Genomic DNA, 230,686 nt, shown 5'->3' on the forward strand with positions numbered 1-230,686 from the left:
GATCCAGGCGGGCCTGTCACGGCTGGCACGCCAAGGCCTGAGGTCGTCGTCGCCATGCGGTTTCCTGGGCGGCCTGTGCACACCGGTGAAACTGAAAGCCCACCTGGAATCAGCGTGCAGGGCACGTAGGTGATGCAGGGCAGAGGCAGACAGGCAAAAACGCGCGGCCCCGGCGTCGCAACGCGCAGCGGGAGGTTGCGCCAGATACACCGCAGCCCGGCATTGCAGCCGCGCTCAGCGAGCCGGCGCGGTGGCGAATTCGCCGCGTTGCAGCTTGGTCACGTCGTTGCCCTGCCCGTCCTTGAGGCTGAGGTCCGCGCCCTTGGCGGCCAGATCCTTGAGCACATCGGTGCGCTGGAACAGCGCCGCGTACATCGCTGCGGTCTGGCCGGCGTTGTTGCGCTGGTCCGGGGCGCAATCGGCCTGCATCAGGCGCCTGGCGATGCCCAGCTCGCCCTTGAAGATCGCGCCCATCAGCGCGGTGTTGCCACGCTTGTCCTGCGCGCAGGGATCGGCCCCAGCGCTGAGCAGTTGCTCCACCGCCGGGCGCTGGCCGTGATACGCGGCCAGGATCAAGGCGGTGTAGCCCTTCTCATCGCGGGTGTCGAGGTCGTAATGGGAGCGGATGAACTCGGCCAGCATGTCCTGGCGTCCCTCGCGTGCCGCGTCGAAAAAATAGTCGCGCAACTGCAGCTTGATCTGCTCGGGCGTGGTCACCGCGTTGGTGGCACTGGCAGGCACGGGCGCGGGTGAGGCGGCGTTGGCACCTGCAGACAAGGTGCCAAGGATCAGAAACAGCAACGTGCGCATGGCGCTCTCCGAAGCGAGGACGGCACTGCGGCACGGGCCGCAGTGCCGTCGGGTGGATCAGTCCTGCAAGCTGGAGGCCAGCTGCTTGACGCGGGCCAGGTCGCCCTTGGCAACACGGGCTACACCGGTGCCGTACTCCGGGTCGGCCTTGTACAGGAACGACAGCACCAGGTGCTTGCTCTCGGTGTCCGTATTGGCCAGCGACTCGCCAAAACTCTGCACCAGGTCGGCGCGATCCTTCTTGCTATAGGACCGATACAGCTCGCCGGCCTGCTTGAAGTTCTGCTCGCGGGTGATCTTGGCCTGCTGGGTGGTGCCCGACAGCGGCAACGCGCTGTAACGCGCTGCGGTGTCCTGCGGACGCGGCTCCAGACGGCTCGGCTCGTAATTCACGCCGCTGGTGGTATGGCCGTTGTTGCCTTCGCCATCCTGGTTGCCGTTGTTGACCGCCACCCGCGGACGGTTCACCGGCAGGTTCAGGCCGTTGGCGCCGATGCGATACAGCTGGGTGTCTGCGTAGGAAAAGATGCGCCCCTGCAGCAGACGGTCTTCGGATGGTTCGATGCCGGGCACCAGGTTGGCCGGCGCCATCGCGACCTGTTCGGTCTCCTGGAAGAAGTTGTCGACGTTCTTGTTCAACACCATCTGGCCGACCTTCTGCTCCGGCACATCCGGCCAGATCTTGGTGGCGTCCAGCGGGTCGAAATCGAACTTGGCCAGCTCTTCGGGCTTGAGCACCTGCACGTACAGATCCCACTTGGGGTAATCGCCCTGCTTGATCGCGCCGACCAGATCGTTGGTCAGGTGGCTGTAGTCCTTGGACTGGACGGCGGCAACCTGCTTGGGATCGAGGTTCTTGATGCCCTGCAGCGTTTTCCAGTGGAATTTGACGTAATGCACTTCACCTTGCGCGTTGACCAGCTTGTAGGCATGCACGCCGTTGCCATCCATGAAGCGGTAGCCGGCCGGCGTGCCTTCGTTGGAATACAGCAGGGTCAGCGTGCGGGTGGATTCGGGCACGTGCGAGAAGAAATCGAAGCGACGCGCGTCGTCGTCCAGGTTGGTGCGCGGGTCCGGCTTGAACGCATGGACCATGTCGGGAAACTTGATCGCATCGCGGATGAAGAAGGTGGGGAAGTTGTTGCCGACCAGATCCCAGTTGCCTTCGCTGGTATAGAACTTGGTGGCGAAGCCGTGCGGGTCGCGCAGCGTTTCAGGCGAGTGATTGCCGTGTACCACCGAGGAAAAGCGCACGAACACCGGGGTCTTTTCGCCGGCGCTGAACACCTTGGCCTTGGTCAGGCTGGACAGATCGGCGGTGGCGGTGAATTCGCCTTTGACGCCGGTGCCGCGTGCATGCACCACGCGCTCGGGGATGCGCTCACGATCGAAACGCTGCAGCTTCTGGATCAGTTGCACGTCCTGCAGCAGCGTCGGGCCGGTGGCACCTGCAGTCTGCGAGTTCTGGTTGTCGCCGACCTTTGCGCCGTTGTCGCGGGTCAGAACGGATTGCGCGAAGACCGGCGGGGCGATCAGTGTCGGCGCTAGCAGGGCTAGCACCATGAGGGAACCTGGGCGCATGGCGTCAGCTCGTGTTGAGGGAGCTGAATCATGGCCAGCAAGCCGAAGCGAGAGAAGTCATTCGTTATGATCGCTGCGATAGGCGAATGTGATCGGTGCCGTTTTGCGTGATATGCATCGCTAAATGCTGAGGCAGTGGGTTGCAGATACGTCGCCTGTTCGCTTGACGATCACATTGATGCCCCGTGCATTCGTTGATGCCATTGCGGAGGCATTGCAGGCAATGCTGCGCTGCACGTTCGAAATGCCTGGCGTGATCGTGCAGCGCTTGCTTGTTGAGCGCCGTCTCTTCGCTGAGCGCATCCTGTCGGGTGGCGCACTGCGCATCCATCTATCAATCCAGCGCAGCGATGCCCGTCGTTGGCACTGCGTCGATCGATGGCGCGTGCCAACAGCGGATGCGCTGCCGATCATCTGTAGCAGCTGCGGCGCTTGCACAACGGGCAGTGGCTGCCTCCATGCAGGATCTGCACGGAGGCAGCACACTCGATCAACGTCCGATCACCCGCTTGAAAGGCGGCAGCGCGTCGATGATGCGCTTGCCGTAGCGGCGCGTGAGCAGGCGCGAGTCGAGGATGATCACGCGGCCGTGGTCGTTGGAACTGCGGATCAGCCGGCCGGCGAATTGCGTCAACGTGCGCAGCGCATGCGGGATGGCGATCAGGTTGAAGGCGTTGTGGCCGCGGCTTTCCAGCCACTCGCTCAAGGTGGAGGTCTGCGGGTCGGTCGGCACCGCGAACGGCACCTGGGTGATGACCACCGTGGTGCAGGCATCGCCGGGCAGATCCAACCCTTCGCCGAACGAGTTCAAGCCGAACAGCACCGAGCCCTCGCCTGCCGCAATGCGACGCATGTGTTCGGTAATCAGTTGCGACTTGTTGCCCTCGCCCTGCACCAGCACGCGGTTGCGCTGCGCCAGCGGCATCAGGTCGGCGACCTTTTCCATCTTCCAGCGCGAGGTGAACAACACGATGCTGCCCTTGGCGTTCCAATCGAGTTCGCGCACCAGATAGCGCGCGACTTCCTTTGGATGCCCTTCGCGGTCGTCGGGGGTGACCGGAAAATTGGGCACGATCAATTCGGCCTGATTGGGCAGGTCGAATGGCGACGCCAGCGAGGCCATCTCGGCATGATCGGGTAGGCCGTTGTCGATGGCGAACGATTGGAAATCACCGCCGCCGGTCAAGGTGGCCGAGGTCATCACCACCGAATCCACTTCGTTCCAGATCATCGTGCGCAGCACCTGCGCGGCCGACACCGGCGAGCAATGGCAGATCAGATCGCCGTCGCGCGAGAGGGTGATCCAACGCGCCATCGGCGGCTGGCCTTCCTTGTCTTCGCGTCGCCAGCCGCTCCACAGATTGTGCTGCTGCTCGGCCATCTCCAGCGCCAGGCCAAGACTGCGCTGCAGGCGCTCGCGCGCCGAATCGTCCTGCTTGCCCTTGGCGATCGCGCTGTGCGCGGCATGCACCCAGTTGAACAGCGCGCGGGTCTCTTCGCCGAGCTCTTCGATCGCCGGGCCCCACTGCGGCGGCAGCTTGCCGTTGACCGCGCGCCACAGCGGATCACGCTCGCCGGGCTCGGGCTTCCACACGCGTTCGACCTCGGCGTGGAAGGCCTTGAGCAGTTTGGACACGCGCGCGGCCACCTCAATGGCCTCGTTCGGCAGCAGGTTGCCGAGCTTGTCCTTGTCCACTGCGCGGTAGGCCGCGGCGATGAGGATCTGCATCCGGCCGGTGCGCTTGGCCATTTCGTCCAGCGGCAGATTCGCCGCGCCCTGGTCGATCGCCACGCCGGCGATGTGGTGGCCTTCGTCGAGCACCAGCAGCATGTCGGCAGGCGCAGCGATCAAGGGCTGGCCATTTTCTGCATCGCCCAGCGACAGCGACGACAGCAACAGGGCGTGATTGGTGACCACGATCTGCGCTTCGCGCACGTCGGTGCGCGCCTTGAGCACCGGACACTGTGCGGCGTAGCTGCAGCGGCGACCGGCACAGCCGGAGGCGGGCGTGGTGATGCGCAACCGCAGCGGGACCGAGATCTGTTCGGGCGCATCGTCAAGATCGCCGTTCCAGCTGCGCTCGGCGTAGGCCTTGGCCAGGCGCTTGGCCAGGTCGGCGTCGGCCGGACTGAGCGGGCGGTCGTAGAGCACCTGCTCGTCGTCAAACATGCCTTCCTGGCTGGTTTCGCCCTGCAGCTCGGCGGCGTTGCGGGTGCACAGGTAGCGGGTGCGGCCCTTGGCCAACGCCACGGTCGCTTCCAGGCCGGTGGCCTTGAGGAAGGCCGGGATGTCGCGCTCCACCAGCTGCGATTGCAGCGCCACGGTGCCGGTGCTGATCACCAGCTTCTTCTTGGTCGCCAGCGCGATCGGCACGCCGGCGGTGAGATAGCCCAAGCTCTTGCCGACACCGGTGGGCGCTTCGGCGATGCCGATACCGCCGGAAGTGGCCAGCGCGCGCGAGACCAGGCCGATCATCTGGCTCTGCGCCCGCCGTGTGGCGAAGCCGGGCGTATTGGCCTGCAGCTTGGCGTATGCCTCGCGGATGCCGGCCTTGATCGGGTCGGTCAGGCTGCGCTGGGTAGGAACGGGCGCGGACGGCGCGGCCGGTGGGGCAAGGTCACTCATCGCGCTATTTTCGCACGGACCGGCGCCGCGGCTGCGACCGGCGCGCCGCGCAGCTGAATCTGTTCGCCTGGGCGTCGCCACTGCCTGGATATGGGGCTAGCGCTCTGAAGGCAAGTTATAGTTTTGGCTCAAAGAACGGGCCCGACCCTGTTCTGGCACCGCCAAGCACATTTGCAGGGGCTGGAAGCATGAGGATGCCGAACATCAAGAAGGGCCATGAGGGCGCTTTTCCTCTTGCCAAGAAAGCTGATTTCGATGTACGTCCACATGTCCTGTGCGACGACCTTCGCGCAGAGATATATCCGGACACGTCCGATGAATTGGCTCGATTTTACTTCCTTGATAAAAGCTTTCGCGATTTCATCGAGCATGATCTTTTCAGCAAGCCGTTCTTCCGAAAATCCATGATTGAAAGCTATAGCGAGGAATCCACCGACCATTCAAGAAGGTTGACGCTTGACTACCCGTGGGGTGAAGTTTTCATTACCGTACATCCGTGGGCCGGCCCGAGTACCAGCGAAGAAAGTTCTGCATTTTCCACCTTGATTTCGACTGGCAACCCGCCGTCCGAAGCATCCCTGGCCTATTACGTGCAAATGTCGCTCGACCAGCACGCGATGCTAGGGTTTTGGGAGGACGAGCGATGCGACCGCGTCCCCGATGCATTTCTGGGCAAAACGCCGCTAACCGATCTTGTCGAGCTCGCCGCCGCCAATCCTTCGATCTTGTTCGGCTCGGAAGGGTTGGCCACTTATCTGAAGCCTAGCGACCATATCAAGGGGCTGGAAAACATAGCCGCTGAGGTCTTCCTGGCATCCGGGGAATATTTCAAAGACAAGAAAGACTTGATCCCCCAGTCCGCGCTATACCTGTGCAGATATTCGGAATGCGTCAAGCGCGTTTTAGAGATGCGTGACAACAAAGATGCAGATTTCGAATTCTGTCTTGCATATCTCCTGGATGTTATGGAGTTAATGGGAAACGGCATGTTCGGCTCACCCGTTCGCCTTGATGATTTCAGTCGGTACGGACTGGCTGGTTCCATACAGATGCCGGATTCACTGGCAACACCACGAAGCTGGAAATACGCTTGAACTGCAAGTCAACGCCTTGATCGAGGTGATAGCGGTTTTTCGGTTCGCCCCGGACGATTGCAGTGTCCTGGAATGGCAATCGGCGCTTGAAGATGGCTTCACGACTAGCCGGGTGGTCAAAGCCTGGTGGCGCACGCTATCGCGTGTCAGCGCCATCTGATACATACAGTGTGACCAAGCGTTCGACAGCGCCGCCGCGCGCACGCGAATTTGCCAGCAGGACGTAGCAAGCACCCGTTCGCTGGACGCGTTGACCGCTCAGCAAAGCGCGGTGCAACACGCGGCGATCAGACAAGCGCACACCAGCCACAGTCGCTTCGCGGTCAACACCGCAGTGCGGTCAGGGGCGACGCGGCCAGGCGTAGCGCGTCCACACCACGCCGATCGCCAGCATCAACGCGCCGGTGACCAGCATGCCGACGCCCACACCGGTCGGCCCGAAGCGCGCGTACAGGCCGCCGCCACGATTGACCTCCGCCAACGTATCCGGATGCAGCAGCGTCCAGACACCCTGACCGGTGCAGACAAGGCCAATCACCGTCAGCGCCAGCGGCTTGGTCGGGATCATCGGCGCTCGCTCGCTGCGGGCGACAACCGCTGCAGGCTGCGCGCCAGGGTCCATACCAGCATGCCGATGCCCACGCTCTGCACGACCGTCAGCACCAAGCGCGACGCGCCCAGCACCGAGGCGATCTGGCGCGCATTACCCTGCTGCAGCAACAGGACGGGAATGACCTGAAAGGCAACCTCGCACAGCACGCAGCCAAACAGCAGCCACACGGCTGCCAGGCTGGTGCGCCTCGGCGGCACGCGCGGGGCGCGCCACAGCAGCACCACGCCGAGCAGCAGGGCGATCAATAGCGGCACCCGCGACAGCAGGCTGGTCACCAGCATCAGCAGGATCTCGGTCGTGGTCACCGTGCCGGGCTCAGTCAGCGCTGATCAGGACGGACTCGCGCGCGCGCAGCGCGGCGTAGACCGGGTCGGTGTCCGGGCGCACGCCGTGCCACAGCGAGAAACTTTCGGCAGCCTGTTCCACCAGCATGCCAAGGCCATCGATGGCGTAGCGGCAGTGCGCCGCACGTGCCCAGGCCAGGAACGCGATGGCGGTTTGGCCGTAGTTGAGATCGACTGCAGCGGTGAGGCTGTTGACCAGCCCCAGCGGCATCGCAAAGGCACCGGCGTCACGGTCGCGTCCGGCGGCGGTGGCGTTGACGATCAACTCGAAGTCGCCCAGATCGCGCAGGTCTTCGATGTAGCGCGACACCACCCGCCCCGGCTCGCCAAGCGCATCGCACAGCGCGTCGGCACGCTCGGGCGAGCGGTTCACCACCACCATCTCGGTGATGCCGGCCTCCAGCAACGCCGGCGCCACACCCCGCGCGGCGCCGCCGGCACCCAGCAACAGCACGCGGCGGCCGCGCAGGTCCAGCCCGTGGCGGTCGGTGAGGTCGCGCACCAGGCCGGCGCCGTCGGTGTTGTCGCCTTGCCACTGGCCGTCGTTGCGCACCAATGTGTTGACCGCACCGGCAAGCCGCGCGCGCTCACTCAGGCTGGCCGACAATGCGCAGGCGGCCTCCTTCAGCGGCAGCGTCACGTTGGCGCCCTTGCCACCTTCCTGGGCGAAGCGCTCCAGCGCGGCGGCAAAGTCCTCCGGCGGCGCATCGATGGCGGTGTAGTCCAGCGCGATGCCGGCCTGCTTCCCGAAGTCGGCATGGATGGCCGGCGACAGCGAATGGGCGACAGGGTGACCGAACACGGCATAACGGGATGCGGGCATGAAACGCTCTCTGGTTGACTGGACTGTGCGCGACGTGAGGCAGGAACACCCCATGCAACGTCGCTGGACGCTGCTGGCGCTGGCGGCAAGTTTACGCTTGGTCCCGGCCGCGTCGGGACTTGCCGAGTTCGGCAGCCAGGGCATGGACCTGATCTCCACGCCCGGCAACGCCACGCCCGGGCGGCCAGCGCATCGCGTGGGCCAGCGACCGCCAGCGGGCGGGTGACTGGGTCTACGGCAAGCCCGGCTGAGCGGCAGGCGGCGGCAACAGGCGCAGCCCTTGCCGATCGACACCGCGCGGAGGAGCGCGCGCCACTGTCCGCTGGCAACGGCCGCTGGCTACGGCTTGCCTCGGATCACCCAGGCGGTACCGGCGGCGCGGAGTTGTCTCGCGCGACGATGGATATGCAGGGCCGGATCGATGCTGTGAAATCGTTGGGAGCGGCGATCTACAGCTACGGCAGCTAACGTTCCCTCTTACTTAACCTAGAACATCTCATGGTCAGATAATCGATACCCCGATGAATGCGACTTGCAACGCGAACCTCTCCACGGCACCCCATCAAAGCAGTAGCTCAATCGCCGATTTACCCTGCGCAAAATGGCGACACTCCAGTCAATGGAGAAACCCACTTCATTGACCAGGCATATCCGAGAAGCTGATCGGCGCATTACTCGACTGGATGCGAATTCGAGCGCCCGGGAGAAAGTAAATATCGTACTCAGCGCCATCGGGAATATCTATTTCCACCTCATCCTCAGTCTCGTCACCGAATAGACTTGATACTGAAGGAGCCAAGCCGGTAGGGGGAGTGATCTCGGCCAGAACATCGCTGGATAGATAAAATACACCTTTGACATATAGCTTGACCGGCTTCGACTGCAGGCTCTCTTTGGTGAGGACCCAGCGCCTACCCTCTGGAACGGTTACCTCCTCCCCATTTTGCGCAGAGACGACACGCGGACTTGAGTCGGCCGCGAGCAGTGGAGGCAGGGAACAAAGAGAGAAAATGACAAAAATGAATACCCTGGCCGCGTAGAGTTTCATCCCTCACTCCTGCTCGAGCAATAATGCTTCCAACGAATCGTAGGCAATTACTCTTGAGCCGCGGCGTATCACAACATCACCTCCCGCCAAATCATTGAACGTGATATCGAACCTGCCGGAAATTTTTATCTTTTTCTTGCTTCCAAAAACGATGGACCCATTGAGACCGATATCGGGCGTACTATATTCACCTCTCTCAGTAACCCCGCCAAAACGTCTCGCATTCAATTGCTTGATGCGGAGCCCTTTTTCCTGGGTGACATCGTACTCGTCTTGTGCCTTTACAGTGACAGCGGTGTCTTTCGCCACTGCGCCGCATGGGAAAATGAAGGAGGCTGCGAATAGAACTGTGAAAAACCGTAATGAAACGAGCTTCATATCACCCCCGAGTCCTTTATCTGCATCATTCAATAACGCGCGCTTTCTAAGCCGAACGCCTGGAGACCTTGCATCCTCTCCGTCGTATCACCAGACGCTGCGAACCTGCGGGCAGCATATGTAATTACCACGTTCAAGCCACTTGCGTAACAGACCATTTTGAATGCGTTTTTTAGCGAGGAAAAGGATTTCAGTCGTCAGCAGGAACGCTACCGTGCTGGATACGGCCACGCCAGGCGAACGCTTGATTATCGGCAGCATATCCCTGCGGCGTGCGGGGCCGCTGGATATCTAGCGGACAAAGACGTCGTGGTGGGTGCCGATACCAGCTGCCGCCAAGGCGCAGCCCATTGTCGCGCCGTAGCAGACGTGACGCACCCGCGCAGCCGTGTATTGCTGCAGAACTGCGTAGTGAGCGCGATGGGCGCACGCTGCCGAACCTGAAGATGCGCACATCCGACGCAAGCCGCCCTGCAGCCGCCGACGCGCGCGCTCAATACACATCGCGCCGATAACGGCCCGCTGCGGTCAGCGACTCCAGGCGCGCCTCGCCCAGCAATTCGCGCAGCGCGGCATCGACCTCACGCGCCATGCTGTCCAGACTGCCGCACACGTAGATCACCGCGCCGCGATCGATCCAGTGCCGCAGCGTCTCGCCGGCGTCGCGCAGTTGGTGCTGCACGTAGCGCTTGTGCGGCTGGTCGCGCGAGAACACCCAATCGAGCTGCTGCACGTGCCCGCCGGCGTGCCAGGCCTGGAGCTCGTCGGCGAACAGGCGATCGTGCGCGGCATGACGTTCGCCGAACAGCAACCAATGCCCATGCACGCCGGCCAGGTCGGCCTCGCGCAGCAAACCGCGCAAGCCGGCGATCCCGGTGCCGTTGCCGATCAACACCATGGGCGCCGATGCAACGCGATGGAAGCCGGGATTGGTGCGCAGCCGCGCGCGTATCGGCGCGCCGACCGCTGCGTGGCAGATCAACCATCCCGAGCCCAGGCCGGGACTGCCATCGGCACGCCTGGTGAGCCGCACCACCGCCATCGCCGTGCCATCGGCCGGCACACTGGCCAGCGAGTAGTCGCGCGTCGGTAGCCAGGCGCAGGCATCCAGCCAGCTCTGTGGATCGGGATGCGGCATTGGCGGATGCGTGGGCGGCTCCGGCAACACGCGCTCGGCGGCGGCCTGCTGCAGCGGCAGCAACTGCGCATCCACATGCACCAGCGCATCTGCTTGCAATCCCCAGGCCGCCAAGCAGGCACGCACCTGGGCGTGGGCATGGGCGGACTGCACTTCCAGGATATCGCCGGCCTGCCATTGCGCTGCCGGTGGTGGCTGTAGCTCGATCCGCCAGATCGGCGCGCCTTCGCTGCCCGGGTTGAGCTGCGTGCGCGAGGACAACGTCCAGTCGGCCAAGGTCGGCCGTGTCAGCGCCGCCGCCGTGACCGGCGCACCGGCGATCTGCCCCAGCTGCGCATTCCATTGCGCCAACGCCTGCGGGTCGACGTTGTCCATTTCCACAGCGGGAAACAGCGCACGTGCACCCTGCCCGTCCAACCAGCGTTCGATCCGCCGCGAGAACCCGCAGAACTGCGCGTACTGACGGTCGCCCAACGCCAGTACGGCATAGGCCAACTGCGGCAGCGGCATGCGCTGATGCAACAACTCGCGCTCGAAACCGCGTGCGGCATCCGGCGGCTCGCCATCGCCGTAGGTGCTGACCACGAACAGCGCATGCCGGGTGCGCTGCAGGTCCTGCGCTTGCAACTGCGCCAGCGAGCGCACCTGCACCGGCAGGCCGGCGGCCTGCAGATGCCCGGCCGCCTGCCAGGCGAGCCGTTCGGCAAACCCGCTCTGGCTGGCGAACCCGATCAACCACGGCTCGGCCTGCGAAGCCGGCGGCGTGCCTTGCAGCAGCTGGCGTGCGGCGCGCAGTGCGCGCTTCTTGCGACGACGATCCAGATACAGCATCCAGCCGGTGACGAAGAACACCGACATGCCGACACTGGCCAGCATCACCACGATGCGCCCCGGCAGGCCGAAGAAACTGCCCGAGTGCAGCGGAAACATGCTCACCAGCAGCTGCTGGCCGCGTGGCAGCACTGCGTAGTCCTGCCGACGCAGCAACGCACCGCTGACCGGATCGATTTCCAGATTGTCGTAGGCGCGGTCGTGGTCCGGTTTGTCGGCGAGAAACCGCACGCTCAGCGATTGCCCGGCACGCGGTGGGATGCGCAGATCCAGCGCCGCGTGATGCGTCGCCGGGGTAGCGTCGAGGGTGCGTTGCACCGCTGCGAAATCCACCGTCGCCGGGCGATGGTCGCGGCTGTCGCTACGCATCGCGGGCTCTTTGCCGAGCAAGGCCGCCATGCCATCGCGGTACCACGTGTACGACCAGGTCAGCCCGGTCAACGCCACCAGTAGATAGACCAGCAGACACCAGGTGCCGAACACCGCATGCAGGCTCCACAGAAAACTGCGGCCCTGGCGTCGCCATTCCACCACCCACCAGGTCCGCAGACTCCACCAGCGCCTTGGCCAACGCAGATACAGGCCCGATGCGCAAAAAAACAGCAGGATCAGCGTGCTCGCACCGGTCACCGCCTGGCCCCGTTTGCCGGCGGTCAGATGCCGGTGCAGGTCTTCGATAAAGGCAAACGCTTCGCTCAGACGCGGCGCGGCGACTTTTTCACCCGTGTACGGATCGAAGTACACGCGGCCGCCGCCCTTGGCGGCCAGGCGTGCGTTGGACGGACGCTTGCCGGTCGGGTCGATGAGCATGCGCGTGACCGCCTGCTGCTGGCCCAGATCGAGCCGGCGCAGCAGCACATCCACCGGCAATGGCCGCTCGCCTGCCGCATGCCGTTGCGCCAGCTGCGCGATGGCCGGATTGGCCACCCGCACGATCTCGTTTTCGAAGGACATCAACGCGCCGGTGAGCCCCATCACCGACAGCACCAGGCCGGCAGTGATGCCGAGCAGCCAGTGCAGTTGGAACAGCAGCGTTTTGATCAAGACCGGAGCACAACGAAAGGCGGCTTGGCATTGTAGATGAGAATGCGTCTCGCATGCGGCGCAGCGAGGACGCACGCGGCGTCAGGCCAACCGCAGTGCGGGCCCGGCAGCCAATCGCACCGACATCAACGCCGCGACAGGCCGGCATGCGCACCGTCATTTTTGCCACATGCGCCGGTCATCGCTTGGACATGACACGTTGCCACTTTCTTCATTCCCCCAACTGGCAAACGAGTCCTGCGATGTCACCGTCCTTCCTTCTACGCGGCTGTCTCTTCCTGGCGGCAGTGTTCGGCGCGCACACGGCAATGGCCGCCACCAGTTGCCCCACGCTGTATGCCAACGGCACGCCGCCGAGCGTGCGCAGCGCAACCACGCGCACCACCGAGGTGTGTCATACCGAATACGCCCTGCTGGCATCGGGCGTGACCAAGGGCCCGGTGTATTCGGCCGAACATCTGACCGACCAGCAAGTGGCCGGTGCCGAGGCGATCGGTCGGGTCGGGTCGTTCCACGAAGAGACCGGCATTCCCGCTGCCGACCGTTCCAGAAGTTCGGACTACACCAACACCGGCTACGACCGCGGCCATATGACCCCGGCCGGCGACGCATCGACCGAGAGCTCGGAAAAGGAAACCTTTTCCATGGCCAACGTCGTGCCGCAGGACCACAAGCTCAACACCGGCGAGTGGGCGCATATCGAAGAACAGGTGCGGCAACTGGCCAAGCAGCGGGGCGAGCTCTACGTGGTGACCGGCCCGACGTTCGACAGCGGCACCGCAGCGACCATCGGCACCGACAAGGTCGCCGTGCCCGATTACGTATGGAAGGCGATCTACGAACCCGGCGTGGGCGCAGCTGCCTATCTGTGCGTCAACGACAGCAGCATCAACTGCGATGTGGTGTCGATCGACGACCTGACCATGATGACGAACATAGACCCGTTTCCGTCGCTCAGCGCCAGCATGAAGTCCCACGCGATCGCGCTCGTACTGCCGTAACGGCCAGGCCTGCGCTGCCGGCTACACGCAATACAGTGCGGTGACGGCGCCTGCGCTGCGCAAACGGCGGGCGCAGCGGCCAGGCGCGATGCAGGGCGCGTGCATGCAGACGCTTTCAGGTTGCGCCGACGCCAGCATCCGGCGCGGCGCAGTGTGCGGCCAATCCAGCCGCCAAGGCCGCGAACACCGCACTGCAGGCGGCACTGGCGCGCAGGTCCTGGTGCATCGTGACCCAGGCCTCCAGGGCCATGCCGACCTGCTGCGGCAATACCGGCAACAGGCGTGGGGTCCGCCGCGCCAGCGCCGCCTGGCAGAAGCCGATGCCGCAGCCGGCGCGGATCAGCGCCAGCTGTGCCAGATCGCTGTCGGCACGTAGCGCGAAGGCCGCGTGGGTCCAGAACGGGAAGGCCTTGCGCGCGCCGCGCAGGAACGGGGTGTCCGCGTCAAAGCCGACCAGCGCGTGGTGCGCCAGATCGTCCGGGTGCTGCGGCATGCCGTGCCGGTCCACGTAGTCCGGGTGCGCGTACAGGCCGATCGCGACCTCGCCGACACGGCGGGCCACCAGCAGCTCCTGCTGCGGCCGGGTCATGCGCACTGCCACATCGGCTTGGCGGTGCAGCAGATCCTGCACGCGATTGCTCAACACCAGTTCCATGCGCAGCTGCGGATGCGCCTCGCGCAACGCAGCCAGGATCGGCGGCAGGATTTCCGCACCGACCACCTCGCTGGCCGAGATCCTGACCGTGCCCTGCACCGCGTCGCCGTGACGGTCGGCTGCGCGCTGCAGCGCAGCGGCAATGTCGGCCATCGCCCGCGCATGCCCGCGCAATGCCTGTGCGGCGTCGGTCGGCAACAGCCCGGTCTGCGACCGCACGAACAGCGGCACCGCCAGCAGCGCCTCCAATGCCGCGACATGCCGCCCGACGGTGGGCTGGGTCAGACCCAGCGCGCGCGACGCCGCCGACAGCGAGCCCTCTTCCAGCACCGCGAGGAAGGACCGGTAGAGTTCCCAGCTGATCGTGTCGGCCATACGTAAATGTATAGCTGCCCGCTTATCTTGGGCAATTTATTCGTAGCGACAGCCTGTCCACACTGGCCGCATCTCGATAGCGGAGCGGTTCCATGACACAGACAGCGATCGCCTTGGTACTGGGTGCCAGTGGTGGAATCGGCGGCGAGCTGGCGCGGCAACTGCGCGACGCCGGTTGGCAGGTACGCGCCCTGCAGCGCGGGTTGGCGGCCGCCGCCGAACACCGCGATGGCATCGACTGGCGGCGCGGCGACGCCATGCGGCAACAGGATGTCCTGCAGGCAGCGCGCGGTTGCGCAGTGATCGTGCATGCGGTCAATCCGCCCGGCTACCGGCGCTGGTCCGAGTTGGTGCTGCCGATGCTCGACAACAGCATCGCCGCGGCCCGTGCCGAAGCCGCCACCCTGGTGCTGCCCGGCACCGTCTACAACTATGGTGCCGACGTCTACCCGTCGCCGGACGAGGACGCGCCGCAGACGCCGAGCAGCCGCAAGGGCGCGATCCGGGTCGAGATGGAGCGCCGCCTGCAGGCGGCCACCGCGCATGACGCGCGGGCGCTGGTGGTGCGCGCCGGCGACTACTTCGGCCCGCGTGCGCGCAGCAGCTGGTTCGCGCAGGGACTGGTGAAGCCGGGACGCGCGGTCAGCACGGTGACCCTGCCGGGCGCGCCGGGCGTCGGCCATCAGTGGGCCTACCTGCCCGACGTCGCGCAGTGCATGCTGCGGCTGTTGCAGCGCCGCGACACCCTACCGGCGTTCGCGCGCCTGCACATGGCCGGGCACTGGGATGCCGACGGCACGCAGATGGCGGCGGCGATCGGCCGGGCAGTGGTACGCCATGGCGGCGCGCAGCCGAGACTGCGCCGCTTTCCGTGGTGGGCACTGCCGCTGGCCAGTCCGTTCGTGCCGCTGGCACGCGAACTGCGCGAGATCCAACCGCTGTGGCGCCATCCGCTGCGGATGCGCAACACGCGCCTGCTCGACATCCTGGGCGAGGAACCGCAGACACCGCTGGACGCGGCCGTGGAGGCCACGCTCGCCGGCCTGGGCTGCCTGCCGACGCCGGCGCTGGCGTCAGCGCGCTGAAGGCCGGTGCGCACCGCGCCACGTGCCCCCGCAGCAACGCCCGCTTAGGGCGCCTCGCGCAGCCAGCGCGCCACCTGCGGCGCGAAGTAGGTCAGCACGCCATCGGCGCCGGCGCGCTTGAACGCCATCAGCGCTTCCAGCACGCACTTGCGTTCGTCCAGCCAGCCGTTGGCACTGGCCGCCTTCAACATCGCGTACTCGCCACTGACCTGATAGGCGAAGGTCGGCACGCGGAACTCTTCCTTCACCCGGCGCACCACGTCCAGGTACGGCATGCCCGGCTTGACCATCACCATGTCCGCGCCTTCTTCCAGGTCCAGCGCAATCTCGCGCATGGCCTCGTCGCTGTTGGCCGGGTCCATCTGATAGGTGGTCTTGTCGGCCTTGCCCAGATTGCCGGCGCTGCCCACCGCATCGCGGAACGGGCCGTAGAACGCCGAGGCGTACTTGGCGGAGTACGCCATGATGCGCACATTGAGATGATCGTCGGCATCGAGCGCGCGGCGGATCGCGCCGATGCGTCCATCCATCATGTCCGACGGCGAAATGATGTCCACGCCGGCCTGCGCATGGGACAGCGATTGCCTGACCAGCGCCTCGACGGTGATCTCGTTGAGCACATAGCCCTCGTGGTCGATGATGCCGTCCTGGCCGTGGGTGGTGTACGGGTCCAGCGCCACATCGGTCATCACCCCGAGCTCGGGAAAGCGCGACTTGAGCGCGCGCACCGCACGCTGCGCCAGGCCGTCCGGATTCCAGGCTTCGGCCGCATCCAGGCTCTTGCCGGCCGGGTCGATCACCGGGAACAGATCGATCACCGGGATGCCCAATTCCAGCGCGTTTTCCGCCTCGCGCAGCAACTCGTCCAGCGACAGGCGCTCGACGCCGGGCATCGAGGCGATCGGCGCGCGGCCGGACAACTCATGCACGAACACCGGCCAGATCAGATCGTCGGCGGTGAGGGTGTTTTCACGCATCAACCGACGCGAAAACGCATCGTGGCGCATGCGGCGGGGGCGATAGTGGGGATGGGCCATGACGGGCTCCTGTCAACAGCGCACCAGTCTACGCCCGCCATCCGTCGCCGAACGCGCTGCGACGCTGTGTCGCAGCGCTGCAACGGCCAGTTCCCCGTCAGAACACACCACCGCCCAGACTCAGACGGATCACACCGACCACGATCACCAGGCCATTGAGCAACAAGCCGGTCTTGGCCCGGCCGCGGTTGCCGGCCGAGGTGAACAACAACGCGATCGCCGCAATGAGTGCGCCCACTGCTGCAAACGGAATCAGGAACCAGTTGCCCCAGCCCAGCAATGGGATGAAGGCCGGCACCATCCACAGCAACGCCACAATGCCCCACAGCAGGCTGATCAGTCCCACGTGCCACCTCGCCTTTCAAAGAAGGCACGAGCTTAGCGCCGTGCACGCCAACACGGCGCGGGCGGGTGGTCACCCTGACCAATGGCGGCTTGGCGGGAGCCTCACATCGGCATGGCTAGGGTGCGGGCAACGTCGGGCGCGATTCAGACCATGCGCCGGATCATCGCCGTCATTACCGCCATGCCCAGGGGGCTACACCATGAACAAGCACATCGTCACTGCAGCTGCGCTGGCGTTGCTGTTGGCCGGCTGCGCCAGCAGTTCCAAGGTCATGCTGGGCCAGGCACGGGCGCCGATCGACCCGGCGCAGGTGCAGGTGTACTCCAACGCACCGGCCGGCTCGGTGGAGATCGCCCAACTCGAATCCACCAGCGCTGCCGGTTTCGGCACCCAGGGCCAGACCGATGCGGCCGTCCTGCGGCTGAAGCGCGAAGCGGCCAAGCTCGGCGCCAATGGCGTGGTCATCGTCGGCGTGGGCTCCGAGCGCTCCGGCGGCGGCCTGTCGGTGGGCGGCGGCAGCTACGGCGGCCGGGTCGGCGGCGGCCTGGGCATCGGCATCCCGACCACGCAGAAGCGAGCGGCCGGCATGGCGATCTGGGTGCCGGCGGGTGCGCAGCAGCACGAGGCACCGCAGCCAGCGCCGCCCGTGCGTTGAGCTTGGAGCGGTTGTCGAAACGCCCCAGCCGCCAAGCAGGCGGCGGTGCGCGGAATCGGCAGCCCATGCGTTCACTGCGACCAGTGTGCGCGGTGCGTGCATCTGCTGAACACAGCTCGCAACGTTGGGTCGCCGCTGTTCGCCGCTGAGGGATACACGCGGACACGATGCCTGCAGCCTGCGACATCGCGCCCATCGGACATCACCATCTGCCGAATCAGCGCTTGCCCTGCTGTGTTGGAACAAACTGCGTCTCCACTGCCTTGGCCAGCTGGTCAGGCGGCAGCAGGCCCTGGTCGAGCAGGAAGTTGTTGAAGGCCAGGCGGTCGAACTTCTTGCCTAATGCCAGCTCGGTGCGCATGCGTAGCTCGAGAATGCGGGTGTAGCCGTAGAAGTAGCTACCGGCCTGGCCGGGCGCGCGGACGGTGTAGCGGTCCAGTTCCTGGCGGGTCATCGCCGGCGAGAGGCCGACGTCGTTTTCCAGCACCTGGCGCGCGCGTTCGCGATCGATCAGGCCCAGGTTGAGCATCGGGTCGAGCATGGCACGGGCCGCACGCAACAGGCGGAACTGCAGCGCGATCAACTGACCGTCGAGCGGTTCGTACGGCACCATTTCGGCTTCGGCATACAGCGCCCAGCCTTCGACGTTGACCGAGTTGAACGCGAACATGCTGCGCGCCAGCGACACGCCGCGCTCGACCATGGCGGTGAACTGCAGCTCGTGGCCGGGGCGGCCTTCGTGCGCGCTGAGCGTCCAGGCGGCCGAGCCGAAGTTGAAATCGTCGTACTGCTCTTTCTTGCTGCCGTCGGCAGTCGGGTTGCCCAGCGGCAGCACGAACTGGCCTTGCTGGCCGGTATTGCCGATCAGCGGCGCGGGCAGGAAATGCGGTGCCGGCTGTGCGGCGCTTTCGGCCGCGCTGCCCAGGCGCATCTGCATCGGGCGATTGGGCACATCGACGATGCGCTGCTGGCGGATGATCGGGTCGATCTGATCGATCACGCCACGGTAGTGGGTCTCCAACTGGTCATCGGCGATGGTGTCGCCCTTGAGCGCGCGGATCACCTGCACATAATCGCCGCCCTGCACGCCCTTGGCCTTGGCCACCAGCGGCGCCAGCTGGCGCATCGCCGCGCGGGTTTCCATGAACTCCAGTTGCGCGCGCTGAATCAGCTGCTGCGGGGCGATATCGATGCCGACCTGCTTGAGCTGATAGGCATACAGCGGCTCGGGCAAGCGGGTGTCCTTGCGCGCCTTCGGCAGCACGCTGGTGCGGGTCCAGCGGGCGTAATCCTTGAGCTGGGTGGACATTGCCTTGAGCGCTTCGTCGGCCCCGGCGATCTTGTACTTGGCGAACAACTCACCGATGCCGGCGACGTAGGTATCCACGTTCGCCAGCGCCTGCTCCACTTCGCGCTCGGTGGGCTGCAGCAAGGCGGTGTTGCCAAGCTGTTCTTCATAGCGCTGACGCGCCAGCACGGTGGTTGGCGTGCTCCCCGGCACCAGGCCGACATAGCGCTTGAGGCGATCCAACGCCTTGGCGCGGCGCTCGGGCGCGGTCTGGTCGGACAACAACCCGTTGAGGCCGCTGAAGACCAGCTGCGGGGCGTCGTTCCACGGTAGCAGGTAGCGTTCGTTGAGCTCGCTGCCTTCGATGTTCTGTTCGGCCGCGCCGATCATGATCTGCAGGTCCTGGCGCACGTTGGCATCGCGCTCGGTGGCCAGCTTGGCCTGCAACGCAGCGCGTGCCTTGCTCATTGCCTCGCGATAGCGCGCAGGATGCTTCGGCCCCAGGTCGATGACCTGGTCGTCATAGCCGGGCACGCCGAAGAAGCTGGCGTATTCGGGTTGGAAGGGCGCCTGCGCGTTGAGCAGGATCTGCGCGTAGCCATTGCTGGTCTTTACCCAGGCCGGCACCGCAGGCTGGGCCTGCGCGGTGTTGCCGGTCTGTGCCTGCAATGGCAATGAACAACCGAGCGCCAGCGCAACAGCAAGAACAAGTGGTTTCATGTCGCAAATCCGCAGATGTGAGTAGCGCGACCCTACCCATCTGCAGCGTCTGCGGCAATGCGTCTTAGGTCATGGCATGCAGGGTTGCGATGGCGCGTGCGTGGCCGGTAGCAGGCTGATCGGCTCGGCCTGCCCGCTCGCGAACGTCAGCGTCTGATAGCTCCATCGTCCGTGCCGCCGCGTGGCGTCCACCTGTACGTTTCCGTCGCCGCGTGGACCGTGCAGGTCCACGCTGAGATGAGCCTCTCCCGCCTGACCGGTGTAGCTGATGCTGCCACTGGGCAAGAAGGCGTCGTCGACCGGCGCCCCCAACGCCTGTACCACGCGCGCATCGGCGCGTGCGATGCAAAGCACGTCGCGATACACATCCCTGGACTTCAGCGTTGCGGCAATCACCGAGAGCAAGCCACCGATCACCAGGGCCAACAGCAGGAACAGCGCCACGCCAATGCCGGGCACCATCCACTTCCAGTGCCGGCTCCAGAAGTTGGGCGATTGCACCTTGGAAGGCGATGCAGCGGGAATCGGTGGCGGCGACGACATGGCAACGTCCTTCTAGGTCAGCTGTTGGCACACGACTGCAGATGACGCGAGCGGTGCGCTACGCTACAGCGCGGCCAGACACGTTGTGTGGCAAGTGCTCGGCATCGGCGGCCACCTTAGCACTGCCCGTTGTTGCGGACCTCCGCGCCCAAGTGGCGACTACTCGCTTCCCTTTCCGACCGTTTCTGGCGTCAAACAGCGCTGAATAAACGCCTCTGCCGTCTTGTAGCGATGCAAGGCGGCACTGCCGGACAGGCCATGTTTGGCACCGGGATACGTCATCAGTTCGAACGGCGTGCCGCGTTGCTGCAGCTCGCTCATCAGCGCGGTGGAGTTGGTGAACAGCACGTTGTCGTCGGCCATGCCATGGATCAGCAGCAACTTGGCGCGCAGGCCATCCAGATGGGTGGCGACGCGTGCGTTGCGATAACCATCGGCGTTGCCGGCCGGCAGGTCCATGTAACGCTCGGTGTAGTGGGTGTCGTACAGGCCCCAATCGGTGACCGGCGCACCGGCTACGCCACAGGCGTAGGCCTCGCTGTGCTTGGCCAGCAACATCAAGGTCATGTAACCGCCGTTGGACCAGCCCTGCACGCCGATGCGTGCCGGGTCCACCCAGCGCTGCGTCTTGAGCCAGGCCACGCCCTGCAACTGGTCGTCCACTTCGACCGTGCCTTGCTTGCCATAGAGCGCGCCGCCGAAATCGCGGCCGCGTCGCGGGGTGCCGCGATTGTCCAGCGAAAACACCACATAACCGCGCTGGGCAAGATACTGGTCGAACAACGCATCGCCACGGCCCGGCCAGGCATCGAGTACGGTTTGTGCGGCCGGGCCGCCGTACACGTACACCATCACCGGATAGCGTTTGGCCGGGTCGAAGTTATGCGGCTTGAGCAACCGATACTGCAGCGGCGTCTTGCCGTCGGCAGCGGTGAGCGTGCCGAATTCCACCGCGCGCTGCGCATCGCGATACCTGGCGTAAGGATGCTGCGGATCGGCCAGATCGTTCTTCAGCAGCGTGGCGATCTTTTCGCCATTGGCGTGGAACAGCTCGATCTGCGGCGGCGTGGTGGTGTTGGACCAGGTATCGACATACACGCTGGCATTACTGGCGAAACTGCCTGCGTGCGTGCCATTGGGCCTGGAGCGTTTTTCGATCGCGCCACCGGCCAGCGGCACGGCGTAGATGTGGGTCTGGGTCGGCGACTCTTTGCTTGCAGCGAAGTACACCGTGCCGGCCTGCTCATCGACGGCGAGCAGTGCATCGACCACCCAGGCGCCGGAGGTCAGCGGCGTGAGCGTGCGGCCGTCTTCGGACGCAATGTAGAGATGCTCGTAGCCGCTGCGCTCGGAATTCCAGATAAAACGGCCGTCCTTGAGAAACCGCAGATCGTTGTTGAGCGGCACCCAGGTCGGCGAGGTCTCGGTGATCAGCGTGCGTTGCTTGCCGTTGACCAGCGTGGTTTCGATCAGCTCGAGGGTTTTCTGGTCACGCGACTGGCGTTGAAAGGTGAGTCGCTGCGCATCGCGCCAATCCACGCGCGCGAGGTAGATATCGGGGTGTTTGCCCAGGTCGATCCAGCGCGGCGCCGCACCGGCACGCGGTGCGATCACGCCCAGTTGCACCGCCACATTCGGTTGGCCGGCCTGCGGATAGCGCTGGTCGATCACCTCGGTGTGGTCGGCATAGACTTCCGGGCGTTTCTGGATCGGTACGCCGGATTCGTCGATGCGCGCAAAGGCAATCGCCGAATCGTCCGGCGCCCACCAATAGCCGGTGTGGCGATCCATTTCTTCGTCGGCGACGAACTCGGCCACGCCGTTACCGATGGTCACGCTGCCATCGCCGGTGAGTTGCGCCTGTTTGCCGCTGGCAAGATCGATCACCCACAGGTTGCGCTCCCGCACGAAGCTGACGAAGCCGCCCTTGGGCGAGAGCTTGGCGTCGGTGGCGAAGCCTTCGCCGTGGGTGAGTTTGCGTACCGCCGCCGCGCCGGTCTTGCGCAGGTCGTACAGATAGAGCTCACCACCGAGCGGGAACAGCAATGCGTGCGCGTCCGGCGCCCACTGGTAATCGACGATGCCGGTCATCGCCGCGATGCGCTGGCGCTCGCGGCGGGCTTTTTCTGCATCGCTGAGCGTTTCGGTGCCGGGCAGCACGACTTTGGAATCGACCAGCAGGCGGGTCTGGCCGCTGGCGATGTCGTATTCCCACAGATCCAGTTGATTGCGGTCGTTGTCCTTGCCGCGCAGGAAGGTCACACGCGTGCCGTCGGGTGCGACCTTGGGCTTCATCAACGTCGGGCCGGCTAACGGCAATGGGCCGGTGATGGCTTCCAGCGTGAGTTTGTCGGCGTGGGCGGTGGTGATCGTGCTGAGCATGAGGGCAAGGGCTGCGAACAGGGAACGCATTGAAGATCCTGGCGGGAGTGCCGGGGCAGGATGCAGGGGTGCTGGGCGTTTGGGAAGCGCTGGGGCGCCCGCGAGGACTGCCCTCACCCCAACCCCTCTCCCGCAGACGGGAGAGGGGCCGGTGCGCATTCGATTTACGTCATTTCTCCCGGCTGCGGGAAGGGGCTCGTGCGCATTCGATTTCGACATGCCGTCTTCCGCGCGGGACGTTCCTTCTTCCGCGTGCGGAGGAAGGTGTCCGCAGGACGGATGGGAGAGGGAGCGCCGGCAGTCGATCGAGCCGGCCGTTCTCCCGGCAGGAGACGGCGTGAGGCTGCGCGTCAGCGCTTGCCGAACAGATGCTTGCGCTCTTCCTCGCTCAGCGGCTTACCGGCGTTGGGGTTGACCTGCTCCTTGAGCGCATAGGCGCGCCGGGTGGCTGGACGTGCGGCAATGGCGTCATGCCAGCGCTTCAAATGCGGAAAATCGGCGTAATCGGGACGGATGTCGGCGTAGACCTCGATCCACGGGTAGCTGGCCATATCGGCGATGCCATAGTCGCTGCCGGCCAGAAACGCGTGCTCGGCCAGACGCTTGTCGAGTACGCCATGCAGGCGGCGCACCTCGGCGTTGTAGCGCTCGATCGCATAAGGAATCTTGTCCGGGGCGTAGACAGTGAAGTGGCCCATCTGGCCGCTCATCGGCCCCAGCCCGCCCATCTGCCAGAACAGCCATTCCAGTGCGGCGATACGGCCGCGTGCATCGCGCGGCAAGAACCGTCCGGTCTTCTCGGCCAGGTACAGCAGGATCGCGCCGGACTCGAACACGCTCTGCGCTCCGCCGCCATCGACCGGTGCGTGGTCGACGATTGCCGGCATCTTGTTGTTGGGCGAAATCTGCAGGAAGTCCGGTTCGAATTGCTCACCCTTGCCGATGTTGACCGGCTTGAGCGTGTAGTCCAGCCCGGCCTCTTCCAGGAACAGGGTGACCTTGTGGCCGTTGGGAGTGGGCCAGTAATACAGATCGATCATCGTGCGCTCCAGTTCGAAAGGGGGAGGCGGCATGTCGCTGCACACCGTCAACGCGCGATGGTACGGCCTGAGGCATCGGCACGCGTGCATGCCACGCCGTGTGGATTGGAACGGTGTGTGACGCAATTGGCGCAGGCCGATGCTGCACTGCAAATTGACTTGCCCCACGCCGCGACAACAAATGCTCGCTTGCTTGATTGACTTTGCCTGTCCCGCCTTGGGGCCGGCGTTTTTCGCTTGGGGAAGAAATCATTGTGAGAGAGCCACGCACCCTGCCGCGCACGCGGCGTTTGACGTCTGCACTACTGTTTGCGTTGTCCACACCGCTTGCCGCGCAGACCGTGCCGGCGCCGCAGTCGGCATCTCCCATTCCCGGCGCCAGCCAGGCCGATCCAGCCACGCTCGATGCAGTGCAGGTCACCGGTATCCGTGGCAGCCTGACCTCGTCGATGAACGTCAAACGCGATGCGCAAGGCATCGTCGACGGCATCGTGGCCGAGGATATCGGCAAGTTCCCCGACACCAATCTGGCCGAATCGCTGCAACGTATCAGCGGCGTGTCGATCGACCGCTCACTGGGCGAAGGTTCGCGCGTCACCGTGCGCGGCGTCGGCCCGGACTTCAACCTGGTGCTGTTGAACGGCCGGCAGATGCCGGGCGCCAGCATCGAAGAATCCAATGCCTCCAACTCGCGTGCGTTCGACTTCGCCAACCTGGCGTCCGAGTCGATCTCCGGCATCGAGGTGTTCAAGACCAGTCGCGCCAGTACGCCCACCGGCGGCATCGGTGCCACCATCAACATCAAGACGGCCCGGCCGCTGGACAACCCGGGCCTGCATGCCAATGTCGGTCTCAAGGGCGTGCACGACAGCTCCAACGAGAACCTGCCCGGGCGTCTGCAAGGCGATGCGCTGACGCCGGAAATCTCCGGCATCTTCAGCAACACGTCCGCTGATGGACGCTTCGGCGTGTCGTTGAGCGGCAGTTATCAGGAACGCGACTTCGGCTACAGCCAGGTCGGCGTGCCTAACGGCTGGCGTTCGTTCCGCGGCGACTCCACCGCCTACGGCACCATCCCGCAGCCGGGTACGCCTGGCTCGGAAAACATCGTCAACCGCCCCGGCCCGAACGATATCTATTCGGTGCCGCAGAACCTCAACTACCGCGTGGTCGGCGTCGAACGCCAGCGCACCAACGGCCAGTTGGTGCTGCAGTACAAGCCGCTGGACAACGTCACCACGACGCTGGATTACACCTATTCGGAAAACAAGATCCAGCAGCAGCGCAACGAAATGTCGGTGTGGTTCAACTACGGGCCTTCGGCCAGTTCCTGGACCAATGGCCCGGTAGCCGGGCCGGTGAGCTATTCGGAAATCGTCAACCCGCCCATCAGCGACCTGGCCACCGCCGGCTCCAACGCGGCCACGCGCAACCAGAACAAGTCGCTGGGCTTCAATGTGGATTGGGCGGTCAACGACCAGTTCAAGCTCAACTTCGACATCCACCGCTCCACTGCCGAAGCCGGTGCGGACAGCCCGTACGGCTCCAGCAATTCGCTGGGCGTGTCGGGCTTTTACCGCGGCACTTCGGTGGTGGATTTCAGCAAGGATTTCCCGGTGTTGCAGCAGCAGCTGGGCTTCGGCCTGACCGGGCTGGATCCGTCACGCACGCTGGTCACCGGCTCGGCGTTCCGCAACAGCTACATGAAGTCGGAGATCGACCAGGCCCAGGTCAACGGCGACTTCACCTTCGAAAATTATTCGCAGTTGAAGTTCGGTATCGGCAGCACCGAGGTCAAGAACCGCTCGGCGTTCTCCAACGTGCAGCGCGATACCTGGGGCGGCAACGGCACCGCGGCCGATTATCCGGACGATCTGTGGATTCCCAGTTCGTTTGCGCAGTACTTCGATGCGGTCGACGGCAGCGGCAACCCGGCGCAGTTCAACCAGCTGTTCCTGTTCGACTTCGAACGCGCCCGCCAGGCGGCCGCGCAGGTGGCCGGCGACGATGCGCTGTACCGCACCTCGCCGGTGTTCACCACCGACCGCCGCGTGACCGAAAAATCCAAGAACGCCTACCTGCAGTGGAACAACAGCTGGGACGATCTGCGCGTGCCGATCAGCCTGGCCGCCGGCGTACGTTACGAAGAAACCAAGGTGGAGGCGCAGGCGCTGGTGCCGGTGGCAGTGGGCATCGACTGGGTCGCCAACAACGAGTTGCCGATCCGTGTAGCCAACTCGGCGTTCGCCAGCGGCAGCGGCAAGTACGAGTACTGGCTGCCCAGCCTGGACCTGAGCTTCAAGCTCACCGAGGATCTGGTGCTGCGCGGCAGCTACGGCGAAACCATCGGCCGCCCGGGCTGGGGCGATATCCAGGGCGGGCAGACGCTCAGCGAGATCGCGCGCCTGGAGGGCGGTACCGGCCAGGAAGGCAATCCCGGCCTGAAGCCGCTGCTCTCGCATAACATCGACTTTTCGCTGGAGTGGTACTACAGCGATGCCAGCTACGCCTCGGTGGGCTTCTTCCGCAAGAACATCGACAACTACATCGGCGTGACCACGCGCAACGACACCTCGCTGGGATTGAACACCCCGGTGGGCGGTGCGTATTGGAACGAAGCGCTGGCCAACGGCTGCGCCTCGGCCGACCTGACCTGCATCCGCAACTATATCTTCCGCAACCGCAACGGCGCGCCCGGCGTGGTGCGCGGGGCCGATGCCAACGGCAATGCCACCGGCGTGATCAGCGGGCAGCCGGGCGATCCGGTGGCCAACTTCGCCATCACCGCGCCGGCCAACCAGCGCTCGGCCTCGCTGGACGGTTGGGAATTCAACCTGCAGCACATGTTCGGCGCCAGCGGCTTCGGCGTGTCGGCCAACTACACCATGGTCGACTCCGGTCTGACCTACGACAACTACGTGATCGGCGAGCAGTTCGCGCTGGAAGGGCTGAGCGACTCGGCCAACGTGGTCGGCTTCTACGACAAGGACAAGTGGCAGGTGCGTGCGGCCTACAACTGGCGCGACGAGTTCCTGGCCGCGCGTTTCGACGGCAGTGGCCAACCGAACCCGGTCTACACGGAAGCCTACGGTCAGCTGGACCTGAGCATCGGTTACCAGTGGACCGAGAACCTGTCGCTGAGCCTGGAGGCGATCAACCTCACCAACGAGGTGCAGCGTCAGCACGGCCGTCATCCGAACCAGATCATCTATGCCACCCAGACCGGCCCGCGCTACATGCTGGGCGTGCGCTACAAGTTCTGGTGATGTAGGCGCTGCACCGAGTATCCCGGCAGCGCGTCTGCCGGGATGCTCGCACGGCCTTTCAGCATGCTGACCGGAGTCGTGCATCCGGCACTTGCCACGCGAAGGGCTTTTATCCAAGCATGGGCCACGCGCCCCGCGTGATGTGCCAGCCCCCATGACCAATGCCGTGTTGTTGAACAATCTCGATCACCGCGATTTGCGCGTGATCACCGCGCACGGCGCCGCCTATGGCGACGACGTGATGTCGGCTGCGACCTTTCCGCAGGAATTTCGCCAACTGCAGGCGCAATACCCGATCGTGTTCCATCGCAGCGGCGAGCGCAGTTTTCAACCGCTGGCGTTGCTGGGCCTGCGCCAGGGCGAGAACCTGTTTCTGGACGGCGCGCGCTGGGACGCGCCGTATGTGCCGCTGGCGATCCAGCGCCAACCGTTCCTGATCGGCGAACAACCCGACGGCCCGATGGTGCACGTGGATCTGGACAGCCCGCGCATCAGCAGCAGCGACGGCGAGGCGCTCTTCCGCGAGCATGGCGGCACCACTGCATTTCTCGACCACGTCAGCCAGGTACTGCGCACGCTGCACGATGGGCTGGCTGCCAGCGACGCGTTTGTCGCGCGCCTGCTCGCCTATGCGTTGCTGGAACCGTTCGTGTTCGAAGCCACCCTGCAAGACGGCCAGCACTGCAGTTTGACCGGGCTCTACGTGGTGCATGAAGAACGCCTGCGTGCGCTTGACGATGCTGCGCTGCTCGATCTGCACCGGCATGGCGATCTGGAGCCGCTATACATGGCGCTGGCCTCGATCGCGCAGTTCCGCCACCTGCTCGACCGCATGCAGCGCCGCCATGCTGGCTGAGCCGCGCGCCATCGAAGAGGTGTACGGGCTGGATCCGCAGCAGCTGGATCCGGCCGTGCTGCGCTCCACCACGCCCCTGGTGTTGCGCGGGCTGGTGCGCGACTGGCCACTGGCGCAGGCCGGTGCGGCCTCCGCACAGGCGGCGGTTGCGTACTTGCGCGGCTTCGACCGCGGCGAGGCGGTGGTGGCACAGGTGGGCCCACCGGAGATCGATGGGCGCTTCTTCTACAGCGCGGACATGAGCGGTTTCAATTTCCGCCCCGAGCGCGTGCCGCTGGGGGTGGTGCTGGAGACCTTGCTGCGCGATCTGCACAACCCGCAGCCGCCGGCGATCTATGTCGGCTCCACCACGCTGGATACCTACCTGCCCGGCCTGCGCGCGCACAACCCGATCGCGCTACCGCACGCCGAGCCACTGGCCAGCATCTGGATCGGCAACCGCACCCGCATCGCCGCGCACCAGGATCTGCCCGACAACCTGGCCTGCGTGGTCGCCGGGCGCCGCCGCTTCACGCTGTTTCCGCCCGCGCAATTGGCCAACCTGTATATCGGCCCGCTCGACCTCACGCCGGCCGGGCAACCGATCAGCCTGGTCGATATCGCCGCGCCGGATCTGCAGCGGTTTCCACGGTATGCGCAGGCGCTGGAACACGCATGGGTTGCCGCGTTGGCACCGGGCGATGCGCTGTTCATTCCCAGCATGTGGTGGCATCACGTGCAAGCGCTGGAACCGTTCAACGTGCTGGTCAATTTCTGGTGGCGGCAGAGCCCGGCCTACATGGATTCGCCAATGAACGCGCTGATGCTGGCGCTGCTCACCATCCGCGACCTGCCACCCGAACAACGCGCCACCTGGCAGGAGGTGTTTCGGCATTACGTGTTCGACGCCGATGCGCACACCGCAGCGCATGTGCCCGAGCCTGCACGCGGTGTACTGGCGCCGATGGACGACGCGCGCGCCCGCAGCCTGCGCGCGCGCTTGCTGCAACGCCTGAATCGCTGAGGAGCTGAGGCATGCCGCACACTGCATCTTGCGACCCGCAACAGCGCCCGGTGCGCCGCGTGGTCATCGCCGGCGGTGGCACTGCCGGCTGGATGGCCGCCGCTGCGTTATCGAAGGTATTGGGCCGGCAGTTGCAGATCACCCTGGTGGAATCGGACGAGATCGGCACGGTAGGCGTGGGCGAAGCGACCATCCCCAGCCTGGTCACCTTCCATCGCTTGCTGGAGATCGACGAGGCCGCGTTCATGGCCGCCACGCAAGCCACCATCAAGCTCGGGATCTGCTTCGAGCATTGGCGCGATGTGGACCAGCACTACATCCATTCGTTCGGCCACACCGGCACCGATCACTGGAGCGCCGGTTTTCAGCATTTCTGGCTGAAGGGCCGGCAGCGTGGCGTGGCGCGCGATTTCGGCGACTACTGCCTGGAATTGCGCGCCGCGCAGGAAGGCCGCTTTGCGCATCTGCCCAACGGCGGCATGAACTACGCCTACCACCTGGATGCGGGCCTGTATGCACGCTTCCTGCGCCGTTTCAGCGAAGGCTTCGGCGTGCGCCGTAGCGAAGGCCGCATCGGCGCCGTGGAAACCGATGCGCACAGCGGATATCTCACCGCGCTGGTGCTCGAGGACGGCACGCGGGTGGAAGGCGATCTGTTTCTGGATTGCACCGGCTTCGCCGGCCTGCTGATCGGCAAGACGCTGGGCGTGGGCACGGACGATTGGTCGCAGTGGTTGTTCGCCGACAGCGCGCTGGCGGTACAGACCGAATCGGTCGGCGCACCGGTGCCCTACACCCGCTCGCGCGCCGATCAGGCGGGCTGGATGTGGCGTATTCCGCTGCAGCACCGGGTCGGCAACGGCATCGTGTATTCCAGCCGCTACATGGACCAGGACAGCGCCGCGCAGGTCTTGCAGCGCCATCTCAGCGGCCGCGCACTGACCCAGCCGCGCGCATTGCGCTTCACGCCCAACCAGCGGCATCGGGTCTGGGAAAAGAATTGCGTGGCGCTGGGGCTGGCCAGCGGTTTTCTGGAGCCGTTGGAATCGACCAACATCCATCTGATCCAGCGCGGCATCATCCGGCTGATGCAGACCTTTCCGCAGGTCATCAACGACGTCGACATCGCCGAATACAACCGTCAGGCGGCCGCCGAAATCACCCATATCCGCGATTTCGTGATCCTGCATTACCACGCCACCGACCGCCGCGACACGCCGTTCTGGCGCGATTGCGCGGCGATGGACATCCCCGACACGCTGCGGCACCGGGTGGAGTTGTTCCGCCAGAGCGGGCGGGTGTTCCACCAGGCCAACGAGCTGTTTGCCGAGAACTCGTGGGTGCAGGTGATGCTGGGCCAGGGCATCGTGCCGAAGCAGCACCACCCGGTGGCCGACCTGATGGGCGATGCCGAACTCGGTCGCTTCCTGGAAACCATTCGCGCCCGCGTGGACGCCGCCCTGGTGCGGTTGCCGGCGCATGCGGACTTCCTGCGCCGCTACTGCCCGGCCCCAGCGCTGCCAGAGCCGTCGATCCGCCGGCCGGCCGACGCGCCGCCGGCCACGCCGGCGCACTGAATTTCGCCCGCCCCCTGCGCCCCCTTGGCTTACAGCGCCCCAGCAATGCTAGATTGCCGCTTTGCCGTCCATTGCGGGAACAGTGGCCGGCGCTCACCGCAGCATCATTATCTTTCGCACTCGGGGAAAGGGGGACGCATGTTGGATCTGACACAGGGCCGTATGGCACGCCGGATCGCGCCGGTCATTTTACTGGTGGGTCTGGCCGCCTGCTCCAAGCAGGAAGACAAGGCCGCCACCACGCCCGCGACCGGCGCCACGCCTGCGGCATCGGCTGCCGCGCCCACACCTGCCACGGCGGTCTCGCCGCAGGTGCAATCGATGGCGGCCGAGCAGTTGCGCGAATCGGCCACCAAGGCACTGCAGGACAACCGCATGTATGCCCCGGTCGGCGACAACGCAGTGGAGTACTACCTGGCCCTGCGTGAGAAGCAGCCGCAGGATGCCACCGTCAACAGCGCGCTGACCGACCTGCTGCCGTACACGCTGATCGCCGCCGAACAGGGCATCAGCCGCGAAGAATTCCCCGAAGCGCAGCGCCTGATCGCGCTGATCGAAAAGGTCGACCCCAAGGCGCCGGCGTTGCCGCGTCTGAAGGCCGGCCTGGAAACCGGCATGAAGACCGCCGCCAACCGCTCCGAGCAGGATGCCGAGCAGGCCAAGAAGCTGGTGGAGGACAAGGCCAAGCAGGCCGCCGAGCAGAAGCGTCTGGCCGAGCAGCAGACCCGCGAGGCGGCCGCTGCGCAGCAGATCGCCGCGCAACAGGAAGCCGCCCGCCAGCAGACCGCCGAAGCCGAACGCCAGGCCGCTGCGCGCCGCCAGCCGGAGACCCCGGCCGCGGCCGCGCCGCGTCCTGCGCCGGCTGCGGCCGCTACGGCGGCAGCGGCACCGGCCGCACAATCGTTGCGCCCGATCAGCACCCCGGCGCCGCGTTATCCACCCGAGGCACTGCGCGCGGGCACCTCCGGCGAAGTGTTGGTGGAACTGACCGTCGGCACCGACGGCTCGATCACCGCCTCGCGCGTGCTGCGCGCCACCCCACCGCGCGTGTTCGACCGCGAAGCACTCAACGCGGTCAAGCGCTGGCGCTTCGAGCCGGTGGCTGCACCGGTGACGACCCGGCGCACACTGTCGTTCAATCCTGGGGGTTGAGCAGGTCGTGAGGCGATTGCAGGGTGTGCAGGCGGCCGCGTGGGTGCGCGGGTTGATCGTGGTTGATGGTTGACGCAATGCACTCCCGGCAACTGCCGGTTGCCCAACAAAAAGCCCGCAGCGCTGCGGGCTTTTTGTTGACTGGCACTCGGTGCCCTCATCCGCCCCTGCGGGGCACCTTCTCCCGCCTGCGGGAGAAGGGATTAAACGGGAGAAGGAATTAAACAGGAGGAGGGATTAAACGGGAGGAGGGATGACAAAGCCCCTCTCCCGCACGCGGGAGAGGGGTTGGGGTGAGGGCAAAGCGGCACAAGCACTCCATCGATAACAGCGACATTCCATCCTTCGCTGCCCCGCTTGGCAGTTCAACCGCAGCGACGGTCCGCGCACGCGAAGGTCCGCGCGTATCCACCCTTCGGGCGCCCGCGCTCGGGATCAACTCCCAATCGCAGAAGCGCCATCAGCCCGAAATCGCCAGCCGTTCCTGGTGATAACGCCGCACCGCCGCGTACCACAACACCGCCGCCAGGCCGAAGCCGGCAAACAAGTACACCGCCCAGGTCTGCGCATTGATCTGCTCGTGGCGGATCACCTTGAGCAGCATCTGGTTCTGCGCCAAAAACGGCACCGCGAAATGCCACAGCTGCGTCTTCAGCGGATACGCCATCAGCGCATACCCGGGCAGCATCGGCAACAATAGCAACCAGGTCATATGCGCCTGCGCTTCCTTCATGCTCTTGGCCGCTGCGGCCAGATAGGTCAGCAGCGAGGTGCCGATGAACAGCATCGGCACCAGGATGAAGAGCATCTGCAGCATCGGCACGAAGCCGACATTGAGCTGGCGCCCCAGGTTCGACGTCGACAACTGCGCACTCAGCTTGAACGCCAGCAAGGTCAACAACAACGACACCATGCCGATCACGCAGGCGGCGGCGATCTTGCCGCTGACAATGGCGCTGCGCGGTGCCGGCGTGGCCAGCAAGGGCTCCAGCGATTGGCGTTCGCGCTCGCCGGCGGTGGCATCCAGAATCAACGACGCACCGCCCAGAAACGAGGTGATCACCAGCAACACCGGCAGCAGTACCGCCATCATCTGGCCGCGTTTGGCTTCGGCGGTCGCCAGGTCCTGCGCGGCGATTTCCAGCGGCCGGCCCACCTGCGCATCGATACCGCGCGCCAGCAAGCGCAGCGCACCGACCTGCTGGCTATACCCGCCGAGCGCGGCCTGCAGGCGCATGCTCGGCACGTCGGCCTCGCGGCGGGTGCTGTCCTTGATGATCTCCACCAGCGCCGGGCGGCCGGCGCGCCAGTCGTCGGCGTAACTGGCGCTGATACGCAGTGCCACGTCCACATCCTGATTGCGGATTGCGGCGGTCAGATCGGCTGGCGCATCGACGGCATTGAGGCCTTGCGCGGCCAGAAAACGCACCAGATTCGGCGCGTTCTCGCGACCGAGCGTGGGAATGTCCAACGGCTTGTCGATCTGCGTACGCACGCGGCTTTCGCTCAGCGCGCCCATGCCCAGAATCAGGATCGGATACAACAGCGGCGAGAGCAGCAACGCCAAGGCGAGCGTGCGGCGATCGCGGCCGATATCGCGCAGTTCCTTGCGCAGCACCGTCCACACGGTGGCCAACAACGATGTGGTGCTCATGCGTGCAGTCCCTCGTCCGAGCCGATCGCCTTGACGAAGGCGTCTTCCAGATTGTCTTCGCCGGTGGCGGCGCGCAGTTCGTCGGCGCTGCCGCAGGCCACCACCGTCCCCTTGGCGACGATGACGATGCGATCGCACAGCGCCGCCACCTCCTGCATGATGTGGCTGGAGAAGATCACGCAGCGCCCCTCTGCACGCAGGTGCTGCAGGAAGCCGCGCATCGCGCGCGTGGTCATCACGTCCAGGCCGTTGGTGGGTTCGTCGAGGATGACGTTGCGTGGGTCGTGCACCAGCGCGCGCGCAATCGCGGTCTTGGTGCGCTGGCCCTGGCTGAAACCGTCGGTCTGGCGATCGAGAATGTCGCCCATGTCCAATGCGTCGGAGAGCAGGCGGGTGCGCTCGGCGATCTGCGCGCGCGACATCCCGTGCAGCTCGCCGAAGTAGGCGATGTTTTCGCGTGCGGTCAGCCGCTTGTACACGCCGCGTGCATCCGGCAGCACGCCCAGCGCACGGCGTACCGTCACCGGGTCGCGCGCGGCATCCACGCCATCGACGGTGACGCTGCCCTGGTCGGGCGACATCAGCGTATAGAGCATGCGCAAGGTGGTGGTCTTGCCGGCACCGTTGGGCCCGAGCAGGCCGGTGATCTGGCCATCGGCCGCGTTGAAGCTGACCCCATCGACCGCCTTCACCAACCCGGTCTTGGTCTTGAACGATTTGTGCAGCGTATCGACGACGATCATGCGAGCGCCTCCGTGGCGTGGTCGGTGCGGCTCATGGTTCCCATCCATTGAACGAGGTGAATGCAGGCACATTGTTGAGGCTGGCCACGCACTGCGCATCCAGTGCCTTGGCATCGGCAGTCTGTAGAAACTGGCCCAGCAATTTGGGCATGCAGCCAAGCCGGAACACGCCGTGGCTCTGGCCCGGCGCCACCAGATGCCGGCCGTTCGGTAGGCCCTGCAAGACACGTTCGGCATAGCGTGGCGGTGTCACCGGGTCCAGTTCGCCCGACAACAGCAACACCGGCAGGTTGGAGCGCAACGGTGCCGCATCGGCCGCGGGTGCCGGCGTGGCAGGCCAGGCCTTGCACGGGGCGAAGAACATCTGTGCCACCTCCGCGCCCAGTAAGGTGTCGTCCTTGCCGGTGGGCGGCGTGTAGCGGCCCGCATCCTCGCTGCACAACACCGACCATTGCATCGGGCGATTCATCTGATCGGACATGTCCGAGGCACTTATCTGCGCCAGTGCCATCAGCGAGGCGTAGCGACCGGCCGCCGCTTCGTCCAGCACCAGCGGCAATAGCGAAGCAGTTTCTGGCGCATAGGAAAACCCGAATGCCAGGCCGACCACGGTGTCGGCGGTGACCTGTTCGTGGCGCAGCGCGCCGGTGCGTGGGTCGCGGTAGTCCACCGCGACCGGCGCTTGCCGCAGCCGTTCGACGACATCCCGCAACTGCGTGCGCGTATCCACCGCAAAGCGCTTGGCGCATGCCGGTTGCTTGCGGCATTGCGCTGCCTGCAATGCGATCGCATCTTCGAAGGTGCGCGCAAATTCGCCGCCGATCACCAGATCGTTGGGCGCCACGCCATCGATCACCAGCGTGCGCGTGTGCTGCGGATAGCGCGCCGCATAGCGCTGCGCCACGCGGGTGCCGTACGAACCGCCAATCAGGTTGACCTGCTGCACGCCCAGTGCCGCGCGCACCGCATCCAGGTCGCCAATGGCTTGGCGGGTGGTGAAGTAACGCGGGTCGGCATCGTTGCGCAGCCCTTGCGCGCATTGCCGTGCGTAGTTGGTCAATTGTTCGGCCGTGGCTGCGCTGTCGTTTTCCAGCGTCAGCGCCTTGCCGGCCGCATCGCGGCATTGCAGCGGATGCGATCCGCCGGTGCCGCGTTGATCGACCAGGAAGATGTCGCGCTGCTTGCGTACCTCGCGCAGCCCCATGTCCACGATCGCGGCGACCTGCGTGGCCGACTGGCCTGGTCCACCGGCAATGAAGAACACCGGGTCCGGCGTACTGCCCGCACCGGCATCGCTCTCCAGCCAGGCGATCTTCAAGTCGATGTTGCGCCCTGTCGGCACGGCCGGATTTTCCGGCACACGCAGGTGCGCGCACTGCGCCTCGATATTGCCGGCGGCGCTGCCGGAGCTCAGCGTGCACGGCGCAAACTGCAGCGCGCCATAACGATTGCCTTCCGTTGTGCCGGTCTGGGTTTTTGCCGCGCGCGACGGCGCAGTGCGCTGCACCGCTGCATCGTTTTCCTTTGCAGGCGCGTCTGCGCGCTGACATCCGCCAGCCAGCATTGCGATCAGCACTGCCACCACCACTGTGGGTTGCTTCACCATGTCCACCCTCTCCTGGTATTCCGTGTCCCCTGACGCTGCAGTCGGTCGGATGTGACCGGCGCAGCTACTGCCCGTCTTCATACAGAAACACGTGCTCGATCGATTCCCCGAACAACCGCGCGATGCGAAACGCCAACGGCAGGCTGGGGTCGTACTTGCCGGTCTCCAGTGCGTTGATGGTCTGCCGCGACACGCCAAGCCGCTCGGCCAACTCGCCTTGTGACCAACCACTGGCCTCGCGCAATGCGCGAACCCGGCTGTTCATTGGAAACGTCGCGCGTTGATACTCTTGGTGACGCCGTACAGCGCGCACAACATCGGGAACACCCACAGCATCGCCACCGTTGCCGGGATGTCGATCAGGTGAGCGGCCTGCAGGAAGCCACCGGTCATGTACGCGCCACTGACCAGCCCGGCCGCGATGGCGATCGATTCCAGTTCGATACGCCGTTGCATCTCGTCCGAATCGCGCACGTGCCGCGCCACCGCGCGGATCACCAACGCCACCAGCACCGCAGGCAACAACGCGATCAACACACGCGCCCAGTTGGGATCCACGCGGCCAAGCAGATATTTCCAGAACAGCATCACCACCACATACAACAGCATCGGCACGCCGAATTCGCGGTGATAGCGTCGCGCCAGCGCCGGTTGCGTGCTGTCTTGCAGATTGCTGCGCGATAGCCACAGCACCAGCGACAGCAGCAGGCAAAAGACACCCAGACCTGCACTGAGCCCGGCCAGATACTCGCTCAACGGCAATTGCCGACACTGGCACAGCGCCGCAACGCCAAGCAATCCTAGGCCCAGGCAGAACGCGATCAGCGCGTTGCGATTGCAGGTGGTCATGCGCCTGGCCTGCCCTGCTCCATGGCAGGCGTGGCCCAGCGCGGGGCGCAAGCGTGCTTCGATGGAGATGCCGGCCATGGCTGTGTGCGATCGGCCTGCTGACGCTGCTGAGACATCCCACCCGCCTGTCAAGTACGCTTGACAGGCAAGATGCGCCGAATAGTTCCGGCTGTCAAGCGTCCTTGACATACAGATCCTGCGCGATCCGATTGCCCGGACCCGTTGTCAGCGAGCGCCCGGCAAGGCGCCAAGCCGATAAGCCCGGCACCATCCGGACGCAGCTTGTCCGCACACAGCGAGACTGAGCAGGACTGGCGGCCATCGCCGTTGCGCCGCAGCGCGCCAGTGCTCGCTGCGGCACGCTCGCCATGGCCGGGCATGACCTTGCCTGGCCAGGATCACCTGCGCGGGGCCGGCCACAGCCGCCCCGCGCGAGGCCTAAGCCCTCAACTCTTTGCCGGCGGCGGGCTGACGTATTTCTCGCGGCGGATCTGTGCGTTCGGCAGGCCGGCTTCTTTCAGCGCGTCGATGCAGGTATCCACCATGTCCGGGTTGCCGCACAGGTAGGCGATGTCGCCTTGCCCATCGGGGGCGATGTCGGCCAGTTGCTGCTGCACGTAACCGTGGCGCACATCGGCGTGCGGCTGCTCGGGCAGTTCGCGCGAGAAGCAGGGCACGTAGCGGAACTGCGGATGCGCATCGGCGAACGCCCGGAAGTCATCGCCATACAACAGCTCGGCCGGGGTGCGCGCACCTTGCAGCAGCAGCACCTGCACGCCGCGGGTGGCGATCGCCTCGGCCAACAGCGGCAGCATCGCGCGGTACGGGGTGACGCCGGTGCCGGTGGCGATCAGCACATAGCGCCGGTTGTGGTCGCCCGTTGGCAGGCAGAAACGGCCGTAGGGCCCGCTGGCCTGCAACTGGTCGCCGATCTCCAACCCTTCGAACAGCGCGGTCGCCGCGCCACCTGGCACGAAGCTCACTGCGATATCCACCGCTTCGCCCGGTCCCAACGCATGGTCGTGGATGGTCGCCAGCGAATAGCTGCGTTTGGTTGGGGTGCCATCGGCGTTGCTGAAATGAATCTGGATGAACTGCCCGGGCTGGAAATCCAGCGGCTGCCCGTCGTCACGCACGAACTGACAGTGGGCTACGGTGGGCGCAATCATGCGCCGGTCGACAAGTTTGAGAGGAAATTGGACGGGCACGAACGTATTTAGGACAGTCTGTGATCGGGGCAACCCCCAACGGGCTTCTATAATAACGGCTGCAACTCGCTGCGCCGTCACCCTGGCGCGAAGGACCATCTTGACTGCCCCCTCCCTGACCGCAGCACCCGCGCTGCGCGTGTGCGATCTGCGCAAGACCTACGACAACGGCACCCAGGCGCTCAAAGGCGTCTCGCTGGACGTGGTGCCGGGCGATTTCTTCGCCCTGCTCGGCCCCAATGGCGCCGGCAAGTCCACCCTGATCGGCATCATCAGCTCGCTGGTGAACCTGTCTGCCGGCCAGGTGGAAGTGTTCGGCACCGACCTGGTCCGCCACCGCAGCGATGCGATGCGGCTGATCGGCCTGGTGCCGCAGGAGGTCAACTTCAACCTGTTCGAGAAACCCTTCGACATCCTGGTCAACTACGCCGGTTTCTACGGCATGCCGCGCGCCGAGGCCGAGCGCCTGGCCGAAGCGGAGCTGCGCCGCGCGCACCTGTGGGAAAAGGCCCAGGTGATGAGCCGCACGCTGTCCGGCGGCATGAAGCGCCGGCTGATGATCGCCCGCGCGATGATGACCCAGCCGCGCCTGCTGATCCTGGACGAACCCACCGCCGGCGTGGACATCGAGATCCGCCGCGACATGTGGCGCGTGCTCAAGGAGATCAACGCCGCCGGCACCACCATCATCCTCACCACGCATTACCTGGAAGAGGCCGAGCACCTGTGCCGCAACCTGGCCATCATCAACCACGGCCAGATCGTCACCCAGGGGCCGATGCGCGAGCTGCTGGCCAAGCTCGACGTGGAAGGTTTCCTGTTCGATATCGACGGCGACCTGCCGGCCGAATTGCCGGTGATCGAAGGCACCACGCTCACCGCCATCGACGGCCACACGCTGGATCTGGACATGCCGCGCGCGATGGATCTCAATCGCGTGTTCGCCACGCTGGGCGGCGCCGGCATCCGGGTCCGCTCGATGCGCACCAAGAGCAACCGGCTGGAAGAGCTGTTCGTGCGCCTGACCGGTGACGCGCCGGTACCTGCCGATGCAGCCGCCACCGCACCCACGCCTGTTGCCCCGAATGGCACACCGCCAGCGCAGCCGCGCAGCGGAGGCCAGCCATGAACGAGATCCGCACCGTGACCGAACCCACCAACGCGCGCCGCAACTGGATTGCGCTGGGCACCATCGTGCGCCGCGAAGTGCAGCGCATCCTGCGCATCTGGGGCCAGACCCTGGTGCCGCCGGCCATCACCATGACGCTGTACTTCTTGATCTTCGGCGGGCTGATCGGCTCGCGCGTGGGCGACATGGGCGGCTACACGTACATGCAGTTCATCGTGCCGGGCCTGGTGATGATGAGCGTGATCCAGAACAGCTACGGCAACATTTCCTCCAGCTTCTTCGGCGCCAAGTTCGGCCGCCATGTGGAAGAACTGCTGGTCAGCCCGATGCCCAACTGGGTGATCCTGTGGGGCTATGTGGCCGGCGCGGTGCTGCGCGGGGTGATGGTCGGCGCGTTGGTGCTGGTCATCGCGATGTTCTTCACCCCGGTGCGCATCCCGCATCCGCTGGTCACGCTGACCACCGTGCTGCTGGGCGCGATCATCTTTTCGCTGGCCGGCTTCGTCAACGCGGTGTACGCCAAGAAGTTCGACGACGTGGCGATCGTGCCGACCTTCATCCTGACCCCGCTGACCTATCTGGGCGGCGTGTTCTACTCGGTGAAGTTGCTGCCCGGCTGGGCCGAGGCGGCCACGCATGCCAACCCGATCTTCTACATGGTCAACGCGTTCCGCTATGGCCTGCTCGGCAGCTCGGACGTGCCGATCTGGGTGGCCTACGCGCTGATGCTGGGCTTTGTCGCGGTCCTCAGCGCATTGGCGCTGTGGCTGCTGCGGCGCGGTGTCGGGCTGCGTAGCTGATGCGAACGCCGGGCGCGGGCTCTATCGGGAAAGCGGGTTCGTAGCGGACGCTCCTTCCCCCATCCGCCCTTCGGGCACCTTCCCCCGCAGGCGGGGGAAGGGAATTGGACACGCTTGGCTGTCCGCTCCCTTGCAGTGCCCCCCCCCTTCAGGACAGACGATTTCATGCGCATGCTCATTCTTGGCGCCGGTGGCACCGGCGGCTATTTCGGCGGACGCCTGGCCCAGGCCGGTGTCGATGTCACCTTTCTGGTGCGCGCTGCGCGCGCTGCGCAGCTGCAGGCCGATGGCTTGCGCATCCGCAGCCCGCTGGGCGATGCACAGCTCGCGGTGGCGCATGTCACCGCGCAGGACCTGCCGGCGCTGGTGGCGCAGCGGCCGTTCGACCTGGTGATCCTCAGCTGCAAGGCCTACGACCTGGACAGCGCGATCGAGGCGATTGCGCCGGCGGTGGGCGAGCACACCACGGTGCTGCCGATCCTCAACGGCCTGCGCCATTACGCGGCGCTGGACGAACGTTTCGGCGCGGCGCGCGTGCTGGGTGGGCTGTGCTTCATCAGCGCCACCAAGGGCGAACACGGCGAGATCCTGCACCTGGGCAAGCCGGCGGCGATGACCTTCGGCGAGCGCGATGGCAGCGCCACATCGGCCCGTGTGCAGGCGCTTGCTGCGTCCTGCGTGCAGGCCGGCATCGACCATGTGGCCAGCGAACAGATCGTGCAGGAGCAGTGGATCAAGTACAGCTTCCTCACCGCGCTGGCGGCGGCCACCTGCCTGATGCGCGCGCCGGTCGGGGCGATCGTTGCCACCGACGACGGGCGTGCAGTGATCAACGGCTTGTACAACGAATGCCTGTGGGCCGCCGACGCGGCCGGGCAGTCGATTCCCGAAGCCGCGCGCGCCAAGGCGTTGCAGACGCTGTTGCAGCTGGACTCACCGTTGAAGGCCTCGATGCTGCGCGACCTCGAGGCCGGGCAGGATGTGGAAGCAGCGCAGATCGTCGGCGACATGCTCAAGCGCGTGCGCGAAACCGGGCGCAATGCGCCGTTGCTGATGGCGGCACACGTGCATCTGCAGGCGTATCAGGTGCTGCGTCAGGCCTAATGCGGGCAGAGGACGTGCAGTGGCTGAAGGCGTGACGCGACGGCGCCTCTCATCCGCCCTTCGGGCACCTTCCCCCGCATGCGGGGGAAGGGAACGGGTAGCTCCACTGCATCGACTGCATCGACTGCATCGACTGCATCGACTGTATCGACTGTATCGCTGGATGCATGGCTGCAGCACCTAGGGAAACAAGGCACATCGCGCACTACTCCCTTCTCCCGCGAGCGGGAGAAGGTGGCGCGCAGCGCCGGATGAGGGGGCTCTGGCTAGCCAGGTTACTCAGCGCAAAGCCCTATCCACTTTCCAAGGCGCGTGACAGAGCCTGCAGCAACCAGACATGGCCGCACGCAGGCCTGACGCGACCGCATTCCCCTTATCCGCACCGCGCACAGACCTGCAATGCGCCACGCTCATCATTCCCTTGCCTTCGCGCGGCAACGACGTGGCGCACACGATGCTCTGCGTCCCATCGCCCGTGTTGCCCCCTGATGAAACTGCTCAGCCACCTGTTCCGTGCCGGTCACCTGGTGATCCTGGCGTTTTTCGTGCTGTGCGCGGCGGGCCTGGTGGCGATGGCTGGGTTGGAGCTGTGGCACGGGTTTACGCCCGGCGGCGACATGGTGGTGCGCGACCGTTTCAACGTGGTGCTGGAAGCCATCGGCCTGCTCACCGTGGCATTGGTGACGCTGGAACTGGGCCAGACCATCTTCGAAGAAGAGATCCTGCGCGACGTCAAGGTCAGCGGACCCACCCGCGTGCGGCGCTATCTATCGCGCTTTTTCGTGGTGATCGTGATTGCGCTGGCGATCGAAACGCTGGTGTCGATCTTCGAGCTGATGCACGACGACCCGGCGAAGCTGCCGTACGCCGCAGCGGTTGGCCTGTGCGCGGCGCTGCTGCTGATCGCCTGGGGCGTGTTCGTCAAACTCAACCGCAGCGCCGAAGAGCTGGAACCCGAAGCGATGGCCGAGACCAAGCGCGAAGACCGCGAGGTCGAGGAATAAGCGCAGTCAGCCGGCGACGGCTGGCAGCGGCGGCACCGAGGTCGGCTTGCCGTCGGCATCCAGCGCGATCATCACGAAGGTACCGCGCGTGCACAACTCCCGCGCGCCACTGAGCAGATCCTCGGCGATCAGCTCCACCTCCACCTTGATCGAGCTGCGCCCGACCGACACCACCCGCGCGATGGTCTCGACCATCTGGCCCTGACGGATCGGCAGCTTGAAATCCACTTGGTCCGAGCGCGCGGTCACCACCGTGCGCCGCGCATAACGCGATGCCGCCAGAAACGCGGCCTTGTCCATCCACGCCAGCGCCTGGCCGCCGAACAGCGTGCCCATGTGGTTGGTATGGTTGGGAAACACGATCTCGGCCATGCGGGCCTCGGTCGGTGCAACGGTGGTGGTGCTGGTCATGGGGCGGGACCGTCGAGGAAGGGGGCAATCAGCGTTGCAGCGTCGGCAGGAAACTCAGGTCCATGTGGTAGCGCGTGGGACGCTGCGGATCGACGAACACACGCAGCCGTTGTCCTTCGACCAGGAACGGCTGCGGATCCACCCACAGATTGTCGCTGCGATACTCGGCTAGCGTGTTATGGGTGCGATCGTGGCGCTGGGCAAGAATGCGAAACGGATGCTGGCCGTTGACCTGCAGGGAGGGATTGAGCTCGACCTCGACGAAGGTCGCCTCCACCACCGTGCCATGCTGGCGTAGCCAGGCGGCACGGCGCGCATGCCACACCCGATAGCCCAGCAGGCCAGCGCCGGTACCGCCGAATACCAGGCCCAACAGCAACAGGATCCAGCGCGCCTGGTCGGGTAGCAGCGCGGCACCGACCAACATGCCCAGCCCCGCCAGCAGGAAGCTCCAGGCGACGATGGTGACGGTCGCGTTCATCGCCGGGCGCCTGCGCTACCGCAATGGACGGCCGGCATGCTCACAGCCCGCTACGAACCGCCGCTTCGACCTGCGCCGGCGACTGGAAACCGGGCAGGCGCGTCACTTCGGCGCCGTCCTTGAACAACGCCAAGGTCGGCGTCTGCCGCAGGCCGAGGTCGCGGAAGAACTCCTCGCCCACCACTTCCAGCTTGACCTTCAACAAGGCCACACCGTCGGCCGCATCGCTGTTGGCGAACTTGTCCAGCGACATGTCGAGCATGCGGCAACCGGGGCAGTTGTCCTTGTAGAAATCCACCAGCGCGCGCGGATGCGCGGCCAGGGTCTGGGTGTAGTGCTCAGGCGACGTGACGGTAATGGTGTGCATCATGGGGATCGTGTTTGCATTGGGCCAGAACCTCGTCGGTCCAGGCGGCGATGGCCTGCGCGTCGCGCTGGCCGTGGGGCATCTGTTCGATGGTCAAGCGCGGAAACGGGCTGGCGAAGAACTGTGCGATGCGATGCACCGCACCGCAAAAATAGTCCTCGCCCCACTGCGTTTCGCCGGTGCCGAACACCGCCACCTGCGGTGGCTTGCCCAGCGTTTCGACCAACTCGACGATGAAGCGTTTCATCTCCGACGGCGTACGCCCGCCGTTGTCGGTCCAGCTGCCAAACAGAAACAGGTCGTACTGCCCTGGCGCATGCGGCACCTGCTCCAGCCGCTGCACATCGGTCTCCAGCCAGGTCACCGTGTGCCCGGCCGCCTCACAGTGCAGCGCGACACTGCGCGCCACATCGCGGGTATTGCCGCTCAACGATGCCAGGGCCAGCAGGATGTTCATGGGGCGGGGAATTGGGAGTGGAGAATGGGGAATCGGAAGAGCGCGGTGTTGTCTGCTTTTGCCATTCCCGATTCCCTATTCCCGATTACTCACAGATCGTCGAAGCCGTTATCCGAATTGGTCTTCTTGTACGAGGCATTCCGCATCTCGAAGAAGTCGGTCTTGGTCTCAGTGAAGTTGTCGGCGTAGGCCTTGATCCACGGCATCACGTTGTCGTTGGCGCCTTCGTACAGCTTCTCGATGCCGAGCATGCCGGCCATCTTGTTGGCGCGGTACTTCACGTAGCGGATCATCTCGTCCACGTCGATGCCGTCGATGCCGTCCAGCACTTCGGCCGTCCACACCGTTTCCAGGTCGATCGCGTGCTCGAAGGCCTTGTGCACGTAGTCGGTGAGCTGGTCGCCCTGCAGCTGCTGGTTTTCGCCGATGATCGCGCGAATCAACTCGCTGATGAACTTGGAGTGGGCCAGCTCGTCGCGGTTGATGAAGCTGATGATCTTGCCGGTGCCGGTCATGCGGTTCTGGCGGACCAGATTGTAGAAATACGCAAAGCCGGAATAGAAGTTGATGCCTTCCAGGATCGAGGACTGGATAAGCGCGCGGATCAGCGTTTCGGCCGTCTTGTCGCGCATGAAGTCTTCGTAGGCGCCCATGATCGGCGCATTGCGCTTGATGATGGTCGGGTGCGTGCGCGCGATTTCGAACACGCGGTTCTGGTCGGCCAGGCCGGTGATCGAGGCCAGCACGTAGCTGTAGCTCTCGTTATGGATCACTTCCTGCTGGCCGATGATCGCGGCATTGGCATGCGCGGCCGGGTCGGTGATGTATTCGGCAACGTTGTAGATGAAGCGCGTCTGCGGCGAATCCAGCGTGGCCAGCAAGCCGATGATCGAATCGTAGGCGTTCTTTTCGCGCGCCGACAGCTCGTTGTACTGGCGCGCATCGCCCTTCATGTCCACTTCGTCAGGGATCCAGAAGTTGGTCGACAGCTCCTTGTAGGCCCGATAGAAGGACGGGTACGGGATGTCGTTCCAGTTGAGGATGCCGGAGGTTTCGCCATTGATGATGGCGGTGGAGCGGTTCGGGTGACGCGGCTCCAGGATCTTGATGCGCTCAAGCGGTGTTGCGGACATGGGTCTTTACTCGTGTTTCAGGCGTCGCGCGCGCGTGCAGCAGGGACGACGGCAGCAATCGTTCTGGAGGAAAGCCCCCTGAGTCAGGGGGCGCGCCGAAGGCGCGGGGTGTGGAAGCTGATGAAGCAGGGTCCACGGTTCGCAACGCGAACCGTGGAAGCGAAAGCGCGAATGCGCTTTAGCTACTGCACCACTCGCACTCACTGATATCGATATCGTTGGAACGCACGTAGTACGTGGTCTTCAAGCCTTCGCGCCAGGCGGTCATGTGCAGATCCAGCAACGTGCTCGCACGGATGGTGCTGGGCACGTAGAAGTTGAAGCTGATCGACTGGTCGACGTGGCGCTGGCGACGCGCGTTCTGGCGCACGCTGGCGAACTGGTCGACCTTGTAGGCGCCCTTTTCGTAGTACGGCCAGGTTTCCAGCGACAGGCCGGGCGCGGCGACCGGACGACGGAAGTCCTTCTTCTCTTCGTAGTAGAACGCGCTATAGATCGGGTCGATCGAGGCGGTAGAGCCGGCGATCTGTGCGGTGCTCATGTTCGGCGCAACCGCCAGCATCCAGGCATTGCGCACGCCATTGACGGCCACCTGCGCCGACAGCTCCAGCCACTGCGGGCTGTTGTAGTCGCGCGCACGGAAGTACTCGCCGGTGTGCCAGTCGCTGCCGCGGAACACGCTGTAGGTGCCCTTTTCCTTGGCCAGCTCCATGCTCGCCTGGACGGTCAGATAGTTGATGCGCTCGTACAGCTCGTCGCTGTAATCCTCGGCTTCCTTGGCATTCCAATGGATGCTCTTTTGCGCCAGCAAGTGATGCCAACCGAAGGTACCCAGGCCGATGGCGCGGTACTTCTGGTTGGTGATGGTGGCCTGCGGCACCGGCAGCTGATTCAGATCGATCACGTTGTCGAGCATGCGCACCTGGATCGGGATCAACCGTTCCAGCACGTCGGCGCCCAGCAGATCGGCCTGGTCGTCCTGCGCGATGATCGCGCGGCCCAGGTTGATCGAGGACAGGTTGCACACGACGAAGTCGCCCGCCTTCTTGGTGGTGACGATCTGATTGCCGCTGATGATCTCCTGCATCATCCGCGTCGGGCTCATGTTCTGCAGGATCTCGGTGCACAGGTTGGACGAATAGACCATGCCCTCGTGCTTGTTCGGATTCTTGCGATTGACTTCATCGCGATAGAACATGAACGGGTTGCCGGTTTCCAGCTGGCTGACCATGATGCGCTTGAAGATTTCGATCGCCTTGACGGTCTTGCGCGTGATGCGCTCGTCGGCGACGACTTCCTCGTACTTGCGACGGAAGCTGCTGTTGGCGTCGCCCTTCTTCTCGTCGTAGAAATCCTGCAGGTACCAGCCCTTGATCCGCTTCACTTCGTGCGGATCGAACAGGTACCAGTCGCCGCGACGCTCGACCGCTTCCATGAACAGGTCGGGGATGCACACCGAGGTGAACACGTCGTGCGCGCGCAGGCGCTGGTCGCCGTTGTTCAGGCGCAGATCCAGGAACGACTCGATGTCGCGGTGGAAGATGTCCAGATAGACCGCGATGGCGCCCTTGCGCTGGCCCAGCTGATCCACCGACACCGCGGTGTTGTTGAGCTGCTTGATCCACGGCACCACGCCGCCGGAGGAATTGGACACGCCACGGATCGCCGAACCCGACGAACGCACATAGCCCAGATACGCGCCCACGCCGCCGCCGTGCTTGGACACGCGCGCCACGTCGGTGTTGGAGTCGTAGATGCCTTGCAGGCTGTCGTCGACGGTGTCGATGAAGCAGCTCGACAGCTGGCCGCCGACCTTGCCGGCATTGGCCAGCGTCGGCGTTGCCACGGTCATGTACAGGTTGGACAGCGCCCAGTAGGCCTCGCCCACCAGCTGCATGCGGCGCTCGCGGCTGCCCTTGCCGTTGCCGATCTCGTCCTGCATCAGATACAGCGCAATCGTCAGCCAACGCTCCTGCGGCAGCTCGAACACGCCGCGCGAGTTGTCGGTGGCCAGGTAACGGGTAGCCAGCAAATACAGGCCGTTATAGGCGAACAGCTTGTCGCGCTCGGGCTCGATCATCTTGCCGGCTTCGATCAGCTCGTCCTTGGAGTAGCGGCGCAGGATGTCGTTGGAATAGACATTGCGGTCGGCCAGGCTCTCCTGCAGGCCGACGAACGAGCCGTACTTCTGGCTGGCGTCGTAGAAGCGGTTGCGGCTGGCGCGCTTGTACAGACGGCGCAGGTACAGACGCGCAGCGAAGTGCTCCCACTCCGGGGTGGTCAGATCGACGCGGGCCTCGGCCTCGCGGATCAGGTGGTCCACCAGGTCGTCGGCGTTGACGCTGTCCTTGCGATCGACGAAGCCGAACACCGAACGCTTGTAGTCGGCCACGTCCAGCTGCGGGAATTCGGCATGGATCTGGTCGATGGCGCGCTCCAGGCGCTGCGGCTCGAACGGGATCTTGCGGTTGCCGGCTTCCTTGGTGATCCAGGTGGCGACGGCTTGTTCTTCGATGGTCTGTGCGTGCATTGCAATGGCTTGGCGGGGAGGCGGCACGATGTCCGACGGGTCGGTCAATTCCGGCGCGCCGCAACCGGGCGCGCTGACGCTGGCTGGAACGCTGGCGGAAACGCTGTTGGGTGCTGCGGTGCCGGCGGCGATCGCGGCAAGGGTGTCGTTGGTGGTCATGCGTCCTCCATGCGTAGGCACACGAACCCGCTGGGGACGGGCTGCGACCGGATCCGGACTCCCTGGACAGCGATGACGGTGCGGGACGACCAGCACGCAAGACCCACGGTCTGCGGCGGCATCGCCATCACCAGCCATCTCCTCACCGGAGATTCCACGGCCGCCACCACGCGGTGTGCTGTCGCGCAGTGGTCGGTGGCGAAACAACCGCGGCGCAACGAGACCACGCCGCCCGCTCCAGGCGACGCCCGGATGGCTGTGATCGTTCGTCGCTGCCGCCGCGGAGAGGCGTTTGATTGGCAACCTGCTGCAAATCAATGCTCTCACTGGTCCGGACGCCTTGGGCGACCAACCACCGACTGCCCCAAGATAGTGGGGTCACCCGGAGGGGTCAACACCAAATGTGGGAAAATGCCGCAAACCCTTGTGGCACAAAGCACTGTCTGACGAACGGTCGGTGCCAGGCCGCAGGACCCGCCAATTTCACTGCGCAGTCAAGGCCCAAACCGGCATTTTTGCTGACCAGTTGGGTTCGGTTGGGCTAGCTGCCGCACATACGCTGGCCGCTGGCGGTCACAGTTCTGCACGCCTCTGGTGCTCAACAAAGGCCCGCCTGGCAGAGCCACCCAGCCTCACACCGCGCCCCAGTCCATGCCATGCACCTGCTGGCCCGACTGCGCCGGCTGCGACTCATCCGTTCAAAGCGCCACGATGGCCTGGCGCGCAATGATGGCCTGCGCCCAACGCGTGTGGACGGCCTTCTCGACCATGCCGCCGTTGGACTTGAAGACGGCCGTGGTGGCGCCGAGCACCTCGCGCGCAGCACGCAGGTCTTCGTCGCTGACCCGCAGCCCGTCCTCGATCACGGGAATCTGCATCGGATGGATCGCGGTCTTGCCGACCAGCCCCATCGCGGTATCGATGGCAAGTTCACGCCGCAAGGTCTGCGGATCGTCGAAGAAATCGTAGACCGGCGCGGTGAGCTGGAAGCCGTACGGCCGGAATGCCAGGACCAGTTGCTGAATGACCAGGCCGACCGGCGTGTCGTAGATCGTGGTGCCGCGCACCCGCTTCATTGCCAGCATGCTCAGCAGATCGTTGCCGCCGATACGCACCGCCAGCACCCGCGAACTCAGCGGGCTGCCCTGCAGGCAGGCACGGATCTCGCGCTGCCCCAGCGGATCCATCGCCTGCGGCGTCTCCAGGGTGGGCATGATGCAGAAATCGTGATCGGCCAGCTGCCGCTCGTAGGCGCCCAGCGTGTCGGTGTCGATCTTGGGCAGCACGAACCCGTGTACGCGGTCGATGTCGTGCATCGCCAGCAGTTGCCCAAGCACTTCAGCATTGCGCGGGCGAATGAACCGCAGCGGGCCGTGCGACCGTGGCGGCAAGGTCGGCAAGGTCCGTCGGATGTGACTCATCGCATGCGGCAGGTCGGTGGACGACACCGCATCCTCGGTGCAGGCGATCAGCGAACGCGCCTGCGGAAACTGGCGCCCCGACAGCACTTCGGAAAGATTGTCGTTGGTCGCCGGCACGTACAGCGAGGCACCCAACCGATAGGCTTCAGACATGTCGCAGATCCTTGATGACCGCCGCCGCCTTCAATGGCAGGCTGGAAAGAATGTTTACGTCAATACCGCGGGTCTGTGCCAGCCAGCGCAGATGAGCGGTATCGGCATCGTCCGGGCGCTGCAGGCAAAGCGCGCGCGGCGCGCGTCGCAGCATGGCCCTGGTGGTCTCGCCAATGCCCACTTTCAGGCAATGATCATCGTGCACCGAAAATGCCGTGCGCAACTGGCGCAGGCTATCGGTGCAACGCAATGCGGCCGCGCGACGTTGCGCCGGTTGCGCGGCGCCATCATGTACTGGCGCAGGCAGCGCAGCGGCTGCCTGGAGCAGCTGCGCAACGAACCATTGCGACATGTCACCCGCACGCAGGTCCTGGTACAGCACGCACCCGTGGAACTGGTCGGGGGCAATGCTGGCATTGAGCACGGTACGGCTGACCAGGCCCGACACGGTGGCATTGAGAATGGCCGACGGGATCAGATAATCCTCGATTGAGCCATGGCCGGCGCTACACCCGGCAAGATCCACCAGGACAAACAGATCCGCCGCCACCTGCGTGCCCTGCGCGGCATTGAAGGCCGCCACCGAGGCATGCAATTCGGCGGTGATCGCTCCCTTGCCGGTCCAGCCGTCAACGAACACCAGCGACGCAGGATCGTGCTGCGCACACAAGTGGGCCAGCGCCACGCGGTCGATCCCGCGGCCGCGCAGGATCGAGATCGAATAATGCGGCACGTCCATGTTCCACCGGCTGGCAAACACATGCCGCAAGGCCACCCCGATCGGCGTGCCGGCACGCGCCAGCGATACCAGCACCGGCCGCGCATGCCGTTGCCGCACCGCGCTCGCCAGTTGCAGCAGGTCGCGCGCCATCGTGGGCAGATGACGCGCCACGGCACTGCGGAACAAGGCCAGATATTCCGGAGCTGGCAACTGCTCCGGCGTCAGCATTTCCGAATAATGCGTGTGCCCGCCCTGGATCAGACGCTCTTTTTCCTGCAGATCCGCCATCGGCGCGACGGCGATCTGGGTCAGCAGGAAGGTCACATCACCTGGCGCATAGCTGCCAGAGAACCCGAGCGATGTCATGCGTGCGGCCCGCCAGCCAGACCGCGCACCTGCGCCCAGGCCTGCGACCCGGTGGGCACGATCGCCAGATCGCACAGCGACAGGAACGGCAGATCCGTCACGCTGTCGCCTGCCCCTACGACGAACAACTCGCCATGCTGCTGCCGTAGCCCTGCCAGCAGATGCCGCACCGCCAGTCGCTTGTCCACGCACGGTGGCAACACCGCCAGATTGCGTCCGTTGACGTGATAGGTATATCCCGGATGCTGCTCCACCCATGGCGCGATGACCTGGTCGGAAATCCTGCGCACCGCCTGTTCGTCGCGCGAAGGCTCGCGCGCCACCAGATACGCCGGCTGCTGCGGCGCGCCGGCGATGCTGACCTCCAGTGCATCGCCGAACCGGTCCGACAAGGCCTGTTGCAGCTGCTGCAGGACCGGCAGCTGTGCCTGCATCTGGGTCTGGATCGTTGCTGCCCACACTGGGTCGATCTGCCGCTGCGCATTCACGATGGTGGCGCCATGGGCCACGATCGCGGGGCCGTGGAAAGGCAGCAGCACGCGCGCGAAAGTCTCGAGCGTGCGCGCCGTCACCGGCACCACCAGATCGGCCTGCCGCAGCCACTGTGCAAACAGGCGCTGGCGCGGCGAGGTGTAGCTCACCGCAGTGCCATCGACCAACAACGCCGCCGGCTCCAGCCCCTCTGCCTGCGGCTGCTTGCGCAACGACGAAAACAGGGTGTCGTCCAGATCGACCAAGGCTACCTGGTACATCTAGGCCACCGCCTGCATCGGCGTGGTGACCCGCTGCTCGACCAGATCCACTTCGATGGCCTGCAGTTGCTGCACCAGTCGGTCAACGCAGGCGCGCTCGCGGCTTTCGTGCACCACGATCCGTACAGCGTTCGGGGAGCGCGTCAGGTTGTAGAGATAGTTGGGAATCCCCTCGCCATAGACGTCCTCCACCACGGCGATGTCGTCGATGGCGCCGGCCTGCATCAGCGGCGAGCGCGTGGTCGATTGCACCAGCACCGCATAACCAAGCGCTTCCAGCGCCTGCGCCAGCCGCTGCGCCGGATACATGCATTCGCCGGTACCGATCACCAGGACCGGACGCTGGTCCAGCGCCGCATGGCAAGCCTGCACCAGCACGTCCGGCAGCGCGATGGCGGCGGCCAGGCCCAGCCGGGCGGTGTAGCCGCTGACGTGCTGCCGACGGCAAGCCACCGCAGCGTAGGCCACAGGCGCCGATACCAGCACAGCCGCCGGATCACGCTCGAAACGGTACGTGCCGGACCACAGCGAGATGGGCGTAACCTCGGCGATGCCCGGCAGCGCGGACAGCAACGCCTGCACCCGGCCTTCGGAAAAATCGGTCAGCACCACCGGATGCACCGTACGCAGGCGCGGGCACACCGCTCGCAAGGCGATTGCCAGGTTCAGGAAGGTCCGGCCCGAGGTTGCCTCGTCATCCACCAGCACCACTATGCTCACCCGTTCGAGCGCCGCACGCAGCTCGGGCGACTCGGGCAGATAGAGGAACTGCTGGGTGGCATGGCTATGTTCTTCCTCGAACCGCAGCACCTGCGCACCGTCGAGCGGATAGCGGGTGGTCTGGAGCAGCATCGCCCGGCTGCCGACGCGTTGCAGGAACGCTTCGAACACCCCGTGCCCCAGCCCGGTCGCGGTTTCGGCCAGCGCCACAAACAGGACCATCTCATCGGCCGGCACAGGAATCTGCGCCGCAAGCTCGGCCTGCACCTGCGCCATCGTGGACGGCGAGGCGGGCCAATGCTTACCCAGCACCTTGGAGACGAAGACGAAGCCGCGCTTGGGATTGCGGCGCGCCCCAACGCCACAGATCTCGGTCAGCGCTCGGGTATTGCCGGGCTGGCCGGCGCAGCGCAGCGTGCCGGTAGGCAAGGTGACCTGCAACGTGCTCATGCGTCGACCGCAACCTGCGGCATCACCGTGCCAGGCAAGGGATGCGCATCAGGCAGCTCCACCGCCAGCGAGATTTCGGTCACTCGAATGCCCAGGCGCGGCACCGGAACATGCACCGGCAATTCGGGAAAGATGCAGGCGCGGTACGCAACATGCGGAAGATTGATGCCGGACATGCAGCTCATGCCGATCCCGCCGGCCGCACGCGGATTGATCTCCAGCAACATCGGCGCACCAGCGAGATCGTCCTTGAACTGCACGTTGATCAGCCCGTTGGCGCCAAAGCGCTTCACCATCGCAGTGGCGAAGCCCACCAGATCCGCGCGCATGGAAAGCTGCTGCACCTTGCTGTTGGGATCCTTCTGGCGCACCACGCACGCCAGCACCTCACCATCGCGTGCGGCGATGTCCACGCTGTACTCCACACCGGGCAGATAGCGCATCACCAGATGCGGCTCAAACGCGGGCAAGCGCTGCATGCGCTCGATCCATTCCTGCGGGCTACAGGCATAGGTGCTCGGCTCGATACCGTCCACCAGTCGATAGAAGCCCTTGCCGTACACCGACACGGTGGGTTTGACGCACACCACCCCATCCGCGCTCAGCTGCTCGATTGCCTCAATCGCCTCCGCCAGCGTGGTTGCATAGCGGTACTCCGGTAGCGGTACCAATCCGTCCACTGCCGCGTAGACCCACTGCTTGTGATGCAGGTTGGGAAGGATGTCGGCAGGCGCCGCATGCACAATCTGGCAGCCCAGCGCCGCAAACTCCGCGCGGTGGCTGGTGAGCAGGCTCTGCTCGTAACCGGGCACCAGGTGGGTGATCTGCAGCTGTTGCACCACCTGGTAGCACCACTGCAGATAGTCGGCCGGGCTCAGGCCCGCAGGTTCGAGCAAGGCATGGTCGGCACGGGCAAAGCCGCGGAAGTTCTCCTGCCGATGGGAGACGCATGTCCAGATCGGCAGTGGCTCGGCCTCGCCACGAAGATGATCGATGATGCGCGCAATGGTCGCGTAGTGCCGGTTGAACCAGACGCGTGCGTGGGGAAGTGACATACGGATACTCGAAAGATCAAACGCGGCCCCGCGCATGGTGCCGACCGATAAGGACGGCACCGCAGGCGCGGCAGCCGTCCTGGATGTTTACAGCTGGATGCCTACAGCTGGCCGTTGATGACCGGCAGCATGTCGTGGAACGTCCGGCCGGAGCAGGACTCGCCGATGGCATGCAGCTTCCAGTCGTTTTCATGGCGATACAACTTGGCCATCAGCTGGGCGGTGTGATTGCCCTGGCACGACAGGTTGTAGCGTGCGACTTCCTTGTTGCCATTGGCATCCACCAGGCGACAGAACGCGTTTTCGATTTCCGCAAAACTCTGGCCGGTGAAGCTATTGACGATGAACACCAGGCTCTTGACTCCGGTCGGAATCTTGTCCAGCTGCACGACGATCTGCTCGTCGTCACCATCGCCATCGCCGGTGCGGTTGTCGCCGGTATGTCGAACGCTGCCGTCACGCGAGTTCAATTGCTGGAACCAGATCTGGTCGACCAGCTGATTGGCATCGTTGAACATCAGGCACGAGGCATCCAGATCGATCGACTGGTCACGCTGGCCAAACCCGAAAAACCCCTTGGTCTTCTTTGCATCCCAACCCAGCCCCATGACCACCTTGGTCAACTGTGCGCCGGCTTCCTTGCTCAGCGAGATACGCTGTCCCTTGCTCAAACTAACGCTCATTGCAGTCTCCTTGAGTCATCACCGAGCCGCGCCCGGCGTGAAGGTGGCCGCGCGAATCTGCATTCGCGCGGCCACCGATGATCCATCTCCGTGGCCGCTGCGCCGACGCAGCTGGCCATGCCGGAATCAGCCGATATTGACGCCGTACTGTGCAGCCAGCGGACCCAGGCCACCCTTGAAGCCCTGACCAACCGCACGGAACTTCCAGTCAGTGCCATTGCGGTACAGCTCGCCGAAAATCATCGCCGTTTCGGTGGAGCCGTCTTCGGTCAGGTCGTAGCGTGCCAATTCCTTGTTGTCTGCCTTGTTGACGACGCGGATGTACGCATTGCCCACCATGCCGAACGACTGGCGACGGCTTTCGGCTTCGTGGATGGTGACGGCAAACGACACTTTGTCGACAGCGGCGGGGACGCCGTTGAGCGAGACGGCGATCTGCTCGTCATCGCCCTCGCCAGCGCCGGAGCGGTTGTCGCCCTGGTGCACGACCGAACCGTCCGCAGAGGTCTTGTTGTTGTAGAAGATGAAGCTGCTGTCGTCCGGCACCTTGCCGTCCGGCTTGAGCAGGAATGCACTGGCATCCAGATCGAATTCGCTGCCATCGGTGGCGCGCGGATCCCAGCCCAGGCCCACAACCACTTCGCTCAGGCCAGGTGCTTCCTTGCTGAGATTGACGTTACCGCCCTTGGAAAGACTGACGCTCATAGTGAACTCCTTAGATTTACGGGGTAAGAATCAGAACCTTGCGGTTCCTGGGAAACGCGGGTGATCGTCCACGGGCACATGGCAGCGCCCGCTGGACGAGACATACCGGCTACTTGCGAGCGGCTCTCCATTCAAAACCAAAGCCGAACCGTAGATCCATCGTGTCGTGCCCGGTGAAATATTCCACCTGTTTGGTTGCACGAAGGGTGCCGTTGCTGTTTTCGAGCATGGCAATGGCGCACATGCCGTCGCGATTGTTCGGGCTGTCCAGGCGCGCTTCCAGCTCCGGCTGGCCCGAGGCACGGATGGTCACCACGCCATTGGCGCTGGACCAGTTGGGAGTGCCCTCGTAGATAAAGGCGAAGATCAACACGCGCTTGATGCGCGACCACTCATCGCCATTGAGGTGCAGGAACTCGCCTTGGCCGGAACTGCCGCTGCGATCGTCGCCCATGAGTTTGACGTACGGCATCTGCGCCAGGCTACCGAAATTGCCGCCCAGCGCCTGGATGACCGTCTTGTCTCCGTCCTGCATCTCCACCATCGCGCCAAGATCCAGATCGATGGCGCGCGAAAACAGGCCGCCACCGCGACTCCAGCGCAGGTTGACCACAATCTCACCAAACTTGCCGGACGCCTTCTCCAGTGCCACCGGCTTGGATTTCTCAAGCACGATCTTGGACAGATTTACCGACGGTGGTGGTGGTGGTGGCGGTGGCGGGGCGACGGGCACAGGCGGCGGCACACTGGCAGGCGCGGCCGTGGTCGCATCCGGATCGTCAGCCACATCCACGCCGAAATGCTTTGCCAGCGGGCCCAGCCCCCCGGTAAATCCCTGCCCCACCGCACGCAGCTTCCACTGGCCGTTGCGCCGGTAGAACTCGGCCAGGATCAACGCCGTCTCTGCCATGCCGACCAACGGCGGGGCAAAGGTGCAAGCCTGACCACCACTGGCCACCTCCAGTGTCAGTTGCTGCAGCTGCGCAAAGCGCTGCGCACGCCGCATCCCCTGATCGATGGTGATCGCAACGGCCACGCGCTCGACCGCTGCCGGTAACGCAGACAGCTGCACGCTCACCCGCCGCGCTGCGGCATCGAGCATGACGGCGCCGGCCTGGAAGCTTGGCTGCCCATAGAAAACGAAGGCGCTGTCATCGATGACCTGGCCCTGGGCGTTCAGGACGAACGCACTGAGATCCAGATCCATGCCGGAAGGCACGCCAGCGACCGTGACCTGCGCGTCGAGCCGATCGCCCTCCAGGGCTATGTTCTGTCCGACCTGTAGATTCGTCACTGCCCCTGTCCCTGGCTTGGCCCGTCTGCGCTATACCGTTGCATCGGCACAGCCGGTATGCAATCCGCAGGTCGAAAGAGTGACCTGCCCCGCAAGTCTAGTCAACCGCAACGACACTGCTTGCCGCGTCGGCCTGGACCAGTTGCACATGCAGCAGGCGCCCGCCCTCCGCACGCGACAGCAGCAGCTGCCGCCCTTGCGTCAGCTCCACCTTTTCCCCGATGGGGACCAGCATGCCGCCGGTCGCATCGTAGAGCTCGGGCATCGCCTCATTGACCAGATACCAGCGCTCCTCGTGCAGCACGAAGTAGCCCACGCGTCGCCGTTGCTCGAGGGCGAGCTTTTCGTTGGGCGCGAGGTGTCGATTGACATGCCAGGGAAACAGGGATTGGCCGGCGTACACCACCAAACGATGATTTTCCGGCCGAAACTGACCGGGCGTGTGCGTGGAGAAATACAGATCCAGCACCGGCAGCGCATTGGGATAGGGCGTGGCACAGAACGGACAGCGCGGCCGCGACGTATTGTCGAAGACATACCACCCCTGCTCGCACCGGACATTGGTGCATGGCTGCAGCAGATCGACGGTGCGTACCAGCGCGTTCTCCCACTCCAGGGCCTGCGGCCGCTGCTGCGGATCATGCAGCCCCGCAGTGAAGGCGCGCAGGAACAGCGGCGCCAGGTAGGGGCCGGTCAACGTATACGGCCGCGCGGTGGTATCGGCCCAGGGCAGTTCGCTGCTGCGCACATCACTCAACCGCACGCGATTGGACCCATCGTGCGGATCCTCCACAAACAGCGCCCGTTCGCCCATCGCCAGCTCTTCGTCGCGCGTGGCATCCGGGTCGTGCACCTTGCCGCCACGCAACGGATGGCGATACAGCAGGTACATGTAGATCAGGGTGGCCAGCGCATGCAGGTCGGTCTGGATACACGGCAGGCAACGCTGCGGGTCGTGCTTGGGCAGGCTGGCGGTGGCGACGACCTCCGGCGCGATGAAGTCCGGCGTCCCGACCACGTCCGGCGGATATTTTCCCGGCACCACCAACCCATCGATGTCGATGATGCAGGCGTTGCCACCGACCGGATCGACCAGCACGTTCTTGTAGGAGAGATCCGAATGCGCAAGCCCCGCCATATGCAGGCGGCGGACTGCGCGGGCAATCAGCAGGCAGATGCGCAAGTGGCTGGCCCAGTTCCCCAGTTCGCGCGGATCCAGATACTTGCTGCGGTTATTGGCAGAGGCAAACCACTTGCCTTCCTTCTCACGGCCGACGATCTGCAGCACATCGCCATTGCGCGAGCCATGTTCGAAAAAGAAGTGCCGTGCGTACATCGGCGCAACCAGGCCGAAGCGGCCATTCCATTCCAGGGTGCGTTGCGGCCAACAGAACATGCCGCTCCAGTACTCGCCGCCCACCTGATTGAAAATACCGTCGCGGAAACGGCCAACGATATTGGCGATCCGCTCACGCACATTGGCATCGGGCGGCTGACGAAAGAACAGCACCACATAACTGCCGTCCACACTGAAATAGCAGTCCTTCAGTCCGCCACTGCCACGTAGTTGGTCGTAGAACTCGACGGCGCTGCCATCGTGGGCGGTGGTCCGGATGATGGCAGCGCTCATTGCACCCGCTCCGTCTGTATCATCAACAAGGTCCGATCGTCATGCTCGCCTGGGCACCAAAAGCCGAGATAGTCCACCAGCGCATCCAGGCAGCGCGCACTGCCCTGCTCAACGTGCAGCTGCGGCGCAATATCGGTCTGCCACCAGTGCTGCCACTGCGCCGGGTCCTGCAAGGCGCGCTCGGTGCCGAACTTGGGATCGGACACGCCGTCACTCATCAGGATCACCTTCGCGCCTGCAGGCAGCCATACGCAGCGCAGGCGCGCCTGCACGGCCGCCTGCGGATCGCCGGCCAACGCATCGGAAAGGAAGAACCGGGTTTGACCGGAGTATTCGCCGGCGTCGGCATGCCCGAGCAACTGCACCTGGCCGGTAGCAGCGTCGTAGGCCGCCGCGGCGCCATCGCCGATCCAGTAGTTGAGGACCAGCAGCTGCTCGCCGCAAGGCCGCACGGCGGTCAGCATCAATGTCGCGGCCAGTGCACTTTCATCGACGCCAAGCAGGGTGGCGTGCTGGACCAGGGCCTGGCTGGCCGAGACCAGGCTGGCGCAAACGGCCTGCGCCAGACGTGGTTGCACCCTGGGCAGGACCTCGGCGTGCTGCTGCCATTGCAGCGCCTGGCCGTGCGCCCAGCATTCGATGCCATCCATGTGCGCCGCCAGCGTGGTGACGGCATGCCGCGTCAGCAGCTCCGAGCCGCGTCGCGACAGCGGCGCCGACCCGGCGCCGTCTGCAACCGCGCAGACCAGCCAGCGTGCATCTCGGTCGGTGGCAATGGCGAAATCGTCTTCGCGGAAACTGGCCGCATTTGCGTGGGACCGCCCGCGCACACTGGCGGCGACCACCTGCGCGCCGGCAATCTGCGCGTGCGCCGTTGCGGTATGCGGTTTACGCAGGCCCAAGGCTGCATCCGGCTCACGCTGTTTCCACAGCGCGCGCGGGTCGGGATTGACCAGCAAGCTGGCCACGCCGGCATGGACTGGCGCGTCCCCTGCCGCATCGACCGGCACGAACCGCGCGGCAAAATGCATTTCTTCACCGGTCGCCGTGGCTGTGCTCGGCACACCGGACAGGACGCCGTCCGCTGCGTCGAAGCGCAAGCCGCTTCCCTGCAGGCCATCGACCGCCATCAGGCGATACTGAAGCTGGGGCCGCTGCGGATCACTGACTGGCGTGGCCTGGGCGCGATATGGCGTCCCCGCGGTCGCGTTGGCAAATCGCCAACGCAGCGCCGTTGTTGTGGGCGCGGTGGTAGCGGGAGCCACGAAAAGCGCATCGGCCGCCACCCCAGGAGCGGACGCCGGTCCTGCAGGCGCATTCTTACCCAGCGTGATCGATTCGACCTGGGTCTGCACGGCCTGACTCGGTACCGTTGCAATCTGCGCCTCGGCTGTCGCGGAGGGAGCGGGCGGCGGCGTGGATGCCAATGCAGCCGCAAGCGGCGGCGCAAGGCGCAAGACGGTGGCGTCGAGCCAATGCAGCAACTCCAGCACCGGCGCTTCCTGCAGCAGCTGCCGGAGCAGGGCCGGTTCCGGCGCAACTCCGTGCTGACGGAGGTAGCTGCCAAGTACCTCGGCTAGAGCGGCCTGCGCCTGCACGTGCGCCGGCGGCGCCGGTGGTGGCAATGGCGACATCAGCTAGCCCCGCGCACGCGAGATTTCGACCGACTCTCCATCGGCGAAACAGCCGAAGTAGGCGCGTTGCTGGCACCATGGACAGGTCTGCTCTCCCTCCCCGGCAACGCAGAACGTATTGCCGCAGGAACACATCGCAAATCCGATCCGGTTACCGCAATGCGGGCAACTTGGCGTGCCGAAGATCTGGTCCGACTCCACCGTGGCGAAGTTGGGCGCCTCTGAAGACATCTCGAAATAGCTGTTCTTGACCGGATAGCAGCCGACCAGCCGATACGTGGTGGCGCTGAGTTGCGCGCTGCCGACATCGAAGGATTGATGCATCGGCTCGTAGCGCGAGATATACGGCAATTCGCTACGCTGGCACTTGGACACGAAGTACGCGTTGGACTCGTCGACGCGCTCCATCGGCTTGTCCAGATTGAGCTTCTTCAGAATCGACACGTCGGCGTCCGGCAGCTGCTCCTCCTTGTTCACATCACCCACGCTACGGCTACGCGCCTGTACCGATTGCGTGACCCAGGCGATGAAGCGCTGAAACGCACCGTCGCTGCTGTCATCGAGCGTCAGCACCTTGTCGGCATCGGTGAACTGGCTGAGCACTCCCAGGTCGGCATTGCGCCCGATCGAGACCGCAACCAACGAGACGCGGCTGGCGTAGTGCTGCTGCCAGCGCGACAGGGCCGGCGCGATATCGTCGGTTGGTTTGCCATCGGTGATCAGGAAGGCGATCGGCTTCCAGTCGCCCTTGCGCTCAGGGGTATTGCGGCGCACCGAGGCATCCACCTCGTCCATCAGATAGTTCATTGCCCTGCCCAGCGAGGTCCCACCGCCCGCCGGCAGGCTGGGCACGACCACGCTCGTCAGTTCGGTCAGCGGAAGCAACCGGCGCACCTGGCCAGCGAAGGCGATGATCGAAATCCACGCGGTTTCCAGCGCGTGCGGATCGGTCCGTAACGTCGCCACGATGTGCGACAGGCCTTCTTCGAGCCGATACAGGTTTTCCCCGATCATTGACTCGGAGACATCGAGCAGGAAATAGATCGGAAGGCGACGCATCTCAGACTCCGCAACGAAGACAGCGACTCAAGAACCCGGCAACTGCGGTTACAGCACCAGCTGGATTTCGCTCGGCGGCGGCGGCAGCGCCGTGCCCTCCGGGCTGCCCTGGCTCCGGCTGCCACCGCTGACCGCTGCCGACACCCACTTGAAGAAGCTGGTGAACGACGCGCTGTCCAGCGTATCCAGCGCAAACACATTGGCGGTGAACATGGACAGGTAGGTCGACTTGGCCTTGGGACCTGCCGCGCAGGCGATGATGTTGGCAAAGTTGCGCTTGCGCAGTTCGGGAATCTGCTCTTCGAACACCTGCAGATCGGTGGGACTGCCATCGGTCATCACGAACAGCAACGGCGCCCAATCGCCCTTGGCGTCTTCGCTGGAACGACGCACTTCCAGATCCACACGCTCGCAGACATGCTCCAGCGCCTTGCCGAGCATGGTGGGACCCGAATCGGGGGTCGTGATTTCCGGCAATTGCAGCTGGTCCAGCGGCGTCAGCGGCAGGATGGTCTTCACGTCCGCATCGAAGGTCATCAAGCAGATGTGCACGCTCTCCAGGGCCGATGGATCCTGCCGCAGCGATGTCACCAGGGCACGCAGCCCGACATTGACCGCAGCGATCGGCTCGCCGCGCATGGATCCGGAGGTGTCGAGTAGCAAATAGACGGGCAAACGACGCATGACTTCACCTGATAAAGGAAAGGCGGAAAAGAGGCCGGGTCATCGTGTCAGGCAGGTTGGCCAGACATGCGGCAGGCGCAGCGCGCCGCCGGCGGTGCCGGCTAGTCCGGCACGGCGCGACGCTGTGGACATGGCCGCACCAGCGTCGCTCCCTGCCGAAAACAGCGAACGACAGTCGGCCAGGCTACGCGTTGTCGCCAGCCGGGTGCCGCTTACGGTAGCGGATCGAGGACCACACCGAGGCCGCGATGAAGGCCACGCCGATCAGGCCGGTCAGCACTTCCGGTACGTGGTGCACCGTGCCGATGAGCATGATGATCGCCAGCACGCCGATGGCGTAATGCGCGCCGTGCTCCAGGAACACGAATTCGTCCAGCGTGCCCTTGTGCACCAGATAGACCGTCATCGACCGCACGAACATCGCGCCGATCGCCAGGCCCAGCATGATGATCACCACGTCGCGGGTGATCGCGAACGCGCCGATGACCCCGTCGAACGAGAAAGAGGCATCCAGCACTTCCAGATACAGGAACGCGGCCACGCCCGAACGCTTGGCGACGCTGACACCGCCCTCATCCTCTTCGGACTCGAACAGCGCATCCACGCTATCGACCAGCAGGTACAGCAGGATGCCGCCCATACCGGCGAACAGCACGCTCTGGAAGATGTCCTGCGGCAGGAACAGCTTGGTCCCCAACAGCACGGCGACCGCGACGATCACGGACATGGCATCGGCCTTGCCCAGCTTGCCGACCAGGCGCTCCACCGGCCCCAGCCAGTGCAGCTCGCGATCACGATCGAACAGGAAGTTGAGGAACACAAGCAGCAGGAACATGCCGCCGAAAGCCGCAATCGAAGGGTAATGATCGGTCAGCACCTGGCTGTACTTTTCCGGCTCGTTGAGCGCCAGATCGATCACCGGCATCAGGCCCATGCCGGTCGCCACCGACACGATCACGATCGGGAACACCAGTCGCATGCCGAACACGGCGATCAGGATACCGACGGTCAAAAACAGCTTCCGCCAGAATTCGCTCATGTGCTTGAGCACGCCGGCGTTGACCACCGCATTGTCGAAGGACAGCGAGACCTCGAGCACGCTCAGGACCGCGCATAGCCACAACGCCTGCCACACCCCCATGCTGGAGTTATGACCCCACCACGCTGCGGCACCCAGACACAGTGCGGTGATGACGAACGACATTCTGAAATCACGAAACATTGAAACTCCCGACAGTGCTGAGACTAAAACGAGCGGTCACGACCCTGGTACGTAGGCGATGCCTACGCGTTTCGGGACGAAGCGAGCAAAAAGGGGAATACCACGTACCACCGCGTCGCGCCCGCCCACTGGCTTGATCCGCCCGTGGTGTGACAAATCGCACTGCGGTGACGCGTGCGCATCTGGCACTGCGGCAGGGGTGAGGAGCGTCGGCCGATCATCGCCTTCCAACATGACATCGTCCATGAAATCGGAATCGGCTGCGGGTGGAATCCCGTGCAGCGAGAGTCTACGGCCATTCCCAGCCCAGTACCAGCAAGGCCCTGCCTGCGCCTCAGCCGGCCACCGGCAGTGTCACCGCCATCAGGGTCGCATCGTCCGGATCCGGGCGGACCCCGAAGCCCAGGCTCTGGCACATCGCCAGCATGGTGCGGTTCTCGCGCAGCACCTGGCCTTCGATCTGCTTCAGGCCCAGCCAGCGCGCGTACTCGATCATGATGCGCATCAGCTGCCAGCCGATGCCGTGGCCCTTGAGGTCGGAGCGGATCAGGATGCCGTACTCGCCGCCCTCGTAATCGGCGTCGGCATGCAGGCGCACCGCGCCGAGCATGTCGCCGGTCTTGGGGTCGATGGCCACCAGCGCGATCGAGCGCGCGTAATCGAGCTGGGTCAGCCGGGCGATGAATTCGTGGCTGAAATGCTTGACCGACTGGAAGAAACGTAGCCGCAGATCTTCGTCGGTGACCCGCGCGAAGAACGCGCGGAACAGCGCGTCGTCTTCCGGGCGCACCGGGCGCACCAGCACATGCGTGCCATCGCCCAGGCCGATCTGGCGCTCCCATTCCTTCGGATACGGGAAGATCGCAAAGCGCGGATGGCCGCGTCCCTTGTGCAGCTTGCGCGCCGGCGCCACCGCCACGCGCGCGTCCAGCGCGATCACGCCATCGCGGTCGGCCAGCAGCGGGTTGATATCCAGCTCGGTGATTTCGGGGATGTCGGCGGCCAGCTGCGCCAGCTTGACCAGCACCAGCGCCACCGCGCGCTCGTCGGCCGCCGGCACATCGCGGTAGGCCTTGAGGATGCGCGAAACCCGCGTACGCCCGATCAGCTCGTGGGCCAGGCGCAGGTCCAGCGGCGGCAACGCCAGTTCGCGGTCGTTGATGACTTCCACCGCGGTGCCGCCGCGGCCGAACACGATCGCCGGGCCGAACACCGGGTCGTCGGCAATGCCGGCGATCAGTTCGCGCGCCTTGGGCCGCAGCACGGTGGGCTGCACGATCACGCCCTCGATGACGGCGTTGGGGTGTGCGGCGCGCGCACGCGCCAGGATGCCGTTCGCCGCCTCGCGCACCGCCGCCACGCTGGACAGGTTCAGGCGCACGCCATCCACATCGGACTTGTGCGCGATGTCGCCGGACAGCACCTTCAAGGTCACCGTGCGGCCGACGGCCAGCAGCGGGTCGGCCAGCAACGCCGCCTCGTTGGCGGTGGCCGCCACCTGCAGCGGCACGATCGGGATGCCGTAGGCGGCCAGCAGCCGGTTGGTGGCGACCGGGTCCAGCCAGCGCCGACCGGCGGCCAAGGCCTCATCGACCACCGCGCGGGCGATGCCGGCATCCACCACGAAATCTTCCGGCAGGCTGGGCGGGGTTTCCATCAACGCCGCCTGCGCCTCGCGGTAGCGCACCAGGTGGGTGAAGCCGCGCACCGCATCCGATTCGGTCGCATAGGTCGGCACGCGCGCGGCATTGAGCGCGGCGATCGCCTGATCGTCCTGGCCCAGCCATACCGCGAATACCGGCTTTTCGCGCTGATAGCGGTCGCGTTGGTCCAGCGCGCGGGTCAGCGCCTTGGCCGCATCGGCCGAGGAGGTGAACGCAGTGGGCACATTGACCACCAGCAGCGCGTCGTTCTCCGGGTCGTCCAGTAGCGCTTCGATCGCCGCCGCGTAACGTGGCCCGTCGGCGTCGACGATGATGTCCACCGGATTGCTGCGCGACCAGCCTTCGGGCAGCGATTGATCCAACCGCTCCAGGGTCTTGGCCGACAACTCGGCCAGGGTGCCGCCGCGCAGCACCAGCTGGTCCACCGCCAGCTGCCCCACCCCGCCGCCATTGCTCAGGATGGCCAGGCGCCTGCCCGGAAAACTGCCGAGCCGGCCCAGGGTTTCGGCCGCAGCGAACAACTCGTCCAGCGCACCCACCCGCAACAGGCCGGCACGCGCGAATGCGGCGCCATACACCGCATCCGAGCCGGCCAGCGCCTGCGCGTGGGTGTCGGCATTGGGATTGATGCGGAACTGGCGGCCGGACTTGACCACCACCACCGGTTTGGCGCGCGCGGCGGCACGCGCGGCCGACATGAACTTGCGCGCATCGCCGATGCGTTCGACATACAGCAGGATCGCGCGGGTGCGGTAGTCGGTGGCGAAGTAATCGAGCAGGTCGCCGAAGTCCACATCCAGCGTGTCGCCCAGCGACACCACCGCCGAGAACCCCACCGAGCGCGCCACGCCCCACTCCACCAGCGCCGCGGCAATGGCGCTGGATTCGGAGATCAGCGCCAGATCGCCGGCCTGCGGGCAATGTGCGGCGATGCTGGCATTGAGCCGCGCATGCGGGGCGATCACGCCCAGGCAATGCGGGCCGAGAATGCGCATGCCCTTGGCCCGCGCCGCCGCTTCCATGCGCGCGGCCGGCGAGCCGGGGCCGCTGCCGAGACCGGCGGTCAGGATGATCGCTGCGGCCACGCCGCGCCGTGCGGCAATCGAGACGATACGCGGCACGATGCGCGCCGGCGCGGTGATCACCACCAGATCCGGCACCCAGGCCAGATCGGTCAAGCGTGCCACCGTGCGCACGCCATCGATCTCGCTGTAACGCGGGCTCACCCAACCGATCTGCCCCGGAAACCCGGCCGCGCGCAGGTTGCGCACCACCGCGCGCCCGGCCGAGCGATCGCGCGGACTGCCGCCGACCACCGCCACGGTGCTGGGGCGGAAGACCTGTTGCAGGTGATAGGTACTCATCGTGCGGGGGAGAACAATGCCATCGCGCTACGGTACACGCACTGCCGTGCGAGGGCATACGGCAAGGTTGGCGAACGCGAGATGGCGGACAGCCGACGGGTGCGCGTGTCCCCTGCGGCCAGGGACTTGGCGCAGCCGTCTCGCGGCATGACCGCCGTCGACAATCGTCGATCGTTTCCTCCGAAGACCGTTCGGGCTGGTGATTCGTTTGGCTGGTCAGTGCACCACTGCCTGCACCGTCGTCATGCCTGCCGCAGCGCAGCGCGGTGCCCGACCTGTCGATGCCTGCCTACTTCGAAAGTGTCGAGGTCGATGTGCGGCAACGCTGGGCGCCGTAAGCCACCGAATAGGGTTCGTCGTAGCATTTGATCAGGCCATCGACGACATCCAGGTTTGGTGGCCAGCGCATCTTCATCTCAGCCCGGCCCTTCTCGGCGGGAAACACCAGATAGCCATCCTGCAACGGCGGCATGTCCTTGGCCTGCGGATAGGGCACCGACGCAAGCTGCGCACGTGCGGCATCCAGACTGGCGCGATCGCGTTTGAGGAACGCGAGCATCGCATCCACATACAGATTCCAGCCGGCGAGATCCTCGGCGGCTGGCTTGTAAGACTTTTCGAACAAGGCGATCGCCTGTGCCGTTTGACCGGCCTCTGCACGCATCTGGCCTTCGTGCCAGGTCACGATGCCGCCAGTGATCGCATGCGCCTGGCGATACTCGCGCAGCAGATCGGCGGCGGCCAGGGTGCAGCCGGGGCGGTCGGCGATGGTGCGCCAGCCGCCCTGCATGTCCTGGTCGAAGGCGTTCTCATCCAGCGCCAGCATGGCGGCGCGATCATAGGCGCAGGCCGGCGGATGGGCCTGTTCGGCCCATCCTGGCTGCGACATGGCGACCAGCAACGCACCCGCCCCAAGTAGATACCGCAGCGCCTTGTTGCCCATCGCGATCTCCTTATCGGTCGTGTTGGCAGACCTTACAACAACGTTCCGCTCAAGATGGCCGCCGCAATGCTGAAATAAATCACCAAGCCGGTGACATCCACCAACGTGGCCACGAACGGGGCCGAGGCGCTGGCCGGGTCGAAGCCGAGCCGTTGCAGCACGAACGGCAGCATCGAGCCGGATAGCGAGCCGAAGGTGACGATGCCGATCAGCGCCGCACCGATGGTCAGCGCCACCATCTGCCAGTGTGGGCCGTAGTCGTACATGCCGGCGGTCTGCCAGATGGTGATGCGCACGATCGCCAGCAGGCCCAGGATGGTGCCCAGGGTGAGCCCGGTCGGCAGCTCGCGCAGGGCCACCTTCCACCAGTCGCCCAGACGCAATTCGCGTAATGCCAGCGAGCGGATCAGCAGCGAGGTGGCCTGCGAACCGGAGTTGCCGCCCGAGCTCATGATCAGCGGAATGAACAGGGTCAGCACCACCGCCTTGGACAACTCGTTCTCGAAGTGCTGCATCGCGCTGGCAGTGAGCATTTCGCCCAGAAACAGCACGCTCAGCCAGCCGGCACGCTTCTTGATCATCTGCCCGAAGCCGATCTGCATGTAGGGCTTGCCCAACGCCTCCATGCCGCCGAACTTGTGCACGTCCTCGGTGGATTCGGCGATCAGCGCGTCCAACACATCGTCCACGGTGACGATGCCCAGCACATGGCCGTGCGCATCCACCACCGGGATGGCGAGCAAGTCGTGGCGACGGATCAGCCGGGCGACTTCTTCCTGGTCCAGCGCCGGGTCCACGGTGACCGGCGGGTTGACCTGCGCCACGTCCAGGATCGGTGCCTCCGGCGCGCCGGTGATCAGCCGACGCATGGTGACGACCTGGGTCAGCACGCGGCTGTGCGGGTCGAGCAGATAGATCGCATAGACCGTCTCGCGGCTGCGCTCCACCTCGCGGATGTGCTGCAGGGTGCGGCCCACCGTCCAGTCGGCCGGCACCGCCACGAATTCGGTGGTCATCAGCGCACCGGCGGTATTGGGCGGGTAGCGCATCAACGCCTGGATCGACAGCCGCGCCTCGGCGCTGAGCAGCCACAGCAACGGCGCACGCTGCTCGGCGTCCAGGCCATGGAAGATGTCGGTGGCGCGGTCGTCGGCCATCTGCCCGAGCAACGACGCGGCCTGCTCGGCCGGCAGTTGCGCGACCAGGGCGCTGGCGTCGTGCAGCTCGGGTTGTTCGAGCAATTTCACCGCGCGCGGTTGCGGCAGCGCGGCCAGCACATGTGCGGCATCGTCGCGGTCGAGGGTGTTGAGGTATTCCACCGCATCGGCCGTGTTGCGGTCGGCCAGGGGTGCGATCAAGGCATCGACGCCTTGGGCAAGGCGCAGGGTTTCGTCGTACATGGTGGTTCGCCTGATGACGACCGTCGTCGATGACAGCCGGCGAACCTGAAGCCTCAGGCGCGCATCAGCTGGGTCATCGACCCGGGTCTAGGGTGACTGTCGCTGGACATGAGGTAAGGGCTCCGAAAGTGCGCACCGACCGATGGTTCGGGCGGCGGCGCGGCGCAGTCTGCGCGCCTGAGCTGGCTTGGTCAATGCCCTGCAGGACGCCCGTTTAAGTGGGCCTCCCGAATGCCGATCCGGCAGACCGCGATGCCCGCGCGCGCCGCCCATGCCGACCTTCGCACTGCTGGCGCAGGCCGGATCGCCCTGCATCCCCCTCCGATATCGTCGGCAGTGGTGCGCCTGCGGCAGGCGCCATCGATGCGATCGCCGGGCGGCGAACCGGTGCGTACACGACGCCGGCATGCACTTGACGTGCAGGCACGTCCCATCGGCGCACAGCCAGGGACGCGGCGAGCGGCCGTCGTAGAACTGTGCTGGCGGCCGCAGTTCATTGCTACAGTCCGCTTCGCACATTGCCGGTATCGCGGCGTTCTCTGCTATGGCGTCGGCCATCGCATCCACATTGCCATCGCGTCCTTTCGGGAGTTACCCATGCCCTCTTCCAGGTCTTTTCTGTTACGTCGCATCATCCCGGTGTGCCTGTGCCTGTGCGTGGCCGCTGGCTGGGGCGCGATGGCCACGGCGCAGACCCAGCTGCCCGCCAGCATGCCGGTGGACGCGCACGAAACCGCACCGCACACCGGGCACGAGTGGGGCTACACCGGCCCGCAAGGCGCCGAACACTGGGCCGAGCTGGCGAAGGAAAATGCGCTGTGCGGCAACGGACAGCAGAACAGCCCGATCGATTTGAAGGCCGCCATCGACGCCAATCTGGGCAGCTTGCTGCTGGATTACACCGCCGTACCGCTGGCGGTGCGCAACACCGGCCATTCCATCCAGCTGGATCTGCATGACGGCGGCAAGATGGCCACCGGCGGAAAGCAGTACGAGGTCTTGCAACTGCATTTCCATCATCCAAGCGAGCACTTGTTGAACGGCCGGCGTTTTCCGATGGAAGCCCATATCGTGCACCAGGGCCCGGACGGAACGCTGGGCGTGCTGGCGATCTTCTTCGAAACCGGCAAGGCCAATCCGGCCTTCCAGCGCGTGCTCGATGCCATGCCCAAGGACAAGGACCGGACGCAACTGGTCGCCAACGCCTCGATACGTGCCAGCGATTTCCTGCCCGCCGATCATCGGCATTTCTTTCGCTACGAAGGATCGCTGACGACGCCACCGTGCAGCGAAACGGTGGACTGGGTGGTCCTCGATCATCCGGTGCAGGTGTCGGAAGCGCAGATCAATGCATTCGAACGCGTCTATCCGTTCAATGCCCGCCCGCTGCAGCCGCTGGATCGCCGCTTCCTGCTCAAAAGCCGGTAATCGCCCGATCCGAGCGTATTCAACGCACGACGGCAGCGCACGCGTTGCGTGGGTGTTCGCAGGTACAGACCCACACCGGGCGTGCAGCGGGCCGGGCTGCGTGCCCGGTGTGCTACCGCCGCATGCGGTATCTGGATGCGAACCGGCCGGCGACCTCGCGCGGCATAATGCGGGCCTCACGGGAGAGTGCTCATGCATAGCGGCGGTCTGGAACTGGCTCTGGTGCTGATGCTGGCGGCCATCGTCGCGGTGCCGGTATTCAAGCGCTTCGGCCTGGGTGCGGTGTTGGCCTATCTGGTTGCCGGCGTGGTGCTCGGCCCCGATGGCGTGGGCGTGGTGCAGGATGCCGAGCGCATCAGCGGCGCGGCCGAGATCGGTGTGGTGATGCTGCTGTTCGTGATCGGCCTGGAGCTGTCGCCGACCCGCTTGAAGGTGATGCGCCACTCGGTGTTCGGCGCCGGCGCCACCCAGGTGGTGGTCACCACGGCAATCCTGGGCGGCTTGCTGATGGTCGGCAATCTGGGCTGGAAGAGCGCGCTGATCATCGGCGTGGCGCTGGCGTTGTCGTCCACCGCCGTGGGCCTGCAGTTGCTGGCCGAACGCAAGGCGCTGGGCACCGACTACGGACGCCTGGCATTTGCCATCCTGTTGTTCCAGGACCTGATCGCAATCCCGTTGCTGGCGGCCATTCCGCTGCTGGGCGGCAGCAAGAACGCCACGCTGGAATGGCAGGACGTGGCCAAGGCGGTCACGGCATTGGCACTGGTGATCCTGTGCGGGCGCTTTGTGCTGCGCCATCTGTTCAACGTGGTCGCGCGCACGCGCATGCCGGAAGTGTTCACCGCCAGCGCCTTGCTGGTGGTGCTGGGCACCGCCTGGATCATGCAGGAGGCCGGATTGAGCGCCAGCCTGGGCGCGTTCTTGGCCGGCGTGCTGCTGGCCGATTCGGAATTCCGCCACGAGCTCGAATCGCAGATCGAACCGTTCGAAGGCCTGCTGCTGGGCCTGTTCTTCATCTCGGTGGGCATGGGTATCGATCTGAACCGGGTGGTGGCCGAACCCTGGGTGATCGCCGCCGGCGTGGCGATTCTGCTGGTGGTGAAGTTCTCGCTGCTGGTCGCCATTGGCAGCGTGGCCAAGCTGCCGTTGCGCAGCAGCCTGATGCTGGGCAGCGTGTTGTGGCTGGGCGGCGAATTTGCATTCGTGGTGTTCAACGAGGCCGATCGGGTCGGCTTGCTGGAGCGCGCCAATCACGACCGCTTGGTCGCCATTGTCGGCGTGTCGATGGCGCTGACGCCGCTGTTGCTGCTGGGCATGCAGCGCCTGCTCAACGGACCGCTGCGGGTGCAGGCGCCCAAGTCCGAGCGCCCCTTCGACACCATCGATGCGCAGTCACCTCAGGTGCTGATCGCGGGCGTGGGCCGTTTTGGCCAGGTGGTGGCACGCCTGCTCACCTCGCGCCACGTGCCGTTCGTGGCGCTGGAACACAATCCCGACACCGTGGCAGATATCCGCCGCTTCGGCGGAGAACTGTATTACGGCGACCCGACCCGGCCGGAGCTGCTGCGCGCCGCCGGTGCCGACCGCATCAAGGTGTTCGTGATCACGTTGGACGACCCGGAAACCAACATCAAGACGGTACGCATGATCCGCCGCCTCTACCCGCAAGCCACCGTGCTGGCGCGTGCGCGCAACCGCCAACATGCCTGGAAACTGATGGACCTGGGCGCCGAACCGTTCCGCGAAGTCTTCGCCACCAGCCTGGAACTGGGCGGGCGCGTGCTGACCTCGCTCGGCGTGGCCGATACGCTCGCACGCGAACACGTCGAGCGCTTCCGCAAGCACGACGAAGACCTGATGCGCGCCCAGCACCTGGTCTACGACGACGAGGCCAAGGTGATCCAGACCTCGCGCGACGCGCGCGAAGACCTGATGAATCTGTTTGAAGCCGACGTCAAGGCGGATGTGGATGGGGATGATGAAGCGGTGGCGGCGACGCGGAAGACGTAAAAAAATGCATGCGTTGCGCTCCGCGATTAGCGCATCCGCAGCCTGATTCCCTGCCGCAAACCGCTACGATAAAGCAACGAGCTAGCCTCGACACGCAGGCGTGCTTCACTTCGCACCTAACATTTCCGGGGCGCACGATATAGCCGCGCCTGACCGATGACCCTCAACTGCCCTTGCTGAATCGCCAAGTGAGCAACACGCACGACGCGACGACGAGAAGCGCAAAAGCACCACCGATTTGCCGGCGAGTGTAGCCAGACGCCCCGACCAAGAACCGTCTGCCGAAGTAGCCAAGTAGAGAGCCCAAGACCAGGTCGACTGGAACGATCAAGAAGGCCCATTCGCCACGACGATCGTCCGCGAACTTGGTTAACCCAAAGGTCGCCGCCGAGGCACTGATTCCCGCACCCAACAGACAGGCGCCTGCGACAAGCAGCAGCGTGCCCAACAATGTTTTCATCGATCGCAGGAATTTTTCTATTTTTCTGGCTCCCTAGAAATGCTTCACATCATGACGCGGCAGCGCAGTGGGGGTGCTAAAGCCCGCTTCGGACAGCAGAAATCAGCTGATCTCGACGCGCAGACAGACTGGCAGGATCGCGTGCATACACACCCGGCGCCCGCGTATACGCGACCAATGTAGCCGCCTCACGGTCATCCAAGTCACTGAGCGGCTTTGCAAACATGCGTCGGGACAACGCATTCAAACCTGTCCCCTCTCCGTTGTAGGCGAGCGTGGAATAGAGCGCAAGCACCTCGTCCTCGGACAGATGCAGAGAGATCAGTCGTCCCCACAGAAACTCCTCTATGTGTGATCGAAACACGCCACTACGTTGCAGAAAACGTGAATGCAGCCGCATCGCAACCACTTCGGAAGGTGATGCGCCTTTACTGTGCAGCGCATGGATATACAGGCGGATATTAGCTGGAGGTGAACGGTCAAGAGGATCCGCGTTGCTGAGGATGGTCCGGAGATCGCCTACGCGAGGCGCAACTACAAATGCGTCATACGCCACAAATGCAAAGACAGGTACAACCAGCATCGCCGCGACAATGAAAACCAGAAATTTTAAGTAAGGCTTCATATGAGGTCACTTGTTGTTATCTGAATCGACGTACTACAGCTGAGTAGCTTTGCACGAAACACTCATGGCAATTACTCTGGCCAGCGCATGCAATTTGAATCCGCCAGTAGTTTCGTAGTTGCCGAGACAGTGGCCGCCTGGTTGTAAAGCGTATGGGTGTTGGTGGTGCCCAGATAACGGAGTACCTGCTCACAGCGGCCGTTGTAGCGGTAGTTCATGACTGCGGCGCCTGCGCGTTTGACCTGCGTCATACGGCCGCTGGTGTCGTACAGGTACTCGCGTGCCTTGCCGCCGATAGTCAGGGTGTTGCCCATCTTGGCTTAAGTACGTGCCATGCCTGCGACTGCGCTCGGACGATGGTTGGTGGTTGGGTAGGTGCAGGTCTGCATGACGCCACCGACCTTGGCACTCAGGCGATTGCCGGTGGCATCGTAGCTGTAGCCATCCATTCCAGTGGTGGTGCCGTCGTTGGGGAGGGTAAGCCGGCCGAGAGCGCAAAACGGCGTCACTTATTAAGTGAATCCGACCCCGTTTACTGGTGTACGAAATTATATTTCCGTAGACCCAGAAATTTCACGAGATTCTTTGCAGTCTTCCGGCCATCCTAGTGGGCTCACCAGTCCAAAACGAAGGAAGTAATTAATTATAAATTTTTTGGACGGCTTTTTAATTTCAACAAAGCCACTTTCCAAAACACCAACGCAGCCTGTTTTGCCTAAAAGATCAAACAGACCTTGCGAATAGAAGGCCTCGAATTTAACCGGACCAACGTGAGAGACAGCGCTAGCCGGCTGAATAAAAATCGAAGTCAGTTCTCTAGCGACTGTATCACTATGCAATGAAGGAGATCGACTTGTCTTTGAAACGATTAGTTGAATGCCATCGCCGTTAACCGCTTGATGGCAGGCGCTTTGCGCTTCTGCAATCTCGCTATGAATTTTGGAGTTAGGTTTACACCTCACTTCATCCAGGACGACACCAGCTCTAATATTTGATTTAGTACTATTGCATCCACATAAGGAGATCACGCCAATTACGGCAAAAAATGCCCTACTCATTACAATCATAAGACCCCATTTCAATCTGGTCCTTGGCGGATTCTGTACGCCTCCCTGCTTCTTCATAAATTTTTTCGTGATTGCGTGCACTATACAATACTCCTTTAGTCAGATGGAGACCTTCATGAACAATAGTGTCATACAAATCGACGCGCTGAGCCGGAGAAAGGCTTCGCAAATATCGATCATCCAGAGTTATCGTTCTTTTTAAGTAGTTTGTATATCCCACCTCATCACCGCCAAGATCTCTAACATTTAACCGACCAGGAAATCTTAAATCCAACTCTCTCTCCTTAGCCAAAGCAAATAGAAAATCAACGTCATGCTGGGTGAGGCCTAGAAGATCGATGAGAGTCATTGGATTGCTTGAAACATAGGTATATGTATTACCTCCGCCAGCCAATCCGATCGGGTCACTCTGCCCATACCGACCGGTGGCCGCATCGTAATCCCGGAAGTAGTTCTGATTGAACCCGCTCGCTACATCAAACCGCTGGCCTGGGAATCGCATGTCGAACACCATCGCGGTGCCATCGCCATCCGGATCCTGGTTGGGTGCGGTATTGCCGAAGGCTTCGCCTTTCAGGCTCCAGTTCCACACAGCAACGTCGCGGGCGGCATCGACGACCACACGGGGGCTACCGAGGTGGTCAGGTTCGATGTAGTGCAGTTGACCTCCGTTAGCCAGCAGGCCCACCGGCAGGTCGTCCAGCCAGATCGCTTGTTGCTTGGGTGCGCCGTTGGTGTCGTAGTCGCCCAGCCAGTGGCCCGCCTCGTCGTAAAGCGTGTAGGTGTTGGTAGTGCCCAGGTAGCGGCGTACCTGCTCGCCACGGCCGTTGTAGCGGTAGTTCATGACCGCGGCACCTGCGCGCTTGACCTGGGTCATGCGCCCGGTGGTGTCATACAGATACTCGCGTGCCTTGCCGCCGATGGTGAGGGTATTGCCCATTTTTTAGTAAGTATGTGCCATGCCTGCGACTGCGCTCAGGCGGCGGTTGGCCGTCGAGTTCGTATAGACCTGCGTGACACCGCCGATTTTGGCACTGAGGCGGTTACCCATGCCATTGTAACTATAGCCGTTGATCACCCTGATTTGAAAACGTCTTTGATCTCTGTGAATCTGCCAGGCACGCAAAACATTTTTAATTCTTTAAATAACCCTGACCCTTAAGCCCAATGCAGCTGAAAAGCAGGTTTTTCTTAGTCAAAATTTTCTCGACCTTACTCAAATCAGAAGCCATGAACATTACATATACTGGCCCTTCTTTGCCGCCCCGATTATAAGCAAACAACAACTTTTCCCGATTGTCACTCACTTCCTTACCAAGTAAGTTGAACCCGTCTGTTGTTTTTACGCCAGCCCTCATCACTTTATGTGAGAACCTTGGATGTCCGCCAATGAAAACCTCAAGTGAAATGTTTTTCGCACTCAAGATGCCTACATCAAAGTCTGGGCCAGGCGCATCACTTCGGTAGGATGCACGGGGCGGCAGGTTTGCACAGACTCCGTACCGTTCACTCAGTGTAGTAGCACCTTGGTCCCCATGACATCCCGACAAAAAAACCAGCACCACAGTGGCGAATCTAGTTATTGCATCCGCAGTCATGCGTAATTGCTTCATTTCCATTATTCAAAACGTCCTTGATATTCTGCTCGTTGACAGGAACACTGAGGTTTCTCCCCATGATCCCTGGACCGTAATCACCCAAACCAAGAAGATGGCCTGCCTCGTGCGCAAATGTCGCGTCACCCCACTGACCAGGTGTATACCAAACGCCTTCATTCATCCAAGGTGTTTGGACATATGATTCTTTATCGGCCTCTCGGACAGCAATACCGTTGGTAGTCCCAACATGCCAAATCGGAATCGACTGAACTACTGTCTTGACGTTGTATGAGCCGAACTTTCCACTCCAAGCGCGTTGGATCGAATTTTTAATCTGAGCAACCTGAGCTCGCGTAGCACCTTGGAAATTAATCGGAATGGTGATGCCAATATTGTTGCCCTTTTGGCACACGTAGCCAATCAAGCCTAGCAGATCAATCGCATTTGCCGGGTTACCTCCAACATAGGCATATGTGCTAATCCCTCCATCAAGCCCAATCGGATCACTCTGCCCATACCTGCCTGTGGCCGCATCGTAATCCCGGAAGTAGTTCTGATTGAACCCGCTCGCTACATCAAACCGCTGGCCTGGGAAGCGCATGTCGAACACCAACGCGGCGCCATCGCCATCCGGATCCTGGTTGGGCGCGGTGTTACCGAAGGCTTCGCCTTTCAGGCTCCAGCTCCACACGGCAACGTCGCGGGCGGCATCGACGACCACACGGGGGCTACCGAGGTGGTCGGGTTCGATGTAGTGCAGTTGACTGCCGTTGGCCAGCAGGCCCACAGGCAGGTCGTCCAGCCAGATCGCTTGCTGCTTGGGTGCGCCGTTGGTGTCGTAGTCGCCCAGCCAGTGGCCGGCCTCGTCATACAGCGTGTAGGTGTTGGTTGCCCCCAGATAGCGACGTACCTGCTCGCCGCGGCCGTTGTAGCGGTAGTTCATTACTGCGGCGCCTGCGCGTTTGACCTGGGTCATGCGCCCGGTGGTGTCATACAGGTACTCGCGTGCCTTGCCGCCGATGGTGAGGGTGTTGCCCAACTTGTCGTAGGTACGCGCCACGCCGGCAACCGCGCTCAAACGATGGTTGGTGGTTGGATATGTGTAGGTCTGCATGGCGCCACCGACCTTGGCGCTCAGGCGATTGCCGGTGGCATCGTAGCTGTAGCCGTCGATCACAGTGGATTGATACCGTCGTTTAGCTCGGCGATTACGCTAAGCGCGCAAAACAGCGTCATTCTTTTAGATTAACCAGACCCCAATTATTGCAATAATTCTAAAAAATTCCGGGGATTTTGGGCATCTTGCGATATGGGAATTTTTTGAGCATTCGGTAAAGATTTTTTGAACTCGCGAATAAATTATTTCGGAATTAATAAAAATAAATTTTTGACCGTACAATTTATCAATCCATACGCATATTTTGCAAATTCTCCGGATCAAAAACAGCAATAATTCATTACTGCAATCCTTCGAACCTCAGAGGGAAATGTTATCGAAAAAGCGTAGCTACGATAACCACCAAACCTAGAAAAGAAACAATCGCCCCCGATGCCTTCTTCTGTGCTGGCGCTATGATCGACGCAATCACACCTGCTACGATAATAGCCAGCACCAGCACCGTAACTATTAAGGCTTTTTCTGCCATCGGAAACCAGCTTGCCGAACAGCTCTGAATGGTTAATGCATAGTCTTTTTGGGATAATTCGGTTACCCCTTCAATCAACCTGTAATGACGGGGACAGAAGCGCAGTATAAAATATCGAAAAGGGTATATTAATAGCAATGTAGCTACAAAGCAGATAGCAACCGATGGAATTAGAGCAATCCATCGTAGCCGTGTCGTCATAGTCAGCTTATTCATCGTCCGCCAGCCGGAAAATTTCGCATGACTCCTGGGGAGAGATAATTCTTTGTATGATAGTAGGGCACTTTCCCCCAAATACCTGTAATGCCGTTATTGCTGTACCACATGTATTGCGTCGCACCCGAAGTGGGTGTTTTGTATTTTCTGGCAAATTGCTCTGCAATTGAATTTTCTCCTTGCCCAGAGCGACAACCCTTAAACTCTACTGGTTCTCCCTGCGTCCAGCCCGCGCCTCTGAGCACCTGAGCTATTCCGTCTACATCGAGCTTGTTCGTCTGCCCAGAACTCTGATCAAGAATTCTGTCTGGTCCCATATGCCCATAGACTGACCATACCCCTGGGGTCTCAGTATCGACCGATGCCCCCTGATAGAAAACATTGGCACCTGGTGTAAATAAGACAAGCTTCTCCAGTCCGTACGGATCAACATAGCCGACCGGATTCCCCTCAACATAGGCATATGTGCTAATTCCTCCAACCAGCCCAATCAGATCACTCTGCCCATACCGACCAGTAGCAGCATCATAGTCCCGGAAGTAGTTCTGATTGAACCCGCTCGCTACATCAAACCGCTGGCCTGGGAATCGCATGTCAAAAATCATCGCGGTGCCGTCTCCATCCGGATCCTGGTTGGGTGCAGTGTTGCCGAAGGCTTCGCCTTTCAGGCTCCAGTTCCACACAGCAACGTCGCGGGCGGCATCGACGACCACACGGGGGCTACCGAGGTGGTCGGGTTCGATGTAATGCAGTTGAGCGCCGTTGGCCAGCAGGCCCACCGGCAGGTCGTCCAGCCAGATCGCTTGTTGCTTGGGTGCGCCGTTGGTGTCGTAGTCGCCCAGCCAGTGGCCGGCCTCGTCGTAAAGCGTATAGGTGTTGGTCGTGCCCAGATAGCGGCGTACCTGCTCGCCTCGGCCGTTGTAGCGGTAATTCATGACCGCAGCGCCTGCACGTTTGACCTGTGTCATACGGCCGGTGGTGTCGTACAGGTACTCGCGTGCCTTGCCGCCGATTGTGAGGGTGTTGCCCATCTTGTCGTAGGTGCGCGCCACGCCTGCGACTGCGCCCAGTCGGTGGTTGGTCGTCGGATAGGTATAGGCCTGCGTGGCGCCGCCGACCTTGGCACTCAGGCGATTGCCGGTGCCATCGTAGCTATAGCCATCGATCACCGTCTCGGTAGTGCCATCCTTGAGCGCAGTGAGTCGGCCGAGCGCGTCGTAGTCCAGACGAAGTTCTGGTGTCGGGTTGCCGGCCAGGGTCAGGGCAGTGAGGTTGCCGACAGGGTCAAGCCAAAGCCTGATGCTCAGAGAGCCCCTGAACATCCACTCGACAACTCAATTATCTCTCCATCTATTGATACAATTACTACCCCTGGAACCAGCTCGCCGCATTTACCCATGTGGTTGTAAATTAAATTAAGCCTTCCGCCATAAAAAAATGCTGAATACACTCCGTCGGCATCGTCTTTTTTTGACGCGACGAGAAAGTGATTTTCTTTTTCTTCAATTTTTCCACGGAATCCGGTAAGGCTGCGAAATTTATCGGGATCAATCTTGATGTATTCTTTGGTGCCCAACATATTTTTAGCCGCAATAAGATTGCCTGAGACTATCTCAACGATTTTATGGGGTTTTAATCTATGAAACTCTTGCGGGTTATGAAATGACTTTTTTTCATTCCAACCCGCTTCCTCAACGACGTTTCCGGCACAGCCCGAGATAAATGGAGAAAAAAATATAAATAACATCAGACGTTGCTTCATTTGCAATCCAGTCTATCTTTAATGATATTTCTTACTCGGTCGTCTGGAACACCAAAATAATCGCCCATGATATTTCCTTCCCATCCAGGAACAGCTTTTGCTTTTCTTGGGTTTTTATTTATTATGTCATACATGTCGTCTCGGGAGTTATATATGAATTTCATTATATGACCGGCCTCATGCGCAGCAACCCATGGATCATTATCTGCATACCAGACGCCGCGATTACCCTGAATAAAAGATGTTCCGGTGCCTGGCAATAGCTCAACTTTGGTAGCTCTGCTCCCGCCGATACTAGTGGTTACTTTGAAACCGGGAGTCGACCAAATTCCCTCAATTGCGCTGCGCATAGAGCCAATCACTTGTGGATTAGATCCGGCACCACTGAAATTTATATTTATATCTATTTCGACCCCACCCTCAACGCATCTGCAAACAGCACGCATACCTCTATCGTCATATAGATAAAGTGCGTTACTGCCCGCGTATGTGTAAGTACTTGCGCCGCCGCCCAAGCCAATCGGATCACTCTGCCCATACCGACCTGTGGCCGCATCGTAATCGCGGAAGTAGTTCTGATTGAATCCGCTTGCCGCATCAAATCGCTGGCCTGGGAAGCGCATGTCGAACACCAACGCGGCGCCATCGCCATCCGGATCCTGGTTGGGCGCGGTGTTACCGAAGGCTTCGCCCTTCAGGCTCCAGTTCCACACCGCAACGTCGCGGGCGGCATCGACTACCACACGCGGGCTGCCGAGGTGGTCCGGTTCGATGTAGTGCAGTTGACCGCCGTTGGCCAGCAGGCCAACCGGCAGGTCGTCCAGCCAGATCGCTTGCTGCGTGGGTGCGCCGTTAGTGTCGTAGTCACCGAGCCAGTGGCCTGCCTCGTCGTACAGCGTGTAGGTGTTGGTGGTGCCCAGGTAGCGGCGTACCTGCTCGCCTCGGCCGTTGTAGCGGTAATTCATGGCCGCGGCGCCTGCGCGTTTGACCTGGGTCATACGGCCGGTGGTGTCGTACAGGTACTCGCGTGCCTTGCCGCCGATGGTGAGGGTGTTGCCCATCTTGTCGTAGGTGCGTGCCACGCCTGCGACCGCGCTCAGGCGGTGGTTGGTCGTTGGATAGGTATAGGCCTGCGTGGCGCCGCCGACCTTGGCACTCAGACGATTGCCGGTGGCATCGTAGCTGTAGCCATCGATCACCGTCTCGGTAGTGCCATCCTTGAGCGCAGTGAGTCGGCCGAGCGCGTCGTAGTTCAGACGAAGTTCTGGTGTTGGATTACCGGCCGGGGTCAGGGCAGTGAGGTCGCCAACGGCATCGAAGCCGAAGCCGATTTCCAGCCCTCCGGTGCGGCTGTCCTGAATGCTCTGTGGGCGGTAATCCTGATCGTGCATGCGCGCCAACTTACGACCATTGCCGTAGGTCCAGCCGGCAGATGGGCCGAACGGATAGTAGGTCGCTCCGCTCAGCAGACGCTGGCGGCTGCCGCCCGGTGCGGTCACCCCAACCTCGGTCGTCTGGCCTTGCGCGTTGCGGACGTAATCGACAGCAGTACCATCCGGGTAGACCATCGACCGTAGGCGGCCGCCGGTTGTGTAGTCGTAGCGCACCACCAACGTCTTGCCATTGACCGTCTGCACCTTACGCACCACCTCGCCGAAGCGGTTGTAGCAGTATTGGGTGGTACCGCTGCCATCCTGGAGCTTGGCCAGCCGCCCGACGGTAAAGGCCTCACCGCTGGCGCACACGCTCTGCGTGACGTCATATGTATAGCTGACATTGAAGGCGGCGGTTGGATAACTGATGCTCAAGACGCGGTTGAGCGCATCGTAGGCGTAGGTGGAGGTGATGCCGCGTGCATCGGTTTGCGTGGCGCGGTTGCCCGCGCTGTCGTAGGTATAGCTAGTGACGCCGGTGTCCGGGCTGGTCAGCTTCAGGGTATCGCCAAAGCCGTTGTATGTGTAGCGCGTGTCCAGACGTTTGGGGTCCTTGACCTGCAAGGGACGATCCTGCGTGTCGTAACCCACGTTGGTTTCGGCCTTGATGCCGTCGACATCCTGCAAGGTGCGCGCAAGCCGACCGAGCGGATCGTGCTCTTGCAGGGTGCTACGGCCGAATGCGTCGGTGATCAAGCGCAGGTTGCCGTTTGCATCGTAGGCGTAGTCGGTGGGATTTGCGGCCGCGTCCGCCTGCGTTTTCAGTTGGCCCAATTGGTTGTAAATACGGCTCAAGCTGCGCTTGAGCGTACCTTGTGCATCTTTGGTCTGCTCCTCCAGACGATTGCCAGCCTTATCAAGCACGTAATGCATCGTATTGCCGAGCGTATCAGTGACATCGGTGAGGCGTTGGGCTTGGTCGTAGACAAACGTCGCGTAGCTGCCATCAGGCTGGGTGATGCGTTTGACCAAGCCGGTGGGCCAGTATTCGAACGTGGTCGCGCGATTCTGCGCGGAAGTAGCGCCATGCACCGTGGTCGATGCCAGCCAACCACGCGGGTGGTAACTGTAATCGGTCAGCACCCCGTTCTCGTCAATGGCAGAAAGAACGCGGCCTGCTGTGTCATAGCTCAGATTCTCGCGAATCTGGCCGCGGGCGTTGATGGTCTGCTTGAGGTCGCCCTTGCGATACGGGCACGCTCCGGTGCCGGTCTCGCACCCGGCGGCATCGATGGGGTAATAGTTGTAAGTGGTGCGATCAGCAATGTCTGTGCGCGGGCCATCCACTGACTTGAGTAAACCGATCAGCGGACAGTCGCTGCCTGCAACTGCTTCGCTTGGCTCACAGTAAGCGTAACTGACCGAACGCTCCTGCGCGGTCACGGCATCGCTTTGTAAAGCTCTGACCAATTGAAGACGAGTATTGTATTCGTACCGGACAGACTGGTTGTCGGTGTCCAAGTATGTCAGTCGATTACTCGCCAAAGACGTCCGGCTTGTGGTTGTGCGTAACTGAGGTGTTCCAACGGCCTCCTGCAGCACATGCTGCAACTCCTCCCCGCCCTGGCCTTGTACCCGCGCATAGGAATGGGAGGTAATCACGCCCTTCCTGTCCATGGTGGTGGCCAAGCGGCCTTTAAATTCGCTTGGCGCAGCAACAAAGGTACTGCTCTCGGACCCAGCTGGGTCTCTGACAGCGCTTACCTTTGCAGATGTATTTGCATCAAGCGCAATGTCGAAGAAGGTCTGCTTTCCAAGCGCATCCACAACCGTTGTGCCAGATGGAGAATATGCGAGCGTGATGCCGCTAGCGCCATCGTGGTGACGACTTGACGTGACACGCCCTTCATTGTCGTATCCAAACCAGCTGAACCGTCGACCATCCTCCGCCGTTATCCCGGTGAGGTAGCCAGGAAATGCCTTGTCCTCATAGTGATAGATTCGCGTTGCCGCGTCAGAATAAGTAACGGTCTTGATCTGCCTTAAAGCCGTATATGCGTAGGAGGCAAGCACCTGATTGCCCGTACGGACAGATGCGATCATGGCTGCGTTCGCTCCCGATCCGTACGCAAATTCAAGAGAGCGCTGCTGAGGTCCTTCAATCCGCATCAGTTTCCCTTGGACATCATAATAGTACGAAAGCCATTCACCAGTTTGTTTGTCAGTGCGGCTTAGCTGACCCATTACATTAAAGGTCTGAATTGCATCACGACGCATCAGCCGCCAGCCAGCCTCAAATGGAATGATGCGGTCTCCGGAGCTATCTTCAGCGGTGAAGACAGAGCCATCCTGGCGAAATACCTGTTGGAATCCAGCTCCGTTCACTACCGTGATGTATGCATCCTCTGCCGTCAAACGAAGTTGGTGGCTATGACTCCAGCCATCACCGAAGCCTTCGGTATTGACAGATGCAAGAGAATGATAAGTCCTGGTGAGCGCAACCCATCCAAGATCGATATCCAGCTCTGGCTGTGTCTTTTCTCCGGTCTTAACATCACACGGATTGCCTTGGAAAGACCCGCCGTCGGTGGACTTGTCGCATTTCGCGGCAGGCCCACTAACAAATGCAAGCACATCTTCATTAACGCAAGCCTGATATTTCTTTGACCACTGCGTGCCCTGAATCGGACACATCATATTCCTTGAGCGTGGAATATTTATTTCGAGGGTCATCGGCATGCATTCGCCACCCGCGATAATCGATGCCGACATCGTATATTTTCGCGATTCCAACATGCCATCAAAACCAGGAGCGGATGGCTCCCAGTCGCTCACGGGATTAACTGTTGGTGCTACACAGACAGTAGACCCGCTCGTGTAAGTTGTCTTGGCCCACTCGATTGCTTGCGCTTCGGTTGTAAAGCGCCCCACATACATCCACTCGGGATCGAGTGACTGGGATTTCCCAACCCAGTAAGTGATCGTCATCGTCGATCCCCGCACAGATACGGACTTGATCTGATTGACACTCTTATAGATGTCAGCGAGAAACTCATCCGGCCCAGGGATCTGCGTGATTCGCGCAACTGCTTTCGGTTGCGTATCAAACGTACCAAACGCCTGGCGTGGCATCGATGCATTCTGCGCCTCGATCGTCCATTTCTGCTTACCAGGCTCTACAGCCAAGGACGGGAGCGCTGCTGTTGCGATAAGCAAGATTGCGACACGCACTATTGGAACCAGAAATGTATTCATCTCAGTAAACAGTCCTTTGTTCAATTTCTACGGCGCACTGCAGTCCTGATCGACATCATCGTCATCAAGACTCGCTCCGTCCAATGGAATCACGCATTGCGCTGTGCTTACTAGCGCTTTGTGAGCTTACTTGACTGCCTGCCGCCTCACAATAGGCCGTGCATATAGCTCAGAGGGCGATAGCCAACCCGAAGACGCGCCGGTCAACTTTTGATAGAAGAGCTTCGAGCAACTAGACGCGCAACGTACCGGCCACACAGTGATGGCCGGCACATGCTACTCAGCTACGGGACTTGCGCTTGCTGACCCGCTTGCTTTGCGACTTCTTCGCTGTGCTTTTAGCTGCGGCAATGTTTGCCTTGTCTGGTGAGCCACGTCTGCCAATTGAGGGGCCGGCGGCCTTGGCTGCCGAGCTGGTTGAACTCGGTCTCGTCGTAGGCATCGCTACCCGCTTGACGGCTGTGGGATTCGACTTCTTGGTGGCTTTCTTGACCGGCGTTGCCGCGCTGCTGCGCGCCTCCGGTGCACGGCGCGGCGGCGGTCTACGGCCGGGCGTGAGTGCGCGCCAGGCGTGTCCGCCATTCATGGCCAGCAAGGCGTCGGCGGCCGAGGGGCCGGCGCTGCCGGCGGCATAATTGGGAAAGTCGCTGGGCGGTTGTTTCCAGGCATCCAGAATCGGTTGCACGATGCGCCAGGCGCCTTCCACCATGGCCGCATCCTGGAACAGCCCGGACTCGCCGTTCATGCAGTCCTGCAGCAGACGTTCGTAGCCCACCGTGTATTCCTTGGGGAACCAGTCGCGGTAACGGAAGTCCATGCGTACCGGTGCCAGCGCGACCTGCGCACCCGGGCGCTTGACGTCGAACTGCAGCGAAATGCCTTCGTCGGGTTGAATATGCAGCACCAGCCAGTCGGGGCCATAGCCGCCCACTTCGGTGCTGCGGAACGGCGCCAGCGGCGCGGGCTTGAAGCGGATCGCGATTTCGGTGGTGCGTTCGCGCAAGCGCTTGCCGGTGCGCAGGTAGAACGGCACGCCGGCCCAGCGCCAGGTGTCGACCTGCAGTTTCATCGCCACATAGGTTTCGGTTTCCGAATCTTCCGGCACCGTGTCCTCTTCGCGATAGCCCGGCACTGCACTACGACTGACAGCGCCGGAGGCATATTGCCCGCGCACCACGTCTTCGGGCTTGATCGGGCGCACCGCTTCGATCACTTCGGCACGACGACGGTGCATCGCTTCGGTGGTGAATGCAGCCGGCGGTTCCATCGCAATCATCGCCAGCAACTGGAACAGGTGATTGGGCACCATGTCGCGCAGACAGCCGGTGGGGTCGTAGAAACGTCCACGGCCTTCCACACCGATGGTCTCGGCGGCGGTGATCTGCACATGATCGATGCGGTCGCGATTCCACACCGGCTCGAACAAGCCATTGGCAAAACGGAACGCCAGGATGTTCTGCACGGTTTCCTTGCCGAGGAAGTGGTCGATGCGGAACACCTGATCCTCGTGCAACACCTTGGCGACGGTGGCATTGAGATGCTTGGCGCTCGGCAGATCGTGGCCAAAGGGTTTTTCCACGATCACCCGACGCCAACCCTGGCCCTCGCGCTGTTTGACCAGGCCGGCTTCGCCCAGGTTGAGCAGGGCCGGCTCGAAAAAGCGCGGGGCGGTGGCCAGATAGAACAACACGTTGCCCTGGGTGCCGTAGCGTTTGTGCAGTTTTTCCAGCGCACCGTTCAACGCCTGGTAGGCGCCCAGGTCGGTGAAGTCGCCGCGCAGGTAATGCATGCGCTCGCGCAGCCAGTCCCAGGTGTCGGTATCGAACTGATCGGTCTGGAATTCAGCGTCACGGCTGCTGAGCAGCTCGGTCATCGACCGCCCCATGTTCGTGCGCCACGCGCGCTCGCTGATGTCGCCATGGTCTATGCCGACGATGGCGAAGTGTTCGCCCAGTGCGCCGGAGCGACGCAGGTTGTACAGCGCCGGCATCACCAGCCGTTTGGTCAGGTCGCCGCGTGCCCCGAAGACCACGATGATGCACGGCGGCGTTGTCGCTTGTTCGTTCATGGATGCGTTTCCTTTTCGCCCATACGTCCGTGCAGGCGCAATGCCGCATTGACCAGGGCCACGTGGGAATACCCTTGCGGGAAGTTACCGAGCATGCGCTTGCTGCGCGGGTCGTATTCTTCGGCGAGCAGGCCCACATCGTTGCAGAGCCCGAGCAGGCGCTCCAGCAACACGCGCGCCTGCTCGGTGCGCCCGATCAATGCATAGTTTTCCACCAACCAGAAACTGCAGGCCAGAAAGGTGCCCTCGCCGGCCGGCAGGCCATCGGCGCTGTCGTCGGCGCGATAGCGCTCGACCAAGCCGTCGATGGTCAGATCGCGGGCGATCGCATCGGCGGTGGCGGCAATACGCGGGTCGTCTGCGGGCAGAAAGCCGACGATCGGGATCAGCAGCAGCGAAGCGTCCAGGCGATCGGAGCCATAGCTCTGCACGAATTGCCCCTGCGGGTGCACGCCCTTTTCCAGCACTTCGGCATGGATTTCCTCGGCAATGCGGCCCCAATGCGCACGCTTGGCCGGATCGGCGTTGGTGATGCCGTCACGTGCGCCGCAATCGAACGCCAGCCATGCCATGACCTTGGAATGCACAAAATGGCGGCGTTCGTCGCGGATTTCCCAGATGCCTTCGTCGGGCATGCGCCAGAGCGTTTCGAGCGTGTCCAGGATCTTTTCCAGCAACGATGCGGACGAGCCATCGTCATCGGCCGGTGGCGCCACGCCTTTTTCGCGTGCGTAATGGAACGCGCCGATCAACTCGCCATACACGTCGAGCTGGAACTGATCCACTGCGGCATTGCCGATACGCACCGGGCCGGAGTTTTCGTAGCCGGGTAACCAGTCCGCTTGCCACTCCTGCAGGCGGCGCTCGCCGGCAATGCCGTACAGCGCCTGCAACTGGTCCGGCGAGCCGGCGATGGCGCGTTGTACCCAATCGCGGAACGCAGTCGCTTCGTCGTGATAGCCGGCCTGCAACAAGGCAATCAACGTAAAGACCGAATCGCGCAGCCAGCAGTAGCGGTAATCCCAGTTGCGGGTGCCGCCCAGATGCTCGGGCAACGACGCGGTGGGCGCGGCGACAATGCCGCCGGTGGGCAGGTAACTGAGGCCTTTGAGCACCACCAGCGAGCGGCGCACCTGCTCGGTCCACGGGCCGACATCGGTGCAGCGGCGTGCCCAGCCGTGCCAGAACGCGGTGGTGCGTTGCAGCGCCTGCTCGGCATCGATCGCCGCCGGTGTGGGTTCGTGCGACAAGCCGTGACTGAGCACGAACCAGGTGCTGTCGCCCTCGCCCAGCGTGAAGTCGGTTTCGGTGCCCAGGTGCTTGCCATGCAGGGCCTGCGGCGTGCGCAACGCCAGTTGGTCCGGGCCGGCGATGGCACGGATGCCGCCGTCGATGCCGGTCACCCACGGCACCGTGCGGCCGTAGTTGAAGCGGAACGTCAGCCGCATATGCATCGGCACCTGCCCCTGCACGCAACGCACGATCCGCACCAGATGCTGGTGGCCATCGCCATCCTTACCGGCCACCATGAAATCGACCAGTTCCACCGTCCCGGTGTCTGCGATCAGGCGCGTGCACAGCACCAGGCTGTCGTCCTGGTAGGCGCGTTCGCTGCGGAACTCGACGCTGGGCGCCAACGCCCACCGACCATGCTGCTCATCGCCCAGCAGCGACGCGAACACCGCGTCCGAATCGAAGCGCGGCAGACACAGCCAGTCGATCGATCCGTGCGGGTCTACCAGCGCTGCGCTGTGGCAATTGCCGAGCATTGCGTAGTCTTCGATGCGTGGGGCCATTGCGACGTCGCCTCTGCAGGAAACCATCAGTGTGGCACCGCCCACGTCTGCACTTCGTAACGCGCCATGACCGTCTGCGGCTACACTGCATGGGCGCATGAACGCCGACCCTGCTGCCGCTGCCTTGCGCGTGCTTGTCCTGGAGGACGACCCGATGCTGCGCGAGCGCATCCTGATTCCCGGGCTGCGTCGTTTCGGTTTCGACACGCACGGCTGCGGCACTGGCGCCGAACTGCAGGCATGGTTGCAGACCGCGCAGGCCGATATCGTCGTGCTCGATGTCGGCCTGCCCGATACCGACGGCTTCACGGTGGCGCGCGCATTGCGCCAGCAGCAGTCCGCACTCGGCATCGTCATGTTGACCAGCCTGGACCAGACCGAAGACCGCATCCGCGGCCTGACCGGCGGCGCGGATGCCTACCTCACCAAACCGGTGGAAATCGACCTGCTGGCGGCGACGCTGCACAGCCTGGCGCGCCGCCTGGGCAGCCCGGCCGGCGACGCGGCACGCAGCCACTGGCAACTGAACGCCGATGGCTGGTGCCTGCTCGCTCCGTCGGGGGCCACCGCCGCGCTGACCGCCAGCGAACGGCGGCTGTGCCGGCGTCTGCTGGAACAACCCGGCTTGCTGGTGGCGCGCGAGTCGCTGATCGCTGCGTTGACCGATCACGTGCACGACTTCGACGCGCACCGGCTCGATTCGATCGTGCACCGTCTGCGCGCCAAGGTGCAACGCCGGTGCGGCGCCGCCTTGCCATTGGCGTCGGTGCATGGCGAAGGCTACATCTTCGACCCGGCCGGGCTAAGCGCGGCCAACCCGACGTCGCGAGCGGTCGTCAGATGAGTGCGGACAGCGCGCTCAGGGCCAGACGTCTGCGGGTGGCACGCGCCCGCCTGTCGGCGGCGCAGGCGCGTTGTCAGCTGCCCCGAGCGGCAACTGCGTCGGCGCGTGGCAAGACGATGCGGATGCGGGTGCCCGCGCCAATGTCGCTGTGCACCTGGATACGGCCACCGGCGCGGACCACCAGGTCGTGCACCACCGCCAGCCCCAGGCCGGTGCCGCTGTCGGCAGGTTTGGTGCTGTAGAACGGCTCGAAGATCCGCGCGACCACATCGGCCGGCATGCCATGGCCGTCGTCGCACACCTCGATCACCGTCCAGCCGTCTTCGCAGCGCACGGCGATATCGAAATGGCCGCCATCGGCGATGGCATCGCGGCTGTTGGAGGCGAGATTGAGCAGCATCAGTTCGAACTGGCTACGCTCGAACAGGATCGGCGCCGGCTGTGCGGGTAATGCGCAGCGCAGCACGATGCGCGCTTCCAGCAACTGCCGCAGCATGGGTTGCAGGACATCCACGGCGGCGGCCGCGTCGAAGCATTCGGCATGTTCGGCCTCGCTGCGACTGAAGCGCAGCAGCCGGCGGGTGATCGCCGTGCCACGCCGTGCCGATTCCTCCACCGCTGCAAGATGGGCTTCCAGGTGCGTGGCGCGCTCGGCGTCGCTACCGGCCTCGTCGTCGTGGCGTGCGCCGGCAAACCCGATGATCACCGCCAGGATATTGTTGAAGTCATGCGCCAGGCCACTGGCCATGCGTTCGATGATTTCGCGTTTCTGCGCATGGATCAGCTGCGTCTGCGCACGTTCGCGCGCAAGCATTTCCTGCTGCAGGCGGTGCCCGCGCGCGTTGGATTCGCGCAGGCTTTCGCGCAGCGCTTCGGTGGTGCGGTCCAGTAGCAACGTCACCAGCAGATAACTGAAAAGCACCGACGGCACGTTGTAGAAGGCACGCTCCGGAGTCTGGACAAACTGCGTCAGCGCATCGCGGGCAACGCCCACGCCCAGCATCAGCAGCAGGGCGGCGAAGGTGACCCACAGCGCGCGCCGCCCGAGCACCAACCCCGACAGGATCAGCAACAGCATCTGCGCCAATTGATCCGGCAACTGGCGCTGCAGGCCGTGGACAGCGGCATTGACCAGCAGCGACAACAGCATCGACGCCAGCAACAACCGCACGCCCCTGCGCAATGCGCCACGGCGCACGTGCGACAGCCCGATCGCCGCGCACACGGCGATCAGCAGGCTCATGGTCAGCGATACCACCAGGCCTGGAGGCGGCGCGCGCCCTTGCAACTGCGGCCACGCCAGCGTCAATGCCACCGCCGTAACGGCCGGAATGGTGATGGCCAGAAACAGCAGCAGAATCTGGATCACGCGCGCGTTGCGACGATCCACTTCATCGACGATCGGCGCGCGGTCGAACCAGCGCAGCAAGGCATTGGTCATAAGACGCGAGTCCTGTTTCCGCATTCAGTGAGAAACCGGTGAGCATCCTGCGAGAACTTGCGGGTGACAAGCAAATGACGACGCGCCTAAGTTCGATTCACGGACTGCGCCCGGGGGCCCGGGGCGCACATCCAACACCCACCGTACCGAGATGGCACACGCGTGCTGTCGACGTCGCGTCCTGCCCAGTCGTCCGTCTCCAGAGATCGCCATGACCACATCCATGTCCACGCGCGGCACCGCCGCCCATCGCTCGGTCCTTCGCGCTGCACGCAGCGCACACCCCATGCGCGCTCCGCATGCATTGGCGCTTGCCTGCGCGCTGTGCCTGGCTGCGCCAGCGATCGCGCTGGCCGCCATTGCCAATCCCCCGGCAACGTCGGCCACGACGCCGGCAACCGATGCCGCCGCGACCAACGCCGGCACCGTCTATCTGCAGGCGACCGGCAGCGACAGCAGCGATGCCGGCGCCTATGCCGACGGCGAAGAAGCACTGGCGGCCGGCGAAGCCGCCTCCGCAGTCGGCACCGGCACCGTAGCGCTGGGCGCCGGCGCGGTCAGCTATGCCAACCAGGCAGTGGCGGTAGGGCATAACAGCCTGGCCACCGAGATCTCCACCACCGCGGTCGGTGGCGTGCTCGACCTGGATTTTTCGTACAAGCAGAACGGGCAGGTGATCCTGCAGCAGACCTCCGCCTCCGGCCTGGCCGCAACCGCGCTGGGCGCCGGCGCGCAGGCCAGCGGCGAGTACAACGTGGCCACCGGCGCCGGCGCGATCGCCAGCGACCGTTCCAGCGTCGCCATCGGCGGCATCGTCGATCTGGGCAATGAGTTGTATCCCGGCTTCGGCCTGGACGGGGTCTATCTGCAGGCCACCCAGGCCACCGGCCCGCTGTCCACTGCGGTGGGCGGCGGTGCGGCGGCCACCGCCTACGGCACCACTGCGGTCGGCGCGCTGGCCGAGGCCAGTTCCGAACGCACCGTGGCGATCGGCACGCAGTCGATCGCCAACCAGTACGGTGCGGTGGCCGTGGGCGGGCGCAGCGAGGCGTCCGGCGAATTCGCCGTGGCGATCGGCATCGCCTCCAGGGCACTGGGCCGGAGTAGCCTGGCGCTGGGCGGAAGCGCCTTGGCCGCGATGGACGACACCACCGCGCTCGGACAGGCCGCGCTGGCGCTGCAGCGCGGCGCCACCGCCATCGGCAGCGGTGCCTGGGCCGGCGGCACGCGCAGCATCGCCATCGGCAAGGCGATGGTCTGGAACGGCAATTTCTGGGGCGACACCCCGATCCTGTTCTACGACAGCATTGCGGTGGGCACCGGCGCGGACGTCTACGGCAACCAGTCGATCGCGATCGGCGCCGGCGCGCGGGTGGGCAACTCCACCTTCGTCAACGATGTGCAGGTAATCACCAACAACAGCGTGGCGCTGGGCGCCGGCGCAGTGGCCGAACGCGACAACACCGTCTCCATCGGCCATGCCGGTGGCGAGCGCCAACTGACCAACCTGGCCGCCGGCACCCTCGACACCGATGCGGTGAACCTGGCACAGCTACGCGGCGTCGCCAGCGCGTTCGGCGGCGGCAGCGCGGTGGATGCCAATGGCAACCTGATCGGCGGCAGCTATCTGGTCAATGGTGCGCGCTATGCCGACATCGGCTCGGCGGTGGATGCCATCGACGATGCACTGACCCTGTTCGACACCCGGCTCGACACCATGACCGCATCCGGCAGCGGCCAGGGCGTCAGCGTTGGCGGTGGTGGCGGTGGCGACATGACCGCGCCGAGCACCGGTGTCGGCACCAACGCGGTGGCGATCGGCTCCGGGGCCACCGCCTACAGCGACAACGGCATGGCGCTGGGCGCGTCCGCACTGGCCTACGGCCCCAACGACACCGCGATCGGCGCCAATGCCAAGGTCAATGCCGACGGCAGCACCGCGCTGGGCGCCAATGCCCGCATCGCCGCCGTCGCGACCAATGCGGTGGCCGTCGGCGAAAGCGCTGCGGTCAGCGCCGCGTCCGGCACCGCGCTCGGACAGGGCAGCTCGGTCACCGCCGAGAACGCCGTGGCGCTGGGCCGGGGTGCGCTCGCCGATCGCGCCAACAGCGTGTCGGTCGGCAGCGCCGGCAGCGAACGCCAGATCGTCAACGTCGCCGCCGGCACCGCCGACACCGACGCGGCCAACCTGGCACAGGTACGTGCCGGCGACAGCGCCACGTTGAACAGCGCCAACGCCTACACCAACAGCCGCGTCACCACGCTCGACGACAACTTCACCCAGTTGCGCAACGACACCCAACGCCGCCTGGGCGATATGGACCGGCGCATGGACCGCCAGGGCGCAATGAGCGCGGCGATGCTCAACATGGCCATCAATGCGGCCGGCACGCAGAGCCCGCGTGGACGCGTGTCGGTGGGTGCCGGTTTCCAGAGCGGCGAGCAGGCGTTGTCGATCGGCTACGCCCGCAAGATCGGCAGCCGCGCGTCCTTCAGCCTGGGCGGCGCCTTCAGCGGCGGCGAATCCTCGGCCGGCATCGGCCTGGGCATGGATCTGTGATTCCCAGCATCGCCCGCGCACCGCGCCTTCCCGCGTTTTCCCTTTCGAGCCTCTAGGAACTGCAGATGACTTCTTCCAACACACTCGCCACCGCCCTTGCCGCCGCCCTCGTCGCCAGCGGCGCCCAGGCCGCGACGGTTGCGGCGATCGGCCGCGGCAGCGGGCACGAACCGGTGCCGCAATCGACCCAGGTGCAGGACCTGGGTCAGCGTTTCATCGTCAAGACCCGCGACAGCGATGCGCAAGCGCGCGGCCGACTCAACAGCGCGCTGTCTGCGGCGGTTGCACGCACCGGCATGCAGCGGGCCAAGGCGGCCAGCGGTGCGCTGCCCGCACGCGGCGCGCTCAGCGCGCAGGTGCTGCGCGAGATGGCGGTGCCGGGCTGGCATGTCGTGCGGGCGTCGCGCCACCTGGCGGCCAGCGAGCGCGCCGCCTTCATCGACGAACTCAAGGCCGATCCGAGCGTGCTGTCGGTGCAGGTCGATCGCCTCTACCAGCGCCTGGACGCCCCCGGCGTGACCCAGCCCAAGGGCGCCAAGGCGGTGGCCGCCGCCGCGCCGACCGATCCGAACTACGGCGCGCTGCAGTGGAACTTCCACGACCCGGTCGGCGGCGTGAACGCCGAGCAGGCCTGGACCCGCTCCACCGGCCAGGGCGTGGTGGTCGCGGTGGTCGATACCGGCGTGGTCAAGGACAACCCCGATCTGGCCGCGAACGTGCTGCCCGGCTACGACATGATTTCCGATCGCCGCGTCTCGCGGCGCGACAGCGATGGGCGCGCGGCAGGTGGCGACGACCTGGGCGATTGGGTGGAGGCCGATTACTGCGCCGCGCTGGGATCGCCCGGAAATGCAGCGCAAAACAGCTCCTGGCACGGGACTCATGTCTCCGGCACCATCGCCCAGGTCACCAACAATGGCGCGGGCACGGCCGGGTTGGCCTACGACGCCAGGATCCTGCCGGTGCGCGTGCTCGGCTCGTGCGGCGGCTTTTCCAGCGATATCGCCGACGGCATGCTGTGGGCGGCCGGTCTGCCGGTGGATGGTGTGCCGACCAACCCGAACCCGGCCGAGGTGATCAACATGAGCCTGGGCAGCGGCGGCCCGCAGTCGTGCCCGACGCTGTACCAGGATGCGATCGACCGCATCAACGCTGCCGGGGCGATCATCGTGGTGGCCGCCGGCAATTCCAGTGCCGACGCCGGCACCTACACCATGTCGTCCTGCGACGGCGTCATCAGCGTCGGCGCCACCCGCATCAACGGCGGGCGCGCCAGTTATTCCAGCTACGGCCAACGCGTGGACATCGCCGCGCCCGGCGGTGGCGGCAGCGTCGATGGCGATCCGGGCGGTTATATCTTCCAGGTGGTCAACGCCGGCCCCCAGGGGCCGACCAGCACTTGGGAGGTCCGCGGCATGGCCGGCACCTCGATGGCCGCTCCGCACGTGGCCGCCGCCGTGGCGCTGGTGCAGAGCGTGGTGCCGACTCCGCTGACCTGGAGCGCGATGCGGACGCTGCTGCGCTCCAGCGCCCGGCCGTTCCCGGTGACGATTCCGACCGCCACGCCGATCGGCGCCGGCATCCTGGACGCCGATGCCTTGCTGCGCCAGGCGACCACGCCGCCCTGCGATCCAGCCGATACCAGCTGCATTCCGCCGACCACGCCGATAGCCAACAAGGTCGAGCTGCGCAGTCTCGACAGCCGCGACGGCAACCGGCTGTACAGCTTCGAGGCCAAGGCCGGCACGGCGCTGACCTTCATGTCCTTCGGTGGCAGCGGCAGCGTTGCGCTGTATGCCGCCGCCGGCCGCGCGCCGACCGACAGCAGCTACGACAGCCGCTCGGTGCGCACCGGCACCACCCAGACAATCCGCTTCACCGCACCGACGGCAGGCACGTATTACCTGCGTCTGTCCGGCAGCTACAGCGGGCTGACCCTGGTGGCGCGGCAGTAAGCGCAAGCGGCAGCGTCTGCCGGCGCAGTCCGGCAGGCGCCGCCGGCATCGACAGGCGCATGCCGCCTGTTCAGCGCACCTCGCGCAGGAAGCGTGCCATCGAGGACACGCCCGGAAGCGCCGGCTCGAACTGGCCGGCCACATCGATAAAGCCACGCATGATCGCGATCTCGCGCGGGGTGCGGTTGAGCGCGTCGCGGTGGTCGGCATCGGCGCCGGCACGCAGCAGGCGCTGCACCAGCAGCGGCAGGCCGTGCAGTGCGGCCAGATGCAACGGACCGAAGCCGCGTTGATCGGCCACCTCCAGCGCAACGTCTTCGTCGAGCAGGCGTTCGACGCCGGCCAGCACCACCTGCTCGTCGCAGGCGGTGCCCGGTTCGGCGCGCGCGCCCAGCAACAGCAGCAGCGGACTGACCCGTCCACCGGCTAGGGATTGCGGGTCGGCGCCGGCCAGCAGCAAGGTGTCCAGCAACGCCAGCAGACGGGTCTTGTCGCGCGCGGTGAAGCCGTACAACGCGGCGCAATGCAGCGGCGCCAGGCCTTGATCGTCGTTGGCGTGCACGTCGGCGGCGGCGGTGAGCAGGCGCGCCACGATATCCGGCAGGCCCAGTGCGCAGGCCAGCATCAGCACGGTGACGCCGCCGGGCAGGCGGTGTTCGATCTGCGCGCCGGCCTGCAGCAGGGCCGCCACGATCTCGGTCTGGCGCATGCTCACCGCCGCCGACAACGGCGTGGCGCCGCTGGTGGACGCACGTTGCGGGTCGGCGCCACGGCCGAGCAGATGCGTCACCACGCCCAGATGCCCGCCGCCGGCTGCGCGCAACAGCGCGGTGCACCCCTGTGCATCGGTGGCGTCGGCCGGCAGCCCGAGGTCGATGAGGCGACGCACCGCATCGGTGTCGCCGGCCATCGCGGCGGCCGGCACATCCGCCTCGCGCAGGCTGCGGCGTGGCAACGGCCAGATGCGCCAGTCCAGCCAGTCGGCCAGATCACGGCGGCCGATCGACAACGCCACGCCCAGTGGAGTCTGCCCATCGGCGGCACGCGCTTCCGGCGAGGCGCCGTGTCTGACCATCAATTTCAGCGACGCTTCGCGGCCCAGCGCGGTGGCCAGATGCAGCGCGGTCATGCCGTGGCTGTCGCGCGCTTCACGGTCCACGCCGTGCTCCAGCAACCAGTGCTGCAGGCGCAACCAGCCCAACCGCACCGCCAGCGACAACGGCGGATCGCCGACCGCCGAGGAGGCGAACGGATCGGCGCCGCGTTCGAGCACTTCCAGCGCGAACTGTTCCAGCCCGCGCGATGCCGCGTCGTGCTGCACGCAGGCGCTGAGCAGCCGTGTCAGACCGCCCGCACCGGCCGGCGACACGCCATGGCGCAGTAGCACCTGCAAGGCCGGTACCGCCTCCACTCCGCGCGACAGCAGCGCGAACATCGGCACATCGCCACAGGCGTCGCGCACCTCGGCATCGGCGCCGTGGCGCAGCAGCCAGTCCACCGCTTCCGGGTTCAAGGCCAGGTGCGCATCGTGCAACAGGCCGCCGAGTTCTTCCGGGCCGCAGAGCCTTGCCAGCGCGGTCAGGCCATCGCGTTGCCCGAACTGCAGGCCTTCGCGCAGCAGCACCAACGGCGGACGATCCGGGGGCACCGCAACGCCGGGGCTATCGCCCTGCGTGTCGCTGACCGCGGACGGCAACGGATACGCCGGGTCGAGCAATTGCACGATCGCCCAGCGCCCGGCTTCGGCCGCCACATCCACCGCGCGACGGCCCTGCGCATCGGTGCTGTCGGCCGGCACCTGCAGATCGAGCAGGCGGCGAATCAAGGCCGGCGACACCCGATCGGCGGCGCACGCCAGCATTACCGCATTGCGGCCGTCGCCATCGACGGCCAGCACATCGGCCTTGCGTGCGACCAGGCGCTCCAGGACTGCGCTGCGCGCCTGCCGCGCGGCATCCAGCCACGGGGTGCGACCGAGCAGATCGCGCGCTTCCAGATTGGCGCCGGCCGCCAACAGCGCTTCGACGATATCGCCATGCCCGGCCAATGCGGCTTCGTGCAAGGCGCTGCGACGCTGGCGGTCGCGCGCATCCACGCGTGCCTTGTGCTTGAGCAGCAGTTGCACGCCGGCCGGGTCGTCTTCTTCGGTACCGGCCGCAGCCAGCAGCACCGGCGCGCCGCCTTCCGGTTCGGAATGCGCGCCGCGTTCCAGCAGGAATTTGGCCAGCCGCCAGTTGCCGACCTGGCAGGCCATCGCCAATGGCGAGAGGCCGTCGTTGTTGAGTGCGTCGAGTTCGGCGGCGGCATCGCGCAACAGCGCGGCCACGCCGGGGTCGGAGCTGCGCACGGCGTGATGCAGCGGCGTGTTGCCGTCGTTGTCGCTGGCGCGCGGGTCGGCGCCATTGGCCAGCAACGTCATCACTGCATCGGGGCGGCCGTGCCAGCTGTCGCGCGTGGCGGCCAGCAGCGGGGTCATGCCGCGATGCGGTTGGTTGACGTCGACGCGGCGCACGATCAGCTCGCGCAGCAGGCGCAGATCCGGCAGCACGGCGGCCAACGCAGGAAGGCTGCGTTGATCGCGCCATTCCGGCAGCGGCATCGCCTGCGGGTCGGCGCCGGCGTCCAGTAACTGCAGCGCGCGGTCCACCCGTCCACTGCGCGCGGCTTCAAACAATTCGGGCACCAACTGATGCTGGGCGACCGGCTCCAGCGGACGTGGTTCTGCCGCTGCTTCGGAAAAGAAATCGGCCGCCTGCAAGGGCGCCGGGGCATCGCTGCGGGTCGGTGCGGCGGTGCGTTGCAACAGCAGATGCGCCGCCGGCAGCAGCACGCTGGCCGCGATCGCCAGACTCCAGCGCAAACCACTCGACAACCAGCCCGGCCAGGCCAGCGCCACGGCCAACGTACACATCGCCAGCACCAGCGCGGCGGCCAGCAACCCGCGCCAGGCGTGGAGTTCCTGCGTGGCCAATGCGTGCCAGCGCGGCGCCAGCGCGCCACCGTCGCGTTCGACCTCACCCCACAGCGGCCAGGTCCGCCACAGCCCGAGCAGCGCGGCGCTGACCGCCACGCTCAAGGCCAACGCGGCGGCCAGGCTGCCGCTGTCGCGCAAGGCCGTCAGCGGCCAGCTGATCAGGGCCGCCAGGGCCAGCAGGCCCACGCCCCAGATCGCCAGCAATGGCGGCAATGCCTGTGCAACCGCGCGCGGCTGGGCCGGCAGCGCGCGGGTGCCGCGTGCCCACGACACCGCCAGCGCAAATGCCGGTTGCGCCAGCCACAGCGTCAGCGCAGCGACGCTGTGGCTGGCGCCGCCCAGCAACGCCAGCGCCACACCGGCCACGCCAGCCAGCGCGGCGGCACGCAACCGCGCGGCACGCGTGGCCTCAGTCATAGTCGCACTCGCCCGCCAGCACCACCGTCTTGGGCAGTTGCAGATAGAAGCCGTGCCTGCTCAGCGCCTCGCGCACGGTTGCCACGTCGGCCTGCGCCAGACGGCGCTCCGGCGTCAACGCCACCTCCAGCACGAACGCGAACGGCGCCAGCTGCGCGTGCACGGTGGCGGGGAGGCCGGAGAAGTCGTCACGCGTGGCGAGATAGACAAAGGTGTCCTGCTTGCGTTGGCTTTTATAGACGTAGGCGTGCATGCGCGCGTGGTCGCGCTCGAAGTCAAGGTGTGTCGCAGGATTGTGTCCCAATTGCGCCGATGGCGAAAGCGCGGCGCGCGCGAAAAATCCCAGCCGCGTCAGCGACATGACCGGCACGTTCAGTTGCGCCATCCACGGGAGACAGCCACGCCCCCGATATACTGCAAGCACTTTTTGCCAGTCAGACCACCGTGAGCCAAGCGCAGCATCCGTCCCAGATGGCCCCGGTCGCCGTCACCGCATTTACTTCCACCACCGCGCTCGGCGTCGGGCTCGATGCCCAGGCTGCCGCCTTGACGGCCCGCCGCAGCGGCCTGCGTCGCAACGATTTCGGCCCGCAACCGCTGCCGTGCTGGATTGGCCGTGTCGCCGGCGTGGAAGACGTTGTCTTGCCGGAAACCCTGCAAGGCTGGGACTGCCGCAACAATCGCCTGGCCTGGCTGGCCCTGCAGCAGGACGGCATGGCCGACGCGGTGCACGCCGCCGCGCAGCGCTACGGCGTCGAACGCGTGGCGGTGATCATCGGCACCTCCACCTCCAGCATCGGGGCCAGCGAAGAGGCGTATACACGGCTGGTCGAAGACGCCGACGGTGCGCGGTTCCCCGAGGATCTGAACCGCCCGATCGTGCACACCCCGCATTCGCTGGGCGATTTTGTGCAGCACGCCACCGGCCTGCGCGGCCCCTGCGTGACCGTGGCCACGGCCTGCTCGTCCAGCGCCAAGGTGTTCGCCCAGGCCGCGCGCCTGATCGACGCCGGCGTCGTGGATGCGGCGCTGGTCGGCGGCGTGGACACCTTGTGCGGCAGCGTGCTGTTCGGCTTCAACGCGCTGCAGGTGGTCGCGCCGGAGCCATGCCAGCCGTTCGACGCGCGCCGGGTCGGCCTGAGCCTGGGCGAGGCCGGCGGCTTTGCCCTGCTCGAACGTCCCGCCGCTGCCCCGGACGCGGCGCTATGGCTGTACGGCTATGGCGAATCCAGCGATGCGCACCATATGTCCGCCCCGCATCCGCAGGGCCTGGGCGCGCAGCTGGCGATGCGCGGCGCGCTCGATCGCGCCGGCCTGCAGCCGGACGCGGTGGGCTATCTGAATCTGCATGGCACCGCCACGCCGGCCAACGACAGCGTCGAAGCCGCTGCGGTGGCGGCGCTCTTCCCCGGCACCCTGCACGCCAGTTCGACCAAGGCCTGGACCGGCCACACCCTGGGCGCGGCCGGCATCGTCGAATCGGTGATCGCGCTGCTGGCGCTGCGCGACGGTGTGCTGCCGGGCACGCTCAACAGCGAGGTTCCCGACCCCGCCTGCGGCCCGCAGATCCGTTTCGACAACGCCCATTCCAAGATCGATTACGCAATGAACAACTCCTTTGGATTTGGCGGCAACAACTGCTCGCTGCTGTTCGGGCGGGCACGCTGATGTTGTCTGCCAGCATCGAAGGCATCGGCTTCTGGACCCAGGGCCTGCCCACTTGGGAGGCCGCTGCCGCCTTCGTGCGCGGCGGCGCGCTGCAGGACACCCCGGCACGCCCGGCGCCGCAGCTATTGGCCCCCAACGAGCGCCGCCGCGCACCCGATACCGTGGCCGTGTCGCTGGAAGCCGCGCTGGCCGCCTGCAGTGCCGCTGGCCGCGATCCGGCCAGCCTGCCGTCGATCTTTACCTCCACTTACGGCGATCTGGCGATCTCCGACTACATGTGCACGACCCTGGCCAGTGACCCTCTGGCGATCTCGCCGACCAAGTTCCACAACTCGGTGCATAACGCCGCGGCCGGCTACTGGACCATCGGTGCCGGCGCGATGACCCCGGCCACCGCGATCAGCGCCAGCCAGGCCAGCTTCGCGCAGGGCCTGCTGGAAGCGCTGGTCCAGCACGCCGCCGGCATGGACGCGGTGCTGCTGGCCGGCTACGACGCCCGCTCGGTCGGACCGCTGGGCCGGGTCGCGCCCAGCCAGGGTCTGCTCGGGGGCGCGCTGGTGCTGGGCGCGCCCGGCCAGGCCGGCAAGCCGCAGCTGCGCGTGCGCCTGGACAACGGCACGCCCTCGCCCGGCGACGGTCCGCTGGCGCGGCATGTGGCCAGCAACGCGATGGCACCGATGCTGCCGTTGTTCGATCTGCTCGCCGGCACTGGCGACACCGTCGCGCTGTATGCCGGCCCCGGCCGCGTGCTGCGCGTGGAGATCCAGCGATGAGCCGGCAGCCCCTGACCCGCGAAGACACCGCGATCCTGGTGCCGGCGCTGAACGAGTCGCTGCGCATCCGCGAGGTGGTCAACGATGCGCTGACCTATTGCTCGCAGGTGATCGTGATCGACGACGGCTCCGACGATGGCACCGCCGATTGCATTGCCGATTTACCGATCACCCTGATCCGGCATCCGCAGCGCATGGGCAAGGGCGCGGCGTTGCGCAGCGGGTTTGCGCAGGCGCAGCAGCTGGGCATGCGCGCAGTGATGACCATGGACGGCGATGGGCAGCACAAGGCAGCCGATTTCCCGCGTTTGCTGGCAGCCGCCAATCGTCATCCCGGCTGCGTGATCGTCGGCGCGCGCATGCGCAAGCGCGCCACCCAGCCCACCATCCGCCGCATCGGCAACGATTTCGGCGACTGGGGCATCGCCTGGGCCTGCGGCTTCCAGCTGGTCGACAGCCAGAGCGGCCAGCGCCTGTATCCGGCCTCGGTATTCACCTTGCCCGACGTACCCGGCGAAGGCTTCGTGTTCGAGGCGCAGCTGCTGATCTCCGCCGCACGCCAGGCCGGCGCGCGCGTGGTCGCGGTGCCGATCGAAACCCGTTATGCCGGCAGCTCGCCGGGCACGTTCCGCAAGAGCCATTTCCGCCTGGTACGCGATTTGTGGAACATCACCTCGCACGTGGTCGCGCAGGCATGGAGCTACGGGCATATCTGGCGCGAATACCGCCGCGTGCGCGCCAACCCGGTGCTGATCGACGATGCTGACGGCGAATTTGCTACTGTGCCTCCGGTCACCAAGAGCACCCCATCCCCATGAATGCACAGCGTGCCGATGTCGTCATCACCGGTGGTGGCCTGGCCGGACTGAGCCTGGCCCTGCAACTCAAACAGCGTGATCCGGCGCTGGCCATCACCGTGCTGGAGCGCCGCGCGCACCCGGTGCGCGAGGCGGCGTTCAAGGTCGGCGAATCCACGGTGGAAATCGGTGCGCACTATTTCGCCGAGGTGCTGGGCCTGCGCGAGCATCTGGAGACCGAGCAGATCCGCAAGTTCGGTTTCCGCTTTTTCTTTTCCGATAAGCGCCAGGACATCGACCGCTGCACCGAGCTGGGGGTCAGTCAGATCCTGCCGACGCCGTCGTGGCAGATCGACCGTGGCCGCTTCGAGAATTTTCTCGGCGAACGCGCCCGTGCGCAGGGCATCGCCTTTGTCGACAGCTGCAGCGTCAAGGGCGTGGACCTGTCCGACGACGAGGCCGATCACGCGGTGCGCTACGCGCGTGCCGGCGAGCCAGGCACGCTGAGCGCGCGCTGGGTGGTGGATGCCAGCGGCCGCGCCGGCCTGCTCAAGCGCAAGCTCGGCCTGGCGCAGGACAACGCACACGATGCCAATGCGGTGTGGTGGCGCGTGGAAGGCCTGATCGATCCCAATGGCTGGTCGCAGGACAGCAACTGGTTGCAGCGCTGCACGCCGCCGGACCGCTGGCGCTCGACCAACCACATGTGCGGGCCAGGGTATTGGTTCTGGTTGATTCCGTTGTCGTCGGGCGCCCATTCGCTGGGCATCGTCTGCGATGCGTCGATGCATCCGCTGGACACCATGAACACCCACGAAAAAGCGATGACCTGGCTGCGCACGCATCAGCCGCAGGTCGCCGCCACGCTCGACAAGGCCGACTACCGGCTGCAGGACTTTCTGTTCCTGCGCAACTTCTCCTACGGCTGCAAGCAGGTGTTCTCGCCGCAGCGTTGGGCGCTGACCGGCGAAGCGGGCCTGTTCCTGGACCCGTTCTATTCGCCCGGCAGCGACTTCATCGCCATTTCCAACACGTATATCTGCGAATTGATCGGCCGCGACCGCGCCGGCAGGTCGCTCAGCCCGTATACCGAGCTGTATGAGCAACTGTATTTCTCGTTCTACGAAAACACCCTGACCCTGTACCAGGATCAGTACGCGCTGTTCGGCGACGAGCAGGTCATGCCGGTCAAGGTGATCTGGGATTACACGTATTACTGGTCGCTGCTGGCGCCGCTGTTCTGCAGCGGGCGCATCGCCAACCTGAGTCTGCTGGCGCGCATGAAGGCCGATTTTTTGTACGCGCGCGATATCAACATGGCGATGCAGCGCGTGTTGCACGACTGGGGTCGGTACAACGGCGAACAAGGTCTGGCCACCGGACAGGGACGGCTGCTGGATCAGTACCTGATCGGTTGGTTCAACGAACTCAATGGCGCCCTGCACGACACGCTGGACGACGATGCCTTCGCAGCACGCATCCACGGCAACATCGCGCGCATGGCGGTACTGGCGCGCGAGATTCTGCTGCAGGCGCGTCAACGCCATCCCGCACTGCCCGATCACGGCCTGGACGCGTTGACCACCAATGCGATCGGCGAGCCGATCCTGACCGCCGCCTGGTACGCCGACGCGGCGTGAGATCGATCGAACGCGCCGACGCCGCATTCGTTTCTGCGTTTCGGCGTGGCGCTGGGAGCGGCTGACAACGCCTGGCGAGCAGACGTCAGCTGGATGCGGACGGCGCGCACTACCCGCAGCGCACCCTTGGTACATGCCGATTGCGAAAACCGGCTCCGCTTGTGTGGAGGTTGCGCAGTCGTTTTGTTATTGATCCCTTACACTTGAAACATCCGCATTCACGTCAGGTGACCCGTGTATCGACCGCTGCTCTTTTCGCTTGCCGTGACCATCGTCGGCCTCGTCAGTACGCAAGCCATTGCGCAGAACGTCGTGCAGTACACACCCGAGCCGCTGCTGATGAACGGCAGCGACCTGGTACCGGTGTGTCGGCGCGCTGCTGAAACCCATTACCTCGCGCAAGGCGCCAGCATCTACAACTGGACAGCGTCGTATCACGACCGCGGCGATGGCCTGTATGTCGACGGCCGCCTGCGCGCCAATGGCAAGACGGTGTCGGTGCATTGCAGCGCCGCGCGTGGTGCACGCGAGCGCGAACTGATCCTGAAGATCGACGAGACCGGCGGCTAAGAGCAGCTGACAAGACCTCGCCAACGTCGTGGCGATGTTGGTCCGTCGAGGGCGCGATGCCCTCACTGCTTGCGGGACACGCCGTCCATCCATCGCTGCAGGCTTGGTAGCGGCATCCATGCCGCCACCGGGTCCGGCAAGCGGTGAGGACATCGCAGCTGCCAACATGGTGGTAGCGGATGGGCACCACAACGCCGGCTGCGCCCACCTGGCGGTGGGCGTGGTCGCTTGTTAGCGGCTATACACCGGCGTGCGCTTGTCGATCTGCACCGTGCACGATTTGACGCGCCGAGGTTGCGACCCACGCTGCGCCGGCTGCGTCTCTTGCGCCGGCCGGCTCAGCCCATCCCGCCATTGATGCCGATGACCTGGCCGTTGATGTAGCCGGCTGCCTCCGAGCACAGGAACGCGACCAGCGCGGCGACTTCGTCGGGTTTACCGACGCGCCCGGCCGGCACCAGTTGCTTGATCATCTCCGGTGCAAAACTCTCGCCGACCATCTCGCTTTCGATCACACCCGGCGCGACCACGTTGACCGCGATGCCACGGCTGGCCATTTCGCGCGACAGCGATTTACTGGCGCCGTGCAAGGCGGCCTTGGCGGCGGCGTAATTGGTCTGGCCGCGATTGCCCAGCACGGCCGCCACCGACGACAGGCTGACGATGCGGCCCCAGCGCGTACGCGCCATCGGCAGCAGCAATGGCTGGGTGACGTTGAAGAACCCATGCAACGACACGTCGATGACCCGGTGCCACTGTTCGGCGTTCATGCCGGCCATCGGCGCGTCGTCGTGGATGCCGGCGTTGTTGACCACGATCTGGATCAGGCCGACCTCCAGCAGGCGTGCCAGCGCCGCCGCGCTGGCCTGCGCATCGGCCACATCGAATGCCACCGCCTCCGCGCTACCGCCATCGGCCACGATCGCCGCGACCACCGCATCGGCGCGAGCGATATTGCGGTTGGCGTGCACGATCACGTGGCGGCCTTGCGCGGCCAACTGACGGCAGATCGCACCGCCAAGATCGCCGCTACCGCCGGTGACCAGGGCGCGGCGCTGAGGAACGGGTGTACTCATGGACATCTCGCTGGAAGCCGCAGCCACGACGGCGGAAAGATCACCATCCTAGCGATTCGCGGTTGGCGCAGGAACAGCCGTGCCGGCATCTTGCAGCAGCGCGCGGGTGCGCGCTGCGCGTCGGTGCTGCGCGCGCAGCGTGCTTGGACGGCGGCATGAACCGCTAGTCCTGCGCGGCGCCCAGCATCACCGTGGCGCGTCCCTCGGCGAGCAGCTGGCCCTGATGGGTCAGGCGGAAGCTGTATTGCTGGCTGTCCTCGCCCTGCATCAGCACCTGCGCCTCGCAGACGATCGCATCGGGCAGGTCGTCCAGATAGGCGACGTGCAAGTCCACCGCACGCAGCGCCACCAACATCCCCGGACGCACCGGCTTGCCCGATGCGCGGCCCAGCAAGCCGCCATGCACGGCCATGGCCTGCGCGCCGTATTCGCACAGATGCAGTGCGCGCAGGCGCCCATTGGAGCGCAGCGGATGCGTGTCGCAGCGATGCGCATCGCTACGCAGCACGATGCGCTGCGCATCCCACTCCACCACCGCTTCCCACAGGCACATGCTGCCCTGATGCGGAACCAGCGCGGCAATTGCGTCACGTCCCTGCATGCGGCTCTCCGGGCGTGGTGCGCTCCAATGTCGGCTCGCGCGACACCAGCAAGGCCAGAATGAAATTGAACAGCACGCCCAACGCCACCGTGCTGCCGATCGCGCGCAGCACCGGAATGCTGGAGGCCGCCAACAACGCGAACACCAGCAAGGTCATCAGGCTGCACACGATCAAGGCATGCAAGGTGCGCAACTGGTCGGCGTGATCGTCGCCGGCATGATCGAAAAACAGCGCGTAATCCAGGCCAAGACCGGCCGCCAGGATCAGCGCGATCAGATGGAACAGATTGAGCTCCACGCCGGTGCCGCGCAGGATCGCCAGGATCAGCACCGTGGTCAGCGCCATCGGGACCAGCACACGCACGATCCGGCGCGGGCTGCGCAACGCGATCGCCACGGTCACTGCCAGCAGCAACGCGGCCAGCACCAACGCGCCAAGCACCCGCCCGCGATACGCGGCCACCAGGGATTCGGACGCATCCTTGAGATCCAGCAGCTGTGCGCCACTGCCCCGCACGGCGGCGGCCAGCACCGCCGGATCGCGCAGCCCGGTCAACGACACCAGCGCCGTGCTGCGATCGCCACGCCCCAGCAACAGTCCACCGACCGAAGTCGCCAGCGGCGAGCCGGCCAGGTCCTTCGGCAGCAGCGGCGCGGCCTGCTTTGCTAGCTCCAGATCCTGCAGGAATGGCGCAAACGCATCGCTGCGGAACGGCGTGGCCGCCACGGCGCTGTCGGTCAACGCACGCGCCTGCGCGGCATCCGGCAACGCGGCCTGACGCGCACGCTGGGTCTTGGCGCTGGGCAGATACCGCGCCGCCATGTCGTAGCCGGTCAAAGCGCCGTCGCGCATCAATGCATCCAGGCGTGGGCGCAACTGCTCGCTGGCCTGCAGCGCGGCCTCATCGTTAGCTGCCGACAACGCGAGCACGTAACGCACATCGGGAGCGCCCAGTTCCTGTCGCAACCGCGTGTCCTGCGCCAGCGCCTTGGGCGGCACCGGGGTCAATTTCGACAGGTCGTTCTGCCAGAACTGCCCTGGTGCAAAGGCGATCACCGCGATGCCGATCACCGCAATCACCGCCAGACTGATGCGCGGCCGCGGCAAGCGTGCGATGCCACGCCAGAGCGCGGCGAGCATGCGCGAATCGGCGTAGTCGCGTGGCGCCGGGTCGATCAACGACGGCAACAGCCAACGGGTGGTGACCGCAGCGGTCGCCAGCCCGGCGATGGTGAACACCGCCAGCTGCCGCAAGCCGTCCACACCGGAAAACAGGAAGGTCACATAGGCAATGCAGGTGGACACCACGCCGGTGGCCAGCGTCGGCCATAGATGACGCGCGTTGTCGCGCGGATCCAGACCCGGGCGCTGATGACTGAACAGGTGGATCGGGTAATCCTGCACCACGCCGATCAGGGTGAAGCCGAAGGCCACGGTGATGCCGTGCACGCCATCGAACAGCAGCGCCACCGCAGCCAGACCGGCCAAGCCGGCACTGGCCAACGGCAGCACGCCGAGCACCGGAATCTTCCAGCTGCGATAGGCGACCAGCAGCAACAACACCAGTCCCACCGTATCCAGCGTCCCGATCCATTGCGCCTCGCCCTGCGTGCGCGCGGTGATTTCCACGGCGAATGCACCGGGGCCGGTCAAGGTAAGCCGGGTCGTGCTGCCCTTGCTGACCTTGGCGAAGGCCGCCTGCACCGCGTCGTAGGCCAGTTGCTGGCCGGTGGGATCAAAGCCGGCTGCGCGCGTCTGCACGATCAACAAGGCCGAGCTGCCGGCGCGGTCGAACCACACCGCGTTACGCGTCTGCGGTGCCGCTGCCGGCTGCAGGGTTTCGGCCAGATGCAGCACTTCCAGGGTGGGATCGCGCGGCAGCAACGGCTCCACCATCGCGGCCGCAGGCGAACCCAGATCCTGCACCCGCGACTGCAGCGCCGCTTCCAACGTGGCTGCATCCAGCGGCGTCTTGTCGAAGCTGTCGCTGAGCAGATAGCGATATGGCAGCAAGCGCTCGGGGATCGCATCCAGCCCCGTATTGCCGCCATTGCCGACCAGCTCGAACAGCTCCGGCTGCGCGGCCAGGGCCTGCTGCAACTGCTGCGACTGCGCAGCCAGCGTGGCCGGATCGCTCTTGGACAGTGACATCAGCAGCAGGCGCGAGCCGGGGCCTTCGCCGAGTTCTTCGATCAACAATTTCTGCGCAGGCGTGCGCGGGGCGGGCATGAATTTGCGCAGATCACCCGAGACTTTGAGCGTCTCGCTCAGCCAGAAGCCGGCAACCGCCAGCAAGGCCAGCCACAGCAGCGCCAGACCGATACGACGGTTTGCATTCAATTCAAGCGCCATGCGAAAGCTCTGCTGCGGTGGTGGAACGTGCAACGGCCGCACGCGCGGCATCGGGCGGTACAGGCACGTTCCGCTTACTGAGGGCGGGCATGAACTTGCGCAAGTCACCCGAGACTTTGAGCGTCTCGCTCAGCCAGAAGCCGGCAACCGCCAGCAAGGCCAGCCACAGCAGCGCCAGACCGATACGACGGTTTGCATTCAATTCAAGCGCCATGCGAAAGCTCTACTGCGGTGGTGGAACGTGCACCGGCCGCACGCGCGGCATCGGATCGTTCGGACGCGTCGTTATTGCCGAGGGCGGCGCACGTCACGCGCCTGGGCCGTGGCACAGCGTGGTCAGCGCCGCCGCATCGGTCACGTTGGCCGCCTCACGCGCCGCGCCGGCCAGCAACGTGCGTTGCACGTCGCCCTTGGCCGGCAGGCTTTCGATGCAGCGCAACTCGTCATTGCGCCCGTACAGCCGCAACTCGCGCACCTGCCTGGCCACGGCAGCATCCTTGGGCTGCAAGGTCAGTTGCCAGGCCTGCGGCTGGCCCTGCCCGCTGATGCGGTAGTGCTGCTCCAGCAGCGCGCGGTCGCCAGCCAGCAATGCGCCGAAACCGGATTTCAATCCGGCCAGTTCCGGTACCCGGCTCAGCGAGAAACGCCGTGGCGTCTTGCCTTCGCGTTCCAGCACGCCTTCGTCGCCTTGCAACGTGGTGGTTTCGCGATACGGCGCGCTGACCTCGCGCACCAGCGTCTGCGCATCGGGGCGACGGTAATGGCCCTGCACGCGCAGCGGCGTCTTCAGCAGCGCAGAGCCGCGCAGTTCGACGAACTCGGTGCTGACCGGTGCGGGGCGTGCCAGGCGCTGCAACACCTGGCCGACGTCCAGCGCCTCAGGCGGTGCGGCGCATAGCGGTGCGGCGCTGAACAGCAGTATCAGCATCCACGGCAGGGTGCGGCGCATCGGCATGGTGGGTGTTCCAGAAATCGTAGAAGTTGAACCAGTTGTAGGGCGCGTAGCGTGTGTAATGTTCCAGCCTGGCAGCGTAATCGCGCATGAGTAACGCCAACACCGGCGCACGCTGGCGACGCGGCACGTCCAACCCTTCGCTGAAGGTCTCGAACGCCAGCTCGTAGTGATTGCCGCCACGATACAGGCCAAACGCCAGCACCACCGGCACCTTGAGCGCGGCGGCGATCAGCCACGGCGAGGTCGGGAACATCGCATTGCGGCCGAGGAACATCGCCGGCAATGCCGGGTCGCCCTCGCGCGGGCGGTCGATCAGCAACGCCACCAGCGCACCGGCATCGGTGGCGTCCTTGATCGCCATGACGATCGAGGTCGCGTCCATGCCGGCGTCGATGATGTTGGCGGCCAGTTGCGGGTTCAGTGCGCCCAGCAGGTCGGTCATCGCGCGGTTGTGGGCCTTGTCCAGCACCACCTTGACCTGCACGTCCGGGCGCTCGGTGGCCAGCACGCGCAGCGCATCGAAGCTGCCCAGGTGCGAGCCGAAGATCAGCACGCCGCGGCCGCGGTCCATCTGCGTATGCAGTTGATCCAGCCCGGTGATGTCGACGCGGAAACGCTGCATCTGCCCGCACAACATGTAGACGCGGTCCAGGATGGTCGAGGCGAAGCTGTGGATGTGCCGGGCCACATCGCGCAGCGTGGCCGGGCGATCGAGCACGCGGGCCAGGTAGGCGCGCGAGGCGTTGCGCTCGGGCGCACGCACCAGCAGGAAGTACAGCGTGATCGGGTAGAGCAGCGCACGTCCCACTGCGCGCCCGGCGTGCTGGGCGATGCCCCGGATCAGCCACAACGCAAAGCGCCCACCGCCTTCCGGGCGTTGTTTCCACTGACTGCTCATACCGCGGCCTCCGCCACCACTTCGCCGCTGACCAGCAGCGCGTCGTCGCGTTGCACGCGAAAACGCCAGCGCGGGCCCTCGCCGTCCAGCGTCACGCACGCCGTCTGGCCGGGCAACAGCGGCTGCACGAACTTCACCTGCGGCAGGCGCGCCGCAGCGCGTGGGCCATGCAGCGCTTCCACCACCTGCAGCACATGGTCGAGCACGACCACGCCAGGCACCACGGGGCGACCCGGAAAGTGCCCGGGCAGGCAGGGATGATCATGCGGTACGACGAAATCCATAGCGGGTAACTCAGATCCTGGGTTGAAGCATGGCAGCCACGGCGTTGTGTGCCTGCTCGGTCAATTGCTGGCGGTCCGGCGCATCGGGCCCCGTCACCGGGATCGGATCGCCAATGCGCACGCGGATAGTGCCGGGGCGCACCCTGAACACACCCTCCACCGGCAGTACCTTGCCGCAGCCATCCAGCGCCACCGGCACCACCTGCACACCAGCATCGATAGCGGCCTGCAGTAGCCCGGCCTTGAATGGCAATAACGCACCGCTGCGGCTGCGCGTGCCTTCGGGAAACAGGCACAACTGTTTGCCTTCGCGCAGCAACGCGGCGGCCTGGCGCCTTACCATCGCCCCGGCGCGCCGGCTGTCGCGGTCCAGGAACAACATGCCGGTGGCCCGCGCATACCAGTTCACGAACGGCACCTTGAGCATTTCTTCCTTCAACAGAAACCGCAGCGGCACCGGCAATGCGTAGAACAACGCGCAGATATCGATGATCGACTGGTGGTTGCTGACGAACAGATAATTCTTGGACCAGTCCACGCGCTCGCGGCCTTCCACGATCACCTTGGCACCGGCGCCGCGAAACAGCACCGGCGACCACATCCAGGCACCCATACGCAGCAGGCGGTCGGCATCGCGCGTGATCGCCAGCAATGCCAGCGCATAGACGATGCCGCCGGCGGTAAACGCCAGCGTAAAAACCAACTGCAACAGGTTGAACACGGCCCACGCCAGGCGCGACGGCATCCTTGCCAACGGCATTTTTGTCTTGTCCCCGAAAATCTGCACGTACGTCGCTGCCCCTGGCCACGCACTCAGCGCAGCAGATCGCGCCAGAACTCCGGCCCGAGCCGCGCCATCTGGCGCAAGAAGTCTGGCAGATTACGATAGGGACGCTGCGGAAACCAGCGGCCGCGCAAGAGATATTCGCCCACGAAGAACCCGCCAACCACGCCATAGACCAGCAGATTGGCGAACAACGAGGCGCGCGCATCGCTGATCGGCAGCGGCGAGGCATGGCCCAATTGCGCCAGCACGCCACTGGGTTCGGCGCACAGGCCGAGCACCAGATTGACCAGGGTCAGGCCGCACAGCAGCAAGGTCCAGATCAGGGTGAGGCGGCGCGTATAGCGGTATTGCCCCGGGGTGATCGGCATGCCGGCCTGGGAGTACAGGCCTTCGACGATGCGGGTGATCAGCGGCGTGCGCCCACGGCGCAGGCTGCGGCCGAAGAACCAGGCGATCCAGCCGGTGAACACCACCGGCGGCGCGGCCAACAGCAACATGGCGTAGGGCGAATGCCACAACGCGCTCAGGCCGGCCAAGATCAGCACCGCCAGCGCCCAGGCCCAGGCACGGCGCGCGACCATCGGCTCGATCAGCACCATCAGCACCAGCAGCGCCCCGGCGATGACCGCCAGATCCGGGCGATGACTGGCGTTGGCCCAATGCGCCAGCGGCGAATACGCCACCGCCAGTACCACGCCCAGCCCCAGCACCCACGGGGGTGCATCGGCGGGCGCTGCGGTCGGAACCTCAGACGGTCTTGTTGGCTTGGACATGCGCCGACAATGCGCGCAGCGACGCGAAGATGCGACGGTTCTCGTCGTTGTCGGAGCGCAGCTGGAAGCCGTAGCGCTTGCTGATCGCCAGCGCCAGTTCCAGCGCGTCGATCGAATCCAGTCCCAGCCCGGTGTTGAACAACGGCGCTTCCGGATCGATGTCGGCGGGTTGGACGTCCTCCAGGTTCAGACTTTCGACCAGAAGTTCGGCCAGTTCACGTTCGGCAGCGGTTTGCGAGGACATCCAGAGCTTCCACAGGTGAGGGTCGGGCAACAAGTTTCGAAACAGGCAAGGCGCAGCGCACACGACCGCTTGAGTGCGATGGCCGCCGCGCAGAACCGCAGTGTACGTTGTCGTAACTGCCGATCCGAGTGCGGCCGTGCGTCGGCAGGACCGGTGCCCGAGACAGCTGTCCGGGCCGCCGGTCAGGCTATCATGCCTGCATGACGCTCGCTCGCCGCAGGTTCGTTCCAGGATGACTTCCACCGCTGTTCGCCTCGCCCCGGCTGCTACGCCCAGCGCCGGGCCCGCTCCCGGACCCGAGTGCCCGGACGTCTTGATCATCGGCGGCGGGCCGGCCGGCTGCGCGGCGGCGATCGTGCTGGCGGAACTCGGCTGGGCGGTCACCCTGCTCGAAAAGGAGCAGCACCCGCGCTTCCATATCGGCGAATCGCTGCTGCCGATGAACATGCCGATCCTCGAACGCCTGGGCGTGCTCGAGCAGGTGCGTGGCATCGGCGTACTCAAACGCGGTGCGGATTTCCCCAACGATGCCGGCGGCTACAACACCTTCCGGTTTTCGCGCGCACTCGATGCCAAGGCCGATTTCGCCTTCCAGGTGCCGCGTGCGCAGTTCGACCAGGTGCTGTTCGCGCGCGCACGGGCGGTGGGCGTGGATGCGCGCGAACAGGTCAAGGTCGAGCAGGTGGCGTTCGATGGCCAACAACCGGTGCTGCAGGCGCGCGCCGCCGATGGCCAAGCGCAGCAATTCCGCCCGCGCTATCTGCTCGATGCCAGCGGCCGCGACACCTTCCTGGGCAACCGCTTCAAGCTCAAACGCGCCAATGCCAGGCATCAATCGGCGGCCGTGTTCAGTCATTTCCGCGGGGTGACGCGTCGCCCGGGCGAAGATGCCGGCAACATCAGCATCTACCGCCATGCGCATGGCTGGATGTGGCTGATCCCGTTGCCGGACGACATCACCAGCGTCGGCGCGGTCTGCTACCCCGAGTACATGAAGACCCGCAAGGGCGATAGCGAAGGGTTCTTCATGCGCACGCTGGCGCTCAACGCCGAGCTCGGCGCGCGCATGTCGGGTGCCGAGCGGGTCGCACCGGTGCACGCCACCGGCAATTACGCCTACGAATGCACGCGCATGGCCGGGACGCGCTGGTTGCTGCTGGGCGATGCCTACACCTTTGTCGACCCGATGTTTTCCTCCGGCGTGTTCCTGGCCATGCACAGCGCCGAGCGCGGTGCGGCGATGGTGGATGCAGCGCTGCGCGCGCCACAGCACGAAGCGAAACTGCAGCGTGCGTTGCAGCGCGAACTCACCCGCGGCGTGGATGAATTCAAGTGGTTCATCTATCGCTTTACCTCCCCAACCATGCGTGCGCTGTTTGCGCAACCGCAAAACGTCTTCCAGATCGAAGAAGCGGTGGTGGCGATGCTGGCCGGCGACGTGTTCGATAGCCCCAAAGTCCGTCTGCGCCTGCGCGCATTCCGCGCCATCTATGCGCTCACCACCCTGTCGATCATGCCGCGCGCCTGGCATGCCTGGCGCCATCGCCGGCGCCAGGCCAAGCTCGGCTTCGACGGCGATACCCTGCAACGAGAAACGCAATGACTGCTTCCCAGGCCCAGACCACGCACACCGTGCGCCATCCCCGCCTGCAGATCGACTATGTCGATCAGACCGACCCATCGGCCCTGCTGGCCGACCCGCAGGTGCTGGCCGTGTTCGGCTTCGGCGATGCCGCTCCACGCCTGGACGATCCGCGCTACCTGCGGGTGCCGTTGCAGCCGTATCGGGCCAACGTGCTGGAAGTGTGGCGCAGCGATTCCCCGGTGCGCAGCGGCCGCGATGGCCACATTGCCTGGTCCAGCGACGGGCGCCTGCAGTTCGGCGTGATCGAGATCGACGAGCAGGAGGTGGAGATCGAAGAGGCCGCCGCCAAGGCGTATGCAGAGATCACCGCGTTCGTCACCGGCAGCCAGACCCCGCGCCTGCTGCGCATCTGGAATTACCTGGACGCCATCACCCTGGGCAGCGGCGACCGTGAGCGCTACCGCCAGTTCTGCGTGGGCCGCGCGCGCGGCCTGGGCGCGTTCGATACCGCACAGCTGCCGGCCGCCACGGCGGTGGGGCGCTGCGATGCCGAGCGCATCATCCAGATCTACTGGTTGGCCGCCACCGATGCCGGCACCCCGCTGGAAAATCCGCGCCAGGTCAGCGCCTACAACTATCCGCGCCAATACGGCCCGCAATCGCCGAGCTTCGCCCGCGCCATGCTGCCGCCGGCCGGCAGCGACATGCCGCTGCTGCTGTCGGGCACCGCTGCGGTGGTCGGTCACGCCTCGATGCATACCGGCCAGCTGCTGGCGCAGCTGGAAGAGACCTTCGCCAACTTCGACGCCCTGCTCGGTGCCGCACGCCAGCACGCTCCCGCCCTGCCCGCGCAGTTCGGCGCCGGCACCCGCCTGAAGGTCTACGTGCGCGAACCTGCCGACCTGCCCAAGGTCGCGCAGGCGCTGGACGCGCGCTTCGGCGATGCGGTCCCGCGCCTGCTGCTGCATGCGGTGATCTGCCGCGACGAGCTGGCGGTGGAGATTGATGGCGTGCACGGCTGAGTGATGCCGTGCGTGCGGATGCTGCGGACCGTGGCTAACCGTCGCCACTGAAAACCGCATGCAGCGCGGAGATACCCCCATCGTCGCGGCCAGGCGGTTATCTATCTATCCCGCCACTGACCGTTCCACGCGCAGGCGCTGGCCGGCAGTCGCTATCGGTGAGAGCGTGCGCGCTGTCGACGAGACGATGTTCTCACGGAGGCAACATGCTTGTTTTCGCAATCGTCCTGGCGGCCGCCACCCACGCCAGTCCGCAGATATTCGAAGGACCCGCGTTCGAAACGCTGGCAGACCAGACCGATCGACGCTGTCCCGCGCGACGGATCAGATCCATCACGCCGGGTGACCTGGATTTCGCCCAGGAAGGGTTCCAGGCGCAGCTGACACAACGGGACCGCACGCGCTTGAATGCCGTCAACGCCGCCGATCGGCGTTGCGCGGACCAGAATGGATTGACCTGCCAGGTAAATGCGACCCTGCAGGCGCTGCGGGAAACCGGCCTGATGGCGCGTTTTTCGTCCTACATCTGTTCTCATCCAGCGCCCGGTCAGTGAGCAATCCGATCGCGCGGCCGCTGTGATCGACCTGCACACCGTGTTGCCCACCATCGCTCAGCCGTTGAGCAAGCCCAGCACCACATCGCGCGGCAGTTTGCCGGTTTCGTTGCGTGGCAATGCGGCGAGTTTGCGCAGGCGGCGCGGCAGGAATACCGGGTCCACGCTGGCGCGCAGGGCGGCGAGGATGTGCGCTTCGTCCAGGGTCGGGGCGACCACCAATGCGGCGATGCGGCCGACCGCCTGACCGGGATCGGCGGGAAGCTGCACGATGGTGCCGTCGATCACGCCGGGGATGGCGAGCAGGCGACGGGTGAGGTCGGCCAGCGAGGCGCGTTTTCCGGCGATTTCCAGCAGGTCCGCCTGACGCCCGCGCACCTGGAAACTACCGTCGTCGGCCACATCCATCATGTCGGCCAGCAATACCGGTGTGGCCAGATGCGGTGCATGCACCAGGGTGCCGGCCGCCTGTGTTTCCAGGCGTACGCCCGGCAGCGGTGTCCATGACATTTCCAGTGCGGTGCGGCGCACGGCGAACACGCAGGTTTCGGTGGAACCGAACATCTCGCGCACTTCGCCGCCGAAGCGCGCCTCGGCGGCCGCCGCAACGTCCTGCGCCAGCGGCGCGGTGGCCGACACGATGCCGACCAGCGGCGGCAACGCCACGCCGGATTCGACCAGCGCGCGCAGATGCACCGGCGTGGTCACCAACACGCGCGGGGCGGGAATATCGGCCAGCGCACGCGCCACATCGTCGGGGAAGAACGGGCGGCCCGCATGCACCGCAAGCGCGGTCACCATCGGCAGCAGCACCGACAATTCCATGCCGTACATATGCTGCGGCGGCACCGTGGCCACCACGTGCGGCACCGCATCGGTATGCGCCCACAGGCTTTCCAGCGCCACCAGATCCTGCCGGGTACTGGTCAGGAAACTGCCCCAGGTCTTGGGGTTGGGCTGCGGGCTGCCGGTGCTGCCGGAGGTGAAGCCGATCGCCACCAGGGCGTCGTCGGCCAACTGCGGGATCGGGCCCTCGGCCTGCGGCAATTCGGCCGGCAACTGCCAATAGCGCGGCGGCGCGAGTTCCAGCGCCAGATCGCCCAGGCAGTACGCATCGTCGTGGCGCGCCTGCACTTCGCCCACCACCGCCGGGGCGCGCGAGGACGGCAGCAGCGACACCTGCCCGCGCAGCGCACACGCGTAGAAGGCCACCATGAAGCGGTAGCGGTCTTCGCACAGATTCACCGCGTGGCGGCCGGCAGGCAGCTGCTGCGCCAGGCCGTGCACATGCGCGATGAAGGTGGCCAGATCGACCGATTGCCCTGCCCGCCAGGCCAATGGCCGGCCGGGCGCGCCGACGGCCATCGGGTGGAAAACAGCAGAAGCGGGCAAGCTGGACATAGGAACCGACAGTCGCAAAAGCGCGCTAGCTTGGCCGCCACCTGCGCTGCTGGCAAGTCGGGAGGTTTCCGGCGGCGCGGCAACCCCGGGGTCGGCGCGTCTTTGCTGCGGTGGGCAATGCGTCGCACGGACCATGGCAATGACATGCACTGCGACGAGGCATGTGCCCTGCGCGATGGCGCATGGCGGTTGCTGGCCACAGCAGCGCCTATGCCGCCAGCAAGCACGCAGCCTTCCATTGCAGTTGCCCAGCGCCCACGGCCAAACCGTGCGATTCCAGACGTGCACCAGAGCGCGTTCGGACACAGGCGCGGCAGGCGGGCCGTCGCATCGCAACGGCCAGGCGCACCACGCACTTGCACGCTGACGATGCGTTTGTCGTTCCATCGTGATGCATCCACCCACGCGGTTGATCGTCATTGGCAGCCTCCGACCCGGCCATCATGGTCGCGCCCGCCATTCACGGCCGCGCCGACGTTTTCAGCGACGCGATCCAACGCACTCACGCACATGACCTGTGGCCCAAGCCTGTCGCAGAAACAAGCTGCTAGGCTTGTCCGCTACTCCGTTGCGTCCAGCCGTTACCGATGCCCAGATTGTTGCCGTTGTCTTTCTTGTTGCTGGCCGTCACTGCACATGCGCAGTCCGCCGCACCGCTGACCATCGAACAGGTGATGGCCGATCCGGACTGGATCGGGCCGTCGGTGGAGCAGGCCTGGTGGCAGTGGGATGGCAAACAGGTGCAATACCAGCTCAAACGCAGCGGCAGTCCGGTGCGCGACACCTATCGTCAGGCCAGCGGCGGCGCGGCAGCCGAACGCGTGGCCGACAACGCCCGCGCCGGCCTGGATGCCGACAACCCCAGTTACGACGCAACCCGTCAGCGCATGCTGTTCGCGCGCAACGGCGACATCTTCCTGCGCGATCTGCGCTCTGGCGCGCTCACCCAGCTGACCCGCAGCAACGAGGTCGAATCGCGGCCGCAATTCGCCAGCGACGGCGGTGCGATCTGGCGCGCAGGCAACAACTGGTATCACTGGCGCACCGATGGCGGCACCGCGCAGGTGGCGGTGGTCAAGGCCGAGCGCGATCCCGATGCGGCCCCCAAGGCCGATGTGCTGCGCGAGCAGCAACTGGCCACGCTGGCCACGCTGCGCCGCGACCGCGAACAACGCGACGCATTGCGCACACAGGAAGATGCCTGGCGCCGCGCCGATACCACGCGTGCCGCCGCGCCGGTCTACCTCGGCGATGAGGTGGAGATCGTCGACAGCGCGCTGTCGCCGGACGGCCGCCATCTGCTGGTGGTCACCCAGGCCAAGGGCGCCGAAGAGGGCCAGGCCGGCAAGATGCCCAAGTACGTGACCGAATCCGGCTACGAAGAATTCCAGGAAGTGCGCACCCGCGTCGGTCGCAATGCCCCGGTGGCGCATGCGCTGTGGTTGGTCGATGTCAGTGCGGGCACTGCCAAGCCGCTGTCCTTCGACACGCTGCCGGGCATTGCCGCCGATCCGCTGGCGGCGCTGCGCAAGGCCGCCAAGCGCGATGCGCTCAAGGGCAACCGCGCCGTGCGCGTGGAAAGCGACGGCGACGGCAGCGGGCCGGCAGTGCATTGGAGCGATGACGGCCGCAATGTGGCGGTGGAAATCCGCGCAGTGGACAACAAGGACCGCTGGATCGCCAGCGTGGATCTGGACAACGCCAAACTGCAGCCGCGTCATCGCCTGAGCGACAGCGCCTGGATCAACTGGGACTTCAACGATTTCGGCTGGCTGCCCGACAACCGCACGCTGTGGCTGCTGTCGGAAGAATCCGGCTATTCGCAGCTGTACACGGTGGAAGGCAACGGCAAGCCGCGACAGCGCACGCGCGGCAAGTGGGAAGTGTCGATGCCGGTGCCCAGCGCCGATGGCGGCGGCATGTTCTTTCTCTGCAACCAGAAATGGCCGGGCGATTACGAGGTCTGCAAGCTCGATCTGCGCAGCGATCAGCTCACCGAAGTCACTGCGTTGAACGGCGTGGAAGGCTTCAGCCTGTCGCCGAACGGGCAGCAGTTGCTGGTGCGCTATTCCGGCGCCTATCTGCCGCCGCAGCTGGCGGTGGTGCCGGCGGCGGGCGGTCAGGCCACGGTGCTCACCGACACCCGCACGTCGGCCTTCAAGGCGCAGCCGTGGATCGCACCGCAATACGTGCAGGTGCCGTCCAAGCATGGCGCCGGCACGGTCTGGGGCAAATACTACGGGCCGCAGACCCCCGAGCCCGGCAAGCGGTATCCGATCGTGATGTTCGTGCACGGCGCGGGCTATCTGCAGAACGTCTCGCAGCGCTACACGCCGTATTTCCGCGAGCAGATGTTCCACAACCTGCTGGTGCAGCAGGGCTACATCGTGCTGGATCTGGATTACCGCGCCTCGGAGGGCTACGGCCGCGACTGGCGCACCGCGATCTACCGCAACATGGGCCACCCGGAGCTGGAAGACTATCTGGACGGACTGGATTGGCTGGTCGACACCAAGCAGGGCGATCGCTCGCGTGCCGGCATCTACGGCGGCTCGTACGGCGGTTTCATGACCTACATGGCGCTGTTCCGCAGCCCCGGCACCTTCAAGGCCGGTGCGGCGCTAAGGCCGGTGGGCGACTGGATGCAGTACAACCACGAATACACCTCCAACATCCTCAACACGCCCGAGCTCGATCCGCAGGCGTACAAGACTTCATCGCCGATCAACTATGCCGACGGGTTGCGCGACCATCTGCTGATCGCGCACGGCATGATCGACGACAACGTGTTCTTCAAGGACTCGGTGGACATGACGCAGAGATTGATGGAACTGCACAAGGACAACTGGCAGGTGGCACCGTATCCGCTGGAACGCCACAGCTTTACGCGTGCCGATTCGTGGCTGGACGAGTACAAGCGCATCCTCACGTTGTTCAACGAGCAGGTGAAGCAATAAGACCGCCGGCGGAGTGATGCATCGCTCCGCTCGCCGATACCCAGGTATCGTCGGCAGGCCGCGCCAGCAGCGAGCGGCCGCCACGGTCCGGCAGGATGCGCAATGCGTTGGCTCGTCGGGTGAGCGCTTGGCTCGCACTCACCTCAACCTACGCAAGTCGCTCTAAGCTTGGCCAAGGATCGGCAGATCGCTGGCGCATTGCGCGCCCTTCTGCGTCGGTCTGTCGCCTGACCGGTGCGCCGCCGGCATAGCTGCGGCTTCACTCACCGACCGGCGCGCAGAAGGTAGATGCAATGGGCCTGTGGGATCGTTTACTTGGGCGCGAGCCCGCCGCGACAAAGACGCCACGAACCGAACCGGTCGTGGCGCCGGCGGCGGTTGCAGACAACGCGGAAACTGCCGTCGAGATCGATCCTGCATTGCTGCCCGCGCTCCACTTGTTCCAGCGCGGGGATCACGTGGGCGCGGTCAATGCCGCACAGGCGCAGTTGCATGTCGGCGCCGATGCGCAGCGGTTATGCGCGCTGGCACTGAGCGCGCTGGACCGCTATCGCGAGGCGTACCCGCACTGGCTGGCGCTATACGAACTGGAGCCAACCGCGCACAACGCATTGCAGTTGGCGACCACCTCGGTGATGTGCAACGAGATCGACCGTGGCGAACAGTGGTTGCTGACCTTCGATGATTTGAACGCGCAAGAGCGCTCCACCTCGCCCGCCACCGCGCGCACCAGTTTCCTCACCGCGCTGACCCGCGCCGGCCACGGTGCGCACGCGCTGCCGCACCTGGAATGGTTACGCGAGGCGTATGCGGGCATGTCGATCACCGACAGCCATTTCCTCTACGTGCGCGGGCTCCCCTTCCTGGAGGCATTCCTGGAGCGCAGCACGCCATTGCTGCGCGCGTGTCTGCCAGCCGATGCGCTGCCCGGTTGGTATGCGCAGCTGCAGCCGTCGCTGGATCCGCCTGGTCAGGCCGCCGTGGCCGCCCACATCGCATCGCTGCAATGAACGCGACGCCGGCACCGTCATCGCGACCACGCGGCGGCTTCGTCACCCCGCTGGCATGGGTGTCGTTGCTGCTCGGGGTGGTCAGTGCGATGACCAACGCCTTGCAGATCATGCTGATCGTGCTGCTACCCGATACAGCGTCACTGGGGCTGCCGGAGGGCATCACCCTGCCCGCGTCGTGGCAATGGCTGATCGACCATGCGCTGTCGTTATCGGTCGTCGGCGTGGTGGTGTCGGTGGCGTTTGCGTGGCTGAGCTGGGCCTTGCTGCAGCGACGCGAATGGGCGCGTATCGGCTTCGTGATGGTGTTACTGGTGACCGGCCTGCTCAATTTCGGCGGCCTGGCCTTGATCGGGCCGTTGTTCGATGGTGTGCAGGCCATGTTGCCTGCCGACGTCGTGCACAGCGCCGAATGGCCCGAGCTGCAAGTGCGCCTGCAGGCGACCCGCCAGGCCGCGCTGCTGCTGACCGGGCTGGGCGCCCTGGCAATCGGCTGCGTGCATGCGGCGCTGGCGTGGCGGTTGTGTACGCCGGCCGTGCGCGCCGAATTTGCGGCCGCGCGCGAGGTCTGATCGTTCGCTGATGGGTCATCGCTGCGCGGATTGCTTGAGCCGCGCATTGGTGCGTCGCGTGCGCGGTGCCCTCGCCGCTTGCGGAACACGCCGTGCATCCATCCATGCCGCCACAGGGTTCCGCAAACGGCGAGGACACCACAGCAGACCGCTGCCCGGTGCCTGGCTGGATGAAAACGCGGGGGTAGTGGCTGAGTGCTGCGGGTGGCGTCGCGATCGCAGTCGGACAAGTTATCGCAGTCGCTCAAGAGCGACAGGGAAGCTGGCGAGCCGGCATGTGTATCAGAGCACCCTCAGGCACTGCTCGCACGCTCCACACCGACCTTCTCGACTGGCGCTTGACGGTTCGCCGTCGCCAGACCGTGGGCGGGCAATATCCCCGCAGCCGGTTGCTCCGATCGGCCGTGCCGCAACCAGGTCTCCCGCTGCGCGCGCTGCCCACGCCAGTGTCACATCGCCCTGCGACAAAGCTGGCGCGTTCGGGCAGCTACGCCGGGCGCAATCCACGGCTTAGAATGGGCGACATGAACGAATTCGACCGTGTACGCGATTATCTGACCGACCTGCAGGACCGTATCTGCGCTGCCGTGGAAGCCGTCGATGGACGCGCGCGGTTTAGCGAGGATCTGTGGCAGCGTGCGGAAGGCGGTGGCGGGCGCACCCGTATCCTGCGCGATGGCGCGGTGTTCGAGCAGGCCGGCATCGGGTTTTCGGATGTCTCCGGCTCGCGTCTGCCGCCTTCGGCCAGTGCGCATCGCCCCGAACTGGCAGGGGCCACCTGGCGTGCCTGCGGCGTGTCGCTGGTGTTCCATCCGCACAACCCGCATGTTCCGACCACCCACACCAACGTGCGCTATTTCCGCGCCGAGCGCGATGGCGAAGTGGTGGCCGCCTGGTTCGGTGGCGGCTTCGACCTGACCCCGTTCTATCCGGTGGACGAAGACGTGCTGCATTGGCACCGCACGGCGCAGGCGCTATGCGCACCGTTCGGCGAAGAGCGCTATGCGGCGCACAAGCGTTGGTGCGACGAGTATTTCTTCCTGCGCCATCGCAACGAGACACGCGGCGTGGGCGGGCTGTTCTTCGACGATCTGGGCAGCGACTTCGAGCGCGACTTCGCTTACCAGCGCGCGGTCGGCGATGGATTCCTGGATGCGTATTTGCCGATCGTCGAGCGCCGCAAGGACACGGCTTACGGTGAGCGCGAGCGCGAGTTCCAGCTCTATCGGCGCGGGCGCTACGTGGAGTTCAACCTGGTCTACGACCGGGGCACCCTGTTCGGGCTGCAAAGCGGTGGACGGGCCGAAAGCATTCTAATGAGCCTGCCGCCCCGTGTGCGTTGGGAGTACGGCTTTGAGGCCGAACCAGGCAGCGCCGAGGCGCGCTTGATGGACTATCTGATACCGCGCGACTGGCTGGGCTGAATAGGCCCATCAAGAACGCGGCGCCCAATAAAGCGCCGCGTTCGAAAAATCACGCTGATTACGTATTTCAATTTGTGATCCACACCGCGGGCGCTGTATTCAGCCGGTGTAATGCACGGCTTATGTTGCGCCAGTGGAACTCACGCCGGAAAATAAAAAGCCCCGCAGACCAGGGGGAGGTCGGCGGGGCCAGGGAACGGAAACTTGGGGAGGAGTTTCCGCTCCGAGATCTGCTCCAGGGGATGGGAGAGATCTGCCGACAGGCGTTGCGCCCGTCGAGGGATATAACACCATTTTGCACATTGATGGATCGTGAAGATAACTGTTAAAAATATGTAGAATTTAGCGGTTATTCATTCCTTCGACGCCTGCCGAATGCGCATTTCGCTGCCACGCGTATTCAGCGTATCAATGTGAATTTGCGCGTCAGTGCGCCTCATCCCAATTGTCGCCAACGCCGGAATCGACCACCAGCGGTACGCGCAATTGCGCCGCCGCCGACATGCGCGTGGTGACTTCGCTCAGCAATGTCTCGACGAAATCGGCATCGGCTTCGAACACCAGTTCGTCGTGCACCTGCAGAATCATCAGCGCGCGCTGCGCGTGGTCGGCGATCCAGCCGTCCACGCTGACCATGGCGCGCTTGATGATGTCGGCGGCGGTGCCCTGCATCGGTGCGTTGATCGCAGCACGCTCCGCGCCGGCGCGCTGGCCCTGGCTGCCGGCATTGATGAAGTCCAGATACAGCCGGCGGCCGAACACCGTTTCCACGTAGCCCTTGTCGCGCGCCTGCTGGCGGGTGGTTTCCATGAAGTCGCGCACGCCCGGGTAGCGGCTGAAGTACAGCGCGATGTAGTCCTGCGCCTCGCCACGGCCGATGCCGAGCTGGCGGGCCAGGCCGAACGCGCTCATGCCGTACATCAGGCCGAAGTTGATCGCCTTGGCGGCGCGGCGCTCGTCATTGCTGACGGTGTCGATGGTGCGGCCGAACACTTCGGCGGCGGTGGCGCGGTGGACGTCGGCGCCGGACTCGAACGCGCCGACCAGGCCGGGGTCGCCGGACAGGTGCGCCATGATGCGCAGTTCGATCTGCGAGTAGTCGCAGGCGATCAGCTTGCGCCCGGGCGGGGCGACGAAAGCGCGGCGGATGCGGCGGCCGTCTTCGGTGCGGATCGGGATGTTCTGCAGGTTGGGGTCGGACGAAGACAGCCGCCCGGTGGCCGCGCCGGCCTGGTGGTAGCTGGTGTGCACACGCCCGGACTGCGGGTGGATCATCTCCGGCAGCTTGTCGGTGTAGGTGCTGCGCAGCTTGGCCAGGCCGCGGTATTCCAGGATCACCCGCGGCAGCTCGTGCTGGTCGGCGATGGCTTCCAGCGCCTCTTCGTTGGTGGAGGGCTGGCCCTTGGGCGTCTTGACCACGGCGGGCAGCTTGAGCTCGTCGAACAGCAGCGCCTGCAGTTGCTTGGGCGAATCCAGGTTGAAGCTGCGCCCGGCCAGCTCGGTGGCCTTCTGCTGGGCGGCGAGCATGCGCTTGGACAGGTCCGCGCTCTGGCGGCGCAGTTCGGCCGCGTCCACGCACACACCGTTGGCTTCGATGCGCGCCAGCACTTCCACCAGCGGCATCTCGATCTCGCGGTAGACGCGCTCCAGGCCCGGCTCGGCGGCCAGCCTGGGGCCGAGCACCTGGTGCAGGCGCAGGGTGATGTCGGCATCTTCGGCGGCGTAGCGGGTGGCGTCGTCCAGGCTGATCTGGGCGAACGGGATCTGCTTGGCGCCCTTGCCGCAGACGTCCTCGTACTTGACCGTGTCGTAGCCCAGGTAACGCTTGGCCAGGCTGTCCATGTCGTGGCGCGCGCTGCCGGAATTGAGCACGAAGCTCTCCAGCAAGGTGTCGTCGCTGTAGCCGGCCAGGGCGATGCCGTGGCGGCGCATCACGTGCAGGTCGTACTTGCCGTGCTGGCCGAGCTTGCGCAGCGCCGGGTCGGTGAGCAGCGGCGCCAGCTGCGCCAGCGCCTGGGTGCGGTCGAGCTGGGCCGGGGCGCCGGGAAAGTTGTGGCCGAACGGCAGATACGCTGCCTGGCCGGGCTCGGCGGCCACGCTCAGGCCGATCAGGTCGGCCTGCAGCGGATCCAGGCTGTCGGTTTCGGTATCGAAGGCGAACTGGCCGGCCGCGCGCAGGCGGGTGATCCAGTTGTCGAGCTGTTGCTGGGTCAGGATGGTCTCGTACTGGCCGGGCGCCGACAGCGCGGGGTCTAGGTCCACCGGGGCGCTGACCGGGCCGGACACGAAGCCGGTGCCGCGCGCGCGGCCGGGTTCGGTGCGGGCGCTGGCAGCGGCGGCCCCCAACGGCATCGGTTCGGTCAGCAGGCCGGCCTGGGCAGCTGCACCGCCGAGTTCGCGCAGCGCCTGGGTGAAGCCGTAGCGTGCGTAAAGCACCGCCAGCGTTTCGGCGTTGGGCTCACGCAGGTCCAGCGCGCGCGGGCCGCTGGCCAGCGGGACGTCGGTCTTGATGGTGACCAGTGCGCGGTTGAGCGGCAGCCGCGGCAGCGCGGCGCGCAGGTTCTCGCCGATCTTGCCCTTGATCTTGTCGGCGTTGGCGATCACGCCATCGAGCGAATCGTATTCGGCCAGCCATTTGGCGGCGGTCTTGGGGCCGCACTTGTCCACGCCGGGCACGTTGTCGACGGTGTCGCCCATCAGCGCCAGCAGGTCGACGATCTGGTCGGGGCGCACGCCGAACTTGGCGATCACCGCCGCGTCCGAATCCATGCGGCTGCCGCTCATGGTGTTGACCAGCTCGATGCCCGGACGCACCAACTGGGCGAAGTCCTTGTCGCCGGTGGAGATGGTCACGCTCAGGCCATCGGCGGCGGCCTGCAGCGCCAGCGTGCCGATCACATCGTCGGCTTCCACCCCATCGATGCGCAGGATGTCGATGCCCAGCGCATGCACGATGTCGCACATCGGTTGTACCTGCGCACGCAGGTCGTCGGGCATCGACGGGCGATTGGCCTTGTAGTCGGCGTACAGGTCGTCGCGGAAGGTCTTGCCCGGCGCATCCACCACGAACGCGACGTAAGCCGGGCGCTCCTTCAGGGTGGCGCGCAGCATGTTGACCACGCCGAACAAGGCACCGGTGGGCTCGCCCTGGGCGTTGGTCAGCGGCGGAAGCGCGTGGAACGCGCGATACAGGTAACTGGACCCGTCGATCAGGACTAATCTGCTCATCCGCCAATTCTACGCTGCACGCTCAGGCCACACCCTGCCGGCGCATACTGGCCGACGACCTAGAACGGATGACCACGATGATCAGAGCGAGTCTTTTGCTGCTGCCGTTACTGCTGCTCGGCGGCTGCGCCACCGGCGGGGCAAGTGCCGGCGGCGATATACCGGCCGGTGCGGATGTGACCACCAAGACCATGGGCAACGGCGACAAGATCGACGAATACCGCGTCAACGGCCAGCTGGAAATGGTGCGTGTCACGCCCACACGCGGGGCGCCCTACTTCCTGTACGACCGCGACCATGACGGGCATACCGATGCCGAGAAGGACAAGGTCAACAAGGTGTATTGGAAGCTGTATAGCTGGTGATGCGGGAGTGGCAGAGCGGAAAGCGCGAGCGCGCCGACGCTTCAGCCGATGGGTTCGGTATGCAGCAGCGCAGGTTGCGCCGCTGCTGTCGCTCTTCGGGGCAACCGCCGCATTGCGGCGGAGGTGAGGCCATGCCGCCAGCGTCGCCATTGATGAACGCGTTGGCGCGACCGTCGGATAGGCCACGGACGGGGTGGGCAGCATGTCGGTACAAGCAGGCAGACGCCTGAGCCAGCGCAAACCGGCATCGGCATGGCCAGGTCCAACTGAGGACTCCCTGCGCTTCCCTGTCGGATGGCTCCGTTGTCGTCGGCGATGCTGCCAGGATCACCGGCGGCAGCAAGGCAACGCAGCGACGTTTCAGATCCCCACCTGCGCCACCACGCCAGCGACCATCACGCAGATTGCAGGTCGGCAAAGCGCACTGCGGAGTGCAGCGATACGCTCCCGACGTTGTCGGCAGGCGGCACTATGCACGCGCGAGCTGCTACCCACCAGCCCATACGTCTCAGCGTTGCACGACGGCGGCGGCGGTCTGCGTACCGGGGGGAGCGCCCGCTGGCAGCGTCTTGATCGGCTCGATCAGGGCCAGGGTCTGGCGCGCGGCGCGCAGCGGCTCTTCTGCGTCGCCAAAGATGCCGGTCAGAATCTGTAGCGCCTGCCGGGCGTGATCGCGCGCGGCGACGGTCTGGCCAAGCCGGCGTTCGGCCTCGGACATGCCACGCAGGATCTCGGCGGTTTGTGGATGTGCACGCCCGAGGCCACGCAACGATGCCGCAAGTGCAGCACGTTGTTCGTCCAGCGCGGCCTCTACTTGGCCGTCGTCCAATAACCAGAACGCGTGATTACTGCGATAGGCGATGGTGGCCGGCGCATCGCTGCCGAATGCAGCGCGTGCACGCTCCATCGCCGCGCGGTAATGCGCGCCGGCTTCGGCCAGTTTGCCCTGCTGCCGCAATGCATCGGCCAGATTGGCTTGCACCATCAAGGTGTCGGCGGCGTGCTCGCCGTACAAGGTGCGCATCACGCCCAGCAACGGGGCAAGTTCCGCTTCGGCAGCGGAAAAGTTGCGCTGCCTGAGCAGAAAGACCGCAAGGCTGTTGCGCATGGCCAACGTCAACGGATGCTCTGGCCCACGCAAGGCGATGCGCTCGCGCAGCAGGCCACGCTGCAAGGTGATTGCCGGCAACAGCTGCCCGGTATCGGCCAACATGCCGGCATAGACATGACCGGCATCGACACGTTGATCCGCCGTGGTCGCAGCGTTGGCCAATGCCGCTACATACGCGTGCCGGCCCTGCGCCAATGCCTCGGTCATGCGGCCTTGGTCGCGTAGCACCCATGCCAGCCTGGCACGCATGGCGTTGCCCATTGCCTGCTGCTGGACAGTGCCGCCTGCCGCCTGCCCGATGCCATCGCGCAGCACGCGCTCGGCCTCATGCGAGTTGCCTGCGCCACTGAGCGCCTGGCCGAGCATGGAAGTGGCTTCCAGCATCGGCAGGCTGACCTCGCCCGCATGCGGCTGCGCGAGTGCCAGCGCCGTGCGCAGGTGCGTCACTGCATGCGAGTAATCGGACATTGCGATCAAGCTGCGGCCAAGCGTGAGCTCGACCTGCATCCGTGCATCCGGCTGGGTTGCCAGCTCACTTGCGGCACGCTGCGAGGCCTGATGCAGCACGCGTTGCATCAGCGTCTTGTCCAGTCCCTGCGCGATGGCAGGGTCTACGCTGGACAGCACCGAACTCATGAAATCACCGGTCACCTGCGCGCGCTGCGCATCGCGCGCGGCCTGATGCAGCGACCACAGCGTGGCGCACAGGCCTGCGACCAGCGCCACCGACATCAGTCCACCGGCCACGACGCCAGTGCGATGGCGCTGGGTGAATTTGCGTAACCGCAACCACCGTCCCGCCTGCAACGCACGTGGCGGATACCCGTCGAGCCACCGGTGCAGATCGTCCATCAAGGCCGACACCGATGCGTAGCGCGCGCCTGGTTCCGGCGCCAGCGCGCGCAGCACGATCGCATCCAGGCCGCCACGCAGGTGTTCGCGCAGCGCGTGGTGCGTGGTCGTGCGGGCCGCGCAGATGCGCGCGCACGCATCGGCCGGGACCGCCGCCAGCCGCTGCGACGGCGGCTGCGGAAAACCGTCGCCGCCGGCAAGCGGCACCAACCCGCAGCTGAGTTCGTAGAACATGGCACCCAGCGCATAGATATCGCTGCGTGCATCCACATCCTGCGCACCACGTGCCTGTTCCGGGCTCATGTAGCCAGGCGTCCCACGGCCATGTGCCGAGGTCACGCCGGGGTTGGACGCATCGATCGCGATGCCGAAATCGATCACGCCCGGCATCGGCCGCCCGTCGATGGCGCTGACCAGCACATTGCTCGGCTTGAGATCGCGGTGGATCACGCCCTTCTGGTGCGCGTGCTGCACCGCCTCGCCCACCCGCAGCATCAGCAACACACGTGCGCGCAACGACAGCAGATGCGCATCGCACCACCAGGTGATCGGATCGCCACGCAGGTACTCCATCACCAGATACGGGCGGCCGTCCGCATCGTTGCCCACATCGTGAATCTGCGCGATGGCCGGATGCACCATCTGCGCCAGCAAGCGGCATTCGAACTCGAACAACGCGCGCCCTTGCGCATCCAGGGCATCGGTAGCGACCAGCTTGATCGCCACCTCGCGCTCGTAGGCACCGTCGGCGCGATGGCCCAGATAGACCTGCCCCATGCCACCGGCGCCGATCAGGCGATCGATTGCCCATGCGCCAAACCGCGTACCGGCCGGCAGTTCCGGCAATGGCGCGCGCATTGCCGCAACCGCCTGTTTCAGCGGCGCGCATACCCGCAACGTGGCCTGCGATTCGACCGCCAACATCGCGAGCAACTCGTCGCGCAGCACCGCATCATCGCCGGCCTGGGCATGCGCAAAGGCCTCGCGCGCCTCGACCGGTTGCTGGCATGCCTGGTGAAACAACGCCTCCAGCCGCTGCCAAGCGGTGGCGCCCACGCTCACAACTGCGCCGCCAGCCATACCCGTGCAAAGCGCAGATCGCGCTCCAGCGTCGGCACCGAGACCTCCAGTTGCTCGGCTGCCTCGGCCACACTGAATCCCACCAACTCGGTCAACGCGAAGGCTCTGGCCTTGCGCTCATCCACACGCGCCAGTTTGTCGAAGGCATCGGCCACCACCATCAATGCTTCCGGCCTTGGCGCGCCGTCGGACAGGCTGACCGTCAAGGTCACCGCTTGCCCAAGCCGCTTGGCACTGGCCTGCTGCCGCGCCAGATCCACCAACAGATGGCGCATCTGCAACGCCGCCACCGCATAGAAATGGGTACGCGAGCGAAACGCCTGCTGCCCCTGCTCCAGACGCATCCACGCCTCATGCACCAGCTCGGCCGCTTGCAGGCCCGCGCGCGCATCGCGCCGCAACTCGCGCATGGCCGTCTCGCGCAGCGCCTCATACACCTGCCGGGCCAATGCATCGGCTGCGCCGGGTTCTTCGCGCTGCCAGGCCTGCAACAACTCGGTGATCGGCAACTCGGACATCCGGCCCATCTCGCCTGCGTAGGAGCGCAGTATCCCGCATTGGCCGCCGGGTGCGAGACAGAATACGTAACGGTTTAGATGGCTGGCGGTGCGCCGCGCCGGCCCCGGCGCGCACGGCGCCAGCATCGGAGGGCGATCCGCTGGCAGCCAGGTCCGACTCTGGCAGATGAAAACTCCCCCTGCCGCTTCAATCGGTAACCCACGTGCTGTTAGCCGCGTCTCAAGACGCAGCACCACATCGCAATGTCCCAACGCGCCGCTCCCACGCGTGTCGATCGCCACTTCGCGCTATACCGATTCGGTTCATGCTGAGGCACACTAGCGCAGAGACTTGCAGAAAACTCCAGACGCGTCATGCCTATACTCCATCGTCGTGAGCTGCTGGTTGGCGGGCTGACCCTGCCGCTGTTGTCGCTGCCGATCGCCGGCCATGCCCGCGCGGCAATCCCGGATACGAGCTTCCAAACATTGCTGCGGCCGACCGTCCACAGCGGCCAAGAACGCTGGTCCTTGCAGGCGCGCATGCAGCACCATCACGTTCCGGGCGTGGCGGTTGCCATCCTGCGCGATGGTCGGATTCACAGCAGCACCTGCATCGGATCGAAACAAGCAGGACGTCATTGGCCGATCGGCGAAGACACTTTGTTCTCGGTTGGGTCGGTCAGCAAAGTGGTGACCGCCGCGCTATGCGTGAAGCTGGCAGCCCTGGGCATCGTGGATCTGGAGAAAGACGTCGGCACCTGGCTACGCCGTTGGAAGATCCCACCGGGTCTGGATGGCGATTCCGGAAAGATTTGCCTACGCATGCTGCTCTCGCATACAGCAGGTTTCAACGTGCATGGCTTCCAGGATTTCGATCCGGGTGCTGCGCTGCCCACGCTGGTACAGACGCTCACCGGAACCTCGCCTGCCGTCAACGCGCCATTGCAGCGCATCGATATCGCCGGCACCCGTGCACGTTACTCCGGCGGTGGTTACATGATTGCCCAGGCAGTGATCGAAGACGCGGTCGGCAAGCCGTTGCCTGCGATTGCCAGCGAGTATCTGCTTGGTCCGTTGGGAATGCGCAGAAGCCGGTTCGCAGCCAGCCTCCCAGCCGATACCCGCGATGTGGCACACGCACACGATGACGCTGGCGCGCCGGTGGCGCTTCCGCGTGGATGGCAAAGTTTTCCGGAGCTGGCCGCCTCAGGCTTCTGGACCTGCGCCAGGGAGTTGGGTCACTTCGTCATCGCATTAGGCGACTCCTATCGACGCGGCGACGGGTGGCTGCCGCAGGAGCTGGCGATCGACATGATGACCGAGGTGTCCCCCAGCATCCACGGACTCGGGCCACGCCTGGCCGGGCTAGGGCAATCGCGCATGTTCCACCACGCCGGAGCCAACGACAGTTACAAGGCCTATCTCGAAGGACATCTGGAAAGCGGCGACGGGCTGATCGTGCTGACCAACGGCGAAAATGGCGACCTGCTGCACAACGAAATCCGCAATGCGGTGTCCGATTCGCTCCACTGGCCTGGCGATTGGTCGGTGCAAGTCAGCAAGGTCGATATCACGCCTGTGATGCAGCAGTACGAAGGCCGCTATGTGCGTCAGCCCAATCAGCAGCCATTGCTTACCGGCGCGCTGGATATGATCCTTTTCGACGATGACATCGTGATCTCGTACAAGAGCGGGGAGTTGGAGTTGAACGTCAGGAATAAGCGTCGCTCGCTGAAGCCGGTCACCAGTCATCGCTTTGTGGTCGCCGAGGCATCCCTCCCTGCCGCAACCCTACAGCTTCAGTTCGATCGAGGCAGCGATCGTCGTGTGGCGACATTGAGAGTGATGGCCGGAGAGAGCCTGATGGTGTTTGAGCGCAGTCAGCAGGGTTGAGCGGCCAGGGTGCGACTAGCGGGATTCATGTCCTCGTTATACACCTGCCGGGCCAATGCATTGGCCGCGCCGGGTTCTGCGCGCTGCCAAGCCTGCGACAACTCGGTGATTGGCAACTCGGACATCCGGCCCATCTCGCCTGCGTAGGAGCGCAGTATCCCGCATTGGCCGCCGGGTGCGAGACAGAATACGTAACGGTTCAAAGTCACTGACAACATGTGGTCGACAGTCCTGCCGGCGCATGCGGATGGCGCGCGTGCAACCGCAGTGCAAGCGTGGTGCATGCCATCCCAGGCGCCGGTGCATCCGCCCGATCGTTACGCCGTGGTCGTGTTGCTCGTTGGTCGGTGGCTGGCCTCGTCTGAAGTCGATCAGGACCAAAGCATTCGACCCGCTGGATTGGCGCCCGGTCATGGTCCGAGATGGACATTGCGCCATGGTCGGATCTCACGATGCACAAGGATGTCTCCTGCATCCGGTTCGCCAGCGCACTTTTTCCAAGGCTGGATGACTGCGGGTCAGTGTGTGTCTAACCCGCACCCAGGCGACCCTGGCTCACCTCATGTCAGGGATGCAGTGGACCCACGACGAAAGAAGCGAGCGATTTACCACTTGGATCCTTGAGCACGATCTTCGAGTTGGCATAGAAATCGATCTCGATCGTTTCTGTGGTGGTGATCGAGGTTGGAGAACCTGCCGCTGCCATGACAGCATTGATGTCCAAAGCCCAGAAATGGTGATCCTTGTAGGTGTCGCCATAGTTGATGGCCGTATATCCAGACAGGGTCAGCTGGTAGACGATCTGTACAGTCAGCTTCCCTCTGCTTGCGGTGAGCTCTGCTTCGACGGATTGGTTTGGCTGCAATGTCACGGTGATACCCGAGCTTGTCCCCAACGTCACGCTTTGGCTCTCCGAGCCGCCTTTCTCCCAGCTCTGGCTGTAACTGAGCGAGGTTTCCCCGCCCGCGCCGGCCCCCAGGAAACTGATGTCGTACGAAATCGTCTGACCAACCTCAACCGTGGATGTTTCGGACCAGTTGCTTTCGGTGGTGACGCTCACTTCCTGGGTGATCCCACAATTGAAATCCGCAGGCACACTGCTGAAGTTCTCGAATATCTGAGAAGCGACCACCGCCGGCTCCGAGGTGACCCCAAGCACCGTAGCGCTGACGACGGAGAACAGCGTCTGCACCTGCGGCCAGCCGTAGGTTTGATAGAGATCACCCCACGGGGTTGGGCTGCAGACGTAGGCGTCGTCGGGAGCCTCGCCGAAGTACGTGGCAATGGCGCTCTTCAATGCAGCATCCTGAATATTGAATGCGGTTCTCTCGGCATCGCTGATCACGTGCTGGATGGTTCCGGTCGCGACGACACTCGATGAACTCGCAGCTGGCCCGGCATTGATTCCGACTGAAATTGCCATTTCTTTCTCCTGGTTGGATACCGCCTACTGTCACTGCATCCATGCGGCGGTATAACCATGGATACCCGATCGTGCAGCCGTTGATGCTTGGGTGATGGACGACGCACGCGCAGTAGCCGTCACCTGCGCATGCCATTACACAGGTCTGCCTCTGCCAGATGCTGGTAGACGGACGCATCGCCGATCGGGCAACCGCACAACTCCCCCAGCGGTTCGGCCGTCTTCCTGTTCGCGGATGTTCTTGACTATCTGCTTCTGATACCGCTCGCGCTCTTGTCGCGCTTGAGTCCCTTGCCCGGTTCCGTTTGCAGGCGATGAACTTCTGACGGCTCACCACGCCCGGCGTCCAATTTCGGATTGCCAATTACCGGGTGCACGGTCCTGCTCGCTACCTGATGACGTTGGATGCTGCCGGCTTGGTGGCCTGCAGCCCACGTGCGAGGTCGGCCAATCCGCGCCAACCGCACATAAGGACAGAGGTAGCAGACAGTGCGGTGACGCTTCCTCAACACTGCGATGAGTGTAGAAATGCCCCGCTGGACCACCCGACCAATCGTCTCAATCGCGCCACTCTGTGATGGAGGATAGGTGACGAACCCGGTTCGTCCGGAGGGGTCAAATCCGGTACGCATCTGCATGAGGCCACCTTCCTGTCCTGGTCTCCCAACGTGTTCATGCAAGGCCGCGCAGTGACGCGCCTTACCGACAAAATGCTCCTCAACAAGGGCAACACCGTATCGGTCGGTGGCTACAAGACCGACCTGCCCGAAGGCCATCCCGAACGTTATCTCTGCGAGGTGGGCTGCCGCTGTTATGCGCTGCATCGTCCGAGAAACAGCGTTACCGAGGGGCTTGAAGGATGGACGAGGTTCTGCCGCGCGACGACGAGGCGAGCCCCGGTCGCTACCAGCGCTGTGTCGACGCGACGATCCAGGCACAATATCCGAACACGGTTCTTGGCGGCAGCATGCCGGTCGGCGATCCGCGCACCAATTATGGCTATATTTCCGAGCTTGGATTCTGGGACCCGAACAATCCAAGCAACACATTCCCGGACAAACCACCCGGAAATGTCATCCTGCAAGGAGAGGAATACGACATTCCCAAGGTTCCCCGCAGGGCGCCCTGGGGCGGTACGCGATGGTTCAATGTGCGTGGCTCCCGCTGGCTCGATGTGGTGAAAGTCGAGAACGGCCAGATGACCCATATGTACGACATGAAGTTTCCGGGTGACAAGTTTCCAAATGATGCGGCGAAGGCCAGGGCATATGAAGATATCGCTGACCGGCACGTTGCTGAATATAGTGAGTTCGTGGTGCTGGACGAGTGTGACAACTGTGAGGAATCTGTACGGCAGCGCGAACAGGAACGGCAATGGGAAGCTGAGAGCCGGTGGCGCGAACTCCGGAAAGGTATGGAGAATCCAATCTGGTTGCCTTTGCCCGGTCGTCGGTTCCCCGGCCGCCCGATACCGATCAAGTAGGAAAATATCGTGAATTTAAACGAACTCATCACCACGATGGCGCTCCTTGAGGAGCGGGGTGAACTCGAAAAACTGGATGAAATCGGTTTGCCCCCTGGCAATACCATCCAATGGCTGTTTGGGCTGACCTCCGGCTTCTATTTTGCGGATGGGGAAACGCGTCAAATACGCCAATCCATGCTCGGTTTGGCATTGCGTTATTACGATCTGGCAGAGGGTAACACCAATTTATTGTCATTCAATGAGCGGACACGTCGTATTTCAGCAGGAAAACAGATCGAGGAATATCTGTTGCAGGGCGGCTATTACGACGAGAAAGAGACGGCGAGTTTCTATGTAAGGCATATGCCAAAACAGGCGTTGCGTTCGACGGATCCGGTCCACGACTACTTCACGGCCCTTCTTCCCGGCGTCGGCTATCGCGGTGGCAATGGGCACCTTATGTGCCAGACGAGGCTATCGGCGCTGTCGCGCGATAGGAATGGCTTGGTCCGTTTTTTCGTTGACGCCTGCCGCGATCTGCGGGTTTTCTACGCCGTATCGGGTTTGTCGCTCTTTTTTTATTCCTACGCGTCGGGTGCAACAGCAAAAGCCTACCCTCTTTTTCGCAGGTTTCCCGGGCTACTTTACGAGGATGGCGCGCGTTTTGGATTGGCGATACGAGACAGGACGGACACGATCCGCGATGTGAACTGGCTGACGGCCGTCAACGATGAGCTGCTCGCGCGGGTTGGCGGCATTGATAAGGCACGAACGGTACTTGGCGAGGAAGTCATCCTTCACCCTTACGAGGGCGGTGTCGTTTTCCAGGCTGGAGAGCAGCCTGTGCTCGGTGACTTGAACAAGGGGTGCGTGCCCGCGGCCTACCGCGCAATCAACGATTTTCTCAAGCCCCTGCGTTATGAAAACTGGGAGCGCGCCTATCTTAGAGCGCCACATGATGTCGATAAGATGGAGTACACCGAATGGTGGACACGCCGGTTTGAAGGCTAACGTAGTTGAGGGTACGATCAAAGGAGAGCTCTGCGTTACTCCGACACGTGTTGGTAATGCTGGGGTTTTCCTATGGAACAAGCTATCTGGCTCCCACCAGCCCTATATAGATGACAAATGGGACATCGGCGTGTGTTTAGGCGGCGAACTGCAGGGAGCTGTGGGTGCTCAAGCGGAGGGATCCGCCGAAGCGGGGGTTAAGAATGGGAAGGCTCGAGCTGAAGCGGGTGTAAAACTGGGCCTTGGCTTGGGCGGCGGTGTAAAAGGATCGGCTGGTTTGACTGGTCTTGATATTGAATGCGGTTCTCTCGGCATCGCTGATCACGTGCTGGATGGTTCCCGTCGCGACGACACTCGATGAACTCGCAGCTGGCCCGGCATTGATTCCGACTGAAATTGCCATTTCTTTCTCCTGGTTGGATACCGCCTACTGTCACTGCATCCATGCGGCGGTATAGCCATGGACACCCGATCGTGCAGCCGTTGGTGCTTGGGCGATGGACGACGCACGCGCAGTAGCCCTCACCTGCGCATGCCATTACACAGTTCTGCCTCCGCCGGACGCTGGTAGACGGACGCATCGTCGATCGGGCAACCGCACAACTCCCCCAGCGGTTCGGCCGTCTTCCTGTTCGCGGATGTTCTTGACTATCTGCTTCTGATACCGCTCGCGCTCTTGTCGCGCTTGAGTCCCTTGCCCGGTTCCATTTGCAGGCGATGAACTTCTGAGGGTCCACCACACCCGGCGTCCAATTTCGGCTTGCCAGTTACCCGGGTGCACGGCTATGCCCGCTTGCTGATGACATTGGATGCTGCCGGCTTGGTGGCCGGCAGCCACGTGCGAGGTCGGCCAATCCGCGCCAACCGCACATAAGGACAGAGGTAGCAGACGGTGCGATGACGCTTCCTCAAAACTGCGATGAAGTGTAGAGACGCCCCGCTGGACCACCCGACCAATCGTCTCAATCGCCCGATGTGTGATGGAGCGCGGAGCTGGTACAGGAGCCGTGATGGGTTTGACCCGCTTTTGCCGGTTGATCGTGGGACAGGCCCCGAGACGTGGGCCGCAGGCGGCAGCACATGAGCATGACCGACTACAGCGCTATCGTTGCGCAACCGCGCTCCTCAACCGATGAGACGCACACGCAGCTGATGATCGATTTGCTGTCGTACATCCAGCAGCACATCGGCGAAACAGAGTTCGGCACCGCGTCCCTGCTGCGCGCATTCTCCCTATCGCGCGCGTCGTTGTACCGCTTGTTCCAATCCCGCGGCGGCGTGGCCAGCTATCTCCGCGAGCAGCGCCTGTGCGCCGCGTACCGCTATCTGCAGGCCTACCCGCAGTGCAGCCTGACTTGGCTACTGTACGAAACGGGATTCGCGTCGGAGCGGCAGTTTCAACGCTGCTTTCAACAGCGCTTCGGCATGCCGCCGATGCACTGGCGCCGCCACTGCCGCGCGGCGCTGCAGACGCAGGTGCCGCGTCGCGCGCACTCGGTGCCCATGGAGCGCTTCATGCGCGAGCTCGGCCAGGATGCGCAACGCGATCACGCACCGGTCAGGCTGGGCACATTGCCGGTGAATCTCGCGCCGCTGGTGCCGACCGAAGCGCTGCGGCGTCTCGGTCACCCGCCACGCGCGCAACGCGGGGGGCTGGAGTGCGCCGAGCGCTGACAATCCGTGGCAACTGCACGTTGGCATGGTCGCGTGCAGTGCTCGGGGACGCGATGCACACGTGCATGTCGGCGCGCTGGCGTTGCTGCCGACAACGCCGCAGCGCACCTGTGGCCGCACGCCCTGCCTGCCTGCCGCGATCAGCGAATCACCAGCACCGGAATCGCACTGTGCGTGAGCACTTCCACGGTCTGGCTGCCGAGTAGCATGCGGCGCACCCCGCGACGGCCATGCGAGGTCATGACGATCAGATCGCTGTTGCATTCATCGGCGGTCTGCACGATGCCTTCGGCGGCAAAGCGGTCCAGCACATGGTGCGAGGCCGCTTTCAGATTGGCGGCAGCGGCCAGTTCCAGCGCCGGGCGCAGGATCTTTTCGGCAGCCGCTTCACGTTCGTTGCGGTACTCGGGACTGGTTTCGTACCCCACGCTCCAGCCCATCGCGTCGTACATGCCCATCGCCCACGGCTCGGACACGGTGACGATATCCACCTTGGCACCGGTCGTCTTGGCCAGTTCCAGGCCCTGGAACAACCCGCGATGCGACAGCTCGGAGGCGTCGATGGCGATCAGGATACGTTTGTACATGGTGACCTCCCGGAGTGGCCGGCGGCATCGCCGACGATGACAGCCTGCCCGGACACCGCCGCGCAGGCCTTGATGCGGATCAATGCGTTGCCGACATCGCGCACGCTCAGTCGGTGGGTGCTGCGTCGGGATCGTTGCGCTGGGTCCGCACGCGAGCGGGATTGCCCAGCGCGGTCGCACCGGCCGGCACATCGCGGGTGACCACCGCACCGGCGCCGATCAGCGCATCGTCGCCGATACTCACGCCCGGCAGGATGATCGCGCCGCCGCCGATCCACACGTTGCGTCCTACGTGAATCGGGCGGCCAAACTCCAGCCCGCTGGCGCGGCCGGCCGCATCGCGCGGATGATCGGCGGCATAGAACTGCACGGCCGGCCCCACCTGTGTGCCCTCGCCGATGCTGACTTCGCAGATATCCAGAATCACGCAGTTGAAGTTGAGAAACACGCCCGCGCCCAGACGGATGTTGTAGCCGTAGTCGCAATGGAAGGGCGGGCGAATCACCGCGCCTTCGCCAACTGCAGCCAGTCGCTCGACCAGCAGCGCGTGTCGCTGTGCGGGCGGCTGCGCGAGGGTCGCGTTATACCGCACCATCCAGTCGGCGGCAGCGGCCTGATCGGCCTGTAGCTCTACATCGGCAGCGTTGTAGAGCTCACCGGCCAGCATTTTCTGTTTTTCCGTGCGCATGCGGCTGCGCTCCCTTGCGTATTCAATTCGTCGCAGGGTGTCACGGATGAGACGACGAATGCATCAGGCGGTGCACCAATGGCCTGGAGCGCGGCGATGTCGCTGAGTCGATCCTGTTGCTGGTTGGTCGCGCACACGTCGCAACTCGCTAACCTCGGCAGCGGCATGACGGCCTTCCCCGTATGCGGGGGAAGGTGCCTGCGGGGCGGATGGGGGCGACCCATTATGAGGGCCCTCATCCGGCGCTGCGCGCCACCTTCTCCCGCTTGCGGAGAAGAATCGGCACGTTCCCGCTTGCGGAGAAGAATCGGCGCGTTCCCGCTTGCGGAGAAGGAATCGGCCGAGGTCCTGTCCATCGTCTCTGCGCCTGGTGGCGCGGCCATCAGCTGCGTCGCTACACCACCGTCAGATTGGCGTAGGCCATCACTAGCCACTTGGCGCCGACTTCGTCGAACTGCACCTGCACGCGCGCATGTGCACCGGCGCCCTCATAGTCCACGACCACACCGCCGCCGAAGGTGGGATGTTCGACATTGGCACCGAGCTTGATCGGTGCGGCTTCGACCACGCCGTGCACCGGGCCGCCGCGTGCCGCGCCCAGCGAGGCGGTGCGCGAGACCTGCACTTTCGGGCGCACTTCGTGCAGCAGCTCGCGCGGAATTTCGCGCAGGAAGCGCGAGGGCACGTTGTAGTTGTCCTGGCCGTGGATGCGCCGCGATTCGGCGTAGCACAGCACCAGCTTCTGCCGCGCGCGGGTGATGCCCACGTACGCGAGGCGACGCTCTTCTTCCAGCCGGCCGCTTTCTTCCAGCGAGCGCGCACTCGGGAACAGGCCATCTTCCAGCCCGACCAGGAACACGATGGGAAATTCCAGGCCCTTGGCCGAATGCAGCGTCATCAGCTGCACGCCTTCTTCGCCCGCCTGCGCCTGGCCTTCGCCGGCTTCCAGCGAGGCGTAGGCGAGGAAGGCGACCAGCTCGGTCATGCCCTGGCTGTCTTCATCGTCCGGGCGGGTGAAGCGCGAGGCCACCGAGACCAGTTCGTCCAGGTTCTCGGTGCGCGATTCCGAATCCAGCCCGCTGCGGCTTTCCTTGGCCCAATGCTCGCGCAAGCCCGAGCGCATCAGCACATGGTCGATGCGTTCGGCCAGTTCCATCTGCGCGGTTTCGGCATGCAGCTGGCCAACCAGGCTCAGGAACGTAGCCAGCGCATTGCGGGCGCGCGCCGCCAGGGTATTTTCCTGCGTGCACAGCATTGCCGCTTCCCATAGCGACAATGCATTGGCGCGTGCCAGCCGGCGCACTTCGTCCAGGGTGCGATCGCCGATGCCGCGCGTGGGCGTGTTGACCGCGCGCTCGAAGGCGGCATCGTCGCTGCGGTTGCTGAGCAGGCGCAGGTAGGCCAACGCATCCTTGATTTCGGCGCGCTCGAAAAAGCGCATGCCGCCATACACGCGGTACGGCAGCTGCTCGGAAATCAGCGCCTCTTCCAGCGCGCGCGATTGCGCGTTGCTGCGATAGAGCACCGCCACTTCACCGTAGCTGCCGCCATCGCGCACCCACTGGCGCGCGCGCTCGACTACATAGCGGGCTTCGTCGACTTCGTTATAGGCCGCATACAGATCGATCGGGTCGCCGTCACCGGAATCGGTCCACAGCTGCTTGCCGATGCGGTCGGGGTTATGCGCGATCACCGCATTGGCCGCGCCCAGGATATTGGCGCTGGAGCGATAGTTCTGCTCCAGCCGAACGGTCTGCGCGCCGGGGAAGTCCTTCAGGAAGCGCTGTACGTTCTCGACCTTGGCACCGCGCCAGCCATAGATGGCCTGGTCGTCGTCGCCGACCACGAACACATGCCCGGTCTCGCCGGCCAGCACGCGCACGAAGGCGTACTGGATGGCGTTGGTGTCCTGGAATTCGTCGACCAGGATCTCGCGGAAGCGTGCACGGTAATGCGCCAGCAAGGCCGGGGTGTCGCGCAGCAGTTCGTGCGCGCGCAGCAGCAACTCGGCGAAATCCAGCAGCCCGGAGCGGTCGCAGCGTTCCTGGTAGGCCGCATACACCTGCCGGCGCACCTCGGTCCAGTCGTCGTTGGGCTCGGGCTGGATGTGCTGCGGACGGCGGCCTTCGTCCTTCTGTTCGTTGATCCACCAGCTCATCTGCTTGGGCGGATACTTGCTCTCGTCCAGCTCCAGCGACTGCACCACGCGCTTGACCAGCCGCAGCTGGTCGTCGCTGTCCATGACCTGGAAGCCTTCCGGCAGCCGCGCGTCCTGCCAGTGCAGGCGCAGCAACCGATGGGCAAGCCCATGGAAGGTGCCGATCCACATCCCGCGACTGCCGTTGCGCAGCTGCAGGTCGGTGCGGTGGCGCATCTCGCCGGCGGCCTTGTTGGTGAAGGTCACCGCGAAGATGCCGTGGTTGGGCACGCCCTGGACTTCGTTGAGCCAGGCGATGCGATGGATCAGCACGCGCGTCTTGCCGGAGCCGGCGCCGGCCAGCACGAGGTAATGCCCCGGCGGTGCGGAAACGGCCTCGCGCTGGGCGGGGTTCAAATGATCGAGCAAATGAGAGACATCCACCGCCGCATTTTACCGGTTGTGGCGTCGCTGCGGCTGAGATTGCGATGAAGCGGTTGGGGATTGCTGCCCCCATCCGCCCTTCGGGCACCTTCCCCCGCACGCGGGAGAAGGCAGGACGTTGGTTGCCCTGACGCCTGCGAGAGAGGACAGGACGTTGGTGCTCTGGCGCCTGCGAGAGAAGCCAGGACGTTGGTTGTTTTCCCGCCGGCAAGAGCGCGCAGGCCAATGCTCGCGGTGGCAGAAGAGCCCCTCTCCCGCCTGCGGGAGAGGGGTTGGGGTGAGGGCACGACGCATGGCGGGTCACCCGAGGCTTCGCTCGCACCCTCATCGGGCGCTAGGCGTCACCGTCGTCCGTCGCAGAGGCCAATGTCGCGGCCGTGGAAGGTAACAAGCTCCTTTTCCGGTCCCGACACGCCTATCAGCGCTACAGCCACTGCAACAGATCGCGCGCAATCGCCGCTGCCTGTTCGCGCAACTCCGGCACCGCCAGGCTCTCCCACAGCGCACCGATACGCAGGCTGCCGATCACCCGCAGGCGCGGGTTGGCATGGCCGTCGGCGCCGATCAGGCTGGCATCGGCAGCGGTATCCACGCCGATGCCGTGCGGGCCGGCCATTGCAATGCCCTGCCCCAGCAACTGCTGCAGCAACGGGTTACGCATTGCCTGCACACGCATTTCCACGCCCGTGGCATTGACCAGGGTCTGTACATCCAGCTGCAATGCATGCCCGGCACTGGCAGCGCCCGCGCTCACACGCACGCACGCACCCACCTCGAAGGCCACATCCAGCCGCGCGCGATGTAACTGCAGTTGCCCGCGCGCCTGCATCGCCTGCAACTGCGCATGCACCGGCGCGGCAATGCGATGCCGATGCACATCCCAATAGCGCACCACATGCCGCAGGAAACGGCGCTGATCGGCCACCGACAAGGTCTGCCACAAGGGCTGACTCAACGGCCGTATGCGTTCCATCACGCTCTGCCACGGCAGCCCCTGCGCCAGCGCCACGCGGGCGTGCTGGCGCAACGCGCGCATGCGAGCACGCAACGGCAGCGCAAGCAGCGGTTGCGGGTCGAAGTCTGCGGCGGCGCCATGCGCATGCGGCAACGGCAACAGCCCATGCCGCGACACCACATGCACCGCACCGCGATGCGCCTGCGCGGCCAGCGTCACCACCGTGTCGGCCATGCTCAGCCCCGAACCGACGATGCACACCGCCGCCTCCTGCGGCACTGCCGCCACCGCTGCGGTATCCCAGGCTTCCACCCGCTGGGCGTTCGTCAGACCGGTGGCGCCCCGCAGCGGCAACGGCCGCAGCGCATTGCCCACCGCCAGCACCACGCTGGCGGCCTGCAGCGTCCGGCCATCGTCCAGCTGCAGCGCCATGCCGGCCGCCGTGGGTTGCAAGGTCTCCACCCGCGCGGCGTACACCGTCAAGCTGGCGGGGCTCTGCGCTGCGGCCGCCTGCAAACGATCGCGCAGATAAGGCGCGTAATGCCGGCGCCCGACGAACTGTCGCGGCAGCTGCGCGTCATCCACCCCCGGGCAACATGCGTGCGCGCGCAGGTAGTCGACAAAATCATGCGGCGCATCCACCAGCGCACTCATGCGCGCGGCCGGAACGTTGAGCAGGTGCTCGGGCCGCGCGGTGGAGTACGCCACGCCTTCGCCCAGCACCGGATGCGGCTCGATCAGCACGATCCGCAGCGGCGTGGCGGCCTGACGCAACACCTGCAGCGCCACCAGCACACCGGATGCGCCACCGCCGACGATGGCGATCGCTGCATCGCCGGGATCACGCAATTGGTTCATCGGGTCATTGTAGGCGATGGCCGCACCGCACCCATTGCTCGCCCCTCGCGGCGCAGGCGTCGCCAGCGGCAGTCCAGCTCGGACCGGTGCCCGCGCACCCAGCGTCAGAAGCGCTTACGATCAGCCGCGCACGCTCGGCAAACGCCTCGGGAGGTTCACTGGATGTCTATCGCGTTGGTCAGGCTCATCCTCTATGTCCGCGATGTCGCTGCGGTCAAGGCCTTCTACCAGACCCACTTCGGGCTTGCCGTCATCGAGGAGATCACCGATCAGTGGGTGGTCCTGGCAGCGGGCCAGATCGAGCTGGCGTTGCACCTGGTGGGCGACAGGTACCGACAGCAGGCTTCATCGCCGGGATCCGATGCGACACGGTCGGCGGCTGGCTCAACCACGAAGCTGGTATTTGCGATCACCTCCGATCTTGCCGCCCATCGCGAGCACCTGCGCAGCGCAGGCATCGCGGTGGGCGAACTCAAACGTTATCCCGGCTTTGCTTACCAGATGTACGACGGCCGCGACCCGGAGGGAAACGTCTTCCAGGTGATGCGCCTGGACTGACCGCAGGCAGCTACATCAACGCATCGGCCAGCCGCGCGATGCCTTCGCGACTGCGTCGCCAGGCCGGGCGACGCTGCCACTGCGCCAGATCCAGCTGACGCGCGTTGGCCAGATAGTCCTGTTCGATGTCCCGCAACCGCTGCACCACAGTGCGGTCGTAGCACACCATGCCGATCTCGGCGTTGAGCGCGAACGAACGGATATCCAGATTGATCGAGCCCACCAGCGCAATGTCCTCATCCATGCTCAGGTGCTTGGCATGCAGGAAATGCGGGCGGTACAGCGCAATCTTCACCCCACAGCGCAACAGCTCGTCGAAATACGCATCCTGTGCCCACGCCGCCAGACGCTGGTTGTTGCGCTCGGACAGGATCAGCTGCACATCCACGCCCGACACCGCGGCGATGCGCAAGGCGCTCAGCAAGGCTTCGTCCGGTACGAAGTACGGCGTCACCAGCACCACCTTGCGTCGTGCCAGATGGATCACCGCATTGATCGCATCGCGCGCGTTTTCGAACGGATACGCCGGCCCGCTGGGCAGCAGCTGGGTGGCGATGTTGGCCTCGCACACCGGCGCATCCGGCCAGACATCCAGCCGCGTCCCGGTTTCGATGAACCAGTCGCTGGCGAACACCGCTTCCAGATGATTGACCACCGGCCCGCGCACGCGCGCTACCAGTTCGCGATTGGGCACGCCATCGATGAAGCCGGCGTCGGCCAGGTTCTGCGAGCCGACAAAGCCCACTTGGTTGTCGACCACCGCAATCTTGCGGTGATTGCGCAGATCCATGCGCCCGCTGCGGCGCCAGCGCAGACCACCGGGCAGCACGGCCAGCACCTCGATGCCATCGGCTTGCAGGCGCTTGCGATAGCGCCGCAGGCCGCGCTTGGCGCCCACCGCATCGAGCAGCACGCGGCAACGCACGCCGCGCGCGCTTGCCCGCTGCAGCGCCGCCACCACCGCATCGCCCACTGCATCGTCGAACATCAGGTAGTACAGCAGGTGCACGCGTTTTTCGGCCGCATCGATCGCGACGATCAGGGCCTGCAGCGACTGCACGTAGTCGTCGAGCAATTCCACCGCATTGCCCAGGGTCGGCATGAAGTCGCCCTGCCGTTCGATCAGCGGCACCACCTCGGCGCTGCTGGTATCGGCCTGCGGCGTCCAGCGCAGCGCATGCAGGGGCAGTTGCTGTTCGCGGATCACCTGTGAGGCGGTGGCCTGCCGCTCCACGCGCAGCCGCGACACCCAGGGTTGGCCGAGCAACAGATACAGCGGCAACCCGATCACCGGCACAAAGCCGATCAGCAACAGCCAGCTGCGCGCCGCGCCGGGCGTGGTGCGGCTGGGAATCCATAGCAGCGCGGCCAGGCGGATCGCCCAGTCCAGTGCCAGCAGCCAGGTGCCTTGCGACCAGTTGGGCAGCATCAGCGCTCCATTCTCATGAGGAAGCCGATTCTGACCCGGCTGCGTGCAAACGCAACGGCGCGGTGCCCACCGGCTGGATGCAATGGCGAAACGGGCCGGCGTCTGCCGCCGCAGGAAGCACGCGCTCGGCGCACACCTGACGCAGCGTCTGCACGAAGGCGGTCTGCGCGCGCGTGGGGTGCCAGTCGCTGCGCGTGGTCATGCCGATCTGCCGACGCAAGCGCGGCCCGGCGCTGCCGATCTCGCGCAGCAGGCCGGCGCGGCGCTCGAACAGGAACTGGTCGCGCGACATCAGGGTCAGCCAGTCGTCTTCCAGCAACAGGCCGCGCACGGTCAGCTCGGCGCCGCATTCGATGCGCAGCGGCGGCGGCTCCAGCTGCCGATCGCGGAACATGCGTTCCCAGCGCTCGCGCACCGGCGTGCCCGCCGCGGCCATCACCCATGGGTAATCGAGCAGCTGCGCAAACGCGTACGCCTTGCCGGCCAAGGGGTGCCCGCTGCGCGCCACGATCACCGGCTCATCGTCGAACAGCGGCTCCTGCAGCACGTCGCGCACCGGCAGCGGGTCGCGTAACGCACCGATCAGCAGGTCCAGCCCGCCCTCGCGCAGATGCGCCAGCAACTCCGCATACGGGCCTTCGACCACGCTGATGCTGGCGGCCGGGTGCGCACGCGCAAACCGCGCCAACGCCTGGGGCAACAGGATTGCCCGCGCCAGCGGCATCACCCCCACCACCACCCGCCCGGCAGCGTGCGAGCGCAGGACGGCCACTTCATCGAGCGCCGCGCGCACCTCCGCCAGCGCCAACCGCACCTGCCGCAACAGCCGCTCTGCCACCGGCGTGGGCTGCATCGCCTTGCCGCGGCGCATGGTCAGCGGCACCTCGATCACATCGGCCAGCGCCTGCACCGCGCGGTAGACTGCCGGCTGCGACACGCCCAGCTGCACCCCGGCCAGCGAATAACTGCCCGCCACGTCCACCGCCACCAGCGCCTGCAGCTGGCCCAACGACACCCGTCGCTCCAGGCCGGGGCGCGCTGGCAGCCGCAGCGCACGTCGCGCCACCCGGATGCCACGGCCCAGATGCGCCAGGGCGCGCTCGATCCGCGGCACCACCAGCTGGGTGGCCTCGGTGGCCGCCATACCTCCGGGCTGGCGCTCGAACAGCCGCACGCCCAGTTGCTGCTCCAGGCGCGCCACCGCCTGGGTCAAGGCCGGCTGCGACAGATTCACCTGCGGCGCGGCCGCGCTGATGCTGCCCAGCCGGTGCACCACGACCAGGGCATACAGATGACGAAGGTTGGGCTCGGGCATCGACGGCATGCTCTAACTATAAGCAAAACCAATACGCATACCTCAAATAAATGTTGAGCCGATTGACTCTCGCCACTCAGACTCGGCGCAGCACTAACGAGGATGGATGGATGAGCCAGGTCGTCACCCAGGTTGCACGCACGCCGATCGCCCTCGTTGACGGGCTGGCACAGGCCGGCGTGGCCACCGTGCACGAGGCGCAGGGCCGCTGCGGTCTGCTGCATCACCGGCTGCGCCCGATCTACGCCGGCTGCCGCATCGCCGGCACCGCCGTCACCGTGTCGATACCGCCGGGCGACAACTGGATGATGCATGTGGCCATCGAACAGCTGCAGCCCGGCGACGTGCTGGTGGTGGCACCCACCAGCGACTGCTGCGACGGCTACTTCGGCGATCTGCTCGCCACCTCGGCGCAGGCGCGCGGCTGCCGCGGGCTGATCATCGATGCCGGCGTGCGCGACGTGCGCGACCTCACCGCCATGCAGTTCCCTGCCTGGAGCCGCGCCATCTGCGCGCAGGGCACCATCAAGGAGACGCTGGGCTCGGTCAACGTGCCGCTGGTCTGCGCCGGGCAGCTGATCCAGCCCGGCGATGTGGTGGTGGCCGACGACGATGGCGTGTGCGTGGTGCCGCGCGCCGCGGCGGCCGAGGTGCTGGCCGAAGCGCAGGCCCGCGAAGCGCGCGAACTGATCAAGCGCGAACGTCTGGCACGCGGCGAACTGGGCCTGGATATCTACGCCATGCGCGAGCGCCTGGCGGCCAAGGGTCTGCGCTATGTCTGAGCAGGTGCGCGCGATGTGGATGCGCGGCGGCACCTCCAAGGGCGGCTTTTTTCTGGCCGACGACTTGCCCTCCGACACTGCCGCACGCGATGCATGGCTGCTGCGCGCCTACGGCTCGCCGGACCTGCGCCAGATCGACGGCATGGGCGGCGCCGACCCGCTCACCTCCAAGGTCGCGGTGGTGTCGCGCTCCACACGCAGCGATGCCGATGTGGACTATTTGTTCTTGCAGGTGGCAGTCGAACAGGCGCGGGTCAGCGATGCGCAAAATTGCGGCAACATGCTGGCCGGCGTGGCGCCGTTCGCGCTGGAGCGCGGCCTGCTGCCCACGCACGATGGGCAGACCGAAGTGCGCATCTTCATGCGCAACACCGGCACCCTCGCAACGGCCACCGTGTGCACGCCCGGCGGCCGGGTCACGTATGCGGGCGACGCGCGCATCGACGGCGTGCCGGGCACGGCCGCGCCCATTGCCTTGGCATTCGCCGAGACCGCGGGTTCTTCCTGCGGCGCGCTGTTGCCGACCGGGCGCGCCGTGGACACGCTCGATGGCGTGGCGGTGACGCTGATCGACAACGGCATGCCGTGCGTGGTGATGCGCGCCAGCGATGTCGGGATCAGCGGGTATGAAGACCGCGCCACGCTGGATGCCGATAAGGTTCTCAAGGCGCGGCTGGAATCCATTCGCCTGCAGGCCGGCGCCTTGATGCGGTTGGGCGATGTCGGCGCCGCGACAGTGCCGAAGATGATGCTGGTGGCCGCACCGCGCAACGGTGGCGCGATCAGCGTGCGCTCGTTTATCCCGCACCGCTGCCATGCATCCATCGGGGTGCTGGGTGCGGTCACGGTCGCCACCGCCTGCCTGCTACCGGAGTCGCCGGCGCACGCACTGGCGCAGCTGCCGGGCGGCAGCATCCAGCCGCTGGAGTTGGAGCACCCCACTGGCACGACCGGCTGCGTCATCGAATGCGATGCACATGGCGCGGTGGTGCGCGCTGCGGTGGTCAGGACTGCACGCAAGTTGTTCGATGGGGTGTTGTTTGCATAAGTGCCACTGCCAGTATCGGGTTGCGTTAGCAGCGCCAGGCCGGCCTGAGCAGGATGATTGTGGTTTGCGCACTACGCACGTGCGATCGTCGATGCGCTGCTCGGTGTGGTCTGCGTCGTCATGCAAGCGCGTGTGTTTCCGACGCTACCAATCGAGCATTGGCGCAACCTCCCGCTGCATGTCGGCAACGCCTTGCCGGCTTGGACCATGTCAGGCGGGTTCGCGGCAGACGGGGAACAGTACCTGCAGCAGATCGGATGCCGGGCGCGCCCGGGCGCGCTCCTATCTGGCGGGCGCATCGTGCGGTCTGGGCTGCAGCTTGAGACGGGGCACGATGCACCTGCGGTACGCACGTCCCGATGTGTCGTGGTCGGACGTCCGCGCACCGCGCGAAACACGTTTCGCAGATGCGGTCATGGATGACGATGGCGCACGCACTCAGCGACCGCATGCGACTGGCGGCCGCGCATGCGCAGCGGCAGCCACTGTTACGCGCGGCATGCCTTCACCCGACTGTATCTGCAGATTTCGATTCGCACCTCAACGAGCATCGCCATGATCATCGATTGCCACGGCCACTACACCACCGCACCCGCTGCACACGATGCGTTTCGCAAGGCGCAGATTGCGCACTACAACGACGCAAGCCTGGCAGCGCCGGTGTATCCGCACATCTCCGACGATCAGCTGCGCGAAAGCGTCGAGCAGCATCAATTGCGCCTGCTGCGCGAGCGCGGTGCGGACATGACGATCTTTTCGCCGCGTGCCAGCACCATGGCGCACCACATCGGCGACGAAGCGGTGAGCCAGGTGTGGACGCGGCATTGCAACGACCTCATCGGCCGCGTGGTGCAGCTGTATCCGCAGACCTTTATCGGTGTGTGCCAGCTACCGCAGTCGCCCGGCGTGTCGATCGCACACTCGGTCGAGGAGCTGGAACGCTGCGTCACCCAGCTCGGGTTTGTCGGCTGCAACCTCAATCCCGATCCGTCCGGCGGCCACTGGACCGGCCTGCCATTGACCGACCGCGCCTGGTACCCGTTCTTCGAAAAAATGGTCGAGCTGGATGTGCCGGCCATGGTGCACGTGTCGGGCAGTTGCAACGCCAATTTCCACGCCACCGGCGCGCACTACCTCAACGCAGACACCACCGCGTTCATGCAATTTCTGGAAGGCGATCTGTTCGCCGACTTTCCGGAGCTGCGCTTCATCATCCCGCATGGCGGTGGCGCCGTTCCGTATCACTGGGGCCGCTTCCGCGGCCTGGCCGACATGCTCGGCAAGCCGCCGCTGTCCACGCACGTGATGCGCAACGTGTTCTTCGATACCTGCGTGTATCACCAGCCCGGGATCGACCTGCTGTTTGAGGTCATCGACATCGACAACATCCTGTTCGGCTCGGAAATGGTCGGCGCAGTGCGCGGCATCGACCCGCAGACGGGGCACCATTTCGACGACACCAAACGCTATATCGACGCATTAGCGATCTCCGATGCAGACAAGCGCAAGGTGTTCGAAGGCAACGCGCGCCGCGTCTATCCACGCCTGGACGCGCAATTGCGCGCACGTGGGATGTAGCGGTGCTGCCTTCTCCCACCGGGAGAAGGTTCCCGCAGGGGCGAATGAGGGGCACCTCAGAGAGGGTGTCGCCGCCTGCGCTGTCAAACACGTCGCCACGCGCCTTCAGAAGTGAAACAGCGACTGCTTCGCCTCGAACTGCCAGCTACGGAAGGTGTGTTCAATCGGAAGAACGAGGTCTCGCTACCTTCTCCCACCGGGAGAAGGTGCCCCGCAGGGGCGGATGAGGGGCGCCCCAGAGAGGGTGTCGCCGCCTGCGCTGTCAAACACGTCGCCACGCGCCTTCAGAAGTGAAACAGCGACTGCTTCGCCTCGAACTGCCAGCTACGGAAGGTGTGTTCAATCGGAAGAACGAGGTCTTGCTGCCTTCTCCCACCGGGAGAAGGTGCCCCGCAGGGGCGGATGAGGGGACGTGCAAAGTCTCTGGTACTCAAACTACCGCGAGTGGCTTTGCCCCGTACCCTCCCCCCTACCCCTCTCCCGCAGGAAGAGAGGGTGCAGTTCGCCGAAGCGTATTGGCCCAGGAAGTTTGCGGATCACAACCTTGGTTGCGATAAAACCCGCAACGCACCCCACAAACGCAAACACCCGCCTTTCGGCGGGTGTTTGCTGGGATGCAGATCGCGTAATCGGTGGATTACTTGATCTTGCCTTCCTTGTACATCACGTGCTTACGCACGACGGGGTCGTACTTCATCATTTCCATCTTCCCCGGAGTGTTTTTCTTGTTCTTATCCGTGGTGTAGAAGTGGCCGGTAGCGGCCGAGGAAATCATACGAATCTTGTCACGCTTGCCTTTTGCCATGACTGCTTACTCCTCAGACCTTTTCGCCGCGCGCACGCAGCTCTTTCAGAACGGCATCAATCCCGTTCTTGTCGATGGTGCGCAATGCATGCGCGGAAACACGGAGCTTCACCCAGCGGTTTTCGCTGGCGACCCAGAAACGGCGCTCGTGCAGGTTGGGCAGGAAGCGACGACGGGTTCTGTTGTTTGCGTGGGAGACGTTGTTACCCGTCTGCACACGCTTGCCGGACACTTGGCATACGCGGGACATTACGCACCTCGATAAATGAATTGCCACCCATAGCCTGGGGAGCGGCGGCCCCGACAGCGCTAGGCTGCCACGCAACGTTGGGAATCAAGAACTTACGCTGGAACCGGCCGGCAACCCCATCGCGCTGGGTGCCGCCATCCGGAGCGATCCGGGCACAGCGAGCCGCGCATTATGCATGGCTTTCCTATGTGCCGCAAGCACTTAGCCCGCACGGCCACGCCCTGCCCGCTCGCGGTGCAGCCAGCGATACAGCACCGGCAGCACCAGCAAGGTCAGCAGCGTTGACGAGACGATGCCGCCGATCACCACCGTGGCCAGCGGCCGCTGCACTTCGGCACCGGCACCGACGTTGAAGGCCATCGGCACAAAGCCCAGTGCCGCGACCAGCGCCGTCATCAGCACCGGACGCAGACGGCTCAGCGCGCCCTCGCGCAGCGCCTGCTCCAGCGGCATGCCCCCCGCGCGCAGACTGCGCACGAAGGCGATCATCACCAGCCCGTTGAGCACCGCCACGCCCGACAACGCGATGAACCCTACGCCGGCGGAGATCGACAAGGCCAGGCCACGTAGCGCCAGTGCCACCACGCCGCCGGTCAGTGCCAGCGGCACGCCGCTGAACACCACCAGTGCATCGCGCCCCGAGCCGAACGACCAGTACAGCAGCGCGAAGATCAGCAGCAGCGTGCCCGGTACCACCCAGGCCAGGCGCTGGCCGGCGGAGATCAGTTGCTCGAAGGTGCCGCCGTAGCCGATCCAGTAGCCGGTGGGCAGCACCACCTCGGCCTGCACGCGCTGCTGCACCTCGGCGACGAATCCGCCCAGGTCGCGATCGCGCACGTTGGCGGTGATCACGATGCGGCGCTTGCCGTCTTCGCGATTGATCTGGTTGGGCCCGAGCACGCTTTCGATCTTCGCCACCTCGCGCAACGGCACCGTGGTCGGCGCGCCGCTGCGCCAGCCAGCTGCGCGGCTGGACTCATCCGCATCGACGCGCTCGCCATCGCCGCGCAGCGGAATCGGCAGATCGGCCAATGCGGTCGGGTCCTGACGCAAGCCTTCCGGCAGCCGCACCACGATGTCGAAGCGGCGGTCGCCTTCGAACAACTGCCCGGCGGCCTGCCCGCCGACGGCCGCCGACACGGTGTCCTGCACCACGCCGGGATTGAGCCCGTAACCGGCCAGCGCAGCGCGATCGGGCAGCACCGCCAGCATCGGCAGGCCGGTGGACTGTTCCAGACTCACGTCGGCCGCACCCGGCACCGTGCTGGCGATCTCCTCTACGCGTCTGCCCACTTGCACCAGGGTGTCCAGATCGTCGCCGTAGACCTTGATCGCCACATCCGCACGTACGCCGGAAATCAGCTCGTTCATGCGCATCTGGATCGGCTGGGTGAACTCGTAGTTGTTGCCGGGCAATTGCTTCACCGCAGCCTCGATCTCGGCCACCAGCTGCGCCTTGGGCTTGCGCGGATCCGGCCATCGCTCGCGCGGATGCATGATCAGGAACGTGTCGGCCACCGACGGCGGCATTGGATCGGTGGCCACTTCGGCGGTGCCGAGCTTGCCGAACACACGCGCCACTTCCGGAAACTGCTTGATGCGTTTTTCCAGCGTGGATTGCATGGTGATGGCCTGTTCCAGACTGGTGCCGGGAATGCGCAAGGCATGCAGCGCGATATCGCCTTCGTCCAGGTTCGGAATGAACTCGCTGCCCAGCCGGGTCGCCAGTATCGCGCACAGCACCACTGCCACAACCGCGCCAATACCGACCAAACGGCCGTGCCGCAGCGCGCGATCCAGCATGGGCGCATACACGCGCCGCGCCCAACGCATCGCACGGTTCTCGTGCTCGGCGACCTTGCCACCGAGCAACAACGCGATCGCCGCCGGTACGAAGGTCAGCGACAACAACATCGCACCGGTCAGCGCCAGCACTACGGTGATCGCCATCGGATGGAACATCTTGCCTTCGATGCCGGTGAGCGCGAACACCGGCAGATACACCGCAGTGATGATGCCCAGGCCGAACAGGCTGGGACGGATCACCTCTGCCGTGGCTTCGGCAGTGAGTTCGAAGCGCTCATCGCGTTCGAGTACTCGCCCCAGGCGCAATTGCGCTTCGCCGAAGCGGCGCAAACAGTTCTCCACGATAATCACCGCGCCATCGACGATCAGCCCGAAATCCAGCGCACCCAGGCTCATCAGGTTGCCCGACACGCCACCGCGCACCATGCCGGTGAGGGTGAACAACATCGCCAACGGAATCACCGCCGCGGTGATCAGGGCCGCGCGCACATTGCCCAGCAGCAGGAACAGCACCACGATCACCAGCAGCGCGCCTTCGATCAGGTTCTTGGCGACGGTGACGATGGTGCGGTCGACCAGTGCGGTGCGGTCGTACACCGGCACCACCTGCACGCCGGCCGGCAAGCTGGCATTGGCCACTTCCAGGCGCTGCGCGGCCGCTTGCGCCACGGTGCGGCTATTGGCGCCAACCAGCATGAACACCGTGCCGAGCACCACTTCGGTGCCGTCCTGCGTGGCTGCACCGGTGCGCAACTCGCGGCCCTCGCCGACCTGCGCCACATCACGCACCCGGATCGGTACACCCTCGCGCCGATCCAGCACGATCGCGCCGATCTGCGCGATGCCATCCACCTGCCCCGGCACCCGCACCAGAAACTGCTGCCCGTTGCGTTCGATATACCCCGCACCGATGTTGCGGTTATTGGCTTCCACCGCACGGGCCACATCGTCGAGCGTGAAGCCCAGCGCGACCAGGCGCGCCGGATCCGGGGTGATATGGATTTGCCGCGCATAGCCGCCGATGGTGTTGACCTCGGTCACGCCGGGCACGTTGCGCAGCTGTGGCCGCACCACCCAATCCTGCAAGGTGCGCAGATCGGTCGCCGTCCACGCACTGCCATCGGGCTTGCGTGCATTCGGCTTGGCTTCCACCGTGTACATGAAGATCTCGCCCAGGCCGGTGGCAATCGGCCCCAGTTGCGGCTCAAGCTCGGCCGGCAACTGCGATTTGACCTGCTGCAAACGCTCGGCCACCTGCTGCCGCGCGAAGTACAGATCGGTGCCGTCGGCGAAGACAGCAGTCACCTGCGACAGCCCATAGCGCGACAACGAGCGCGTGGACTCCAGGCCCGGCAGCCCCGCCAACACCGTCTCCAGCGGGAACGTCACCCGCTGCTCGGACTCCAACGGCGAATACCCCGGTGCGGCGGTATTGACCTGCACTTGCACATTGGTGATATCCGGCGTCGCATCGATCGGCAGCCGCGAAAAACTCCACGCCCCGATCGCAATCAACACCCCCGTCAACGCAAGCATCAACCAGCGTTGCACGATCGCAAAACGGATGATGTTGGTCAGCATGACAGGCCCCTCCGTGCAGACCTGGCACCGCACTGCGCCGGGCGCCACCCTCGTGGTGCCACCGACCGACAGCGCCGCCTCCCTATCGCGGTGCGACGCAGCACGCCAAACAAACACCCATCCGCATACCAGCACCAAGGCTGTTGCTGGTGCTGGTGCTGGTGCTGTTGCTGGTGCTGTTTGCTTTCGGGGCCCCATACCGCAGCGGCGAGGCCGGCAGATACAACCCGCAGGGCGGCGCGCATGGATGCGCGACGTTTTTGTAAGGGACATGGATGTCCCTTACAAAAATTTCTGCCGGACTTGCGGACCCGCAGTGCCGCAGGCGCGGAGGGCGCGAGGACGGGGTGTGCTTTCTTTTGGTTACTTTTCTTTGCACAAGCAAAGAAAAGTAACTCGCGCCCGACAGGGCGTGAAAGCCTTTGCCCTAGCCTGAAAGGGCGTGAAAGCCTTCGCCCTAGCCTGAAAGGGCGCGAAAGCCTTGGATCTGACATGCATCCCCGTCTCCGACACACGCTCCCACTCGAAAACGCAATGACCTCTACCCCAACGCGATCAATGATCATGCGAGGCTCCCGACTTTTCGATGTCGGCCTTGACCAGATAGCTCTGCTCCACCACCACCGCATCCCCCACTGCCACACCCGACACCACCTCCACCTGCTGCGCATCGCGCGCGCCCAGCGTCACCGGCCGCACCTCGTACACATCGCCCACCCGCACGAACACCACCTCCCAGTCGCGAAATCGTTGCAACGCCCCTACCGGCACCACCATCGCTGCCGGCTGCTGCGCCACCGTCACCCGCGCCTTCACCGCCGACCCCGGCCGCCACAGGCCATCGCTGTTGCGCAATACCGCGCGCGCCACCGTGCTCTGACTCGCCGTGGCCGTGCCGGGCAACACGCGTTCCAAGGTGGTCTGCGCCGCCACGCCATCGCTGATGCGCGTCACCGTCACCGGTGCGCCCGCGGTGATGTGCCCGGCATCGGCGCCGAAGATGTGCAGGTCCACCCACAAGGTCGACAGATCGGCGATCTCGAACAACGCCTGGCCTTCGCCCGCGTTGCTGCCCAGGCTGGCGGTGCGGGCCAGCACGGTGCCGCTGATCGGCGCACTGACCGAGTACGTGGTCAGGCTCAGATTGCTCTCCACCGTGGCCAAGACCTGACCGGCACGCACCTGGTCGCCGACGTTGACACGCAAGCTGCGCACCGGCCCGGGAAAGCGCGCGGTGGCCTGCGCCTGCGCACCTTCTGCCGGCGTCAGCAGGCCTTGCACTTCGTGCTGGTCGGCAATGCTGCCGGCACCCACTGGTGCGACCCGAATCCCTGCATCCTGCGCGATCTTCGCCGCGATGGTGGTGCGGCCTTCATAGCTGGGATAGGCCCAGCGATGCGACTTGCCCTGCACCGTCGCGCGGACCTCGACGTCGAACGAATGCGGCTCGCCCACCGTGCTGTCGGCCAGCAGGCTGCCGTCGTCGCGCGCGCGCAAGCGATGCACTTCGTTGACGCCGCCAAGCCGGGTCAAACGCACTTCGACACTGCCCGCGCTCGGCGGCAAGGGCTTGCCGTCGCGATACAGCCAGGCTTGATAGGTCGGTGGCGTGCCGTCTTCGGCAATCGCCAGTTCCACGCTGTCGCCATTCTGGCTGAGCAGGCGCCCGCCGTGCATGCCTTTTTCGGCCTCTTCGCCATGTGCGTCGGCGTCGCCCTCGGCGCCAGGCGTTGCGTGGTCATGCGATTCCTCGCCGTTGCGGCCGCAGCCGCTCAGCAGCAGCGCCAGCAACAGCGGCGCGATCAAAAAACGTGTCATCGAAGGGAATCCTGGTTGGCGCCGACGCGAAGCGTCGGGCGAACGAACGAAGAAGGGGTGCGCTGGATGCGCTAGCGTCGCGGTAGGCGCGAGCATCCCTTGACGAATGCTGGATGCCGACGCAGTTGCAGTTGCGCACGCCGTTACCGATACCAGCGCAGCAGATCCAAGCCGAGGTATCCAGGCCGTGGGAAAACGCGCAGCGTAAGGAGTGCTCATGGCCCCACCTGCGCAGCGCTGTCGACCACAAACGGCTGGCCGGTCAGGCGCTGGATCTCGATCAGTGCGGTCTGCGCTTCCAGCGCCGCCGCCAGCTGCTGCTGGCGTGCATCGCTGCGCTGTGCCTGCAGCTGCGCCCAGTCCAGATAACTGGTCGCACCGGCGCGGTAGGCGCGTTCGGCGGCCGCATCGGCACGCGCCAGTGCAGGCAACACGTCGCTGCGCATGCGCGCCACTTCCAGCTGTGCGGCGCGATAGCGGCCGTGCGCATCGGCCAGCGTGGTGTAGAGCACCAGCGCCTGCGATTGCCGCTCGATGTCCAGCAACGACAGCTCCGCTTCGGCAGCGTGGATTTCCGGTTGCGCGCGTGCGGCGCTGCCCAGGGCCAGCGAGACGCTGCCGAGCAACGCAGTGGCGTCGTTGCCCTCGAGCCGGCGCACGCCCACCTGCCAATCCAGGTCCGGGCGCGCCTGGGTGCGTGCCAACCGCAGCCGCGCCTCGCGCACGCGCTGCTCGCCGTTCAAACGCGCAAGTTCTGGCGTGGCATCGAGCAGCTGCGCCAGCACCTCGAATTCGGGAATCGCCGGCAACTGCAGCGGGTCGCCGGTGACATCGCCGAAGTCCGGCGTGCGCTGCCCCCACAACACCGCCAGCTGGCGGCGTGCGGCCAGCAGTTCCTGTTGCGCGCGGTCGCGCTCCAGTTCCGCGCGCGCCTGCAGGGCCTGGGCGGTCAGCAGCACAGATTCTGGCGAGGCGCCGGCCTGCAGCCGCTGGCGCGCGGCAACGACGGTGCGCTGGCGCTGGGCCAGGGTTTCCAGTGCCACCGCATGCCGTTGCGCGGCCATGCCGATGGCCAGATAGCGCCGCGCCACCTCGGCCAGCACGTCCAGGCGCGCCAGCGCGCGTTGCGGTGCCAGTGCGTCGATGCGTGCCTGGGCCAGGGTGCGGCGTGCGTCCAGTTTGCCGCCGCGTTCCAGCACCCCGGCCAGGGTGACGGTGAGTTCGGCCTGGTCCAGCGCGCGGGTCGGGCCGCTGCCGAACACATTTTCCAGTTCGGCACCGATGCGCAACGGCGGACGCAGCGCGTTGCGCTCGGCATCGGCGGCAAGGACCGCGCGTTGGCCATCGGCCAGGCGCAGGTCGGGATGCTGCCGGGCGACGCGCGCAATGGCGTCGTCCAGGGTCAGCACGGGTTTGGGCGGTACGTCCTGCGCCATGGCGCACGGCACGACCGCGAAGACGGCAAGCGCCGTCAGTCGCAACCACATGAGGGTGTCTCCGGAATCGGGATCGATGGACAGGCCGGCAGCTGCCGGCGATGCATCAGGCCGCGATCGGGGGACGCAATCCGGTCTCGCTCAGGTGCGAGCGATAGGCGATCGGCAGCGTGGCTGGCTGCGCCTGCGCGCAGGCAGGCAGCGGCCCCCAGGCCAGCGCCGACAGCATCGCCGGGCTATGCCCATGGCAATAGCCGCTGTGCATCAGCGCATGCAGCAAACCGGCGCCGTCACGCTCGCCGGCATCGCGCTCGTCCGCGCCGTCGTGACCGTGTGGCGCGGTGTCTTCCAGATGCGCCTGGTCGTGGGCGAGCGCGTGCACATCGCCCAGGGCACAGGCCACCGGTGCGACCAGTACGCCCATGACCAGCACCGCCAACGCCATCAGGCGCAGCAACGGGTGCAACAGGCGGGCGCGGCGAAGCAACATGGGCGCAGCGTATCGGGGCCGGAGTGGTTACACAATCGCATGCACGGCGTAGCGTCGTTCACAGATGATCCCTGCGCACTGCCCTCGCTCCATGACACCCGAAACTTCGAGTCCGCAGCGTCGTTCAGATGCAATCAACTACGTGGGGCAAAAGCACCAGTCGGTCGAGGGCGCGGTGCCCTCGCCGCTTGCGGGACACGCCGTGAACCCCTCCCTGGGGGCTCGGTGACGGCATCCATGCCGCCACACGGTCCCGCAATCGGTGAGGACACCGCGCCAGACAGTTGTAGGTTGCCTTGTTCAAAAGCATGAACACCGACCATACCGACTGGTCCTTGCCCGCCCACCGTCGCGGGACCTTACGCGACATGGATGCCGCGTAAGAGAGCCCACACGGACGTACTTGCGGCGTGTCGCGCGATGGTGGGCGGGGCAAGGAGCACGCAGCCAAACCAAAGGCCAGCCGCCCCAGAGGTGGCTCTGTCAGCCGCTCCAAATGCCCCACGGCATCACGGCGCCGCGTTGCGCACCGGCTTGGCGTCGGCCGGGCGCGTCTTGCTGTCGGCGATAAACGCGCGTACCTGCTGCTCCAGCACCGGCAAGGTCACCGAGCCCTGCTTGAGCACCGCGTCGTGGAAGGCCTTGATGTCGAAGCGCTCGCCCAGCTCCTGTTCGGCCTCGGCACGCAGCTTGACGATGGTGATCTCCCCCAGTTTGTAGCTCAGCGCCTGGCCCGGCCAGGAAATGTAGCGATCCACCTCGGTGGTGACCTCGTGCTCGCTCAGCGCGGTGCGGTCGCGCAGGTAGGCCAGCGCCTGCTCGCGGCTCCAGCCATCGTGGTGCACGCCGGTGTCGATCACCAGCCGGCAGGCACGCCACATTTCGTAGGTGAGCCGGCCGAACTCTTCGTACGGGGTCTCGTAGATGCCCATTTCCTGGCCGAGCTTTTCGGTGTACAGCGCCCAGCCTTCGCCATAGGCGGAGATGTAGTTTTCACGCCGGAACGCCGGTTGGTCGCCCTGCTCCAGCGCCAGCGAGCCCTGCAGCGAATGCCCGGGCGAGGACTCGTGCAAGGTCAGCGCCGGCAGGTTGTACAACGGCCGCGATGGCAGGTTGTAGGTGTTGACCCAGTAGGTGGTGGCACCGCCGCGCCCGGCGGTCCAGAACGGGGCGATATCGTCCGGCACCGGCTTGATGGTGAAGCGCCCGCGCGGCAGCGTGCCGATGAACTTGCCGACCTGCCCATCCACGCGCTTGGAGATCCACGCGGCACGATCGAGCAATTCCTGCGGGGTCTTGGCGTAGAACTGCGGGTCGGTGCGCAGGAAGCTCAGGAACTGCGCGAAGCTGCCCTTGAAGCCGACCTGCCGGATGATCGCGTCCATCTGCGCCTGGATGCGCGCCACCTCGTCCAGGCCAATCTTGTGGATCTGCTCCGGGGTCAGTTCCAGCGTGGTGTATTCGCGGATCTGCTGGCGATAGAACGCCTTGCCGTCGGGCAGCGCTTCGGCCGCCAGCGTGGTGCGCGCCTTGGGCATGTACTCGTTGCGGAAGAAGCCCAGCAGCTTGGTGTAGGCCGGCAACACCGCAGTGCTCAGCGCGGCCTTGGCCTGTGCGCGCAGTTGCGCCTGTTCGGCGGCCGGGATCTGCGCCGGCAGCTGCTTGAACGGTGCGTAGAAGGTGGATTCGGTGGGGTCTTTGACCTCGGCCACGGTCGCGATGGAAACGTCGCGGCCATCCAGCACCGCACGCGGCACGCTGAAACCGCGCGCCAGGCCGGCACGCATGTTGGCGGTCTGCTGGTCGAAGTAGCGCGGCACGTCGTTCAAGCGCGCGATATAGGCGCGATACTCGGCGGCGGTTCTCATCGGCCGCTGCGCCATGAAGCCCAGGTTGGACCAGAACGAGCTGTCCGAATTGAACGGCATTTCGTACAGGCGCAGGCGCACTTCGGCGGCGAGGTTCTCCACCTGCGGGCGGTAGATCGCGTAGTTGACCTGGTTGGCAGGCGACAGCTGTTTCGGGTCGACGCCGTCGAGCTGCTTGAGCACGCCATCCCATACCGCCAGCCGCGCCTGCTGCGCCGCCGGGCCGACATCGGGCAGATGGGTGTTGTCGCCGGTGGTGTCGCTGTCTTCGTCGGCCTGGCCGGTCTCGGCCTGGCGCCAGCTCCATTCCTTTTCGTAGATGGCGCGAAAGCGTGCATCGGCCGGGCGTTCGGCGGTCAGCGTGGCTGGCGGCGTAGCCGGTCCAGGTGCGGAGGCCTGCGCCGAGGTGGCGACGAAGCTGGCGCCCAGCAGGGCGAGCGAGAGTGCGGCGGCGAGGGGAGATGTCACGTGCGGGCTGCCTGCGATCGGATCGAACGCACAATCATGGCAGCGTGCGCGGCGGATGCCATGGGCCGGAAGTCCCAGCAGGGATTGGGGATTGGGGATTGGGGATTGGGGATTGGGGATTGGGGATTGGGGGTTTGGGGTTGGGGATCGGAGGTAGGCGCCTTCGAAGGTCGCAACCTCTCTTGCCAAGCGGACCGGCGCCGCCCCGGGGCATTACACCGCCATGTGATCTGCCCCCTCTCCCGCCTGCGGGAGAGGGTTGGGGTGAGGGCACAGCCGATCGCGCTGCCCCCATCCGCCCTGCGGGCACCTTCCCCCGCTTGCGGGGGAAGGAAGCGGCGCCGCGCGGCCTTTCCCTCAATGCACGCGACCGGAACCCACCGACACGGCAACACGCAGACGTCGATCAAACCCTGTGGCAGTTCACTGGGCGGCAGGCAAGCCGCAGCTCACCCCGCCTTGCGCACCACCACCAGATGCCGTTCGCCATCCAGACCCGGCACCTGCAGCGGATGCACCTCGGCCACCGTCCAGCCGGCCGGCAATGCGGCGATCTCTTCGTGGGGATACACGCCCTTCATCGCCAACAGAGTGCTGCCTGGACGCAACAGGTGGCCACCGACGGCGATGATGCCGGCCAGCGTGTCCAGCGCACGCGCGGTGAGATGGTCGTAGGCGGCCGGTTCGTCCAGCGCTTCGGCGCGCGACTCGGCCACGCGTGCGTTACCCAGCGCCAGGTGACGCAATGCCTCGCGCAGGAAGCGGGCTTTTTTGCCGTTGCTTTCCACCAGGGTCACCTGCAGCTGCGGGCGGGTGATCGCCAGCGGGATGCCGGGCAGGCCGGGGCCGGTGCCCAGATCGGCGAGCGTGCCACTGGCGATGTACGGCTGCATGGCCAGCGAATCGAGCAGATGGCGGGTCACCATCTCGCGCGGGTCGCGCACGGCGGTGAGGTTGTAGGTCTTGTTCCAACGCACCAGCAGCGTCAAATAGCGCAACAACGGCGCGGCGAAGTCCGCATCCAGGGATTGGGCCTGCAGGCCATGCGCCAGTGCGGCGGCTACGTCGGGGGGAAGTGCGGCATCGTTCATGGCGCGATTATCGCAGTTGGTGTGCCGTGCAGGCGCACGCACGTGTATGGCGCATGCGGCGCTCCGGACCGACCACACCCACCGTTAGTGGCGTTGCCTGATCGTTTGATCGTTTGGCTGCCCGATTGTCCGATTGCCCGTCGGCAAGCATCACCGACCGCTGCGACAGCTGCCGCCTCACCGCCGTAGCGTCTTTCGAAGATCGCGCCATCTGCGTCGCCAGCGACACTACTGCCACTGCCATCGAACGGACATTCTCCCGTCGCATTATGGTCGCGTCCGCTAGATTGCCTTTGTGCCCATGTCCTCGATCGACTCGTCTTCCGTATCGCCTCTGCCCGGCCCCGACAACGCAACAACCTTGGTGGATCACGGCCGCCGCCGCATTTTGCTCGCCGGTACGGGCCTGGCAGCGGCCGGGCTGCTCAGCCCGTTCGCACGTGCCAGCGGCAGCCCGGACCCGTTCACGCTGGGCGTGGCCGCTGGCGACCCGCTGCCCGACGGCTTTGTCATCTGGACCCGGCTGGCGCCCCGCCCGCTGGACCCGGATGGACGCGGCGGGCTGACCGCACCGGTGCGTGTGCGCTGGCAGGTGGCCAGCGACCCGGGCATGCGCAGCATCGTGCGCCAGGGCGAAACCAGCGCCAGCCCGGCCTGGGGCCATGCGGTGCATGTGGAGGTCGCCGGCCTGGCCGCCGATCGTCCGTACTGGTACTGCTTCCAGGCGCTAGGCGCGCGTAGCGCCATCGGCAGCGCGCGCACCTTGCCGGCAGCGCATCACATACCGGATGCCGCGCGGCTGGGCTTTGTGTCGTGCTCGCACTGGGAACTGGGCTATTTCAGCGCTTACCGCCACCTGGCCGCAGAGCAGCCGGACCTGGTGTTTTTCCTCGGCGATTACATCTACGAATACAGCAACCATGGCGAGGCGGCGAACAAGATCGTGCGCCCGCACGGCAGCGGCGAATGCCTGGACCTGGCCGGCTATCGCAACCGCTATGCGCTGTATCGCACCGATCCCGACCTGCAGGCGCTGCACGCCGGCAGCGCCTGCGTGGCGACCTGGGACGACCACGAGGTGCAGAACGACTACGCCAACCGCTGGTCGCAGGATCCGTCGATTCCGGTCGACACCTTCCTGGCCCGCCGCGCAGCCGCGTATCGCGCGTTTTACGAGCACTTCCCGCTGCGCGCGCGCAATCGGCCGCATGGCGCCGACATGCGCATCTACCGCGCGCTGGACTACGGCCAGCTGGCGCGTTTCTACGTGCTCGATGGCCGCCAGTACCGCAGCGAGCAACCCTGCCCGCAGGCCAACGGCTGGCGCGGCGGGCATGTGGTGGATGACAGCTGCCGCGAACGCACCGACCCACGCCGCACCATGCTCGGCTGGGAACAGGAGCGCTGGCTGCATGGCGCCTTCGCGCAATCCCCGGCGCGCTGGAACGTGATCGCGCAGGATCTGCTGGTGGCACCGATGAACCAGCACGGCCGCGACGGCGTGCTCGGGCAGTGGACCGACGGCTGGGACGGCTACCCGGCCACGCGTACGCGCATGCTCGATGCGATCGCCAAGACCCGGCTACGCAACCCGGTGTTCTGGGGCGGCGACATCCACTCGTACTGGGTCACCGACCTCAAGGCCGATCCGGCCGACCCGGCTTCGCCGACGCTGGCCACCGAATTCGTCGGCACCTCGATCACCTCCGACGGCCAGAGCAACGCCGAGCTGCAACAGACCATGGCGCTCAATCCGCACGTGCACTACGCCGAAGGCGAAACCCGCGGCTATGTCTCGGTGACGCTGACGCCGGGCCGGATGGAAACCCGCCTGCAGGGCATCTCCGATCGCCGCGACCGTGATGCAACCGTCTCGACGTTGAAACGCTTCGTGGTCGAAGACGGCAAGGCCGGGGCGGTGGAGGCATAAGGCGCGTGCGCCGGGCTGAGGCGGTCAGCGGCAACTGCAGGCGCCGACCCATCCGCCACACCGCGCCCGGGTAACTCCCACGCTGGTCGCAGCATGCGTGAAGCGCCCTTCCCCCACCCTTGCCACGCACCTGATTCATCTATGTGCCGCGCACTGCAGCGACTGCTGCCTTGCAACCCGCGATCCACTGCGCCACGCAGCGCAATGGACACCTGCCGGTAAGACAGCGGCGCTATACCTGGACATCGCCGCCAGCTCGTCGAGGATGCCCATGACCGTCTCCGATCCCGCCCGCCGCCGCGTGTTGCAAGGTCTGGGCGCCGGCCTGTTGCTGCCGGCCACCGCCGGTTGGTCCACGCGCAGTCTGGCCGCGCCGTCCGGGCGGCCGCTCATCACCGACGGCGTGCAGAGCGGCGATGTACTGGATGGCCGGGCGATGCTGTGGAGCCGCTGCGATCGGCCGGCGCGGCTGCGGGTGGAATGGGATACGCGCCCGAGCCTGCGCCAGGCGCGTCGCGTGGACGGGCCGATGGCGGTGCCGGCGCACGACTTCACTGCGCGGGTGGACCTGACTGCATTGCCGCGCGATCAGGACATCTTCTATCGGGTGCGCTTTGAAGATGCCGACAGCGGCGTTTTGAGCGCGCCGGTGCTTGGGCATCTGCGCAGCGCCCCGCACGCGCGTGGTGATGTGCGCTTTGTCTGGAGCGGCGACACCGTTGGGCAGGGCTTCGGCATCAATCCGGACATCGGCGGCATGCGCATCTACAGCGCGATGCGCGCGCGCAACCCGCACTTCTTCCTGCACAGCGGCGACACCATCTACGCCGATGGCCCGGTGCCGGCCGAACTGATCGTCGAAGAAGGCAAATGCTGGCGCAACCTCACCACGGCCGCAAAAAGCAAAGTGGCCGAAACGCTGGACGAATTTCGCGGCAATTACCGCTACAACCTGCTCGACGACCACATGCGCCGGTTCAATGCCGACGTCGCGCAGATCTGGCAATGGGACGACCACGAAACCACCAACAACTGGTCGCCGGGCAAGCAACTGGACGAACGCTATCGGGTGCGCGATATCGACGTGCTGGCCCGGCGTGCACGCCAGGCGTTTCTGGAATACGCACCGATGCGCGGCGTACGCGCCGATGGCGACGGGCGCATCTACCGCAAGATCGGCTACGGCCCGCTGCTGGATGTGTTCGTGCTGGACATGCGCAGTTATCGCGGCGCCAACAGCGACAACCTGCAGCCGCAGCCAGGTGCGGACACTGCATTTCTCGGCACGCAGCAATTGGCGTGGCTGCAACGCGAACTGGCCGGCTCACGCGCGCAGTGGAAGGTGATCGCCGCCGACATGCCGATCGGCCTGCAGGTACCCGATGGACAGGACGCCGCAGGCCACGCGCGTTGGGAGGCGATCGCCAATGGCGATCCGGGCGTGCCACGTGGCCGCGAGCAGGAAATCGCCACGTTGCTGCGCTTCATCAGCACCGCGCGCATCCGCAACACGGTGTGGCTGACCGCCGATGTGCACTATTGCGCTGCCCATTACTACCACCCGGATCGCGCGACGTTTCAGCAGTTCGAGCCGTTCTGGGAATTCGTCGCCGGCCCGCTCAATGCCGGCAGCTTCGGCCCGAATGCGCTGGATGCCACCTTCGGCCCGCGCGTGGTGTTCCAGAAAGCGCCGCCAGCGCAGAACACCTCGCCGTTGGCCGGGTTCCAGTTCTTCGGCGAAGTGGAGATCGATGGCGGCAGCGGCGTGCTGACCGTGACCTTGCGCGATCTGGACGGCGTGGCCCAGTTCCGCCAGCCACTGCTGCCGCACGCAACGGCATAGCGAAAACGCGAACCGCCATCGCAAGCGCACACCCCGGCTGCATGCCGTTGTGCGCGCATGGCTGTCGTGGCCTCTGGCATCGCCACGTCAAGGCATGCACCACGCCTGCACCGGTGACGGACGCAGCATTGCCTGGCCGCTTCTGGAGTGGCTCCCAACACGAAGCGACGTGCAGCCAGGTCGGAGGGCAAAGAAACGCAGTCCGCGCGGTACAGGCAGATCCCGGGCAGCCACCGCACTGGCGACCAATGCAGTCTTCGCCTGCGGCCCTCAGCCGACTGCCAGCGGATAAAACGCCAATGCCGCGCGGCAATCCGGTGCGGCCCACCATTCGTGCACCTGCCAGAGCGCAGCCTGGCCTAGCTCCGGGTCGCACCATTGCAAGTGCAATGCACCGTCGGGCCCGACGGCATAGGCCAGCCGATGCAAGCCAAACGACAGGCCGTGGCCGTACGCCTTGAGCAAGGCTTCCTTGGCGCACCACAGGCGGAAGAACACCGCCTGCTGTGCGTCCGGCTCCAGCGTGGCGAGCAACGCGATTTCATCGGCGTGGAAAAAGCGCTGCGCGATCTCCAGCAGGCGCGGGCGGGCGCGAATCCGCTCCAGATCCACCCCCAGCCGCACGCCTTCGCCAAGCCCGACCAGCAGATAGTCGCCGCTGTGGCTCCAGCCGGCGTCGTGCTGCGGCAAGGCCGGCTGCAGGGAGGGTCGCCCGCGCGCATCGCGCTGCACAGGCAGCTGTTCCGGCGCGATGCCCAACGCGGGGCCGAGCAGTTGCCGCGCCTGCGGTTCGCCGCGCTCGCCATGCCGGTGCGGGCGCAGCCACACCTGCACCGGGCCGATCCGCCAGCTCGTGTGCGCTGTCACGCCGCCTGCACCAAGCCGAACCGTCGCCAGCGTGCCGAACCGCACGCGACGGCTGCTTCACGCCGGCCTGCGTTGAATGGCGCCCATGCACCACTCCCGGTGCACTGACATGAGGAGATCGACAACATGGGCATCATCATCTGGTTGATCGTCGGCGGCATCGTGGGTTGGCTTGCCAGCATCATCATGCGTCGCGACGCACAGCAAGGCATCATCCTCAATATCGTGGTCGGCATCGTCGGCGCGCTGATCGCGGGCTTCCTGTTCGGCGGCGGCATCAACCAGGCCATCACGTTGTGGACCTTCGTGTGGTCGCTGGTGGGTGCGGTGATCCTGCTGGCAATCGTCAATCTGTTCACGCGTGGTCGCTTGCGCTGATCCAAGCGCACGGCGGGTCACACAACGCCCGGGCTTGCCCGGGCGTTGTCGTTTCAGCCATCGGCCGGAACGCGGTCGGCCGGATGGTGGACACCGTCTTCCACCGGCACGGCGATGTTCAACGCATACGGATTGACGCCATCCAGGCAGCCGACGTTATAGCCGTATTCGTTGGGGTTGGACCGGCGTCGGTGATGGGTATAGATACCGCACACGCTGCAGAAATAATGTGCGGCGGCATGCGTATTGAACTGATACAGCTGCAGCACGTCTTCGCCCTGCAGCACATGCAGGCCATCGAGCGCGACCGAGGCAACGATGGCACCGCGTCGGCGGCACATCGAGCAATCGCAGCGGCGTGGATCGAGCAGGCCGTGCGGCAGCTCCAGATCGATCTGCACCGCGCCGCAGTGACAACTCAACCGATGCACAAGCCCGAGCGTCACCTCGCCTATCTTGTGCGTGCTGTGCCGCAGATGCCGCTCGCTCATGCACTCGCCTCTGCCAAACGCACCCATGCCGGTGCATGATCGCTGGGACGCTCCCAGGTACGCGGCTCGCGATCGATACCCGCTTCCACTGCTCGGCTGCGCAAGGCCTCCGACACCAGGGTCAGGTCGATGCGCAGGCCCAGATTGCGCCGGAACCCGGCCTGGCGATAATCCCACCAGCTGAACTGCTCGGCAGCGTCGTGATGCAGGCGGAACGCATCGTGCAGACCCAGCGCCAGCAGTTTTTCCAATGCCGCGCGCTCCGCGGTGGAGGTAAGGATATGGTGCTCGTTCCATACCGTGGCGTCGTGCACATCGCGCGCGTCCGGGGCGATGTTGAAATCACCCAGCACCACCAGCTGCGGATACCGCTGCAGTTCCTGCGCCAGCCAGTCGTGCACCGCAGCGAGCCAACGTAGCTTGTAGGCGTACTTGTCGGTACCGACGTCCTGGCCATTGACCACGTACAGATTGACGATGCGCACCCCATCGACGGTGGCCGCGATCACGCGCTGCTGCACGTCGTCGAAACCGGGGATGCCCATCTGCACGTCCAGCGCGGGCGAACGCGACAGGATCGCCACGCCGTTGTAGGTCTTCTGCCCGCAGAACACGCTGCGATAGCCCAGCGCGGCCAGCGCCGCATCGGGAAACTTGTGGTCTTCCAGCTTGGTTTCCTGGATGCCGACCACGTCCGGCATGAACGCCGCCAGCCACTGTTGCAGATGCGGCAGGCGCACGTTGAGCGAATTGACGTTCCAGGAGGCAATTTTCATGGCGCGGACCGTGGTTCAAACCGCCAATGGTAACGCGCCACCCCAGGCACGGCGCGGCAATCCTGTCCTGGACCACTTGGTCAGCACGCTCCGGCGCGGTGCCCACAACGCAACACGCCGGCACATGGCCGGCGTGTTGCGATCGCATCCGCGATGGATCGCTACCTCAGTGACCCGATGCACCGCTGGCACCCAGGCCGGTTTCGGCACGGATCTGCTGGGCCTTGAACGCGGCGCGTTCATTGGCCGCCTGCGGACTGCGATCCAGCACCGAGAACAGCCAGATGCCGACAAAGCCAATCGTCATCGAGAACAGCGCCGGCGAGGTGTACGGGAACGGCGCCGAACCGGCCGCGTTACCCAGCGTGTCCACCCACACCGACGGCGACAGCACCGTGAGCACCAGCGAGGAGATCAGGCCCATGAAGCCGCCGACCACCGCGCCACGCGTGGTGCAGTTCTTCCACAGCAAGGACAGGATCAGCACCGGGAAGTTGGCCGAGGCGGCGATGGCGAACGCCAGCGACACCATGAAGGCCACGTTCTGCTTCTCGAACACGATGCCCAGCAGCACCGCGATCACGCCCAGCACCAGGGTGGTGGCACGCGAGACCTTCAGCTCGGAACCCGGCGCCGGATTGCCCTTCTTGATCACCGTGGCGTACAGGTCGTGCGACACCGCCGAGGCACCGGACAGGGTCAAACCTGCGACCACCGCCAGGATGGTGGCGAAGGCCACCGCCGAAATGAAGCCCATGAACACGTTGCCGCCCACTGCATTGCCGACCAGCACCGCCGCCATGTTGGCCGCGCCCTTGCCGCCGTGGATGGTGCCGGTGGCGACATCGGCGAACTGCGGGTTGGTCAGCACCAGTGCGATCGCGCCGAAGCCGATGATGAAGATCAGGATGTAGAAGTAGCCGATCCAGGTGGTGGCCCACAGCACCGACTTGCGTGCCTGCTTGGCATCGGGAACGGTGAAGAAGCGCATCAGGATGTGCGGCAGGCCGGCGGTACCGAACATCAGCGCCATACCGAAGGAGATCGCCGAGATCGGGTCCTTCACGAAACCGCCCGGCCCCATGATCGCAAGGCCCGCCTTGGCGGCGTCTTCAGGCGATGCCCCGCCGTTGGCCGCGATCGCCGTCTTCACCCGCACGCCCTCGGCAAACAGCGCCTCGAAGCTGAAGTTGAAGTGCCACATGATCGCCACGGCCATGAAGGTCACGCCGGTCAGCAGCAGCACCGCCTTGATGATCTGCACCCAGGTGGTGGCAGTCATGCCGCCGAACAGCACGTAGACCATCATCAGCACGCCGACCAGGGTCACTGCGACCCAGTAGTCCAGGCCGAACAGCAACTTGATCAGCGCACCGGCACCGACCATCTGTGCGATCAGATAGAACAGCACCACCACCAGCGTGCCCGATGCGGCAAAGCTGCGGATCGCGGTCGGCGCGAAGCGGTAGCCGGCCACGTCGGCGAAGGTGTACTTGCCGAGGTTGCGCAGCCGTTCGGCCATCAGGAAGGTCAGGATCGGCCAGCCGACCAGAAAGCCGATCGCATAGATCAGGCCGTCGTAGCCGTTGGCCATCACCGCCGCGGTAATGCCCAGGAACGAGGCCGCCGACATGAAGTCGCCCGCGATCGCCAGGCCGTTCTGGAAGCCGGTGATGCCGCCGCCGGCGGTGTAGAAGTCAGAGGCCGATTTGGTCTTGGCCGCCGCCCATTTGGTGATCCACAAGGTGCCCAGCACGAAGAAGCCGAACATGGCGATCGCCACCCAGTTGGTGGGTTGCTTGTCGACCTGGCCCATGTCGCCACCGGCGGCCAGCGCGAGGCCGGCCGGCAGCAGGCCGGCCACAATCAGGAGAAGGCGCGAAGTCTTGCTCATTTGCGGGCTTCCTCCAGGATCTGCGCGGTCAGCTGGTCGTAGGTGTTGTTGGCGCGACGCACGTAGATGGCGGTGATGATGATGGTGAACACCATCACCCCGATCGCGATCGGAATGCCGACCGAGGTCACGCCATCGCCGATCGGCTTGGCCAGGAACGCCTTGTCGAAAGCGATCAGGCCGATGTAGCCGTAATAGGCCAGCAGCATCAGGGCGGTGAGTGTCCAGCCCAGCACGTTGCGCTGGCGCTTGAGTGCGTGGTACTTCGGATTGGCATCGATCTTGGCGATCAGTGCGTCATTCGAGACGGTCATTGTCTGTCTCCTGGTAGAGCGAAAGTGGCGATGCCTGTCCCGCCGCAGCGGGATGCATCGCCGGCGGCAACATTAGAAGGTGTACTTGGTGGTGAACTGCAGGCGCGAGATGTCGCCGCTGTCGCCGTTTTCGATCTCGCGACGTCCGAACATCAACTCCGCACCCACATCGACCTTGGGCAACGGCGAGTAGAAGATGTTGGCGCGCACGCTCTGCTGCGAGGTCGTCGCAAGCTGGCCGGAGTTGACCGCATCACGGTCGTAGTCGACGCGCGAATACATGATCGTGCTGCGCAATTTGGAGGTGTAGTCGTGCCGCCATGCCAACCAGCCTGCCACGGTGCTGATGGTCTGGATCTTGCCGTCCACATCGATCTCCACGTCCGGGCCGTTGCCCAGGCCCAGATAGCGACCAAGGCCTTCGCCGTAGCTGAGCTGATAACGCAGATCGTTTTTCGAGTTGATGATCCAGCGACCGCCGCCGGCAATGGCGCCGCCGAAATCGGTGTCGTTGGTCAAGGCGCTGCGCGTGCGGTACTGGCGTGCAATGGCCGACAGACCGAATGTGCCCCAATCGCCCTTCCAGTTGTAGCGGGCGGTCAGGTCCGGCATCGCGCCATGATCCGAGGCCAGGATGGTGTTGCCACCCTGGTACGGCGTGGTCAGCGTCTCGGGGTTTTCGGCCGACACGCTAAAGGCACCACGGGTGTAGCGGATCTGGGTCTGGCGACTGAACAGCGCGCCGTCGGTCGGCCCGACGATGTCGGCCGCCTCGGGCAGGATCGAGGCATCGATGAAGTTGGACCAGGTCTGGCCGGCCAGCCAGTTGTTCCAGCTCACGTAGGCGTGGCGCAAGGTGCTGCCGTACAGGTTGTTGACCTGGTTGGCCAGCGCATTGCCGAAGAAATCCATTTCGATGAAGCCGGTGAGCTTGTCGCCGTTTTCGGTGACGGTATCCACGCCCAGGCCGAAGCGCGAGAACTTGGCGTGGAAGTCGGTGTCGGTGCTCGAAGGCGAGCCACCGACCGGGGTCTGCACCGGGATGTACAGATAACGTCCCACCGCACCCTCGGCCAATTGGCCGTCCCCGGTGCGGGTGGTCAGGAAGTCGGCCTTGATGAAACCGCTGTAGCGGAACGTGGTGCCAGGCACCGCGTTGGGCGTGATGCTGGTCAGCTGGATCGGCTTTTTGCCGGCCGGCAGCGCAGGCGCAGCGGCGACCGGTGCCTGCACCTGTGCAGCGCGCACCTCGGTGACCTGGGTCTGGGTCTGGGCAATCTGGCCCTGCTGTTGCTGTTGCGCGGAGACCAGCAGCTGGACCTGACGCTCCAACTCGGCAATACGCGCTTCCAGCGCCTTTTCCTTGGGCGTTTGCGCAAACGCCACGCCCGGCAGAATGCTGGCGACAAACAAGGCAGCCGCCAACGGATGGCGCACCAACGATGCAGTACGGTGTTTCATGGACCCCTCTCCCCGATGAACGCTTCGCGCTAGATGGCGATGCTGTGCGGAGCGTGCGGCAGTCCACGCGTGTGAGCCTATTGTCCTTTGGTCGAAGCTGCAGCGCAGCATTGGACAACCGCCACCGATCGCCGCATCAGGCCTGCAATGATTTTGCGGCACGGCCGCCTGGCGGTTACGACCATCGTCTAAGTCGTCGTTGGCCGCCGGGACAGAATGGATGCGGCACACTGACTGTCTACCGAGGGCGGCCGTCGCGCCCTCTTCCGACAAGTTCATCGCAAGTGAGGGTGCCATGGCTGATCTTTATCCCGTCGATCCCGCGTTCGCCGCCGATGCGCGCGTCACGCGCGAGCAGTACGCAGCGCTGTACCGCGAATCGATCGAACACCCCGAGCAGTTCTGGGGCAAGGCCGCGCAGCGGCTGGACTGGTTCAAGCAACCCACCCAGGTCAAGGACGTCAGCTACGCGCTGGACGACTTCCGTATCCGCTGGTTCGGCGATGGCGAGCTCAACGCCAGCGTCAACTGCCTGGACCGCCAGCTGGCCACGCGCGGCGACAAGACCGCGCTGCTGTTCGAACCCGACAGCCCCGACGCCGCGTCCTACCCGGTCACCTACCGCGCGTTGTACGAGCGCGTGTGCAAGCTCGGCAATGCGCTGCGCAATCTCGGCGTCAAGAAAGGCGACCGGGTCACCATCTATCTGCCGATGATCGTCGATGCGGCCGTGGCCATGCTTGCCTGCGCGCGCATCGGTGCGGTGCACTCGGTGGTGTTCGGCGGCTTCGCCGCCAACTCGATCGCCGACCGCGTGATCGACTGCCAGAGCAAGCTGATCATCACCGCCGACGAAGGCCTGCGCGGTGGCAAGAAGATTCCGCTCAAGGCCAACGTGGATGCGGCGCTGAAAATTCCCGGCACCACCACCGTGGAAACGGTGCTGGTGGTGCGGCATACCGGCGGCGCGGTGGAGATGCAGGCGCCGCGCGATCGCTGGTTCCATGATGTGGTCGACGGTCAGCCGGCCGAATGCGAACCCGAGCGCATGAACGCGGAAGATCCGTTGTTCATCCTCTACACCTCCGGTTCCACCGGCAAGCCCAAGGGCGTGCTGCATACCACCGCCGGCTACCTGCTGTTTGCCAGCTACACGCACGAAGTGGTGTTCGACCTGCGCGAGGACGACATCTACTGGTGCACCGCCGACGTGGGTTGGGTCACCGGCCACAGCTACATCGTCTACGGTCCGCTCGCCAACGGCGCCACAGCAGTGATGTTCGAAGGCGTGCCGAACTACCCGACCGTGTCGCGCTTCTGGGAAGTGATCGACAAGCACCAGGTCAGCATCTTCTACACCGCGCCCACCGCGATCCGCGCACTGATGCGCGACGGCTCAGCGCCGGTCAAGCAGACCTCGCGCAAGAGCCTGCGCCTGCTCGGCAGCGTCGGCGAGCCGATCAATCCGGAAGCCTGGCGCTGGTACTACGAAGTGGTCGGCGACAGCCGCTGCCCGATCGTGGATACCTGGTGGCAGACCGAAACCGGCGGCATCCTGATTTCGCCGCTGGCCGGCGCGGTCGATCTCAAGCCCGGCTCGGCAACGCTGCCGTTCTTCGGCGTGCAACCGGCGCTGGTCGATGCCGAAGGCAAGATCCTGGAAGGCGCCACCGAAGGCAACCTGGTGCTGCTGGACTCCTGGCCGGGCCAGATGCGCTCGGTCTATGGCGACCATCAGCGGTTCATCGACACCTATTTCCGCACCTACCCGGGCAGCTACTTCACCGGTGACGGCTGCCGCCGGGATGCCGATGGCTATTACTGGATCACCGGCCGCGTGGACGATGTGATCAACGTCTCCGGCCACCGCATCGGCACCGCCGAAGTGGAAAGCGCGCTGGTCTCGCACCCCAAGGTCGCCGAAGCGGCGGTGGTCGGCTTCCCGCACGACGTCAAGGGCCAGGGCATCTATGCCTACGTGACCTTGATCGCCGGCGAGACGCCGAGCGAGGAACTGCACAAGGAACTGGTGAGCTGGGTGCGCAAGGAGATCGGCCCGATCGCATCCCCGGATCACCTGCAGTGGGCACCGGGCCTGCCGAAAACGCGCTCGGGCAAGATCATGCGCCGCATCCTGCGCAAGATCGCCGAGAACGCCCCCGACCAGCTCGGCGACACCTCGACCCTGGCCGATCCGTCGGTGGTGGATTCGTTGGTAAGTGAGCGGTTGACGCGCTGACGCGCGTCGGGAATGGGGAATCGGGAGTGGGGAATCGTTAGGGCGGTTCCCTGAGGAGCGGGGAGTGAAGCGTCGGGATTGGGGTTCGTCAAAGCGGTCCCCCGGCCCATTCCTCACCACTCCGGACCTTTGATTTATCAAACCCGTCACACCGATTTCGCCGTTGCCTCGCTGTCGTCGTTTTGCTGTTGCTTGCCGTGCCCTTCGCTGTTGCCTTTGCGATTCCCGATTCCCCACTCCCGATTCCCGGCCCCTCAATGACCACCCTGCTGATCGCCGACGACCATCCCCTGTTCCGTGAGGCCTTGCGCGGGGCAGTGCAGCGCGTGATGCCGGGGGTGCAGTTGTTCGAGGCCGACACGGTGGACGCCTTGTACACCCTGGCCGATGCGCAACCGGATGCCGATCTGTTGTTGATGGATCTCAACATGCCCGGCGCGCAGGGTTTCAGTGCGTTGGTGCACATGCGTTCGTTGCATCCGCAGTTGCCGGTGGTGGTGGTGTCGGCGCGCGAAGAACCCACGGTGATGCGGCGTGCGATCGACCATGGCGCGTTCGGGTTCATTCCCAAGTCCGCCGATTCGGACACCATCGGCCGCGCGCTGGCCACGGTGCTCGATGGCGAGCGCTGGATTCCGGCCGAAGCGCAAAACCTGCCGCCGACCGACAGCGAAGAACGCGAAGTGGGCCAGCGCCTGCGCGATCTCACCCCGCAACAATTCCGCGTGCTGCAGATGCTCGGCGCGGGGCGACTCAACAAGCAGATCGCCTACGATCTGGGCGTGTCCGAGGCCACCATCAAGGCGCACGTCACCGCGATCCTGCGCAAGCTCGGCGTCACCAACCGCACCCAGGCGGTGCTGATGGCCGGCAAGCTCGCCATCGATGCCGACGGCATCGTGCTGCCACCGCCCGAAGAAGACTGAGCGCGACAGGCAGCACGGCTGCCTGCATCGCATCGCAGCCGGGGCACGCTGCGTCTGCATCGCATCGGCCGTGTCGTCAGGGAGCTGGTCCGCATTGATCCGGCAACTGTATGCAACCGGTTGTCATTCGCTTCGCGTCAGCGTTGCATACAAACACGATGCGATCGGCATCGCCCGCACGCGATGGGCAACCGCTCGCCTGGCCGTTTCATCGGCCGCCCTGCGTCGGCACGGGCGATCGCCGCAGCCAAGCGCCACACATGGGCGAGTCCACGCACGGCAATCAGCGCAGTGGCTGGCCGGAGCAGACCTTGGACGCGCTTTGCGGGGGCGGCACCTGCCAGATCGCGTTCCCGGTGTCGTCCTCGCCTTCGTAGATCGCATAGCGCCCATCGTCCTGACGGTGCATGGTCGGGCTGAAGGTAATGAAATCCATGCGCTCGTCGTCGGGGCCAACGAAATGCATCTCGCCCCCGCACACGAAATTGGAACCCGGCTGCGGACCGAGTGCCGCGCAGGTGATTTGCGAGGTTTCCGCACGCACCACGCGACTCACGTGCGGCCTGACCAGTCCGCGGTCGGCGGCGGCGCAGAAGTAAGCGGCAATGACGGTGCGCATCTCACGCTGCGATGGCATCCACGACGGACAGCTATAGACATCGGCAGTGCAGCTCGGGACAGCGCCATTACGCTCGGCACGGTCAGGCGCAGCAGCAGAGGCAGTTTGCAACACTGTCAGCATCAGGCATGCGGCCGCAGCCAGCAGGGAGAGATGAGAAGGCATCGGGATGCGTGAATTCCAGCGGGCGACGCACCTTACCGCAGTCAGACACTGCCCTGACTGACCGAACATCCGGCAGGGACGTGCATGCCACGCAAGACGTTGCACGGCACCGCACATGACCACGCTGCACGTCTGCACACACAACGCACTGCTGACCGGTCGGCAACCCTGCGCAAACCCGGCATATCGGCCGCTCCATCGCTGGCAAGCCCAAGCGCGGGGGTGTGATCGCATCCACAACCACACACCGCGCAGCATCGCAGTTGTCGATATCACCATTGACCATCCGCTGATGCCTGGGCAAGGCTCGGGTTCCAACGCGGCTTCTGGAGCTGGCATGGCGCGACGTGTTCCCTGGCGCTGGATCGGCTTGCTGGTGGCGTGCGCACTGATTGCGGTGCTGGCGTGGCAGAACAAACAGCTGCGTACCCAGCAGCAATGGTTGCAGACCCGCGTCAGCGCGCCGTACGACGGCATGTATGTGCCACGCATCGAGGTGACCGATACCCAAGGCCAACGCCGCACGCTCGGTGTCCCGCAAGGGCCGGCGCAGGTGCTGTTCTTTTTCACCACGACCTGCCCGTATTGCCGGCGCTCTGCACCCACGGTGGTGCACGCAGCGCGGCAATTGCAGGCCAACGCGGCTGGTCGCCCGCAGTTGCTGGGCGTATGCCAATGCGATGCGACACAGGCCGCACGCTATGCGCATGTGCACGGCTTCGATTTCCCGGTGGTCACGTTGACCGATCGTCGCGCGTTGATGCTGTTCCGCGCGCGCAACGTGCCGCTGCTGCTGGCCATCGATGGGCAGGGGCGCGTGCGCCATTCCCATCTTGGCGTTTTCGATACCACGGAGCGGGTGCAGGACCTGGTCGCCGCATTGCGCCGCACGGATGCGCCAGCGGCTTTTGCAACGGTGAAGGAGTGATCCATGAAGAAGCGTTTGGGGACCTTGCGCAGTGCGTTGATGGCGGCGACCTTTCTGGCCAGTACCGGTTTCGGTGCGTTCCAGGTGATGGCAGTCGATAACGCACAACCGAAGACCGAATCGTGCAGTGCGTGGGCCTGCAAGGCCGAATGCCCGGAGTTTGGAGGCGACCTGGGACAGGGCAACGTCTGCTATTGCTGCGGATGAGTGACCGGCGGGGCTGTCAGGGTCCCGCTTTCTGCTGGTACCGCGGCAGGCGGCAAACCGTGCGCACGGCCGCGCGTAATCCCCCGGGTGTGCACTGCCGGGGCGCCGGACAGGCGCAGCAGCGCGACAGGCGCAGGAATCGCCGAATCGGCGTGTGCTGAACGCCGAACGGCTGCATGCGTGGCCGGGTCGCGTTTCCATCGCAGCCGTCCCGGCGATCAACCGACCATCGCCGCATACGGAGGGTGGTGTGCACGCACGCCGAACGACCGTGGTGGCCAAGCGCGTGCACGCGTTGGCTGGCAGATGGATCCACCCCTTCGACGCAAACCGCGTAGCGCGCCGCTGAACCAATGCCTTTCTTAATGCTGCACTGCAGCGTGATCTGTTCACTTATGATTGCCATATTCATATGCGAACAGCCATCCGCTGGCTGGTGGACGTCGCGATGCCCAGCTATTGCCTTCCAGATCCCGCCCAGGCCTGCGCCGCTGCGATCCAGTCTGCAGAGCGTGGCGCGTGAGCGTGACGCGGCGACGTGTGGGCAGCACCCGCGTGCAGCTCTCGGCGCTGGGCTTTGGCGCCGCCCCGATCGGCAACCTGTATACCGAGGTCGATGAGGGCCAGGCGCTGGCAGCGGTGACCGGCGCGTTCGAGGCCGGTCTCCGTCATTTCGATACCGCGCCCTACTACGGCTACGGACTGAGCGAGGCGCGGGTGGGCCGTGGCCTGGCCGGCGTGCCGCGTGCGGACTACACGCTGTCGACCAAGGTCGGCCGCTGCCTCTATGACGACGCGCAGGCCGCCGCAGGGCGCGAGGGCTTTGCAGTGGCAGGCCGCCGCGCCGCCTTCGACTACAGCGCAGACGGCGTGCGGCGTGCGTTCGCTTCCAGCCTGGAGCGTCTGGGTACCGACTACATCGACGTGCTGCTGCTGCACGACATCGGTGCGCTCACCCACGGCGACAACCACGCCAACGTGCTGCGCCAGGCCTTGGAGGAGGCCTTGCCGGCAATGGCGGAGCTGAAGGCAGTCGGTGCCTGCGGGGCGATCGGGCTGGGCGTCAACGAGCAGGACGTGGCGCTGGAGGTGCTGCCACGGTTTCCGCTCGACTGCGTGATGCTGGCCGGCCGCTACACGCTGCTGGAACAGCACGGCGCGCGCGCATTGCTCGACCAGGCGCAGCAGCGCAACGTGGCGATCCTGTCGGCCGGCCCGTACAGCTCGGGCCTGCTCAGCGACGCGCGCGGCCCCGGTGCGACCTACAACTACGCCCCGGTCGATACCGCCACCCTGCAGCACGCGCAGCGCTTGTATGCGGCCTGTGCGGCATTCGATGTGGATATCGGCGCGGCGGCACTGCAGTTCCCGCTGGCGCATCCGGCAGTGGTCACCGTCGTGGCCGGCATGCGCAGCGTGGCCGAAGTGCAATCGGCCACCGAACGCCTGCATGCGGCGATTCCACCGGCGCTATGGCAACGCTTGCGCGATGACGGCCTGCTCGCTGCGGAGCTGCCCACGCCATGAGCCGGGTCGACGCGCACCTGCATTTCTGGCAACTGGCCCGTGGCGATTACCACTGGCTCACACCCGCGCTGGCGCCGTTGTACCGCGACTTCGCCCCCGCCGACATCGGCGATGCACTGGACGCGGCCGGCGTCGAGAGCGTGGTGGTGGTGCAGGCCGCCGCGACCGAGGCCGAAACCCGCTATCTGTTCGATCTGGCGCGCACCGATGCGCGGATTGCCGGCGTGGTCGGCTGGGTCGATTTCGCCGCGCCCGATGCCGCCGCGCGCATCGACGCGCTGGTGCGTGACGGCGGCGGTGTGCTCAAGGGCCTGCGCCCGATGGTGCAGGACATCGCCGACGTGCAATGGCTGGCCAGCGCCGCGCTGGATGCCGCATTCGACGCCCTGCTTGCGCACGATCTGGCCTTCGACGCCTTGATCCGCAGCGCGCATATGCCGGCACTGCAAACGCGCCTGAAGCGCCATCCGGGCTTGCGCGTGGTCATCGATCACGGCGGCAAACCACAGATCGCCGCCGGCGAATTCGTCGCGTGGGCGGCCGGCATGGCCGCGCTGGCGCAGCATCCCAATGTGCACTGCAAACTCTCCGGCCTGCTCACCGAAGCGGCGCGCGGCGCCGGCGCGCAAGCGCTGGAACCGTATGTCGCGCATCTGATCGCGCGCTTCGGCCCGCAACGGCTGCTGTGGGGCAGCGACTGGCCGGTGCTGACCCAGCGCGCCGACTACGCGCAGTGGCTGGACATCGCAGAGCACCTGGTTACCACCCACGCCGACGGTCACGCTGCGGCGATCTTCGGCGACAACGCACGCAACTTCTATCGTCTGCCAAGGCCGGCGGCCCCCACCTACGGAACCTCTTCGGTATGACTGTCTCGCTCTCCACCACTCCCAACGACCGCCTGCGCGGCAAGCGCTGCCTGATCACCGCCGCCGGCGCCGGCATCGGCCGCGAAAGCGCGCTGGCCTGCGCACGCGCCGGTGCGCAGGTGATCGCCACCGATATCGACGCCGCTGCCTTGCACGCGCTGGCGGCCGACTCGGAGGCCATCACCACCCAGCTGCTCGATGTCACCGACGCTGACGCGATCGCCGCACTGGTCGCCGCGCACGGTCCGTTCGATGTGTTGTTCAACTGCGCCGGCTTCGTGCATCAGGGCAGCATTCTCGATTGCGACGAGCCGGCCTGGCGCCGCTCGTTCTCGATCAACGTCGATGCGATGTACTACACCTGCAAGGCGGTATTGCCAGGCATGCTCGAACGCGGCCGCGGCAGCATCATCAACATGTCGTCGGTGGCGTCCAGCATCAAGGGCGTGCCGAACCGTTTCGTCTACGGCGTGACCAAGGCGGCGGTGATCGGATTGAGCAAAGCCATCGCCGCCGATTACGTGGCCCAGGGCGTGCGCTGCAATGCGATCTGCCCGGGCACCATCAAGACGCCGTCGCTGGGCCAACGCGTCAAGGCGCTGGGTGGCGACGAACAGGCGGTGTGGAAGAGCTTCACCGACCGCCAGCCGATGGGCCGCCTGGGCGACCCACGCGAGATCGCGCAGCTGGTGGTGTATCTGGCCTCGGACGAAGCGTCGTTCACCACCGGCCAGACCCACATCATCGATGGCGGCTGGTCCAACTGAGGGCGGAAGCGCGTCACCGTGCCGCCCACCGCACCGTTGGCGCGACCACGGCCAGATGCGACCTGTCTCGCTCGATCCTGAGCACGCCGCCCACATCCACCCGATGCACGCGCGCTAGGTTGGCTAGCCGCTCCATTCCTCACCTGCAAAGGAAGACCGCATGAAACTCGTACGCGTTGGCGCACCCGGCCAGGAACGTCCCGGCCTGATCGATGGCGAAGGCCGCATCCGCGATTTGAGCGGCGTGATCGACGATGTGGCTGGCGAGCACATCACCAACGCCGGCCTGGACAGACTGCGCGCACTGGATGTGTCCACGCTGCCGCTGATCGACGGCCAGGTGCGCTATGGCGCGGCCGTGGGGCAGATCGGCAAGTTCATCTGCGTGGGTCTGAACTACGCCGACCACGCCGCCGAAACCGGTGCTGCGGTGCCGGACATGCCGATCCTGTTTATGAAGGCCACCACGGCGGTGACCGGTCCCAACGACACCGTGATCATTCCGCGTGGCTCGGTGAAGAGCGACTGGGAAGTGGAACTGGGCGTGGTGATCGGCGATATCGCACGCGATGTGTCGGTGGACGAGGCGTTGAACCATGTGGCCGGCTACGCGGTGATCAACGATCTGTCCGAGCGCGAATTCCAGCTCGAGCACGGCGGCCAGTGGGTCAAGGGCAAGAGCGCCGACACCTTCGGCCCGATCGGCCCGTGGCTGGTCACCCGCGATGAGGTGCCGGATCCGCAGAACCTGTCGATGTGGCTGGAGGTCAATGGCCACCGTTACCAGAACGGCAGCACCCGCACGATGGTGTTCGGCGTGGCCGAACTGGTCAGCCACATCAGCCGCTACATGACGCTGATGCCGGGCGATGTGATCAGCACCGGCACTCCGCCGGGCGTGGGCCTGGGTCAGAAGCCGCCGGTGTATCTGAAGCCGGGCGACGTGATGGAGCTGGAGATCGAAGGGCTGGGTCGTCAGCGCCAGCCGGTGGTCGCGCATCCGCGCGATACGGCTTGAAGCCTCTCTGTCGGCACGTTTCTGCTCAGCAAGAAACGCGATCTCGATAAGGGTAGCGACACGCCCGACCGGCGCAGCTTGAAACCCCTCTCCCGCGTGCAGGAGAGGGGTTGGGGTGAGGGCAGCGCTCCTGACGCGGTATGTGCAGATTTTCTACGGAGTGTCGGGTGCGTTGAATCTCCAAGCGCTGCACCAAGTCGATGCAGAAGCACGGTCAAGCCTGCAGTGATTCGTTGGTCCGTCTTGCAAGCGCCTGCATCGCGGCAGCGTTTCAACACATCCGGCGCTTCGCGCTCGTCCCGTCTCTCCCTCTCCCGACGCGAGAGGGGCCATAGCCGCACTTTCATTGCCGTTTTTCCATTTCCCGTTTCCATCGCCCAGGACTCTCATGCGTACCATCATCGCCCTCGACACCCACGACGTCCGCTTCCCCACCTCGCGCGAGCTCGATGGGTCGGACGCGATGAATCCGGATCCGGATTACTCGGCTGCCTACGTCGTGTTGCGCACCGATGCACCGGATGATCTGGCCGGCTACGGCCTGGTGTTCACCATCGGCCGCGGCAACGATGTGCAGACCGCTGCGGTGGCCGCACTGGCCGAACACGTGGTCGGCCTGTCGGTCGATGAGGTCATCGGCGACCTGGGCGCGTTCGCGCGCCGGCTCACCAACGACTCGCAACTGCGCTGGCTAGGCCCGGAAAAGGGCGTGATGCACATGGCCATCGGCGCGGTGATCAACGCCGCCTGGGATCTGGCCGCGCGCGCCGCAGAAAAACCGTTGTGGCGCTATATCGCCGAGCTCACGCCCGAGCAATTGGTCGACACCATCGACTTCCGCTACCTCACCGACGCGCTCACCCGCGACGAAGCGCTGGCCATGTTGCGCGCCGCGCAGCCGCAGCGCGCGCAACGCATCGCCACCCTGATCGAACAGGGCTACCCCGCCTACACCACCTCGCCCGGCTGGCTCGGCTATTCCGACGAAAAACTGGTGCGCCTGGCCAAGGAAGCGGTGGCCGATGGCTTCCGCACCATCAAGCTCAAGGTCGGCGCCAACGTGCAGGACGATATCCGCCGTTGCCGCCTGGCGCGTGCGGCGATCGGCCCGGACATCGCGATGGCGGTGGACGCCAATCAGCGCTGGGACGTCGGCCCGGCGATCGACTGGATGCGCCAGCTGGCCGAATTCGACATTGCCTGGATCGAAGAACCCACCAGCCCGGACGATGTGCTTGGTCACGCCGCGATCCGCCAGGGCATCGCCCCGGTGCCGGTCTCCACCGGCGAACACACCCAGAACCGGGTGGTATTCAAGCAATTGCTGCAGGCCGGCGCGGTGGACCTGATCCAGATCGATGCCGCCCGCGTGGGTGGCGTCAACGAAAACCTCGCCATTTTATTGCTCGCCGCCAAGTTCAACATCCGCGTGTTCCCGCATGCTGGCGGCGTTGGCTTGTGCGAGCTGGTGCAACACCTTGCGATGGCCGACTTCGTCGCCATCACCGGCAAGATGGAAGACCGCGCCATCGAATTTGTCGACCATTTGCATCAGCATTTCGTCGCGCCGGTGCAGATCCGGCATGGCCGCTATCTGGCACCGGACGCGGCAGGTTTTTCTGCGCAGATGCACACCGCTTCGATCGCGGAGTTCCGCTATCCGGATGGTCGGTTCTGGGTGGAGGATCTGGCGGCTGCTACGCGGGGGTGAGGGGCGCCCCTCATCCGCCCTGCGCCGCGACCGCCTTACTCAACGCAAAAATCCGCCCAGCCTCCCGCCACTTCTCCCCCGGCGCACTGCCTGGCAGCGGCTTCTGAAACCGCCACATCAGCTGCTCCCACGCCTGAATCCGGGGGTCGGCCGCATCGCGCGCCGCCTTGGCCGTCGGATCGTAGTCCTCGCCGACCTCCATCAACATCACCAACCGATCGCCACTGCGAAAGATCTCCAGCTCCAGGATCCCCGCCTGGCGTAACGACGCCACCACTTCCGGCCAGACCTCGGTAGGTTGATGCCAACGCTCGTACTCGGCGATCAGTTGCGGATCGTCGTGCAGATCCAGCACATAGCACAGACGCCGCATGCTCACGCTCCCGCCGCGATGGGCGCCGCGCGCCGCGCATTCAATGCAAAGACCAGGATCACCACAAAGCACGCACCCGGCACCACCATCGCCCAGTGGATGCCGGCCATGTCCGATAGCGCGCCCATCACTGCAGTGAGCAATGCACCGCCGATGATCGACATCACCAGCAACGAGGAACCCAGCTTGCGGGCATCGTCATGCATGCCGTCCAGACCCAGCGCGAAGATGGTCGGGAACATCACCGACATGAAGATGCTTGCGGCCACCAATGCGTACAGGCCGGTCCACCCCGGCAGTGCAATGGCCACCGCACACAGCACCAGATTGATCGCGGCAAAACTCGCCAGCAATTTGGCCGGCGCCAGATAGCGCAACAGCGCAGTGCCGATAAAGCGGCCGGCCATGAACAGCACCAGCGAGATGGTCAGATACGTGGCCGCGGTTTTTTCCGGCGTGCCCGGCACCGCGTCCTGGAGGTAGCGGATCAGGAAGCTCCAGATGCCGACCTGGGCGCCCACATAGAAGAACTGCGCCACCACCGCGAACACGAACTGGCGATTGCCCAGCAGCTGGCCAAAGCGCGCGCGCTTGGGTGCTGCCGCGCCGCTACCGGTGTCGCCGGCAGGAAACCGCACCAGCGCGATCAGGATCGCCCACAGCACCACGACTGCGCCGATCACCAGGTACGGCATCTGCACCGCTGCCGATTCGGTGGCGAAGAACGCAGTGCGTGCGGCCGGCGTCATCGCCGCCAGCTCGGCCGGGGTGTGCTCCACGCCGGAGAAGATGAAGTGCTGGCCGACCAGCACGCCAGTGATCGAGCCCAACGGGTTGAACGCCTGGGCAAGATTCAACCGCCGCGCAGCGCCCTCCGCCGGGCCGAGCACGGTCACCAGCGGATTGGCCGTGGTTTCCAGAAACGCCAGGCCGCTGGCGATCACGAACAACGCCAGCAGGAACAGCCAATAGGTCTGCACCTGCGCGGCCGGATAGAACAGAAACGCACCGCACGCATACAGCAGCAGGCCCAGCACCACGGCGGCCTTGTAGCTGTAGCGGCGCATGAACATCGCCGCCGGCATCGCGAACACGAAATAGCCCAGATAGAACGCGCTCTGGACCAGCCCTGCCTGCAGGTCGGTCAGCTCGAAGGCCTTCTTGAACTGCTTGATCAGGATGTCGTTGAGGTTGTTGGCCATGCCCCACAAAAAGAACAGGCTGACGATCAACAACAAGGGGACCATGGCGGTACGCGCCAGGTTGCCGCGCGGTGACGCGGCACTGTCACTGTGATGCATGCGACCTCTCCCCTCCCAAGGCTGTGGCGCTTGCGTTGCTGTGCGGCGAGCGTACTGCGCGCGCCTGCGCCATGCAAATATAAAATCTTTGTTTATATTTGCACTCGACCGCCCGCGCCGCCCACCTGCCCGCGATGCCTGTACCCTGGCGCGCCGCACCTTGCCTGGAACCCGCAAACGGATGAGCACCGAACCCGCCAAGTACCGCGCGCCGGCCCTGGACAAGGGCCTGGACATCCTCGAACTGCTCGCCCGCCAGGCGCAGCCGATGAGCATGGGCGCGATCTCGCAGGGCATCGGCCGTTCGCGCGGAGAGATCTTCCGCATGCTGCAGGTGCTGGAGGAGCGCGGCTATCTCACCCGCGACGGCGAAGGCGACTACGTGCTGACCAACCGTCTGTTCATGCTCGGCATGCAGCAGCCGCCCGTGCAGAGCATCAGCGAAGCGGCGTTGCCGGTGATGCGGCGGCTGGCCGATGCCATCTATCAGCCCTGCCACCTGGTGGCGCCGTCGGGCGACCAGATCGTGGTGATCGCGCAGATGGATGTGCCCAGCGATCTGGGCCTGGTGGTGCGCCCGGGCCATCGCCGCCCGTTGACCCATTCCAGCTCCGGCCTGGTGCTGTTCGCCTTCCAGCAGCCGGACGTGCAGGCGCGCTGGCTGGACATGCTCGATGCCAGCGAGGTGCCGTTCGAGCGTGCGCAGTTCCTGGCCGCCGCCGCACGGGCACGCAGCGATGGCTACGCCATGCAGCCCAGCGAAGCGGTGGTGGGGGTGGTCGATCTGACCGCACCGATCCTGCAACGCGGCAGCGCAACCTACACGCTCACCGTGCCGTTCATCGCACGCCGCCCGGAGCTGGTCGGCCCGCAGGCGGCCTTGCGGGCGCTGTGTGCGGCCACGCAAGAGATCTCCAGCGCACTGCACTGAGCAGCGCCTCGCGTGCATGCCAGGCGCGTTGCACGCCGGATCGCCCCTATACTCGACGCGATCGACCACGCGGGATCGCATGTCCAGCATCACGTTCGGGATGTGGAGCACCATCCTGCTGCTGGGCAGCGCGCACGGCGTGCTTGGCGCCGGCCTGTTGCTGCTGGCCCCGGCCAACCGCATCGCCAACCGCTGCCTGGCCGCCCTGCTGCTGGTGGTGGTGGCCCTGATCACGCCGTACACGCTGGGCTACGCCGGCGCCTACGATGCCTATCCCGGCCTGACCTACGCGCCGCTGTCCTGGGAGCTGGCCATCGGGCCACTGGTGTGGCTCTACGTGCGCCAACTGGCACGCCAGCACCTGCCACCGCGCTGGGCGCTGCATCTGTTGCCCGCGCTGCTGCAGGGCGGCTACTACACCTGGCTGTTCACCTGGCCGCTGCGACGCAAGTGGGCCTGGAACGCCGCCGTCCACGTCCCCTGGATCGCCCCGCTGCAGGATGCCCTGGTCCTGGCATCGCTGACGGTGTATCTGATCCTGGCCTGGCGCGAGTACCTGGCCTATCAACGTTGGCTGGAGCACCACAGCGGCGCGCGCGAGGAACTGCGGCTACCGTGGCTGCGCGGCTTCCTGCTGGCCGCCTGCTTGCTGCTGCTGTTGCGACTCGGCTTCACCGCCAGCGACCGGCTGTGGCGGCGACTGTCCTACTTCGACGAGTTTCCGCGTTACCTGGCCACCGTCGCCCTGGTCTATTACCTCGGGCTGGAAGGCTGGCGACATGCCCGAGCGCACTACCCGCCGCGCGATGCGCCGCTGGTGCTGGACCCGCCGACGCCGGCTTCCGACCCGGCAGCGTCTGCTGCCCCGCAGCCTGCGGCCCCGGAGAAGGACTGGCAGGCGCTGGGGCAACGCGTGGCCGCGGATGTCGCTGCGCACGGCTGGTGGCGCGAGCCGGACCTCAGCCTGCCCGAGCTGGCGCGCCGCATGGGCACCAACAGCAATTATCTGTCGCGTGCGCTCAACGAGGGCCTGGGGCAGACCTTCAGCGCCTTCGTCAACGCGCTGCGCATTGCCGAGGCGCAGCGTTTACTGGCTGGCGACCAGGACATTCTCCCCATCGCGCTGGCGGTGGGCTTCGGCTCCAAGGCCAGCTTCAACCGGGTGTTTCGTGCGCACTTCGGTTGCACGCCCAGCGACTACCGGCGCGCGCAACGTCGCACATCCTGAAAATCGCATGGCCATTGGGCATTTGAGTCGCCCGCCGCGATGCAACGGCCGATGCTGGCGGCTCTTGCCCAGGAGTTGCCATGTCCCATTGCATCCGCCCGCTCCCGTCGCTGTTGTGGCTCGTGCTGCTCTGGCCCACGTGCATGGTGTGGGCCGCCCCGCCAGCGCCGCCACCGTTGACCCGCGACAGTCCACTCGCAGGCCCGGCGCTGCTGGCCGATATCGATGTACTGCAACATGCCTATGGCGCACTGCATCCGGGCCTGTACCGCTACGCCACCGAACAGCAGCTCGCGCAACGCTTCGCTGAGCTGCGCGCCGAACTGGCACACGGCGCCACCCTCGGCCAGGCCTACCTGGCCATCTCGCGCCTGACCGCCAGCGTGCGCTGCGGCCACAGCTTCCCGAATGTCGTCAATCAACCCGAGCCGATCCAGCACGCGCTGTTCCCCGGCGACCGGCTGCTCCCGTTTCACTTTCGTTGGCTGCAGGGCCGCATGGTCGTCAGCCGGAATGGCTCGGACCAGCCCGGCCTGCTGCCCGGGACCGAGGTGCTGTCGATCGATGGCGTTGCCGCCTCGCAGATTCTTACGGCCTTGATGACAGTGGCGCGCGCCGACGGCAGCAACGACGCCAAACGCATGGCCCAGATGGAGGTGCAGGGCTTTGCACGCATCGAGGCATTCGATGTGTATCTGCCGCTGCTGTTTCCGCAGATTTCCGCCAACCCGCTGCTGCAGGTGCGCATGCCGGGAGCAACCGCGCAACGTGCGCTACGGGTGCACGGCATCGACGCGGCGCAGCGCAGCGCGATGGCGCCCCAGCGTGCACGCGACAGCGCAGCGCCGGCATGGACGCTGGCGATGGACTCGGCCGATCTGGCGATTCTGCGCATGCCGGACTGGGCGCTCTATGACAGCCGCTGGGATTGGCAGGCCTTTCTGGCCAGCAGCTTCGCGCGCCTGGCCGAGCACCGGGTGCCTGCGTTGGTGATCGATCTGCGTGGCAACGAGGGCGGACTGGACGTGGGCAGCGTGCTGCTGGGCTATCTGGCTGCAGGCGAGATCGCGGTGCCGCCGATGCGCAATCTGGTGCGTTACCGGCGCTTGCCCGCTGCGTTGGCGCCGTATGTCACCACCTGGGATGGCTCCTTCCGCGACTGGGGCACGCGCGCCGTGGCCTACAACGCGCGCTTCTACACGCTCGACTCCCCGCGCGGCACCGCAGCGCGGTCCTACCTGCCACTGCGCACGCCGCACTTCGACGGCCGGGTGTTCGTATTGACCAGCGCCGAAAACAGCTCGGCCACCTTCGCGTTTGCCGAGCAACTGCAGCGCAACGGCCTGGCCACGCTGGTCGGCCAGCCCACCGGCGGCAACCTGCGCGGCATCAACGGCAGTGCGTTTTTCTTCCTGCACCTGCCCAACTCGCGGATCGAGGTGGATCTGCCGCTGGTCGGGCAGTTTGCCACCAGCGCACAACCCGACCGCGGCGTGCTGCCGGACGTGCCGGTGCAGATCACCGTGCAGGATCTGCAGGACGGCCGGGATGTGGAAATGGAGACCGTTCGCGCCCTGCTGGGTCGCCAGCAGGCGCAGCCGACACGATGACAGCACAACCATCGCGCCGTGGGCTCACTCATGTTTTGCCAACCGCTGTACTGCGGCTGCAGCCCCGCGAACGGCTGCTGCATAGCCACGGCTATAAAGATCAGACCGGCCTTCGCGTGCGGGCAAAACGCCCGAAAGCCGGTTTTGCGTTGTTACACTGCGCGCCCCTTGGGGAGTAGCCTGCTTTCGTTTATCGAAAGCGCCTGCATCAACATACTCGGCCGCAGCGCCGTGGTGCAGGCAACCAATCGTGGTTTGGCGAGACCAGCGGTATGCGCGCACGACAACGGTTGGCGCTGGCGCATGCCGTTGTGTCCGTGCCCAACCCGAGAATGTCGATGTCTCCTTTTTCCATTGTGTTGATCGGTTTTGCGATGTCGACCGATGCGTTTGCCGCAGCCATCGGCAAGGGCGCGGCGATGCGCAAACCGCAGTGGCGCGATGCGCTGCGCGCCGGATTGATCTTCGGCAGCATCGAGGCCATTACCCCGGTGATCGGCTGGCTGCTGGGGCGCGCCGCATCCAGTTACCTGTCCACCTACGATCACTGGATTGCGTTCGTGCTGCTCGGCGCGCTGGGCACGCACATGATCGTGGCCGGCCTGCGCAACGCGCCGGACGATGTCGAGCACGCCGCCGCTGACACGCCGAAACGGCACGGTTTGCTGGCCCTGGCCACGACCGGTTTTGCCACCAGCATCGATGCGATGGCGGTCGGCGTGAGCCTGGCGTTTCTCGACGTGCATATCGGCGTGGTGGCGGTGGTGGTCGGGCTGTGCACCTTCAGCATGGTCACCGCAGGCGTCATGCTGGGCCGCGTGCTCGGCAACCTGATCGGCAAGCGCGCCGAGATCCTTGGTGGCGTGATCCTGGTGATCGTGGGCAGCGTGATCCTGTACGAACACCTGAGCGGTGCGGCATAAGTTGCAACTGTCGCCAGCGCGCTGGCGCGGCCGATAACGAACGCACTGTGCGCCGTTGCGCCTGCACGCTCGGTGGTTGCGGCCTGCCGCGCGCCGGGTATTGGTGCTCTGCTGCAAGCCATGCGTGGTGCAGATGGGCTGCGGTTGCGCCGTTGCTTCCACAACCACTTGCCCGTCGAGGTGCTCGGTCGATCAGGTGTGCGCACCGATCGAAGACTGGGGACCGCACGCGTCGAGCCTCCTGGCCATCTGCTACGCGCAGTAGGCCTTCAGTGGCACGCTATCGCTGCGGTGTCTGCACATGCTTGCCGTGATGCATGCCAGTCAACATCCATCAGCGCTTTTTCGCATCGTGATGCGCACTCAGGAACGCACGTAGCGAGGCCGGCTTCACCGGCTTGGTCAGCAGGCGATAGCCACGCGCACGCGCCAGTTGTTTGAGCTCGTCGCGGCCATCGGCCGTGAGCAAGGCGCCGGCAATTGGCGCCGGTGCGGCGGCCTGCACGGCATCGAGCGTGTCCAGGCCATCGAGCCGGTCGTGCAGGTGATAGTCCACCAGCATCAGGTCCGGTTTCTCGCGTGCGCGCTCCAGCGCCTGGTCCACGGTGCTGGCAGTAATCACCTCCACCTGCCAGCGACCGAGCAGCGCGCGCATGCCGTCGAGAATCTCGCGGTCGTTGTCCACGCATAGCACCCGCAAGCCGGCCAAGGAGTCGCCGCTGGGCAAGGCACGCGCTGCCGGTGCCGGTAGCACCGGCGGCAGCGGGACTGCCGCCACGCGCGGCAACAGGATCGAGAACATGCTGCCGCAGCCGACCTGGCTGCGTGCGCTCAGGTCGTGATCAAGCAGGCGCGAGATGCGTTGGCAGATCGACAAGCCCAGCCCGAGGCCCTGCTCACCCCAGTCGAATGGCTGCTGATAGCGGCGGAATTCTTCGAAGATCTGCCGCATGTGATGCTCGGGAATGCCCGGACCGGTGTCCCATACCTGCAGCTCCACGTGGTCGCCGCGCCCGCGCATGCCCAACACGATGCGGCCCTGCCGCGTGTAGCGCAACGCATTGGCCAGGAAGTTCTGCATCACCCGGCGTAGCAGCCGGCGGTCGCTGCGCACCCACAGCGGGCGGCAATGCACGTGCAGCTGCAGGCCGCGGCTGGAAGCCACCGGCGCATATTGCGCGGCCAGTTCGTGCATCAGCGCGCTGGCATCGAAGTCCTCGACCGTGGGCCGCAAGCCGCCGGCATCCAGCCGCGAGACGTCGAGCAGGCCATCGAGCAGCTCTTCGGCCGCACGCAACGAGGCATCCACACGCTCGGCCAGGTGACGTTGTTCCTCGTTGTTCTGATGGCTCTCGCGCAAGGCCGAGGCGAACAGCCGCGCGGCATTGAGCGGCTGCAACACGTCGTGGCTGATCGCGGCCAGGAAACGCGTCTTGGACTGCTGCGCCAGCTCGGCCTCGCGCGAGCGATCGGCCACGCGTTGTTCCAGGTTTTCGTTGGCATCCAGCAGCGCGCGTTCGGCACGTTTGTAATCGGTGATGTCGTTGTAACTGGTGACGTAGCCGCCGCCGGGCAGCGCCTGACCGCGCATTTCGATCACCTTGCCGTCGCTGCGGGTGCGCTCGAACACATGCGGCGAGCCGGCACGCATGTGGCGGATGCGGCGATCGATCTGACCTTCGACATCGCCCTCGCCCAGCTCGCCACGTTCGGCGTTGTAGCGGATCAGATCGGCGACCGGGCGGCCGACATACAACATGCCATCCGGATAGCCGAACAGCTGCTGATAGCGCCGGTTCCACGCGGTCAGGCGCATCTCCGGGTCGACCACGCTGACCGCCGCGCTGATGTTTTCCAGCGTGGTGGAGAGGATCTCGCGGTTGAAGCGCAGTTCCTGGCCGGCTTCGTCCAGCACCGCCACCACTTCGCCCAGCTCCATGCCCGAGCCGCGCAACAGGCTGGTCAGCACCAGCCGCGCGGAGGCGGCGCCAATCGACGCCGCCAGCAGGCGCTCGGTGAATTGCACCCAGACGCGATCGGCCACCACGGTGGGTTGCAGCTCACGCTCCAGCAGCGACGCCTGCTCGACAAACGCGCGATACGCATGTCGCTCGCCCACCACGCGCTCGGCCAGCGCTTGCAGATCGGCCACGCGCACATGGCCGGGCCAGTCGCCGGCCACCGCAGGACGCTGCGCATACGGGTCCAGGAACGGCGCGGCGCGCAGGCGTTCGTCCACGCCGGGACGCCACCGCGCCGACAGCAGCATCATCGCGCCCACGTTGATCAGCAGCGACCAGAACGTGCCGTGCGCCAGCGGGTCCCAGCCACGCATGCCGAACAGCTGCTGCGGCTGCAACCAGGCGATGCCGAACGGCCCGTCCAACAGCCACTGCGGCTGCAGCCAGCCCGCACGCGTGGCAGCCGGCAGCAGCAGCGTGTAGATCCAGGTCGCAAAGCCGAGCACCATGCCGGTTTCCACGCCCTTGCGGCTGGCTCCGCGCCAATACAGCCCGCCGATCAGGCCCGGCGCGAACTGCGCCACTGCGGCAAATGCCATCAAGCCATACGCTGCCAGGGTGGTGTCGTTGGCCACGGTGCGGTTGTAGCCGTACGCGATCAACGCCAGCAGCAGGATGGCGACGCGGCGGATCCACAACACCCGCGAGGCCACCGACGCGCGCGCGTCCGCGCTGCCACGACGGCGCAGCAGCACCGGCATCACCAGGTCGTTGCTGACCATGGTGGCCAGCGCGATGCTCGCCACGATCACCATGCCGGTGGCGGCCGAGAACCCGCCCACATAGGCCACCAAGGCCAGCACGGTGTTGCCCTGGCTCAGCGGCAACGCCAGCACCACCGCATCGTCGACCACGCTGCTGCCCTTGCCGAACAGCGCCACGCCGGCCGAGGCGATCGGCACCACCATCGCCGAGATGATCACCAGGTAGGCACCGAACAACCAGCGCGCGCGGCGGATGTCGCCCACATCGCTGCATTCCACCACCGCGACGTGGAACTGGCGCGGCAGGCAGATCACCGCCAGAAAGCTCAGTAGCGTCTGCGAAATGAAGCCCACCGACGGCGTGTGCTGGAACAAGGTGCGCGCCGACTCGGTGATGGGCACCTGGTGGTCGCTCAACCACATCCACGCGAACAGCCCCACTGCCACGATGGCGACCAGCTTGATCACCGACTCCAGCGCAATCGCCAGCATCATGCCGTGATGGTGCTCGGTGGCATCGACCTGGCGGGTGCCGAACAGGGTCGCAAACAACGCCATCAGCAGCGCCACGTACAACGCCGGATCGGCAAACACGCCGCGCCCGGCGCTGCTATGCCCGGTCAGCACCTCCAGGCTCATCGCCACCGCTTTGTACTGCAGTGCCAGATACGGAACGATGCCGACCAGCGCGATCACTGCCACCAGTGCCGCCAGCCGCCGCGAGCGGCCATAGCGCGAGGAAATGAAATCGGCGATGGACACGGTGTTCTCGGCGCGCGCGATCAGCGCCAGCCGCTCGATGATGCGCCAGCCGAACAGCAACAGCAGCAGCGGGCCCAGGTAGATCGGCAGATAGCCGATGCCGTTGCGCACCGCCGAGCCGACCGCGCCGTAGAACGTCCACGACGAGCAGTACACCGCCAGCGCCAGACTGTAGACCGCCGGCCGCAGCCACGGCCGCTCCGGGTACAGCGGACGGCGGTCGCCCCACCACGCCACCCCGAACAACAGGGCGGCGTAGCCGACGGAGACCAGCAGCAGGATCCAGCTCGAGACCAAGGGGCGTCCTAGGCGGCGCGATGCGAGGCTGGGAGTTTACGCAGTGGTGAACCGCGCGTGGGCGGCAGGACGCTGCCTGCGGAGCAAATGGGCACAGGGGCGCTGCGCGTGGACGCTTGGAGGCGTGGGGTGGGGTCGCTGCCCCCATCCGCCCTTCGGGCACCTTCCCCCGCAGGCGGGGGAAGGACGCGTGGTGAACGCGGACGGAAGCTGGCTGCTAGCAGGGTGGGCTGTTGGCTGTTGGCTGTTGGCTGTTGGCTGTCGGCTGTCGGCTGTCGGCTGTCGGCTGTGGGCTGTGGGCTGTGGGCTGTGGGCTGTGGGCTGTCGGCTGTCGGCTGTCGGCTGTGGGCTGTGGGCTGTGGGCTGTGGGCTGTAGGCTGTGGGCTGTGGGCTGTTGGCTGTTGGCTGTTGGCTGTTGGCTATCGGCTGTCGGCTGTCGGCAACCAACAATCTCAGAATTGCCGGAAACCTCCCCTCTCCCCCCTGGGGGAGAGGGTGCCCGAAGGGCGGGTGAGGGCCGCCAGCGAACCATCATCGAAAACAATGTTCACCCCGGCAAACGCACCAACACCCGATACGTGCGACCAGCGACGATGTTGTAAACGCGCTGATCCGGGCAGACCTCGCCATCCACCAGCACCTCGATGTCGCGACGGCCCGCTTCGCGGGTCAACACGACCTCGAACTGCGCGCCACGGAACTGCCGCGTCGCCTGCGCCTGCGGCCAGTGCGAGGGTAGCTGCGGGCGGATCGCCAAGGCAGCGCCCTCACCGACCAATCCGAACAAGCCTTCCAGCACGCAGCGATACACCCAGGCCACCGTGCCGGTGTTGAACAACTGGCTCGAGCGTCCGGCCGTGCGCGGATATTGATGCCATGCGCCGCGATAGTAGTTGGGCAGCGATACCGGCAAGTGGCCGCGCTGCAGCGCGTCTTCGCGCGTGGGTCCGGGCAGCATCGTGCGCAGGATCTCCCACGCACGGTCGGCTTCGCCGATCTGGTACAGGCTGTACAGATAGAACGCCACCGCATGGTTATAGACCGCGCCGTTCTCGGCCGCACCGGGGAACTTCTGCGTCAACCGGCCCACGTCATCGCGCATGTGCGTATACGCCGGCGCCAGCATCATCGGCCCGTACGGCGTGTGCAGTTGCTCGCGTACCGCGTCCAGCAGCGCATTGCGCTGCGCGGTATCGGCAGTGCCCGCCAACAATGCAAAACTCTGCGGATTGAGATAGATGCGCCCTTCCACGTCGTCGGCAATGCCGAAGCGCACACCATCGTCGGTGATGCCGCGCGCATACCAGTGGCCGTCCCACAGCGCGCGATTGGCATCGGCGTTGACCGTCTCCGCCGCTCGCGCAAATGTCTCCGCCTGCGCAGTGCGCCCGTGCGCGGCGCAGATGCCCGACCACAAGCGCGACGCATACGCAGTGGCCACGGTAAGCCAGCCGGACACGCCCTTGCCGCGCCAGCCGACCATGTTCATCGGGTCGCACCAATCGCCCTGCGCGATGAAGCTCAGGCCGCGCGCGTCGCGTGCGTCCAGCAACCAGTGCATCGCCGCGTCCAGGCGCTCGGCCACGCTGAGTGTTTGGCCATCGCGTGTGCGCACCGGCGCGTCGAGCACGCTCGCATCGTTGGTTTCGGCCAGGTACGCACTCAGGAAGATCGGCAACCACACGCAATGATCGGTGTGCGGCACCTGGTTGATGTATTTCAGCTCGGCACCTTCGACCAGCAGGATGCCGTCCGGCATGGCGCCGCCGGGTTCCTGCTGCGATAACGCATGCAACAACGCCGCACGCGCGGTGGCCGGCTGCAGGTAGGCCATGCCCATGTGGTCCTGCAGATAGTTGCGTGTCTGCGGATCGGTGGTCAGGCGGTTGACGTCGCCGTGGTAGAACACCTGCCGCGGCAGCCACTGGTTGACCAGATTGTCCAAGGCCGCGTCGGGCGTGGCGATCTGCATGCAGCCACGGCCAGCCTGCAGATACTGCGCGTAGTCGCGTGCGGCCGTCGCAAACCCGTGTTCGGACAGATAACGCGCGCGCAGCGCGGCGATTTCGGCGTCGTCCTTGGCCGGCCCGAACGCAAATCGGTACACGTTCGCCGCGTCCGCTTCCAGCGTCAGGCGGTATTGCAACGCCGCTGTCGGGGTCTCGTAATGCGCGTCGTGGTTGCCGAGCTGCTCGGCCTGGATGGCGGACGGCGCGTGCAGCCCGCCCTCGCCCTCGAACGCCATCTGCTGCGCCTCCCAGGCCACCGGTGGCTGCTCGTGCAGCAGAAAGGTGCAGTCCTTGAAATCGCGCTGGCGAAAGTAATCGTCCACCTTCTGATACGGCGCCACGCTGCGGCAGACGATGCCGCCCAGCGCCGGCACGTAACCGCCACTCTGATGCATCCACGACATGTAGCCGACCGGAAAATACGCATACAGGCTGAGCCTGCGCGTGCGCCCGGACACGTTGTGCACGCGGCATTCCCACAACTCCACCGCATCGTCGGTGGGCAGCGCCACGCACAGCTCCACCACGACGCCGTCGTGACGCACCCGCCAGCGCACATCGTGCTTGCCGGCAGAAAACGTGAACTGCTCCGGCAGCGCACGGACCGGTTCGTGCGGCACCGAATACAACGCGCCGCTGTCTTCGTCCTTGAGATAGAAAAAGCGCCCGGGATGATGCGCGTAGTACGGCTGCTCCGGCAGCATGAAGTGACGCGCTTCCATCAGTGGCGCGTGCGCGTATTTGGCCGGCTCCGGCTGCATGAACTGCCCGGTGGCATACCCGCGACAGGTCAGCTGCAGCATCATGCGGCGGTTCCACAGGAACCCACCGGCATTGGGCATCGCAGTGGGGCTGTAGAGCGCATAGCGCGCGCCATCGGCGCTGGGCGCCATCAACGTGGAGAGATCGTCGGAAACGGCAGTGGGCGTTGCAGACACGGTCAGCGTGACTCCTGTTCGTCGCGCTTGCGCGCAGCCAGTTCGCCTTGGATACGGCGCAACAAGCCGTCGTCGAGCGGATAAAAGCGCATGGTCCAGGCCGCCAGCAAGGCGATTGCACCCGGGATCGCCGTCAGCAGCAGCACGATGCCGGTCAACGACCCGGCAGACTGCACACCGTTGGCCACATAGCCCATGCCGGCCAGCACCCAGGCAATGCCGGCCGAGGCCAGTGCCCCGCCCAGCTTTTGCGAAAACGTCGCCGCCGCAAAGGTCATCGCGGTCGCGCGCCGGCCGGTGCGCCATTCGGTGTAGTCGGCGCTGTCGGCATACATCGAAAACGCCAAGGGCGATTTGGGCCCCAATGCCAGGCCAATCAGCATGTTCAGTGCGAAGATCGCCCACACCGCATCGGCGGGAATGAAGAACATCAGGCAGCTCAACACCCCCACCAGCGCCATCAGCGCGGTCATCAGCTGGCGCTTGTCCCAGTGCCGTGTCAGCAGCGGGGTGATCGCCGCACCCACCGCCAACGACACCGAATAGCCGCCCAGGAACAGGCCGACCAGGTCGGGCCGCTGCACGTAGTACTTGAGGTAATACACACCCGCACCGCCGCGCATCACGATGGTGACCATGATGATCAGCGACAGCACGAACAGCACGCACCACGGCTTGTTGTGCAGCAGGTCGGCGATGTCCTGGCGGATCTGGGTGCGTTGCTGTGGTGGCGGCTGCACGCGTTCGCGCGTGGTCAACGCCACGGTGACGAACAGCGCCACCGCCACCGCGCCGTACAGCATCATCGTGCGTTGCCATCCCACCGCATCGTTGCCGGCACCGAACCAGGCCACCAGGTCCAGCGTGCAGTAATTGACCAACGTGGTGCCGGCAAAGGCGGCGATGAAGCGCAAGCTGATCAGGCTGGTACGTTGGCTGCTGTCGGCGGTGATCACGCCCGACAATGCCGAGTAAGGAATGCTCACTACCGTATAGGCCAGCATCATCACCAGAAAGCTGATGGTGGCCCACCACATGCGTCCGTTCTGGTCCAGCGCAGGCGTGGTGTAGGCGAGCACGCCGGTCACCGCCATCGGCACTGCGCCCCACAACAGATACGGGCGAAATTTGCCCCAGCGGCTACGCGTGCGATCGGCCAGTGCGCCCATCGCCGGATCGGCGATCGCATCGGCGATCTTGGTCAGCAGGATCATGGTGCCGACCGCCGCCGCCGGCAGATGCATGGTGTCGGTATAGAAGATCAGCAGGAATGCAGAGATGTTGGCCCAATACAGATTCAGGCCCAGATCGCCCGCGCCGTAACCCAGTTTTTCGCGCCAGCGCAGATGTGCCGAAGCGGGAGACGTTGCGGGCAATGACGTCATCGGCACACCTTCGGATGCGTTGTGCCTGGTCGAGCACGCCGTTACGCTGGGCGTCCGCTCACGTGGCAGGGAGCGCCGACGCTACACCACGCATCGGCTGCCGCCAACGTGAAATCCGGCGACATGCCGAATCGATCCAGAGATATAACCTGACGTGATGGACACCTCTGTGCGCGCCACGCCCGCGTCCGCTTCGCCCCTGGCCATCGTGGTGATGGGGGTGTCGGGCAGCGGCAAGACCACCATTGCGCAGGCGCTGGCGGCGCATTACGGCTTCCGTTTTCTCGATGCCGACGACTATCACAGCGTGGCCGCCCGCGCGCAGATGGCGGCCGGCCAACCGCTCACCGATGCGATGCGGCTGCCGTGGGTGGAGCTGTTGTCGGCCACCTTGCGCGACTGCGTGCATGCCGGCGAATCGGTGGTGCTGGCGTTCTCCGGCCTGCGTGGCACGCACCGCACATTGCTGCGCAGCAGCGGCGTTGCGATGCGCTTTGTGTTCCTGCATGCGGCGCCGCACGTCATCGCCGCACGACTGCGCACCCGCGCCGGCCACTTCATGCCGGCCACCCTGCTCGACAGCCAGCTGCAGACGCTGGAGCTGCCGCTGGACGAAGCCGACGTGGTATCGGTCGATGTCGATGCGACGGTCGCCGAGGTGGTACAGGACGCAATCGCGCAGTTGGCCCTGGTCGACACCGAGCGCAACTAGCGCGTGCGCATGGCCGCCGCGTGAGCCGCGCCGGCACCGCCGCCATGGCAGCGGCATCGCCAACACGCGGGGCACCAGCAAGGCACTGCGTGCGGATAACGCATCGTGGCGCGCATATGGCAATGGCGCCTCGTCCGGTGCGTCTGCCAGCGCAAGCGCACCGGCTTCCAGATCGCTCGGCACCGCGCGCGGCTGCGCCGATTGCCTGGCATCCACGCGCGGCACAAAGACCACGGTCATCGATCAGGCACGTCACAAGGTGGCGCAAGATTTCCTGGTTACTTTTTGCAAACCCGCATTTCGGCGTCACTGTCAGTCCGGCGCGACGCAAGGTTTTTTCTATTGCTGCAATCAGGAATCGTGATCGATCCGCACAGATTTGCGCCGAGAGCGACATTATTGAACGAAACTTTTTCAAATCGACGCCACCATTGGTAGACGGACCCGACCGTTATCTGAACGCTGCCGCACGCGTGTGTTGCGCCGTCATCGCAATCGGCGATCTTCGAGCGGCAGGTCCGGGGGGATCCAGCGCTTCCTTCCACCAATGGATACGCCGTGATGACCAACTCCAATCGCCGCTTGCGGTTTCGCAGCTTGATGCTCGTCCCCTGCCTGCTCACCAGCGCAGTGGCATTCGCCCAGTCCGCCACGACCACTGCCCAACCGCCGGTGTCGTCCCTGGACGCCGACGCGTTCGCACGTGCCGGTCAGGTGTGGCACAGCTTTGGCAGCAATCTTCCATTTGCCAGCCCCAACCGTTGGTCCAGCGCCGGGGGCGGCTACCTCAATGCGCGCTTCGCGCCGGGCGAGTGGAAGATCAATCGCACCACGGCCAAGACCCTCAAGCCGGCGTGGACCCTGACCACGACCGGCGACATCTCGGCCACCCCAAGCGTGGAAGGCACGTCGCTGTACGTCCCCGATTGGGGCGGCACGCTGTATAGCGTTGATACGCAGACCGGCAAACCGAACTGGCAGGCCAAGCTGTCCGACTACACCGGCAATGCAAGCTCGGTGACGCGCAACACCCCGGCAATCAGCGCCAACAGCATCATCGTCGGCGACCAGGCCGCCGGCACCTTGCTGGCGCTGGACAAGAAGACCGGCAAGCTGCTGTGGAAGACCACGGTCGAAGCCAACCCGCAGGCACGCATCACCTCTTCGCCGGTCATCTACGGCAATCGCATCTATGTCGGCGTGTCGTCCGGCGACTGGGGCAACCTGGCTGCCAACCATACCTTCAGCTTCCGCGGCAGCGTGGTGGCGGTGGATCTGGCCACCGGCAAGAAGGTGTGGCAGTTCTACAACGTGCCAGAGGGCTATACCGGTGCCTCGGTGTGGGGGCAGGTGGCGATCGACCCGGTCCACCGTCGCCTGTATTTCGGCACCGGCAACAACTACAACATCCCCTCCGGTGTCGGTAACTGCGTGTCCAATGCGCGCTCCTATCGCGGTGGCTCGCTGACGGTGAAAGACGAACTGGATTGCATGGCACCGGACAACTACGTCGATTCGGTGATCTCGCTGGATCTGGACACCGGCAAGCTGGTCTGGGCCAATCGCGCGCAGGGCTACGACGCATGGAATCTGTCCTGCATCGCCGCACCCACCAATGGCCTGTGCCCGAACACGCAGGCGACCAATCTGACCGGGCCCGACTACGACTTCGGTGGCGCGGGCGTCAATCTGTTTACCGTGCGGCGCAACGGCAAGCCGCAGCAGTTGATCGGTGCCGGGCAGAAGAGCGGCATTTACTGGGCCTTCGACGCCAAGACCGGTGCAAAGGTGTGGTCGACCCAGGTGGGCCCGGGCGGCTCCACCGGTGGCATCGAATGGGGTACCGCGTTCGACCCGTACAAGTCGCGCGTCTACGTGGCCATCAACAACAACACCAATGCCACCTACACCCTGGGACCGGACCATAAGCAAAGCCACAACGGCGGCTCGTGGGCGGCGCTGGATGCGACCACCGGCAAGATCCTCTGGCAGGTCAAGGTACCGGGCATCAACCGCGTCAACCCGACCGTACCGGCCGGTGGGCAGGGCTCGCTGACCGTGTCGCCCAACCTGCTGTACGCCGGTTCGATGGCCGGCAACATGGTCGCGCTCGACACCGACACCGGCGCCACCGTGTGGAACCACGACGCCAGCGGCTCGGTCATCAGTTCGCCGGCGATCGTGGATGGCGCGTTGTACTGGGGCGCCGGCTACGGCCGCTTCAACTTCGGCACCGCCGCGACGAGTAACCAACTGACCAAGTTCGTGCCGGCGGCCAGCGGCAAGGGCAAGTAAGCGCAATTGCGCGCGTGACCTGATTGCGATGAAGCGTTAGTCCAGCACCACAACGGCGTCGCCTGCGAGCGGCGCCGTTGCGGTTCGGCACATCGGCGTGCATGCAGCGTTCGCAACGCTACAAGCGCGTCACCTGACACAGCCGGATCTGCCCCGCTTCCAGTCCATGCGCCTCGGCCGCACGCCGGCGCAACGCACACACCAACTCGGCCGCATCCAGCACGCCATCGGCAGGCACTTCCACGCTGTAGGCGAGTTGCCCCCACAGCACCGGCCGGCCATCGCAATAGCCCTCGTAATCGGCGAAATAATGCAGCTGCCGCAGGTCAGGTGCCGACGTGGACATCGCCCTGGATCTCCGTGCAGCCCAGATGTTCCAACGCGATCTCCAATCCCAGCAGATAGCTCTGCGCGCAATACCCGCGCACTGTGGCAATGCATTGGGCAAAGCCCTGTGGCAGGCAACGCTCGGGTCGGTCCACGCTATCGTCGTGCGCTTCCACGAACGGATACGGCAGCGCGCCGAGGACACGGTGCAGGCGCACGCTGTCCACGCAGCTGCCCGGATCGATCAAGGCGATTTCCATCCGCGCCTGGCCGGCCACCCGCAACGCATCCAGCAGTTCCTGTTCCGACCCGCAGGCACGCAGCGCCACCGTCTTGCCCGCATCCCCCGCACACGCCACCAGTTGCCGGATGACGGCACGCGGCAACGGCTGCGGACCACGCACCAGCGGCATCACCGCTTCCGGCCCACGCACGATCACGATCGACATGTCGGTCTCCTCAGGCAGCCGCGCGCAACGGCACGTGCACCGGTGGCAGACAGCGCGCCGCAATGCCCAGCGACATCGCATAGGCGCGCGGCGCATCGTGCGGCGTAATCACCACCGCCAACGGCGCATGCTGCGGATGCAGCCACGGCTCCAGCTCCTGGCCGGCATCGGTATGCAGTTCGATATACGGCGTGGGCAATGCATCCACCGCCGCACGCAGCGCCCTGGCATGCACTTGCGCACGCGCAGAGGGCGACAGATCACCCGAGTCCAGCAACACCAGCTCCACCTCGGCATCGCCACCGGCGGCCTGCAAGCCGGCGATCAAGCCATCGACATCGGCACACGCCAGCGTGCGCAACGCACGTCCGGCACACTCGGGCAGCTGCATCGGCGCCACCTGCGCCGGATCGGCCTGCGGACCTTGCAAAATCAGGATACACATCGTGTTTGGCTCAACGCACCACAGTGCGGGGATGCCAAGGTAGGCCCACCCGGCGTAAAGAGGCTATGCGTGCGTCGGTGGGCGGGCATAAAGAGTGCGTAAGCGCCGCGGTTTGAGCACGATATCGCTGCAAACGTCGTCAGCCGCAGGCTCCAGTCGCAACCAACCTTGAAGACGCCGATGCCGATGCCGATGCCGATGCCAGGCCATCGAATCGCAAGCATGCCGGCTTGCCAAGCGCGGTCCCGTCATCTTCTTCGCTCTTCAGCGCAGCGGCAGCTGCAGGTGTTGCAGCGCGTCGGAGATTGGACGAAGTCCAAAGGAAATCGCCGGCAATCACCTGCTGCGGAGCGACCTCAAGACCGCGCGATTACTGCCGATACACCTCCTTGGTCAGGAGCGGATCAGCATGGAACACGATCAAGGCATCGTTGCTGCGGAGGCGTCGCAGTGACCTGGGCGACAGATGCGCTGGGCCTGCCGGCAGACGCCGATAGCCGCGCGATCAAGCGCGCGTATGCCGCACGCCTGAAGACCACCCGCCCGGACGACGACCCGGCGGCATTTCAGCAATTGCATGACACCTATCAGGCGGCGTTGGCGTGGGCTGCGGACATCGTATTGCCCATCGACGACGCTGCCCGCGCTGGCAGGCTCGAGGCTCCTTCGGCAGCATTGGAGCTGTCAGCAGACTCCGCTTCGTCCAGGCGCACGCGCCCGGCACTGGTCGAGTGCATCCAGGATCCGGCGTTGGAAGCAGAGCTTGCACGCTGGCAGGACCAGACGCATGTGCAGGCTTGCGCGGCACAGATCCTGACCGCAGCGCACGACATGTCCGGCAGCGACTTCGACAGCTGGCTAAGTGCACTACCGGAAGTGTGGTCGCTGGACATGCGTCCACGCATCGGCGATGCCATCGTGCATCAGCTGGCAAACCACCACGTGCACATCACCGATGCGGTCTTCGATCGGCTGATCGCCACGTTTGGCGATGATGCAGAGGCTGAACTCTCCCATGCGCTGTGGGCCGCGCGCGTACTGGAAGTGGTTCTGCGGCAGTCGCCAGAATTTCTCAGCCACTGGATGCCCAGCCGCGTCGACTCCTGGTCGCCGTACCAACGCGCGATGATTGGTATCCACCTCTTACGGGCACTTGGCGTACGGCGTCCAGCACTGCGGTTGTCGACCATCGACACATTGATGCACGCCTTCGATTGGCATCGATGGGAAGGACAGGATGACCTGACGTGGCTGCGGGCAGCGCGTACGGCAGCGCGGCAGCTGGAAATTTCGCTGCGTCGGCAGGCGGCGCTGGCGCCCGGTGGCGATGCCGCCGTGCTGGCCTATGAGTTGGGGGTGGCCGGATGGGACGCGATGACGCCGCAATGGGCGGCGGCACTACGTTCGCGCCTGGCCCGACGACCCTCGCCATGGCGCTCTATGGCGACCGCGCTGTTGCCGGCTCGGCCCGCATGGATGTACCGGCTCTGCAGCATCGTGCAGCACTGGTTTCCGCAGCAGTTGCCCGATTCAGTGCACCCTGAGAACCTGCGCTTCTGGATGCAGATCGGCAACCCGCACCGCCCGCACATACGCCAGCTCGCAGTGGGACTGGCACGCGGCCTGGCGGTTGCGGCCCTGCTTTCGATCGGTGCGTGCGTGTCGGCTATCCTCTCGGCCATCCACCCCGATAGTGGCAATGCGGCATGGGCCTTTCCTGCAATCGGACAGGGACTGGCGCTATGGAGCGCCTTGCTACTGATCCAGATGGCTGCACGCTGGCAGGCGCGTGACCTGCCTCGCCGGCAGATCAGGCGCGTTAGCCATTACTGGATGATCCCGATCGTTGTGGTCGCCATCTGCCCCAGTCCACCCTCCGGTTGGATGGCGGCGCTGAGCCTTGCGGTGGCCTATGTAGCGGCATACCGACTGATCGGCCGGCTACAACCGGTGTCACGTCCGGTGCTGATCGCCACGCTTGCCCTGCTTGGACCGCTACCGATGATCGTGGCGATCCTGGCCGGTGCAGGCGTATGGCCCGGAGTGGGAATTGCACTATCGCTCTGGCTGGTGTCCTTGATTCAAGACGCGCAGGGCCATCATCCGGATGGCAGTCATTAGAATGTTCGCAGCGAACGGAAAAGGGATTTCACCATGATCGTAGGTATCGACCTGGGCACCACGCACTCGTTGATCGGCGTGCACGATGCCGAGGGTGGGCGGCTGTTCCCCAATCCGCACGGTAGCCTGCTGACACCGTCGGTGGTCAGTATCGACGATGACGGCAACCTGCTGGTGGGACAGCCGGCGCGCGAACGGCTAGTGACGCATCCGCGTCATAGCGTGGCGACCTTCAAACGCTGGATGGGCAGCCCGCGCGAGACCAGACTGTGCGAACGCAGTTTCCGCCCCGAAGAACTCTCGGCACTGATCCTGCGCTCGTTGATCGCCGATGCCGAAGCCGCGCTTGGCCACAAGATCGAAGAGGCGGTGATCAGCGTGCCGGCGTATTTTTCCGATGCGCAGCGCAAGGCCACGCGCGTGGCCGGCGAACTGGCAGGGATCCGGGTCGAACGCCTGATCAACGAGCCCACTGCAGCTGCGCTCGCCTACGGGCTGCAGCAACGCGACGGCGAAGGCCGCGTCCTGGTGCTCGATCTGGGCGGCGGCACCTTCGATGTGTCGCTACTGGAAATGTTCGACGGCGTGGTGGAGGTGCATGCCAGCGCGGGCGACAATTTCCTCGGCGGCGAGGACTTCCTCGAGGTACTGGTGGACGGCTTTTGCGCCGAGCATCAGCTCACGTTGGCTACCCTCGCCGCTGGTGACAGCGCACAACTGCGGCGGCGTCTGGAACAGCTCAAGCGCGAGCTCAGCACACAGGCGCAAGGCACGATCCAGCTGAGCATCGCCGGTACGTCCTACCGCTGGGAGATCGACGAACCGCGTTTCGCGCAGCTCGCCGAGCCGCTGCTGCAGCGTATGCGGGTGCCGATCGAGCGCGCCCTGCGCGATGCCAAGCTCAAGCCTTCGGATCTGGACGACATCGTGCTGGTGGGCGGTGCGGTCCGTATGCCGATGATCAGCCGGCTGGCCACGCGCATGCTCGGCCGCCTGCCGTTGCGCCACGTCAACCCGGACTATGCGATCGCGCTCGGCGCGGTGGTCGCCGCAGGTCTGAAAAGTCGCGACGAAACGCTGCGCGAAGTAGTGCTGACCGACGTCTGCCCGTACACGCTGGGAACGCAGGTAGCGCGCCACGGCGCCGACGGCCAGCTGCGCGGCGGCTATTTCCACCCGATCATTCCCCGCAACAGCGTGGTGCCGGTGAGCCGCGAAGACCGCTTCCATCCGATGCACGAAGAACAGAGCCAGCTGATGATCGATGTCTACCAGGGCGAGAACCCGATGGTGGACAAGAACATCAAGCTGGGTGAGTTGCGCGTCGCCCTGGATCCCAAGCGCCCGCGTCACGAGCAGAGCGTGCTGACCCGTTTCACCTACGACGTGGACGGGCTGTTGCAGGTGGAGGTGATCGAAGACGCCACCGGCAAGCGTCACGAACTCATCCTCGAACAGAATCCCGGGCTGCTGGATCGCAACGAAATCACACAGCGGCTGCTGGCGCTGGCCGAGCTCAAGGTGCATCCGCGCGACCAACAGCAGAACCTGGCGCTGCTGGCACGCACCGAGCGCGTCTACGAGGAATACATCGATTCCCGCCCCATCGTGCAGCACTGGCTGGCGCAGTTCCGCGAGGCGCTGGACAGCCAGGACCTGCAGCGCATCGAACGCCATCGCCACGAGCTGGGGCAGGCGCTGGACGATCTGGAAGCACGCGGGTGAACGCGGCGCTGGCGGCGCTTGGACTGGCCGAAGACGCCGATGCGCGGGCGATCAAGCGCGCCTACGCGGCGCGTCTGAAGCTTACCCGCCCCGACGACGACCCGGCCGGCTTCCAGCAGTTGCACGACACCTACCAGGCCGCGCTCGCCTGGTCCCAGCAGCGCCTGGCGCTGCTGGCCATGAGCGATGGCGATGGCGACACACCCGACACCGGAAACGCGCCCGACACTGCGCCCACCGGCACCTCACAGGAGATTGCCGCGCCACAACGGGAGCAAGAGGTAGGCGGCGCCGACGCACCCGAGGTCGAGGCCGCGCGGCCACGAGCACGTGAGCCACGCCATGCACCGCGCACGCACGCGCACGCGACCGACTGGAGCGAAGCGCCCGCCATCGATCTCCCCACCATCGATATCGCGCAGGTCCAGCAGCGCGTTCTGCACAGCGCACGTGCACTTGATTCCGAATCGCTGCAGGCCTGGCTGCTCGCGCAGCCGGACCTGTGGTCGCTCGAGCACAAGCCGCAGATCGGCGCAGGCCTGCAGCACCAGTTGCTCGCCCACGGCGATGCGATCGGCGCCCATAACTACGATGTGCTGGCGGCATTTTTCGACTGGAACGAAGCGCTCGACGCACCCGATCCCTACATCGTCGAACGCGCCCGTCAACAGATGCATCTACGCTGGTTACTGCAACCGCCCGGACATCACGCGCTGAGCGAGGCATTGCGTCAGCGTGGGGATAGCGCCGCATCGGTACCACAGGTGCGCAAGCTGCTGGCACTGCTGCGGCCGAAGTCGCGTGAGGACATGTGGCTGCCGGCCATGCTGTGGCCGGGCCGCCCGACCCGTGTGCGTCGGCTGCTGGATCTGATCGGCTATGTGCCCGATGGAAGGACGCCGCCACCGCCGCTGGATCGACGCAGCGCCAACGCCTGGTACCTGGCCGGCGAGCGGCAGATGTTCAATCCGATCGTCGCCATCCTCGGGTTGGCGCGCAGCGTGATCCTCGGCGCGACGTTTCTGCTGCTGTGCCTGCTGCTGGCGATGATCGACCACAATCCCGCACCGGGCATGTCACCGGTTCTGAAGGTCGGCCTGTATGGCGCGGCGATCATCGTCGGCGGCTGGGTCGCCTGGTATGCCAGCACGTCGCTACTGCGCTGGCAGTCGCGCCCGGAGGCCGACCCGCGCGTCGCACATCCGCTGTTGCAGCGGTGGTTCATCCCCGTAATCGGGTTGATACCGGCCGCATTGATCGTCGCCGGCCACCACGATGCCGCCACGGTGATCGCGCTGCCGCTGCTGCTGATGGCGCTGCTGCGCTGGGCGCGGCGCGAAGGCAAACGCCGGCAGATCCAATGGAGCTGGGGCTGGGTATGGGCTGCAGTGTTCTGCCTCAAGGTCGTCCTGATCGCCTTCGGTTTCCTGATCGTCTATCCGCAGGCCGCACTCGCGGCCACCGCCGTCGCCTGGGGCGCCGACCTGATCACGCAGCGGAAGGTGCAAAGGGCGACCGCAGGCTAAGAGCGGCTAACAAAACGACTTCGCGTCAGCCTACTGCAGGCCGGCTATCTGCGGCCTGGCTGCAGGGCCCTTGCCCGCCCAGCGTCGCGGGACACGCTGCAAGTACGTCCTTGTAAGCGCTTACGCGGCATCCACGCCGCGTAGGTCCCGCGACGCTGGACGGGCAAGGACCAGTCGAGTTGGTCTGTGTGCATGGCTTTAAAAAGCCACCGACTAACTCTCTGGTGCGGTGTCCTCGCCGCTTGCGGGACCGTGTGGCGGCATGGATGCCGCCACCGAGCCCCCAGGGACGGGTTCACGGCGTGTCCCGCGAGCGGTGAGGGCACCGCGCATTCGACCCACTCAGTGTTTGATCTGGACTTCTGACGGCATCCACCAAGATACGGCCGACAAAACCACTGCACTCACTGACAGGCGCTCGCTCGCCAGGTTTTGTTGGCTGCTCTAAGTCGCCGAGGCCCGCGCGTCTTTTTCGCTACCCGCAACAATGCGGGCACCGGCGCTCGCAACGTGCGGATGACAGGACGACGGCGGAGCAGCCAGCCCAGCGACATCGCATACGCACGCTGAGCGAGGTTCGCGAACAGACCGAACACTGGCTACCGGCAGATCCCGCACGACCGCCTGGGCGGGCTAACGCCCGCCGAGTTCCGTGATCAACATCAACCGCAGACCTCTAGTTTTAGCTGGCATTGAATGATGGGAGCCGACAGTCGCTACTTCTCTCGCCGCCAGTTCACCGACCCCTTGGTCTCCACCGTGCTCGATTCGGCCTCGATATCGAAGCCGCGGCTGAGCAGGTACTTCAGCGTCAGCACCGAGCCGCTGCCGATCATCGACACGCCATAGCCGACGTAGAGTTTCGGCGAGAGGTACTTGCCGAAGCCCACCACCGAGCCGACGGTGCTGGATTGGCTGACGCCGGCTTCGTCCAGGCCCAGCTTGGCGCCGATCTGCGAGGCGATCAGGCTGCTGCCGGCCGACAGGGCGGCCGAGGCGGCGCTGACCTGCTGGGTTTCGTCGCTGCTGGCAGTGGACAGGCCACGGCCGAGCACCAGATACGACAGCGCTTCGGACTGCGACATCGCAGGTTCCGACCATACATCCGCACGCGGCGATTCGGCGCGGCCGCTGACGTCGATACCGGCGGTCACATCGCCGATCTTGCGTTCGGCGCGCAGGCTCACGCGCGGGTCGGAGACGATGTTGTTGTTCCAGGTCAGCTGGCCGCGCGAGATGGTCAGATCCTGTCCGTAGGCCTTGTAGCGGCCGCGCACATCCAGCCCGCCACTGGCGGTCATTTCGCGGCCCGGGCGGGCGCGGATCTGCATCTGCCCACTCAGCCCGCCCTTCAGGCCGAAGCCGCTCATGTTGACCTTGTCGCCAAGCACGATGGCCAGGTCCATATCCAGTAGCGACGACGGCGCGGCTTGCGGGTCCACCGGGTCCAGCACCACCACGTCTTCGGACACCGAAGTGCCGCGATCCAGGCGTTCCAGATCGATGTCGGCTTCGGGCACGGTGACCTTGCCGCGCAGCTGCATGGTGTTGTCGGTGATGCCGAACTGCATGTCCGGGTTGGCGATGATGCGCAGCTCGCTGGTGTTGTAGGCCAGCACGTTTTCGCCGCGGATATTGAGCAGCAACGGCGTGCTGGTGCCGAACCACGACAACCCGCCGTCGATGTTGAGCGTGCCTTCGCCGGACTTGGCCGAGGCGGTGATCTTGGCCGAGCCATCCGGCAAGGCGTCGAAGCGGCCCTTGCCTTCGCTCAGGGTCAGGCCCATCGACGGATATTCGGCGGTGAAGTCGCTCAAGGTCGCATCGCCGCCGAGCAGCGGTTTGTCGCGGGTGCCGCGCAGGCTCACATGGCCTTCGACCAGGCCCTTGGGCCGCACTACATCGGCCACCACCAGCTCCAGCCAGTACAGCCGCGACATATTGAGATACAGCTCGCCGTTGAGCGGCGCGTACGCGTCCCAGCCGGTGTTGAACTTGGCATCGACAAAGCCTGCGCCCTGGAAGCCGATACCGAGCTTTGCCTGGATCTGCTGCTGGGTGAAATCGGCCTGCACGCTGAACTGGTCGTAGCGCAACAACTCGCCGCGATTGGGGTTGCCGGCCACGGCGGCGTAACGGGTTTCACCCAAACGAATGCCGCCTTCGGGCGAAGCGATGCGCAGGCTGCCTTCCCATGCATTGCCGCGCGGCTTGAAGCTGCCGTCCAGCGACAACTCGCCACGCAGATAGATCTGCCGGCCTTCCTGCTTGGGCAACCACGGCTGCACCAGCGACAACGGCAACGCGTCGCCGTGCACCACCATGCCCTCGCGCGGCCAGTTGGCGTTGGCGCACAGCGCCCCGCCGGTGGCCGCACCCAGGCAGGTGTCGGACAAGGTGAAGGCCGCGCCATCGGTACTGAATTGCGCCGGCTGACGCAGCGACCATGCAGCGCCCTTGGCCGGTGCGATCCGCAGCGTGGCGACCTGGCCCTGCCAGCGCTCGCCATTGCGACGCACATCGCCCTGCAGCGCGACACTGGCCAGGCTGTTGGCGATATCGGCATCCAAGCGCAGCGCTTCCACCGCGCCACGCGCCTGCACGCGCACGCTGTCCAGCACCATGCCGGCTTCGATGGCGGTGCCTTGCAAGGCCAGTTGTCCGTCGCTGCCGCGCCACGGCAGACGACCACGCAGGCTGATGCTCTGCGCGCTGTAGTCGTTCCAGTGCAGTCCATTGCCGGCAATGTCGGCGGTGATGTCGGGCGCATCCCGGCGGCCGCTGACCTGCAACTGCCCACGCACGGTGCCGGTGGCGCCCGGCAGCACATCGTCCAGTTGCAGCGGCTGCAGCTGCGCAGCGATATCGAGCTGGTCGCCCAGCTTGCCCTTGGCGTTGATGCGGCTATTGCCCAGCGACAGCTGCAACTCGCCCTCGCCCTGCTCGCCGCGCAAGGCGAACTTGCCGTTGGCCGACAGCGCGCGCTGACGCAACTGGCCGGCCAGACGTGGGATCTCCGCTGTGGCTTCGAAGCCCGGCGACACGCCGCCGGCCGGCGCCGGCAACTGGCGGCCCTTGGAAGCGACCTTGCCGGACAGATTGCCGTCCCAGCCCGGCACGAAATAGCCCGGATCGAACTTGGACAATTGCGCCGTGACATCCCAATCCAGCGCTGGCGTCCAGCCCACCTCGCCGGTGAGATCGAGCGAGCCGCCCGGCGTCTTGGCTTGCACCTGCTTGAGCTGGGCGCGCTGCTCGTTGCCGCGGCTGTCGAACACCAGCGCGGCCTGCTGCCCGTCGCGCTCCAGCGTGGCACGGCCGATCGCCGCCCACGCCTTCAAGGTACCGGCCACCCCCAGACGTGCATCGACCAGATCCACCGGCACGCTCGGCGCATCGGGCGTGGCCGGGTCGGGGGTCGGGGTGAAGCGCAGGCCGCTGGCATTGACCGCAAAACGGAAGCTCGGGTTCTGGGTGTCGCGGAAGTCGGCAGTGCCTTGCAGTTGTGCGCGACCTTCGAAGGCATCGATCACCAACGGCGCGACCGTGATGACCTGGTCCTGCAGGCTGATGTGCGAAGGCTGCAAGGTGGCGCTCAACTCGCCCTGCTTGACGCTGCCTTGCAGGTCGGCGTGGCCGCCCTTGCCGGAGGCCTGCAGGTTCAGCGCGATCGGCGTGGCCGGTGCGGCGTACTGCCCGTTGGTGGCCGGCATCAGCAGCGAGGTATCCAGCGCTTTGGTGACGGCCTTGAACGCCCACGCTGGGTCGTCGCGCCCGGTGAACACCAGGCTGGCCTGCAACGGCGCCGGCGCGCGGCCGGCGATGGCCACCTCCATCTTGTCCAGGTCGCCGCGTGCGACCAGCCCCAGGCTGGCCGGCGTGCGCCCGCGCGCGGCCGGCAGCACCGCCGTGGCGGTGAGGTCGGTGCGGTAGTCGTCGCTGGGCACGTAATCGCCGTGCAGGCGGAAGTTGCCCATGTCGGTGTCGATCACCAGATCGCGCGTACGCAGCTCGCCAGCGGCCACTTCCAGCCCGCCCTGCACGGTGTGCAGGACGATCATCGGCTGCTGCAGCTGGGTGATGCGCAGGTTCTCCACATCGATCTTGTCGGCCTGGATCGCCAGCGGCACGGTGATCTGCGGCAGCGAGTCGGGCCAGCTCGGCAGCGTGAACGGCTCCTCGCTCTTGCCGAGGTTCAAGGTGGCGTTGCTGACCTGCACCGCATCCAGTTGCAGCTTTTGCCCGAGCAACGGGCGCAGATCCGGCTCCAGATACACCCGCTCGGCAGTGAAATGGATGTCCTGATAACGGAAATCGACGTCGCGCAGGGTCAGCGGGCCGGCCACCGGGCCTTCGACGGTGCCGTAAGTAAACGTCGCGCCGACCGGCAAGCGCGCCGTCACCTGCGCCAGCAACACATCGCGCCCGGCCACGGTCTGCAGCAACCAGTACACCGCGATCAGGGCCAGCACCACCAGGCCCAGCACGGTCAGCCCGGAGCCCACCCAGAACCGGCGACGGCGATAGAACCGCGCGCGCGGCGCAGGGGTCGGGTTCGGCGTCGGTGTACTCACAGATTGGCCCCGATATCGATATAGAGCTGGAACTGCGAGTCGGGGTCGTTCAGGCCATGCGCGATGTCCACGCGCACCGGCCCCACCGGCGAGCGCCAGCGCAGACCGAAGCCGATACCGGTATGCCAGTCGGGCCTGTCGTCGAACGCGCTGCCGCTATCGACGAACACCGCGCCGCCCCACGGGCCGCCCTTGAGGTAATGCTCGTATTCGGCGCTGGCGGTGACCACGTGCTTGGCACCGAGCGCGAACTCGTCCGGCCTGGGCGTGCGCGGGCCCACTTCGCGGAACGCATAACCGCGAATGCTGTTGGCGCCGCCGGCAAAGAAGCGCAGGCTCGGCGGCATTGCCACCAGATCGCTGGTCCAGGTGGTACCGCCTTCGCCGCGCAGAATGATCCGACTGTTGTCGCCGGCGCCCAGAAACCAGCGCAGCTGTCCGTAGACCTGACCAAAATTGGTATCGGACCCGGCACCTTCGGCACCGCCACGGATGAGTGCCTGCCCGGAGACACCGCTGCGTGGAAACAGGCGGTCGTCGACATTGACGTAATTGGCCTGCAGCTGCGGATAGACCAGGGTGGAGGTTTCGTACACCGCATCGGTGAAATCGCTGCCGCTGCTGAAGCGCCAGCGTTCGCGCAAGCCGTTGATCGAGGCGATCGCGCTCCAGCGCTCATTGATCTGGCCGCTGCGGCTGCCGGTGAGTTTGACGTTGCGCAGGTCGATGTACTCGGTCTGCTCGTCGTACAGCCGCGCCGAGGCGGTGTACCAGCCATCCAGCCAGCGGAACGCCGGCACGCGGTAGCTGGTGGTCAGGCTCTTGCGCTTCTGTGCGTAGTCCAGCTGCGTGTCCATCTTGTGGCCGCGCGAATTCACATAGCGTCGTTCCACGCCGCCGCGCACACCGGCGCCGCTCTCGCTGCCGTAGCTCAAACCGGAGGTATAGACGGTGCGCTTGGCGCGGGTGAGTTTGACCTCCACCGGCACGCGGCCCTGGTCGTCGGCGTCTTCGGGCTTGGGCTGGATATCGATGGTGCTGAAGTAATCGAGTTTGGTCAGCGACTCGCGCAGGCGATCCAGCTTGCCTTCGTGGTAGTAGCTGCCTTCGTCCCAGTACACCAACGGGTCGAACAGGCCTTCGCGGAAGTAGTCGTAATCGAAGTGCACCTTGCCCATGTCGTAGCGGCGGCCGCTGTCCCAGTTCAAATCGATATCGGCGGCATGCTCGGCACGGGTGACGGCAACGCGGCGTTGAGTGAAGTCCGCATCGAAATAGCCGCGCTCGGCCAGACGACGGGTGATGCGCACCTTGCTGGCTTCGTATTGCGGGTGGCTGAAGACCTGGCCCTCGTGCGGCTCGAACTGCTTGAGGTCCTGGCCCAGGTAGCGGTCCTGTTCGGCCCAGCCGGTGATGGAGATATGCGACTGCCGCACCCGCACCGGCTCGCCACGCTCTACCGTGATCACCACCGTCACCTTGTCGCCGTTGCGCGGTGCGGCCAGTTCGATGGTCGGCGAGTAATAGCCAAACGGCTCCAGCGCCTCGCGCGTCTGCCGCTCGGCCTGCGCCAGCAAGTATTCCAATCGCGACTCGCCCTGCTCCTTGCCGACGGCCTCGTAAAGAGACAACGAAACCTCGATGTTTTCGATCATCTCGGCGTCGTCGCCCTCATCCAGGCCCTTGATCTCGATCTTGTCGATGGTTGCCCGGGCGGCCGCTTGCAGCGGAACGAACAGAGTGCACAGCAGGCAGAGAGCAAACGCGACTTTAGGCATCGGCGAAGGATACCCAGCCTGGGCGTGAAGAGACAAAAAATCTAAGCAACCGCGACTATACGAACGCCGCGCGACTGCGTACAGTCGAGGCATTGTTAACAATGTGTTCACAATAAATTCGTGCGGCCATTCCGGATTGCCGTGCGCCTTGTTGCATACCTTTGGAGAGAGGTTTCCATGAAGCGCCATTTGTTGGTCAACGCTGTATGTGCCGCCCTGGCGATGCCGTCGCTTGCGATGGCACAGAACACCGAGAATGTGACCGAATTGAACAAGGTCACCGTGACAGGCTCATTGATTCCCCGGTCGCAGATCGAAACGGCCACGCCGGTGATGTCCATCACTGCGCAGGACATCCAGCGCCGCGGTTTCAAGGATGTCTACGACGTGCTGCGCTCGCAGCCGATGGCCACCGGCTCGGTGCAGGACGGTCAGTTCAGTGGCGGCTTCACCGCTGGCGCCAAGTCGCTGAGCCTGCTCGGCCTGGACCCTGGTTTCACCCTGGTGCTGATCGACGGCCGGCCGATGGCCGACTACCCGCTGCTCTACAACGGCCAGAGCAACTTCGTCGACCTGGCCAGCGTGCCGGTGGGCATGGTCGAGCGCATCGATGTGGCGCCCGGCAACCAGTCCTCGATCTATGGCTCCAGCGCCATCGCCGGGGTGGTCAACATCATCCTGAAGAAGCACGTCGACGGCGTGCAGATGAATTACCGCATGGGCACCTACGACGGCGGCGGCGGCAACAACCAGCGCTTCCAGCTCACCGGCGGCAACACCATCGGCAAGGCCGATCTCGTCTGGGGCCTGCAGCTCAACAACCAGGATCCGATCTACGGCTACCAGCGCCGCGATTTCGATTCCACCTCCGACAATCCGGACCCCACGCTGCGCTACGGCTCGCGCATCGCGTTGCACAGCACGCCGACCACCTACATCGACCCGGGCACGGCAAACTGCGATGCGCTGGGGCCGCTGTTCAACGGCTCGGTGCAGTACGACAACCGCGGCAACCGCGGCAACTTCTGCAGCAGCCGCACCACCCCAGGTTACGCCAGCATCCTCAACAAGGAACGCAGCGCCAGCGGCTACGCCAACCTGACCTACGCCTTCAACGACAACACCCAAGGCTATGCAACGCTGTTGCTCAATCGCACCAAGGTGGAGGTCAACAGCGGCTCGCGCTTCTGGCAGAGCTCGGCCGATACCGGCGGCTTTTTCTACAACCAGGACAGCCAGCAGCTGGAGAGCTACCAACGCGTCTTCGCACCCGAAGAAACCGGCAATCTGAACTTCAACAACAATCGCCAGACCGCCGATTCCTACAACATCGCCGCCGGCATCAAGGGGGGTCTCGGCAGCAGCAACTGGACCTACGATGCGTACTACGCGCGTGCCGAGTACCGCATCGACAGCCGCCAGCAATGGCCGTTGGTTGACCGCATCGAAGATTTCTTCCGCGAGCAGTTCCTGGGCGCGCCGCAGGGCGACTTCTCCGGCTACCCGATCTATTCCCCCAACGACGCCAACTTCTATCGCGCGTTGACGCCGGCGCAGTACCGCAGCTTCAACGACGAGATCCACACCAAGTCCAGGACCTGGACCCAGAACGTCAACCTGCAGGTCACCAATACAGAGCTGTTCAACATGCCGGCCGGTGCGGTGGGCGTGGCCGGCGTACTGCAGGCAGGCAACCAGTACTGGGAAAACCCGACCGATCAGCGCGTGATCGCCGGCGACTTCTATCAGCTCACCGGCACCCAGGGCAGCGGCAAGCGCGAGAACTGGGCGGCAGCCTTCGAAATGCGTGTGCCGATCCTGAGCACCCTCACGGCCAATCTGTCCGGCCGCTACGATGACTACAAGAACCAGGGCGGCGGTGGCGACTCCAAGTTCACCTACAAGGCCGCGCTGGAATTCCGCCCGATCGATTCGCTGTTGTTCCGCGGCAACTACGCCACTGCGTTCAAGGCACCGGACATGGCGTTCTCGTTCGCTGGCGACAGCGGGTTCTTCCAGGGCGTCAACGACTACTACCGCTGCGCGGTCGAAGAACCCAGCGTGCCGATCACCGACTGCACCTATGCCGGCACCAGCATCCAGGGCCGTCGGTCCGGCAATGCCGACCTGAAGTCGATTACCGCAAAATCCTGGGGCGCCGGCGTGGTGTGGTCGCCTAGCGCCCGATTCAGCGTCAACGCCGATTACTACAACATCAAGATCGACCAGAAAGTCAGCGACCTGAGCACTGACAATCTGTTGCAGACCGAGTCGGCCTGCCGTCTTGGCAGCCTGGATATCAACTCGCCGACCTGCGTGGACGCGCTCGCGCGCATCGATCGCACCGCCGCCAATGCGCCGGTGCCGAACCGCCTGAGCAACATCCGCATCAACCCGGTCAATATCTCCAACGAAGAGATTTCCGGCCTGCTGGCCAAGGGCACGTACAACTGGGCCACCGAGTCGTGGGGCCTGTTCGTCTTCGACGCGCAGTACAACCTCACGCTCAAGCACGAAAGCCAGCAGTTCCCGCAGGACCCGGTACGCGACCTGCTCAGCGAGCCGTTCTTCTCATCGGAGTTCCGCAGCATCACCAATGCCTCGGTGACGTGGCAGAAAGACGCGTGGACCACCACGCTCTTCGGGCAACGCTATGGGCGCACGCCCAACTTCACGGCGCAGCAAAGCACCGATGGCTATGCAGTGGAAGACGCTGGCAAGGTGGGAGCGTGGACCACGTTCAACGCAACGGTGGACTATGCGGTCAACGACGATATCTCGCTGACCATGACGGTCAATAACCTGGCCGACAAGCGAGCACCGCGCGACCGCACCTACACCAACTACCCGTACTACAACATCTTCAACTACACCGGCTACGGGCGTTCCTACATGCTGGAATTGAACTGGCGCTTCGGCGCGCACTAACGAGGAGCGAACAAGACGTCGCTAGCGGTCCGCAGATGGGTGCGGACGGCGCACGGCAGGCAGGTGTCCGCGTGGTACATGCCGAGCCGAGCACCAGCCACACCCGCCTGCCCACCGCGCGGGCGTCTTGTTAGCGCTCGTGGTGATCCAAGGCAATCGCGTCCAACGGCAGCCACCTGGCTGCCGTTGGCGTTTCTACGCTGCCGAGCCTGATCCGGCGCCTCTGGATCGCAGCGGCGTCACTGCAGGCAGGAAACGCTGCCAATCAACCGCGCGAGCGGCTGGCGCAAGTGACGCGCATGCACGCCGGCCCCGGACACGATGTACACACCCAACCGGTGTCCGCTCGCTTCCTGTTGCAGGCCGCTATCAGCCTGCATCAGGCCTGGATCAGGCCAGCATGCAACAAGGCCTGCCGCAGCGGCTCCAGCTGCGTGGCATAGCGCCGCCACTCTTCCACGTTGCGCCCATGCACGCCTTCGCGCACCTGCACGCTGCTCAGCGTGGCCGATGCGGCCGCATTGCGGGTGATATCGATCTGCCCGGGCTCGATCTCCAGCCCACAGCGCATCATCAATTGCTCCAGCACCGTGGATGGATCACGCACCATCTGCGTGTAATCCACATCGATGACCCGGCCCGGCAATGCCGCACGCCACTGCGCCATCAATGCGTGATACGCCTGATAGTGACGTGCCAACGTATGCAGGTCGTAGCTGTAGGCATAGGAGTCGCCGAACAGCGCGCGGTAATTGGAGAAACACACCGCCATCGGCTCGCGCACCAGATGCACGATCAACGCCCCTGGCAAGGCACGCGCGATCGCGCCGATCGCCACCGCATTGGTCGGCAACTTATCGATGTACCAGCGCGCCGATCCGGCGCGCCACTGCGTCTGTTCCAGGTAACGCGCGCCGATCTGCGCGTAATCCAGCGTTGGCAGCGCCTGTAGCAGACGCGCATCCAGCAGGCTGCGGCCGGCCTGGTCGGCGCCCCAACGCAACTGATGGCCGAAGTCGTTCAATTCACCAGCCGACACAATCTGGGAATGATTGCCCAGCATCCGCTCCAGCACCGTGGTGCCCGAGCGCGGCAAGCCGAGGACGAAGATCGGCTGTGGGCCGTGTGCGGTCGCGGTTTGCTGCGCTGTGAACACGCCTTGTTCGGCCAACGCACCCAACTGTGCGTACAACGTTGCTTCGGCGTCGGCGTCGTGACGCAGACGCGCATGCATCACCGTATTGCCGTGGCGCAGCGCGTCCCAGGCGGCATCGGTCTGACCGAGGTCTTCCAGCTCCTTGTATAGTGCGAATGCCAGCCCGGCGCGATCTTCGCTCTCGGGTTTGGAGCGCTGCAGCTGTTGACGTACTTGCTCGACGTGGTTGCTGCTGACGGTCTGACGGCGCAACCGCGCACGCGTGAGTGCCGCACGGCCGTAGCCGGGCGACAGCGCCAGGGTCTGCTCCAAGGCCTGCGCTGCGTCATCCAGGCGACCATTGAACTGCAGTTGTACCGCAAGAAAGAAACGGAAGTCCGGGCCATCGAATCCGCAGGCCTGTGCGCGCTGCATCATCGCCAAGGCATCGACGTGTTCGCCCAGGGATTGGTGCACGTGTGCGAGCAAGGCCAAGCTTGCGCCGTCGCGACACTGCGTCACCGATGGATGACGCAATAGCGCGTGCAATTGGCGATGCTCGCCCACGCGCAACAAGGCCTGCGCCACACGGCAACGCATCGCCACATCGTCGCCAACATCGCGTGCGGCCAGCCGTAGCTGCGTGACCGCTTCACGCATGCGGCCGTTGGCCAACACGGTGCCGGCCAGCAGCACGCGCGCAGACACGTGCGTCGGTTCGACATCCAGCAGCGCCTGCAGTGCCGACGCAGCCACACCCAGGTCGCGACGTGCCAACGCGGCCTGGGCGGTCTGCCAGTGCACCGCGCCGACGGACGCGGCCATCAGCTGGACAGATGCTCGATGGCGGCGACACTGCCGAGGCGGTCGCCGAGCTTCTTCAGCAAGGCCAGGCGATTGGCGCGCAGCTGCGGGTCTTCGGCGTTGACCATCACACCATCGAAGAACGCATCCACCTGCGGGCGCAACCGCGCAAGGCGCGCGAGCACGGCGACATAGTCGTGGCGATGCAGCGCATCGCCGGTATCGCCGATGGCCGCTTCCACCGCTTCGGCCAGGGCTTCTTCGGCCGGTTCGCGCAGCAGCGTGGTGTCGATGTCGCCGGGAATCTCGCCCTCGACCTTGCGCAGGATATTGCGGATGCGCTTGTTGGCCGCGGCCAGCGCTTCGGCCTCGGGCAGCGTGGCGAAGATGCCGATCGCATCGATGCGGCGGTCGAAGTCGTAGAGGGAGGCGGGCTTCAGTTCGGCGACGGCGTTGAAGTGCGTGGCAGGCACGCCTTTTTCGGCGTAGTAGCCCTTCAAGCGGTCGATGATGAAGTCGTAGAGCTCCACACGTGCAGTTTCAGTATTCCGATCAGCATGCGGCTTCACTGCTTCTGGCAAAGGCTTCATGGCCGCATCGATCAGCTTGGGCAAATCCAACTCAAACCCACTCTCAATCACCGTCCGCGCCAACCCCAACGCGTTACGTCGCAGCGCGAACGGATCCTTGTTGCCAGTCGGCTTCAAGCCTGCCGCAAACCCACCGGCCAAGGTATCCAGCCGCTCGGCAATCGCCAGCACCTTGCCCAACGGCGACAGTGCGATGTCGTCGCCGGCAAAACGTGGCTGGTAGGCCTCATCGATCGCCAGCGAAATCTCACCAGGCTCGCCAGCAGCCTTGGCGTAATGCCGGCCGGCGATGCCCTGCAGCTCGGGGAATTCGTTGACCATGCGCGATTGCAGATCGTTCTTGGCCAGCTGCGCGGCACGACGCGCCTGCACCGGATCGGCACCCACCTGCGGCGCGATCGCCTCGGCCAGCGCAGCCACGCGCGCCACCTTGTCGGCCACCGTGCCCAGCTTGGCCTGATACGTGACGCTGGCCAGGCCTGCGCCCATCGCCTCCAGCCCCTGCTTGAGGTCTTCGTCGAAGAAGAACTTGGCATCGGCAAACCGCGGGCGGATCACCCGCTCGTAGCCCTTGGCCACTTCGGCCACGTCCTTGGAGACGATGTTGGCGATGCCGATGAACTGCTCGGTCAACTTGCCGCCGTCGTCCAGCACTGGGAAGAATTTCTGGTTGATCTCCATGGTTTCGATCAACGCTTCCTGCGGCACCGCCAGGAAATCGCGCTCGAAACTGCACAGCACAGCCGACGGCCATTCGACCAGGTTGACCACCTGTTCCAGGTTGTCGTCGCTGATGCGCGCACTGCCGCCAGCCTGCTTTGCGGCGGCCTCGACTTCTTCGACGATGCGCGCACGGCGTGCGTCCGCATCCACCAGCACGTGCGCAGCGCGCAGCGCCTCGACGTAATCGCCCGGCGCCGCCAGCGACACGTCGCCGTCATGCATGAAACGGTGCCCGCGGGTGATGCGGTCGCCCCGCACGCCCAGCAGTTCGGCCGGGATCACGCCAGTACCGAACAACAACACCAGCCACTGCACCGGCCGCGCGAACGCGTATTCGTGCGCGCCCCAGCGCATCGGCTTGGGGATCGGCATCGCGGCAATGGCCTCGCGCAGGATGTCGGGCAGCAAGTCGGCGGTGCGCGCGCCCGGCGTCACCGCGCGATGCACGAAGCGCTCGCCCTTGGCGTCGCTGGTGCGCTCCAGCGCGGTCCAGTCGATGCCGGCCTTGGCGGCGAACCCGGCCAGCGCCTTGGTCGGCTTGCCCTCGGCATCCAGCGCGATGTTGAGATACGGCCCCAACACTTCCGAGCGCTGCTCCGGCTGCTCGGTGGCCACGCCCGGCAGCAGCACCGCCAGGCGACGCGGGGTGGACAGCGGCTTGGCATCGCCGCGGGTGACGGCGACGCCGCGCTTTTCCAGACCGGCCAGCACGCCATCGAAAAAGGCCTGCGCCAGACCCGGCAGCGCTTTGACCGGCAGCTCTTCGGTGCCCAGTTCGATCAGCAGGGGAAGTTGTTCGCTCATGTCAGGTGAACCTTGCGTGTGTCCCTTCTGCCATCAACGGGCGAAGGTGGCTGGGGAATGTCCTTCTCCCGCATGCGGGAGAAGGTGGCGCACCGCGCCGGATGAGGGTCGTGCCAGGACGGCGGAGACGTGCTGCCCCCATCCGCCCTGCGGGCACCTTCCCCCGCGAGCGGGGGAAGGCAACAGCGTCAGCGTTTGACCCCGGGAAAGCCCAGCTTTTCGCGCTGCGCGTAATAGGCCTGCGCCACGCCCTGCGACAACGTGCGCACGCGCAGGATGTAGCGCTGGCGCTCGGTCACGCTGATCGCGCGGCGTGCGTCGAGCAGATTGAAGGCGTGGCTGGCCTTGGTCACCTGCTCGTACGCCGGCAGCGGCAAGCCGACCTCGATCAGGTGCCTGGCCTCGGCTTCGCAGGCATCGAAGCGATGGAACAGCTCGGCCACGTTGGCGTGCTCGAAGTTGTAGGCGCTCTGCTCGACTTCGTTCTGGTGGTAGACATCGCCGTAGCTCACCGGGGTGCCATCCGGGCCGTAGGTCCACACCAGGTCGTAGACGTTGTCGCAGCTCTGCAGGTACATGCACAGCCGTTCCAGGCCGTAGGTGATCTCGCCCAGCACCGGCTTGCACTCCAGCCCGCCGGCCTGCTGGAAGTAGGTGAACTGGGTCACCTCCATGCCGTTGAGCCAGACTTCCCAGCCCAGGCCCCAGGCGCCGAGCGTCGGCGATTCCCAGTTGTCTTCGACAAAGCGCAGGTCGTGCACCAGCGGGTCGATGCCCAGCGCCTTGAGCGAGCCCAGGTATAGGTCCTGGATGTTGTCCGGGTTGGGCTTCATCGCCACCTGGTACTGGTAGTAACGCTGCAGGCGGTTGGGATTTTCGCCGTAGCGGCCGTCGGTGGGACGGCGCGAGGGCTGCACGTAGGCGGCATTCCACGGCTCCGGGCCCAGCGCGCGCAGGAAGGTGGCCGGATGGAACGTGCCCGCACCCACTTCCAGGTCCAACGGCTGGATCAGCACGCAGCCCTGCTTGGCCCAGTACTGATTGAGGGTCTGGATCAGGCCCTGGAACGTGATTGGAATGGACAGGGGATCGGGCATGCAGCAAGGGCCGTGCGGAAAGGGTGCGCTAGTATACCGGCCGACCCGCAGCGCTTTGCCGCGGAGCACCGCTGCAGGGGAAACAAGCGATGGAACAGCGGCGTACGGCCGATCCAGAGGGTGCAGTGGCGATCCTGCCGCGCGGACGACTGATGTTCGACCCGGTGGCCGCCGCGTTGCTCGCCGATGGCATGGTGGTGCCGCACGAACATGAGCGCGTGCAGTTCTCCGCCGCCGGCGTGCGCAACGCCAGCGAAGTGCATCCGCTGGTGCTGCTGGCCAACCTCAAGCTGCACGCCGCGCAGCCGCCGGCCGGCGAGCTCGGGCTGGAACGACTCACCGAATGGCTGGCCACGCGCACCGGAATGCGTTATCTGCGCATCGACCCCACCCGCATCGACGTGGCTGCGGTCACCGGCGTGGTCTCGCATGCCTACGCGCGCCGCCACCGCATCCTGCCGCTGGCGCTGGATGCCGAGCGCGTGCTGATCGCCACCAGCGAGCCGCTGGCGCTGGACTGGCTGGCCGACGTGCAGCATCTGAGCCGTCGCCGTATCGAACTGGCGCTGATCAATCCGCTGGATCTGCATCGCTACACGATGGAGTTCTTCGGCGTGACCCAATCGGTGCGCGGCGCGCGCGGCGATGTGCGCAGCGCCGAACCCGGCGCGGGGCTGCCCAGTTTCGAGCAACTGGTGGAACTGGGCCGCGCCGGCGACGTCAATGCCGACGACCACCACATCGTGCATATCGTCGACTGGCTGCTGCAGTACGCCTACGAACAGCGGGCCAGCGACATCCACCTGGAGCCGCGCCGCGAGGCCGGGCGCATGCGCTTTCGCATAGACGGGGTGCTGCACAAGGTGCTGGAAGTGCCGCCCTCGGTGATGACCGCCGTGGTCAGCCGCATCAAGGTGCTCGGCCGCATGGACCTGGCCGAACGCCGCCGCCCGCAGGACGGCCGCATCAAGACCCGCTCGCCGGGCGGGCGCGAAGTGGAAATGCGCCTGTCCACCATGCCCACCGCGTTCGGCGAAAAGTGCGTGATGCGCATCTTCGACCCGGATTCGGCGTTCAAGAGCATCGAGCAACTCGGCTTCAGCCCCGAGGAAGCGGCCGGCTGGAGCGCGCTGGTGGAGCGCCCGCACGGCATCGTGCTGGTCACCGGCCCGACCGGCTCGGGCAAGACCACCACGCTGTATTCCACGCTCAAGCGGCTGGCCACGCCGGACGTGAACGTGTGCAGCGTGGAAGACCCGATCGAAATGATCGCGCCGGAATTCAACCAGATGCAGGTCCAGCAGAACATCGACCTGGATTTCGCCAGCGGCGTGCGCACGCTGCTGCGGCAGGACCCGGACATCATCATGATCGGCGAAATCCGCGACCTGGAAACCGCGCAGATGGCGGTGCAGGCCTCGCTCACCGGGCATCTGGTGCTGTCCACGCTTCACACCAACGATGCGGCCTCGGCGATCACCCGTTTGCTCGACCTGGGCGTGCCGCACTATCTGGTCGCCAGCACCCTCAACGGCGTGCTGGCGCAGCGGCTGGTACGCACGCTATGCGTGCACTGCAAGCGCCCGCACACGCTCAGCGACGACGACTGGTCGGCGATCCGCGAGCCCGGCGAAGCGCTGCCGGAAACGCTCAACGTGCACGCCCCGGTGGGTTGCCTGGAATGCCGCCGTACCGGCTATCTCGGCCGCGTGGGCTTGTACGAATTGCTGCCGGTGACCCCGCGCCTGCGCAGCCTGATCCGCGCCGACACCGACCTGGCCAGCTTCAGCCACGCCGCGCGTGGCGAGGGGTTACGCACCTTGCGCCGCACCGGGCTGGAAAAGGTCGCCGCCGGGCTGACCACGGTGGAAGAGGTGCTGTCGGTGTTGCCGCCACGGGAGTAGGCGCAACGCATATGAGCGGAGCGGATTGGCTTGGCTTGGTGGCGTGATCGGCGCGGCCGCCCTCACCCCAACCCCTCTCCCGCGAGCGGGAGAGGGGCTTATGTCCGCGACTCCCGCGCATGGAAATGCTGCCTTCCCTTCTCCCGTGCCCAGCAATGCTGCCTTTCCCTTCTCCCGCGGGCGGGAGAAGGTGCCCGGAGGGCGGATGAGGGCTATCCGCACGATACCGCCGCCGCTCTGACCATCAACTGGATGCAAAGACTGGCGACCGACCTGGCAACACCTCAGCCATCGCCGCTCAGCACGCGCCGCCGGCCCCCTCGCCCCCCCAAACCACCCCTCAACACATAGCCATCTGGCATAACCTTAGCTGCATCCGTTGGGAGGCCAGTCGAAAAACCCGCGCGTAGCTGCCTACAATCAGGCATATCCGTCGCTGCTGGATTTCGATCGCATGTCCGCCTTGCCGTTCCTAATCATCGAAACCGGCCGTCCCGTGCCGGCGATGAGGCGATACGGCCGCTTCCAGCACTGGATCCGCGTTGCGGCCGGGCTGGCCGAGCATGAGACCGTCGCCATCGATGTCGCCAACGGCGACCGCCTGCCCAGCCGCGACGGCTTTGCCGGCACCATCGTCAGCGGTTCGGCCGCCTTCGTCACCGACCGCGCCGACTGGAGCGAACGCAGTGCCGAATGGCTGCGCGAGGCCGCCTATCAAGGCATGCCGCTGCTGGGCATCTGCTATGGGCACCAGTTGCTGGCACACGCGCTGGGCGGCGAGGTCGACTACAACCCGGCCGGGCGCGAGTCCGGCACGATCGCGCTGGAATTGGAGCCGCCGGCCGAACAAGACCCCTTGTTTGCCGGCCTGCCGATGCAGTTCCCCGCTCACGCCACCCACCTGCAGACGGTGCTGCGCGCGCCCGACGGCGCCGTCGTGCTGGCACATTCGCGCCAGGACCGTTGCCACGCCTTCCGCTGGGGCCAGGCCACCTGGGGCGTGCAGTTCCACCCCGAGTTCGCCACCCACCACATGCGCGGCTATGTGCAGGCGCGCGCCGACTGCATTGCCCGCCATGGCTGCTGCGCCCGCACGGTCGCCCGCGAGGTCACCGCCGCGCCGATCGCCCGCAAACTGCTGCGCCGGTTCGTGCATCACGCCCGTGGCCTGCAAACAGTGAACGCTCATCCCGGCGCACACACACAAAAGCAGCGATAATCGCGGCACGCCGGATGGTCCGGTGCGTATCGATCCGGAATTGGGAATGAGCGAAATCCGCAAGGTGCCGGCGTCTGCCGGCGCAGAATGGCTGTTGACCGGTTTCTCGCTGTTGAAGCGGGCGCCGCTGGCGCTTGGCTCGCTGGGGGTGATCTGGAGCGTGGCGGCCACCCTGGTGGTATCGCTGTCGGTACTGGTGCCGCTGCTGGGCCCGGCCCTGCAGTTCCTGCTGGTCTTGGCCGGCCCGCTGTTCATGGGCGGCCTGCTGTGGGCGATCCGCGAGGTCGACGAAGGCCGCATCGCCAAGCCATCGCATCTGCTGCACGGCCTGCAGGACGGCCGCGCGCCGCATCTACTGGTGTCACTACTGCCGCAGCTGATCGCCGGCCTGCTGCTGGGCGTGCTGTTGCTGGCGATGATCGGCGCCAGCGGGCTGCAGCAGTTGTCCGAGGTGATGGTCAAGATCAATCAGATCAGCCAGTCCGGCGCGCAGCCGGACCCGGTGCAGATCGAGCAGCTTGCCGCCAGCCTGCCGGCCGGCCGCATCCTGCTGTGGCTGCTGCTGACCATCGCCACGTTCGCGGCGATGACACTGGCGCTGTTCGTGATGCCGCCGCAGGTGATGTTCGACCGCAGCACCGGCGGCCATGCGCTGCGTGAGAGCTTGCGGGCAAGCCTGCACAACCTGCCGGCAATGCTGGTGTTCTTCCTGCTCGCCTTCATCACCATCTTCGCGATCTATTTCGCGGTGATGATCGTGGCGCTGATCGTCGGCTTGGTGGCCGGGCAGACCGTGGCGATGTGGCTGGCCCAGCTGTTGTTGATGGCGGTGCTGATGCCGGTGTTCGCCGGCTCGGTCTACGCCGCCTGGAAGCAGATGTTCACGCACGACGGCAGCGTCGCCCAGCCAACTGCGCCATCGCGCCCGGATGTGTTTGCTGCTTGATTTGCTTGCGCGTCGCCGGTCGAGATGATCACTCGGCCGGTCGTATCGGTACTGCAAGGCATACCGGTATTGGCCGACCATCCCCATGTTGGCACGCGCTTCGGAAGATCTTCTGACGCACGTGCCAACCGATGGTTATTGACCAGGATCCATCCGTCGGATGGATCCGCGATCCGATCACTCTCGATCTGCTTGATCTCCACGCCCACGACCGTACTGCCAACCCGCAGGTGATCGCCGGGCGTCTTGCGCGCTGTCAGCTACGCGATGACACTGCAGCGATGCTGCCCGCGGGCGCGTCAAACAACTGCTCTGACGGGGGTGCCTTGCATGTCCAATCCGGCGGAGTGGCTTGTGGGAGACCGATTAGTCGCTCTTCGGCCCAACTGCCCGCGAAGCGATGATGCCCAGCTCATAAAGCAGGCACATCGGGATGGCCAGCATCAGCTGCGAGACCACATCCGGCGGGGTGAGCACTGCGGCCAGGACGAAGATGCCGACGATGGCGTAGCCGCGCCCTTCGCTGAGCTGCTTGGGCGTGACCCAGCCCAGCAACACCAGGATCACCAGCGCCACCGGCAGCTCGAAACTGGCGCCGAAGGCGAAGAAGATCGCCAGCACGAAATCCAGGTACGAATTGGCGTCCGGGGTGATGGCGATGATGTCCGGCTTGAACGTGGTCAGGAAGTGGAACACCGCCGGCAACACCAGAAAATAGGCGAACGCGCAGCCGATATAGAACAGCGCCACCGCCGAGGCCAGCAGTGGAAACGCCAGCTTCTTTTCGCGTTGATACAGACCCGGCGCCACGAAGGCCCAGGCCTGATACAGCAGCCACGGCACGCTGAAGAACACCGCCACGAAGAAGGTCAGCTTGAGCGGGGCGAAGAATGCGCCGGCCGGATTCACTGCGACGATGGTCTGCCCCAGCGGCAGCTGCGAAATCAGCGGTGCGGCCAGCCACGAATAGATCGCCCGCGAAAACGGCAACAGCGCCACCAGCACCACGCCCAGACCGATCAAGGCGCGCACCAGGCGCGCGCGCAACTCGACCAGATGCTCGATCAGACTGCTTTCGGCCTGTGCGTCGTCGAACAGGCTCACGGCCGTTTCTCCTGGATCGTGGTCGGTTCGGTCGGTGTGGGCGTCACCGGCGCGTGCGCACTGGCGGCATGCGGCGCCGGCACCAGCGGATCATGCGGCGCCGGCACGGGCACGTGCTGAGGCGCCGGGGCGATCGGCTGGGCCTGTGCGATGACCGGTGCGGCCGTGGTCGGCGCGCCTGCGGCCGATGCGTGGTCCGGTGTGGAGACATCATCGGCATGCGCCAATTCCAGCGGCGTCGCTACCGGGGCCGCAACGCTGCGAATATCGATGTCGCGACTGACGTCGTCATGCAGCGCGCGGGCGCCCTGCTCGACCTGCTGCTGCTTGTTGCGCAGCTGATCTTCGGCTTCGCGCAACGAGGCCTGCACGTCCTGCAGGCTGCGCTTGAGCTCTTCGGCTTCGAGCTCGCGCTCCAGTTCCTGCTTGACCGAATCCCATTGCGCGCGCGCGCGGCGCACCCACAATCCGGCAAACCGGGCCGCCTTGGGCAAACGCTCGGGACCGAGCACCACCAGGGCGACGATCGCAATCAGCGTCAGTTCGCCAACACCTATGTCAAACACCGACGCCGCTCCGGATCAGCGCGCGTCGCGGTCGCGTTCGGCCTGCGCCTCGCGCGCCTGCTCGGCAGTGCGCGAGTCGTCGCCGAGCTTGCCGGCCGGCTTGTCGTCGTCGTGCATGCCTTTCTTGAATTCCTTGACCGCGCTGCCGAGATCCTTGGCACCGCTGGTGAGCCGCTTGGTACCGAACACCAGCAACACGATCACCAGCACGATCAGCCAGTGCCAAATGCTGAAACCGCCCATGATCTGCTCGCTTGCTGAAGAAGAAGGAAGACGCAGGATACCCCAGCGCACCGCGCAGGGGGATGACAGCGCGTCAGCGGTTGCCGTCCAGCGATTCGGTGCGGATTTCGCCGTCGGACACCGGCTGGAATCCCTGCTGCGGCGGGGGCGTGGCGGCGGGCTGCATCGGTACCGTGCTGGCTTCATTGGCCGGCGGTGGCGGGGACGATGGTGCCTGTGTTGGTGCCTGTGCCTGGGCCGGCGGTGCAGTGGGCGATGGCGGCGCGGTACCCGCACCGTCGGTGCCGCGATTGGCGCGTGCGGTGTAGGTGGCCTCTTCCAGGCGGTCGCGGAAGGCGATCACGTCGGTGGACGGGCGCTCGTTGGTGCGGCCTTCGAAGATCATGCGCGGGGTGGCGCCGCCACCGTACGCATTCAGATCGGCGGCATCGTCGATCTGCAGCACCGCGCCATCCAGCGCGACGCCGGCAAACAGGCCACGGGCACGCGACCAGGACCAGATTTCGGCCTTGAGCTGGCCGTCGGTGGCGGCGGCGGCATTGCGGCCCACCGGGCCTGCAGCCACGCCGGCATCGGCGCCGAGGGTGAACTTGCCGTTGACGATGTTGTCCAGGCTGCGGTCGTTGCGGAACACCAGCACCACGTCGGAGGACTGCACGCCGGCCTGGAAGCCGATGCTGCCGCCGGTGAGCTTGACGAACACCGGCTGCGACCAGCTGCCGTCGGGGTTTTTCATCGACATCAGGCCGTGGCCGCGACGGCCGCCGATCACCAGGCCGGCCTTGAGCGTGTCCGGGATGACCACGATGGCGCGCGCTTCGTCGAGCAACTTGTCCGGGATGGCCTGCTCGGGAATCTTCATGATCTCGCTGAGCACCCGCACCGCGTTACGTGCGCGCTGGTCCTCTTCCGGGCCGGCGACGGCATGGCCGGCGGCGAAGGTCAGCGACAACAACAGGGCCAGGCGCGACAAACGAGGCATGACAAGCTCCAAAGGACAATCCGGCAAAGATAAATCAACCAGCTGACGTTAGTCGCGGCGCAATGAATCGGTGGTGAGCGCAACCGGGTCGGCAGATGCACTCAATGCGTCCGATCGACACGCTGTCCTCGGCAGCACTGCTGCGCTCTGCCAGAATGGTGCGCATGAACACCACCCCCGATACCGCCCTGCTGGTCGTCAACCTCGGCACCCCCGAGTCGCCCACCGCCCCGGCCGTGCGCCGCTACCTGGCCGAGTTCCTCAGTGACCGCCGCGTGGTCGCGATTCCGCCGCTGTTCTGGAAACCGCTGCTGTACGGCGTGATCCTGCCGATCCGCGGCCCCAAGTCGGCGGAGAAATACGCCAAGGTGTGGTTGCCGGACGGCTCGCCGCTGGCGGTGTACACGCGCCGTCTGGCCGAGGGTCTGAAAGAGGTGATGCCCGATTGGCATGTGGAATGGGCCATGCGTTACGGCCAGCCCGCGCTGCGCAAGACGCTGGACGGCCTGCGTGCGCGCGGCATCAAGCGCATCGTGGTGCTGCCGCTGTATCCGCAGTATTCGACCACCACCACCGCCTCGATCCAGGACGTGATCGATGCCTGGCGCCCGAGCGCGCCGGAGATCGCGGTGGAGGTGATCCAGGACTATTGCGAAGACGCCGGCTGGGTCGCGGCGATTGCCGATTCGATCCGCGCGCATTGGCAGGCGCACGGGCGCAGCGAGAAGCTGATGTTCTCCTTCCACGGCCTGCCGCAGCGCGTGGCCAATGCCGGCGACCCGTATCCGCAGCAATGCGAGCGCAGCGCGCAGGCGATCGTTAGCGCATTGGGCCTGGGCGCGGACGAATGGCAGATGGGCTACCAGTCGCGCTTCGGCGCCGAACGCTGGCTGCAGCCGTATGCCGAGCCCACGCTGTGGAAACTGGCCGAAGGCGGCGTGCGCAGCTTCGATCTGGTGTGCCCCGGCTTTGCCACCGACTGCCTGGAAACGCTGGAAGAAGTGGCCTTGGGCTTTGCCGAAACGCTGGCCGAGCGTAACGCCACATTGAGCTATATCCCGTGTCTCAACGCCAGCCCTGCGCATGCGCAGGCACTGGCCGCGTTGGCACGTCGCGTATGAGGTTGGAGCCGTTTGCGTGCGATCTGCCGATTGGTCGGATCACAGGGTTGCGCAATCACGAGCGCGGCCCGCGCCGGATGCTGGCGCTGCATGGTTGGCTCGATAACGCCGCCAGTTTCCTGCCGCTGAGCGCGCACCTGCATGCACAGGACCTGGACCTGGTGTTGCTCGACCTGCCCGGCCATGGCCACAGCGCGTGGTTGCCGATCGGTGCCGAGTACACGCTCAGCAGCGCGATCGATATTTTGTTGCAGGTGGCCGATGCTCTGGGCTGGGACCGTTTCAGCGTGCTCGGCCATTCGCTTGGCGGCGGCGTCGCCAGCCTGCTGGCGGCCGCCGCGCCGGAGCGCGTGGACGCCTTGATCGCCATCGAGGCCTTGGGCGCACTGGCCGGGCCGGTGGAAAGCACCGCAACGCGCCTGCGCGATGCGGTGGCCTCGGCCCGCACGCTGGCGCAGCAACCGCTGCGGGTGTTTCCGTCGATGGAGATGCCGGTGCGCGCGCGCATGATGGCCAATCAGCTCACCGAGCCGGCCGCACGGCTGCTGGTGGAACGCGGCCTGCGCGTGGTCGAAGGCGGCTACAGCTGGTGCATCGACCCGCGCCTGACCCTGCCGACCGCCATCCGCATGACCGAAGCGCAGATCGATGTGCTGCTGGCCTCCGTCGCCTGCCCGACCCAGGCGATCTTCGCCACGCCGGCGCAGGTGTATTTCCCCGAAACGCTGCGCGATCACCGTGTGGCGCTGATGCGCGACGCGCGCCTGCAACTGCTGCCGGGCACGCACCATGTGCATATGGAAACCCCTGCGGCGGTGGCAGCGGTAATCAACGGGTTTCTGGCCGGGTTGCCGCCGCCGCGCGGCTGAGCACAGACCGATGGCGCCGGCGTTCACGCACGCATCTGCATGGCGCGTTGGGCCATGGGGATGTAGCGATTGCCGGCGCTTGCGCAGCGGCGGCGTATCGGCCACTCCACCCTCCAACGGGATCAGGTAGCGCAATGCGTACTGCTGAAAACCTTGTCGCCGCCATCGCGTCCTTCGACGCGTGGAATACGCCCTGGACATTCGTCGGCAGCGTCTGCGCAGACCCGCGGCTGGACGACAACGACCGGCAACTGCTGCAACAGGTGTGGACAACGGCTCATCGATCCGATCAGTGGCTGTCGGCCAACGATCTGGCTACTGCGGCGACCACGGTCGGCACGGCGCTGATGCAGCGCTTTCCCTGGCTGTCGCCGTTGGCTTGTCGGCAGGTCGTCAGGGCCGCGGCGTACCAGTGGACGTAGCGGCAACGCCTGCAGTTCACGACGCGCTGCGCGCCGGTCGCGTTATGGGCATCGATAAGGAGGCGCCAACTGGCACGGAGTCCACCTGTGCACGCGCCACTGCTGGCTGATGCTCTGCCGGTGGTTGTCGCCAGGGCCGCAGCCTGCGAAACAGCGGCCACGCTCACTCTGCCTGCAACATACGCCGCAGCTGCGCCTTGAGTTGGCGGCCGTGTTCGTGGAAGTAACTGCGTTCGTCGCGCCAGGTGGGGAAGCGCTGCTCCACTTCGGCCCAGAACGCCGGCGAATGATTGGCCTGCAGCAGATGGCAGAGCTCGTGCACCAGCACGTATTCGAACGCGGAAGAGCGACCGAGCACCAGCGCCAGATCCAGCGCCATCGAACCATCGGGTGCGAGCGAGCCCCACTGCGAGGACATCACCTTCAAGCGTACCCGTGCCGGTGCGCGCGGCAAGCCGGGCAGATAGCTCGGCAACCAGCGGCCGACATCGGCGCGCGCCTGCGCTTCGTAGAATTCCTTGAGGGTGCGGCGTAAACCGGCATCGCCCAATCGCGCGGGAAGATGGAAGTGCGCGCCTGCGTCGGTCGTCTCGATACGCGCATAGCGCCCCTCATGCCAACTGAGCGGCAGCAAGGCACCGCGCAATGGCAACACACCGGGAACGCCACGCTCCAGCGCAGGCAGGGCATCGACCTGCTGATACCGCGACAACTGGGTGCTCAGCCAGTCCAGATGCGCATGCAGAAACCGTTCGCCGGAGACCAGGCTTGCGCGGATAGGCAAGGTCAGCCGCGCGCCGCGTTCGTCCACGCTGAGCTTGATGCGCCGCGCACGCGGGTCGCGCACGCGCAGCACTGCGATCTCGCGCCCGTCCAGTTGCACCTGTACGCAATCGCGTTCGACAACCTGCGGGACGGGCGCGATAAGGCGGCGGACGGGCTTGAACATGCGCACAGGATAGCGCTGGGATGTGTCAGGTGGTAAGACGGAGCGATTGATGTATCCGATGACGGCGGGCACGCGCGCTGCGGCGACACTGCATCCATCACGCCCTCCCTGGCGCAATGCGCGACACGCAGCCCAAACCGTTTGGGCGCACGCGCCACAACGACGTGTGCATGGTCCGCGCAGTGTGCGAGCCGCGCCCATGCCAACAGCGTCGATGCGTGAGCAGGCGCGGTGGACGCCGGTACCGGGCCATTGTTGGCGTCACTTGCAGCGGGCAACAAACGCTGCGCTCATCGCCAAGTGGGCGCGGCAAGCATTACGGTTTCCATCAGCACACGACCACGCTGGCAGGTGCGGTGAAGGCAGCGCGCCCCCGACCAAGGCGGCGTTGAAACATCCAGACAGTGCTGAAGGTCCAACTCTCGGTCACCTTGACAGGTGATCGAGCGGTGGGAATGGGTCGGTTGCAGAGCAGCGGCTCTGCGGCCTGGCTGCAGAGCCCTTGCCCGCCGACCGCCGCGGGACACGCCGTGAATCCGTCCATGGAGGCTCTTATGCGACATCCATGCCGCATAACTCCCGCGACGGTCGGCGGACAAGGACCAGTCGAGAGGGTCGGTGTGCACGGCCAAGAGCAGTGCGTGATGTGCGCATCTTCGATGCTGAGCCACCGGTTCGACGTCCGATACACCTCGAGCGGCAAGCAGGTTTCTTACGCGACCAACGATTAACTTTCTGGCGCGGTGTCCTCCCGGCTTGCGGGATCCTTGGCGGCATGGATGCCGCCAAGGATCCTCCATCAAGGGATGCACGGCGTGTCCGCAAGCGGCGAGGGCAGCGTGCCCCTCGACTCCCCGCGCGTTTGACTGAAGCTCGGATCGCGCCTCGACGCCGCCACGGTGCGACGTCCTGGTTACTCGGCCTTGCTCAGCTTCAACGCGGTTTCCAGCAGCAGGAACAGGCGGCGAATTTCTGCGCTCATCAGCGCAAAGCGCGCATCGAGCTCGGCGCGCGCGCCGTCGTCGTCGCTGTGTTCGAGCTGGTCCAGTGCGCCATCGAGGAACTTGAGCTTGCGGATCACCAGATCGTCGCCGAGCACGAACGACAGGTTGTCGTCCAGCACCAACGCCAGCTTGGTGACCTGCTTGCCGGCTTCCAGATGCTTGTCGATCTCGTCGCCGCGCAGTTCCTGATGCTGGCACTTGACCACCGCGCCGCCTTCGATCGGATCCTTCATCTCGCACTCTTCGCCCAGGCTCAGGCCTTCGGGCAAGGGCTCGCCAGCGATCCAGCCGGTGAGGATGGAGCGCGGTGCGACTTCGGCGTTCAACGGCAGCGCCGGGAAGCTGCCGAGCGCGCCGCGGATCTCGCTCATCACGTTCTCGCCGCTCTTGCGGCTGGAGCTGTTGACCGCGATGTAGCCGTGCTGCAGGTCCAGGATGGCATCGGTGCGCGAGCTCTTGACGAAGGCGCGCGGCAGCAGCTCATGGATCAGGTCGTCCTTGAGGCGCTTGCGTGCCTTGCCGCCGGGGCGACGGCCTTCCTTCTCTTCGATCTCGGCGACCTTGCGCTCGAGCAGATCGTTGACCACCGCGCCGGGCAGGATCTTGTCCTCGCCACCGACGGTGAGCCAGAGGAAATCTTCCAGACGGTGCGAGAGCAGCTCCTGCTCGTCGCGGCCGAACGGGGAAATGAAACCGCGCGAACTCATTTCCAGCGGGCCGACCGGCTTGAGCTGCACTTGCGGCAGCAGCGTATCGATTTCGGAAAAATCCAGCGTGGTGGGAAAGCGGAACAAGGTGAGATTGCGAAAGAACATGCGTTGGACCGAAGAGAGAAAGAAACGTGGAGGGTGGAAGACGGACGCTGACCGGATGAGCCGCGTCAGTCGCTGTCGTGTGTGGTGTCGGTGGCGGCCAACCACGCGGTGGAATCGAGATCAGGATCAGACGGTGCCACGTCGCCGATGCGGCCAAGCGACAGGAAGTCGAACAGCCTGCGGTCGGCCAGTTGCTCG

At 65.3% G+C, this 230,686-nt stretch carries 182 protein-coding genes, 1 other RNA gene, 7 pseudogenes and 1 riboswitch (1 of these 191 only partly in view); of the genes and pseudogenes, 70 read left to right on the top strand and 120 right to left on the bottom strand.

The window, feature by feature from the left end; genetic code table 11:
- Positions 1–234 precede the first annotated feature (234 nt).
- The 4 genes from GGR62_RS02470 to dinG all read right to left on the bottom strand — a co-directional run bounded on the left by GGR62_RS02470 (position 235) and on the right by dinG (position 5,017).
- Complete coding sequence (locus tag GGR62_RS02470; RefSeq protein WP_184406410.1) at positions 235–810, bottom strand: ankyrin repeat domain-containing protein; 576 nt, start codon at positions 808–810, stop codon at positions 235–237.
- Positions 811–867: 57 nt separating this feature from the next.
- Positions 868–2,373 carry a catalase KatB gene (gene katB, locus GGR62_RS02475; protein WP_184406411.1) on the bottom strand — a complete coding sequence of 502 codons (1,506 nt, stop codon included), beginning with the start codon at positions 2,371–2,373 and terminating at the stop codon, positions 868–870.
- 82 nt (positions 2,374–2,455) lie between these two features.
- A complete protein-coding gene (locus GGR62_RS02480) occupies positions 2,456–2,722 on the bottom strand; it encodes a hypothetical protein (protein ID WP_184406412.1) in 267 nt (88 codons plus the stop codon).
- Positions 2,723–2,881: 159 nt separating this feature from the next.
- A complete protein-coding gene (gene dinG, locus GGR62_RS02485) occupies positions 2,882–5,017 on the bottom strand; it encodes an ATP-dependent DNA helicase DinG (RefSeq protein ID WP_184406413.1) in 2,136 nt (711 codons plus the stop codon).
- A gap of 194 nt (positions 5,018–5,211) precedes the next feature.
- On the opposite strand from dinG, the gene GGR62_RS02490 reads away from it, so the two are divergent.
- Positions 5,212–6,111, top strand: a complete 900-nt coding sequence (locus GGR62_RS02490; protein ID WP_184406414.1) for a hypothetical protein — start codon at positions 5,212–5,214, stop codon at positions 6,109–6,111.
- 340 nt (positions 6,112–6,451) lie between these two features.
- Here GGR62_RS02490 and GGR62_RS02495 read toward each other — a convergent pair whose 3' ends face one another.
- The 3 genes from GGR62_RS02495 to aroE are packed head-to-tail and all read right to left on the bottom strand — an operon-like array spanning position 6,452 to position 7,891.
- Positions 6,452–6,679 (bottom strand): hypothetical protein, encoded by a 228-nt coding sequence (locus tag GGR62_RS02495; protein WP_184406415.1) that lies wholly within the window; start codon positions 6,677–6,679, stop codon positions 6,452–6,454.
- On the bottom strand, positions 6,676–7,005 hold the full coding sequence (locus tag GGR62_RS02500) for a hypothetical protein (RefSeq protein WP_184406610.1): 330 nt from the start codon (positions 7,003–7,005) through the stop codon (positions 6,676–6,678). Before GGR62_RS02500 ends, GGR62_RS02495 begins: the two co-directional genes overlap by 4 nt.
- A gap of 34 nt (positions 7,006–7,039) precedes the next feature.
- A complete protein-coding gene (gene aroE, locus GGR62_RS02505; protein ID WP_184406416.1) occupies positions 7,040–7,891 on the bottom strand; it encodes a shikimate dehydrogenase in 852 nt (283 codons plus the stop codon).
- 52 nt (positions 7,892–7,943) lie between these two features.
- Between aroE and GGR62_RS02510 the strand changes: the two genes are divergently transcribed.
- Positions 7,944–8,117: a hypothetical protein gene (locus GGR62_RS02510; protein WP_184406417.1), complete on the top strand. Its 174-nt coding sequence runs from the start codon at positions 7,944–7,946 to the stop codon at positions 8,115–8,117.
- A gap of 408 nt (positions 8,118–8,525) precedes the next feature.
- Here the strand turns inward: GGR62_RS02510 and GGR62_RS02515 are convergent, their stop codons facing one another.
- The 3 genes from GGR62_RS02515 to GGR62_RS02525 form a co-directional block, all read right to left on the bottom strand.
- Positions 8,526–8,939 carry a hypothetical protein gene (locus tag GGR62_RS02515; RefSeq protein WP_184406418.1) on the bottom strand — a complete coding sequence of 138 codons (414 nt, stop codon included), beginning with the start codon at positions 8,937–8,939 and terminating at the stop codon, positions 8,526–8,528.
- A 3-nt stretch (positions 8,940–8,942) separates the two neighbouring features.
- Positions 8,943–9,317 (bottom strand): hypothetical protein, encoded by a 375-nt coding sequence (locus GGR62_RS02520; RefSeq protein ID WP_184406419.1) that lies wholly within the window; start codon positions 9,315–9,317, stop codon positions 8,943–8,945.
- Between the two features lie 493 nt (positions 9,318–9,810).
- Entirely contained in the window at positions 9,811–12,330 is a 2,520-nt protein-coding gene (locus GGR62_RS02525) for a sulfite reductase flavoprotein subunit alpha (RefSeq protein ID WP_184406420.1), read from the bottom strand.
- Between the two features lie 242 nt (positions 12,331–12,572).
- Here GGR62_RS02525 and GGR62_RS02530 point away from each other — a divergent pair, with 242 nt between their 5' ends.
- Positions 12,573–13,331, top strand: a complete 759-nt coding sequence (locus GGR62_RS02530; protein WP_184406421.1) for a DNA/RNA non-specific endonuclease — start codon at positions 12,573–12,575, stop codon at positions 13,329–13,331.
- Positions 13,332–13,446: 115 nt separating this feature from the next.
- Here GGR62_RS02530 and GGR62_RS02535 read toward each other — a convergent pair whose 3' ends face one another.
- Positions 13,447–14,361 (bottom strand): LysR family transcriptional regulator, encoded by a 915-nt coding sequence (locus GGR62_RS02535; RefSeq protein ID WP_184406422.1) that lies wholly within the window; start codon positions 14,359–14,361, stop codon positions 13,447–13,449.
- A 92-nt stretch (positions 14,362–14,453) separates the two neighbouring features.
- Here GGR62_RS02535 and GGR62_RS02540 point away from each other — a divergent pair, with 92 nt between their 5' ends.
- A complete protein-coding gene (locus GGR62_RS02540) occupies positions 14,454–15,446 on the top strand; it encodes an NAD-dependent epimerase/dehydratase family protein (protein WP_184406423.1) in 993 nt (330 codons plus the stop codon).
- Between the two features lie 44 nt (positions 15,447–15,490).
- On the opposite strand, the gene hemB is transcribed toward GGR62_RS02540, so the two are convergent.
- The gene (gene hemB / locus GGR62_RS02545; protein ID WP_184406424.1) at positions 15,491–16,483 is read right to left on the bottom strand and encodes a porphobilinogen synthase; all 993 of its coding nucleotides are present in this window, start codon (positions 16,481–16,483) and stop codon (positions 15,491–15,493) included.
- Positions 16,484–16,580: 97 nt separating this feature from the next.
- Entirely contained in the window at positions 16,581–16,823 is a 243-nt protein-coding gene (locus GGR62_RS02550) for a hypothetical protein (protein ID WP_184406611.1), read from the bottom strand.
- A 205-nt stretch (positions 16,824–17,028) separates the two neighbouring features.
- Between GGR62_RS02550 and GGR62_RS02555 the strand changes: the two genes are divergently transcribed.
- Entirely contained in the window at positions 17,029–17,484 is a 456-nt protein-coding gene (locus tag GGR62_RS02555) for a hypothetical protein (protein WP_184406425.1), read from the top strand.
- A gap of 217 nt (positions 17,485–17,701) precedes the next feature.
- On the opposite strand, the gene GGR62_RS02560 is transcribed toward GGR62_RS02555, so the two are convergent.
- The 4 genes from GGR62_RS02560 to GGR62_RS02575 form a co-directional block, all read right to left on the bottom strand.
- Positions 17,702–19,492, bottom strand: coding sequence for a DUF885 domain-containing protein (locus GGR62_RS02560; RefSeq protein ID WP_184406426.1), 1,791 nt, complete (start codon positions 19,490–19,492; stop codon positions 17,702–17,704).
- Between the two features lie 69 nt (positions 19,493–19,561).
- The gene (locus tag GGR62_RS02565; RefSeq protein ID WP_260305369.1) at positions 19,562–20,035 is read right to left on the bottom strand and encodes a cytochrome c oxidase assembly factor 1 family protein; all 474 of its coding nucleotides are present in this window, start codon (positions 20,033–20,035) and stop codon (positions 19,562–19,564) included.
- Between the two features lie 159 nt (positions 20,036–20,194).
- Positions 20,195–22,447 carry a S9 family peptidase gene (locus GGR62_RS02570; RefSeq protein WP_184406427.1) on the bottom strand — a complete coding sequence of 751 codons (2,253 nt, stop codon included), beginning with the start codon at positions 22,445–22,447 and terminating at the stop codon, positions 20,195–20,197.
- A 320-nt stretch (positions 22,448–22,767) separates the two neighbouring features.
- Positions 22,768–23,457, bottom strand: coding sequence for a glutathione binding-like protein (locus GGR62_RS02575; RefSeq protein ID WP_184406613.1), 690 nt, complete (start codon positions 23,455–23,457; stop codon positions 22,768–22,770).
- Positions 23,458–23,711: 254 nt separating this feature from the next.
- Between GGR62_RS02575 and GGR62_RS02580 the strand changes: the two genes are divergently transcribed.
- The 5 genes from GGR62_RS02580 to GGR62_RS02600 all read left to right on the top strand — a co-directional run bounded on the left by GGR62_RS02580 (position 23,712) and on the right by GGR62_RS02600 (position 31,311).
- Positions 23,712–26,723 carry a TonB-dependent receptor gene (locus tag GGR62_RS02580; RefSeq protein ID WP_184406428.1) on the top strand — a complete coding sequence of 1,004 codons (3,012 nt, stop codon included), beginning with the start codon at positions 23,712–23,714 and terminating at the stop codon, positions 26,721–26,723.
- A 154-nt stretch (positions 26,724–26,877) separates the two neighbouring features.
- Positions 26,878–27,579, top strand: coding sequence for a SapC family protein (locus GGR62_RS02585; protein ID WP_184406429.1), 702 nt, complete (start codon positions 26,878–26,880; stop codon positions 27,577–27,579).
- Entirely contained in the window at positions 27,569–28,582 is a 1,014-nt protein-coding gene (locus tag GGR62_RS02590) for a cupin-like domain-containing protein (protein ID WP_184406430.1), read from the top strand. The genes GGR62_RS02585 and GGR62_RS02590 overlap by 11 nt, the downstream gene beginning before the upstream one ends.
- A gap of 11 nt (positions 28,583–28,593) precedes the next feature.
- Positions 28,594–30,159 (top strand): tryptophan halogenase family protein, encoded by a 1,566-nt coding sequence (locus tag GGR62_RS02595; RefSeq protein WP_184406431.1) that lies wholly within the window; start codon positions 28,594–28,596, stop codon positions 30,157–30,159.
- A 138-nt stretch (positions 30,160–30,297) separates the two neighbouring features.
- Positions 30,298–31,311, top strand: coding sequence for an energy transducer TonB (locus GGR62_RS02600; protein ID WP_184406432.1), 1,014 nt, complete (start codon positions 30,298–30,300; stop codon positions 31,309–31,311).
- Positions 31,312–31,771: 460 nt separating this feature from the next.
- Here the strand turns inward: GGR62_RS02600 and GGR62_RS02605 are convergent, their stop codons facing one another.
- From GGR62_RS02605 to GGR62_RS02630, 6 genes are all read right to left on the bottom strand, one after another.
- Positions 31,772–32,965, bottom strand: coding sequence for an ABC transporter permease (locus GGR62_RS02605; RefSeq protein ID WP_184406433.1), 1,194 nt, complete (start codon positions 32,963–32,965; stop codon positions 31,772–31,774).
- Positions 32,962–33,708, bottom strand: a complete 747-nt coding sequence (locus tag GGR62_RS02610; RefSeq protein ID WP_184406434.1) for an ATP-binding cassette domain-containing protein — start codon at positions 33,706–33,708, stop codon at positions 32,962–32,964. Before GGR62_RS02610 ends, GGR62_RS02605 begins: the two co-directional genes overlap by 4 nt.
- Before the next feature lie 31 nt (positions 33,709–33,739).
- Positions 33,740–35,320, bottom strand: a complete 1,581-nt coding sequence (locus tag GGR62_RS02615; protein ID WP_184406435.1) for an alpha/beta hydrolase — start codon at positions 35,318–35,320, stop codon at positions 33,740–33,742.
- A gap of 58 nt (positions 35,321–35,378) precedes the next feature.
- A complete protein-coding gene (locus GGR62_RS02620; RefSeq protein ID WP_184406436.1) occupies positions 35,379–35,579 on the bottom strand; it encodes a helix-turn-helix transcriptional regulator in 201 nt (66 codons plus the stop codon).
- On the bottom strand, positions 35,576–36,163 hold the full coding sequence (locus tag GGR62_RS02625; protein ID WP_184406614.1) for a hypothetical protein: 588 nt from the start codon (positions 36,161–36,163) through the stop codon (positions 35,576–35,578). The genes GGR62_RS02620 and GGR62_RS02625 overlap by 4 nt, the downstream gene beginning before the upstream one ends.
- A gap of 446 nt (positions 36,164–36,609) precedes the next feature.
- Positions 36,610–37,470 carry a ferredoxin--NADP reductase gene (locus GGR62_RS02630; protein WP_184406437.1) on the bottom strand — a complete coding sequence of 287 codons (861 nt, stop codon included), beginning with the start codon at positions 37,468–37,470 and terminating at the stop codon, positions 36,610–36,612.
- Between the two features lies 1 nt (position 37,471).
- Between GGR62_RS02630 and GGR62_RS02635 the strand changes: the two genes are divergently transcribed.
- The 4 genes from GGR62_RS02635 (at position 37,472) to GGR62_RS02650 (ending at position 41,408) form a co-directional block, all read left to right on the top strand.
- Positions 37,472–38,500: an ABC transporter ATP-binding protein gene (locus GGR62_RS02635; protein WP_184406438.1), complete on the top strand. Its 1,029-nt coding sequence runs from the start codon at positions 37,472–37,474 to the stop codon at positions 38,498–38,500.
- On the top strand, positions 38,497–39,300 hold the full coding sequence (locus tag GGR62_RS02640) for an ABC transporter permease (protein WP_184406439.1): 804 nt from the start codon (positions 38,497–38,499) through the stop codon (positions 39,298–39,300). The genes GGR62_RS02635 and GGR62_RS02640 overlap by 4 nt, the downstream gene beginning before the upstream one ends.
- A gap of 165 nt (positions 39,301–39,465) precedes the next feature.
- A complete protein-coding gene (gene panE / locus GGR62_RS02645; RefSeq protein ID WP_184406440.1) occupies positions 39,466–40,404 on the top strand; it encodes a 2-dehydropantoate 2-reductase in 939 nt (312 codons plus the stop codon).
- A gap of 488 nt (positions 40,405–40,892) precedes the next feature.
- Positions 40,893–41,408, top strand: coding sequence for a hypothetical protein (locus tag GGR62_RS02650; RefSeq protein WP_184406441.1), 516 nt, complete (start codon positions 40,893–40,895; stop codon positions 41,406–41,408).
- Between the two features lie 6 nt (positions 41,409–41,414).
- Here GGR62_RS02650 and GGR62_RS02655 read toward each other — a convergent pair whose 3' ends face one another.
- From GGR62_RS02655 to mgtE, 22 genes are all read right to left on the bottom strand, one after another.
- Positions 41,415–41,819 carry an acyl-CoA thioesterase gene (locus GGR62_RS02655; protein WP_184406442.1) on the bottom strand — a complete coding sequence of 135 codons (405 nt, stop codon included), beginning with the start codon at positions 41,817–41,819 and terminating at the stop codon, positions 41,415–41,417.
- Between the two features lie 28 nt (positions 41,820–41,847).
- On the bottom strand, positions 41,848–42,300 hold the full coding sequence (locus GGR62_RS02660) for a DUF3592 domain-containing protein (protein WP_184406443.1): 453 nt from the start codon (positions 42,298–42,300) through the stop codon (positions 41,848–41,850).
- A gap of 40 nt (positions 42,301–42,340) precedes the next feature.
- Positions 42,341–42,667, bottom strand: a complete 327-nt coding sequence (locus tag GGR62_RS02665; RefSeq protein WP_184406444.1) for a thioredoxin family protein — start codon at positions 42,665–42,667, stop codon at positions 42,341–42,343.
- Positions 42,639–43,124 (bottom strand): flavodoxin, encoded by a 486-nt coding sequence (locus GGR62_RS02670; RefSeq protein WP_184406445.1) that lies wholly within the window; start codon positions 43,122–43,124, stop codon positions 42,639–42,641. The genes GGR62_RS02665 and GGR62_RS02670 overlap by 29 nt, the downstream gene beginning before the upstream one ends.
- 89 nt (positions 43,125–43,213) lie before the next feature.
- On the bottom strand, positions 43,214–44,257 hold the full coding sequence (locus tag GGR62_RS02675) for a ribonucleotide-diphosphate reductase subunit beta (RefSeq protein ID WP_184406446.1): 1,044 nt from the start codon (positions 44,255–44,257) through the stop codon (positions 43,214–43,216).
- Between the two features lie 178 nt (positions 44,258–44,435).
- Positions 44,436–46,946, bottom strand: coding sequence for a ribonucleoside-diphosphate reductase subunit alpha (locus GGR62_RS02680; protein WP_184406447.1), 2,511 nt, complete (start codon positions 46,944–46,946; stop codon positions 44,436–44,438).
- 698 nt (positions 46,947–47,644) lie between these two features.
- Positions 47,645–48,520: an HpcH/HpaI aldolase/citrate lyase family protein gene (locus tag GGR62_RS02685; RefSeq protein ID WP_184406448.1), complete on the bottom strand. Its 876-nt coding sequence runs from the start codon at positions 48,518–48,520 to the stop codon at positions 47,645–47,647.
- The gene (locus GGR62_RS02690; protein ID WP_046963559.1) at positions 48,513–49,607 is read right to left on the bottom strand and encodes a cysteine protease StiP domain-containing protein; all 1,095 of its coding nucleotides are present in this window, start codon (positions 49,605–49,607) and stop codon (positions 48,513–48,515) included. Before GGR62_RS02690 ends, GGR62_RS02685 begins: the two co-directional genes overlap by 8 nt.
- Complete coding sequence (locus GGR62_RS02695) at positions 49,604–50,359, bottom strand: hypothetical protein (RefSeq protein ID WP_184406449.1); 756 nt, start codon at positions 50,357–50,359, stop codon at positions 49,604–49,606. The genes GGR62_RS02690 and GGR62_RS02695 overlap by 4 nt, the downstream gene beginning before the upstream one ends.
- Positions 50,360–51,529 carry a phosphoribosyltransferase domain-containing protein gene (locus GGR62_RS02700; protein ID WP_184406450.1) on the bottom strand — a complete coding sequence of 390 codons (1,170 nt, stop codon included), beginning with the start codon at positions 51,527–51,529 and terminating at the stop codon, positions 50,360–50,362.
- Positions 51,526–52,584, bottom strand: coding sequence for an ATP-grasp domain-containing protein (locus tag GGR62_RS02705; protein WP_046963561.1), 1,059 nt, complete (start codon positions 52,582–52,584; stop codon positions 51,526–51,528). Before GGR62_RS02705 ends, GGR62_RS02700 begins: the two co-directional genes overlap by 4 nt.
- Positions 52,585–52,685: 101 nt before the next feature.
- The gene (locus GGR62_RS02710; protein WP_184406451.1) at positions 52,686–53,267 is read right to left on the bottom strand and encodes a TerD family protein; all 582 of its coding nucleotides are present in this window, start codon (positions 53,265–53,267) and stop codon (positions 52,686–52,688) included.
- Between the two features lie 126 nt (positions 53,268–53,393).
- Positions 53,394–53,972 (bottom strand): TerD family protein, encoded by a 579-nt coding sequence (locus GGR62_RS02715; protein WP_046963563.1) that lies wholly within the window; start codon positions 53,970–53,972, stop codon positions 53,394–53,396.
- Positions 53,973–54,081: 109 nt separating this feature from the next.
- Positions 54,082–55,266, bottom strand: coding sequence for a TerD family protein (locus GGR62_RS02720; RefSeq protein WP_184406452.1), 1,185 nt, complete (start codon positions 55,264–55,266; stop codon positions 54,082–54,084).
- 97 nt (positions 55,267–55,363) lie between these two features.
- Complete coding sequence (locus GGR62_RS02725; protein WP_184406453.1) at positions 55,364–56,896, bottom strand: kinase; 1,533 nt, start codon at positions 56,894–56,896, stop codon at positions 55,364–55,366.
- The gene (locus GGR62_RS02730) at positions 56,893–58,530 is read right to left on the bottom strand and encodes a protein phosphatase 2C domain-containing protein (RefSeq protein WP_184406454.1); all 1,638 of its coding nucleotides are present in this window, start codon (positions 58,528–58,530) and stop codon (positions 56,893–56,895) included. Before GGR62_RS02730 ends, GGR62_RS02725 begins: the two co-directional genes overlap by 4 nt.
- Before the next feature lie 3 nt (positions 58,531–58,533).
- Positions 58,534–59,589, bottom strand: a complete 1,056-nt coding sequence (locus tag GGR62_RS02735) for a TerY-C metal binding domain-containing protein (RefSeq protein ID WP_184406455.1) — start codon at positions 59,587–59,589, stop codon at positions 58,534–58,536.
- Between the two features lie 48 nt (positions 59,590–59,637).
- The gene (locus GGR62_RS02740; RefSeq protein WP_184406456.1) at positions 59,638–60,273 is read right to left on the bottom strand and encodes a VWA domain-containing protein; all 636 of its coding nucleotides are present in this window, start codon (positions 60,271–60,273) and stop codon (positions 59,638–59,640) included.
- Between the two features lie 184 nt (positions 60,274–60,457).
- Positions 60,458–61,495: a DUF475 domain-containing protein gene (locus tag GGR62_RS02745; protein ID WP_184406457.1), complete on the bottom strand. Its 1,038-nt coding sequence runs from the start codon at positions 61,493–61,495 to the stop codon at positions 60,458–60,460.
- Between the two features lie 334 nt (positions 61,496–61,829).
- Positions 61,830–64,523, bottom strand: a complete 2,694-nt coding sequence (locus GGR62_RS02750; protein ID WP_184406458.1) for a bifunctional acetate--CoA ligase family protein/GNAT family N-acetyltransferase — start codon at positions 64,521–64,523, stop codon at positions 61,830–61,832.
- Between the two features lie 289 nt (positions 64,524–64,812).
- Complete coding sequence (locus GGR62_RS02755) at positions 64,813–65,466, bottom strand: hypothetical protein (RefSeq protein ID WP_184406459.1); 654 nt, start codon at positions 65,464–65,466, stop codon at positions 64,813–64,815.
- Positions 65,467–65,498: 32 nt separating this feature from the next.
- Positions 65,499–66,866 (bottom strand): magnesium transporter, encoded by a 1,368-nt coding sequence (mgtE, locus tag GGR62_RS02760; protein ID WP_184406460.1) that lies wholly within the window; start codon positions 66,864–66,866, stop codon positions 65,499–65,501.
- Positions 66,867–67,463: 597 nt separating this feature from the next.
- Here mgtE and GGR62_RS02765 point away from each other — a divergent pair.
- Both GGR62_RS02765 and GGR62_RS02770 read left to right on the top strand, forming a co-directional pair.
- Positions 67,464–68,294, top strand: coding sequence for a carbonic anhydrase family protein (locus tag GGR62_RS02765; RefSeq protein ID WP_184406461.1), 831 nt, complete (start codon positions 67,464–67,466; stop codon positions 68,292–68,294).
- 192 nt (positions 68,295–68,486) lie between these two features.
- Positions 68,487–70,304 carry a monovalent cation:proton antiporter-2 (CPA2) family protein gene (locus GGR62_RS02770; RefSeq protein WP_184406462.1) on the top strand — a complete coding sequence of 606 codons (1,818 nt, stop codon included), beginning with the start codon at positions 68,487–68,489 and terminating at the stop codon, positions 70,302–70,304.
- A gap of 163 nt (positions 70,305–70,467) precedes the next feature.
- Here GGR62_RS02770 and GGR62_RS02775 read toward each other — a convergent pair whose 3' ends face one another.
- From GGR62_RS02775 to GGR62_RS02835, 13 genes and pseudogenes are all read right to left on the bottom strand, one after another.
- Positions 70,468–70,764, bottom strand: coding sequence for a hypothetical protein (locus GGR62_RS02775; RefSeq protein ID WP_184406463.1), 297 nt, complete (start codon positions 70,762–70,764; stop codon positions 70,468–70,470).
- Between the two features lie 76 nt (positions 70,765–70,840).
- The gene (locus GGR62_RS02780) at positions 70,841–71,389 is read right to left on the bottom strand and encodes a transglycosylase domain-containing protein (protein WP_184406464.1); all 549 of its coding nucleotides are present in this window, start codon (positions 71,387–71,389) and stop codon (positions 70,841–70,843) included.
- Positions 71,390–71,491: 102 nt separating this feature from the next.
- Positions 71,492–71,880, bottom strand: a pseudogene (locus tag GGR62_RS02785) (RHS repeat-associated core domain-containing protein); the annotation flags it as partial.
- A 57-nt stretch (positions 71,881–71,937) separates the two neighbouring features.
- Positions 71,938–72,447: a hypothetical protein gene (locus GGR62_RS02790; protein ID WP_184406465.1), complete on the bottom strand. Its 510-nt coding sequence runs from the start codon at positions 72,445–72,447 to the stop codon at positions 71,938–71,940.
- A pseudogene (locus GGR62_RS02795) lies at positions 72,440–73,534 on the bottom strand (RHS repeat-associated core domain-containing protein); the annotation flags it as partial. The pseudogene GGR62_RS02795 and the gene GGR62_RS02790, both read right to left, overlap by 8 nt.
- Positions 73,535–73,589: 55 nt before the next feature.
- Positions 73,590–74,069 carry a hypothetical protein gene (locus GGR62_RS02800; protein WP_184406466.1) on the bottom strand — a complete coding sequence of 160 codons (480 nt, stop codon included), beginning with the start codon at positions 74,067–74,069 and terminating at the stop codon, positions 73,590–73,592.
- Positions 74,032–75,234: pseudogene (locus tag GGR62_RS21045) on the bottom strand (RHS repeat-associated core domain-containing protein); the annotation flags it as partial. The gene GGR62_RS02800 and the pseudogene GGR62_RS21045, both read right to left, overlap by 38 nt.
- 310 nt (positions 75,235–75,544) lie before the next feature.
- On the bottom strand, positions 75,545–75,916 hold the full coding sequence (locus tag GGR62_RS02810; RefSeq protein WP_184406467.1) for a hypothetical protein: 372 nt from the start codon (positions 75,914–75,916) through the stop codon (positions 75,545–75,547).
- Positions 75,913–77,202 (bottom strand): annotated as a pseudogene (locus tag GGR62_RS02815) (RHS repeat-associated core domain-containing protein); the annotation flags it as partial. The pseudogene GGR62_RS02815 and the gene GGR62_RS02810, both read right to left, overlap by 4 nt.
- Before the next feature lie 17 nt (positions 77,203–77,219).
- Positions 77,220–77,678: a hypothetical protein gene (locus tag GGR62_RS02820; RefSeq protein ID WP_184406468.1), complete on the bottom strand. Its 459-nt coding sequence runs from the start codon at positions 77,676–77,678 to the stop codon at positions 77,220–77,222.
- Positions 77,675–82,306 carry an RHS repeat-associated core domain-containing protein gene (locus GGR62_RS02825; RefSeq protein WP_260305380.1) on the bottom strand — a complete coding sequence of 1,544 codons (4,632 nt, stop codon included), beginning with the start codon at positions 82,304–82,306 and terminating at the stop codon, positions 77,675–77,677. The genes GGR62_RS02820 and GGR62_RS02825 overlap by 4 nt, the downstream gene beginning before the upstream one ends.
- 280 nt (positions 82,307–82,586) lie before the next feature.
- Entirely contained in the window at positions 82,587–84,374 is a 1,788-nt protein-coding gene (gene zwf, locus GGR62_RS02830) for a glucose-6-phosphate dehydrogenase (RefSeq protein ID WP_184406469.1), read from the bottom strand.
- Positions 84,371–86,170 (bottom strand): glycoside hydrolase family 15 protein, encoded by a 1,800-nt coding sequence (locus tag GGR62_RS02835; protein ID WP_184406470.1) that lies wholly within the window; start codon positions 86,168–86,170, stop codon positions 84,371–84,373. The genes zwf and GGR62_RS02835 overlap by 4 nt, the downstream gene beginning before the upstream one ends.
- Positions 86,171–86,267: 97 nt before the next feature.
- Here GGR62_RS02835 and GGR62_RS02840 point away from each other — a divergent pair, with 97 nt between their 5' ends.
- Positions 86,268–87,014, top strand: a complete 747-nt coding sequence (locus GGR62_RS02840; protein ID WP_184406471.1) for a response regulator transcription factor — start codon at positions 86,268–86,270, stop codon at positions 87,012–87,014.
- Between the two features lie 73 nt (positions 87,015–87,087).
- On the opposite strand, the gene GGR62_RS02845 is transcribed toward GGR62_RS02840, so the two are convergent.
- The gene (locus GGR62_RS02845) at positions 87,088–88,455 is read right to left on the bottom strand and encodes a HAMP domain-containing sensor histidine kinase (RefSeq protein ID WP_184406472.1); all 1,368 of its coding nucleotides are present in this window, start codon (positions 88,453–88,455) and stop codon (positions 87,088–87,090) included.
- A gap of 211 nt (positions 88,456–88,666) precedes the next feature.
- Here GGR62_RS02845 and GGR62_RS02850 point away from each other — a divergent pair, with 211 nt between their 5' ends.
- Together GGR62_RS02850 and GGR62_RS02855 are read left to right on the top strand one after the other, a co-directional pair.
- Positions 88,667–91,015, top strand: a complete 2,349-nt coding sequence (locus tag GGR62_RS02850; protein ID WP_221229000.1) for a YadA-like family protein — start codon at positions 88,667–88,669, stop codon at positions 91,013–91,015.
- A gap of 65 nt (positions 91,016–91,080) precedes the next feature.
- Positions 91,081–92,970 carry a S8 family serine peptidase gene (locus GGR62_RS02855; protein ID WP_184406473.1) on the top strand — a complete coding sequence of 630 codons (1,890 nt, stop codon included), beginning with the start codon at positions 91,081–91,083 and terminating at the stop codon, positions 92,968–92,970.
- A 70-nt stretch (positions 92,971–93,040) separates the two neighbouring features.
- Here the strand turns inward: GGR62_RS02855 and GGR62_RS02860 are convergent, their stop codons facing one another.
- On the bottom strand, positions 93,041–96,361 hold the full coding sequence (locus GGR62_RS02860; RefSeq protein WP_184406474.1) for an ankyrin repeat domain-containing protein: 3,321 nt from the start codon (positions 96,359–96,361) through the stop codon (positions 93,041–93,043).
- Positions 96,354–96,614, bottom strand: a complete 261-nt coding sequence (locus GGR62_RS02865) for a YcgL domain-containing protein (RefSeq protein ID WP_184406616.1) — start codon at positions 96,612–96,614, stop codon at positions 96,354–96,356. Before GGR62_RS02865 ends, GGR62_RS02860 begins: the two co-directional genes overlap by 8 nt.
- A gap of 218 nt (positions 96,615–96,832) precedes the next feature.
- On the opposite strand from GGR62_RS02865, the gene GGR62_RS02870 reads away from it, so the two are divergent.
- From GGR62_RS02870 to GGR62_RS02885, 4 genes are read left to right on the top strand one after another with little or no spacing between them, the layout of a single operon-like run.
- Positions 96,833–98,029, top strand: coding sequence for a beta-ketoacyl-[acyl-carrier-protein] synthase family protein (locus GGR62_RS02870; RefSeq protein WP_184406475.1), 1,197 nt, complete (start codon positions 96,833–96,835; stop codon positions 98,027–98,029).
- Positions 98,029–98,802: a beta-ketoacyl synthase chain length factor gene (locus GGR62_RS02875; RefSeq protein WP_184406476.1), complete on the top strand. Its 774-nt coding sequence runs from the start codon at positions 98,029–98,031 to the stop codon at positions 98,800–98,802. Before GGR62_RS02870 ends, GGR62_RS02875 begins: the two co-directional genes overlap by 1 nt.
- Positions 98,799–99,620, top strand: coding sequence for a glycosyltransferase family 2 protein (locus GGR62_RS02880; RefSeq protein WP_184406477.1), 822 nt, complete (start codon positions 98,799–98,801; stop codon positions 99,618–99,620). The genes GGR62_RS02875 and GGR62_RS02880 overlap by 4 nt, the downstream gene beginning before the upstream one ends.
- A complete protein-coding gene (locus tag GGR62_RS02885) occupies positions 99,617–101,239 on the top strand; it encodes an NAD(P)/FAD-dependent oxidoreductase (protein WP_184406478.1) in 1,623 nt (540 codons plus the stop codon). The genes GGR62_RS02880 and GGR62_RS02885 overlap by 4 nt, the downstream gene beginning before the upstream one ends.
- 59 nt (positions 101,240–101,298) lie before the next feature.
- Here GGR62_RS02885 and GGR62_RS02890 read toward each other — a convergent pair.
- Positions 101,299–101,374, bottom strand: a non-coding RNA gene (locus GGR62_RS02890) — sX9 sRNA.
- 99 nt (positions 101,375–101,473) lie between these two features.
- On the opposite strand from GGR62_RS02890, the gene GGR62_RS02895 reads away from it, so the two are divergent.
- Complete coding sequence (locus tag GGR62_RS02895) at positions 101,474–101,809, top strand: hypothetical protein (RefSeq protein WP_326520228.1); 336 nt, start codon at positions 101,474–101,476, stop codon at positions 101,807–101,809.
- 338 nt (positions 101,810–102,147) lie between these two features.
- Here the strand turns inward: GGR62_RS02895 and fabG are convergent, their stop codons facing one another.
- The 10 genes from fabG to xanC all read right to left on the bottom strand — a co-directional run bounded on the left by fabG (position 102,148) and on the right by xanC (position 109,780).
- On the bottom strand, positions 102,148–102,885 hold the full coding sequence (gene fabG, locus GGR62_RS02900; protein WP_184406479.1) for a 3-oxoacyl-ACP reductase FabG: 738 nt from the start codon (positions 102,883–102,885) through the stop codon (positions 102,148–102,150).
- Positions 102,886–103,048: 163 nt separating this feature from the next.
- A complete protein-coding gene (locus GGR62_RS02905; protein WP_184406480.1) occupies positions 103,049–103,486 on the bottom strand; it encodes a phosphotransferase in 438 nt (145 codons plus the stop codon).
- The gene (locus tag GGR62_RS02910) at positions 103,473–105,839 is read right to left on the bottom strand and encodes an MMPL family transporter (RefSeq protein ID WP_184406481.1); all 2,367 of its coding nucleotides are present in this window, start codon (positions 105,837–105,839) and stop codon (positions 103,473–103,475) included. The genes GGR62_RS02905 and GGR62_RS02910 overlap by 14 nt, the downstream gene beginning before the upstream one ends.
- Positions 105,829–106,053, bottom strand: a complete 225-nt coding sequence (locus GGR62_RS02915) for a hypothetical protein (RefSeq protein ID WP_184406482.1) — start codon at positions 106,051–106,053, stop codon at positions 105,829–105,831. The genes GGR62_RS02910 and GGR62_RS02915 overlap by 11 nt, the downstream gene beginning before the upstream one ends.
- Before the next feature lie 93 nt (positions 106,054–106,146).
- Positions 106,147–106,794 carry a LolA-related protein gene (locus GGR62_RS02920; RefSeq protein WP_326520229.1) on the bottom strand — a complete coding sequence of 216 codons (648 nt, stop codon included), beginning with the start codon at positions 106,792–106,794 and terminating at the stop codon, positions 106,147–106,149.
- Positions 106,718–107,692 (bottom strand): acyltransferase, encoded by a 975-nt coding sequence (locus tag GGR62_RS02925; protein WP_184406483.1) that lies wholly within the window; start codon positions 107,690–107,692, stop codon positions 106,718–106,720. Before GGR62_RS02925 ends, GGR62_RS02920 begins: the two co-directional genes overlap by 77 nt.
- A complete protein-coding gene (locus GGR62_RS02930; RefSeq protein WP_184406484.1) occupies positions 107,689–107,976 on the bottom strand; it encodes a hypothetical protein in 288 nt (95 codons plus the stop codon). The genes GGR62_RS02925 and GGR62_RS02930 overlap by 4 nt, the downstream gene beginning before the upstream one ends.
- Positions 107,977–107,986: 10 nt before the next feature.
- Positions 107,987–108,736 carry a lysophospholipid acyltransferase family protein gene (locus GGR62_RS02935; RefSeq protein WP_184406485.1) on the bottom strand — a complete coding sequence of 250 codons (750 nt, stop codon included), beginning with the start codon at positions 108,734–108,736 and terminating at the stop codon, positions 107,987–107,989.
- Positions 108,737–108,789: 53 nt separating this feature from the next.
- Positions 108,790–109,473 carry a ketosynthase gene (locus tag GGR62_RS02940; RefSeq protein WP_184406619.1) on the bottom strand — a complete coding sequence of 228 codons (684 nt, stop codon included), beginning with the start codon at positions 109,471–109,473 and terminating at the stop codon, positions 108,790–108,792.
- Positions 109,474–109,510: 37 nt separating this feature from the next.
- Positions 109,511–109,780 (bottom strand): xanthomonadin biosynthesis acyl carrier protein XanC, encoded by a 270-nt coding sequence (xanC, locus tag GGR62_RS02945; RefSeq protein ID WP_005914783.1) that lies wholly within the window; start codon positions 109,778–109,780, stop codon positions 109,511–109,513.
- A gap of 232 nt (positions 109,781–110,012) precedes the next feature.
- Here xanC and GGR62_RS02950 point away from each other — a divergent pair, with 232 nt between their 5' ends.
- From GGR62_RS02950 to GGR62_RS02960, 3 genes are all read left to right on the top strand, one after another.
- Positions 110,013–111,383 (top strand): FAD-dependent oxidoreductase, encoded by a 1,371-nt coding sequence (locus tag GGR62_RS02950; RefSeq protein WP_184406486.1) that lies wholly within the window; start codon positions 110,013–110,015, stop codon positions 111,381–111,383.
- On the top strand, positions 111,380–112,387 hold the full coding sequence (locus GGR62_RS02955; RefSeq protein WP_070693896.1) for a pteridine-dependent deoxygenase: 1,008 nt from the start codon (positions 111,380–111,382) through the stop codon (positions 112,385–112,387). Before GGR62_RS02950 ends, GGR62_RS02955 begins: the two co-directional genes overlap by 4 nt.
- 206 nt (positions 112,388–112,593) lie before the next feature.
- A complete protein-coding gene (locus tag GGR62_RS02960) occupies positions 112,594–112,941 on the top strand; it encodes a hypothetical protein (RefSeq protein ID WP_184406487.1) in 348 nt (115 codons plus the stop codon).
- A 57-nt stretch (positions 112,942–112,998) separates the two neighbouring features.
- Here GGR62_RS02960 and GGR62_RS02965 read toward each other — a convergent pair whose 3' ends face one another.
- The gene (locus GGR62_RS02965) at positions 112,999–114,342 is read right to left on the bottom strand and encodes an AMP-binding protein (RefSeq protein WP_184406488.1); all 1,344 of its coding nucleotides are present in this window, start codon (positions 114,340–114,342) and stop codon (positions 112,999–113,001) included.
- Between the two features lie 596 nt (positions 114,343–114,938).
- Here GGR62_RS02965 and GGR62_RS02970 point away from each other — a divergent pair.
- The 4 genes from GGR62_RS02970 to hemF all read left to right on the top strand — a co-directional run bounded on the left by GGR62_RS02970 (position 114,939) and on the right by hemF (position 120,305).
- Positions 114,939–117,299, top strand: a complete 2,361-nt coding sequence (locus tag GGR62_RS02970; protein WP_184406620.1) for a S9 family peptidase — start codon at positions 114,939–114,941, stop codon at positions 117,297–117,299.
- A 293-nt stretch (positions 117,300–117,592) separates the two neighbouring features.
- Positions 117,593–118,309, top strand: coding sequence for a hypothetical protein (locus GGR62_RS02975; protein ID WP_184406489.1), 717 nt, complete (start codon positions 117,593–117,595; stop codon positions 118,307–118,309).
- Positions 118,306–118,881 carry a hypothetical protein gene (locus tag GGR62_RS02980; RefSeq protein ID WP_184406490.1) on the top strand — a complete coding sequence of 192 codons (576 nt, stop codon included), beginning with the start codon at positions 118,306–118,308 and terminating at the stop codon, positions 118,879–118,881. The genes GGR62_RS02975 and GGR62_RS02980 overlap by 4 nt, the downstream gene beginning before the upstream one ends.
- Before the next feature lie 524 nt (positions 118,882–119,405).
- Entirely contained in the window at positions 119,406–120,305 is a 900-nt protein-coding gene (hemF, locus tag GGR62_RS02985; protein ID WP_184406491.1) for an oxygen-dependent coproporphyrinogen oxidase, read from the top strand.
- 426 nt (positions 120,306–120,731) lie between these two features.
- Here the strand turns inward: hemF and polA are convergent, their stop codons facing one another.
- Positions 120,732–123,533 (bottom strand): DNA polymerase I, encoded by a 2,802-nt coding sequence (gene polA / locus GGR62_RS02990; RefSeq protein WP_184406492.1) that lies wholly within the window; start codon positions 123,531–123,533, stop codon positions 120,732–120,734.
- Positions 123,534–123,610: 77 nt separating this feature from the next.
- On the opposite strand from polA, the gene GGR62_RS02995 reads away from it, so the two are divergent.
- Positions 123,611–123,898 carry a DUF2782 domain-containing protein gene (locus GGR62_RS02995; RefSeq protein ID WP_184406493.1) on the top strand — a complete coding sequence of 96 codons (288 nt, stop codon included), beginning with the start codon at positions 123,611–123,613 and terminating at the stop codon, positions 123,896–123,898.
- Between the two features lie 508 nt (positions 123,899–124,406).
- On the opposite strand, the gene GGR62_RS03000 is transcribed toward GGR62_RS02995, so the two are convergent.
- Positions 124,407–126,941, bottom strand: coding sequence for a serine/threonine-protein kinase (locus GGR62_RS03000; RefSeq protein ID WP_184406494.1), 2,535 nt, complete (start codon positions 126,939–126,941; stop codon positions 124,407–124,409).
- Positions 126,920–127,459: an ECF-type sigma factor EcfK gene (ecfK, locus tag GGR62_RS03005; RefSeq protein ID WP_184406495.1), complete on the bottom strand. Its 540-nt coding sequence runs from the start codon at positions 127,457–127,459 to the stop codon at positions 126,920–126,922. Before ecfK ends, GGR62_RS03000 begins: the two co-directional genes overlap by 22 nt.
- Positions 127,460–127,867: 408 nt before the next feature.
- On the opposite strand from ecfK, the gene GGR62_RS03010 reads away from it, so the two are divergent.
- Entirely contained in the window at positions 127,868–129,334 is a 1,467-nt protein-coding gene (locus tag GGR62_RS03010; RefSeq protein ID WP_184406496.1) for a serine hydrolase domain-containing protein, read from the top strand.
- 35 nt (positions 129,335–129,369) lie between these two features.
- Here GGR62_RS03010 and GGR62_RS03015 read toward each other — a convergent pair.
- Positions 129,370–129,459 (bottom strand): annotated as a pseudogene (locus tag GGR62_RS03015) (RNA polymerase subunit sigma-70); the annotation flags it as partial.
- Between the two features lie 440 nt (positions 129,460–129,899).
- Positions 129,900–130,757, bottom strand: a complete 858-nt coding sequence (locus GGR62_RS03020; RefSeq protein ID WP_184406497.1) for a follicular epithelium yolk protein subunit — start codon at positions 130,755–130,757, stop codon at positions 129,900–129,902.
- 859 nt (positions 130,758–131,616) lie between these two features.
- On the opposite strand from GGR62_RS03020, the gene GGR62_RS21050 reads away from it, so the two are divergent.
- Together GGR62_RS21050 and GGR62_RS21395 are read left to right on the top strand one after the other, a co-directional pair.
- Positions 131,617–132,240, top strand: a complete 624-nt coding sequence (locus GGR62_RS21050) for a hypothetical protein (RefSeq protein ID WP_260305383.1) — start codon at positions 131,617–131,619, stop codon at positions 132,238–132,240.
- 9 nt (positions 132,241–132,249) lie between these two features.
- Positions 132,250–133,233: a type VI immunity family protein gene (locus GGR62_RS21395; RefSeq protein WP_184406498.1), complete on the top strand. Its 984-nt coding sequence runs from the start codon at positions 132,250–132,252 to the stop codon at positions 133,231–133,233.
- A 136-nt stretch (positions 133,234–133,369) separates the two neighbouring features.
- Here GGR62_RS21395 and GGR62_RS03035 read toward each other — a convergent pair whose 3' ends face one another.
- Positions 133,370–133,636 (bottom strand): hypothetical protein, encoded by a 267-nt coding sequence (locus tag GGR62_RS03035; protein ID WP_184406499.1) that lies wholly within the window; start codon positions 133,634–133,636, stop codon positions 133,370–133,372.
- A 570-nt stretch (positions 133,637–134,206) separates the two neighbouring features.
- On the opposite strand from GGR62_RS03035, the pseudogene tagK reads away from it, so the two are divergent.
- Positions 134,207–134,907: pseudogene (gene tagK / locus GGR62_RS03040) on the top strand (transcriptional regulator TagK).
- A gap of 140 nt (positions 134,908–135,047) precedes the next feature.
- Here tagK and GGR62_RS03045 read toward each other — a convergent pair.
- The 4 genes from GGR62_RS03045 to GGR62_RS03060 form a co-directional block, all read right to left on the bottom strand.
- The gene (locus tag GGR62_RS03045) at positions 135,048–135,494 is read right to left on the bottom strand and encodes a universal stress protein (protein WP_184406501.1); all 447 of its coding nucleotides are present in this window, start codon (positions 135,492–135,494) and stop codon (positions 135,048–135,050) included.
- 106 nt (positions 135,495–135,600) lie between these two features.
- Positions 135,601–136,182, bottom strand: coding sequence for a sugar O-acetyltransferase (locus GGR62_RS03050; protein ID WP_184406502.1), 582 nt, complete (start codon positions 136,180–136,182; stop codon positions 135,601–135,603).
- Between the two features lie 394 nt (positions 136,183–136,576).
- Positions 136,577–138,763, bottom strand: a complete 2,187-nt coding sequence (gene uvrD / locus GGR62_RS03055) for a DNA helicase II (RefSeq protein ID WP_184406503.1) — start codon at positions 138,761–138,763, stop codon at positions 136,577–136,579.
- Positions 138,764–139,187: 424 nt separating this feature from the next.
- On the bottom strand, positions 139,188–140,576 hold the full coding sequence (locus GGR62_RS03060) for an FAD/NAD(P)-binding protein (RefSeq protein WP_184406504.1): 1,389 nt from the start codon (positions 140,574–140,576) through the stop codon (positions 139,188–139,190).
- A gap of 162 nt (positions 140,577–140,738) precedes the next feature.
- Between GGR62_RS03060 and GGR62_RS03065 the strand changes: the two genes are divergently transcribed.
- The gene (locus GGR62_RS03065; protein WP_184406505.1) at positions 140,739–141,134 is read left to right on the top strand and encodes a VOC family protein; all 396 of its coding nucleotides are present in this window, start codon (positions 140,739–140,741) and stop codon (positions 141,132–141,134) included.
- 10 nt (positions 141,135–141,144) lie between these two features.
- Here GGR62_RS03065 and cls read toward each other — a convergent pair whose 3' ends face one another.
- Together cls and GGR62_RS03075 are read right to left on the bottom strand one after the other, a co-directional pair.
- Positions 141,145–142,563, bottom strand: a complete 1,419-nt coding sequence (gene cls / locus GGR62_RS03070; protein WP_184406506.1) for a cardiolipin synthase — start codon at positions 142,561–142,563, stop codon at positions 141,145–141,147.
- Between the two features lie 13 nt (positions 142,564–142,576).
- Complete coding sequence (locus tag GGR62_RS03075) at positions 142,577–143,887, bottom strand: LysR family transcriptional regulator (RefSeq protein ID WP_184406507.1); 1,311 nt, start codon at positions 143,885–143,887, stop codon at positions 142,577–142,579.
- 101 nt (positions 143,888–143,988) lie between these two features.
- Between GGR62_RS03075 and GGR62_RS03080 the strand changes: the two genes are divergently transcribed.
- The 3 genes from GGR62_RS03080 to GGR62_RS03090 all read left to right on the top strand — a co-directional run bounded on the left by GGR62_RS03080 (position 143,989) and on the right by GGR62_RS03090 (position 147,286).
- The gene (locus GGR62_RS03080; RefSeq protein ID WP_184406508.1) at positions 143,989–144,660 is read left to right on the top strand and encodes a 4-carboxy-4-hydroxy-2-oxoadipate aldolase/oxaloacetate decarboxylase; all 672 of its coding nucleotides are present in this window, start codon (positions 143,989–143,991) and stop codon (positions 144,658–144,660) included.
- The gene (locus tag GGR62_RS03085) at positions 144,653–145,708 is read left to right on the top strand and encodes a 4-oxalomesaconate tautomerase (RefSeq protein ID WP_184406509.1); all 1,056 of its coding nucleotides are present in this window, start codon (positions 144,653–144,655) and stop codon (positions 145,706–145,708) included. The genes GGR62_RS03080 and GGR62_RS03085 overlap by 8 nt, the downstream gene beginning before the upstream one ends.
- 555 nt (positions 145,709–146,263) lie before the next feature.
- Positions 146,264–147,286 (top strand): amidohydrolase family protein, encoded by a 1,023-nt coding sequence (locus GGR62_RS03090; RefSeq protein ID WP_184406510.1) that lies wholly within the window; start codon positions 146,264–146,266, stop codon positions 147,284–147,286.
- 637 nt (positions 147,287–147,923) lie between these two features.
- On the opposite strand, the gene rpmG is transcribed toward GGR62_RS03090, so the two are convergent.
- The 3 genes from rpmG to GGR62_RS03105 form a co-directional block, all read right to left on the bottom strand.
- Complete coding sequence (rpmG, locus tag GGR62_RS03095; protein WP_002809462.1) at positions 147,924–148,091, bottom strand: 50S ribosomal protein L33; 168 nt, start codon at positions 148,089–148,091, stop codon at positions 147,924–147,926.
- Between the two features lie 13 nt (positions 148,092–148,104).
- Positions 148,105–148,341, bottom strand: coding sequence for a 50S ribosomal protein L28 (gene rpmB, locus GGR62_RS03100; RefSeq protein WP_002809459.1), 237 nt, complete (start codon positions 148,339–148,341; stop codon positions 148,105–148,107).
- A 201-nt stretch (positions 148,342–148,542) separates the two neighbouring features.
- The gene (locus GGR62_RS03105) at positions 148,543–151,728 is read right to left on the bottom strand and encodes a CusA/CzcA family heavy metal efflux RND transporter (protein ID WP_184406511.1); all 3,186 of its coding nucleotides are present in this window, start codon (positions 151,726–151,728) and stop codon (positions 148,543–148,545) included.
- Positions 151,729–151,871: 143 nt separating this feature from the next.
- Here GGR62_RS03105 and GGR62_RS21060 point away from each other — a divergent pair, with 143 nt between their 5' ends.
- Positions 151,872–151,994 carry a hypothetical protein gene (locus GGR62_RS21060; RefSeq protein WP_260305389.1) on the top strand — a complete coding sequence of 41 codons (123 nt, stop codon included), beginning with the start codon at positions 151,872–151,874 and terminating at the stop codon, positions 151,992–151,994.
- Positions 151,995–152,283: 289 nt separating this feature from the next.
- Here GGR62_RS21060 and GGR62_RS03110 read toward each other — a convergent pair whose 3' ends face one another.
- The 5 genes from GGR62_RS03110 to rsmG all read right to left on the bottom strand — a co-directional run bounded on the left by GGR62_RS03110 (position 152,284) and on the right by rsmG (position 158,899).
- Positions 152,284–153,546: an efflux RND transporter periplasmic adaptor subunit gene (locus tag GGR62_RS03110; RefSeq protein WP_184406512.1), complete on the bottom strand. Its 1,263-nt coding sequence runs from the start codon at positions 153,544–153,546 to the stop codon at positions 152,284–152,286.
- A 215-nt stretch (positions 153,547–153,761) separates the two neighbouring features.
- Positions 153,762–155,033, bottom strand: a complete 1,272-nt coding sequence (locus GGR62_RS03115; protein WP_184406513.1) for a TolC family protein — start codon at positions 155,031–155,033, stop codon at positions 153,762–153,764.
- Positions 155,034–155,088: 55 nt separating this feature from the next.
- Positions 155,089–155,472, bottom strand: coding sequence for a hypothetical protein (locus tag GGR62_RS03120; protein WP_184406514.1), 384 nt, complete (start codon positions 155,470–155,472; stop codon positions 155,089–155,091).
- Positions 155,473–155,981: 509 nt separating this feature from the next.
- On the bottom strand, positions 155,982–157,808 hold the full coding sequence (locus tag GGR62_RS03125) for a DUF885 family protein (protein ID WP_184406515.1): 1,827 nt from the start codon (positions 157,806–157,808) through the stop codon (positions 155,982–155,984).
- A gap of 449 nt (positions 157,809–158,257) precedes the next feature.
- Positions 158,258–158,899, bottom strand: coding sequence for a 16S rRNA (guanine(527)-N(7))-methyltransferase RsmG (gene rsmG / locus GGR62_RS03130; RefSeq protein ID WP_184406516.1), 642 nt, complete (start codon positions 158,897–158,899; stop codon positions 158,258–158,260).
- Positions 158,900–159,200: 301 nt separating this feature from the next.
- Here rsmG and GGR62_RS03135 point away from each other — a divergent pair, with 301 nt between their 5' ends.
- Both GGR62_RS03135 and GGR62_RS03140 read left to right on the top strand, forming a co-directional pair.
- Entirely contained in the window at positions 159,201–160,829 is a 1,629-nt protein-coding gene (locus GGR62_RS03135) for an alkaline phosphatase D family protein (RefSeq protein ID WP_184406517.1), read from the top strand.
- A gap of 271 nt (positions 160,830–161,100) precedes the next feature.
- Positions 161,101–162,672, top strand: coding sequence for an alkaline phosphatase D family protein (locus GGR62_RS03140; RefSeq protein WP_184406518.1), 1,572 nt, complete (start codon positions 161,101–161,103; stop codon positions 162,670–162,672).
- Between the two features lie 270 nt (positions 162,673–162,942).
- Here GGR62_RS03140 and GGR62_RS03145 read toward each other — a convergent pair whose 3' ends face one another.
- Entirely contained in the window at positions 162,943–163,539 is a 597-nt protein-coding gene (locus GGR62_RS03145) for a 4'-phosphopantetheinyl transferase superfamily protein (protein ID WP_184406519.1), read from the bottom strand.
- Positions 163,540–163,665: 126 nt separating this feature from the next.
- Between GGR62_RS03145 and GGR62_RS03150 the strand changes: the two genes are divergently transcribed.
- Complete coding sequence (locus GGR62_RS03150) at positions 163,666–163,917, top strand: GlsB/YeaQ/YmgE family stress response membrane protein (RefSeq protein WP_101364965.1); 252 nt, start codon at positions 163,666–163,668, stop codon at positions 163,915–163,917.
- A 53-nt stretch (positions 163,918–163,970) separates the two neighbouring features.
- On the opposite strand, the gene GGR62_RS03155 is transcribed toward GGR62_RS03150, so the two are convergent.
- From GGR62_RS03155 to GGR62_RS03175, 5 genes are all read right to left on the bottom strand, one after another.
- Positions 163,971–164,408, bottom strand: coding sequence for a GFA family protein (locus GGR62_RS03155; protein ID WP_184406520.1), 438 nt, complete (start codon positions 164,406–164,408; stop codon positions 163,971–163,973).
- Positions 164,405–165,184 carry an exodeoxyribonuclease III gene (gene xth / locus GGR62_RS03160; protein WP_184406521.1) on the bottom strand — a complete coding sequence of 260 codons (780 nt, stop codon included), beginning with the start codon at positions 165,182–165,184 and terminating at the stop codon, positions 164,405–164,407. The genes GGR62_RS03155 and xth overlap by 4 nt, the downstream gene beginning before the upstream one ends.
- Positions 165,185–165,350: 166 nt before the next feature.
- Positions 165,351–167,078 carry a cation acetate symporter gene (locus tag GGR62_RS03165; protein WP_184406522.1) on the bottom strand — a complete coding sequence of 576 codons (1,728 nt, stop codon included), beginning with the start codon at positions 167,076–167,078 and terminating at the stop codon, positions 165,351–165,353.
- On the bottom strand, positions 167,075–167,392 hold the full coding sequence (locus GGR62_RS03170) for a DUF485 domain-containing protein (protein ID WP_184406523.1): 318 nt from the start codon (positions 167,390–167,392) through the stop codon (positions 167,075–167,077). The genes GGR62_RS03165 and GGR62_RS03170 overlap by 4 nt, the downstream gene beginning before the upstream one ends.
- Positions 167,393–167,464: 72 nt before the next feature.
- The gene (locus GGR62_RS03175) at positions 167,465–168,853 is read right to left on the bottom strand and encodes a DcaP family trimeric outer membrane transporter (protein WP_184406524.1); all 1,389 of its coding nucleotides are present in this window, start codon (positions 168,851–168,853) and stop codon (positions 167,465–167,467) included.
- Between the two features lie 295 nt (positions 168,854–169,148).
- Between GGR62_RS03175 and acs the strand changes: the two genes are divergently transcribed.
- Both acs and GGR62_RS03185 read left to right on the top strand, forming a co-directional pair.
- Positions 169,149–171,092 carry an acetate--CoA ligase gene (gene acs, locus GGR62_RS03180; protein WP_184406525.1) on the top strand — a complete coding sequence of 648 codons (1,944 nt, stop codon included), beginning with the start codon at positions 169,149–169,151 and terminating at the stop codon, positions 171,090–171,092.
- 257 nt (positions 171,093–171,349) lie between these two features.
- Positions 171,350–172,018, top strand: coding sequence for a response regulator transcription factor (locus tag GGR62_RS03185; protein ID WP_016901792.1), 669 nt, complete (start codon positions 171,350–171,352; stop codon positions 172,016–172,018).
- A 283-nt stretch (positions 172,019–172,301) separates the two neighbouring features.
- Here GGR62_RS03185 and GGR62_RS03190 read toward each other — a convergent pair whose 3' ends face one another.
- Positions 172,302–172,637 (bottom strand): hypothetical protein, encoded by a 336-nt coding sequence (locus tag GGR62_RS03190; protein WP_260305391.1) that lies wholly within the window; start codon positions 172,635–172,637, stop codon positions 172,302–172,304.
- A gap of 529 nt (positions 172,638–173,166) precedes the next feature.
- On the opposite strand from GGR62_RS03190, the gene GGR62_RS03195 reads away from it, so the two are divergent.
- From GGR62_RS03195 to GGR62_RS03225, 7 genes are all read left to right on the top strand, one after another.
- Positions 173,167–173,730 (top strand): TlpA disulfide reductase family protein, encoded by a 564-nt coding sequence (locus GGR62_RS03195; RefSeq protein WP_184406622.1) that lies wholly within the window; start codon positions 173,167–173,169, stop codon positions 173,728–173,730.
- A 3-nt stretch (positions 173,731–173,733) separates the two neighbouring features.
- Positions 173,734–173,937, top strand: coding sequence for a hypothetical protein (locus GGR62_RS03200; protein ID WP_184406527.1), 204 nt, complete (start codon positions 173,734–173,736; stop codon positions 173,935–173,937).
- Between the two features lie 519 nt (positions 173,938–174,456).
- Entirely contained in the window at positions 174,457–175,464 is a 1,008-nt protein-coding gene (locus GGR62_RS03205) for an aldo/keto reductase (RefSeq protein WP_326520230.1), read from the top strand.
- On the top strand, positions 175,461–176,333 hold the full coding sequence (locus GGR62_RS03210; RefSeq protein ID WP_184406529.1) for an amidohydrolase family protein: 873 nt from the start codon (positions 175,461–175,463) through the stop codon (positions 176,331–176,333). The genes GGR62_RS03205 and GGR62_RS03210 overlap by 4 nt, the downstream gene beginning before the upstream one ends.
- Positions 176,330–177,100, top strand: a complete 771-nt coding sequence (locus GGR62_RS03215) for an SDR family oxidoreductase (protein ID WP_184406530.1) — start codon at positions 176,330–176,332, stop codon at positions 177,098–177,100. Before GGR62_RS03210 ends, GGR62_RS03215 begins: the two co-directional genes overlap by 4 nt.
- 160 nt (positions 177,101–177,260) lie before the next feature.
- Complete coding sequence (locus GGR62_RS03220) at positions 177,261–178,118, top strand: fumarylacetoacetate hydrolase family protein (protein WP_184406531.1); 858 nt, start codon at positions 177,261–177,263, stop codon at positions 178,116–178,118.
- A gap of 388 nt (positions 178,119–178,506) precedes the next feature.
- On the top strand, positions 178,507–179,829 hold the full coding sequence (locus GGR62_RS03225) for an L-fuconate dehydratase (protein WP_184406532.1): 1,323 nt from the start codon (positions 178,507–178,509) through the stop codon (positions 179,827–179,829).
- 10 nt (positions 179,830–179,839) lie between these two features.
- On the opposite strand, the gene GGR62_RS03230 is transcribed toward GGR62_RS03225, so the two are convergent.
- Positions 179,840–180,202: an L-fucose mutarotase gene (locus GGR62_RS03230; protein WP_184406533.1), complete on the bottom strand. Its 363-nt coding sequence runs from the start codon at positions 180,200–180,202 to the stop codon at positions 179,840–179,842.
- Between the two features lie 2 nt (positions 180,203–180,204).
- Positions 180,205–181,503 carry an L-fucose:H+ symporter permease gene (fucP, locus tag GGR62_RS03235; protein WP_184406534.1) on the bottom strand — a complete coding sequence of 433 codons (1,299 nt, stop codon included), beginning with the start codon at positions 181,501–181,503 and terminating at the stop codon, positions 180,205–180,207.
- Positions 181,504–181,684: 181 nt separating this feature from the next.
- On the opposite strand from fucP, the gene GGR62_RS03240 reads away from it, so the two are divergent.
- From GGR62_RS03240 to GGR62_RS03255, 4 genes are all read left to right on the top strand, one after another.
- The gene (locus GGR62_RS03240; RefSeq protein ID WP_184406535.1) at positions 181,685–182,434 is read left to right on the top strand and encodes a helix-turn-helix domain-containing protein; all 750 of its coding nucleotides are present in this window, start codon (positions 181,685–181,687) and stop codon (positions 182,432–182,434) included.
- 100 nt (positions 182,435–182,534) lie between these two features.
- A complete protein-coding gene (locus GGR62_RS03245; protein WP_184406623.1) occupies positions 182,535–183,662 on the top strand; it encodes a helix-turn-helix domain-containing protein in 1,128 nt (375 codons plus the stop codon).
- A 143-nt stretch (positions 183,663–183,805) separates the two neighbouring features.
- Positions 183,806–185,272 (top strand): S41 family peptidase, encoded by a 1,467-nt coding sequence (locus GGR62_RS03250; protein WP_184406624.1) that lies wholly within the window; start codon positions 183,806–183,808, stop codon positions 185,270–185,272.
- Between the two features lie 164 nt (positions 185,273–185,436).
- A riboswitch (yybP-ykoY riboswitch) is annotated at positions 185,437–185,564 on the top strand.
- Between the two features lie 46 nt (positions 185,565–185,610).
- Positions 185,611–186,195, top strand: coding sequence for a manganese efflux pump MntP family protein (locus tag GGR62_RS03255; RefSeq protein ID WP_184406536.1), 585 nt, complete (start codon positions 185,611–185,613; stop codon positions 186,193–186,195).
- A 334-nt stretch (positions 186,196–186,529) separates the two neighbouring features.
- On the opposite strand, the gene GGR62_RS03260 is transcribed toward GGR62_RS03255, so the two are convergent.
- From GGR62_RS03260 to GGR62_RS03270, 3 genes are all read right to left on the bottom strand, one after another.
- Entirely contained in the window at positions 186,530–189,979 is a 3,450-nt protein-coding gene (locus GGR62_RS03260) for a PAS domain-containing hybrid sensor histidine kinase/response regulator (protein ID WP_184406537.1), read from the bottom strand.
- Between the two features lie 547 nt (positions 189,980–190,526).
- Positions 190,527–192,926: an NdvB protein gene (locus GGR62_RS03265; RefSeq protein ID WP_184406538.1), complete on the bottom strand. Its 2,400-nt coding sequence runs from the start codon at positions 192,924–192,926 to the stop codon at positions 190,527–190,529.
- 2 nt (positions 192,927–192,928) lie between these two features.
- Positions 192,929–194,311 (bottom strand): MFS transporter, encoded by a 1,383-nt coding sequence (locus GGR62_RS03270; RefSeq protein ID WP_184406539.1) that lies wholly within the window; start codon positions 194,309–194,311, stop codon positions 192,929–192,931.
- A gap of 157 nt (positions 194,312–194,468) precedes the next feature.
- Between GGR62_RS03270 and GGR62_RS03275 the strand changes: the two genes are divergently transcribed.
- Positions 194,469–195,023 (top strand): gluconokinase, encoded by a 555-nt coding sequence (locus tag GGR62_RS03275; RefSeq protein ID WP_184406625.1) that lies wholly within the window; start codon positions 194,469–194,471, stop codon positions 195,021–195,023.
- A 561-nt stretch (positions 195,024–195,584) separates the two neighbouring features.
- The gene (locus GGR62_RS03280; RefSeq protein WP_184406540.1) at positions 195,585–197,318 is read left to right on the top strand and encodes a PQQ-binding-like beta-propeller repeat protein; all 1,734 of its coding nucleotides are present in this window, start codon (positions 195,585–195,587) and stop codon (positions 197,316–197,318) included.
- Positions 197,319–197,436: 118 nt separating this feature from the next.
- Here the strand turns inward: GGR62_RS03280 and GGR62_RS03285 are convergent, their stop codons facing one another.
- The 3 genes from GGR62_RS03285 to GGR62_RS03295 are packed head-to-tail and all read right to left on the bottom strand — an operon-like array spanning position 197,437 to position 198,539.
- The gene (locus tag GGR62_RS03285; RefSeq protein WP_184406541.1) at positions 197,437–197,664 is read right to left on the bottom strand and encodes a hypothetical protein; all 228 of its coding nucleotides are present in this window, start codon (positions 197,662–197,664) and stop codon (positions 197,437–197,439) included.
- Positions 197,645–198,094 (bottom strand): type II 3-dehydroquinate dehydratase, encoded by a 450-nt coding sequence (locus GGR62_RS03290; protein ID WP_184406542.1) that lies wholly within the window; start codon positions 198,092–198,094, stop codon positions 197,645–197,647. The genes GGR62_RS03285 and GGR62_RS03290 overlap by 20 nt, the downstream gene beginning before the upstream one ends.
- A 10-nt stretch (positions 198,095–198,104) precedes the next feature.
- Positions 198,105–198,539 carry a hypothetical protein gene (locus GGR62_RS03295; RefSeq protein WP_184406543.1) on the bottom strand — a complete coding sequence of 145 codons (435 nt, stop codon included), beginning with the start codon at positions 198,537–198,539 and terminating at the stop codon, positions 198,105–198,107.
- A 168-nt stretch (positions 198,540–198,707) separates the two neighbouring features.
- Here GGR62_RS03295 and GGR62_RS03300 point away from each other — a divergent pair, with 168 nt between their 5' ends.
- From GGR62_RS03300 to GGR62_RS03315, 4 genes and pseudogenes are all read left to right on the top strand, one after another.
- Entirely contained in the window at positions 198,708–200,660 is a 1,953-nt protein-coding gene (locus GGR62_RS03300) for a J domain-containing protein (RefSeq protein ID WP_184406544.1), read from the top strand.
- A gap of 33 nt (positions 200,661–200,693) precedes the next feature.
- Positions 200,694–202,385, top strand: a complete 1,692-nt coding sequence (locus tag GGR62_RS03305) for a molecular chaperone HscC (protein ID WP_184406545.1) — start codon at positions 200,694–200,696, stop codon at positions 202,383–202,385.
- Positions 202,382–203,911, top strand: a complete 1,530-nt coding sequence (locus GGR62_RS03310; RefSeq protein ID WP_184406546.1) for a hypothetical protein — start codon at positions 202,382–202,384, stop codon at positions 203,909–203,911. The genes GGR62_RS03305 and GGR62_RS03310 overlap by 4 nt, the downstream gene beginning before the upstream one ends.
- 560 nt (positions 203,912–204,471) lie before the next feature.
- A pseudogene (locus GGR62_RS03315) lies at positions 204,472–204,607 on the top strand (IS3 family transposase); the annotation flags it as partial.
- Positions 204,608–204,627: 20 nt separating this feature from the next.
- On the opposite strand, the gene GGR62_RS03320 reads toward GGR62_RS03315, so the two are convergent.
- Positions 204,628–208,485 (bottom strand): translocation/assembly module TamB domain-containing protein, encoded by a 3,858-nt coding sequence (locus GGR62_RS03320; RefSeq protein ID WP_184406547.1) that lies wholly within the window; start codon positions 208,483–208,485, stop codon positions 204,628–204,630.
- The gene (locus GGR62_RS03325) at positions 208,482–210,263 is read right to left on the bottom strand and encodes an autotransporter assembly complex family protein (RefSeq protein ID WP_184406548.1); all 1,782 of its coding nucleotides are present in this window, start codon (positions 210,261–210,263) and stop codon (positions 208,482–208,484) included. Before GGR62_RS03325 ends, GGR62_RS03320 begins: the two co-directional genes overlap by 4 nt.
- Positions 210,264–210,500: 237 nt before the next feature.
- Between GGR62_RS03325 and GGR62_RS03330 the strand changes: the two genes are divergently transcribed.
- Complete coding sequence (locus tag GGR62_RS03330; RefSeq protein WP_184406626.1) at positions 210,501–213,191, top strand: TonB-dependent receptor; 2,691 nt, start codon at positions 210,501–210,503, stop codon at positions 213,189–213,191.
- 379 nt (positions 213,192–213,570) lie between these two features.
- Here GGR62_RS03330 and GGR62_RS03335 read toward each other — a convergent pair whose 3' ends face one another.
- The 3 genes from GGR62_RS03335 to glyQ all read right to left on the bottom strand — a co-directional run bounded on the left by GGR62_RS03335 (position 213,571) and on the right by glyQ (position 218,344).
- A complete protein-coding gene (locus GGR62_RS03335; protein WP_184406549.1) occupies positions 213,571–215,151 on the bottom strand; it encodes a sulfotransferase in 1,581 nt (526 codons plus the stop codon).
- Positions 215,151–217,247, bottom strand: a complete 2,097-nt coding sequence (gene glyS, locus GGR62_RS03340; RefSeq protein WP_184406550.1) for a glycine--tRNA ligase subunit beta — start codon at positions 217,245–217,247, stop codon at positions 215,151–215,153. Before glyS ends, GGR62_RS03335 begins: the two co-directional genes overlap by 1 nt.
- Before the next feature lie 188 nt (positions 217,248–217,435).
- Positions 217,436–218,344, bottom strand: a complete 909-nt coding sequence (gene glyQ, locus GGR62_RS03345; protein WP_184406551.1) for a glycine--tRNA ligase subunit alpha — start codon at positions 218,342–218,344, stop codon at positions 217,436–217,438.
- Positions 218,345–218,433: 89 nt separating this feature from the next.
- Between glyQ and GGR62_RS03350 the strand changes: the two genes are divergently transcribed.
- The 3 genes from GGR62_RS03350 (at position 218,434) to GGR62_RS03360 (ending at position 222,413) form a co-directional block, all read left to right on the top strand.
- The gene (locus GGR62_RS03350) at positions 218,434–220,248 is read left to right on the top strand and encodes a GspE/PulE family protein (RefSeq protein WP_184406552.1); all 1,815 of its coding nucleotides are present in this window, start codon (positions 218,434–218,436) and stop codon (positions 220,246–220,248) included.
- A 454-nt stretch (positions 220,249–220,702) separates the two neighbouring features.
- Complete coding sequence (locus tag GGR62_RS03355; RefSeq protein WP_184406553.1) at positions 220,703–221,467, top strand: glutamine amidotransferase; 765 nt, start codon at positions 220,703–220,705, stop codon at positions 221,465–221,467.
- A gap of 46 nt (positions 221,468–221,513) precedes the next feature.
- The gene (locus GGR62_RS03360; RefSeq protein ID WP_184406554.1) at positions 221,514–222,413 is read left to right on the top strand and encodes a BPSS1780 family membrane protein; all 900 of its coding nucleotides are present in this window, start codon (positions 221,514–221,516) and stop codon (positions 222,411–222,413) included.
- 366 nt (positions 222,414–222,779) lie between these two features.
- On the opposite strand, the gene tatC is transcribed toward GGR62_RS03360, so the two are convergent.
- The 4 genes from tatC to GGR62_RS03380 all read right to left on the bottom strand — a co-directional run bounded on the left by tatC (position 222,780) and on the right by GGR62_RS03380 (position 225,308).
- On the bottom strand, positions 222,780–223,517 hold the full coding sequence (gene tatC, locus GGR62_RS03365; protein WP_184406555.1) for a twin-arginine translocase subunit TatC: 738 nt from the start codon (positions 223,515–223,517) through the stop codon (positions 222,780–222,782).
- Positions 223,514–224,083: a Sec-independent protein translocase protein TatB gene (tatB, locus tag GGR62_RS03370; protein ID WP_184406556.1), complete on the bottom strand. Its 570-nt coding sequence runs from the start codon at positions 224,081–224,083 to the stop codon at positions 223,514–223,516. The genes tatC and tatB overlap by 4 nt, the downstream gene beginning before the upstream one ends.
- Before the next feature lie 15 nt (positions 224,084–224,098).
- The gene (gene tatA / locus GGR62_RS03375) at positions 224,099–224,326 is read right to left on the bottom strand and encodes a Sec-independent protein translocase subunit TatA (RefSeq protein ID WP_003484969.1); all 228 of its coding nucleotides are present in this window, start codon (positions 224,324–224,326) and stop codon (positions 224,099–224,101) included.
- Between the two features lie 73 nt (positions 224,327–224,399).
- A complete protein-coding gene (locus tag GGR62_RS03380) occupies positions 224,400–225,308 on the bottom strand; it encodes a YSC84-related protein (protein WP_184406557.1) in 909 nt (302 codons plus the stop codon).
- Positions 225,309–225,463: 155 nt separating this feature from the next.
- On the opposite strand from GGR62_RS03380, the gene hemH reads away from it, so the two are divergent.
- The 3 genes from hemH (at position 225,464) to GGR62_RS03395 (ending at position 227,720) form a co-directional block, all read left to right on the top strand.
- Positions 225,464–226,429 carry a ferrochelatase gene (hemH, locus tag GGR62_RS03385; RefSeq protein WP_184406627.1) on the top strand — a complete coding sequence of 322 codons (966 nt, stop codon included), beginning with the start codon at positions 225,464–225,466 and terminating at the stop codon, positions 226,427–226,429.
- Positions 226,426–227,298, top strand: coding sequence for an alpha/beta hydrolase (locus tag GGR62_RS03390; RefSeq protein ID WP_184406558.1), 873 nt, complete (start codon positions 226,426–226,428; stop codon positions 227,296–227,298). Before hemH ends, GGR62_RS03390 begins: the two co-directional genes overlap by 4 nt.
- Positions 227,299–227,432: 134 nt before the next feature.
- Positions 227,433–227,720: a hypothetical protein gene (locus GGR62_RS03395; RefSeq protein ID WP_184406559.1), complete on the top strand. Its 288-nt coding sequence runs from the start codon at positions 227,433–227,435 to the stop codon at positions 227,718–227,720.
- Between the two features lie 163 nt (positions 227,721–227,883).
- On the opposite strand, the gene GGR62_RS03400 is transcribed toward GGR62_RS03395, so the two are convergent.
- From GGR62_RS03400 to ttcA, 3 genes are all read right to left on the bottom strand, one after another.
- Positions 227,884–228,669 (bottom strand): SprT family zinc-dependent metalloprotease, encoded by a 786-nt coding sequence (locus tag GGR62_RS03400; protein ID WP_184406560.1) that lies wholly within the window; start codon positions 228,667–228,669, stop codon positions 227,884–227,886.
- A gap of 913 nt (positions 228,670–229,582) precedes the next feature.
- Complete coding sequence (locus GGR62_RS03405; protein ID WP_184406561.1) at positions 229,583–230,488, bottom strand: recombination-associated protein RdgC; 906 nt, start codon at positions 230,486–230,488, stop codon at positions 229,583–229,585.
- 65 nt (positions 230,489–230,553) lie between these two features.
- Positions 230,554–230,686, bottom strand: the final stretch of a protein-coding gene (ttcA, locus tag GGR62_RS03410; RefSeq protein WP_184406562.1) for a tRNA 2-thiocytidine(32) synthetase TtcA. 788 nt of this gene lie beyond the right edge of the window; only the last 133 of its 921 coding nucleotides appear in the window; its start codon lies beyond the right edge, outside the window; it ends in the stop codon at positions 230,554–230,556.

The organism is Xanthomonas sp. 3075 (assembly GCF_014197275.1).
Taxonomy (GTDB): Bacteria; Pseudomonadota; Gammaproteobacteria; order Xanthomonadales; family Xanthomonadaceae; genus Xanthomonas; species Xanthomonas campestris_B.

What these genes read in the sequence shown, in the direction of transcription:
- GGR62_RS02470 (WP_184406410.1), bottom strand. Translation starts at nt 810, where the DNA reads ATGCGCACGTTGCTGTTTCTGATCCTTGGCACCTTGTCTGCAGGTGCC.
- katB (WP_184406411.1), bottom strand. Translation starts at nt 2,373, where the DNA reads ATGGTGCTAGCCCTGCTAGCGCCGACACTGATCGCCCCGCCGGTCTTC.
- GGR62_RS02480 (WP_184406412.1), bottom strand. Translation starts at nt 2,722, where the DNA reads ATGGATGCGCAGTGCGCCACCCGACAGGATGCGCTCAGCGAAGAGACG.
- dinG (WP_184406413.1), bottom strand. Translation starts at nt 5,017, where the DNA reads ATGAGTGACCTTGCCCCACCGGCCGCGCCGTCCGCGCCCGTTCCTACC.
- GGR62_RS02490 (WP_184406414.1), top strand. Translation starts at nt 5,212, where the DNA reads ATGCCGAACATCAAGAAGGGCCATGAGGGCGCTTTTCCTCTTGCCAAG.
- GGR62_RS02495 (WP_184406415.1), bottom strand. Translation starts at nt 6,679, where the DNA reads ATGATCCCGACCAAGCCGCTGGCGCTGACGGTGATTGGCCTTGTCTGC.
- GGR62_RS02500 (WP_184406610.1), bottom strand. Translation starts at nt 7,005, where the DNA reads ATGCTGGTGACCAGCCTGCTGTCGCGGGTGCCGCTATTGATCGCCCTG.
- aroE (WP_184406416.1), bottom strand. Translation starts at nt 7,891, where the DNA reads ATGCCCGCATCCCGTTATGCCGTGTTCGGTCACCCTGTCGCCCATTCG.
- GGR62_RS02510 (WP_184406417.1), top strand. Translation starts at nt 7,944, where the DNA reads ATGCAACGTCGCTGGACGCTGCTGGCGCTGGCGGCAAGTTTACGCTTG.
- GGR62_RS02515 (WP_184406418.1), bottom strand. Translation starts at nt 8,939, where the DNA reads ATGAAACTCTACGCGGCCAGGGTATTCATTTTTGTCATTTTCTCTCTT.
- GGR62_RS02520 (WP_184406419.1), bottom strand. Translation starts at nt 9,317, where the DNA reads ATGAAGCTCGTTTCATTACGGTTTTTCACAGTTCTATTCGCAGCCTCC.
- GGR62_RS02530 (WP_184406421.1), top strand. Translation starts at nt 12,573, where the DNA reads ATGTCACCGTCCTTCCTTCTACGCGGCTGTCTCTTCCTGGCGGCAGTG.
- GGR62_RS02535 (WP_184406422.1), bottom strand. Translation starts at nt 14,361, where the DNA reads ATGGCCGACACGATCAGCTGGGAACTCTACCGGTCCTTCCTCGCGGTG.
- GGR62_RS02540 (WP_184406423.1), top strand. Translation starts at nt 14,454, where the DNA reads ATGACACAGACAGCGATCGCCTTGGTACTGGGTGCCAGTGGTGGAATC.
- hemB (WP_184406424.1), bottom strand. Translation starts at nt 16,483, where the DNA reads ATGGCCCATCCCCACTATCGCCCCCGCCGCATGCGCCACGATGCGTTT.
- GGR62_RS02555 (WP_184406425.1), top strand. Translation starts at nt 17,029, where the DNA reads ATGAACAAGCACATCGTCACTGCAGCTGCGCTGGCGTTGCTGTTGGCC.
- GGR62_RS02560 (WP_184406426.1), bottom strand. Translation starts at nt 19,492, where the DNA reads ATGAAACCACTTGTTCTTGCTGTTGCGCTGGCGCTCGGTTGTTCATTG.
- GGR62_RS02565 (WP_260305369.1), bottom strand. Translation starts at nt 20,035, where the DNA reads ATGTCGTCGCCGCCACCGATTCCCGCTGCATCGCCTTCCAAGGTGCAA.
- GGR62_RS02570 (WP_184406427.1), bottom strand. Translation starts at nt 22,447, where the DNA reads ATGCGTTCCCTGTTCGCAGCCCTTGCCCTCATGCTCAGCACGATCACC.
- GGR62_RS02575 (WP_184406613.1), bottom strand. Translation starts at nt 23,457, where the DNA reads ATGATCGATCTGTATTACTGGCCCACTCCCAACGGCCACAAGGTCACC.
- GGR62_RS02585 (WP_184406429.1), top strand. Translation starts at nt 26,878, where the DNA reads ATGACCAATGCCGTGTTGTTGAACAATCTCGATCACCGCGATTTGCGC.
- GGR62_RS02590 (WP_184406430.1), top strand. Translation starts at nt 27,569, where the DNA reads ATGCTGGCTGAGCCGCGCGCCATCGAAGAGGTGTACGGGCTGGATCCG.
- GGR62_RS02595 (WP_184406431.1), top strand. Translation starts at nt 28,594, where the DNA reads ATGCCGCACACTGCATCTTGCGACCCGCAACAGCGCCCGGTGCGCCGC.
- GGR62_RS02600 (WP_184406432.1), top strand. Translation starts at nt 30,298, where the DNA reads ATGTTGGATCTGACACAGGGCCGTATGGCACGCCGGATCGCGCCGGTC.
- GGR62_RS02605 (WP_184406433.1), bottom strand. Translation starts at nt 32,965, where the DNA reads ATGAGCACCACATCGTTGTTGGCCACCGTGTGGACGGTGCTGCGCAAG.
- GGR62_RS02610 (WP_184406434.1), bottom strand. Translation starts at nt 33,708, where the DNA reads ATGATCGTCGTCGATACGCTGCACAAATCGTTCAAGACCAAGACCGGG.
- GGR62_RS02620 (WP_184406436.1), bottom strand. Translation starts at nt 35,579, where the DNA reads ATGAACAGCCGGGTTCGCGCATTGCGCGAGGCCAGTGGTTGGTCACAA.
- GGR62_RS02625 (WP_184406614.1), bottom strand. Translation starts at nt 36,163, where the DNA reads ATGACCACCTGCAATCGCAACGCGCTGATCGCGTTCTGCCTGGGCCTA.
- GGR62_RS02630 (WP_184406437.1), bottom strand. Translation starts at nt 37,470, where the DNA reads ATGGTCCTTCGCGCCAGGGTGACGGCGCAGCGAGTTGCAGCCGTTATT.
- GGR62_RS02640 (WP_184406439.1), top strand. Translation starts at nt 38,497, where the DNA reads ATGAACGAGATCCGCACCGTGACCGAACCCACCAACGCGCGCCGCAAC.
- panE (WP_184406440.1), top strand. Translation starts at nt 39,466, where the DNA reads ATGCGCATGCTCATTCTTGGCGCCGGTGGCACCGGCGGCTATTTCGGC.
- GGR62_RS02650 (WP_184406441.1), top strand. Translation starts at nt 40,893, where the DNA reads ATGAAACTGCTCAGCCACCTGTTCCGTGCCGGTCACCTGGTGATCCTG.
- GGR62_RS02655 (WP_184406442.1), bottom strand. Translation starts at nt 41,819, where the DNA reads ATGACCAGCACCACCACCGTTGCACCGACCGAGGCCCGCATGGCCGAG.
- GGR62_RS02660 (WP_184406443.1), bottom strand. Translation starts at nt 42,300, where the DNA reads ATGAACGCGACCGTCACCATCGTCGCCTGGAGCTTCCTGCTGGCGGGG.
- GGR62_RS02665 (WP_184406444.1), bottom strand. Translation starts at nt 42,667, where the DNA reads ATGCACACCATTACCGTCACGTCGCCTGAGCACTACACCCAGACCCTG.
- GGR62_RS02670 (WP_184406445.1), bottom strand. Translation starts at nt 43,124, where the DNA reads ATGAACATCCTGCTGGCCCTGGCATCGTTGAGCGGCAATACCCGCGAT.
- GGR62_RS02675 (WP_184406446.1), bottom strand. Translation starts at nt 44,257, where the DNA reads ATGTCCGCAACACCGCTTGAGCGCATCAAGATCCTGGAGCCGCGTCAC.
- GGR62_RS02680 (WP_184406447.1), bottom strand. Translation starts at nt 46,946, where the DNA reads ATGACCACCAACGACACCCTTGCCGCGATCGCCGCCGGCACCGCAGCA.
- GGR62_RS02685 (WP_184406448.1), bottom strand. Translation starts at nt 48,520, where the DNA reads ATGTCTGAAGCCTATCGGTTGGGTGCCTCGCTGTACGTGCCGGCGACC.
- GGR62_RS02690 (WP_046963559.1), bottom strand. Translation starts at nt 49,607, where the DNA reads ATGACATCGCTCGGGTTCTCTGGCAGCTATGCGCCAGGTGATGTGACC.
- GGR62_RS02695 (WP_184406449.1), bottom strand. Translation starts at nt 50,359, where the DNA reads ATGTACCAGGTAGCCTTGGTCGATCTGGACGACACCCTGTTTTCGTCG.
- GGR62_RS02700 (WP_184406450.1), bottom strand. Translation starts at nt 51,529, where the DNA reads ATGAGCACGTTGCAGGTCACCTTGCCTACCGGCACGCTGCGCTGCGCC.
- GGR62_RS02705 (WP_046963561.1), bottom strand. Translation starts at nt 52,584, where the DNA reads ATGTCACTTCCCCACGCACGCGTCTGGTTCAACCGGCACTACGCGACC.
- GGR62_RS02710 (WP_184406451.1), bottom strand. Translation starts at nt 53,267, where the DNA reads ATGAGCGTTAGTTTGAGCAAGGGACAGCGTATCTCGCTGAGCAAGGAA.
- GGR62_RS02715 (WP_046963563.1), bottom strand. Translation starts at nt 53,972, where the DNA reads ATGAGCGTCAGTCTTTCCAAGGGCGGTAACGTCAATCTCAGCAAGGAA.
- GGR62_RS02725 (WP_184406453.1), bottom strand. Translation starts at nt 56,896, where the DNA reads ATGAGCGCTGCCATCATCCGGACCACCGCCCACGATGGCAGCGCCGTC.
- GGR62_RS02730 (WP_184406454.1), bottom strand. Translation starts at nt 58,530, where the DNA reads ATGTCGCCATTGCCACCACCGGCGCCGCCGGCGCACGTGCAGGCGCAG.
- GGR62_RS02735 (WP_184406455.1), bottom strand. Translation starts at nt 59,589, where the DNA reads ATGCGTCGCCTTCCGATCTATTTCCTGCTCGATGTCTCCGAGTCAATG.
- GGR62_RS02740 (WP_184406456.1), bottom strand. Translation starts at nt 60,273, where the DNA reads ATGCGTCGTTTGCCCGTCTATTTGCTACTCGACACCTCCGGATCCATG.
- GGR62_RS02745 (WP_184406457.1), bottom strand. Translation starts at nt 61,495, where the DNA reads ATGTTTCGTGATTTCAGAATGTCGTTCGTCATCACCGCACTGTGTCTG.
- GGR62_RS02750 (WP_184406458.1), bottom strand. Translation starts at nt 64,523, where the DNA reads ATGAGTACCTATCACCTGCAACAGGTCTTCCGCCCCAGCACCGTGGCG.
- GGR62_RS02755 (WP_184406459.1), bottom strand. Translation starts at nt 65,466, where the DNA reads ATGGGCAACAAGGCGCTGCGGTATCTACTTGGGGCGGGTGCGTTGCTG.
- mgtE (WP_184406460.1), bottom strand. Translation starts at nt 66,866, where the DNA reads ATGTACGACGAAACCCTGCGCCTTGCCCAAGGCGTCGATGCCTTGATC.
- GGR62_RS02765 (WP_184406461.1), top strand. Translation starts at nt 67,464, where the DNA reads ATGCCCTCTTCCAGGTCTTTTCTGTTACGTCGCATCATCCCGGTGTGC.
- GGR62_RS02770 (WP_184406462.1), top strand. Translation starts at nt 68,487, where the DNA reads ATGCATAGCGGCGGTCTGGAACTGGCTCTGGTGCTGATGCTGGCGGCC.
- GGR62_RS02775 (WP_184406463.1), bottom strand. Translation starts at nt 70,764, where the DNA reads ATGAAAACATTGTTGGGCACGCTGCTGCTTGTCGCAGGCGCCTGTCTG.
- GGR62_RS02780 (WP_184406464.1), bottom strand. Translation starts at nt 71,389, where the DNA reads ATGAAGCCTTACTTAAAATTTCTGGTTTTCATTGTCGCGGCGATGCTG.
- GGR62_RS02790 (WP_184406465.1), bottom strand. Translation starts at nt 72,447, where the DNA reads ATGAGTAGGGCATTTTTTGCCGTAATTGGCGTGATCTCCTTATGTGGA.
- GGR62_RS02800 (WP_184406466.1), bottom strand. Translation starts at nt 74,069, where the DNA reads ATGAAGCAATTACGCATGACTGCGGATGCAATAACTAGATTCGCCACT.
- GGR62_RS02810 (WP_184406467.1), bottom strand. Translation starts at nt 75,916, where the DNA reads ATGAATAAGCTGACTATGACGACACGGCTACGATGGATTGCTCTAATT.
- GGR62_RS02820 (WP_184406468.1), bottom strand. Translation starts at nt 77,678, where the DNA reads ATGAAGCAACGTCTGATGTTATTTATATTTTTTTCTCCATTTATCTCG.
- GGR62_RS02825 (WP_260305380.1), bottom strand. Translation starts at nt 82,306, where the DNA reads ATGAATACATTTCTGGTTCCAATAGTGCGTGTCGCAATCTTGCTTATC.
- zwf (WP_184406469.1), bottom strand. Translation starts at nt 84,374, where the DNA reads ATGAACGAACAAGCGACAACGCCGCCGTGCATCATCGTGGTCTTCGGG.
- GGR62_RS02835 (WP_184406470.1), bottom strand. Translation starts at nt 86,170, where the DNA reads ATGGCCCCACGCATCGAAGACTACGCAATGCTCGGCAATTGCCACAGC.
- GGR62_RS02840 (WP_184406471.1), top strand. Translation starts at nt 86,268, where the DNA reads ATGAACGCCGACCCTGCTGCCGCTGCCTTGCGCGTGCTTGTCCTGGAG.
- GGR62_RS02845 (WP_184406472.1), bottom strand. Translation starts at nt 88,455, where the DNA reads ATGACCAATGCCTTGCTGCGCTGGTTCGACCGCGCGCCGATCGTCGAT.
- GGR62_RS02850 (WP_221229000.1), top strand. Translation starts at nt 88,667, where the DNA reads ATGACCACATCCATGTCCACGCGCGGCACCGCCGCCCATCGCTCGGTC.
- GGR62_RS02855 (WP_184406473.1), top strand. Translation starts at nt 91,081, where the DNA reads ATGACTTCTTCCAACACACTCGCCACCGCCCTTGCCGCCGCCCTCGTC.
- GGR62_RS02860 (WP_184406474.1), bottom strand. Translation starts at nt 96,361, where the DNA reads ATGACTGAGGCCACGCGTGCCGCGCGGTTGCGTGCCGCCGCGCTGGCT.
- GGR62_RS02865 (WP_184406616.1), bottom strand. Translation starts at nt 96,614, where the DNA reads ATGCACGCCTACGTCTATAAAAGCCAACGCAAGCAGGACACCTTTGTC.
- GGR62_RS02870 (WP_184406475.1), top strand. Translation starts at nt 96,833, where the DNA reads ATGGCCCCGGTCGCCGTCACCGCATTTACTTCCACCACCGCGCTCGGC.
- GGR62_RS02875 (WP_184406476.1), top strand. Translation starts at nt 98,029, where the DNA reads ATGTTGTCTGCCAGCATCGAAGGCATCGGCTTCTGGACCCAGGGCCTG.
- GGR62_RS02880 (WP_184406477.1), top strand. Translation starts at nt 98,799, where the DNA reads ATGAGCCGGCAGCCCCTGACCCGCGAAGACACCGCGATCCTGGTGCCG.
- GGR62_RS02885 (WP_184406478.1), top strand. Translation starts at nt 99,617, where the DNA reads ATGAATGCACAGCGTGCCGATGTCGTCATCACCGGTGGTGGCCTGGCC.
- fabG (WP_184406479.1), bottom strand. Translation starts at nt 102,885, where the DNA reads ATGAGTACACCCGTTCCTCAGCGCCGCGCCCTGGTCACCGGCGGTAGC.
- GGR62_RS02905 (WP_184406480.1), bottom strand. Translation starts at nt 103,486, where the DNA reads ATGCAGGGACGTGACGCAATTGCCGCGCTGGTTCCGCATCAGGGCAGC.
- GGR62_RS02910 (WP_184406481.1), bottom strand. Translation starts at nt 105,839, where the DNA reads ATGGCGCTTGAATTGAATGCAAACCGTCGTATCGGTCTGGCGCTGCTG.
- GGR62_RS02915 (WP_184406482.1), bottom strand. Translation starts at nt 106,053, where the DNA reads ATGGCGCTTGAATTGAATGCAAACCGTCGTATCGGTCTGGCGCTGCTG.
- GGR62_RS02920 (WP_326520229.1), bottom strand. Translation starts at nt 106,794, where the DNA reads ATGCCGATGCGCCGCACCCTGCCGTGGATGCTGATACTGCTGTTCAGC.
- GGR62_RS02925 (WP_184406483.1), bottom strand. Translation starts at nt 107,692, where the DNA reads ATGAGCAGTCAGTGGAAACAACGCCCGGAAGGCGGTGGGCGCTTTGCG.
- GGR62_RS02930 (WP_184406484.1), bottom strand. Translation starts at nt 107,976, where the DNA reads ATGGATTTCGTCGTACCGCATGATCATCCCTGCCTGCCCGGGCACTTT.
- GGR62_RS02935 (WP_184406485.1), bottom strand. Translation starts at nt 108,736, where the DNA reads ATGCCGTTGGCAAGGATGCCGTCGCGCCTGGCGTGGGCCGTGTTCAAC.
- xanC (WP_005914783.1), bottom strand. Translation starts at nt 109,780, where the DNA reads ATGTCCTCGCAAACCGCTGCCGAACGTGAACTGGCCGAACTTCTGGTC.
- GGR62_RS02950 (WP_184406486.1), top strand. Translation starts at nt 110,013, where the DNA reads ATGACTTCCACCGCTGTTCGCCTCGCCCCGGCTGCTACGCCCAGCGCC.
- GGR62_RS02955 (WP_070693896.1), top strand. Translation starts at nt 111,380, where the DNA reads ATGACTGCTTCCCAGGCCCAGACCACGCACACCGTGCGCCATCCCCGC.
- GGR62_RS02960 (WP_184406487.1), top strand. Translation starts at nt 112,594, where the DNA reads ATGCTTGTTTTCGCAATCGTCCTGGCGGCCGCCACCCACGCCAGTCCG.
- GGR62_RS02965 (WP_184406488.1), bottom strand. Translation starts at nt 114,342, where the DNA reads ATGTCCAGCTTGCCCGCTTCTGCTGTTTTCCACCCGATGGCCGTCGGC.
- GGR62_RS02975 (WP_184406489.1), top strand. Translation starts at nt 117,593, where the DNA reads ATGGGCCTGTGGGATCGTTTACTTGGGCGCGAGCCCGCCGCGACAAAG.
- GGR62_RS02980 (WP_184406490.1), top strand. Translation starts at nt 118,306, where the DNA reads ATGAACGCGACGCCGGCACCGTCATCGCGACCACGCGGCGGCTTCGTC.
- hemF (WP_184406491.1), top strand. Translation starts at nt 119,406, where the DNA reads ATGAACGAATTCGACCGTGTACGCGATTATCTGACCGACCTGCAGGAC.
- polA (WP_184406492.1), bottom strand. Translation starts at nt 123,533, where the DNA reads ATGAGCAGATTAGTCCTGATCGACGGGTCCAGTTACCTGTATCGCGCG.
- GGR62_RS02995 (WP_184406493.1), top strand. Translation starts at nt 123,611, where the DNA reads ATGATCAGAGCGAGTCTTTTGCTGCTGCCGTTACTGCTGCTCGGCGGC.
- GGR62_RS03000 (WP_184406494.1), bottom strand. Translation starts at nt 126,941, where the DNA reads ATGGCTGGCGGCGCAGTTGTGAGCGTGGGCGCCACCGCTTGGCAGCGG.
- ecfK (WP_184406495.1), bottom strand. Translation starts at nt 127,459, where the DNA reads ATGTCCGAGTTGCCGATCACCGAGTTGTTGCAGGCCTGGCAGCGCGAA.
- GGR62_RS03020 (WP_184406497.1), bottom strand. Translation starts at nt 130,757, where the DNA reads ATGGCAATTTCAGTCGGAATCAATGCCGGGCCAGCTGCGAGTTCATCG.
- GGR62_RS21050 (WP_260305383.1), top strand. Translation starts at nt 131,617, where the DNA reads ATGGACGAGGTTCTGCCGCGCGACGACGAGGCGAGCCCCGGTCGCTAC.
- GGR62_RS03035 (WP_184406499.1), bottom strand. Translation starts at nt 133,636, where the DNA reads ATGGCAATTTCAGTCGGAATCAATGCCGGGCCAGCTGCGAGTTCATCG.
- GGR62_RS03045 (WP_184406501.1), bottom strand. Translation starts at nt 135,494, where the DNA reads ATGTACAAACGTATCCTGATCGCCATCGACGCCTCCGAGCTGTCGCAT.
- GGR62_RS03050 (WP_184406502.1), bottom strand. Translation starts at nt 136,182, where the DNA reads ATGCGCACGGAAAAACAGAAAATGCTGGCCGGTGAGCTCTACAACGCT.
- GGR62_RS03060 (WP_184406504.1), bottom strand. Translation starts at nt 140,576, where the DNA reads ATGAACCAATTGCGTGATCCCGGCGATGCAGCGATCGCCATCGTCGGC.
- GGR62_RS03065 (WP_184406505.1), top strand. Translation starts at nt 140,739, where the DNA reads ATGTCTATCGCGTTGGTCAGGCTCATCCTCTATGTCCGCGATGTCGCT.
- cls (WP_184406506.1), bottom strand. Translation starts at nt 142,563, where the DNA reads ATGCTGCCCAACTGGTCGCAAGGCACCTGGCTGCTGGCACTGGACTGG.
- GGR62_RS03075 (WP_184406507.1), bottom strand. Translation starts at nt 143,887, where the DNA reads ATGCCGTCGATGCCCGAGCCCAACCTTCGTCATCTGTATGCCCTGGTC.
- GGR62_RS03080 (WP_184406508.1), top strand. Translation starts at nt 143,989, where the DNA reads ATGAGCCAGGTCGTCACCCAGGTTGCACGCACGCCGATCGCCCTCGTT.
- GGR62_RS03085 (WP_184406509.1), top strand. Translation starts at nt 144,653, where the DNA reads ATGTCTGAGCAGGTGCGCGCGATGTGGATGCGCGGCGGCACCTCCAAG.
- GGR62_RS03090 (WP_184406510.1), top strand. Translation starts at nt 146,264, where the DNA reads ATGATCATCGATTGCCACGGCCACTACACCACCGCACCCGCTGCACAC.
- rpmG (WP_002809462.1), bottom strand. Translation starts at nt 148,091, where the DNA reads ATGGCAAAAGGCAAGCGTGACAAGATTCGTATGATTTCCTCGGCCGCT.
- rpmB (WP_002809459.1), bottom strand. Translation starts at nt 148,341, where the DNA reads ATGTCCCGCGTATGCCAAGTGTCCGGCAAGCGTGTGCAGACGGGTAAC.
- GGR62_RS03105 (WP_184406511.1), bottom strand. Translation starts at nt 151,728, where the DNA reads ATGCTGACCAACATCATCCGTTTTGCGATCGTGCAACGCTGGTTGATG.
- GGR62_RS03110 (WP_184406512.1), bottom strand. Translation starts at nt 153,546, where the DNA reads ATGACACGTTTTTTGATCGCGCCGCTGTTGCTGGCGCTGCTGCTGAGC.
- GGR62_RS03115 (WP_184406513.1), bottom strand. Translation starts at nt 155,033, where the DNA reads ATGTGGTTGCGACTGACGGCGCTTGCCGTCTTCGCGGTCGTGCCGTGC.
- GGR62_RS03120 (WP_184406514.1), bottom strand. Translation starts at nt 155,472, where the DNA reads ATGTTGCTTCGCCGCGCCCGCCTGTTGCACCCGTTGCTGCGCCTGATG.
- rsmG (WP_184406516.1), bottom strand. Translation starts at nt 158,899, where the DNA reads ATGAACGATGCCGCACTTCCCCCCGACGTAGCCGCCGCACTGGCGCAT.
- GGR62_RS03135 (WP_184406517.1), top strand. Translation starts at nt 159,201, where the DNA reads ATGTCCTCGATCGACTCGTCTTCCGTATCGCCTCTGCCCGGCCCCGAC.
- GGR62_RS03140 (WP_184406518.1), top strand. Translation starts at nt 161,101, where the DNA reads ATGACCGTCTCCGATCCCGCCCGCCGCCGCGTGTTGCAAGGTCTGGGC.
- GGR62_RS03150 (WP_101364965.1), top strand. Translation starts at nt 163,666, where the DNA reads ATGGGCATCATCATCTGGTTGATCGTCGGCGGCATCGTGGGTTGGCTT.
- GGR62_RS03155 (WP_184406520.1), bottom strand. Translation starts at nt 164,408, where the DNA reads ATGAGCGAGCGGCATCTGCGGCACAGCACGCACAAGATAGGCGAGGTG.
- xth (WP_184406521.1), bottom strand. Translation starts at nt 165,184, where the DNA reads ATGAAAATTGCCTCCTGGAACGTCAATTCGCTCAACGTGCGCCTGCCG.
- GGR62_RS03165 (WP_184406522.1), bottom strand. Translation starts at nt 167,078, where the DNA reads ATGAGCAAGACTTCGCGCCTTCTCCTGATTGTGGCCGGCCTGCTGCCG.
- GGR62_RS03170 (WP_184406523.1), bottom strand. Translation starts at nt 167,392, where the DNA reads ATGACCGTCTCGAATGACGCACTGATCGCCAAGATCGATGCCAATCCG.
- GGR62_RS03175 (WP_184406524.1), bottom strand. Translation starts at nt 168,853, where the DNA reads ATGAAACACCGTACTGCATCGTTGGTGCGCCATCCGTTGGCGGCTGCC.
- acs (WP_184406525.1), top strand. Translation starts at nt 169,149, where the DNA reads ATGGCTGATCTTTATCCCGTCGATCCCGCGTTCGCCGCCGATGCGCGC.
- GGR62_RS03185 (WP_016901792.1), top strand. Translation starts at nt 171,350, where the DNA reads ATGACCACCCTGCTGATCGCCGACGACCATCCCCTGTTCCGTGAGGCC.
- GGR62_RS03190 (WP_260305391.1), bottom strand. Translation starts at nt 172,637, where the DNA reads ATGCGCACCGTCATTGCCGCTTACTTCTGCGCCGCCGCCGACCGCGGA.
- GGR62_RS03200 (WP_184406527.1), top strand. Translation starts at nt 173,734, where the DNA reads ATGAAGAAGCGTTTGGGGACCTTGCGCAGTGCGTTGATGGCGGCGACC.
- GGR62_RS03210 (WP_184406529.1), top strand. Translation starts at nt 175,461, where the DNA reads ATGAGCCGGGTCGACGCGCACCTGCATTTCTGGCAACTGGCCCGTGGC.
- GGR62_RS03215 (WP_184406530.1), top strand. Translation starts at nt 176,330, where the DNA reads ATGACTGTCTCGCTCTCCACCACTCCCAACGACCGCCTGCGCGGCAAG.
- GGR62_RS03220 (WP_184406531.1), top strand. Translation starts at nt 177,261, where the DNA reads ATGAAACTCGTACGCGTTGGCGCACCCGGCCAGGAACGTCCCGGCCTG.
- GGR62_RS03225 (WP_184406532.1), top strand. Translation starts at nt 178,507, where the DNA reads ATGCGTACCATCATCGCCCTCGACACCCACGACGTCCGCTTCCCCACC.
- GGR62_RS03230 (WP_184406533.1), bottom strand. Translation starts at nt 180,202, where the DNA reads ATGCGGCGTCTGTGCTATGTGCTGGATCTGCACGACGATCCGCAACTG.
- fucP (WP_184406534.1), bottom strand. Translation starts at nt 181,503, where the DNA reads ATGCATCACAGTGACAGTGCCGCGTCACCGCGCGGCAACCTGGCGCGT.
- GGR62_RS03240 (WP_184406535.1), top strand. Translation starts at nt 181,685, where the DNA reads ATGAGCACCGAACCCGCCAAGTACCGCGCGCCGGCCCTGGACAAGGGC.
- GGR62_RS03245 (WP_184406623.1), top strand. Translation starts at nt 182,535, where the DNA reads ATGTGGAGCACCATCCTGCTGCTGGGCAGCGCGCACGGCGTGCTTGGC.
- GGR62_RS03250 (WP_184406624.1), top strand. Translation starts at nt 183,806, where the DNA reads ATGGTGTGGGCCGCCCCGCCAGCGCCGCCACCGTTGACCCGCGACAGT.
- GGR62_RS03255 (WP_184406536.1), top strand. Translation starts at nt 185,611, where the DNA reads ATGTCTCCTTTTTCCATTGTGTTGATCGGTTTTGCGATGTCGACCGAT.
- GGR62_RS03270 (WP_184406539.1), bottom strand. Translation starts at nt 194,311, where the DNA reads ATGACGTCATTGCCCGCAACGTCTCCCGCTTCGGCACATCTGCGCTGG.
- GGR62_RS03275 (WP_184406625.1), top strand. Translation starts at nt 194,469, where the DNA reads ATGGACACCTCTGTGCGCGCCACGCCCGCGTCCGCTTCGCCCCTGGCC.
- GGR62_RS03280 (WP_184406540.1), top strand. Translation starts at nt 195,585, where the DNA reads ATGACCAACTCCAATCGCCGCTTGCGGTTTCGCAGCTTGATGCTCGTC.
- GGR62_RS03285 (WP_184406541.1), bottom strand. Translation starts at nt 197,664, where the DNA reads ATGTCCACGTCGGCACCTGACCTGCGGCAGCTGCATTATTTCGCCGAT.
- GGR62_RS03290 (WP_184406542.1), bottom strand. Translation starts at nt 198,094, where the DNA reads ATGTCGATCGTGATCGTGCGTGGGCCGGAAGCGGTGATGCCGCTGGTG.
- GGR62_RS03295 (WP_184406543.1), bottom strand. Translation starts at nt 198,539, where the DNA reads ATGTGTATCCTGATTTTGCAAGGTCCGCAGGCCGATCCGGCGCAGGTG.
- GGR62_RS03305 (WP_184406545.1), top strand. Translation starts at nt 200,694, where the DNA reads ATGATCGTAGGTATCGACCTGGGCACCACGCACTCGTTGATCGGCGTG.
- GGR62_RS03325 (WP_184406548.1), bottom strand. Translation starts at nt 210,263, where the DNA reads ATGCCTAAAGTCGCGTTTGCTCTCTGCCTGCTGTGCACTCTGTTCGTT.
- GGR62_RS03330 (WP_184406626.1), top strand. Translation starts at nt 210,501, where the DNA reads ATGGCACAGAACACCGAGAATGTGACCGAATTGAACAAGGTCACCGTG.
- GGR62_RS03335 (WP_184406549.1), bottom strand. Translation starts at nt 215,151, where the DNA reads ATGGCCGCGTCCGTCGGCGCGGTGCACTGGCAGACCGCCCAGGCCGCG.
- glyS (WP_184406550.1), bottom strand. Translation starts at nt 217,247, where the DNA reads ATGAGCGAACAACTTCCCCTGCTGATCGAACTGGGCACCGAAGAGCTG.
- glyQ (WP_184406551.1), bottom strand. Translation starts at nt 218,344, where the DNA reads ATGCCCGATCCCCTGTCCATTCCAATCACGTTCCAGGGCCTGATCCAG.
- GGR62_RS03350 (WP_184406552.1), top strand. Translation starts at nt 218,434, where the DNA reads ATGGAACAGCGGCGTACGGCCGATCCAGAGGGTGCAGTGGCGATCCTG.
- GGR62_RS03355 (WP_184406553.1), top strand. Translation starts at nt 220,703, where the DNA reads ATGTCCGCCTTGCCGTTCCTAATCATCGAAACCGGCCGTCCCGTGCCG.
- GGR62_RS03360 (WP_184406554.1), top strand. Translation starts at nt 221,514, where the DNA reads ATGAGCGAAATCCGCAAGGTGCCGGCGTCTGCCGGCGCAGAATGGCTG.
- tatA (WP_003484969.1), bottom strand. Translation starts at nt 224,326, where the DNA reads ATGGGCGGTTTCAGCATTTGGCACTGGCTGATCGTGCTGGTGATCGTG.
- GGR62_RS03380 (WP_184406557.1), bottom strand. Translation starts at nt 225,308, where the DNA reads ATGCCTCGTTTGTCGCGCCTGGCCCTGTTGTTGTCGCTGACCTTCGCC.
- hemH (WP_184406627.1), top strand. Translation starts at nt 225,464, where the DNA reads ATGGTGCGCATGAACACCACCCCCGATACCGCCCTGCTGGTCGTCAAC.
- GGR62_RS03390 (WP_184406558.1), top strand. Translation starts at nt 226,426, where the DNA reads ATGAGGTTGGAGCCGTTTGCGTGCGATCTGCCGATTGGTCGGATCACA.
- GGR62_RS03395 (WP_184406559.1), top strand. Translation starts at nt 227,433, where the DNA reads ATGCGTACTGCTGAAAACCTTGTCGCCGCCATCGCGTCCTTCGACGCG.
- GGR62_RS03400 (WP_184406560.1), bottom strand. Translation starts at nt 228,669, where the DNA reads ATGTTCAAGCCCGTCCGCCGCCTTATCGCGCCCGTCCCGCAGGTTGTC.
- GGR62_RS03405 (WP_184406561.1), bottom strand. Translation starts at nt 230,488, where the DNA reads ATGTTCTTTCGCAATCTCACCTTGTTCCGCTTTCCCACCACGCTGGAT.